Annotated in this window: 158 protein-coding genes and 2 pseudogenes (2 of these 160 only partly in view); 142 read left to right on the top strand and 18 right to left on the bottom strand. The window is 45.5% G+C overall.

Annotated elements, in window-relative coordinates; genetic code table 11:
• The 4 genes from AB4114_RS04015 to AB4114_RS04000 form a co-directional block, all read left to right on the top strand.
• On the top strand, positions 1–716 hold the 3' portion of the coding sequence (locus AB4114_RS04015) for a putative 2-aminoethylphosphonate ABC transporter substrate-binding protein (protein WP_441987253.1). The gene continues 394 nt to the left of window position 1, outside the view; the window shows 716 of its 1,110 coding nt (coding positions 395–1,110); its start codon lies beyond the left edge, outside the window; its stop codon occupies positions 714–716.
• 249 nt (positions 717–965) lie between these two features.
• Positions 966–1,988: an ATP-binding cassette domain-containing protein gene (locus tag AB4114_RS04010; RefSeq protein ID WP_441987470.1), complete on the top strand. Its 1,023-nt coding sequence runs from the start codon at positions 966–968 to the stop codon at positions 1,986–1,988.
• A 20-nt stretch (positions 1,989–2,008) separates the two neighbouring features.
• On the top strand, positions 2,009–3,709 hold the full coding sequence (locus tag AB4114_RS04005; protein WP_441987469.1) for a putative 2-aminoethylphosphonate ABC transporter permease subunit: 1,701 nt from the start codon (positions 2,009–2,011) through the stop codon (positions 3,707–3,709).
• 47 nt (positions 3,710–3,756) lie between these two features.
• Positions 3,757–4,542, top strand: a complete 786-nt coding sequence (locus AB4114_RS04000) for a DeoR/GlpR family DNA-binding transcription regulator (protein WP_441987252.1) — start codon at positions 3,757–3,759, stop codon at positions 4,540–4,542.
• A gap of 132 nt (positions 4,543–4,674) precedes the next feature.
• Here AB4114_RS04000 and katG read toward each other — a convergent pair whose 3' ends face one another.
• Complete coding sequence (katG, locus tag AB4114_RS03995) at positions 4,675–6,867, bottom strand: catalase/peroxidase HPI (protein ID WP_441987251.1); 2,193 nt, start codon at positions 6,865–6,867, stop codon at positions 4,675–4,677.
• A gap of 476 nt (positions 6,868–7,343) precedes the next feature.
• Here katG and AB4114_RS03990 point away from each other — a divergent pair, with 476 nt between their 5' ends.
• The 5 genes from AB4114_RS03990 (at position 7,344) to AB4114_RS03970 (ending at position 14,139) form a co-directional block, all read left to right on the top strand.
• Positions 7,344–9,137: a sensor histidine kinase gene (locus tag AB4114_RS03990; protein WP_441987250.1), complete on the top strand. Its 1,794-nt coding sequence runs from the start codon at positions 7,344–7,346 to the stop codon at positions 9,135–9,137.
• A 127-nt stretch (positions 9,138–9,264) separates the two neighbouring features.
• Complete coding sequence (locus tag AB4114_RS03985; protein WP_441987249.1) at positions 9,265–10,581, top strand: ABC transporter substrate-binding protein; 1,317 nt, start codon at positions 9,265–9,267, stop codon at positions 10,579–10,581.
• Positions 10,582–10,649: 68 nt separating this feature from the next.
• Positions 10,650–11,531, top strand: a complete 882-nt coding sequence (locus AB4114_RS03980) for a carbohydrate ABC transporter permease (RefSeq protein ID WP_441987248.1) — start codon at positions 10,650–10,652, stop codon at positions 11,529–11,531.
• A gap of 1 nt (position 11,532) precedes the next feature.
• Positions 11,533–12,429 (top strand): carbohydrate ABC transporter permease, encoded by an 897-nt coding sequence (locus tag AB4114_RS03975; protein ID WP_441987247.1) that lies wholly within the window; start codon positions 11,533–11,535, stop codon positions 12,427–12,429.
• Between the two features lie 48 nt (positions 12,430–12,477).
• Positions 12,478–14,139: a response regulator transcription factor gene (locus AB4114_RS03970; RefSeq protein WP_441987468.1), complete on the top strand. Its 1,662-nt coding sequence runs from the start codon at positions 12,478–12,480 to the stop codon at positions 14,137–14,139.
• Positions 14,140–14,153: 14 nt separating this feature from the next.
• On the opposite strand, the gene AB4114_RS03965 is transcribed toward AB4114_RS03970, so the two are convergent.
• Positions 14,154–14,978, bottom strand: coding sequence for an AraC family transcriptional regulator (locus AB4114_RS03965; RefSeq protein ID WP_441987246.1), 825 nt, complete (start codon positions 14,976–14,978; stop codon positions 14,154–14,156).
• A 129-nt stretch (positions 14,979–15,107) separates the two neighbouring features.
• Here AB4114_RS03965 and AB4114_RS03960 point away from each other — a divergent pair, with 129 nt between their 5' ends.
• Together AB4114_RS03960 and AB4114_RS03955 are read left to right on the top strand one after the other, a co-directional pair.
• Positions 15,108–15,932 carry a phytanoyl-CoA dioxygenase family protein gene (locus tag AB4114_RS03960; protein ID WP_441987245.1) on the top strand — a complete coding sequence of 275 codons (825 nt, stop codon included), beginning with the start codon at positions 15,108–15,110 and terminating at the stop codon, positions 15,930–15,932.
• Positions 15,933–16,549: 617 nt separating this feature from the next.
• Positions 16,550–17,713, top strand: a complete 1,164-nt coding sequence (locus AB4114_RS03955; protein ID WP_441987244.1) for a serine hydrolase domain-containing protein — start codon at positions 16,550–16,552, stop codon at positions 17,711–17,713.
• 268 nt (positions 17,714–17,981) lie between these two features.
• Here the strand turns inward: AB4114_RS03955 and AB4114_RS03950 are convergent, their stop codons facing one another.
• Together AB4114_RS03950 and AB4114_RS03945 are read right to left on the bottom strand one after the other, a co-directional pair.
• Positions 17,982–18,668: a response regulator transcription factor gene (locus AB4114_RS03950; protein ID WP_441987243.1), complete on the bottom strand. Its 687-nt coding sequence runs from the start codon at positions 18,666–18,668 to the stop codon at positions 17,982–17,984.
• A 35-nt stretch (positions 18,669–18,703) separates the two neighbouring features.
• Positions 18,704–20,179 carry a sensor histidine kinase gene (locus AB4114_RS03945; RefSeq protein WP_441987242.1) on the bottom strand — a complete coding sequence of 492 codons (1,476 nt, stop codon included), beginning with the start codon at positions 20,177–20,179 and terminating at the stop codon, positions 18,704–18,706.
• 128 nt (positions 20,180–20,307) lie between these two features.
• Between AB4114_RS03945 and AB4114_RS03940 the strand changes: the two genes are divergently transcribed.
• From AB4114_RS03940 to AB4114_RS03755, 38 genes and pseudogenes are all read left to right on the top strand, one after another.
• A complete protein-coding gene (locus tag AB4114_RS03940; protein WP_441987241.1) occupies positions 20,308–21,627 on the top strand; it encodes an ABC transporter substrate-binding protein in 1,320 nt (439 codons plus the stop codon).
• 73 nt (positions 21,628–21,700) lie between these two features.
• Entirely contained in the window at positions 21,701–22,591 is an 891-nt protein-coding gene (locus AB4114_RS03935) for a carbohydrate ABC transporter permease (RefSeq protein WP_441987240.1), read from the top strand.
• A 34-nt stretch (positions 22,592–22,625) separates the two neighbouring features.
• A complete protein-coding gene (locus AB4114_RS03930) occupies positions 22,626–23,504 on the top strand; it encodes a carbohydrate ABC transporter permease (RefSeq protein WP_441987239.1) in 879 nt (292 codons plus the stop codon).
• 7 nt (positions 23,505–23,511) lie between these two features.
• Entirely contained in the window at positions 23,512–24,924 is a 1,413-nt protein-coding gene (locus AB4114_RS03925; RefSeq protein ID WP_441987238.1) for a sulfatase family protein, read from the top strand.
• Between the two features lie 48 nt (positions 24,925–24,972).
• Positions 24,973–26,103, top strand: a complete 1,131-nt coding sequence (locus AB4114_RS03920) for a glycoside hydrolase family 88 protein (protein WP_441987237.1) — start codon at positions 24,973–24,975, stop codon at positions 26,101–26,103.
• Between the two features lie 98 nt (positions 26,104–26,201).
• Positions 26,202–31,202: a polysaccharide lyase family 8 super-sandwich domain-containing protein gene (locus AB4114_RS03915; RefSeq protein WP_441987236.1), complete on the top strand. Its 5,001-nt coding sequence runs from the start codon at positions 26,202–26,204 to the stop codon at positions 31,200–31,202.
• Positions 31,203–31,385: 183 nt separating this feature from the next.
• Entirely contained in the window at positions 31,386–32,429 is a 1,044-nt protein-coding gene (locus tag AB4114_RS03910; RefSeq protein WP_441987235.1) for an ATP-binding protein, read from the top strand.
• A 162-nt stretch (positions 32,430–32,591) separates the two neighbouring features.
• Positions 32,592–32,876, top strand: coding sequence for an oligopeptide/dipeptide ABC transporter ATP-binding protein (locus tag AB4114_RS03905; RefSeq protein WP_441987234.1), 285 nt, complete (start codon positions 32,592–32,594; stop codon positions 32,874–32,876).
• A gap of 210 nt (positions 32,877–33,086) precedes the next feature.
• Positions 33,087–34,040: pseudogene (locus AB4114_RS03900) on the top strand (protein adenylyltransferase SelO family protein); the annotation flags it as partial.
• A gap of 384 nt (positions 34,041–34,424) precedes the next feature.
• The gene (locus AB4114_RS03895) at positions 34,425–36,260 is read left to right on the top strand and encodes a sensor histidine kinase (RefSeq protein WP_441987233.1); all 1,836 of its coding nucleotides are present in this window, start codon (positions 34,425–34,427) and stop codon (positions 36,258–36,260) included.
• 7 nt (positions 36,261–36,267) lie between these two features.
• Complete coding sequence (locus AB4114_RS03890; RefSeq protein ID WP_441987232.1) at positions 36,268–37,872, top strand: helix-turn-helix domain-containing protein; 1,605 nt, start codon at positions 36,268–36,270, stop codon at positions 37,870–37,872.
• Positions 37,873–38,438: 566 nt separating this feature from the next.
• Entirely contained in the window at positions 38,439–41,666 is a 3,228-nt protein-coding gene (locus tag AB4114_RS03885; protein WP_441987231.1) for a CBM96 family carbohydrate-binding protein, read from the top strand.
• A 273-nt stretch (positions 41,667–41,939) separates the two neighbouring features.
• Complete coding sequence (locus AB4114_RS03880) at positions 41,940–42,845, top strand: ABC transporter permease (protein WP_441987230.1); 906 nt, start codon at positions 41,940–41,942, stop codon at positions 42,843–42,845.
• Positions 42,846–42,847: 2 nt separating this feature from the next.
• Positions 42,848–43,717 carry a carbohydrate ABC transporter permease gene (locus AB4114_RS03875; RefSeq protein ID WP_441987229.1) on the top strand — a complete coding sequence of 290 codons (870 nt, stop codon included), beginning with the start codon at positions 42,848–42,850 and terminating at the stop codon, positions 43,715–43,717.
• Between the two features lie 68 nt (positions 43,718–43,785).
• Entirely contained in the window at positions 43,786–45,381 is a 1,596-nt protein-coding gene (locus AB4114_RS03870; RefSeq protein ID WP_441987228.1) for an ABC transporter substrate-binding protein, read from the top strand.
• Positions 45,382–45,878: 497 nt separating this feature from the next.
• Entirely contained in the window at positions 45,879–47,330 is a 1,452-nt protein-coding gene (locus AB4114_RS03865; RefSeq protein WP_441987227.1) for a CBM96 family carbohydrate-binding protein, read from the top strand.
• A 404-nt stretch (positions 47,331–47,734) separates the two neighbouring features.
• A complete protein-coding gene (locus tag AB4114_RS03860) occupies positions 47,735–52,687 on the top strand; it encodes a chondroitinase-B domain-containing protein (protein WP_441987226.1) in 4,953 nt (1,650 codons plus the stop codon).
• A gap of 140 nt (positions 52,688–52,827) precedes the next feature.
• Positions 52,828–53,955, top strand: a complete 1,128-nt coding sequence (locus AB4114_RS03855; RefSeq protein ID WP_441987225.1) for an alginate lyase family protein — start codon at positions 52,828–52,830, stop codon at positions 53,953–53,955.
• A gap of 83 nt (positions 53,956–54,038) precedes the next feature.
• Entirely contained in the window at positions 54,039–56,354 is a 2,316-nt protein-coding gene (locus tag AB4114_RS03850) for a helix-turn-helix domain-containing protein (protein WP_441987224.1), read from the top strand.
• Between the two features lie 212 nt (positions 56,355–56,566).
• Positions 56,567–58,204, top strand: coding sequence for an extracellular solute-binding protein (locus AB4114_RS03845; protein WP_441987223.1), 1,638 nt, complete (start codon positions 56,567–56,569; stop codon positions 58,202–58,204).
• 87 nt (positions 58,205–58,291) lie between these two features.
• Positions 58,292–59,257, top strand: coding sequence for an ABC transporter permease (locus tag AB4114_RS03840; protein ID WP_441987222.1), 966 nt, complete (start codon positions 58,292–58,294; stop codon positions 59,255–59,257).
• A gap of 16 nt (positions 59,258–59,273) precedes the next feature.
• On the top strand, positions 59,274–60,152 hold the full coding sequence (locus tag AB4114_RS03835; RefSeq protein WP_441987221.1) for a carbohydrate ABC transporter permease: 879 nt from the start codon (positions 59,274–59,276) through the stop codon (positions 60,150–60,152).
• A gap of 15 nt (positions 60,153–60,167) precedes the next feature.
• Positions 60,168–62,408 carry a glycosyl hydrolase family 95 catalytic domain-containing protein gene (locus AB4114_RS03830; protein ID WP_441987220.1) on the top strand — a complete coding sequence of 747 codons (2,241 nt, stop codon included), beginning with the start codon at positions 60,168–60,170 and terminating at the stop codon, positions 62,406–62,408.
• Between the two features lie 357 nt (positions 62,409–62,765).
• Complete coding sequence (locus AB4114_RS03825) at positions 62,766–63,710, top strand: ABC transporter permease (protein ID WP_441987219.1); 945 nt, start codon at positions 62,766–62,768, stop codon at positions 63,708–63,710.
• 3 nt (positions 63,711–63,713) lie between these two features.
• Positions 63,714–64,586, top strand: coding sequence for a carbohydrate ABC transporter permease (locus AB4114_RS03820; protein ID WP_441987218.1), 873 nt, complete (start codon positions 63,714–63,716; stop codon positions 64,584–64,586).
• 89 nt (positions 64,587–64,675) lie between these two features.
• Entirely contained in the window at positions 64,676–65,689 is a 1,014-nt protein-coding gene (locus AB4114_RS03815; RefSeq protein WP_441987217.1) for a response regulator transcription factor, read from the top strand.
• The gene (locus tag AB4114_RS03810) at positions 65,686–67,542 is read left to right on the top strand and encodes a sensor histidine kinase (protein ID WP_441987216.1); all 1,857 of its coding nucleotides are present in this window, start codon (positions 65,686–65,688) and stop codon (positions 67,540–67,542) included. Before AB4114_RS03815 ends, AB4114_RS03810 begins: the two co-directional genes overlap by 4 nt.
• 134 nt (positions 67,543–67,676) lie before the next feature.
• Positions 67,677–69,566: an alpha-L-arabinofuranosidase C-terminal domain-containing protein gene (locus tag AB4114_RS03805; protein ID WP_441987467.1), complete on the top strand. Its 1,890-nt coding sequence runs from the start codon at positions 67,677–67,679 to the stop codon at positions 69,564–69,566.
• Positions 69,567–69,685: 119 nt separating this feature from the next.
• Positions 69,686–71,821, top strand: a complete 2,136-nt coding sequence (locus AB4114_RS03800; RefSeq protein ID WP_441987215.1) for a hypothetical protein — start codon at positions 69,686–69,688, stop codon at positions 71,819–71,821.
• On the top strand, positions 71,818–73,359 hold the full coding sequence (locus AB4114_RS03795) for an extracellular solute-binding protein (RefSeq protein WP_441987214.1): 1,542 nt from the start codon (positions 71,818–71,820) through the stop codon (positions 73,357–73,359). Before AB4114_RS03800 ends, AB4114_RS03795 begins: the two co-directional genes overlap by 4 nt.
• Before the next feature lie 88 nt (positions 73,360–73,447).
• A complete protein-coding gene (locus AB4114_RS03790; RefSeq protein WP_441987213.1) occupies positions 73,448–73,597 on the top strand; it encodes a hypothetical protein in 150 nt (49 codons plus the stop codon).
• Between the two features lie 86 nt (positions 73,598–73,683).
• On the top strand, positions 73,684–74,370 hold the full coding sequence (locus AB4114_RS03785; RefSeq protein ID WP_441987212.1) for a hypothetical protein: 687 nt from the start codon (positions 73,684–73,686) through the stop codon (positions 74,368–74,370).
• 51 nt (positions 74,371–74,421) lie between these two features.
• A complete protein-coding gene (locus AB4114_RS03780) occupies positions 74,422–75,843 on the top strand; it encodes a LamG-like jellyroll fold domain-containing protein (RefSeq protein ID WP_441987211.1) in 1,422 nt (473 codons plus the stop codon).
• Between the two features lie 158 nt (positions 75,844–76,001).
• Complete coding sequence (locus tag AB4114_RS03775; RefSeq protein WP_441987210.1) at positions 76,002–77,057, top strand: alpha/beta hydrolase family protein; 1,056 nt, start codon at positions 76,002–76,004, stop codon at positions 77,055–77,057.
• A 405-nt stretch (positions 77,058–77,462) separates the two neighbouring features.
• Positions 77,463–78,548, top strand: coding sequence for a Gfo/Idh/MocA family protein (locus AB4114_RS03770; protein ID WP_441987209.1), 1,086 nt, complete (start codon positions 77,463–77,465; stop codon positions 78,546–78,548).
• A 500-nt stretch (positions 78,549–79,048) separates the two neighbouring features.
• Positions 79,049–80,077: a LacI family DNA-binding transcriptional regulator gene (locus AB4114_RS03765; protein ID WP_441987208.1), complete on the top strand. Its 1,029-nt coding sequence runs from the start codon at positions 79,049–79,051 to the stop codon at positions 80,075–80,077.
• A 78-nt stretch (positions 80,078–80,155) separates the two neighbouring features.
• Entirely contained in the window at positions 80,156–81,247 is a 1,092-nt protein-coding gene (locus AB4114_RS03760; protein WP_441987207.1) for a Gfo/Idh/MocA family protein, read from the top strand.
• A 42-nt stretch (positions 81,248–81,289) separates the two neighbouring features.
• The gene (locus tag AB4114_RS03755) at positions 81,290–82,456 is read left to right on the top strand and encodes a Gfo/Idh/MocA family protein (protein ID WP_441987206.1); all 1,167 of its coding nucleotides are present in this window, start codon (positions 81,290–81,292) and stop codon (positions 82,454–82,456) included.
• 117 nt (positions 82,457–82,573) lie between these two features.
• Here the strand turns inward: AB4114_RS03755 and AB4114_RS03750 are convergent, their stop codons facing one another.
• Together AB4114_RS03750 and AB4114_RS03745 are read right to left on the bottom strand one after the other, a co-directional pair.
• Positions 82,574–83,446 carry a helix-turn-helix domain-containing protein gene (locus AB4114_RS03750; RefSeq protein WP_441987205.1) on the bottom strand — a complete coding sequence of 291 codons (873 nt, stop codon included), beginning with the start codon at positions 83,444–83,446 and terminating at the stop codon, positions 82,574–82,576.
• Between the two features lie 82 nt (positions 83,447–83,528).
• Positions 83,529–84,923, bottom strand: a complete 1,395-nt coding sequence (locus AB4114_RS03745; RefSeq protein ID WP_441987204.1) for an MFS transporter — start codon at positions 84,921–84,923, stop codon at positions 83,529–83,531.
• Positions 84,924–85,039: 116 nt separating this feature from the next.
• On the opposite strand from AB4114_RS03745, the gene AB4114_RS03740 reads away from it, so the two are divergent.
• The 5 genes from AB4114_RS03740 (at position 85,040) to AB4114_RS03720 (ending at position 88,823) form a co-directional block, all read left to right on the top strand.
• Positions 85,040–85,924, top strand: a complete 885-nt coding sequence (locus tag AB4114_RS03740; protein WP_441987203.1) for a LysR family transcriptional regulator — start codon at positions 85,040–85,042, stop codon at positions 85,922–85,924.
• Between the two features lie 231 nt (positions 85,925–86,155).
• Entirely contained in the window at positions 86,156–86,422 is a 267-nt protein-coding gene (locus AB4114_RS03735; RefSeq protein ID WP_441987202.1) for a CD3324 family protein, read from the top strand.
• 130 nt (positions 86,423–86,552) lie between these two features.
• Positions 86,553–87,353, top strand: coding sequence for a class I SAM-dependent methyltransferase (locus AB4114_RS03730; protein WP_441987201.1), 801 nt, complete (start codon positions 86,553–86,555; stop codon positions 87,351–87,353).
• A 265-nt stretch (positions 87,354–87,618) separates the two neighbouring features.
• Positions 87,619–88,020 (top strand): VOC family protein, encoded by a 402-nt coding sequence (locus tag AB4114_RS03725; protein ID WP_441987200.1) that lies wholly within the window; start codon positions 87,619–87,621, stop codon positions 88,018–88,020.
• A gap of 2 nt (positions 88,021–88,022) precedes the next feature.
• Complete coding sequence (locus AB4114_RS03720) at positions 88,023–88,823, top strand: sporulation protein (RefSeq protein ID WP_441987199.1); 801 nt, start codon at positions 88,023–88,025, stop codon at positions 88,821–88,823.
• Positions 88,824–89,433: 610 nt separating this feature from the next.
• Here AB4114_RS03720 and AB4114_RS03715 read toward each other — a convergent pair.
• Positions 89,434–89,676, bottom strand: coding sequence for a hypothetical protein (locus AB4114_RS03715; RefSeq protein ID WP_441987198.1), 243 nt, complete (start codon positions 89,674–89,676; stop codon positions 89,434–89,436).
• A gap of 238 nt (positions 89,677–89,914) precedes the next feature.
• Between AB4114_RS03715 and AB4114_RS03710 the strand changes: the two genes are divergently transcribed.
• The 16 genes from AB4114_RS03710 (at position 89,915) to AB4114_RS03635 (ending at position 107,643) form a co-directional block, all read left to right on the top strand.
• Entirely contained in the window at positions 89,915–90,145 is a 231-nt protein-coding gene (locus tag AB4114_RS03710) for a hypothetical protein (RefSeq protein WP_441987197.1), read from the top strand.
• A 94-nt stretch (positions 90,146–90,239) separates the two neighbouring features.
• Positions 90,240–90,683: an NUDIX hydrolase gene (locus tag AB4114_RS03705; protein ID WP_441987196.1), complete on the top strand. Its 444-nt coding sequence runs from the start codon at positions 90,240–90,242 to the stop codon at positions 90,681–90,683.
• A 111-nt stretch (positions 90,684–90,794) separates the two neighbouring features.
• A complete protein-coding gene (locus AB4114_RS03700) occupies positions 90,795–91,142 on the top strand; it encodes a VOC family protein (protein ID WP_441987195.1) in 348 nt (115 codons plus the stop codon).
• 13 nt (positions 91,143–91,155) lie between these two features.
• Entirely contained in the window at positions 91,156–92,139 is a 984-nt protein-coding gene (locus tag AB4114_RS03695) for a zinc-dependent alcohol dehydrogenase family protein (protein ID WP_441987194.1), read from the top strand.
• 235 nt (positions 92,140–92,374) lie between these two features.
• The gene (locus tag AB4114_RS03690; protein ID WP_441987193.1) at positions 92,375–93,991 is read left to right on the top strand and encodes a response regulator; all 1,617 of its coding nucleotides are present in this window, start codon (positions 92,375–92,377) and stop codon (positions 93,989–93,991) included.
• Positions 93,992–94,028: 37 nt separating this feature from the next.
• Complete coding sequence (locus AB4114_RS03685; RefSeq protein ID WP_441987192.1) at positions 94,029–95,831, top strand: sensor histidine kinase; 1,803 nt, start codon at positions 94,029–94,031, stop codon at positions 95,829–95,831.
• A gap of 91 nt (positions 95,832–95,922) precedes the next feature.
• Complete coding sequence (locus AB4114_RS03680) at positions 95,923–96,888, top strand: ABC transporter permease (RefSeq protein ID WP_441987191.1); 966 nt, start codon at positions 95,923–95,925, stop codon at positions 96,886–96,888.
• Positions 96,889–96,899: 11 nt separating this feature from the next.
• Complete coding sequence (locus AB4114_RS03675; protein WP_441987190.1) at positions 96,900–97,781, top strand: carbohydrate ABC transporter permease; 882 nt, start codon at positions 96,900–96,902, stop codon at positions 97,779–97,781.
• A gap of 74 nt (positions 97,782–97,855) precedes the next feature.
• Positions 97,856–99,394 carry an extracellular solute-binding protein gene (locus AB4114_RS03670; protein WP_441987189.1) on the top strand — a complete coding sequence of 513 codons (1,539 nt, stop codon included), beginning with the start codon at positions 97,856–97,858 and terminating at the stop codon, positions 99,392–99,394.
• A gap of 141 nt (positions 99,395–99,535) precedes the next feature.
• The gene (locus tag AB4114_RS03665) at positions 99,536–104,476 is read left to right on the top strand and encodes a sugar-binding protein (protein ID WP_441987188.1); all 4,941 of its coding nucleotides are present in this window, start codon (positions 99,536–99,538) and stop codon (positions 104,474–104,476) included.
• 54 nt (positions 104,477–104,530) lie between these two features.
• Positions 104,531–105,145: a polysaccharide deacetylase family protein gene (locus AB4114_RS03660; RefSeq protein WP_441987187.1), complete on the top strand. Its 615-nt coding sequence runs from the start codon at positions 104,531–104,533 to the stop codon at positions 105,143–105,145.
• A 168-nt stretch (positions 105,146–105,313) separates the two neighbouring features.
• The gene (locus AB4114_RS03655; protein WP_441987186.1) at positions 105,314–105,466 is read left to right on the top strand and encodes an HAD family hydrolase; all 153 of its coding nucleotides are present in this window, start codon (positions 105,314–105,316) and stop codon (positions 105,464–105,466) included.
• Complete coding sequence (locus tag AB4114_RS03650; protein ID WP_441987185.1) at positions 105,405–105,698, top strand: HAD family hydrolase; 294 nt, start codon at positions 105,405–105,407, stop codon at positions 105,696–105,698. The genes AB4114_RS03655 and AB4114_RS03650 overlap by 62 nt, the downstream gene beginning before the upstream one ends.
• The gene (locus AB4114_RS03645; protein WP_441987184.1) at positions 105,580–105,903 is read left to right on the top strand and encodes an HAD family hydrolase; all 324 of its coding nucleotides are present in this window, start codon (positions 105,580–105,582) and stop codon (positions 105,901–105,903) included. Before AB4114_RS03650 ends, AB4114_RS03645 begins: the two co-directional genes overlap by 119 nt.
• A gap of 342 nt (positions 105,904–106,245) precedes the next feature.
• Positions 106,246–107,157, top strand: a complete 912-nt coding sequence (locus AB4114_RS03640; RefSeq protein ID WP_441987183.1) for an aminoglycoside phosphotransferase family protein — start codon at positions 106,246–106,248, stop codon at positions 107,155–107,157.
• Positions 107,158–107,247: 90 nt separating this feature from the next.
• The gene (locus tag AB4114_RS03635) at positions 107,248–107,643 is read left to right on the top strand and encodes a VOC family protein (protein WP_441987182.1); all 396 of its coding nucleotides are present in this window, start codon (positions 107,248–107,250) and stop codon (positions 107,641–107,643) included.
• A gap of 434 nt (positions 107,644–108,077) precedes the next feature.
• Here the strand turns inward: AB4114_RS03635 and AB4114_RS03630 are convergent, their stop codons facing one another.
• Entirely contained in the window at positions 108,078–108,413 is a 336-nt protein-coding gene (locus AB4114_RS03630; protein ID WP_441987181.1) for a hypothetical protein, read from the bottom strand.
• Between the two features lie 500 nt (positions 108,414–108,913).
• Between AB4114_RS03630 and AB4114_RS03625 the strand changes: the two genes are divergently transcribed.
• From AB4114_RS03625 to AB4114_RS03535, 19 genes are all read left to right on the top strand, one after another.
• Positions 108,914–109,660 carry a hypothetical protein gene (locus AB4114_RS03625; protein ID WP_441987180.1) on the top strand — a complete coding sequence of 249 codons (747 nt, stop codon included), beginning with the start codon at positions 108,914–108,916 and terminating at the stop codon, positions 109,658–109,660.
• Positions 109,661–110,577: 917 nt separating this feature from the next.
• Complete coding sequence (locus AB4114_RS03620) at positions 110,578–111,681, top strand: amidohydrolase family protein (RefSeq protein WP_441987179.1); 1,104 nt, start codon at positions 110,578–110,580, stop codon at positions 111,679–111,681.
• A 13-nt stretch (positions 111,682–111,694) separates the two neighbouring features.
• Positions 111,695–112,618: an ABC transporter permease gene (locus tag AB4114_RS03615; RefSeq protein WP_441987178.1), complete on the top strand. Its 924-nt coding sequence runs from the start codon at positions 111,695–111,697 to the stop codon at positions 112,616–112,618.
• Position 112,619: 1 nt separating this feature from the next.
• Entirely contained in the window at positions 112,620–113,495 is an 876-nt protein-coding gene (locus AB4114_RS03610; protein ID WP_441987177.1) for a carbohydrate ABC transporter permease, read from the top strand.
• 22 nt (positions 113,496–113,517) lie between these two features.
• Positions 113,518–113,913, top strand: a complete 396-nt coding sequence (locus AB4114_RS03605; protein ID WP_441987176.1) for a Rieske (2Fe-2S) protein — start codon at positions 113,518–113,520, stop codon at positions 113,911–113,913.
• Positions 113,914–113,987: 74 nt separating this feature from the next.
• On the top strand, positions 113,988–115,487 hold the full coding sequence (locus tag AB4114_RS03600) for an extracellular solute-binding protein (protein WP_441987175.1): 1,500 nt from the start codon (positions 113,988–113,990) through the stop codon (positions 115,485–115,487).
• A gap of 100 nt (positions 115,488–115,587) precedes the next feature.
• Positions 115,588–117,894: an AraC family transcriptional regulator gene (locus AB4114_RS03595; RefSeq protein ID WP_441987174.1), complete on the top strand. Its 2,307-nt coding sequence runs from the start codon at positions 115,588–115,590 to the stop codon at positions 117,892–117,894.
• Between the two features lie 15 nt (positions 117,895–117,909).
• Positions 117,910–119,361 (top strand): glycoside hydrolase family 88 protein, encoded by a 1,452-nt coding sequence (locus AB4114_RS03590; protein WP_441987173.1) that lies wholly within the window; start codon positions 117,910–117,912, stop codon positions 119,359–119,361.
• Between the two features lie 117 nt (positions 119,362–119,478).
• A complete protein-coding gene (locus AB4114_RS03585; protein ID WP_441987172.1) occupies positions 119,479–121,428 on the top strand; it encodes a PAS domain S-box protein in 1,950 nt (649 codons plus the stop codon).
• Positions 121,429–122,477: 1,049 nt separating this feature from the next.
• The gene (locus AB4114_RS03580) at positions 122,478–123,374 is read left to right on the top strand and encodes an AraC family transcriptional regulator (RefSeq protein WP_441987171.1); all 897 of its coding nucleotides are present in this window, start codon (positions 122,478–122,480) and stop codon (positions 123,372–123,374) included.
• Between the two features lie 74 nt (positions 123,375–123,448).
• Positions 123,449–123,859 (top strand): GNAT family N-acetyltransferase, encoded by a 411-nt coding sequence (locus AB4114_RS03575; protein ID WP_441987170.1) that lies wholly within the window; start codon positions 123,449–123,451, stop codon positions 123,857–123,859.
• Positions 123,860–123,939: 80 nt separating this feature from the next.
• On the top strand, positions 123,940–124,431 hold the full coding sequence (locus tag AB4114_RS03570) for a shikimate kinase (protein WP_441987169.1): 492 nt from the start codon (positions 123,940–123,942) through the stop codon (positions 124,429–124,431).
• Between the two features lie 83 nt (positions 124,432–124,514).
• The gene (locus AB4114_RS03565; RefSeq protein WP_441987168.1) at positions 124,515–124,817 is read left to right on the top strand and encodes a hypothetical protein; all 303 of its coding nucleotides are present in this window, start codon (positions 124,515–124,517) and stop codon (positions 124,815–124,817) included.
• Between the two features lie 211 nt (positions 124,818–125,028).
• Entirely contained in the window at positions 125,029–126,009 is a 981-nt protein-coding gene (locus AB4114_RS03560) for an NAD-dependent epimerase/dehydratase family protein (protein ID WP_441987167.1), read from the top strand.
• Between the two features lie 33 nt (positions 126,010–126,042).
• Positions 126,043–126,600, top strand: a complete 558-nt coding sequence (locus AB4114_RS03555; RefSeq protein ID WP_441987166.1) for an NAD(P)H-dependent oxidoreductase — start codon at positions 126,043–126,045, stop codon at positions 126,598–126,600.
• 85 nt (positions 126,601–126,685) lie between these two features.
• Positions 126,686–128,161 carry an MFS transporter gene (locus AB4114_RS03550; RefSeq protein ID WP_441987165.1) on the top strand — a complete coding sequence of 492 codons (1,476 nt, stop codon included), beginning with the start codon at positions 126,686–126,688 and terminating at the stop codon, positions 128,159–128,161.
• A 6-nt stretch (positions 128,162–128,167) separates the two neighbouring features.
• On the top strand, positions 128,168–129,637 hold the full coding sequence (locus AB4114_RS03545; protein ID WP_441987164.1) for a multicopper oxidase family protein: 1,470 nt from the start codon (positions 128,168–128,170) through the stop codon (positions 129,635–129,637).
• 79 nt (positions 129,638–129,716) lie between these two features.
• Positions 129,717–130,271 carry an SRPBCC family protein gene (locus AB4114_RS03540; protein WP_441987163.1) on the top strand — a complete coding sequence of 185 codons (555 nt, stop codon included), beginning with the start codon at positions 129,717–129,719 and terminating at the stop codon, positions 130,269–130,271.
• A gap of 125 nt (positions 130,272–130,396) precedes the next feature.
• Entirely contained in the window at positions 130,397–130,918 is a 522-nt protein-coding gene (locus tag AB4114_RS03535; protein WP_441987162.1) for a TetR/AcrR family transcriptional regulator, read from the top strand.
• A 142-nt stretch (positions 130,919–131,060) separates the two neighbouring features.
• Here AB4114_RS03535 and AB4114_RS03530 read toward each other — a convergent pair whose 3' ends face one another.
• Positions 131,061–132,410, bottom strand: coding sequence for an MATE family efflux transporter (locus tag AB4114_RS03530; protein ID WP_441987161.1), 1,350 nt, complete (start codon positions 132,408–132,410; stop codon positions 131,061–131,063).
• Between the two features lie 528 nt (positions 132,411–132,938).
• On the opposite strand from AB4114_RS03530, the gene AB4114_RS03525 reads away from it, so the two are divergent.
• Positions 132,939–133,274, top strand: a complete 336-nt coding sequence (locus AB4114_RS03525; RefSeq protein ID WP_441987160.1) for a hypothetical protein — start codon at positions 132,939–132,941, stop codon at positions 133,272–133,274.
• Between the two features lie 18 nt (positions 133,275–133,292).
• Positions 133,293–133,712: an NUDIX hydrolase gene (locus AB4114_RS03520; protein WP_441987159.1), complete on the top strand. Its 420-nt coding sequence runs from the start codon at positions 133,293–133,295 to the stop codon at positions 133,710–133,712.
• 72 nt (positions 133,713–133,784) lie between these two features.
• Here the strand turns inward: AB4114_RS03520 and AB4114_RS03515 are convergent, their stop codons facing one another.
• A complete protein-coding gene (locus AB4114_RS03515; protein WP_441987158.1) occupies positions 133,785–136,493 on the bottom strand; it encodes an MGH1-like glycoside hydrolase domain-containing protein in 2,709 nt (902 codons plus the stop codon).
• Between the two features lie 148 nt (positions 136,494–136,641).
• Between AB4114_RS03515 and AB4114_RS03510 the strand changes: the two genes are divergently transcribed.
• The 9 genes from AB4114_RS03510 to AB4114_RS03470 all read left to right on the top strand — a co-directional run bounded on the left by AB4114_RS03510 (position 136,642) and on the right by AB4114_RS03470 (position 147,518).
• Positions 136,642–137,535, top strand: a complete 894-nt coding sequence (locus AB4114_RS03510) for an AraC family transcriptional regulator (protein ID WP_441987157.1) — start codon at positions 136,642–136,644, stop codon at positions 137,533–137,535.
• Between the two features lie 209 nt (positions 137,536–137,744).
• Positions 137,745–138,662: an ABC transporter permease gene (locus AB4114_RS03505; protein WP_441987466.1), complete on the top strand. Its 918-nt coding sequence runs from the start codon at positions 137,745–137,747 to the stop codon at positions 138,660–138,662.
• Between the two features lie 14 nt (positions 138,663–138,676).
• The gene (locus AB4114_RS03500) at positions 138,677–139,549 is read left to right on the top strand and encodes a carbohydrate ABC transporter permease (RefSeq protein WP_441987156.1); all 873 of its coding nucleotides are present in this window, start codon (positions 138,677–138,679) and stop codon (positions 139,547–139,549) included.
• Positions 139,550–139,680: 131 nt separating this feature from the next.
• Positions 139,681–141,273, top strand: a complete 1,593-nt coding sequence (locus AB4114_RS03495; protein WP_441987155.1) for an extracellular solute-binding protein — start codon at positions 139,681–139,683, stop codon at positions 141,271–141,273.
• Between the two features lie 153 nt (positions 141,274–141,426).
• A complete protein-coding gene (locus tag AB4114_RS03490; RefSeq protein ID WP_441987154.1) occupies positions 141,427–142,863 on the top strand; it encodes a response regulator transcription factor in 1,437 nt (478 codons plus the stop codon).
• An 8-nt stretch (positions 142,864–142,871) separates the two neighbouring features.
• Entirely contained in the window at positions 142,872–144,677 is a 1,806-nt protein-coding gene (locus AB4114_RS03485) for a cache domain-containing sensor histidine kinase (protein ID WP_441987153.1), read from the top strand.
• Between the two features lie 97 nt (positions 144,678–144,774).
• Positions 144,775–145,254, top strand: a complete 480-nt coding sequence (locus AB4114_RS03480; protein WP_441987152.1) for a DinB family protein — start codon at positions 144,775–144,777, stop codon at positions 145,252–145,254.
• 106 nt (positions 145,255–145,360) lie between these two features.
• Positions 145,361–146,512: an acyltransferase domain-containing protein gene (locus AB4114_RS03475; protein ID WP_441987151.1), complete on the top strand. Its 1,152-nt coding sequence runs from the start codon at positions 145,361–145,363 to the stop codon at positions 146,510–146,512.
• 475 nt (positions 146,513–146,987) lie between these two features.
• Positions 146,988–147,518: a GrpB family protein gene (locus AB4114_RS03470; RefSeq protein ID WP_441987150.1), complete on the top strand. Its 531-nt coding sequence runs from the start codon at positions 146,988–146,990 to the stop codon at positions 147,516–147,518.
• Between the two features lie 93 nt (positions 147,519–147,611).
• On the opposite strand, the gene AB4114_RS03465 is transcribed toward AB4114_RS03470, so the two are convergent.
• Positions 147,612–148,610, bottom strand: a complete 999-nt coding sequence (locus AB4114_RS03465) for a helix-turn-helix transcriptional regulator (RefSeq protein WP_441987149.1) — start codon at positions 148,608–148,610, stop codon at positions 147,612–147,614.
• Positions 148,611–148,743: 133 nt separating this feature from the next.
• Here AB4114_RS03465 and AB4114_RS03460 point away from each other — a divergent pair, with 133 nt between their 5' ends.
• From AB4114_RS03460 to AB4114_RS03450, 3 genes are all read left to right on the top strand, one after another.
• Positions 148,744–149,625 (top strand): SDR family oxidoreductase, encoded by an 882-nt coding sequence (locus AB4114_RS03460; protein ID WP_441987148.1) that lies wholly within the window; start codon positions 148,744–148,746, stop codon positions 149,623–149,625.
• A 198-nt stretch (positions 149,626–149,823) separates the two neighbouring features.
• The gene (locus AB4114_RS03455) at positions 149,824–150,432 is read left to right on the top strand and encodes a pentapeptide repeat-containing protein (RefSeq protein WP_441987147.1); all 609 of its coding nucleotides are present in this window, start codon (positions 149,824–149,826) and stop codon (positions 150,430–150,432) included.
• Between the two features lie 47 nt (positions 150,433–150,479).
• On the top strand, positions 150,480–151,307 hold the full coding sequence (locus AB4114_RS03450; protein WP_441987146.1) for an AraC family ligand binding domain-containing protein: 828 nt from the start codon (positions 150,480–150,482) through the stop codon (positions 151,305–151,307).
• A 35-nt stretch (positions 151,308–151,342) separates the two neighbouring features.
• Here AB4114_RS03450 and AB4114_RS03445 read toward each other — a convergent pair whose 3' ends face one another.
• On the bottom strand, positions 151,343–152,335 hold the full coding sequence (locus AB4114_RS03445) for an aldo/keto reductase (RefSeq protein ID WP_441987465.1): 993 nt from the start codon (positions 152,333–152,335) through the stop codon (positions 151,343–151,345).
• A 211-nt stretch (positions 152,336–152,546) separates the two neighbouring features.
• Between AB4114_RS03445 and AB4114_RS03440 the strand changes: the two genes are divergently transcribed.
• The 17 genes and pseudogenes from AB4114_RS03440 (at position 152,547) to AB4114_RS03360 (ending at position 182,796) form a co-directional block, all read left to right on the top strand.
• Complete coding sequence (locus AB4114_RS03440; protein WP_441987464.1) at positions 152,547–154,901, top strand: helix-turn-helix domain-containing protein; 2,355 nt, start codon at positions 152,547–152,549, stop codon at positions 154,899–154,901.
• A 234-nt stretch (positions 154,902–155,135) separates the two neighbouring features.
• On the top strand, positions 155,136–156,776 hold the full coding sequence (locus AB4114_RS03435) for an extracellular solute-binding protein (RefSeq protein ID WP_441987145.1): 1,641 nt from the start codon (positions 155,136–155,138) through the stop codon (positions 156,774–156,776).
• Between the two features lie 208 nt (positions 156,777–156,984).
• On the top strand, positions 156,985–157,839 hold the full coding sequence (locus AB4114_RS03430) for an ABC transporter permease (RefSeq protein WP_246302770.1): 855 nt from the start codon (positions 156,985–156,987) through the stop codon (positions 157,837–157,839).
• A 12-nt stretch (positions 157,840–157,851) separates the two neighbouring features.
• The gene (locus tag AB4114_RS03425; RefSeq protein WP_441987144.1) at positions 157,852–158,724 is read left to right on the top strand and encodes a carbohydrate ABC transporter permease; all 873 of its coding nucleotides are present in this window, start codon (positions 157,852–157,854) and stop codon (positions 158,722–158,724) included.
• 46 nt (positions 158,725–158,770) lie between these two features.
• The gene (locus tag AB4114_RS03420; protein WP_441987143.1) at positions 158,771–161,869 is read left to right on the top strand and encodes a glycosyl hydrolase family 95 catalytic domain-containing protein; all 3,099 of its coding nucleotides are present in this window, start codon (positions 158,771–158,773) and stop codon (positions 161,867–161,869) included.
• Positions 161,870–162,330: 461 nt separating this feature from the next.
• Positions 162,331–170,775 carry an endo-alpha-N-acetylgalactosaminidase family protein gene (locus tag AB4114_RS03415; protein ID WP_441987463.1) on the top strand — a complete coding sequence of 2,815 codons (8,445 nt, stop codon included), beginning with the start codon at positions 162,331–162,333 and terminating at the stop codon, positions 170,773–170,775.
• Between the two features lie 279 nt (positions 170,776–171,054).
• Positions 171,055–171,837 carry an MlrC C-terminal domain-containing protein gene (locus AB4114_RS03410; RefSeq protein WP_441987142.1) on the top strand — a complete coding sequence of 261 codons (783 nt, stop codon included), beginning with the start codon at positions 171,055–171,057 and terminating at the stop codon, positions 171,835–171,837.
• Positions 171,838–171,900: 63 nt separating this feature from the next.
• On the top strand, positions 171,901–172,929 hold the full coding sequence (locus AB4114_RS03405; protein WP_441987141.1) for an aspartate aminotransferase family protein: 1,029 nt from the start codon (positions 171,901–171,903) through the stop codon (positions 172,927–172,929).
• Positions 172,913–173,167 (top strand): hypothetical protein, encoded by a 255-nt coding sequence (locus tag AB4114_RS03400; RefSeq protein ID WP_441987140.1) that lies wholly within the window; start codon positions 172,913–172,915, stop codon positions 173,165–173,167. Before AB4114_RS03405 ends, AB4114_RS03400 begins: the two co-directional genes overlap by 17 nt.
• 12 nt (positions 173,168–173,179) lie before the next feature.
• The gene (locus AB4114_RS03395; RefSeq protein ID WP_441987139.1) at positions 173,180–173,887 is read left to right on the top strand and encodes an SDR family NAD(P)-dependent oxidoreductase; all 708 of its coding nucleotides are present in this window, start codon (positions 173,180–173,182) and stop codon (positions 173,885–173,887) included.
• Between the two features lie 72 nt (positions 173,888–173,959).
• Positions 173,960–174,751 (top strand): annotated as a pseudogene (locus tag AB4114_RS03390) (IclR family transcriptional regulator).
• A gap of 166 nt (positions 174,752–174,917) precedes the next feature.
• Positions 174,918–176,543 (top strand): glycoside hydrolase family 10 protein, encoded by a 1,626-nt coding sequence (locus AB4114_RS03385; RefSeq protein WP_441987138.1) that lies wholly within the window; start codon positions 174,918–174,920, stop codon positions 176,541–176,543.
• Between the two features lie 20 nt (positions 176,544–176,563).
• Complete coding sequence (locus AB4114_RS03380; RefSeq protein ID WP_441987137.1) at positions 176,564–178,162, top strand: response regulator; 1,599 nt, start codon at positions 176,564–176,566, stop codon at positions 178,160–178,162.
• A 184-nt stretch (positions 178,163–178,346) separates the two neighbouring features.
• A complete protein-coding gene (locus AB4114_RS03375; protein ID WP_441987462.1) occupies positions 178,347–179,303 on the top strand; it encodes an ABC transporter permease in 957 nt (318 codons plus the stop codon).
• 30 nt (positions 179,304–179,333) lie between these two features.
• A complete protein-coding gene (locus AB4114_RS03370) occupies positions 179,334–180,254 on the top strand; it encodes a carbohydrate ABC transporter permease (protein WP_441987136.1) in 921 nt (306 codons plus the stop codon).
• A gap of 110 nt (positions 180,255–180,364) precedes the next feature.
• On the top strand, positions 180,365–181,897 hold the full coding sequence (locus AB4114_RS03365) for an extracellular solute-binding protein (protein WP_441987135.1): 1,533 nt from the start codon (positions 180,365–180,367) through the stop codon (positions 181,895–181,897).
• 62 nt (positions 181,898–181,959) lie between these two features.
• Positions 181,960–182,796 carry a Gfo/Idh/MocA family protein gene (locus AB4114_RS03360; RefSeq protein WP_441987134.1) on the top strand — a complete coding sequence of 279 codons (837 nt, stop codon included), beginning with the start codon at positions 181,960–181,962 and terminating at the stop codon, positions 182,794–182,796.
• A gap of 347 nt (positions 182,797–183,143) precedes the next feature.
• On the opposite strand, the gene AB4114_RS03355 is transcribed toward AB4114_RS03360, so the two are convergent.
• The 3 genes from AB4114_RS03355 to AB4114_RS03345 are packed head-to-tail and all read right to left on the bottom strand — an operon-like array spanning position 183,144 to position 189,008.
• Positions 183,144–186,299 carry an Ig-like domain-containing protein gene (locus tag AB4114_RS03355; RefSeq protein ID WP_441987133.1) on the bottom strand — a complete coding sequence of 1,052 codons (3,156 nt, stop codon included), beginning with the start codon at positions 186,297–186,299 and terminating at the stop codon, positions 183,144–183,146.
• Positions 186,300–186,318: 19 nt separating this feature from the next.
• A complete protein-coding gene (locus tag AB4114_RS03350; protein WP_441987132.1) occupies positions 186,319–187,377 on the bottom strand; it encodes a Gfo/Idh/MocA family protein in 1,059 nt (352 codons plus the stop codon).
• A 32-nt stretch (positions 187,378–187,409) separates the two neighbouring features.
• Positions 187,410–189,008 (bottom strand): FAD-dependent oxidoreductase, encoded by a 1,599-nt coding sequence (locus AB4114_RS03345; RefSeq protein WP_441987131.1) that lies wholly within the window; start codon positions 189,006–189,008, stop codon positions 187,410–187,412.
• Between the two features lie 226 nt (positions 189,009–189,234).
• On the opposite strand from AB4114_RS03345, the gene AB4114_RS03340 reads away from it, so the two are divergent.
• From AB4114_RS03340 to AB4114_RS03325, 4 genes are all read left to right on the top strand, one after another.
• Complete coding sequence (locus AB4114_RS03340; protein WP_441987130.1) at positions 189,235–190,335, top strand: SGNH/GDSL hydrolase family protein; 1,101 nt, start codon at positions 189,235–189,237, stop codon at positions 190,333–190,335.
• 39 nt (positions 190,336–190,374) lie between these two features.
• Positions 190,375–191,880 carry an extracellular solute-binding protein gene (locus AB4114_RS03335; RefSeq protein WP_441987129.1) on the top strand — a complete coding sequence of 502 codons (1,506 nt, stop codon included), beginning with the start codon at positions 190,375–190,377 and terminating at the stop codon, positions 191,878–191,880.
• Positions 191,856–193,706: a cache domain-containing sensor histidine kinase gene (locus AB4114_RS03330; RefSeq protein ID WP_441987128.1), complete on the top strand. Its 1,851-nt coding sequence runs from the start codon at positions 191,856–191,858 to the stop codon at positions 193,704–193,706. Before AB4114_RS03335 ends, AB4114_RS03330 begins: the two co-directional genes overlap by 25 nt.
• Before the next feature lie 88 nt (positions 193,707–193,794).
• Positions 193,795–195,165, top strand: coding sequence for an MATE family efflux transporter (locus tag AB4114_RS03325; protein WP_441987127.1), 1,371 nt, complete (start codon positions 193,795–193,797; stop codon positions 195,163–195,165).
• 227 nt (positions 195,166–195,392) lie between these two features.
• On the opposite strand, the gene gdhA is transcribed toward AB4114_RS03325, so the two are convergent.
• Entirely contained in the window at positions 195,393–196,763 is a 1,371-nt protein-coding gene (gene gdhA, locus AB4114_RS03320; RefSeq protein WP_312886278.1) for an NADP-specific glutamate dehydrogenase, read from the bottom strand.
• Between the two features lie 244 nt (positions 196,764–197,007).
• On the opposite strand from gdhA, the gene AB4114_RS03315 reads away from it, so the two are divergent.
• The 10 genes from AB4114_RS03315 to AB4114_RS03270 all read left to right on the top strand — a co-directional run bounded on the left by AB4114_RS03315 (position 197,008) and on the right by AB4114_RS03270 (position 216,993).
• Positions 197,008–197,592 carry a TetR/AcrR family transcriptional regulator C-terminal domain-containing protein gene (locus AB4114_RS03315; RefSeq protein WP_441987126.1) on the top strand — a complete coding sequence of 195 codons (585 nt, stop codon included), beginning with the start codon at positions 197,008–197,010 and terminating at the stop codon, positions 197,590–197,592.
• A gap of 763 nt (positions 197,593–198,355) precedes the next feature.
• On the top strand, positions 198,356–199,480 hold the full coding sequence (locus AB4114_RS03310) for a glycoside hydrolase family 88 protein (protein ID WP_441987125.1): 1,125 nt from the start codon (positions 198,356–198,358) through the stop codon (positions 199,478–199,480).
• Positions 199,481–199,643: 163 nt separating this feature from the next.
• Positions 199,644–200,630 (top strand): ABC transporter permease, encoded by a 987-nt coding sequence (locus tag AB4114_RS03305; RefSeq protein WP_441987124.1) that lies wholly within the window; start codon positions 199,644–199,646, stop codon positions 200,628–200,630.
• A 43-nt stretch (positions 200,631–200,673) separates the two neighbouring features.
• On the top strand, positions 200,674–201,549 hold the full coding sequence (locus AB4114_RS03300; protein ID WP_441987123.1) for a carbohydrate ABC transporter permease: 876 nt from the start codon (positions 200,674–200,676) through the stop codon (positions 201,547–201,549).
• 124 nt (positions 201,550–201,673) lie between these two features.
• Positions 201,674–203,347 (top strand): extracellular solute-binding protein, encoded by a 1,674-nt coding sequence (locus AB4114_RS03295; RefSeq protein WP_441987122.1) that lies wholly within the window; start codon positions 201,674–201,676, stop codon positions 203,345–203,347.
• A 179-nt stretch (positions 203,348–203,526) separates the two neighbouring features.
• Entirely contained in the window at positions 203,527–207,093 is a 3,567-nt protein-coding gene (locus AB4114_RS03290) for a polysaccharide lyase 8 family protein (protein WP_441987121.1), read from the top strand.
• A gap of 198 nt (positions 207,094–207,291) precedes the next feature.
• Positions 207,292–208,785 (top strand): glycoside hydrolase family 28 protein, encoded by a 1,494-nt coding sequence (locus tag AB4114_RS03285; RefSeq protein WP_441987120.1) that lies wholly within the window; start codon positions 207,292–207,294, stop codon positions 208,783–208,785.
• A gap of 21 nt (positions 208,786–208,806) precedes the next feature.
• Positions 208,807–211,221, top strand: a complete 2,415-nt coding sequence (locus AB4114_RS03280; RefSeq protein WP_441987119.1) for an alpha-L-rhamnosidase-related protein — start codon at positions 208,807–208,809, stop codon at positions 211,219–211,221.
• Positions 211,222–211,675: 454 nt separating this feature from the next.
• Entirely contained in the window at positions 211,676–213,889 is a 2,214-nt protein-coding gene (locus AB4114_RS03275; RefSeq protein WP_441987118.1) for a helix-turn-helix domain-containing protein, read from the top strand.
• A gap of 26 nt (positions 213,890–213,915) precedes the next feature.
• Positions 213,916–216,993 (top strand): glycosyl hydrolase, encoded by a 3,078-nt coding sequence (locus AB4114_RS03270; protein WP_441987117.1) that lies wholly within the window; start codon positions 213,916–213,918, stop codon positions 216,991–216,993.
• A gap of 229 nt (positions 216,994–217,222) precedes the next feature.
• Here the strand turns inward: AB4114_RS03270 and AB4114_RS03265 are convergent, their stop codons facing one another.
• A complete protein-coding gene (locus AB4114_RS03265; protein ID WP_441987116.1) occupies positions 217,223–218,047 on the bottom strand; it encodes an AraC family transcriptional regulator in 825 nt (274 codons plus the stop codon).
• A gap of 117 nt (positions 218,048–218,164) precedes the next feature.
• Between AB4114_RS03265 and AB4114_RS03260 the strand changes: the two genes are divergently transcribed.
• Positions 218,165–220,192 (top strand): beta-galactosidase, encoded by a 2,028-nt coding sequence (locus tag AB4114_RS03260; RefSeq protein WP_441987115.1) that lies wholly within the window; start codon positions 218,165–218,167, stop codon positions 220,190–220,192.
• Positions 220,193–220,271: 79 nt separating this feature from the next.
• On the opposite strand, the gene AB4114_RS03255 is transcribed toward AB4114_RS03260, so the two are convergent.
• Positions 220,272–221,054, bottom strand: a complete 783-nt coding sequence (locus AB4114_RS03255) for a phytanoyl-CoA dioxygenase family protein (RefSeq protein ID WP_441987114.1) — start codon at positions 221,052–221,054, stop codon at positions 220,272–220,274.
• A gap of 140 nt (positions 221,055–221,194) precedes the next feature.
• On the opposite strand from AB4114_RS03255, the gene AB4114_RS03250 reads away from it, so the two are divergent.
• From AB4114_RS03250 to AB4114_RS03220, 7 genes are all read left to right on the top strand, one after another.
• Positions 221,195–222,058: a helix-turn-helix domain-containing protein gene (locus tag AB4114_RS03250; protein ID WP_441987113.1), complete on the top strand. Its 864-nt coding sequence runs from the start codon at positions 221,195–221,197 to the stop codon at positions 222,056–222,058.
• A gap of 93 nt (positions 222,059–222,151) precedes the next feature.
• A complete protein-coding gene (locus AB4114_RS03245) occupies positions 222,152–222,766 on the top strand; it encodes a PH domain-containing protein (protein WP_441987112.1) in 615 nt (204 codons plus the stop codon).
• Positions 222,767–223,246: 480 nt separating this feature from the next.
• A complete protein-coding gene (locus AB4114_RS03240; protein WP_441987111.1) occupies positions 223,247–225,664 on the top strand; it encodes an S-layer homology domain-containing protein in 2,418 nt (805 codons plus the stop codon).
• Positions 225,665–225,713: 49 nt separating this feature from the next.
• Positions 225,714–227,018, top strand: a complete 1,305-nt coding sequence (locus AB4114_RS03235; RefSeq protein WP_441987110.1) for an RCC1-like domain-containing protein — start codon at positions 225,714–225,716, stop codon at positions 227,016–227,018.
• Positions 227,019–227,244: 226 nt separating this feature from the next.
• A complete protein-coding gene (locus tag AB4114_RS03230; protein WP_441987109.1) occupies positions 227,245–228,957 on the top strand; it encodes a glycosyltransferase in 1,713 nt (570 codons plus the stop codon).
• A 242-nt stretch (positions 228,958–229,199) separates the two neighbouring features.
• The gene (locus tag AB4114_RS03225; RefSeq protein WP_441987108.1) at positions 229,200–230,345 is read left to right on the top strand and encodes a type III polyketide synthase; all 1,146 of its coding nucleotides are present in this window, start codon (positions 229,200–229,202) and stop codon (positions 230,343–230,345) included.
• Positions 230,338–230,686, top strand: partial view of a methyltransferase domain-containing protein gene (locus AB4114_RS03220; protein WP_441987461.1) — the 5' end (the start) only. It continues 371 nt past the right edge of the window; the window shows 349 of its 720 coding nt (coding positions 1–349); it begins with the start codon at positions 230,338–230,340; its stop codon lies beyond the right edge, outside the window. Before AB4114_RS03225 ends, AB4114_RS03220 begins: the two co-directional genes overlap by 8 nt.

Raw genomic sequence — 230,686 nt, 5'->3', positions numbered from 1 at the left:
GTGTGGACCGGATCCTTCCGGACTTCAAAGATAAAAATGCAGTAACTCACTGGGTAGGTATTGATGCTTGGGAAACGGCTTTTATCGTAAATAAAGTGGAAATGGAAAAACGCAAGCTTGCAATTCCACAATCGTATGAAGATTTAATTAAACCAGAGTACAAGGGCCTCATCACGATGCCGAATCCTTCCGCTTCAGGCACTGGCTTCCTGACGGTATCCGGTTTGCTGCAACTGAAAGGCAAAGATCAGGCGTGGGATTTCTTAAATAAGCTGAATGAGAACATTGCGATGTACTCACTCTCAGGTTCCAAACCCGCTAAATCGGCAGGTACAGGCGAATATCCAATCGGTATCTCATTTGGGTACCGTGGCATTCAAGAGAAGAAAGCCGGGTCACCTGTTGAAGTCGTATTCCCGAAAGAAGGTTCCGGTTGGGATGTAGAAGCGAATGCACTGATGAAAAAGAAAACCATTAAGCAAGTAGCTAAAGATTTCCTTGATTGGGCAATTACAGATGACGTGATGAAAGAATACAACAAAAACTACGCCATTCTGGCGATCAAAACCGATTCCACGAAAATTCCTGAAGGTTATTCCGTTGATCCAGTGAAACAATTGATTAAAAATGATTTGAATGATGCGGCAAAAAACCGTGATAGTGTTCTGGCTGAATGGGATAAGCGATTTAATGCTAAAAGTGAGCCTAAAAAATAGTGATTAAATGAATAAAACGGCTGACTGCGAATCAAGCTTTGCAGCCAGCTGTTTTATTTTTATAGGTAATTCCTCACGGACCCTTCATGGCATGGCCGCGCAGCTTCAGCAGGCTTTAATTGGTTTTAAGGTGTGAAATGAGTTGAAAACCAAGATAAACCAACAAATTACACAATATGTACAATCCTTTAACAAAGCGTTGACACTATCAAAGTATACTTAAACTAACCAGAAATGAGGAGGACAATGATGTCACAAGCTTATCTATCCATACAAAGTATCCATAAAACTTTCGGCTCTTTCACGGCGTTGAAGGAGATTAATATTGATATTCAAAAGAATGAATTCATTTGCCTGCTCGGCCCAAGCGGCTGCGGTAAGACGACACTACTGCGTATTATCGCAGGTCTCGAGAAACCAACACATGGCCGTATTACCGTTGGAGGGAAAGATATTACGACACTTCCTCCTGCAAAAAGAAACTTCGGCATGGTGTTTCAATCCTATGCGTTGTTTCCAAATCTGACGGCTTATCAGAATGTCGCCTATGGGCTGCAAGGAAGGCATTTCTCGAAGAAAGAAATCGACGAGAAGGTCAGAGAAGTGCTGTCCCTCGTAGATTTGACTCACATTCACGATCGCTATCCTTCCCAGTTGTCAGGGGGGCAGCAACAGCGGATTGCTCTCGCCCGTGCGATTGTGCTATCGCCAGACTTCCTGCTTCTGGATGAGCCCTTATCTGCCTTAGATGCGAAGGTGCGTGTGAAGCTCCGTGAGCAAATATGCGAACTGCAAGATAAGCTTGGGATTACGACGGTTATGGTGACCCACGATCAGGAAGAAGCCCTCACGATGGCGGATCGCATCGTCGTTATGAAGAATGCAGAAGTCATGCAGATCGGGTCGCCAGAACAAGTATATAACGAACCAAGCTCGCCGTTCGTCGCTGATTTTATCGGTTCGATTAACTTTCTGGGTGAAGACCAGATGAATATGGCAGTAAGGCCGGAGCATATTCGTATCGCCGCTTATGGTTCGATGCAGGGTATTCCGGCAATCGTGAAGCATATTGAGTTCAGAGGCGCTTTTTATCGAGTGCTCTTACAACCAGTTGTAGACTTTAGTGGTGCAGAAGAGGGACAGCAGCTGACAGTTGACGTATCTGCTCATGTCGCACAGCAGTTAAAGCTGAAGAGATATGTTAAGGTAACGATCGAGTTTCCACAGGAGAAACTGATTAATTTTGGCAAGGAAGCTGTGGTGAGTCTGTAATGCAGAAGCAAGTTGTCATCATGAATCCCACACATCGTCGCAACTGGAGCGAGCTGTTTACGCTACAAAACCTGCTGATCGTTGTGCTCGTTATTACCCTTTCCATAAGTACGCTAATCCCACTTCTCTTATTATTTAGCAAAGCATTTCTCAATAAAGAAGCGGAATTCATTGGTATCAAGAATTTCATTACCTATTTCTCTACGCCAGCTTTGGCACGATCATTAGTGAATACGATTTGGGTATCGGTTTTATCCACAACCATCGCTGTCGGTCTCGCATTCCTGTATGCGTATGGGATCAGCCGGACTGCGATACGCGGCAAAAGCTTTCTTCACTACATCGCGTTGTTACCGCTTTTTGAACCAACCATGATGCATGGGATTGCTTTGACTTACTTGTTCGGAAATCAAGGTCTTGTAAGTACTGGTTTCTTCGGCTTGCTGCCAGAGATGCGAATACCGATCTACGGACCTATCGGGATCGTAATCTCGGAAGTGATTTACTTATTTCCTCAAGCCTTTCTCATTTTTATCACGGCGTTATCGATCACGGATCAGCGGTTATATGAGGCAGCGGAGACACTTGGTGCGAGTAAACTGAAATCCTTTATGACCGTCACTTTGCCTTCCGTTAAATACGGATTGATCAGTGCCATTTTCGTTTGTTTCACAGCATGCTTTACCGATTTCGGTGCACCGCAAGCGATTGGCGGCAAATTTAACGTACTGGCTACTGATATTTACAAGCAGGTTATCGGTCAGCAGAACATGTCAATGGGGGCAACGGTAGGTATTCTACTAACGATTCCGGCATTTATCGCATTTGCAGTTGATCGATTCGTGGATCGAAGGCAACGCTCAATGACCTCCTCCAAATCAACACCATATCAAATTCCGGAGGGGAAATGGCGTGACCGGTCGTATCGTGTGTTTTGTTGGATGATGACGATTGCCATCCTGATCCCCCTATGTACGATTTTATTTGCTTCACTGATTAAGGTGTGGCCTTACAATATCAGCTTCAGTTTGAAGCATTATGATTTTTCAACCGTTGCAGGCTCAGGTCTTGACCCCTTCTGGAACAGCTTGAAGGTATCGTTCCTTACAGCGATTGTGGGTACCATCGTTACGTTCGTTTTTGCTTATTTGATTGAGAAAACAAGGTATTTGAAAGGTTTGCGTCAAGTGGGCTACTTCTTATCCGTTCTGCCTCTGGCGCTCCCTGGTATGGTTATTGGTCTAGCTTATATCTTCTTTTTCAATGACCCCTCCAATCCGTTGAATTGGATATATGGAACAATTGCGATTATCGTGATGGCTAATATTACTCATTTCTATGGCGTCCCGTTCATTACGGCAACGACAGCACTCAAGAAGCTGGATAAAGAATTCGAACTCGTTTCCGAATCGATGCGGGTCCCCTTTTACAAAACGTTCCTGAAGGTTACGGTACCGATGTGCTTACTAGCTATTGTGGAAATTGCCATGTACTTCTTCGTAAACTCGATGGTAACCGTTTCAGCCGTTGTGTTTCTGCGTTCTGCTGATATGAATTTGGCCGCGGTAGCGTTAGTGAGCATGGAAGATGCGGGTGATGTGGCGGCAGCAGCTGCGATGTCCATGCTAATTGTGATGACGAATATCATTATCCGCTTTGCGTATGAGCTTTTGCTTAAGAAAGTGAAGAGAAGAACGGCAGCTTGGCAAACTCACAAGTAAAACCATATAATTACACTACAACGCAATAAAAATGGGGGTTACACGTTATGTCTTTGATTGGTGAAGAGCGAAAGGATTATATCCTTAACCAACTGAATCTGGAAGGCAAAGTAAAGACAAATGAATTGGTCGAGAGTCTTGGTGTGTCTTCGGAGTCGATTCGTCGATATTTGGAGGAGCTGGAGGATGAGAACAAGCTAAAGCGAGTATATGGCGGTGCGGTGAAGATCAACCTTTCGCGTGAAGAACCTTCTCAATTAAAGCGCGAAGTGCTGTACGCAGATGAGAAACGGAAAATCGGCAGAGCAGCGGCCACGTTAGTCGAGGACAATGATATTATTTTCATCGATGATGGCACAACGACGCTTCCTATGATTGATTATTTATTGAATAAGAAAAATATTACCGTATTGACCCATTCTGTCCCTGCGCTTTATCTTCTTATTGATTATAAAAATAAAGAGTTATTCTCAGGCGATATTTTCTTTATCGGCGGCAAAGTGAGCTCCGTGCAATCCCGTGTATCAGGATCATTAGCCGAAAAAATGTTGGAGAATTTCTATGCGGATAAAGCCTTCATCTCGATTGATGGCATCATGATGAACAAAGGCATTACAGGCTTTGATGAAGAACGTGGTCAATTAGCCAAAAAAATGATGGAACAGTCCAAGCACACGATCATCGTCACAGACCACTCCAAATTTGGGCTTGTCCAATTTTATAAAATAGCGGATATGAAAGATGTTGATATTATCGTCAGCGATGTCCCAGCACCGAAGGAATGGGAAGAGTATTTATTGAAAAAAGACGTGACATGGGTCACGGCTACGTAATGCGTGCTAGGGCGTTTGGTTCATTGAGATAGGAAATGTTTGTGATGATAATAGCAGGTATGTGGATAGTAAAGCAAAGAGCCGTATATCATGAGATATACGGCTCTTTTGCTTTACTTGGATAAGATGAAGTTATGATTTCAAGTCGTAACGATCAGCATTCATGACCTTAACCCAGCTAGCTATGAAGTCGCGCACGAACTTTTCTTTATTATCATCTTGCGCATAAACTTCTGCAATGGCACGTAGAACGGAGTTTGAACCGAAGACGAGGTCAACTGTCGTTGCAGAACGAACGATTTTACCTGTCTTGCGATCGCGTCCTTCAAATACATCATCGCCTACAGGGTTCCACTGTACGCCCATATCGAGCAAGTTAACAAAGAAGTCGTTCGTGAGCGTACCTACACGGTCGGTGAATACGCCATGTTTGGTGCCGCCGAAATTCGTACCTAGCACACGCATGCCGCCAACAAGGGCTGTCATTTCTGGTGCAGTTAGGTTAAGCAGATGTGCCTTATCGACGAGTAGCTCTGCTGAGCTAACACGATATTGCTTCTTCTGATAATTGCGGAAACCATCAGCGATTGGTTCTAGGACCGCGAAGCTTTCTGCATCGGTTTGTTCTTCTGTAGCATCACCGCGTCCAGGCGTAAAGGGAACCGTTACTTGAAAGCCTGCATCACGTGCAGCTTTTTCCACCGCGGCGCTGCCACCAAGTACGATCAGATCAGCGAGGCTCACTTCGACATCCAGGTCTTCTTGAATGCCCTCAAGAATGGTAAGCACTCTGGTTAGTTGATTGGGTTGATTCACTTCCCATTCATTCTGTGGGGCAAGCCGAATGCGAGCACCGTTGGCGCCGCCACGCATGTCCGTACCACGGAATGTGCTGGCTGAAGCCCACGCTGTCGTTACCAGCTCACTGACTGAAAGGCCAGAAGCTAGAATCTTTGTTTTAATATCTTCAACATCAGCGTCTGTTAATGTGTAGGCAACAGCCGGCACAGCATCTTGCCAGATCAGAACTTCTTCAGGAACTTCCGGTCCTAGATATCGGGCAAGAGGCCCCATATCCCGGTGCGTGAGTTTAAACCATGCACGAGCAAACGCATCTGCAAATTCTTCCGGATTCTCATAATACCGACGAGAAATGGCTTCATATGCTGGATCCACACGCAAGGCCATATCCGCAGTAGTCATGATGGTCTTCACACGAATAGAGGCATCTTCCGCGTCTGGAGCCAGATGCACTTCAGCAGGATTGATGGGTGTCCACTGATGTGCGCCTGCAGGGCTCTTCGTCAGTGTCCATTCATATCCGAACAGAAGTTCAAAGAAACCATTGTCCCACTGTGTCGGATTCGCTGTCCAAGCACCTTCAATACCGCTTGTGATGGTATCGCGGCCTTTACCGGAGCCGTGTGTGCTGATCCAACCTAAGCCAAGTGCTTCGATAGCAGCCGCTTCGGGCTCTGCACCTACATGTGCCGCATCTCCTGCACCGTGGGCTTTGCCGAATGTATGTCCGCCAGCTACGAGGGCAACGGTTTCTTCATCGTTCATGCCCATCCGTTTAAATGTATCGCGGATGTCGCGCGCACTGGCAAGCGGATCTGGCTTGCCGTTCGGACCTTCTGGATTCACATAGATAAGTCCCATCTGAACGGCAGCAAGTGGGTTCTCAAGCTCGCGATCGCCTGTATAACGCTTATCTCCCAGCCATTCGGTTTCTACACCCCAGTAGATGTCTTCTTCTGGGTGCCATACGTCCGCACGGCCACCGCCGAAGCCAAATGTTTTGCCGCCCATCGATTCAATAGCCACATTGCCGGTTAGAATGAACAAGTCTGCCCATGAGATTTTGTTGCCATACTTTTGCTTGATCGGCCACAGGAGTCGACGCGCTTTATCTAGGTTGCCGTTATCAGGCCAGCTGTTCAGTGGAGCAAAACGCTGATTGCCGGTTCCAGCGCCCCCGCGCCCATCACCTGTACGATATGTCCCTGCGGAGTGCCAAGCCATTCGAATAAAGAAGGGACCATAATGTCCGAAGTCGGCTGGCCACCAATCTTGGCTGTTCGTCATAAGATCACGAAGATCTTGTTTTAGCGCAGGGTAGTCTAATTTTCCGAATTCCTCGGCATAGTCAAACTCGTCGCCAAGAGGGTTCGATTTGCGGTCATGTTGATGGAGAATGTTCAAATTTAACTGATTTGGCCACCAGTTTTTATTCGTCGTACCACTAGATTTGTGACTAGTAGCGCTTCCATTTCCATGAGGGAACGGGCATTTTCCTGAGTTAGCAGTATCCATTGGGTTCATTTCTACCTCTCCAATCAAATTAAATTAATTTCTTAATAATAATTATTATAATTAATATACAATGAACTTTGGGAAAAAATCAACGATTTTTTTGTACAAACCAAAGCCATTTATGTATTAATAATGGTTGTCTTACTTAATTATATTGCTCTAGTCGAAAATGAATTCCTTATTATTCAACTATTCGTTTGTTACAATTCAATCATGAAATAACATTAGTTGGATCTAGTAGAGATGACCGTAGGATCGTGTGAATTTTGAATGATCCGAAATCATCATGTTTAGAACAAAAAAGATCATGAAAGTGCGCCATAACAGAAGCTATAATTTTCTGAGTAACTGGTGTTATTTGGTGTTCTCATACTTGTAAACGCTTGCAAATATTGTCGTTTTACAATTAAAGGACATCGTCCTAAATGGACCGAATTTATGACTACGAAGTCCTATTTCCTATTTGAAATTACGGGGTGAAAGTGTTGAAACTATTTGCTAAACCATGGTCATTTTCAGTGACTCTCCATATCTTGTTAGTCGTCATGGTTGTCTTTCCGATTGTGACGATCAGTACCATGATTCTTCAGGTATACAAACGTGATTTACTGCAGCAAACAACGGAGCGAACCCTGCAAACCCTCCATGCGGTCACCTATTCAGCCCAGCAGGAGATCAGTAAAATTGAATACGCTGCTGCTGCAGTCGGTGTGGATCGAGATGTTTTATCAACTGCAACCGCTTTATCTCAATCAGATGAGAGTGATCGGTTCAAGTATATTAACGAGTTGTCACTTGCGCTAAGCAGATACACCTACTCGATGTCCAGCCAGCTGTTGGCGATCCACTTTTTCTATAAAGATGGCGGTGTGTATTCATTTAAGCAGAACTTGACCAAGGACGAGCGGGAGCTGCGTTCAGAGGCTTGGTATCGGAAATTACTACAGCAAAAAGATAATGTTCAATTTCTTAGTCTTCAGCAAACCCTCTTATATGGTGTGACTGTACCTTTAGCTGTAGCAGCGGCAATTGCCCCCAGTGACTACCATACGCTAAGTAACGTCGAAATGATTTATTTTTCACTGAATGAGGAAGCGTTCGATAAGATCTTAAGGCAGCAGCCCAACGACGATTCCACCTATGTCATTGTCAGCAAGGAAGGCCAAGTGGTCACAGCCAGCTACAATTGGGACCAAGCGAGCTTAACGCCGGCAAAGCTGGAACAAATCAGAGGTGCGCGAGAAGGACATTTTATCGATCAGGTTAGTGATCGTCAGATGTTAGTAACTTATGCAAGCGTTGGCGATACAGGCTGGAAAGCGATTCAAGAGATACCTTACAGTAAGGTAACGGCCAATTATGAACGTATTTTTAAGTTTGTCCTATTCGCAACCGTCGCGGTTATCGTTGTGTTTCTGTTGATTTCCTTTTATTTAGTTCACAGTTTAACAAGGCCTATTCACGTATTAGTTCGTAAAATGTCCCTCGTGATGGCAGGGGAGCTGAACGCCAAGATTGGGACTTCTAAAATTGCCGAAATGGCAGCGCTGGGCAGAACGTTCAATCATATGCTTGATCAAATTAAGCTGCTTCTGCGGCAGCGAGAGGAACAAGAGCAAGCGAAGCGCAAAGCAGAGTTTGCTGCCTTGCAGTCGCAAATTAATCCGCACTTTCTTATAAATACATTGAATGCCATCAAGCTAATGGCGCTGATCAGCAAGGCGGACAACATCCGTAACATGACCAATGCTCTGATGCGTCTCGTATCCTCCTCATTTAACCGAGGCGGCGTGCTTATCCGTTTTTCCGATGAAATCGCTAATTTAAAGCATTACCTCTACATCATGGAAATTCGTTACGGTAACAAATTTGAAGTTGAATGGCATATCGATCCACGGGCAGAATCGAAGTATTTACTCAAGCTGCTCATTCAACCGATTCTGGAAAATAGCATTGTACACGGTATGGCTGGCAAAGAAACAAGTGGTAAAATCGTGATCCAAGCCTCTATTCACGAAGGAAGCTTGCACATTGTGATCTCCGATAATGGCGAGGGGATGACAGATGAGCAACTAGAGAAGTTCCGCACTAGGCGCAGTCCCCATACGTTTACAGGCATGGGCGTTGCGAATGTCCATCACCGGATTCAACTGCACCATGGCGAGGATTACGGCATTATTTTAACAGTAAATGAACCTAAAGGAACGAAAGTATCGATGAAAATACCGATTATTCATCGTGATCAGGAAGAAGAGCGTCCGCTTCAGTTGGAAGCTTAATGCAGTTCATAAAAGATCAACTTCATAGCCGAAAAGATCATTTGGATACGTTTTCATCCCGTGTATGATAAAGACAGGTTAAACAACTAACCGAAATAACGAAACATTCATTGGAGGGGTTTCAAGAATGGGGAAAAGTAAATTAGTAAGCACGATGCTAGTGGGCGGACTTGTTATGCTGAGTGCATTGACAGGATGCTCCAAGGATACGGCAACACCCGCAGCTGCTTCAGTCAAACCAGCCGAAAGCAAAGCGGCGGCAGCGACGCCAAAACCAGCGGATCCCGTTAAGTTGAAGCTTGCGATGTGGGATGCCAAAGGCGACCTGAAGTTCTGGACAGACAAAGTGAAGGAATACACGAAGTTGAAGCCGAACGTGACCGTAGATATTGAGATGGTGCCAGATAACGGCGGTCAATACTTGAAGGTACGATTAGCTGCTAATGATTTGCCAGATCTGTTCTACCTCAAACCTGCGCATATGCAAATTTACAAACAATCCCTTCTTCCACTCGATGACTTAGCAGGGGCGAAGAATAATAAGTTTCCAGCGAAAATTGATGGGAAAATATTAGGTGCACCGCTTGTTTCTTTCTCGGAATTTGTCTACTTTCACCCAAGTATCTTCAAAGAGTTGAACTTGGACGTGCCGAAAACGATGCCAGAGTTCTTGTCTACGATGGAGAAAATTAAAACGAATGGTAAATATACACCTATCGCAATTGGCGGCAAGGAAGACTGGACGTTCTATCCATTCATGGAGTTCGGCCCTCACATTCTGTCTGGGGATGAGAACTACTTAGCGAATTTAGCCAAGACGCCAGAGCCGTTCGGAGAGGGCAGTACATTTGATAAAGCTGGGAAGATCATCAAAGAAATGTCCACAAAGAAGTTGGCAGGACCAGATGCCCTATCCATATCCTTTGATCAGTCCACACAGTTGTTTGAATCTAAAAAAGCAGCAATGATCGCAGCAGGTCAATGGTACTACGGAGACTACGCGACGAAAGTAAAAACGGATGAAGACCTTGGTGTATTCCCACTTCCTTTCCGCAGTACAGAAAGCGAGCCACTAACATCCATGACCGTATCCGATATGAATATCGGGATTAACAAAAACAGTAAAAATGTAGAAGAGGCGAAAGCATTCTTCGACTGGATGTTCAGTAAAGATGTGTACCAATCCTTCATTAATACGGCGCAACAATTTTCAACGATCAATGGTGTGAGTACGGACCTTCCTTTCTTTAACAAATGGACAGAAAAGTATCCGTTTAAACCATTTATCTACTCAGCAACGGATGAAGGCTTTGCCAAAGTGAGCGGTGCGGCACAATTTGATTTCAAAAAAGCTGCGCAGGAAATATACGCGGGTAAACCGATCGACACCTTGGAGAAAGAACTGAACAACAAGTGGAAGAAAGCGGTTGAATCGAACAAATAGGTAATTACATAGAGGGTACTATCTGAGCGATTGGAATAGTGCCCTCTCTTGTATACAGGAGTGATTATATGAATTATCGCATGCAGCAGAAAGTCGTCATCGTTTCGTTTCTATTCGTACCTGTTGCGCTTTTGCTTCTGTTTCTGATCTATCCGACTTTGCAGTTGTTTCGCTACAGCTTCACGAGTTGGGATGGGTATAGCCCAAGTTTTAAGTACATTGGCTTGAACAATTATAAGCAAATGCTGTTTGATTTCCCTGAAGCTTGGCATGCCATTCGAAACAACGTCACGTATTTTATGCTACATGCCATTGCCATCCCGCTTGAAATCATTATGGCTGTTCTCTTAACAAGAGCACTGCGAGGGAGTGCGTTTTTCCGCTTCTCGGTGTTGATGCCTTACATTATCAATGGTATCGCGGTAGCATATATGTTCAGCTACATTTATAATCCGATCAACGGTCCATTGAATGAGCTTTTGAAAGCGATGGGGCTTGAATCATGGATTCAAAGCTGGCTGAGCGATGCGAAGATCGTGAATTATTCCTTGGTCGTTGTTTCTTTATGGCGTTACAGCGGCGTGCATATCGTGTTGTTTCTAGCTGGACTGCAATCGATTCCGAAAGATCTGTATGAAGCGGCAGAAATTGATGGGGCTAACTTTTGGCAGCAGCAAAGGTATGTAACGCTCCCAGGTATCCGACGTGTGATCGAAATTATTTTGTTCATGAATGTATCTGGAGCCCTTCTGCAGTATGACATTCCGCTGGTTATGACGAACGGCGGTCCAGGCAGTGCAAGCAGCACATTTGGACTCTTTTCACTCCAAACGGCATTTACTTACAACAATTACGGTCTGGCCTCAGCGATGGCAGTTATTCTTTTACTTATGATAATTATTTTCTCATCGTTGCAAGCATGGATCGTGAAAGACAGGAGTGAGGCTTAGCATGGAACGTGCACTTTCGCTTGAACCAATGAGAAAGCAGCCGCTGCCAAGCCGTACACGATCGATGAGCAAACAGCGTGTAGCTGCTAATATCGTGTACTATATGCTTTTTTCGCTCATGGCTATTCTGATATTCGTACCTATTTTACTCGTTGTATTTGGTTCTTTTAAAACGAATTTGGAGCTTGCCGAAACGTCGCCGTTTTCGCTTCCGAAGAGCTTTTTTCATATCGACAATTACGTGAGTGCTTTGAAAGAAGGCAACATGATTCGCGGGCTTGGTAACTCGTTCCTGCTTGTCGTGTTGAGTATGCTTGGCAATATGCTGCTCGGGACGATGACCGCATTTGTGCTCAATCGGTTTCAGTTCCGGATGAAAAAGTGGATTCTCCTCCTTTTCATGATGGCGATGATTATTCCGGCTTACACGACAGAAATTGCCCGCTTTCAGCTCTTGCATACAATCGGCGTTTATAATACGCTCGGGGCACCGCTTCTTATTTATATTGGAACGGATATTATGCAGATTTACATTTACATGCAATTTCTCGAAAAGATTTCGGTACAGCTTGATGAGAGTGCTATGCTGGATGGTGCTTCTTATGTTCGAATCTTCCGCTCGATCATTTTCCCGCTGCTGCTGCCTGCAACGGCAACACTGGCGATTCTAAAAAGTGTAACGATCATGAATGATATCTTCGTTCAGCAGTTATATATGCCTGACAAGAAACTGGCGACGCTGGCTACTTCCTTAACTTCATTCGTGAGTACACGCAGTTCAGACTTGTCTATGCTCTGTGCAGGTATTATTATCGTTTTATTGCCGAGTGCCATCTTCTATATCGTTTTTCAAAGGTATATTTTTAAAGGACTTATGGATGGCGCGGTGAAAGGATAAATACGAAGGAATCAACTTCACGGATGGGGGATGGACAGGTTGTTTAAAATGATGATTGTCGACGATGAACCGCTTGTTCGTCTAGCGCTTCAACATATGATCGACTGGGATAGCATGGGCATCCAGGTGGTTATTGAAGCGGGCGATGGTATGGAAGCTCTGGCTATTCTGGAGCAGCACGGCGATATCGATCTGATGCTGCTTGATATTGAGATGCCCAGACTGGGCGGCATTGAGCTGCTGCGAGCGCATCCGGCAATTGTACAGAAGCGAAGACCTGTTGCCATCATGCTGAGTGCCTACAGCGAGTATAGTTATGTCAGAGAAGCCTTCGTGCTTGGCGCAATTGATTTCATCGTGAAGTCGGATATGGATGAGGAACACCTCGTTCCTGTTGTTTTGAAGGCACTCAATGAGCTTCGAACGCAGGAGACGTCAACGTCTGTTGTCGAACGTATGGATGAAGAGATCGACCGGAAAGGTGAATCCATTCGGCAGCTCATATCCATCAATCCACAGCAGGATGTATCAGCCTATGCTGCTGCAGGGGCTGGTATCACAGAGTGGCTCGAAGAATCGAATCAGTTGGTTGCCGTGATTACCATTTCGCAAGGCTCATCTGAGGGGGCAAGGACAGGGAGAAGCTTAAGAGATGGTCAGACGCAGCGGTTTATCATGCAGTCTGTGCAAACTGTTCTGGACGCCATGTCAATGAAGCATCTCTTATATGGGAAGAGCCAGTCCGAATATGTACTATTCTGTTCATTCGCAGCATTTCGAAGTGAAAGTATGATTCGAGAAAAAGTGCAGGCTGCCTTCTCCATGATTCAAACGCGACTCAATCAATATGTCAATGTGTCCGTCTCGATTGGGATTAGCGATCTAGCAAACGGCATGAAGGTTTGGTTCCGGTTGTATCAGCAAGCAGCCCATTTGGCCTCCATGAGTTATTTTGCCGGATTTAATAAAGTGTTCTATCCTGAAAGCTGTATGGAGCTGGGGAAGTACGGTGCTGAGAGCGGAATTGAGCATGCCCGTAAGTTGCAGGTTGCGTTGAAATCAACAGGAGCAGGCATTGCACAGCTGCTAGAGCAAAGTAACGCCCAGTTATGGTCGAAGGAATTTGAGCAGATGGAGCTGCTGCTTGGGCAAACATGGGGCTGGAGACCGCAAGATGTCCACACCGCGTTTGAGGATTTGCTTTGGGAGCTTGGCGGGCTGCTGTATCGAAAAGGGATTCGTTGGGATGACCTCGACGAAGAACTCCAGCATCCTTTTGAATATATGAAGAGTTTGGAGACATTGGATGAAACGAAAACCTGGCTGCAGCGCCTGTGCAGTCAGTTATTTCAACACATTCACGGCATGACGATAGAGGCTAACTATAGCGGTGTCGTCACACTAGCCAAGCAATTTCTGGATCTCCATTATACGGAGGACGTCAACCTCACGTTGATCAGCGAAATGGTTGGGGTTAGCGAAGGCTATTTAAGCAAGCAGTTTACCAAAGAGGTCGGTTGTAATTTTATCCACTATTTAACCAATTTACGCATTGAGGAATCGAAACGGTTAATGAAAAAGAAGGGCAGTAAAATTACGGATATTGCTGAAACGGTCGGGTATTTGAATGTCGAGCATTTCAGCAGAATGTTCAAGAAAACGACGGGATACAGCCCGAAGCTGTATCGGGAGAGTTTGATGAACGGGTAGTGGACTGTGGAGCATTAAGAGTTTTCAGTAGTCATTGTTTTCAGCTTACGATACGTGCTGGGAGATTGTCCGAATGCTTTCTTAAATAGCTTGGAAAAGTGAAACTCATCATAAAAATGCAGCTTGGCTGCAATTTCTTTCAATGATAAGCTAGTGGTTTCGAGAGCAACTCTCGCAGACGCTAGCTTTAGTTTTAGTAGATAATCGGTAGGCGACAGGCCTGTCAGAGTACGGAAGCGGGTGAAAAAGGTCGTCCGTGACCATCCGCTAAGTTGGAGCAGGTCTTCAATTCGAATCTGTTTGTCCAAATTCCGATGGATATAGATGAGGATTTGGTTGAGCTCCGTATGATAGGTATGTCCAACCACGGAATGTTCCCTTGTAAACAGCAACATAATTTCTTGCAAGAGGATGTTGGAAGCATACGCGTGGCCAAGAGGTTGAACAATCAAACTGTCAATCATCCGTTCGCATAATTGTATGGCTTCTGCCATTTTGCCAGTAGAGATAACTTCCCTTATCGGAAGCTTTAGATTTCGGGTCATATTCAGTTGGCTGAAATCTATAAAATAAAACTTCCAATCATTATTCACACATTTGTACATGGCAGGAATGCCGCTCTCCACGAAGAAAAAGGTGTTTTTATCCAGCTCATACGTCCGATTGGCTATTCGTATGCTGCCATTTCCATTATATGTGATAAATAATCCTGGGAATTGAAAGCCCTCTCGTTGTAATACTTCATAGCTATTGTCAGCACGAACCTTCCAGATGGAGTGAAGTACGGGTGTAGGAACGTCGTTCTTTTCTAACTCGTAGGGGATGTTGATAAAAGTCATGGTAGTGACCTCCATTTGATTGATGTTGTACGATTATACATGAAATGATAACGCAAATCCATGGTTAGAACCATCTTTTCCTCCTATACTTAGACTATAAGTAAGAAACAACGAGGAGCGTGGATCCACATGTTAGTGAAGGTAGGCAACCGCGAATTAGAATTGCATGGAGAGCATTTAACTGAACTAAGAAGTTCCAATGATATTATTCATGATATAAGAGCTTTGCGTGAGCGAATGGAGGAGGACGGGTACTTACTTATTCGCGGATTCCATGATCGGGACAAGGTGTTGGAAGCTCGTAAGAGTATCTTGGAGAAGATGGCTCAGATGGGGAAACTAGATCGCGACACACAGCTTGAAGAGGGTGTGATGGCCGATGGCAGCAAAACCATTTTCATGGGGGGCACGAATGAAGATTTGCCTGCACTCTTGAACGTCTTGAATGGCGACCATATTATGCGCTTCTTTGATGAGTTTCTTGGAGACAAATCGTTAACCTATCACTATAAGTGGCTGCGAGCCGTTGGGAAAGGTGATTTTACAGGGGCGCACTATGATATTGTGTATATGGGGAGAGGAACCCAGAATGTCTATACGGTATGGTCCCCGCTGGGAGACGTACCTTATGAGATGGGCGGTCTAGCCATTTGCCTCGGCTCACATCGTTTCGAGAAATTGAAGGCATCCTATGGCTCCAAGGATTCTGATCGTGATGGGGTTAATCACTATACGGACGATCCGCTGTTCATAACGGAGAAATTTGGTGGTAAATGGGCAACGACGGAATTTCAGGCAGGGGATGTGCTCATTTTCGGTATGTTCTTGATGCACTGTTCTCTCGAAAATACGACGAATCAATACCGGATCAGTGTAGATGCGAGGTATCAGTCGATGAACGAGAAGGTAGACGAAAGATGGAGCGGTAAGAAACCGAAGGGCCATTCCAAATAAGGAGATTGCAGCGCCCTCAAGTCTCACATGAGTTTGGTCCGCCAGGCTACATGCCGACAATCCCCTTACGAATGAGCCAGTGAGTGATTTATGGACGACATATCTATGGATGGCTGATCGGCTGCGTGAAACATGCGTGTGATTTAATGGGATGGGAGTTACGTAATTCCCCTGTGCGCCAGATGAATAGATGGATTTTCTCCAGTTAAATAATGGGATTTTCCGAGCAAAAGCAGAATAGATGGAAAACCTGTAGTTAATCGTAACCATTTAACACGATTTGAACAAAAGAGGCAGTTTTACCTACATGTTTTCCAGTTAAATCGAATTTATGAGGGAATTTCTCGTAAATAGCTGTATGTTTTCCAGTTAGTACAACTATCTTACACACTTGCCTCACTAAACTTGCAAACACGTGTTGCGATTAGGTACACCTTTAAAAACAAGATTGAAAACTTAGAATTGTAGCCATAACCAAAAAAAGCTAGAATGAAAAATATGGCAATTATCGAAAGTGTATAGCGATGGTAATAAAGCATTAACAGCTGAGGAAATTTTGTTGTTGTCGAAGTAAGTTGATTTTGGTGGAAAAACGTTCCTAGGAGGGAATAGCAAAAATGAACACAAGTAAACGACTTGAAGAACGATTGACGCCACTTCTTAAAAGTATTATGGAAAAGGGACCGGTGGGCTGCGCCTGTACCGTTGTGCAGCGAGGAGAAGTCATCTACAACGAAACCTTAGGTTATGCGGATTTGGAGAAGAAGAAAGCGATCACGCCAGACTCGATCTATCGGATCTATTCGATGACGAAGGTCATCACTTGCGTAGCGGCACTGATGCTGTATGAGAAAGGGCTTTATCTACTTAACGATCCATTGGAGGACTACCTGCCGGAGTTCAAAAATCAGCAGGTGCACCGAGATAACGAATATGGCACCAAGTCTATCTCTCCTGCAGCGGGTCCGATTCTCATCAAAGATCTGTTCACGATGACCTCAGGACTTACCTACGGTGGAGACGGCACGGAGACCGAACGGAAAACCCGCATCATCATGGAGAACGAGAATGCGACAGAGGATATGCGGTCTTTGTCCAAAGCATTGGCGTCCGTTCCGCTGGATTTCGATCCTGGCACACGCTGGAAGTATGGTTCAAGTCACGATGTCTTAGCCGCATTGATCGAAGTTCTGTCTGGACAAACACTCGGAGAGTTTCTGCAGAAGGAAATTTTTGATCCGCTAGGGATGACAGACACATCTTTCCGAATATCGGAGGACAAGCGGGATCGTCTCTGCGCCATCTACGATCGTGCAGAAGACGGCACGCTTAAGCCGACAACAAGGATGGACTCACGTTACCAAGCCGGATGCCGTAATGAAAGCGGCGGAGCTGGCCTGCTTTCGACGATTGGGGATTACAGCCGGTTTGCTCAGCTGCTCGCGAAAGGCGGGGAGTATGAAGGGGTGCGGATTCTTAGTCCGAAGACGATTCAATTGATGGCGACTAATCATTTAAGTCCGCAGCAGCTTAAGGATTATAACTGGCAGCAGTTGCGTGGTTATGGGTATGGTTTAGGCGTCCGTGTCATGAACGATCCTGCAGCCGGTGGCATCAACGGCTCCATTGGTGAATTCGGCTGGGCGGGCCTTGCTGGGTCGTACTTGTTGATTGATCCGAAGGAAGAACTGTCCGTCGTGTACATGCAGCAGATGATTCCAAGCCTTGAGCCCTACATTCATCCCCGATTGCGAGCAGCGATTTATGGGGCATTGGGCTAAAGAGGAAATTCTTGTGGACCCAGCCTCATTGGCTGGGTTCTTTTTTAGATTAAACCTAATAACGGGAGCGCGACACGTTGGTCCATTAAGTCCGTTGTTATCCAACATTGTACTGATGGGTGAGCGCGGTAAGGGACTAGCCGTCCCATCTTAATAGATTTCGCGCTTGCCAGGACTAAAGTGCTGTGAAAGGGAACCACGTTCCGTATCTTCGGCAAGGTCCGGAGATTATAAGAGATATCACGATTCAGTAGGCGCGCGGGTACCCCTAAAGCTTCTTCATAACTTCAAAAATGCGCAAATCATTAATCGTTTGGATAACCATCGTCGAATCGGGCATTTGGAATTTCTTCAGAATAGAATTGATCTGCTTCTTGATCGTTTCATACTCCACACAGCGTTCTTCGGCTATTTGCTTCCGCTTCTTGCCTTCGCATAACAGCCTTAGCACTTGTAATTCACTGGGTGTAAGCTCCGAAATGATATGAATAACATTCAGCAGGGAGCTCTCAACTCGCTTCACACGAACAAATTCTTCGCGTATCTTCTCGGCGATCATCGGGCGGATAGGCGAAGCATTCACGAAGGCGGAGCGCACGGCTTCCATGATCTCGACATCAGCAGCATTTTTGAGCAAATAGTCGGTGATGCCCGTCTGGAAGGCCGCGAAAATAAAGTTCTCGTCCTTGTGAACGGTGAGTACAATAATTTTCATCCGAGGGTATTTTTCGTTAATTAATTTCGCCGCTTGAATACCTGCAAACTGGGATTCCATCTCGATATCCATGAGAATCACATCTGGTTGATGAAGCGCTGCTTGAATTACCGCATCATGTCCCGATGAAGCACGCGCCACACAGGCAAATTCATCATGTTTGGCAAATGTCCTTTCCAGCCTTCTGAGGTGGGCTTCCATGTCATCGGCGATGAGAATACGGATAGGTTGTTGTGTCATTGTGCAGTCCTCCCTTTCGTCAGCTGTCTAATTCTTTAGATAATCGGCAGGAACACCGTAAAGGTCGTTCCAACGTCTTTCTTGCTCTCTACGACAATCTTGCCATCGTGGCCTAGGATGATTTTATGACAGTAGGACAAGCCGATCCCCCAGTTGTTTACCGATGCTTTCGTGGTAAAAAAAGGATCGAAAATCGCCTCCAGATGCTCCTCGGGAACGCCAGGGCCATTATCGGCAATCCGGATAGTCGCCCAGCCGTTCTGCTGACTCCGTTCGACTACAATGCGGCCGTCATCCCGGAACTGCAGGGATTCGCTGGCATTGAGGAGCAGGTTATAGATGGCTTCAGTCAAATGGCTGGAATCTATATAACTAGTAGCGGGTAGTAGGTCAGGCACATAGTCGACTTGGCAACCAATAGCTTGTTCGCTTAACCGAGCAATAGCCTGCCCAACCGGAAGATCGATGGACATCGGCTGGAGATTCAGGTTCATATTTTTCAACTTGTCTGCGGCTTCGTTAATACTGGTGAGTGCCGACTGCGACGATTGTAAGATCAGGTCAAGACTATATACGGATTCGCTGTCCGCCTGATGGCGTTCTTTCAGATAGGTCGCTTCGGACTGTATGCCGATCAGATGATTTTTGAGGGCATGTGTAAAAGCACGCGTTCCGAGCGTAGCCGTGTCGATGCTTTTATTGATTTGAATATCGCGGTTTTTGCGGTAATTCTCAATCGAGTTAAATTTGTACACCAGGTAAATCATCAAGATTAGTGTTAAATAAATGGCAAAAGGAAATACAGGTAGTAAGATCGACTGATAGCCAAGGGGTGGCTGCAGATAGTTGAAATATCCTTTCAAATACGTTTCCTTGACCAATACTTTCGGGGCCCATGAGAAAATAAATAAATGGATCACAACGAGCGGAATAAAGAGTAGAACATGATACAATGTTAAGTTTTTGATAAACCTAATTTTCGGATAATTCAAATAATAGTTGATGAGCACGCCAAAAGCAACAAAAAGTATGAGGTAACGAAGGCTCATTAAGACATTTTCGATCGTGTTCAAGACCAGCAGGCTGTTGATCCAATGGCTGAGTACAAGATGAAAAGCGGGATCATAATAAGCCGTCTCGATGATAAAAAAGAGTGAGATGCCGCCATAAACGAACCGCTGCTTTGAAAGGCTAAGACTGCGGGTGAAGGCGATGGCAAAGCCAAGCAGCGAGCAGTAGAATAGTCCTACGCCGACGTTCAGCATGCGAATGAGCCAATTGGGGTTAAATTTGGTCAGAACCAAGTAATTCCATGTGCCAGGGCTGAAATCAAAGAAACTGTGAATGACATTGAAGTAGTAATTAAATTTACTTAGGTATAACGTGAACGATACGAATGAAAGTACCCAACCGATAATAATGCCGTACATGAAGCGGGTTGACGCATGGTTTAGTTTTTTGTATGTGAATAAAATGGTGAAAATAAGCAGGACTAACGTAACGAACAGCATGGGGTCACTTCCTTCTCAGCAGCCAAAGGGGGGAATAAAACATTCACCTGTCAGACTCCTTGGCATCTACGTATAATTCAAATTAAGAAAACGCAAACAAATCATATCAAAAAAAGGGTGAGTGTCCAATGAAAAAAAGTTTGAAGCTTGGTGTGACTGGCACATTGTTGATGGGATTGCTGGCAGGATGCGGCTCTGCTGGGACAACGACGGGAGATAAAAATACAACTTCCCCGGATGCGAAAGCAGCACAAGTCAATTTGAAAGCAACTGTACTTACGGATGATTTGGAAACGTTTAAAACGGCTTATGCCGACTTTAGCAAAGAGAATCCGAATATTCAAGTGCAATTCGAAACGATTCCACAAGCGCAGTATTACGAAAAGCTTCGCATGCAGCTCTCCACCGGGGAGGATATCGATGTGTTCGGCGGTAACATGGATGTTTTCTTGGACACAGGAATTTTAGAGCCTTTAGACGATTATGTAAAGAAAGCAGGTATTGACGTATCTGGCTATGGTCCGCTCTACGATTCGTTAAAAGTAAACGATAAGGTATTCGGACTTCCTTACCGTAAATCCAACTGGATGCTGTTCTATAACAAAACGTTATTCGATCAAGCAGGCGTCGCCTATCCGAAAACAGATATGACATGGAATGAATTCCGTGAATTGGCGAAGAAAATGACGAAAGGTGAGGGCGCTAACAAAATTTATGGCGCATTTTTACATCCATGGGCACAAACGTGGTATATGCAAGGCGTTCAAACTGGTGCTTCGATCATCGATAAAGACTTATCGGCGTTCAAGAAAGGTCTTCAATTCCGGATGGATATGGAAAAAGACGGCTCCATCATGGGCTGGGCAGAGCAAATTACAACTTCTGCTCATTATAATTCCGCATTCCAGAAGGGCAATGTGGCGATGAATCTGATCGGCGATTGGCATGTGGCGCAGCTCAGACAAGCAGAAGCTGAGAAGAAAATCAGCTTTGATTGGGACGTTGTTCCGGTTCCGCATCCGGATGGCGTTGCTGCCAATACAAGCTTGGCCACGCCAGTATCCTTGATGGTGAATAAAAACTCTAAGCACAAAGAAGAAGCGTTTAAAGTGGTTCAATTCATGACCGGAGTAAAGGGTGCAAAGCAATTTGCAGCAAAAGGCTTCCTAACAGGCTTTATCAATGATGAAATTCGCAAGACCTATATTGGCGACGGCAGCTTGAAGCCTAAAAACATCCATTACTTCGTTGAACAGAAGGAATATCCGGAATATCCGCTGCTTCCTGGTGTGAAAAACATCTTGGTGGGTAACGTCTACAAGCAAGAAGGTGAAATGGCCTTAACTGGCGCTCAAACCGTCGATCAAGCGATTCAAAAGATCGGTCAGCGTGTTGCTTCTGAATGGGCAGATAAATATGCCAAGGATTACAAAGCAGGCAAGAAATAAGTCATAGAACAGAAACAGTCGGGCTTCGCCGAATGAAGGTGGAGCTCGATTGCTTCAATAGGGGTGAAGTACTATGAAAGTTAAAAGCAAAGCATTACGACGTAATCGGTTGACAGGGTATACATTTTTGCTTCCCAATATACTTGGATTTTTAATTTTCATTTGCTTGCCAGTGTGTGCTTCCTTCCTTATGAGCTTTACAGAATGGAATGGGTTTGGCGAAATTAAATGGGCTGGCATATCGAATTATACACACTTATGGCGTGATGAAACATTCCGTATCTCACTGCTCAACAGCTTAATTATGACAGCTGTTTCCGTCCCGGTTACATTGTTCCTTGCAATTTTGGCAGCAGTCGCCCTCAATAAAGGGTTGAGAGGCGTTAAAATATTCCGAACGGCGATTTTCCTGCCGCACATTACTGCAACGATTGCCGTCGCGGTCGTTTGGCAGTTGCTTTATAACCCGACCATGGGTCCCATTAACGGGGTTCTTAGAAGCATCGGGATCGATAATCCGCCTATGTGGCTGGCTTCGACACAATGGGCTCTGGTCTCCGTGATTATCGTCAGTATCTGGCATTCCATCGGTTACTACATGGTACTTTACTTGGCAGGCTTGCAGGGGATTCCTAAGGATCTGTATGAAGCAGCTGAAATCGATGGTGCAGGCAAAGTCGCACAATTCCGCAAAATTACAGTGCCAATGTTGTCGCCTGTCATTTTCTTTACGGTGATTATGGGGATCATCAATTCATTCAAAGTGTTTGATCTTGTGTTCGTTTTGACCAAAGGAGGACCAGGTCGTTCAACGCACATGCTGGTTTATGACATTTATTACACGGCCTTCCAACGCTTTGAATACGGCTATGCCTCGGCGATGGCTTACGTGTTATTCACGATTATTCTCATTATTACGTTGATTCAATTTAGAGGACAGAAACGTTGGGTGAACTATTCCTAACGAGCGGATTGCTTTAGAGAAAGGAGAAGCCAGCATGAGTATGCAATTAGAATCAAGTCAGTTAACCATGAGGCTGTCGAAGCGTCCACAGCTTGGCGCAGTAGTGAGAAAAACAGTGTTATATCTCGTTGTTATCGCTGTTGCCTTGTCCATGGTTGTTCCTTTCCTTTGGATGCTTTCCGCATCCGTGAAGTCGGAGGCAGAAATATTCAGCTTCCCAATTCAGTGGATACCTAGCCACTTTTACTGGTCAAATTATAGCAAAGTATGGACGGAGCTTCCTTTCTTCACCTATTACTTGAATACGATCAAAATTGCCGTGCTTACCACGTTGCTGCAAATTATCACATGTTCCACGGCTGCGTATGCGTTTGCCAAAGTGAAATTTCCTGAACGGGATAAATTGTTCTTCTTATATGTAGCGACGATGATGGTACCGTATCAGGTCATGATGATTCCTCAATTTATGTTAATGAAGAAAATCGGGCTCATCGATTCGCATTGGGCGCTGATTCTTCTAGGAGCTTTTAGTCCATTCGGTGTGTTCTTGTTCAGACAGTTCTTCATGGCCATTCCGGAAGAACTCTCAGAAGCGGCCAGAATTGACGGACTAAGCGAGTTCGGCATTTATTCACGGGTCATTCTACCCTTGATTCGACCGGCGATTGCCAGCTTAACGATTTTTACCTTCATGCATGCGTGGAACGACTTCCTCGGGCCTTTAATCTACTTGAATTCGGATAGCTTATTTACGCTCCAGCTCGGTATGCAGCATTTCCAATCGGAGCATGCGACGGAGTATGGGCCGTTGATGGCAGCAGCGGTATGCGCCATTATTCCAACCATTCTGATATACTTTATGGCCCAAGACCATTTCGTCGAAGGGATTTCCGCAGGCGCGGTTAAAGGGTGAGCCCCACATGAAGCCTAATATCATTTATATTTTTGCAGATCAATGGCGAAAGCAAGCTGTTGGTTTTACTGGCGAAGATCCGGTAATCACACCGAATATCGACAAGTTCGCACAGGAGAGCCTGGTATTTAACCATGCGCTCTCTTGTACGCCATTATGCTCGCCGCACAGGGCAGCGCTCATGACAGGTAAGTATCCGCAATCGACGGGGGTTTATACGAACTGTAAAATCGGTGCGGACGTCATGCTGAGTCCCGATGAGGTAGGTGTCGGAGATGCGCTGAAGGCTGCGGGGTATCAGACTGGTTATATCGGTAAATGGCATTTGGATTTACCTGAGCAGAATAGGTGTCCAGAGCCTGAATCTGGTGCGCGTGAGTGGGATGCTTATACACCGCCAGGGCCCAAACGACACGGCTTTGATTTCTGGTATTCGTACGGTGCGTATGATCATCATCTGAAACCGCATTATTGGAAAGACACGCCGGAGATGATTCAAGTCGACCAATGGTCATTGGAGCATGAGACCGATGTGGCGTTGGACTTTATTCGGGCCAAAGGCATGGGAAAAAACGTAGAGCCGTTTGCGTTATTTGTCTCTTGGAATCCGCCGCATAGTCCCTTCGAACTTGTACCTGAACGCTACAAGGAGCTCTATCGTGGACGGGAATTGAGCTTGCGTCCGAATGTGAGCTCGGAGCAGCTTGCAGCGCATACAGGTGAGCCTTTTGAGAGCGGGGATGAAGCGCTGCACAGGTACACCCGTGACTATTTCGCTGCTGTGTCTGGGATGGATGAGCAGTTCGGCCGAATTTATAGGGAAATTCAAGATCTTGGACTTGCTGAGAACACGCTGATCGTGCTCTCGTCGGATCACGGTGAGCTAATGGGCTCCCACGGCCTTATGGCCAAGCATTCCTGGCATGAGGAATCCATTGCGATCCCTTGTTTGATGAGCTGGAGAGGCACGATTGGGCAGGGCAGCACGGATATGCTTTTTAACAGTGTGGATATTATGCCTACGTTACTCGGGCTTGCTGGGATCCCGGTGCCTACGTCAGTTGAAGGACTTGATCTGTCCGGTGATCTGCTTGGAACGAGCCATTCTGACATTTCTTCTGCCTTCATCTGTGCCTTCCCTGGAAGGAAGGATGCAATTGAACTCTTCGCTTCCGCTGGCTTAGACAATCGGAGATTTGGCTGGCGGGGAATCCGCACAAGCAAGTACACCTATGTCGTGCATAGAGGGTATGCGCCTGGCGCAGAAGTGCAGCGTTTATTTTATGAACATGAAAAGGACCCTTATCAACTCAACCCTGCCCTATTTAGCGAGCGGCCACAGACGGAGCTTCTGATGTCACTAGAGGAAGAACTGCAAAGCTGGTTAGATCGTACGAATGATAAGTTTGAACTGGGATGAGGGTTGACATAACGAAGAGGGAACGGGCAAACAGAGAGGATGACAGGGATGTGGCGTGAAGCAATTGAAGATGCAATCGGCAAAATTCGCCGGAACTTGGAGCAGCATCCAGGCACTTTTCCGCATATTACCAATGAGAAGCGGTATGCCTGGTCTGCGAATGAAGATTGGATTGAAGGGTTTCATACAGGTCTTACTTGGCTGAGCTATGAGTACAGTCATGATACATTCTTCCAAGATCAAGCGAAGCAGCAAGTAGCGGATTTTAAACAGCGGCTGGAAGCGAAAATTTGCTTAGAGCATCACGATATCGGCTTCTTGTACGGACTATCGGCATTAGCCGGATGGATCGTAGAGAAGGACGAGCGTGCTCGTGATCTGGCTCTGCAAGCGGCGGATCATTTGTTAGGTAGATGGCGGGAGCAAGGCGGATTTTTGCAAGCATGGGGTCCGGAAAACGATGAGAAAAATGGCGGACGCATCATTATTGATTGCTTACTGAATTTGCCATTGCTATATTGGGCAACTGAAGTGACGGGGCAACCGAAATATGCGGAAGTTGCCTACAAGCAGGCGGAGCTGTCCAGACGGTATCTGGTGCGGGGCGATGATTCTTCGTATCATACGTTTTATTTTAATAAGGAAACCGGAGATCCGCTGGGCGGAGGCACCCATCAAGGCTATACAGATGGCTCGACTTGGACGCGCGGTCAGGCGTGGGGAATCTACGGATTCGCACTTTCTTTCCGTTACACCAAAGATGCTGCTTTCCTGCAAACGGCTAAACGGTTGTTAACATATTTCCTTGATCATTTACCAGAAGATCATATTGCTTATTGGGATTTCAACGTGCCGATTGAAGCGAATACGAGTCGCGACAGCTCGGCATCGGCCATCACGGCTTGCGGAATGCTGGAACTGCTAGACCTTATTCCGGAAGAAGATGCAGATCGCAGCTGGATCCAGCACGGACTGAATCAAACCATGAATTCCCTTGTGAACTCGTATGCAACCATTGGCGAAGAAGCGGAAGGCTTGCTGAAGCACGGTTCCTATCATGTGAGAGGCAATAACGGCTTGGACGACTATATGATTTGGGGCGATTATTACTATTTGGAAGCCTTAATGCGTATGGAACGCGGAATCCCAGGTTACTGGTACGAACGGAAGACGAAGTAATAGGCGAAGACAACTAGAAGGGCGCACAGTTTATATAATGTACGTTCTTCTTTTTTTGATCAAAGAGTTACTACATTTATCGATCCTGGAGGTCATGTATGGTTCTATCAATCAAGAAATGGTTAGCTAGTGTCATGGTTGTTGCGATATGTTTCTCAATTGGGTTTCCAGGGGGCGGTAGGTTGCCAAGGTCTATGGCTGCTGCTACCGTGCATGTTAGTGTGAATTATGATGAAAGTACAACTGTGAAAGACACAAAGATATACAATGGGACAACGTACAATGGCACGATTGGAGGAGCCTGGGGGACTTATAATTCTGCTGCTAATACAGATTATGTCATGATGACACAAGCTCCATTACGTACGGATTATAGTCTCAAGATGGTTTCCAATGCAACAAACATCAATACGGGAAGAAACAACTTAGGCGGATCCGTAGCAGGAAATACCGGGATTTCGGGTAATCTTGTGTTCGAAGCTTCTGTCTATATGAATAGTACCCAGCATCGCAGGGATATTCAATTCAGAAGTTTAAATGCGCCCGTTCCTGCCTCGGCAACGACGAATGTCTCTGTCATTTCGTTTGATAACACAGGGAAAATAAGGGATGCGAATAATCTAGCGTTGGCCAACTATGAAGCCAATACGTGGTACCGATTGAAACTATTTATTGATAACGCTTCCAGAAAAATTAGTTACTTTGTTAATGATCAACTTCTAGGAGAAGCCTCCCTTCCAGCGGCATGGTTGAATATCAGACATATCTATTTGTATCAATATTTTAAAAGTGGAGTTCTGGGTGAGTGGTATGTGGACGATTTAAAACTCTCGGATTATGTACCCGTCTCAGGTCTAACTACCTCGCTTGATGCACTTGAATTAGCAGAGACGTCCAGTTCCACCATCACGGCAACTACCCTACCAGTAGATGCATCTGATCAACGTTTCTTATGGCATGTGGGCGATCCAACCGTTGCTACCGTCACTTATGGCTTGGTTAGCGCAGTAAAGGAGGGCAACACGACCGTTACGGTAAGCACTTATGGAGGCGCATTCACGAAAACGATTCCGATAACCGTCACCAAACCAGTCCTATTGACCAACATTACCTTACCCAACCAAGCTTCCTTGGTTGAAGGGAAAACCCTTCCGTTACAGGTCACATTCCAACCTGATAACGCGACGAATAAAAAGCTGATTTGGCAATCATCTAATACGAATATTGCAACCGTAGAGACGAATGGAATCGTAACCGGAATTGGTGAAGGCCATGCAACGATTACGGCTACATCGGAATTAAACGATGCGCTTACAAGTCATACAGCGGTAACCGTAACACCGTTTATTCCTCTTACAAGTGTAAGTTTTACGAATGCGCCATTGCAAATGACCAACTATGATACCTTGCAATTGGAAGCTGTCGTTGAGCCAGCTAACGCAACCGATAAGCTGCTTACATGGCAATCTACTAATTCAAGTATTATACGTGTTGATGAGAATGGACTTGCAAGGGCATTGAAAGTAGGCACGGCAACCATCACAGCAACTTCTTCCAATGGTAAGCAAGCATCGGCTACGATTGAAGTTAAGGCTCCCGTGCTGAAGGATCCGCAAGAATACGATAAGCTTAGAATTCGCTGGAAGGAAACGATTACGGGCAAAGACTCTCTAGACGTTACTAATAGTGAGATCAAAAGCAGAATTGATAACAATGCAGCGAAAGCACAATTGTATTGGGATAGTATGCAATTGAATGGTGCCAGTACGACGGTATGGACAGAATTAGTGCCTTCCGCTTCGGATTCAACGTTCGTACTCGATCACTATACACGCTTGAAAGCGATGGCACAGTCATATGCAACGAAGGGAACACAGCTCACGAACAACCCTGCGTTAAAGGCAGATATTCTTCAAGCTATGGATTGGATGCTAGATCATCTATACACGAACACAGGGGTGGAGTTTGGGAATTGGTGGAACTGGGATATCGGTACTCCAACTCGCTTAGCGGATATTCTTATCCTCATGTATGACGATTTGACGCCAGAGCAAATTGCCAGAAATACGGCAAGCATCGATCATTACATTGGAGATGTAAGTTTACCTACTTTTACACAGGTAGGGGCCAATCGTTCAGATATTATGTTGATTGAAACGAGATTGGGTCTTGTTGAGAAAAACTATGATCGTCTTATTCATGCGCGTGATGGACTGACGCCTCTTTTTGATTATGTGACAACGGGCGATGGTTTCTATGAGGATGGTTCATTTATTCAGCATAGCAAAATTGCTTATACAGGTAGTTATGGTGAAGTGCTTATTAATGGGATGGGCAATTTGCTGCTGTTATTGAATGGGAGCACTTGGCAGCCTGTCGTTCCTGAGGTAGAGCATGTTTATCGATGGATTCAAGAAGGATATGCTCCGGTCATGTACAAAGGTCAGATCTTGGATATGACACGTGGACGTGCGATCGTTAGGAAGGGCTTAGATGCCTATGGATCAGGCCAAAATATTTTAATCGGTATGTCCCGTATCGCGCAAACGGCTTCAGAGGACAGGGCTGCCTATTTAAAGAGCTTCATTAAATATCACTTCCAGTTTCTTTTGTCTAGAGGGCTGACATACAGTCAACTTCCTTTTGATTTGGCGGATACGATTAAAGAATGGATGGAAGACCCAGCTATTCAACCTATAGCTGAACTGCCAGAACATTTTGAAATGAACGCGATGGCTCGCAGCATACATGTAGGTGATGGCTATCTATTTGGCGTAAGTAAGAGTTCGAAGCGAATCGCAACCTACGAATTAACGAATGGTGAAAATGCGAAAGGCTGGTATACCGGTGATGGCATGACCTATCTGTACAACAATGATTTATCGCAGTACACGGATAACTATTGGGCAACGCTTAATTGGTATCGTTTACCAGGGACGACCGTCGTTGTTAGACCTAGAACGTCAGACCAGTACCAATATGGCGATGGGGAATCATCTCCTGCGAACGCTTGGGCTGGTGGCGCGGTATTAGGTAAATATGGTGTAACGGGCATGAATTTAATTCAGAATGGCACACAGCTGAAAGCGAATAAGTCGTGGTTTACTTTTGACAACGAAATTATTGCCTTAGGTTCGAATATTACAAGTACAGATAATAAGCGTGTAGAGTCGATCGTAGAACAGCGAAAGCTCTCTGGAAATAATACGAATGAACTTTATGTGAATGGGGAGCCCAAGAATGGATTCTTTGGAGAAGAAACCCTGGAGCATCCTGAATGGGTTCATTTGCAAGGCAATGTGGCAGGTGCCGATATTGGCTACGTCTTCCCGGGTACACAATCACTGAAACTGATGCGTGCGGAACAAGAAGGACGATATTCGGATACAAGCCTGAGCAATCCGCCTGAAACAACGGTACCTACGGAGCTGTTAACAAATAATTATTTGACCATGTGGTTTGATCATGGTTCGAATCCAACCAATGACAGCTATCAATATGCTATCTTGCCTAATGCGAGCAAAAGCGAAACCTCAGCGTATGCTTCGTCTCCGGATTACACGGTTCTGGCTAATTCGCAGGACGTTCAAGCGGTTCGTGAGAACAAGCTGGGCATGACTGGCTTCAATTTCTGGAAGGATAAAATGACTTCCGTTGACGGCTTAACGTCAAATAGCCAAGCATCTGTCATGATGCATGGAAACAAAATTACTGGTGTATACGAGATTTCAGTTGCTGATCCAACGCTGGAGAATAATGGGTTCATTGAAATTGAGTTAGATAAGCCTGCTCAGCACGTGATTAGCAAGGATATTCGCATAGAGATTCAAACGCTAAGCCCTACTTTGAAATTCAAAGTAAATGTACAGGATTCGATGGGAAAATCTCAGCATATCTCCTTGCAAGTGGTGCCTGAACCTGAAGAAGAAACGGGATCTGGCACAACGGATCCGGAGCCAACAGAGCCTAAACCAACAGATTCTAAACCAACGGGGCCAGAACCAACGGAGAAACCAGATACCGTCATTGTGAAAGATGATAAAGCTACTGTAGAAATGGGACGTGACAAGGATACAGTCTCCGTGCCAACGAAGCTGATTCCGAATGTTCCTCTACAAGTTCACGGAGTGACAGCTCAGATTACCGTTCAGCCTGAAGTAGTCAAAGCGCTCAAGGAGAGAGTAATTGGCGTTGGTAGTCAAACAATACTAGATATTACGGCGCGGCCCATTTTAGAGTCTTCCATTTTGCTGGCAGGTGCAACAGATCCTACCGTTCGTATAAATCTAGCAAGTCAAGCGATTGAATTTGCACTACGCATCCGGTCTGTGGATGGTGAAACGTGGTCAGCCAATGAGCTCCATTCCGGAGTTGACATTGTTTTGCCATTTGATCCTGCAGGTAAGGATCCAGCACTGCTTGGTGTATATCATTATGATAAAATGAGCGGGAAATGGGAATACGTAGGTGGAACAATTGATCTCTCGTTTAAATCAGCTACATTCATGCCGGACCAGCCGGGCATTTACACTGTACTGGCGTATGATAAGAAGTTTGATGATATGCCTGAATCACATTGGGCCTCACGAGCTGTGCAAGTATTGTCAGCGAAACATATCATTGAAGGCGTAACGTTGGGTGAATTTAACCCTAATGGGAAAACGACGAGAGCACAATTTACTGCCTTATTGGTTCGTGCCTTGCATTTGAAGAAGCAGGCAACAATGACTTCGGAATTCGAAGATGTTCAGTCAGATGCCTGGTATGCCCAAGATGTTGCTGCAGCAAGCCGAGCCGGTTTGGTCACCGGCGTTACTGAACAGACATTCGATCCGAATGCAGAAATGACACGTGAACAGATGGCGATCTTACTAGTCAGAGCTTATGAGTATAGGAATGGCAACTATACATCAATCAATCGTAAACTTGATGACTATGCAGATCAAAGCGAAATTTCCGCATGGGCATTAGAAGATGTGAATAAAGCGATCGAGCTAGGCATTCTTTCAGGCATCTCGAAAGAGCGCTTCTCTCCTACTTCCACAGTTTTACGTATGGAAACGGCTGAAGCGTTATACAAGTTTCTTGGGAAGCAATAAATCAACAAAAAGAGGTAGCCGTGAGAGCGGCTGCCTCTTTTCTTTGTTCCCAAAAGGTAGATGGACTGTCTGATTTTGTCGATTCAAACAAACCCATAAATTAATGAATGCTTAATAGAGGATTTTGCCAATTGGAGAAGAATACAAACCAAAATCAATAGAATAAATGGGAGACGATTACTTATGAGACTGAAAGAATATGTAATCAATTCCCTAATGAACTTAACCTCTGATGGGATTGTAATTGTTGATTTAAATGGCGTAGTGTTAGAGGTTAATACGAAATTTGAAGAGTTGCACGGGTGGACGAGGGAAGAGGCTATCGGGCAAGTATTGCCGATGACTCCTGATGAGTACAAAGAAGATGCGCTTAGACTATATCAATCATTAATAAACGGCGAGCAAATCAGGGATTTCGAAACTCTAAAACTTAGAAAAGATGGATCTACATTTTATGCGAGTGTAACTGTTTCTCCTGTGAAAGATTCAGATGGGGTGGTCATTGGATTTGTTGGTGTGGAAAGGGATATTAGCGAAAAGAAGAAAGCGGAAGAAACGATGATTAGGTCTGAAAAATTAGCTTTGATTGGTCAACTGGCTGCTGGTATCGCACATGATATTCGAAATCCATTGACTTCCTTGAAAGGGTTTGTACAATTACTTAAGTATAAAAATACAGACTATGTTGACGTTATGATGGAAGAACTTGAACATATCAATTATGTTGTCAATGAATTTATGATGCTAGCCAAGCCACATCTAAGTCATTACATAGAAAGCAGGGTAATTGAGCTTGTTCAGAGTATCATTAGTTTCTTGCAACCGCATGCGCTTCTGTATAATGTTCAAATACAATTAGAAATGGATCCAGAAATACCTGTCATAACTTGTATACCTGACCAAATCAAACAAGTATTAATTAATGTCTTGAAGAATGCGATAGAGTCTATGGAAAGTGGGGGGGAGATACAAATAACGTGCAGAAATCGATTGAATCAAGACTTGATTATTTGTGTTAAAGATCAAGGTATAGGCATTTCTGCAGAAAAACTAGCCCAGTTAGGTGAGCCATTTTTCACAACAAAGGCGAATGGAACCGGTTTAGGACTCATGGTTTGTAAGCGAATTGTGGAAGCGCATGGTGGTAAATTGTCTATTCTGAGCCTAATTAATCAGGGGACTACCGTTGAAATAGCACTGCCTATTAACTCAAGATATCATATATAAACAAATATTTTTAGCATGGGTTGACAATAGTGGAGAACAATGATAGTTTAAAACTTATAAAACACATTAGATTAATCGGAATTATAAACTGACTGGTCATCCGGAAGCATGGATCATTGAATCCATGCTTTTTTTTATTCTTTGAAACTTACAAGCGGTGTGATGTACTTGGGGAAACTGGTTGAAATCGCACCTAGCGAGGAGCTGTTTCTCCATCCTTCCCATCCTTACACGAAGGGTTTGCTTTCTTCTATACCATCGATGGATCCCTCGCAAAAAAGAGCGTGGATCGAGATCGAAGGGGAAACCCCTTCTCCTGCGAATCCCCCGTCTGGCTGTAGATTTCACACGCGCTGCCCAGCGGCAACCGCAACGTGTAAAGAAGTGCAGCCCGACTTATTGCAAATCAGGGAAGGGCACTGGACGGCCTGCCATTCCCCTTTGTAAATCGAAGTAGTAAAGCTGCATGAGAAGGAGACATGATGTCAGACAAACAAGCAAAGAAAGATGCAGGATGGAACTTCGACAACAGCTATTCGCGGTTGCCTAGTTTCTTTTATACCAAGATGAATCCAACTCCTGTAAGCTCTCCGAAGTTAGTTATACTGAATGCTCCATTGGGAGCAACCTTGGGGTTGGATGAGGATGTGTTGCGAAGGTGCGATTCTAACCCGTGTCGCCGCCAGTCATATTCGCTTTGCAAATTTTCAATATGCTTCGGAATTTGTCACGGTGGATGAGCTCCGAGCGCTTGCTGATTACACGTTAGCCAGACATTTCCGAGAGGCTGATGGTGCTGAGAACCGCTATCTAGCGCTGCTTCAAGAAGTGTTTAAGCGCCAAGCACAATTAATTGCCAAATGGCAGTTCGTTGGTTTTGTTCACGGAGTAATGAACACAGATAACATAGCGGTCATTGGAGAAACCATTGATTATGGTCCTTGTGCCTTTTTAGAAGCCTATGATCCAGAGACGGTATTCAGCACCAGTGACACGGAGGGCCGCTATGCCTTTGGTAAACAGCCGGAAATGGCTGCTTGGAATCTCACTATATTTACTGAAACACTTTTACCCTTACTGCATGAAGATGAAAAGCAGGGTGCCCAACTGATCGCGGATGAGATTGCACACTTTTCCGAGCAATACCACGCTAATTGGCTAACGGGCATGAGATCCAAATTGGGGATATTTAAAGAAGAAATAGAGGATGAATCACTAATTGAAGGAATTCTCCATTTGATGAAAATGTATCGTGCGGATTACACGAATACATTTCGTGCTTTAACTTTGGATCTGCCTGAGGATACGTTTATGAATGACAAATTCGATTTCAGGCAGAAGTATGAACGATGGCAGGCTAGTTTAAGTAGTCAACATGAAACGAAAGCTGACTCGCATCTATTAATGAGGAAACATAAACCAGTAATCATCCCGCGTAACCATCGGGTAGAAGAAGCTTTAACATCCGCGGTCAATCAAGGAGACTACACGGTGATGGAGCGGCTGTTGGAGGTTCTTTCAAACCCCTTCGCATATTCACCTGAACAGGTTGATTATGTCAGTCCAGCTGATTTAACTGCCTGTCCTTACCGTACTTTTTGCAGTACTTGAGAATGAACTATATATTGCATCTTAATCTTATTAGTTAAAAATGAATGTAGGGCCTTACGATTTATCGTAAGGCTTTTTAGCAATATTGTTGCCTTTCATTTTCCTGTAATGTTCCTTCAAGAACGTGTATGTTACTATTGGAGAAACGACCATAACATACCGAAGGGAAATACTTATGGCCCAGCCAATGACTTTTGGTATAGCATTTTGAATTACAACACCTTTCTTTGTTGGCTTGGTTGCTCGAAAATTACATGATACCAAACAAGAAGGGTGTTTTCTGTTAAGTTGGCCATCCACAACAATTCGTTCATCTTATTATAGAGTTCTTCCTCGTTTAAGATGTATAATGGAGAAATACTTTGGTGGTTCGAAAGGAGTCACATGAAACTAATTGAATGGTTTTGGCAAGGGACTTCCTTGATCAGAAACATGAAATTGCAAAATAAACTAATGGTCGGATACTTGCTGGGGTGCGTCATACCGATGCTAGTCGTAAGCGTCGGAATTTATCGCCAATCTGTATCTGACTTGCAAGATTCCTCGCAGGAATTCGCTGCGTTATACACCTCACAAATCGAATCTTCCTTAAACAATCTCATGGTCGAATATGACAAAATCACAAAATCAGTTTTGGTCGATAGCGAAATGATCAATCAAATTGGGAAGAAACAAGAACTTTCCATCGATGAATTGGTTGCCCGTAAAGAATCTATTCAGCATATGTTGCTTCGTGTCGCGCTCCTTAAGCCAGAAATTGGAAGCTTGATGTTGATCAGCCATGACAACACCGTTTATCAATATACGAGCTCGACCAATGTGGTAGATGAAGCGACATTGTTGACACAAACATGGTACCAGCGTTCACGTCAATTGGAGGAAACATTCTTCATAACAGGTCTACATGATCGTTCTTATTATAGGGATAAAGGAGACGGCGGTGTCGTCACGGTAGGCAGAATGTTGTTACGTTCCGATGGCGCATATGCTGGGATGTTACTTATCGATCTTGATCCTTCCACTTTGCTGGAGTTGAACCAGGATTTCGACTCGGCTCGCGACAAATATGGAATCACTGTCATTATCAGCAATTCGTTAGGACAAACCGTCTATCATTCGGATGCCGCAAGCGGGCGTTTGACATGGAACCAAGTGCGGGAGACAGAAACAAACTACACACAAGACGCTAGTAACGCAGATCGGATTGTTGTTTCCGGCAGCACACAATTGGGGAAACTTATTGTAAAGACGGAGATCCCCCGAAAAAAGCTCTTGCTCAAAATAAGTAAAATTAAAGTGGTGACCGTTTACGTTTTGCTAACCGGTGTTCTAATAATGTCTGTGTTCTCATTCGGATTGAGTTATACGATTACGCGTCCGATTATTGCGCTGCGCAGAAACATGAAACAAGCTGAACTCGGACATTACTTGCCCATTGATAAAGTGCAGTCGAAAGATGAAATCGGCAATTTGGTCCATAGTTACAACAAAATGATTGTCACCATCCGCGAACTGATAGAAGATGTGTATTTGGCTGAAATTAAACGACGAAAGGCAAAGTTTTTGGCACTACAGAACCAAATCAATCCTCACATGCTGTACAACACTTTAGAGTCGATCCGAATGAAAGCGTTGGTGAAAGAGGAAGAAGAAATTGCGAGCATGATCAAGATTCTTGCCAAAATGTTTCGTCTGGCTCTCGGAAAAGAAGGTACTCGCCACTTGGTCAAGCACGAATTGGAATATACGGTAAATTATTTGCAACTACAAAACATTCGCTTTGATAACCAGTTTCAACTGGACATCCGTATGCCCGAAGAAATGACAACATGCCACATTATTCCGTTGGTATTCCAGCCAATTGTCGAGAATAGTGTAAATCATGGATTTCAAAATTATGGTCGTACATTGCATATTCGTATTGAAGGAGAATGGCAGGAGGGGGACTCGATGCGAATCCGCATTTCGGATGACGGTATCGGTGTATCACCTGATAAATTGGAGGAGATTCAAGCTCTTTTGGCAATCGCAAAGTCGGATAAATACAAGCTGGAGCAAGAAGACGAGTCCTCCAAAACAGGTCTCGGATTAAAGAATATAGCTGAGCGCATCAACCTGCAGTATGGAGACCGTTATGAACTATCTGTTCATTCGGATTACGGAAGCGGAACGACGGTGGAGATTTGTATCCCCATACAGAATGGTCAGGGAAAGGAATGATTGCATTGTGAAGTTGTTTCTAGTGGAAGATGAAAAAGGTTTAGTAGAAGGACTAAAAAAAATGATCTCCCGTTATATCCCGGAATGCGAGGTAATAGGTCAAGCCTACAATGGCATCGAAGGCGCCAAATTAATAATGGAGAGTCAACCAGACATTGTCCTGACGGATATTCGAATGCCACAAGCGGATGGGTTAGACATGATTCAATCGTTGAAAGATCAAGGGTGTCTGTCTAAGTTCATTATCCTCAGCGGTTATGCTGATTTTGAATACGCTCGCAAAGGCATGCAGTTAGGCGTTCAGTTTTATTTGAACAAGCCTGTAGAAGAGGATGAACTGAGCGATTGTGTTTATCGAGTGATGGCTACTGTTCGTGAGGAACAAGCCAAAACAAAGGAAATTGACCACCTTAAACAGGAGGTTCATAGCCGGTTGGCGGAAAATCTGCTAAGGGATCTATTGGATGCAGGAGGCGATCCATCCGATCACGAGGACGAGCTGCTGCGACTGATTGGGATGCCAAATGATAACATGAAGTACGTGTGCGCGTTGCTAGAATTCGAAAGTTACGTAGCCAGTTCGTTGCCTTCGGGTGTTTTCAAAGAATCCAGGTTGGAACAAGTATATTTCAAGATCGATCAAGTGTTAAAGCAATATGACAGAGTATACCGATTCCGATATGGAGGATCGCAACTTGCCGTCATCGTGATGCAAATGGGTAGCGTACTTGCGAGCGATGAACTGCATCATTCCTTTTATAGTCTAAAAGAAACTTTGCATCTCGAACAGAAATTGAATGTTACGATTGGTATCGGAACTGTTCAGGAGCGTACGGCGGGGATCAGCACTTCCTTTGAGGAAGCACGCCACGCATTGAGCTATATGCTCATCAAAGGAAAGGGATCAGTGATACTCTACTCAGAAGTGTTGCACATGGTAAAGCGACGTCTACCAGTTCCAGAGGAGACCATTATCAAGTTGGAAACCAATCTGGATAAAATGGATGAAGGTGGCTCCATGTCGATCATCCACGACATTTTCTGTCAGATGGCAGTCGAGAAAGGCTTGAGTCCCGCTGATCTCAAGCTGCAATGCTTGAACATTTTATTATCTAGCATCCGAAAAATGTCGTTCCAACCATGGCAAATGAATGATTTTTTGGGACGACATATACCTTCACTGGATGAAATGTCCCGGTTTCGAACACTTTCTGAACTGGAGGAGTGGATGATTGAGGTCGTCCGTGCGATATTGGCACTCAAACAAGAGTATAAAATTCCGGAGAAGAAAGATGTTATCGCCGAAATCAAAGATTATGTCGCGGCTCATTATGATGAATCCATCGGCTTGGCAGAGTTATCGGCACGTTTTTTCCTGAATCCTTATTATTTGAGCCAGTTGTTTAAACAGAAAACAGGCGATACGTATCTGAATTATTTGACGCAGATCCGCATTAATAAATCCAAAGAATTGTTAGAGAAAACGGAACTAAAAGTGTATGAGATTTGTCAGATGGTTGGATACGTAGACACGCAATATTTTTCCCGACTGTTTGAGAAAATAACAGGCATCAAGCCCAGCGAATATCGTAAAAATCCACCTCGAATCTGATAAGAGTAGTTGAAGGTAACTACAATCTGCGAAAAGTGGCAGCGTGAGTTTCACCATTGTAAACCGAGACGGATGACGTTAGACATTCAAGAAGCCCTATCCGCGACTGCAGTGGATTTGGGCTTCTTTGGCTATTTAATGATCTGATGCAGCCTGCGGAATTCTGTAGGAGTTGTAGTAGTATGACGCTTAAAGGCACGATTAAACAGGGCGACGGTCAAATAACCGACAAGTGTTGCTATAATTCGGTTCGACGTAATCCTTTTACAATTCTCGTAGCTTATCATTCCAAGCATCCGCGTTTAGAATCACAATTTAATGTATAGCGAAGGGGCTTTTTAAAATTCCCTATAAAATGACCTAGTAAAACCTTAAATTCGTCCCTTTGAGCGATTTTGACATCGAGAGTATAGTATTGTAAGCGTACTCATTAACCAATCATCAGGGGGATGCAAGAAAAGGAACAGGAGGAGAAGTTAGCTATGCCACATGGTCGGCGCGAATAGCTATATACTGTCTGGACATGCATACAACGAGAAAAATTGAAATTCATAGGAGGTATTAAGATGCTTAAAAGGTTAATGTCGGTTCTAATTGTTCTATGTCTGTTGATGTCAGGGGGGAATCTGGTTTTTGCTGCAGCTCCGGCAAACTTCAAGATTGTCGGTTATGTTTTTTCAAATGCTGATGTCAATGCGGTTCCGTACGCTAAGGTGACGCATATTAATTATTCTTTTGCTCGTCCTACGGCAACCGGGGGATTTAATATTGATAACCCTTCGAATTTTGCTGCTCTCGTTACAAAATCACGTGCCGAAGGGAAGAAGATCTTTTTAGCGATTGGCGGGGGGCAGCAAGTAAGTACGGATAATTTCGCAACTTTCGCTGCAAATCCCCAATACAGGACAGATTTTGTGAACAATTGTATGGATGTTATCAACCAGTATAGCTTAGACGGGATTGATATGGACTGGGAATTCCCGGCCGGCGGCGATAATCCGGCAAACTTTGCCTTGTTGATCAGTGAATTAAGCACAGCTATCCATAATGCTGGAAAACTGCTTACTGCTGCTGTTAATGCTTACGGGCCAAATGCTGATGTTATTCTGAGTTCAACGTTTAGTTCTTTTGACTGGATTAATATTATGGCTTATGACAAAGGGTCTGATCCTGCCACCAAAGCCAATTATCAGGTAGCAACGACTGCCTTGAATTATTGGGCTGGTCGCGGATTACCAGCAAAAAAAACAGTGTTGGGTGTGCCTTTTTACAGCACTCCCAATTTTATCTCGTATAATGACTTAGTTCAAAATGATTCAGAGGCCCCCAATAAGGATTCTTCCACGTATAATGGCGTAGTTGAATATTATAATGGTAAAGCTCAAATTATTTCCAAAACCAATCTTGCGTTAAGTAAGGGCCTCGGAGGGATGATGGTCTGGGAATCCATGAAAGATACGAATGATGCCAGTACGTCACTCTTTTCCGCTATCAAAGATGCAATGGCTGCTTATAGCGGTGGCGGCATTGAAAAATCAACCTCTTATTCTGTAACAGCGGATACCTACGTCAGAGGCGGAATCTATGCATCTCAAAATTTTGGGACATCAACGACCATTGAAGTGAAAGATGCCTCCGAGGATTTCGTGAGAGAGGGATACTTGCAATTTACTGCAGCCAATCTAACGAATGTCACAAGTGCGAAGATTAGAATTTACGGGTATGCAGATTCAACTGCAACTGTAAGTGTATATGGGGTCAACAATAATAGCTGGACAGAGACAGGTATTAATTTTACGAATAAGCCTACTGCATCAACTTTGCAGTCTACGCAGACTATAGGTTCATCAGCCCAGTACTATGAATTTGATGTAACGAACTTTGTTAAATCTAAGGTTATTTCTGGAGATAGCCTCTTCTCATTTACTATAACAGGACCTCATATCACACAAAATGTAGGTGTTCATTTCAATAGTAAAGAGAATTCTGCCAACAAGCCGCAATTGGTCATTACAGCACCTGTACCGGCGACGGGTGTAAGCCTGAACAAAAACACGCTCGCCCTGACGGCTGGCAGTAAGGAAACATTAACGGCGACGGTAGAACCTGAGGATGCGACGAAAAGTGCCGTGACTTGGACGTCCAACAATGAGTCGGTCGCGACGGTAGGTACGGACGGCCTCGTGACGGCAGTTGCAGTGGGCACGGCAGTCATTACAGCAACGACGGCCGACGGCGGTTACACAGCAACGGCTACCGTAACGGTGACGGAAGCGCCGGTTGTTCAACTGCCGAATGCGCCGACGGGTTTAACAGCGCAATCGGCGGGTAAGACGAGCATTAAACTGAATTGGTCGCCTTCCGACGACACAGTCAGTTATGCGGTCTATCGCTCGACTTCGCAGACGGGAACGTATGCGAAGGTCAACAGCGATCTCGTTGTCGAGACGACCTATACCGATACTGGGCTTGAGAGCGGCACGAGTTATTACTATAAAGTAACAGCAATCAACGTGGCGGGCCAATCCGAAGCGTCTGCTTTCGCATTTGCGACGACGGACGGCTCTGGCACAAGCGGCGGAAACGGGAACAGCAGTAGCTCAAGCAGCAATACGGACAGAAACGGCAGCGCCCAAGTAACAGCCGGCACGATTACCGTTAAGGCGACTGCCGGCGCAAATGGTGCGATGCAGGCGACGTTGAAGGCGGACACGATGAAGCAAGCTGTGGCGGCTGCTTCGGACGGCAAGCTAAACATTGAGGTTCAATCGGATGTATCTGCACCAGGCAAGACAGAGGTGACGCTGCCGCTTCAAGAAGCGCTCGCTTCGGGCAGCATTTCGCACATCGCCTTGAGCGCCTCGGGCGCCACTCTGGTCTTCTCAGCGAAGCCCTCCGACGGTCTATTGCCGCCGGGAACCAAGGAAATGTCGGTGATCATCGAGAAGGTCGATACGTCTAAGCTTCCGGCAAGCGTACAAAGACAAGTCGGCAGCCATCCCGTGTTCGATTTTGATCTGATGGTCGACGGCACGAAGATCAGCCGCTTCGACAGCGCAGGATCGGTGACGGTCAGCGTTAAGTATAATCTGCAACAAGGGGAGAATGGGCATGAGATCGTCGTCTATTACATCGGCGACGATGGCAAACTTGTGATCGTCAAGAACGCGGAGTACGACGCAGCCAGTGGAACGGTTAGCTTCGCACCGCAGCACTTTAGTCACTATGCTGTCGGGTATAACCATGTAATATTGGGTGATCTGTATCAGGCATCGTGGGCGCGTACGATGATTGAATCGCTCGCCGCTCGCCAGATCGTTGCTGGAACGGACTCCGGTTTATTCGAGCCGAACCGATCGGTTACGAGAGCGGAATTCCTAAAGCTGCTGCTTGCTGCTCTCGAGTTGAACGATGAGCGGGCGACATCAAGCTTCAAGGACATCAGGACCGATGCCTGGTATTACCAGGTGGTCGCGCTAGCCGAGAAGCTCGGCATCACGAAGGGCAAGGAGGACGGCACGTTCGGCGCCAATGAGACGATTACGAGGGAAGATATGGCGGTCATGTTGTCCCGTGCGGCGGCAGCAGCAGGCGTGAAGCTTGGCGGAACGGGAACGTCTGCGTTGTTTAAGGACTCCGCTGTGATCGCGGCCTACGCGGCCAATGCGGTGAATGAGATGAAGCTGGCCGGTCTAATCGACGGCTTCACGGACGGCACGTTCGGACCGAAGCAGCAGACGTCGCGAGCGCAAGCAGCAGCGGTCATCTACAAGCTGCTAGATCGAAATAAATAAGCATGAAGTAACAAGCCTCCGGCTAACCGGAGGCTTGTTTGCTTCATGGCGGTTCCCAATAGGAAGCGTCTTTAAAGCAATGTATCCGCGAAGGCCGTTCAGTCGTCAAAGAGAATGGTTCTTTCGACAACATATAGCGAAAGGTCTGGGGGTTTCATTAAATTTCCCTATAAAATGACCTAGTTAAACCTTAAATTCGTCCCTTTGAGCGATTTTGGCTTTGAGCGTATAGTTAGTAGTGTAAACATTATCCGTACAACAGGGGGAAGCAAGGTGAAGAACAAACATAGGTATGGAATTAAGACTTATTGGCCGCTGTATGTGATGGCCCTTCCAGGGATTGCATTTCTTATTATTTTCAAATATGTCCCCCTAGCAGGTACTGTAATCGCATTCAAAGATTATTCGGTGTTTAAAGGCTTTATTGACAGTCCATGGGTTGGGTTAGCAAATTTCAATAAACTGTTTCATTATCCCGATTTTCAGCGAGTGTTTGTAAATACGATGATTCTCGGCTTTCTGCGAATCGTGATCGTGTTTCCAATACCTGTCTTGCTGGCACTTATGATCAACGAGATTCGTAAATCAGCTTTAAAGAAGGGGATCCAAACGACGCTGTACCTCCCCCATTTTTTATCGTGGGTTATCGTCTCAGGCATTGTTTTCGATTTTTTCTCTCTACAGGGAATGTACAACACGATAACTGAATGGTTCGGCTATGAACCTTCACTTGTCATGCAAGAGAGCGCTTACTTTCGTCCTGTTTATCTGTTGACGTCAATCTGGAGGGATGCAGGATGGGGAACGGTTGTATACATGGCCGCAATTAGCGCAATCGATCCCCAGTTGTACGAATCGGCGATGATCGATGGGGCCTCGAGATACAAACAAATTCGACTAATTACTTTTCCATTGCTTCTACCAACCGTGCTCGTGCTATTCCTCCTCGAAATTGGGAACTTTCTCGATTTAGGGTTCGATCAAGTGTTTAATTTGTTGACGCCAATGACGTATAGTGTGGGGGATATTCTGGATACGTACGTGTTCAGGACGGGGATCCAGCAAGCACAATATAGCTTTGCAACAACAGTAGGTTTATTCCAATCTGTGATTGGATTTGTCTTGATATACTTCTTTAATCGATTGTCGAAAAAAGTGTCTGACGGAGGGCTGTGGTAAACATGTTAGAATCTAGATGGGAAAAAGTATTTCGATCTGGCGTGACGACTTTGCTGCTCTTCATGTCCTTTATTGCTATTGTTCCGCTCTTAAATGTCATTTCGACATCATTTAGTTCGAAGAGCGCAGTAGAAATGAACCTGGTTACGATTTGGCCTAGGCAGTTCACTTTCTCTTCTTGGAGCCATATTATCGATCGTTTTGACTTGTGGAAATCGTTCTTTCTTACGCTGAGCACTACGGTAATTGGTACCGTATTAGCACTTCTCGTGACAGCATTATTTGCATACCCGTTATCGAAAACAGAATTCCGCTGGGGGCCAGCGATTATGGTTGGTGTGGTAATCGCAATGATTTTCAAGGCACCGATCGTGCCATACTTCTTGACATTACGTAGCATTGGACTGTATAACAACCCATTGGTGTTGATCGTTCCGCATATTCTGAATCCATTCAACCTGATCATCATGCGGACGTTTTTCAAGCAATTTTCGAAGGAGTTAGAGGAAGCGGCCCAAATTGAAGGGTGTGGCTACTTCCGTATGTTATTCCAATTTGTTTTGCCACTTTCCAAGGCGGTGCTGGCTACTTTGACATTGTTCTATGGCATCGTGTTATGGAATCAGTTTCAACATCCACTTCTATTTCTACAAGATACGAACTGGTTCCCGCTGCAGATTAAGGTGCGACAATTTATTACGGATGACAATGTTTTAATTCCAGCGAGAGCATCGACTGCCAACCTGGATTACAATGACCAAACCTTGCGTTCGGCTACTGTTATCTTTGCCATGATACCGATTATTGCTGTTTATCCATTCCTACAAAAATATTTTGTCAAGGGAGCCATGCTCGGCTCTGTCAAGGGTTAGATACTTTCCGGTTTTAAGGCTATTATAGCCTAAAACATACAGACAACAATTTAAGGGGGAAACAAGAAATGGCAATCAAAAAACTACTGGTTCTACATGTTGTAAGCGCTCTAAGTGTATTAGCTTTATCTGGTTGCACCACTGGGATGAAATCTTCAAACACGTCTCCAACACCAACACCAACAACACAAGTTCAAAGCGCGTCGCCCAAAGCAGAGGAAGTCGTCGATCTCGAAGTGTGGTATACGAATGTTGGCTTCAAACCGATTACTAAAGGCAGCAAAACTTATGAGTTTTATAAGAATTTGCTCGGTGTAGGTGTCATTCATCCTTACGTGGAATGGAACGGGGGTACCACGTACAGGGAGCAATTGAATCTTAAAATAGCAGCAGGCGAGATGCCCGATCTGTTCATGCCTTTTCAAGGTAATGAAACCAATTTGGCCAAGAACGATGCGATTGCCGATTTAACGGAACTGCTTCCGAAATATGCGCCAAACTTGTGGAATCTGATACCGAAAGATGTGTGGGACATCGTCAAAGCGAACGATCCTACGGGGCAAGGGAAAATTTACTATATTCCAAGTGTCGTGGATTATGAAAGAGAAGCTGGCCTCATTCGCAAAGATTGGCTCGACAAGCTTGGGTTGCAAATGCCAAAAACGCAAGATGACTATGTGAAGGTGCTTGAGGCATTCCGTGACAAAGATCCAAACGGTAACGGTAAGAAGGATGAAATTCCGACAGGAGGCCGTCAACAATTAACATGGATGAACCATTTATTTGCCATGTACGGCGTCGCGATGTCCGGGGGCAAGCAGGATTGGGATGTATATGACGGTAAATTGACGTATTCCGCCGTAACGCCGAACATGAAGGCAGCTTTAGAATTCGCTACAAAACTTTACAAAGAAGGACTTATTGATAAAGAAGCCCTGCTGAACGACAAAGCGAAGTGGGAGGCGAAAATTGACACCGGCTTGGTGGGGAACTACTACCATTGGGAAGAGACTGTCTTCGAGCGTTTAGAACCAATTTACAAAAACACCGGCGTGAAAGCTGATTTCTCTGTACTTCCGCTCCCCCAAGTCCAAGGCTATCAAGGCTTTTATTCCATCAAAAAAGTACAAAATCCAGTTTGGGTAGTTAAGAGCACGAAAGATCAAAAGAAGCTGATGGCTGTCATGAAATTGCTGAACAACATGTACGATAAGAAAAATTGGAATGCGCTTTACCTCGGCGTGGAAGGTATGCATTCTACGACTAAGGACGGCAAATCCGTAAGACTGCCGCAAGATAAAGGTACTCAGGAAAACCTTCCTCTCGTGCCTTATGAAGATGTAGCAACGGCAGACTTCTCAGCGCAATTGTTGAAAAATACAGCTTCCGACGATCGGAAGTGGGCAGTTGATCAAGGAATTCGAAACATACAGGAAGCACAAAAATATGCCAAGGCTATAGCTGGCGACGGTATGCCAGAAAGCGTCTACGATGGTTATCCCGATATTAGTAACCGTACTTTATTTGTGGAATATGCATCAAAGATCATTCTCGGTCAGTACCCAATAAGCAAATTTGACGAGTTTGTTGATAAGTGGAACAAATCTGGCGGTGATGAGGTCACGAAACGCGCTAGAGATTGGTTCGTGAAAGTAAAGAAATGAAATAATAAATGGTTAATTATGGATTTAAGTGTAGGGTAGGCGACTCTCGAAACTTTTCCGTACGGCACCGTTCTGCGGATGGTGTATGTCGTCATCGCCGGCAAACTGCTGACGATCGACGAAGCCGTCGAAGGCGAGGAAGACAACGCGGTGCTCGGCCGCCACCGGCGCAGGATCACCGCTATGCACTAACGCTGGCGGACTGAACTACGTCTGATGTAGGATGCCTGGCTTCTTCATGTCTGAACACGAACAGGAGGCGATGTAGTTCGGGCTAAACATAGTCATTAACTATGACAGCACGAAGAAGGGATTCAGATAAAACGCAACTTTTAACAGACAATGAAAAGGTGGTGTACGATTTCAAAGGCACAGTATCCCTTAATGCTCAGAAAAGTGACATTAAAGGAGAAAATCATGGAATTATGAGAATCCGTATCGTGTCTTGCATGCGCATAATTTTTAAAAAAAATTGAGAATTAATAGGAGGTAATAATATGGCTAAAAGGTTATTCACAGCACTATTTATTCTATGTCTCTTGATGTCAGGAAGTAGTATGGCCCTTGCTGCAGCTCCAGCGAACTTCAAGGTTGTCGGTTATGTTTTTTCTACTGCTGATATGAATGCGGTTCCCTACGCTAAGGTGACTCATCTTAATTACGCATTTGCTCGTCCTACGGCAACAGGGGGATTTAATATTGATAATCCTACGAATTTTGCTTCTCTCGTTTCACAAGCACATGCCCAAGGGAAGAAGATATTTTTATCTATTGGTGGCGGGCAGCAAGTAAGTACGGATAATTTCGCAGCATTTGCTACAAATTCTTCATACAGAACGGATTTTGTGAATAATTGTATTAACGCGATAAATCAGTATGGCTTAGATGGAATTGATCTCGATTGGGAATTCCCGGCAGGCGGCAATAATCCAGCAAACTATGCCACATTGGTAAGTCAAATGAGCACAGCCATTCATAATGCTGGAAAGTTGCTTACTGCTGCTGTTAATGCGTACGGAGCAAATGCTGATGTTATTCTAAGTTCAACATTCAACTCCTTCGACTGGATTAATATTATGGCTTATGACAAGGGTACAGGTGCTGCAAGTGCATCATACCAGGTAGCTGCAGACTCAGTGAATTATTGGAATGTTACCCGTGGGTTGGCAGCAAGTAAAATTGTATTGGGAGTACCTTTCTATAGCTCTCCAAACGCTATCCCGTATAAGGTTTTAGTCGCAAATGATTCACAAGCTCCAAATAAGGATTTTTCCACGTATAATGGTGTAGTTGAATACTATAATGGTAAAGCTACAATCACATCTAAAACAAATCTTGCGTTAAATGAGGGCCTCGGTGGAATTATGGTATGGGAATCCATGTCAGATACTACTGCCGCCAGTACTTCACTCTATTCAGCTATAAATGCGGCTATGGCTGCTTATAGTGGCGGCGGTGGATCAACCACTTATAGTGCCACTGCGGATGCCTACGTAAGAGGAGGAGCATATGCATCTCAAAATTTTGGAACAGATACTGCAGTTGAAATTAAAGATGCAGCTGGAGATTATCAGAGATTAGGGTACTTGAAATTTACTGCATCCGGTTTATCCAATGTAACAAGTGCAAAGCTTAGAATATACGGGTTGGCAGATTCGAATGCAACGATAAATGTATATGCAGTCGGTGATGATAGCTGGACAGAGACTGGTATTAATTTCAATAACAAACCTGTTATATCGACATTGCTGCAATCTACAAAGACTGTAACTTCAACATCCCAGTATTATGAATTTGATGTAACCAACTTTGTTCAATCTGAAGTAAGTTCTGGATATCAAATATTTTCATTTGCAATAACAGGACCTAATACAACCCAGAATATTGGTGTTCATTTCAACAGTAAAGAAAATTCTACAAACAAACCGCAATTGGTAATTACTAACTAGTCAAAGCGATTGTTGATAATGGGGGACTTGTCATACATTAGAAACTGGGTTCAAGCGTTTAAAGCATGATTACCAATATGTGACTTGGACCATGTGTAACTACAAGTGCGGCAATGTCGTGGACAAGTAAAAACCAGTTAACATTCGTAAAATCGAATGTTAACTGGTTTTTGTCGTTGAACAGCAACCTGTATTTAGTAGTAACAAAAGGTCATCCACGGAACGATTTCCTAATTTACACGTTCATTCTACATATTGATCAGTGCCATTCCAGATTTTGATGATGAGTTTGGGTTTTGACGATTTCCTATCTGTAAGGGTTTCCATATGATGAGTGTAATGGCTTGTACGCTAATCAGCCCTGTTGCCGTTGAGTGAAATCATAACGAAGAGGTGATGTTGAATTGAAGAAAGGATCAAGTGTATATACGAAAAGGATAATCAGCTTGCTGCTTGCAAGCGCTTTAACTTTAGGAGGGCTGCCTTCAGGTTTCCCCAAAGCGCAAGCCGATAGTGCTGTGGCAGGAACGCCGGGGGGCGTAGATGAGAGCTTGCTGAAATTGTGGTTAAAAGCGGATCCGGCCAGCATGACTGTGAATGGAAATGGAGAAGTTACCGCTTGGAAGGACAGCAGCCCGAAAGGGAATGATTTCATTAATGATGGAACGAAGATGGTGGGGGCCAACAAAGCCCGGACGAAGCCCCAATATGTGTCTTCCAATCCGTCGCTGAATTTCCAGCCTGCGGTGCAATTTATCCGTGCAGGTGACGGCAGCCTCCTCGTAGATGCGGACGGGCTGTTCGCTGAGGATGAAGTCGTAGCTCGTGCGATCGTTTATATGATGGCCGGCGGGTTGTCGGAGACGACCAAGTCGTCGAAAATATTTTATGAATATTTTCAAGATAAGGGGAGATTAGGAGCGTACATCCCCTTCGTAGGATCTGGTAGCCCTCCTCCTGCCCCTCAGGTCTTATGGGATTCGGGGAATGTTACCACGGGTAATCCGCGGCTCTCAACGGGGTATAGTGTCCCCCTTCGTCAATTTAACAACTGGGGATTTCAATTCGATTCGCAGCCAGTGACAGGCAACGTCTACCAATCCGTTACGCTTGATGGCCAGACGTATGCGACTTCAACAGCTTCACGTCTTCCGATGAAAGGAAGCGGGAGCTATCCAATGGCCATTGGTTCTGATGTCGACCCAACTCTCCCAGCCGGAAAAGCTGGCTCCGGTTACGACGGACAATTGGGCGAAATGATTGTATTTAATGATGCGCTGACAGCTACACAGCATCAACAAGTGCAGACGTATATGGCCATCAAATTCGGAACGCCTCTGAAAGGGAAGGATTACGTCTCGGCAGGGGTGTCTCCGCAAGTGGTGTGGCCGTCCACACTTAACACAGCATTTAACAATAACGTAGCAGGAATTGCCAAGGATCAGGAAGGCGCGTTAGCTCTGGATACGAGCCGAAGCAGTGAGGATCCGGCTGCATCGCAGATCATCATTAGCGCGAAACAAGCTATGGTCGATAAGCAGTACCTACTTTGGGGAGATAATGAAAGCACTGCGCCTGCTGTTCCTTATGGCTCGGGCTTCAAGCGATCGACACGAACTTGGAAGGCTCAGAACACGGGTAATGTTGGCACTGTGCAGGTCGCATTTCCGCAAAGGATGCTTCCGTCAGGCGGGCTTTTGTTAACGAGCAGCAGCGGTGATTTCAGCGATGCCGTGTCTCTGCCTTTAACCCAGGTTAACCTGCATGGGGAGACTTACTATGCAGCGGATGCGACGCTTGCCAATGGTTCGAATTTTACCTTTGCAGAGAAATTGCCGGACATTCAGCTATCTGCCTTGGACGTCTGGGCGGGCAGTCGGCATCTGGGGATGACACCCTCTTTCTCACCGACCAAGCTAGACGGTTATGAGGTGACGGTCCCTGTGGATGCCGACACGATCCGTTTGGATTCGCATGCAGACGCAGGGATTTCCGTGGATGCGACGCTGACGAACAACGCGGTGGCGAACCAGCCGGTTGGCGATATGAACCAGATTGCCATGACGCCTGGGATTAACAAAATGAAGGTGAACGCTTCCAGCGGCAGTTCGATAAATACGTATGCTTTGCAAGCATATCGATTGTCGGCCAAAGGAACGAACGGCCGCATTCCGATGAACGCTACCACGGTGACCGGCAGTTCGTACCAACCGAACACAACGAATATTCCGGCCAATGTCGTGGACGGGATCTGGGATACGGATGTGCGTTGGTCGGCTTCGGGACAAGGCGAGTGGCTGCAGTTTGACATGGGGCAGCCTGAGACAGTAACGTATCTGAACATTGCATTTCTGAATGCGATTGACCGGGTGTCTTCCTTTGAAATCTTAGGCTCGAATCAGGCGGATTTCCAGCAATCGACGGTGCTTTTATCCAAACGAAGCAGCCGGGCACTTCGCGTCGGTGACAGTATTTTGCAGCCCTATGTGCTGAGCCAGCCTGGAGCCTACCGCTATTTACGCTTGGTTGGGTATGGCAATAGTGCGTCAGGGAGCTCAAGCAGTTGGAATAGTATAACTGAAGTGGAGCTTTACACGGGAACACCCCCAGAAGTGAATGAGCCGACGGGGCCAACAGGGCCGCCGCAAGCGGGGGATAAACCAGTAGATCCGCTGCCGCCGGTTCAGGTTGTCCGTGTCAATACGGCTAGCGAGTTGCAGGCTGCGCTCGACCAAGCTGCTCCAGGCACGACAATTGAATTGCAAAATGGTACCTACGAGCAGCAAGGGCCTTTCATCATCAAGGACAAGCAAGGAACGGCTGCGCAACCGATTAGGGTGATGGCCGTGGAGCAAGGGAAGGCGATTATCGCCGGGGACAGCTATATGTATATACAGAATGCCAGCTACGTCAGTGTGGAAGGGCTTACGTTCCATTCGGGCGGCGGGTCGGAGAATAGCGAGGATTCGTTGCGAAGCCGAGGTGTTTCCGAGGAGATTTTAAACTCATTAAAAGGGTTGCACCCTGGTGTGGAGCTGTATGACACCAACAATGTCTCCATCCTGCGAAGCACGTTTGCCTTGGATGAAACGGGGCAGAAATACCGTTTTACCAAGGTTGAAAACAGTGTGAATAAGGTCATCTGGTGCGTCATCGGTGTGGCGAACAGCTGCCGTTATGGCAGCGAATATGACCCTAACAGTGCCGTCTACACAGGGGAAACTTCGCATACACCCGGCTCAGCATTACTCACGGATGGCGGGACGGACCGGCATTATATCCGGGTAGAAGGCACCGGAAGCCATAACCGAATTGCGTATAATGATATTGGGCCGAAAACTGGTTTTGGCGCTGTGATAACGTATGATGGCAAGGATGCCGTTTCGCAGTACGATGTGATTGAATACAATCACTTCCATGATATCGGTCCGCGCGTGAGCAATGGCTTGGAGGCAATCCGTCTAGGGCTCTCTGGACTTTCATTAGCCCCAGGACACGTTACGATACAATACAACCTTTTCGATGGCTTGAACGGTGAAGATGAGATCGTGTCGGTGAAAAGCAGCGACAATACGATTCGGTATAACACGGTTTTGAATTCCTATGGGGGTATGGTGGCTCGTCACGGTCACCGCAACAGCTTTTACGGCAATTACATCATTGCGGATGGCAAGAAAGCCGGAACGAGTGGCTTCCGTATTTATGGGAATGATCATCAAATTTATAACAATTACATGGAAGGCTTGACCGACGACGCCATTCAAGTTGATGGCGGCACGGAGGATGCCGGGCCAGATGGCTCCGCGAATCCGATGATCCGCTGGGGAATCGGCGTGAATGATGTCGCTCCGCTCAGGAGCTTGTCACCGGAAAGACAGCAGGAATTGCTGCGCGGGCATTGGCGGCAATATAACGTACAGATTTTTAACAATACGATTGTTAATTTAGCCAGCAAAGCCTCCGCGCTGAAAATGGCGAAACGGACATTCGAGCCGACGGGGACGCAAGTGTATAACAATGTGATTTTCAGCAATGCGGGAACTATATTCAATGAAAAAGATATTACCGATGGCAGACCCAATTATGTCGGCAATATGACCGACGGTCTTGCGGTAGTATCAGCTACCGCGACTGTTGTAAGCGCAACGTACAAAGGTGATCTGAAGCTAGTCCGTGGCATTGACGGACTGATCCGTTTATCGCCATTAAGTCTAGCGGTTGACGCAGCAAAAGGCCCGTACCTGCCGGTAGACGATATGGACGGCCAAAGACGGACGAATACAGTCGACGTCGGAGCAGATGAATATGTGCCTGCGAGCGTGCTGACGCAACGGCCGCTAACGTCGGCCGATGTTGGGCCAACTGCAGGACGGAACGTGCCGGTTGAAGAGGATAAGCCAGCTTTAAGTGGCCTTCAAACTAGTTCGAATCTGACAATCGCACCGGCATTCAGTTCGGAGATCACTTACTACACAGTGACGGTCCCAACGGGGATCAACAGCTTGACTTTGACGCCGACTTCCATCGGTCAGGGGGCTGCGATTCAAGTGAGCGTAGACGGTGGTGCGCAGCAGTCCGTTATTAGCGGCAGCGAGAGCAGACCTTTAGCCATTGCCGTCAGAGGCAGCGTAATTCTGCTGGATGTTACTATGCCTTCCGGTGTGCATAAAACCTACACGCTACTGGCACAGCGTCCAGCGGCAAGTGGTTCGTCTTCATCGGATTCCTCATCGGGTTATACTCCAGCGCCTGTACCAACACCAACGCCGAAGCCAATACCGGAACCGAGCAAACCGCCTGTAAGTCCTACAGATCCGTCCAAACAGCAATCATTTGTTGATGTGCCGAAACATTGGGCGTCGGAGGTTATCTCTCGCGCTGCTGCCAAAGGCATCGTGAACGGTTACGCGGATGGCAGCTTCAAGCCTGACGAGCCAATGACGAGAATGCAATTCGCTGCCATGCTGGTTCGAGCTCTTGGTTTGAAGGCCGAAACGTCAGCAACTAAGTTTGCCGATGGGGCAGATATTCCAGCCTGGGCAGTTGGTGAGCTGGGGGCAGCGCTGAAAGCGGGCATTCTTCAAGGGTATGAAGACGAATCCTTGCGGCCTAATAACCCGATCAACCGAACAGAAATGGTTGCTATGCTAATTAGGGCTTATAATCAACAAGGGGGAGTTTCATCCCAAGTGTCGTTTAGCGACAGTTCCCAAATTCCAGCTTGGGCATTGCCAGCCATTTCGCAAGCCGTTTCCTTGGGGCTCGTAACCGGTCGTGAGCAAAATACGTTCGAGCCGTTAGCTAAGGCAACGAGGGCGGAAGCGGTAACGATTATTATGCGGTTATTGGATCGATAACGTTATTTTGATCTCATATCTTATGCACAATTACACATAAAGGATAGATCATATGCAGTAGGCCTGGCATCCCGTTTTTTTCGGGATCTGGCCTGCTGCATTTAGTGCTTTGTTTACACACTTGAAGGGAGAACATCAATATGGAACATTTTAGCCAAATAAATAAAGATCAGTGGAGCTTATATGTCGATCTGACTGCGATCATCCAACAGGCGGATGCCTGCCTGACAACTCTTCCTGTTCAGATTACGGATGAGATAGCCCCGCATAGCCCGGGAAACGCTCATGACTATTATTCAAATGGCGATTACTGGTGGCCAAATCCCAATACGTCAGATGGACTGCCGTATGTGCGCCGAGATGGTGAGAGTAATCCAGATAATTTCCATGCACATCGGATTCTCCTTCGCCGAATGAGATCTCGTGTCGCTTGTCTGGCTGCCGCATACCGGATAACGGGTGAGCAACGGTACGCTTCCCACGCAGTTCGTCTGCTAGACGCATTCTTTGTCAATGAGAGTACACGAATGAATCCGCATCTGCTTTACGCGCAAGCAGTGCCTGGCGTCTGCGATGGCAGAGGGATCGGTGTGATCGATACGCTGCATTTGATTGATGTGGCAGAAGCTGTTCAGATGCTGCAACACAGTCAAATGTCTGTAACAGATTCTATTGTTCTGCAAAGTGTTTCCGCATGGTTCGCGAATTACTTGCAGTGGATGAATGAGCATCCGCAAGGGGTGGAAGAAAGAAACGAACCGAACAATCATGGGGTATGCTGGTATGTGCAGGCGGCCGCATTTGCGCGGTTAACCGGTCAACATAAGATGCTGGATTGGTGCAGAGAACAATACAAGACCAAACTACTGGTCGAACAGATGGCCACAGATGGCAGTTTTCCGCGGGAATTGTCCCGTACGAAGCCCTATGCCTATTCCCTTTTTACACTCGATAATTTCGTTACGCTTACGCACCTTCTTTCTACGCCGGACGATAATTTGTGGAAATTTCAGCTGTCGGATGGCAGAGGCATCGAGCAGGGGATTTCTTTCTTACTACCCTATATAGAAAATAAACGAACTTGGCCCTATGGCCGGGATGTCGAATATGATGCGCATTGGCCAGTAGGCATGTCTTTCTTACTGCTTGCAGGGTTGGCTTATGATTCTGAAAGGCTACTTGCCTTATGGCATACATTAGATCAAAAGCCGAAAGAAGATGAACTGCGGCGGAATATGGCCATTAAGCAGCCGCTGCTTTGGATATGAGGGACTTAAAACCGAGACGGGTTCCTCTATTTTCGCTATAATATATGAAAACAGTGACAAATGGGGATAAGGGGTTAGTGCTAATGAAGTTTAATCGGATCCGGTTTAATAAACGCAGCGTAATGTTTACTTGGTTTACTTCTTATATTTCCGTGCTGCTCGTCCCAATCATCATCAGCGGAATTCTATACGCGGCTTCATGGCATGTGGTCGAATCGGAAGTAAATCGTGCCAACACGAACGCATTGAAGCAGATGGAATTAGCGATAGATAACAGTTTGGGAGGTATTGAGCGATTAAGTCTGGAAATTTCCCTTAATAAACAGGTGAATGCGTTTATCAATACCTCACTGCCGCTTTCGGATAACGATTATTACGATTTAGTCACCATTTCGAATGATTTGCGGGTGTACCAGACAGCGAATGAGTTCATTGAACAAATTTATCTGTATTACAAAAATAGTGATACGGTCATATCCACCCGTAATCGGACGGACGGCCGCCAATTGTTTCAGATGTTGGACGGACAAACCTTGAGAGGTTATGATGCTTGGAAGTCGTTTCTAGACGAACGCTATGTTCAGGCCTATATGCCCGTGACGATGAAAGAGAATGACAATTCGTATAAAGCTGTTTTATTTGCTAAATCGGTTTCATTGGCGAATCGCGATCAGCCAGGAGCAGTGCTCCTGTTCGTGATGAGAGATACGAAACTGCTTGCCAATCTTCCGCCATCGGAAGCGACATCTGTTGCGCTGTTGGATAAAGAAAACCGACTAGTTGCTTCTAGTGGTCTTGAGCAAAGGCCGCAATTTCTTACTTATGACAAATTTACTGGCGAAAATGGACTCTTCTACGGGGATGTAGCCGGGAAGCAGGTCGCCGTATCCTATACCACGTCAGCTAGGACAGGCTGGAAATACATGTCGATGATTCCTGCTGAGCGTTTTGACGACAAGATGAGATATATGAAAAGGCTCGTGTATGCTAGCATTTTGCTAAGCCTTCTGCTGGGGGGGGGGGTCACTTTCTTGTTCCTTCGCAAAAATTACAATCCGATTAATCTGCTCATCCGGAGCTTTTCCATGAAAGCAGGGATTTCATTTGCCGAGGGAACGAATGAGTATGGCTTCCTGCAAGATGCGCTCAACAATACTTTCGCAGAGAAAGAGCAGGTTGATCGCCGTTTGCATCAGCACCGCGATGCCATTCGCTCGCATTTTCTGCAGGGGCTCCTAAAGGGGAATCTGGAGCAGGACATTCCTGTACATGAATCACTCTCAGCGCACGATATTCAGCTGTCATCCCCTCATTTTGCTGTACTCTTGTTCCATATCGATCATTTTGGCAAATTCCAGGATGATGTCACGGTAGATCCACAAAAGGTGAAGTTGATGCAGTTCATCCTGATGAATGTGGTGGAAGAAGTGATCGGCAGCCAGCATCAGGGTTTCGTAACGGAAATTGATGACATGCAGGCCTGTATTTTTAATTTCGGCACAGGGCAGGACCCCGAAGAGCTGCGGCAGGTTGCCGAGCAGGTGAAATTGTTCTTGCTTGACCATTTCCATGTCCATTTGACGGTGTCGATTAGCGGAATTCATACCGAGTTGTTCGGGATTGCCGGGGCTTATCAAGAAGCGCTGTCGGCAATGGCTTATCGACTTGTGGTAGGAGGGGGAGAGATCATTCGATACGACGAATTACCGAGTTCCGAGGCTGCCCACCAGGCCGGAAATTATTATTACCCGTTGCATGTGGAGCAGCAGTTGATTAATTTTGTCAAAACAGGCGATTATGAGAAGTCGAGCTCCATCATAGAGCAAATAATAGAAACGAACGCATCTAATGCCGTGTTGTCCGTACCGCTTGGCAAGTGCCTCATGTTTGATCTAGCCAGCACGATGTTGAAAACGATGAATGAAATTGGCTCGCAAAGTAATAAAGCGTCCTTTATCGAACAGTTTCATCCTGTGGAACGACTTTTCGGATGCGAAACGATGAAAGAAATGAAAGGGGAAATCCTTTCGATTCTTGGGCAGGTCTGCCAGTCCATCCAAGCTGAGCGCAAACAGGAGTACAGTCCGCTTGGCGAGCTTGTAAGCTCATTTGTGAAAGCCAACTATGCGGAAGATAATTTGAACATTTCGATGATCGGAGAGAAGTTCGGAATCACGCCTTCTTATTTATCCAAACAATTTAAGGCACAAACCGGCGATGCACTGCTTGATTATATAAGTCGAACACGGCTCGAAGAGGCCAAGAAGCTGCTAAGCGAACAATCGCTCTCTATTATGGAGATTGCGCGGAAGGTTGGGTATGCGGATATCAATACGTTTAATCGGACCTTTAAGAAGTTTGAGGGCATTACGCCAGGGAAATACAAAGAACTAAAGTGATACGTAACCGTTTGACATGGAGTCGTACAAGCTTGCTTGCGCGACTTTTCATTTTTTGCATAGTGATTTTGGATTCTGATGATTGCTTTCTACGGATTTTAAATAGTGATTTGCAGTTTTGACGATATTCAAAAGGGTGCTTTACCAGCCATACTGAAGCTACAGTGCTGCAACGAAATCAATCGCACTAGACAATATGAGGGGGATTCCACATGAGCAGTCGTTCAAAAAGAAAATCCATAAGCCTGGCACTAAGCGTTGTGGTCGCTTCTAGTATGTTCGCCGCATGTTCCAAGGATACAACGAAGTCACCAAGTGCAACTGGAACTGCTACAACAACGACAGCACCAACTGCGGCAGCAGGCAAATATCCAATTGCTACGCAAGAAACACTAACATCTTGGGAGCAGATTAACCCGAACTTGACAACGTTATTTCCGAATATAGGCGATTCCCCTTTTGGTAAGCGATTGGAGAGCGAAACAGGCGTTAAAGTCAAGTATACGCATCCTGCTGACGGTCAATCGAAGGAACAATTCAACTTGCTAATCGCTTCGAACAATCTGCCGGATGTGATTGAATACAATTGGGGCGGCGGTGGAACAGCGGCGTATCCAGGTGGACCAGAGAAGGCGATTGCCGACAAGGTCATCCTTCCTCTCAACGACTTGATCGATAAAAACGCGCCAAATTTAAAGAAGCTGCTGCAACAGGATAAAGAGCTGGACAAAATGATTAAAACGGACAACGGTACCTACTACGCGTTTCCAATGATTCGTCCGGACAATGGCCTGGTTTTCCGTGGACCGATGCTTCGTAAAGACTGGCTGGATGAGATGAACCTAAAGGTGCCTACGACGATTGATGAATGGTACACCGTATTGAAAGCGTTTAAGGAGAAAAAAGGAGCTACCGCTGCTTTGACCGCTCAGTACAGCAATGAATTGAATATTCAGGATGCCTTCATTGGCGCTTATAAAACAGCCAACCGATTCTACATCAATGATCAAGGCAAGGTGAAATTCGGGCCGATCGATCCTCAATTCAAAGATGCGCTGACTCTGCTGAACAAATGGTATGCGGAAGGTTTGCTAGATAAGGATTTTGCATTGAACACGGATTCCAAATCGCAGGATACGAAATTACTAAGCAATGCTTCTGGAGCGACAGTCGGCTTACTTAGCGCCGTGGGTAAATGGATGGATACGGGCAAGAAGACGAACCCGAACTACCAGCTTGTAGCTGCTCCATACCCGACGTTGAACAAAGGCGAACGCGCTTTCATCGGTCAACGTGACTTTAAGTACAACCCGGCTGTAAGTAAAGCTGTTGCAGGGGATTCCAAACATGCGGAGCTGGCTGTCAAATGGATGGATTATGCGTTTGGCGAGAAGGGCGCAATGCTCTTCAACTTCGGTATTGAAGGCGAAAGCTATACGATGAACAATGGCGTGCCTACGTTCACCGATAAAATCACCAAAGATCCGAAATTCAGCCTGCAGCAAATGGTTTCCCAATATACGAAGCCGAACGGTCCGTTCTTGGGTGACAGCCGTAAGAGCTTCAATACGTACAAAGAGCAAGATGAAGCTGTCGGGATTTGGGAGCAAACGGACGCTGTCAAGCATGTGATGCCTCCTTTCTTGACGCCAACAACGGAAGAAAGTAAAGAACTGGCTAAATTGAGTACAGCGATTACGAGCTATAAAGAAGAAATGTTTGTTAAATTTGTTATGGGCAAAGAGCCGATCAGCAAATTCGATGAGTATGTCAAACGGATTAATGAAATGGGGATCGAGAAGGTGACCCAAATTTATCAGCAAGCGCTGGATCGATACAATAAGAGATAATTAGTTTACGGCAAAATCTTGCGGGAGGAGGAACGTATTGTTCCGACCTTCCGCAAGAATAGGGCCGTGGCAGGAGAAGGTGATGCGATGAACACCATGATTTCCAAAACGAAGCCAGTTACAGCCATTGAAGACAAACGAAAAGTATTTCGTTTCGGGCTATTGCTGGATATACGTAAAAACAAACTGCTTTATGTAATGTTGCTGCCTGTTCTGCTGTATTATGTCGTCTTTCATTATGCGCCGATGTATGGCGCCCTGATCGCTTTCAAGGATTACTCCCCAAGAATCGGTATTTGGGGGAGTGACTGGGTTGGGTTCGAACATTTTGTTAATTTTTTCAACGGGGCCTACTTCTGGCGAACGATTAAGAATACGGTTCTGATTAGCTTCTACCAGTTATTGTTCGGGTTCCCGGCGCCTATTATTTTGGCACTTCTGCTGAATGAATTAAGGCATGCTTTCTTTAAAAGAATTGTGCAAACCGTGACGTATATGCCGCATTTTATTTCCTTGATTGTTATTTGTGGGATACTGAAAGATTTTACAACCAGTGATGGTGTCATCAACGATATCATTGCCTTCTTCGGGGGAGAACGGTCAACTTTCTTGCTCGAACCGAGTCTGTTCCGTACCGTCTATGTTTCTTCCGGGATCTGGCAAAATATTGGTTGGGGAACGATTATATTTTTGGCGGCATTAACCGGAATCGATCAAGAGCAGTACGAGGCAGCCAGAATCGATGGCGCTGGTCGCTGGAAACAAATGACACACGTCACGCTGCCGGGAATTATGCCAATCATCATTATTTTGCTTATTCTCGACATCGGTCGGATGATGAATGTCGGGTTTGAGAAAATTATTTTGCTGTACAATCCGGGCACTTATGAGACGGCAGACGTCATTTCATCCTATGTGTACCGTGTAGGTCTGCAAGATTTCAATTATAGCTACAGTTCAGCGGTGGGCTTGTTTAACTCGGTCATCAACTTTGCCCTGCTCATTTCCTCCAACTGGCTGAGCCGCAAATTTAACGATACAAGCTTGTGGTAAAGGAGAGTGCATGAAGATGCTGAACAAAACGAGCTTTGCAGAAAAATGCTTCGATGCGATCAATGTTGTGCTGCTGATCTTGTTGATGCTGCTTACCGTATATCCACTTATTTATGTGTTGTTTGCTTCTGTTAGTGACGCAGGAACTCTGATGGGCTATAAGGGCATGTTATGGCGTCCGCTCGGTTTCTCGCTTGATGCTTATACGAATGTATTCCGCAATCCGATGATTGTGAGAGGCTACGGTAATACGCTGTTTGTCGTACTAGCGGGCTTGGTGCTGAACATCACGCTCACTGCGTTCGGGGCTTATGCCCTCTCGCGAAAGAGTTTGCGGTACCGCAAGCCGCTCATGCTGTTTATCATTTTTACAATGTTCTTTAGCGGTGGCTTGATCCCCCTTTACTTGACGGTCAAAGGTGTGGGATTAATCGATTCCTTATGGTCGCTTATTATTCCGACTGCCATCAATACCTTTAATCTGATTCTGATGAAGACGGCATTCGAAGCAATCCCAGATGCACTTGAGGAATCGGCCAAAATCGATGGGGCGAACGACTTCGTCATTCTATTTCGGATTGTGCTCCCGCTCTCGATGCCCGTGATCGCTGTCATGCTGCTGTACTACGGCGTGGGCCATTGGAATTCCTGGTTTAATGCGATGATTTTCCTGCAGGAGCGTTCGCTTTATCCATTGCAGCTTGTGCTGCGGGGGATTTTGCTGCAAGGGGAAACCAATGCCAATTCAGGTGCTTCCGATGACGATGCCGCCATGTTGGCCGCTACTTTGAAGTATGCGACGATCATCGTTGCGACGGTTCCGATTTTGTTCGTATATCCATTTTTACAGAAATACTTTGTGAAAGGTGCTCTGATCGGAGCCGTCAAAGGATAGAGGAGGGATCTTCGCGTGAAAGAAGTTAACAGCTCGGCGGTTAAACTAGAGGTCGATTGGGAAGCCTACATGGCCAATAACGATATGGAATGGGTAGTTAAGCCAGTTAGCTGGGACGAAGGAGCTTTCCTCGGCAATGGCTTGCTCGGCACGATGGTTTATGGCGAGGAGCATGCGAGTAAGCGAAATGTGCTCCGCATGGTTACTGGGCGGACGGATGTGACGGCCAACCGTACGGACAAACCGGGATTCCCGCCACGCGTTCAGCTTGGTGAACTGGATCTGGAATTGGAAGGAAAGATCTATCATCCCACACAGATGCGCATTAACTTGTGGAACGCTGAATTGCAGGGTACGTTGACGACAACGAGCGGAGTGGTTAAACTGCGCTCACTCGTGCACAGTCTCGATCCGGTGATCGCCATCGAGATCGAGACGACAGAAGGAGAAAGTGGCGCTCGCTTTGCGTGGTACCCTTTTCCAGAAGTCGATCCTGTTCTGAAGAACGCAGACGGCGTGAATTTAAATCAATATGTGCCGCAGACGGAAGTAGCCTATACGGAAGATGAGGATGGCATCCGCGTGTGTACCCAACGGTATTCCGGCGAAGATGGCTGCGTAACCGCTTGGAAGGACGTGCAGGTTTCGCCGAATCGGCGGATCTGTTGGCTGTCCATTGCCCGGGGGTATGGTGAAGCGGCAAAGGCTGAAGCCGTAGAGGCTGTGGGACAGGCTTCGGCAGCGAATTTCGAAGAATGGGTACAAGCTCACCGAGCATGGTGGCACCGCTATTACCAGCAAAGCTTCGTTTCGCTGCCGGATGGACGATTGGAAAGCTTTTACTGGATACAAATGTATAAGTTGGCTTCAGCTACGCGAGTAGACAAACCCTTGATTGATAATCAAGGTCCTTGGCTTACATCGACGCCATGGCCTGGTGTTTGGTTTAACATGAATGTACAGATGAGTTATTCACCAGTTTATACGGCTAATCGTTTGGAGATGGGGGAATCTCTTGTTCGTTCATTGCATGCGAATAGGAACCAGCTGATTCGCAATGTGCCTGAACGTTTCCAGCACGATTCGGCTGGGTTAGGACGGAGCTGCAGCTTCGACTTAGAGACGAATGTAGAGGATGAGGTTGGCAATTTAACGTGGATTTGTCATAACGTGTGGCGGCACTACCGATATACCATGGATGATGGCATGTTGGAGGAAATATTATTTCCGATTTTAAAGCGGAGTGTGAATTATTATATCCATCTGCTGGAGGAGGGCGAGGACGGCTGCTTGCATCTGCCTCCGACGATATCTCCCGAGTACGGCTCATTCATGCGGACAACGGTGCCGGACTGTCATTATGATCTTTCCTTGCTGCGCTGGGGCTGTGAGACCTTACTTGCGATATGCAAGAGGTTGAGCGTTAGCGATCCGCTCAGTCCGAAGTGGGAAGACATTCTGGAGCGTTTGGTTCCGTTGCCAGTCGATGAGACTGGCTTTATGGTGGGGCGTGATATGCCGCTTGCCTACGGCCATCGTCACTTTAGTCACTTGCTGGCGATTTTCCCGCTGCATCTGATCAGTGGAGAAACGGAGGAAGAGCGGGCTTTAATCGCAACTTCTCTGCGTCATTGGCTGGCGAAAGAAGGCGATCTACGCGGCTTCAGTATGACCGGAGCGGCATCCATTGCCGCAGTACTTGGATGGGGTGATGAGGTGATGCGGCTCCTGCAATCGCTGCTGCTCATCATTAAGCCGAATACGATGTACAAGGAAGCGGGACCGGTGATCGAAACGCCGCTGGCCGGTGCAGAATCGATCCAGGATATGCTGCTTCAGAGCTGGGGCGGCAAGCTGCGAGTGTTTCCGGCTGTGCCGGGAGCGTGGACAGAACTGGCCTTCCATGATTTGCGTGGGGAAGGCGCTTTCTTAGTCAGCGCAGTCCGCAAGGATGCTGCCACGCAGTGGATTAGAGTGAAGAGTTTGGCGGGAGAACCCTGTCTGATCAAGACGGGCTGGCAGGGACGGATTCGATGGGAGATCTTCGGCGTGGATGGCAAGGAGCGAGTGTCTGGTGAAACGGTTATCCACGATGAGCTATCACTGGCGTTGGAGAAGGGCGAAGAGGCTGTACTCTATCCGAGTGAAGAGGTTCCTGATTTCCATGTACATCCGGTCGAAGGAAAGGACAAGGTTGTGCGGTACTTCGGTGGACACAAGCCTTGGCGGTTATACAGGTTTCATTCAGACAATTAAGGCGATAAATATTGTTCTATCGTTTAAAACAAATTCGCCTCACAATAAATACAAACAGGTAGACCCTCAGCCAGTGGCCGTGGGTCTACCTGTTTGTATATATGGAAAAATAATGTAAGAAATAGAACGATACATGACCTATGCAGTTGGATGAAAATTCTGGATAATTAAACCCTGCCACTTACGCTAGTAACCCGAATAACGTTATGGCACAGCGCTATTTACACGAGTAGCCTTTTGGGCTACACCGATAGATAAAGTGAAATCGGTTAAGAAATAGCTATTCTAGACAACGTAATTAGGAGGTGCTGTCCGTATAATAAATATCAAATGAAGTACATACATGTGGAGGTAATCATGAGGAATGCACTGACATCACCCAAAGCTACGCCTATTAAACTGAGGAAGACAACATGGAGACTAGATCATCTTCCTTTCTACGTCATGATTGCACCAGGCTTGCTTTATTTTTTAATTTTCAAATACATTCCCATGTTTGGGTTGTTGATTTCTTTTCAGCGTTATGACCCCTTTGTTGGGATTATGAAAAGTCAGTGGGTCGGTTTTGACAATTTCAAACGTTTATTTACAGAACACGATTTTCCTATGCTTTTAAAAAATACGTTTCTATTTGCCGGCATGGATATTCTTTTTTTCTTCCCAGCTCCCATTATTCTGGCACTCCTTCTTAATGAAGCAAGATTGAAAGCTCTCCGAAATGTCGTGCAAACGATTATGTATGCACCGCATTTTATCTCATGGGTTGTGATTGTATCTATCACAATGACTTTGTTTTCATCGCAAGATGGCGTTATTAATCAATGGCTTCAATCCGCGGGGCTTGGTAAAATCGAGCTGTTCACGAAAGCAGAATGGCTTCGCCCGATGTGGCTCTTACAAAATATATGGCAAGGCATGGGTTGGGGATCCATTTTGTATCTAGCAACAATGGCATCCATTGATCCTTCCTTGTATGAAGCGGCAAAGGTTGATGGCGCAGGGCGGTTTCGGCAGATTTGGCATATTACCTTACCTGGTATTCGATATGTGGTGATCGTTCTGTTTATTTTACGACTAGGCAATTTTATGGACATTGGGTTCGAGCATATTTATTTGCTGCAAAATCCATTAAATGTGAATGTGTCAGACGTTTTTGATACTTACGTGTATCGGACAGGAATCTTACAGCGAGATTACAGTTATTCAGCCGTTGTTGGCATGTTTAAATCCATTGTAGGACTTGTACTTGTACTCGGTGCCAATCGCTTAGCTCGCAAGTTCGGCGAGGAAGGGGTGTACTAGTCGATGAAATCAGAACAAGTATGGAAGGATCAGATCTTTAATACAGTGGTTATCTTAATTTTATTAAGTTTGGGTTTGGTTGTTGTTGTGCCCTTCCTCTTCACAATCTTTAGCTCCTTTGCGACAAGTAAAGAGTTGCTCCTGAAAGGTGTGGTGCTGTGGCCTGAAATGTGGACATTAGAAGCGTATCGGTTTCTGTTAGATAATGATCAGTTTACAGGTGCATTCAAGAATGCGGTTACTTTGACGGTGTTTGGGACCATCATCAATATGACCCTCTCCATTTTGATGGCTTACGGATTGACTCAACCTGGCGTAAGAGGCAGAAAGGCAGTTAACTTTATGGTTCTGTTCACCATGTTGTTTCACGGAGGCATGATTCCTACCTATTTAGTCGTGAATAAACTTGGTTTGATTAATTCGTACTGGTCAATCTGGCTCGTGAATGCGATTGCTCCGTTTAATATGATTGTCATGCGCAGCTTTTTTCAAACGTTGCCTAGCGAGATCAAGGAATCTGCCCGTATTGACGGATGTGGGGAATTTAGTATTCTTTGGCGCGTAATCCTGCCGATTTCTTTGCCGGTCATCGTAACATTCAGCCTGTTCTATACGGTAGCTAATTGGAACACGTATTTCCAAGCGGTCTTGTACCTCAACGATATCAAAGCATATCCGCTTCAAGTATTTCTTCGTCAGGTACTGATTGTGAATGCTTCCGAATTAGGGTTAGCCGTGACGGAGCATGGCTATGAATATTCGCCTGCTGTCCGGCATGCAGCCATTCTACTAACCGCAACACCGTTATTACTCGTGTATCCTTTTATGCAGAAATATTTTAGCAAAGGTATGATGATGGGTTCGGTAAAAGGGTAAGGGTGGCCAAGTATGTACTGTTCAAATACGTTCTTCCTATTGTATGGTTGAAGTAATCACATCCATGAGGGTATAGGGGGAAGCAGAGTATGTATCATGTTCTCGTTGTAGAAGATGAGCTGTTAATTAGAGATGCTATTGTAGAAATGGTCGGTCAATTGAATGGCTTTAAAGTGACAGGCGAGGCATCCAGCTGCGAGGAGGGATGGCGGCTCCTTCAAGAGCTCTGGCCGACTGTTGTTATTACCGATATTCAAATGCCGGACAAGGATGGACTTGAACTGATTCAGCGTATTCGACAAATGCGTCTACCTGTTGTTTCCATTATTATCAGCGGACATGATAGATTCTCTTATGCGCAGAATGCGATCCGTCTGCATGTTTCTGAATACTTGCTAAAGCCTATATCTGAGATGGAGCTGCATTCGGCTTTATCACGATCTGTCAGTCGACTGGAAACATTCGCTGAATCGAATCAACTGCTGCAGGACATTCAGATCTTTGTTGATCGCTTATCTGAAGGGAATCCGGTGACGTTGTTTGAGCAAGCGAACCAAGTATTGGGTGCGATTCTCGGGAATCGGACACTCGATCATGGTGCGAAGACAAGTTATGTTCGGATCTTTCTTGGCAAGCTCATGGAATTTGTGAAAATCATGTACCCGAGCTTTGAAGAGCCCACTATTTCGGAAGACCTCAACGAAATGCAAGTGCGCCAGGTGTTTCATACGATTTTGCATGAGTGGATACGTCGTTACCCGCAGTTCTCTAGCAATAATATGCGTTTGGTAATCAAGAAAGCGATTACTTATATACAGACACATCTACAGGATGAGCTAACCTTGAAACAGATGTCCGATTACACCAATATAAGCACCTCCTATTTTGGCGTACTATTTAAACAGTACACGGGGAAAAGCTTTGTGAACTATGTTAATCAAATAAGAATTGAAAAATCGTTGGAATTTTTACGAAATACAGATATGAAAATATATGAAATTGCCGATGAGGTCGGCTTTGCTTCCTTACCTTACTTTAACCGAGTGTTTAAGCAAGTATCTTCACTGACACCCAATGAATATCGAAAGAGTCTCGGCCTATGAGATGGGGGACGTGGTTCAGCCGCTATTCGATTAAAGCTAAATTGATCGTCATCTTACTGATTGCAACTTTGACATCTATTCTTTTAATGGGTACTTTTTCCCAATACTTATATGCGAAAGCGGCGAGAAACGATTTTTATCAGTTCGCTGATGATGCATCGTATCGCTTGAATCGTCAAATCGATCTCTATATTCAACAAATGAAAATATCAGTTTCATCCCTCTTGGCTGGACCTTTGCCCAAACGCAATGAGTTTAACAGCCAGTTGGGGAATGTGGGAATTGTTCAGAATTGGCTAGTGAACGAGGCGCCGAGTACGCCGGCTCAACTGGCCGACTTGGAGGATGTGCTGAATAATTACGTCGCCCTTAATTACAGCGAGGTTGACAGTATGTTTCTCATGTCCCAAAGCGGCAGAATTGTCTCCAATGTGCAGCGTTTTGATGAGGCTTCCAAAGTTTATCTGAATGAGCCTTGGTTTGCCATGCCGATGAGCAGTACTCTAAAGGTGCTTCCAACCCATCAATCGCAAGTCACAGGTAAAAACGTGATTTCCTTACTCGTTCCTATTTACGCGACAGATACGATGAAGCTGGGAGGAAGACTTGTTATCAATTTGCGCATTAGTGAACTTGAGAAAACGATTGTCCGATCTTCGCTTGCCAAAAAGGGTTATTTTTTCATACTAGCCAACGATGGCACGATCGTATATCACCCGAATTCGGATTGGATTGGGAAGCGGATCGAACAAACGGAGTTAGCTCCTTTGAATTTACTTACATCTTCTTCGGTTCAAGAGCTTCAAGGAACAGAAATGCTGGTTGCTGCCAATTATTCGGAGTTAACGGAATGGAAGCTTGTGGCAATGGTGCCGTTTGAGGAGATGGCTAGCGGGATTACAGTGGCTAGAAAAGCCATGCTTGCTGCGATGCTTATTCTTGCAGCCTTTGTGTTAGTGCTCGTACCGATGGTGGCGCAATGGTTCATCCGGCCAGTTCGACAATTGAAGCAGCTGATGGAGCATGTAGAGAAAGGAAATTTAGACGTACGTGCCAAGGTATTACCTGGGAAAGATGAAATTCAACTGCTGAGCCGCAGCTATAACCGAATGACAGACCAGCTTCTACAGCTCATTGAAACGGTGAGTTCCATGAAAGTCAATGAAATGCACATTCTGCTGAGGCAAAAAGAAGCAATGATTCAAGCGCTGCAAAATCAAATCAATCCGCATCTCCTCTACAATACGTTGGAGATTATCAATAGCTTAGCTTATATCGAAAAAAATGAGCGGATCCAAGTTATTGCCAAAAATTTAGGTGACTATTATCGATATACTGCCTCCATTATTGAGCCGATCGTAACGCTTAGAGAAGAAATAAATCAATTAGAAAAATACCTGGAAATTATCGAAATTAGATTTCCAAAAAATTTCCAGAGTCGCTTTTATGTACATGAGAAATATCTCGATATACGCATCGTGAAATGCTCGCTGCAGCCGATTATTGAAAATGCGATTAAGTACGCAGTTGAACCGAAGAGCGGGAATGGAACGGTTATTATTAACGCGTATCAGGAGGCAAACGATCTCATTATTGAAATCGCCGATAATGGCAATGGCATAGAAGAAACTAAACTAAAAGAATTACAGGAGCGGTTGAGTTGGATTGTAACTCAAGCAAACGAGACGCTAATTAAGAGTGAATCCCTAGGCATAGTGAATGTTCAAGCGCGATTAGTCTTGCAATACGGTCCAGCCTATGGATTGACGATAACGTCATTTGCAAACAGGGGAACCGTTGTTTCCATCCGAATTCCTGTTCTTGAAGAAGACGGCACCAGGATAAAGGAGTGAAGGGTATGAAAGAAGCGCATATCAACGTTGAAAAAAAGCTTTCAAGTCACACGGTAAGTCCTTACCTGTTTGGTCATTTTATTGAGGATATTGATGATCATATGACAGCAATGTTGGCATTTCCCGTTCGCAATATGGATTTTGAAGAAGAAGACACGAACTTGGATGGTGTATCAGGTTCGTGGTTTCCTCTTCACGATGGGAAGCATACGCAATATGCCTTAGAGCCAGCAGCAAGAGGGCATAGCGGTCATAGTCAAAAGATTCGAATATGGAATAAAGATCGAGGGATGTCAGGCATTGGCCAACATATTCATTTAGAAGCCGGCCTGCATACGCTCCGATTATATGTACGAGCGACAAGTGAAATCCATCGTGTGTTGGTGCGAATTGTTGATCGCTTGAACGGTAAGGTTGTAAGTGAAACAGAGCTCGAGATTACTGGACATAGATGGAAGGAATTAGGAGGTTTATTGAGCGTTTCAGGCGCTATTTCTGCCGGTGAGTTACAGATTTGGGCAGTTCCAAGACCTGCAAATGAGTGGGAGGATTCCGTCTCGACGGGAATGATCTGGTTCGATCATATTTCACTTCTTCCCGATCAAGCGACACTAACAGGCTTATTGAAGAGAGATGTCTTTCAAATGGCAAAAGCTCTGAATAGCGGGATTATGCGTTTAGGCGGTAATTATATTAGTTTATATCATTGGGAAGATTTTGTTGGCCCGACCTCCTTGCGGCCTAATTATATCAATGAAGCGTGGGAACAAGCAGGACATGTCCATAAGTATTTTGGGACGGATGAATTCATAGCACTATGCAAGCAATTGGGGGTAGAGCCTCAAATCTGTGTCAATATGGGTACCGGAACGCCGGAGGAAGCAGCGGATTGGGTAGAGTATTGCAATGGCGATATGGAGACGACAATGGGGGCATTGCGCGCAAGCCATGGATTTCCTGAGCCATATGGCGTGAAGTATTGGGAAGTTGGCAATGAAATGTATGGTCCCTGGCAGGCTGGGGTATGTACAGCGGAGCATTATGCAGACATGTATGTCCAGTTTGCTAGAGCCATGAAAGCCAAAGACGCTTCCATTCTATTATTGGGATGCGGAACGGCGAGAGATTCATTGGCGCCTGGCTGGAATCAGAAGGTGCTGGCACGGGCAGGCAAGGAAATGGATTTCTTTACTTTGCATATCTACCAAGGACAGAATTTTTTCCCTATCGATGCTCGAACACCATCAGAAGCACGATTTAAAGCGATTACCGCTTTTCCGGAAGTGGCGAGATCACTATTTGGGGAAGTTGAAAGCTTGATTCGAAACAACGATGAGTTAGCGCATCTGAAAATTGCCGTTACGGAATGGAATACGATGTACTTCCCAAACCCGGATTTACCCAATAATCATACACTAGAAGCTGCAGTTGCCAACGCGTGCATGCTAAACGAAATGATACGTCAAAGCCATCTTGTTCACATTGCGAATTTCTCTGATCTCGTGAACGGTTGGGTTGGCGGCTGCATTCGCGTAGGTGATGCTTACGAGCGGATGAGGAAACCAGGTTGGAGCGGGAATAACCACGTCATATTTGGGACTGCTACTTATCATTCCTTGCGATTATATGCGAATTGCCAAATAGACCGGCTGGTGGAGGTAGAGGTGGATTGTCCTACCTATGATGCTGGAGCATCGAAGTTAGAACTCTCCTTGAAGCAGCTGCCTGAATTAGATGTCGTTGCAGGGATATCTGCGAAGTTGGATAGACTGACGCTGTTTATTGTGAATCGAAGCTTGAGACAGATGCCAGTTTCTTGCCGTTTGACAGCGTGGGAACCGAAGGCGGAGGCGCGCGTCTCAGTTATTTCAGGCTCAGACTACGAGGCGTTCAATACGGTGTTTGAACCTCAAGCATTGCAAACCCAGGTTGAACAAGTTCAGCTTGATGATGCTAAGTGGCAAACTACGTTAGAGCCGCATGCCATTTATGTGCTGGAAGTAGAACTTGAAACAATCGAATGAAATCGGATAAGTTTTAGATATTCTGTGTAACGATAAATAAATGAATTCCATGCATACTAAACATGTAAGCAATTAATCTGCTTTTGTGAAAAAGAGTAATGATCAGAGGAGGGGCAGCTGTGGGAATACACATAGACATTCAATCAGCTCCAGAGAAAGTAAGTCCGTGGTACATCGATAAGCGGATTTTCGGCAAGTTTTTTGAAACGAATGGCAGAGATACGTACCCAGGTATTATTGATGATTGCGTAGCTAACGGATCGTTTGAACATTGGTTCTCCAAGCGGAAGAAGGATGGCACGAATTTACCATGGACCATGCGCACTGAGATTATGTACAGAGACGTCGAGCCGACAACGGGGTTAGCTTACCCGTGGGAGCCTGTCGGTGATGTAACTGATGCCTTCGAGCAATTGCAAGGCGGTGTACATGGCAAACAAGGTTGGAAGACGTTCCAGCGGATCAAGCTCGGAGAGGGTACGATGAGCAGAGGCATTGCTCAACGCATTACGCTTGCCGATGAGCGAACGCTGACCTACCGATTGCAATTGTACGGCCGGGCAACGGGTTCGATAACTCACCTGCAAGTAGCGATTGAAGATAAAACTGGTGAATTACGCAGTGACAGCAGGATTCAGTTGACGCAAGAGTGGAACCGCTATGAGGTTGAGTTGACGTTGGATCGTGTAAGTTCGTCACGTTATGAAGCTTCACCTTTTGGCGAATACAAGCTATTGATCATTGCTAATACAGAAGAAGCTAGCTTCGTTGATCTGGATTGGGTGATGCTGATGTCAGGAGATGCTGTTGAAGGCTTGTATAATCCAACGACAATTGCGTTATTAAAGCGCTATCATGTCACTTCGATTCGGTGGGGTGGGAATTATGCGAATGAATACAATTGGAAGGATGGCATTGGACCTTGGCTGCATCGACCTGTTCGAGATAATCAGAATTGGGGCGGGTTGGAACCTAATTATTTCGGGACGAACGAATTTTTACGCTTCTGCCAATTGATCGAGGCAGAGCCTTTCATGAATATTGGCTTCAGTTATGATCTACCACCTGAATTAGCAGCAGAATGGGTGGAATACGTGAATGGCGATGCTTCGACGCCAATGGGACGGCTGCGCGCAGAGCACGGTTATCCAGAACCGTGGGGAGTGAAGCTATGGCAAGTTGGGAATGAGAGCTATGGTGATTATCAGTTCGGCTATACCAACTCGATTGATTTCGCGAAGAGGATCCAAACTTACTATACGAAAATGAAAGAAGTGGACCCAAGCATTACCATTATAATCGCTGGGCAGGATCCCATGTATGTAGACTTCTCCGAAATTCCAGGCCAACCACCGATCTGGAACAAACGATTGTTTGCGCTTGCAGGAAAGGATTATGTGGATGGGCTTGATATTCATCAATACACGCGAGGAATAAGGGACGAAGGCTTGCGTAAGGATTGGTTAGTGAGCAATGAAGCAGATCCAAGCTTTTATAATCAAGTTTTAGTAGTGTATCCTTCCCAATATGAGGTACTTATTCAAGAGTTGAAAGAGCTCGCAAGCGGATATGGCATTGAACCATTGGCTCTTGAAATTGGTGAATGGAATTTGGAACCGGAAACGGATGCTAATTGGCCCAAAGCCGAGTACGAAACGATGGCTCATGCGTGCTATGTTGCCGCCATGCTCAATACGTTTATTCGCCAAGGGGATAGCGTTAAATATGCGTACCAACGAGATAACACCCTGTATTATCGGGCGTATCCTGTCGATATGAGACCCGTTAATCCTGGCAACGATACGTCCAGATTTTATGCAGAGCCGTTTATGCGAACGGAGACAAAGTGGCGTAGCTTTGAACTTCAAACAGAAGGTACGACGTTTGACATACCTCAAACGTGGGTAAGGATCAGACCTATGGCGGGGATCGCCCATGTGGATGCAGCGGCAATCCTATCAGAAGACAACGCTGAAATGATTCTCTTTGTCGTCAACCGAGATTTGAAGAAAGCCCATAAGGTGGAGTTGCAGGGAGGATGGGATGGCGATAATGCCAATTCATCTGTTCTGCTGCAATACAGTGATTCACCGTTTATGCGACATACCGATTGGTATGAGCAGCGAGGGTATCATCTGGTTGAGACTCAGCTTATACGCGAAGAAGGCAATACGGTATCTTTACTTTTACCAGCAGGCTCAGTAGCAAGGATTACATTCCGATTAGCACACAAATCAGAGGGGGATTTGAAGTGAAAAAAACAGTTGTAGTAAGCCTTACGCTAATGCTCTCTGTAAGCAGCCTTGCCGCATGTTCAACAGATAAGGGGACGACGAATTCCGCTGCGAGCGCTACACCAGTAGCTACATCCGCAAATCTTGATGATGGCAAAGAGCTCATGAACATTTCGTTAATGCTTCCGCAATATGCTGAGATTGGCCCATCAAGCGACTCACCGCTAGTGAAAAAGTTGAATGAGAAGCTGAACATTAAGCTGGATATCCAGTGGATTCCCGGTGCGAGTTACAACGATAAAATTAGTGTTTTGGCGGCTTCAAACAGCTTACCAGATGTATATCGCATTGCCACCGAGGATTACATGAAATGGCGAGACAAAGGTGTATTTCTGGATGTGAAACCTTTTCTTAGCGGGTATCCCAATTTAACTAAACAACTCCCCGAAAGTGCATGGGCAGAACTTAACAATAAGAACTCGTATTTCGGAATTCCCTATTATAGTATTCCCCACCTGTTCTCTATGTCGATCCGAAAAGATTGGCTAGATAAATTAAACCTGAAGATGCCTGAAACAATTGATCAATTCTATGAAGTAGCGAAAGCATTTGCCACCAAAGATCCCGATGGGAACGGCAAAGCAGATACAACAGGTTTCTCTGTACTTGTGAATTCCAATGGTACCTTTGGAAATGCTGCTCCGCTCATGGGGGCCTTCGGACTTGCCAATGAATGGGCCTTAAAAGATGGGAATTTAGTGGCTATGCAGGCGCAAACAGATGAACTTAAGGGCTTCATCGGTTTCCTGCGGAAAGCTTATGCAGAAGGAGTGCTCGATAAGAACTTCCTGGTTATGAAATCGGCAGATGCCAGAAATAAGCTCTGGAACGGCCAATCGGGTATTCACCTTGTGAACCCGAACGAAGTGATTCGTCTAGATATTCCTAATATCAAGAAGAATGCTCCGCAAGCAGAGCTTGTCCAATTGATGCCTCCAGCAGGTCCAACGGGAATTCGCGCGACGCAAACAGACGGCATGGGTCAAGTCAAAGTTGTTATTAATAAAAATACAGATCCGAAGAAGCAACAGCGGATTCTCAAATTACTCGATTACATGCTTTCCGATGAAGGCTATGATCTATTGAAAGAAGGCGTAGAAGGTATTGATTATAAGAAAAATGCCGATGGCACGTTTACGAAGCTAGAAACGAAGGAAACAGGGAGTTTGTTCTCCATTAATTTCTTCCGACGCGCGGATAAAGCGATTCAGCTTCACAAATATAATGACCAAACTTATGTGAAACAAGTGGAACAATGGCTGAACAATAACGATAAATACGACTGGCCCAATGTGGGCTTAGGTTTGGCTGCAGAAACTGAGGCCTATAAGAAAATTAATCTCACGACCATGAACACGAAGTGGATGTCTTCGATGTCTCGAGTCATTGCAGGCGATGCACCTCTTGAAGAGATTGACAAAGCCGTGAGCGAGTGGTTAAAAAGCGGAGGTGAACAATTAACATCAGAGATTAACGAAATCTATAAGCAACGTAAGTAAGCAGATGTCACAGTGACAGGCGTATCTTAGGGAAGAGCGCCTGGTCACGTTGCTCGTTTACCTCATCCTCATTCTTAAAAGAGATGTTATGATGAAGAGTCGTTCAAGCATCATAAGTTTGGTATTGATTGGTTTGATCGCGTTTTCACAGTCATTCATTATGCCTGTTCCTGCGCAAGCAGCGAATTCTACGGCGACGATCAAATCACCAGCGAGACGGCGACCGCGATTGGCTTAAGCTGGGTACCAACTAGAACGGAAACCTATCATGAGTATTTTGAAGACGGTGCAGCGGATAACTGGTCACAAAATAAAGGAAGCTGGTTGGTCTATACCGATACAAGCCGAGGGGCTAATTTCTATCAATCACCACTTGCGACGACGGGATTAACCATATTCAGCAACAGTGCGACCGGCAACTATGAGGGAGAAACAAGTGTTGAGCAGGTTGCAATGGCTTCGGGGAAATCTGCCTATGCCTATGGTGTCGTTGCACGTTATGTGGATGATAACAACTATTACAAATTTGTTTATAACATCAACGAGGATAAATTTAAGTTAGTGAAGGTACAGAACGGTATAGAAACAGTGCTTATTAGTAAAACGACCCAGCAAGTAATGACCGATAGTAAAGTCACATCGTTGGATGTATCCAAACTGTTGATGTCGATCCGGGTAGATGGCAGTACAATTGTGTGTTCCCTAAATCAAATTGGACCTATGTTTACAGTAACGGATACCACATTTACAAGTGGCAAGTTCGGCCTCTATTCCCTAAAAGTGCAGGCCAATTATAATTGGGCACGCATTTATCGGAATAATGCGGATAGTTACACCGTGTATCGCAGCACCCAGCCGCATACGAATTTCACTGCTATCCAAAGTGGACTTACAGGTACGACGTATACGGACACGGGCTTGACTTCCGGAACTACTTATTACTATCGGATTACCGCGCAGAACAGTGCCGGATCTAGTTATCACTACTCGAACACACTTCGCAAAAATTAATCCCTAACATGCCTTGAACAATAATTCTTTCACGAAAGGGGAACTCCATAAGTGCTTACGACGAGCAAAAGCAATCATAACGCCTATCTCATGGGCTATTTTCGATCAGGTCCGGGGCAAACCCACAAAGTTGAGGAATTACATTACGCTTATAGCAGAGATGGATTGCAATGGTATGAATTGAATGAGAATAAACCGGTATGGGCGTCTAGTGTTGGCGAAGGGATTTTAAGAGATCCCTTTATTGGAAGAGGGCCTGATGGGAAGTGGCACCTCGTCTATACAATCCGTCCGAGGGGGGCATACATCGGATATGCAACGTCAGACGATCTCATTCATTGGACAGATGAGAGGGCACTTCCTGTTATGAAGGATATTCCGGATACGGTGAATAGCTGGGCTCCTGAGTTTTCTTATGATCCTATCCATGACCAATTCTTGATCTATTGGGCATCTAGCACAGGTCAAGATTTGAGTAACAGCAAGCATTACTGTTCACGTACAAAGGATTGGCAGACGTTCTGTCCCACTACCTTGTTCTACGATCCAGGTTTTCAGACGATCGATGCGAGCCTGGCCGAACATGAAGGTAAGTATTATATGGCCATTAAGGATGAAAGTCATGTATATGAGCCAACCAAATATCCGCATCCACCGATGAACTTTTTGGCAGTATCTAATCAACTAGAGGGACCCTATGAAATTATTCCTGGTATCCAAACGCCAGATTATACAGAAGGTCCGGAATTTCTATGGGTTGATCGTGTGAAGAAATGGCGACTGTACTATGACTACTGGGCCTATGGTAAATTCGGAGTCATGGAATCCTCCGATATGAAAACTTGGTCTGCTGAACTATCAGAAAGTCTGATTCGGTTTCCTTACCGTGCTCGACATGCAACGATGTTTCCCCTTAGTGAAATAGAACTTCAACAGCTTATCGAGAAATATGCGTTATCCGTACATTACCCAACACCGACCTACTCACCGGTTCGTATTGCTGCAGAAGGGACGGAGGGTTTCTTACACGAAGGCTTCGCTATGCGGTCTGTGACAATGGATTTCCGTGCAACTTCTAGAATGGGAACTCAGGTCTTATTCGATGAAGGTGATAGCAAGAATGGTCTTTCACTGCGCATCAAGGATGGTTTATTGGAGGCCGTTGTCTGTTCGAAAGGAACGAGACTCAAGATTTCTGGTGAACAGGCGTTACTACCTCTGGAAGAGTGGATTCAGACGGCAGTTACTTACGTAGAAGGTAAGTTATGTTTATATTTGAATAGGACTTGTGTGGCGGAAGGTCACGCGGACATCGGCTGGGTCAACATTCATGATACTGCCGGCGGGTATGGTGGACGATTTGGGAAAGATGCGTTTGGTGATGACGACGGCAAAGCCGCATTCCAAGGGTGTATAAAAAATGTGCGGATTTACTCAGTGCCACTGCAGCCGGAGGATTTGAGGCACAGGTAGATTGGATGGAAAGGAGCTAAGCGACAACACGCTTAGCTCCTTCTTTAGCATCAGGTATGACAAAGGGAAAACCCTCTACATGTCGAATTACAGAGCTATGACAACTCAAATGGAGAGATCCGAGAAGGTATTGACTTTATTAAAGGTGAGGTGGCTGCATGTTTGCACAGTACGAGGACTCCGAACGATTAGATAAAATGGAAGGATTGGTAGAAGCTTATTCGCCCTACCAGGATTTTCGGTTATATCCTTCTTCGGTTACACCAGGAATTCAACTCGGAATGAATGTGATCAGGCCTGAGAAGCCAGGTTTACTGCTTATTCAACTGCACGGCTGGCATATGAGTATGCCGAAGCCGCAACGGAGGGATACCCCGAATGAAAGCCCGTATTTGATTGTACAAGTGGATATGCGTGGGCGTGCCTTCTCCCAAGGCAGCGCAGATTGTAATGGGCTTGAGCTGATTGATATCTATGATGCTGTCCAATTCGTTCGTCAAGCATACAAGGACTGGCTGTTCGCAGAAGAGCCTGTTTACTTGGAAGGCGGAAGTGGCGGCGGCGGTAATGTGCTTGCCACCGTAGCCAAATTTCCTGATCTATTTGCAGCTGCATCAGCGTTGTATGGGATGTCGGATTACGCTGTTTGGTATGAACAAGATCAAGTCGGGGAATTTCGCGACGAGATGGATGTCTGGATTGGCTGCACGCCGCAAGAAGATATGGAGCGTTACCAAGCTCGAAGTGGCTTGCACTTGGCTATGAATGTGCACACTCCACTCTACATTACGCATGGCGATGGGGATATTCGCGTCCCTGTCACTCACTCACGTAATTATGTAAATGAGATGGAGCAACTGAACAAAAATCAGCTTGTTCGTTATGATGAGCTTGCAGGTGTCGGGGATCAAGGACATCTAGCCCATATTCGACCCGAACAGTCACTCCGAGTGGAACAGGAATCCGAGCGTAATCGGCTCGACCATCCGACACCGATTCAGCTACCGTTACAGGGCAAGCTTCTCGTAGGCGGGTATGTGTACACGAAGTACTTCAAGCTTCAACTTGACTCTGTGAATCATCTCGCTGAACTGACGTATGACGTTGAGAGGCGAAGTGTTCAATTAACGGCTTTAGCAGAGTATACGTATCATCTTGAATGGGCCGATGGGACGGTTATGAGCGGATGCTGTGCGCAACGTGTAAACGAATAACTGGCCTATAGACGGAGAAACACTATTTTACAGTTTTCATCAAGCGTTCCCTGCTCAATGTAGCCGGGATTTTTTTATGCATATTTAGTCGGGAGAGTAGGGGGAACGCTCCAGTGGATCGCGGTACTGAGAAAGGGAACCACGTTCCGTATCTTCGGCATGGTGCAAGGACGGGGGCAGTCCAAATAAGAGGACATCAGAACTGATATTGAAGATTTCGGCTCATTTTGCAGTGTTCTTGCAAGGGGATTTCACATCGATTCGAAGTAAACGACGCAAATTGAAATATACACCGACGCTTAACTAGCGTACTGTTCAGGTAGATACCACTCTTCCACAATCGACTACTCGTACTAGGGGAAGTGGCGTTCAATTTACGATGTTAATCGGAGGTAGGTTGTTGACATGAAGAAACTCAAAGTTGGGGTCATCGGGCTTGGAGAAGTTGCTCAAATTATTCATTTGCCGATCCTAGAATCACTAAGCGAATGTTATGAAATAGCTGCGATCTGTGATATATCTCCCCGTTTAGTGCAGTGGGCAGGATCTCGATATGGTGTCCACCAGCAGTATACAGATGCATTGGAGCTCGTTAAGCAGTCTGATCTTGATGCTGTTTTTATCCTAAATAGCAACGAGTATCATACGGCATGTGCGATTGCTGCAATCGGGCAGAAGAAACATGTGTTTATTGAAAAACCGATGACGATGACTCAGCAAGAAGCTGATGCCATCATAGAAGCACGAGATGAACATGGTGTGAAGGTCATGGTCGGCTATATGCGCCGCTATGCACCGGCATTTACACAGGCTGTCCAGGATGTCAGAGACATGGGACGCATTCAATATGCGGTTATTCGCGGCATAATTGGGATGAATCATTTTTTTACAAATCAAACGAGCTCCGTGCATCGCTTTACAGACATTCCGGCTGAAGCGGCGATCGAACGCAAAACCATCCACCAAAGATTGATGAGGCAAGCGATTGGTGATGTTCCGCAGGAGATCTATAATGCCTATTCGTTGCTGCTTGGCTTAGGTTCACATGATATTTCAGCAATGCGCGAGCTTATTGGTGTCCCGAATCGCGTCGTTTCCGCTGTGCAATGGCAAGGGGGTTCGAGTATGGCAGCTACTTTCGAATACGATGGCTTCTACGCGACGTATGAAACGGGGCTTGATCAGAACCGACGTTTCGATGCCCATATCGAGGTGTTCGGATCCACGAAACAGTTGAAAATACAGTACAATACACCTTATATCCGGCATTTGCCGACGACCTTGCATGTAGGTGAAACAGTAGGAGAAGCTTACGAGGAGCGTGTCCATCGGCCAACGTTTAAAGATCCTTACACCATCGAAATGGAAATTTTCCATGAATCCATCACGCAGGATAAGAGTCTGAAGACGACACCGGAAGACTATAAGCAGGATTTGACGATTTTCAAAATGATGGTCGATCAAATGCTGATCACCTATAAGCCGCAATAGAGGGAGGATCATGAGACGAATGGCGGCCATCGTGAAGGGGAAAAGGAGTTAGCATACTATTCAGGCAGAGATCGCGTTGGATTTGGCAATCATCAATGCCCACTGGGACAATAAGTTGGAACGGCTCGGAAAACTATGAAGCGTGCAAAAGTGCAAAAGTGCAACCTTTCTCATCGATTTACCCTCCCGATATGAAATGCTTGTGAAAGTGCAACAATTTCTGCAGACATGTATCAAATTGGCACTTTTCCATCTAAAAGGTTGGCCTATTTGCATGCATTCATCCGATAGAGCCTTTTTCTATGAAAATAAGTGTACTTTAGCATCTTTGACCACTTGGGAATACGATTCAGACAATCGAGCGATTGTTAGTCTGGTTTTCACCGCGAGAGCAGGTGGTGCAAACGATAGTTGTCTTAGCTCCCAAACTCATCATTGACTTCAAACGAAGAATGTGCGACCATAATCTAAACGTTTAGAATTTGTTGGGGTGTGAGTGAATGAAAGCTACCATCAAGGATGTAGCCAGAGAGGCGAAGGTATCTACTGCCACGGTTTCTTTCGTCGTCAATGGGATCGACAAGGTGAAGAAGAATACGAAAGAACGCGTTCTGCTAGCTATTCAGAAATTGAATTATGTCCCAGACCAAGCAGCACGAACGATGATCAAGAAGAAGACAAAGACGGTCGGCTTAATCGTACCGCTTCTTACGAACGAGTATTGGGCTGAGCTTGCTGAACAAATTCAAGAAGAACTTATTCTTCGGGGATATACGTTAATGATTTGCACGGCCGGGATGAAGTCGGCAGAGCTTACGATCAACTCGCTGTTGGAAAGAAACGTGGATGGGGTTATTCTAAGTGGGCGAATCGCCAGTGTTCCTGATGATCATTATATTCAGATGTTTATGGAGCGTAGGATTCCGCTTGTTTCGATTGGTCAGATCCATAAGGAGGTCACCTCCGTGTGGGGAGATAATTTGAACAGCTCCAGAGAGGTAGTTGAACATCTTATTCAACAAGGCCACACGAAAATTGCCTACATCGGTTCTATATCTACCGGAATTGGTCGCGAGCTGGGCTATCGGAATGCGTTAGCTATCGCAGAAATACCAGTCGATGAAACACTTGTAAGAAACGGCAAATCCGAGGATGTACACAATTTCAGTCAGTATGGCTATCATACAATGAAGCAGCTCGTTGCGGAGAAGTGCGAATTCACGGCTTTATTCGGTGCGAATGATCTAATTGCCATTGGTGCGATCAAAGCGTTGCAGGAGTCAGGACTTCGCGTTCCGCAAGACGTTGCTGTCGCAGGATTTGATGATATTGCTATGGCTGCGCTCTATAGTCCATCTATAACGACAGTCAAGCAACCGATTGGTGAGATGGCAGGCTCAGTGGTTGCGGCACTCATTGAACAAATTGAACAGCCCGACGGACAATCCATGGTAAGAAAAATTAGATTCCCGATGACAGTGGTCGTTCGCGAAAGCTCCATCTCCCCAAAAGGCGGATACAAGACCTAATTGTATCGCTTTCAATTTAAAATCTAAACGTTTAGATTTGATCGTTGAAAATCCCATCATCCCTAAGGAGAGTTATCTATGACTATGAAAACATTAAATGTTGGCATTATCGGTCTTGGAGAAGTCGCGCAAGTGATTCATTTACCCGTACTAGAAACGCTTCCTAAGCAGTTCCGCATCGCAGCTTTATGCGATATTTCGCCAAAGCTAGTAGCGCATTTAGGTGACAAATATAACGTGGAACACCTATACACAGATGCTGCCGAGCTAGTCAAGCAACCGGATCTGGATATCGTTTTCGTGTTGAATAGTGATGAATACCATGCGGAATGTGCGATTGCAGCAGCGAATCATAAGAAGCATGTGTTGATCGAGAAGCCGATGTGTTTGACGGAGAGCGAAGCTGACGCCATTATTGAAGCCCAACAACGCAATGGGGTGAAAATCATGGTTGGCTATATGCGCAGATACGCGGCTTCTTTCGTGGAAGCGGTAAAGCAAATTGGTGGCTTTGAGCATATCCAATATGCAAGAGTAAGGGATATCATTGGACCGAATCGCCTATTTGTTAAGCCAACCAGTCATGTCGTTTCCTTTGATGATATTCCGGAAGCGTTGAAGGCGGATAAGCGTCATAGAAGTGAAAAATTAGTGAAAGAAGCGACGGGGGTAGACGCGGACTCGCCTAATGGTCAGTTATATCGTCTACTGTGCGGCTTATCTAGCCATGATCTTTCCGCTATGCGTGAAGCGCTTGGTATGCCGAGGGGGATCGTTGGTGCCAAAGTAACGAACAATGGTAGTTTATTTTTGACAGCAATCTTCGATTATGATCAATTTGCAGTTACGTTCGAAACGGGGACCGACGCTCAGGGACGCTTCGATGCTCATTTGGAAGTGTATGCGACGCATAAATCAGTCCGTGTTCAATACGATACTCCGTATATTCGCCATCTCCCAACGAAGCTCCATGTGCATGAAACGGTTGGCGAAACCTATATAGAATCTGTGATTCGTCCTACTTGGACAGACTCGTATACCTTAGAGCTGCAATACCTGTACGACGTCATCACGCAGGACTTAACACCGAAGACGACCCCAGAAGATTCTAAGCAAGATCTTATCATTTTCAAAATGATTCTGGATGCGATATCACACAATAAAATCTAAACGTTTAGATTTTGAGGTGTTATCTGCTGAAAGGAGGTACATATGCGTAAAATTACTGTAGGCATTATTGGAACAGGATTTATCGGACCTGCTCATATCGAAGCGATAAGAAGGCTGGGATTCGTAGAAGTTGTGGCTATCGCGGAATCTAATCTCGCTTCAGCCGAGAAGAAAGCTTATCGGTTAGGCATTCCAAAAGCATATGGAGATTATCGAGAACTGCTACAGGATCCGGACATTGAGGTTGTCCACAACTGCACGCCTAATTATCTTCATTTTCAAATTAATAAGGAGGCTATCTTAGCTGGCAAACATATTTTGTCAGAGAAGCCTCTGGCGATCTCAAGTGTAGAGTCTGCAGAGCTAGTGGCTCTAGCGAAATCCAAGGGTATTGTTCATGGCGTTAATTTCAATTATAGACAATTCCCAATTCTCCGGCAGCTTGCCTCTATGATTCAAAGGGATGATCTGGGGCATATTCATCTTATTCATGGCAGTTATCTACAGGACTGGTTGCTCTATGAAACGGACTATAATTGGCGACTTGCTCCGGAAATTGGCGGTGCATCTAGAGCGGTTGCAGATATTGGCTCTCACTGGTGCGATACCATTCAATACGTCACAGGTAAAAAAGTGGTTGAAGTATTTGCCGATATGGCAACGGTTATTCCGATCAGGAAAAAACCGATTCACCAAGTAACGACATATTCTCAAGGGGGCATAGCGGTCGACTACGAGGATGAGGTGATTGTAACGGAAGACTATGCATCTGTTCTACTTCGGTTTGATGATGGCGCCAAAGGAGTCTTTTCCGTTTCACAAGTGAGTGCGGGAAGAAAGAATAAGCTTAATTTTGAACTAAATGGCAGCAAAAAGTCTGCATGTTGGAACCAAGAAGAAGCCGAAAAGTTATGGATCGGCCATCGAGACCAAGCGAATGAAGTGCTATTGGCAGATCCAGCCCTCTTTTTACAAGAAGCACGTTCAACGATCCATCATCCTGGGGGCCATAACGAAGGCTGGCCAGACACAATCAAGCATATGATGCTACACTTCTATTCTTTCCTTAGGGAAGGGAAAGACCCACTAACAGAGCAGGCTAACTTTGCGACTTTTGAGGATGGGCACCGCTCGATGTTGATTACGGAAGCCATATTGGATAGTTATACGAAGGAGCAATGGGTGAGAGTAAAGATGACTATGGGATGACATAAGGGGATGTAACGTTTCGTGCAGCCTGACGGTAAATCGTAGCAATCGGAGCAACATCCGTTTGTCTCCTAGCCGGTCTAGGAGGCCCAATACGTCCGAGCGAGTTCGTCCCATTCAATTCCTCCTGCGATACGTAGCCGGTGTTACACCCGTTTTCTCTTTAAACAAACGATAGAACCTTTTCGGATCCTGAATCCCAACGGCTGCGGCGATATCTGCAATGGATAGGTCACGATTGGAAGGATCAACCAATAGACGGCAGCTTTGGTTAATTCGCTCATGGGAGAGCAGCTCCGAGAAGGACGCACGGGTATGTTCGCTAACAATGCGTTGTAATTGTCTCGTACCTATTCCCACCTCTTTAGCTAAGCTTGCTAAGGTAATCTTGTCAGCTAATCGGCTTCGAATCGACCGCAGGACAGCTTCCATTCTGTCCTGATTGGGAGAGGATGAAGTTTCATTGTGATCTATGGCGCGTTCCATGACGATGAGCAGCTGGAGGAGTAGTCCGCACATCATGGTTTCGTAGCCAGTCCGCTTCTGTTGGAATTCAATGAATAGAGATGACATCAGTTGTTCGAACTCTCCCGATTGTTCTCTCATTTGCAGCCATTGACCGCCATGCGCGACCAGATCATTGAACCTGTACATGTGGTACTGCTCTGGCAGAATGGAGGTAAGAAAATGAAATAACGATGCGTCGAAGATGCAGTTGCCTATTCGCAGCGGCTTATTCGGATGAGGAGAGGAGGGCCGGAAAATATGGGAGATGCCAATTGGAATGAAAAATAGATCGCCTTTGCTGACGCGGATGGTTTGATCTCCGATGTAGTGAAAGCCACTCCCTTCCCACACATAGCTGATTTCATAAAAATCATGCAAATGTTCAGGAAGATCGAAATGTTCGTAAACTTTATTGACGAATATTGCAAATCCATTTTCAAAAAACTCTTCGCCTTTCTCAACGTGCATATCAGGTCTACGCATAGGAACTCCCTTACTTAGTTTAGGATAATGTCATCATATACCTAGTAGATGTCGTTATCAACCAATAACATTGCGGAAATGTCTACGAATTCATAGATGCTTCCAATGGCGTGGATGCGTATCGTTTTCGATTCATAACGATCAAGTACATGGCAATCACTGTGAGAATGATCCCGAGTATTCGCAAACCACCCGCGCTGAACGTATCCCCCATTACGATGCTGATTAATAACGAAGAGAGAATGGTACCCAGATATCTGGATGTATTGAACATTCCGGAGGCTACTCCAATGATATCTTTCGGTGAGCTTTGAAACAAAGCGGCTTGCATCCCAACATTATTCAAGCCATTACTAATCCCGAACGCGGCTAAAGCCAAACATACACTGATCATCGGAGAAGTTGGTTGCCATGTCACGATCCATATGGATCCAAGTGTCATCAGGATCGCGGATAGCAGCAAGGCTGGTCGAGGGCCAGATTTATCAATCCATCGACCTGCGAGGGGAGATACGACGAGAGAGCATAAACCTAAGCTAAGCATGAGCAGCCCGGTATGGAACTCACTGACATGGCGTACCATTTGCAAATAGGACGGAAGCCCGAAGAAGAGTGAGTAGAAGAGTACGTTAACGAGCATGTATTCGATATTGACCCTAGTCATTGCCGGATATTTGGCGAATGTGCGCAAAGGAATAAAGGGAGCTGTCGTTCTTAACTCATGCCGTACGAAAGCCCCCAGTGAAACGAGCCCAATCAGACCGATGATGACATGCTTCATGGAGATGTGTCCAAGCGATTTGGCTGACAGCAGCCCGACGAGCAGCCCAACAAGCCCCACTGTGAAAAGCAGAATCCCAGGCGCATCGATCAAAGCCAACCATTTTCGAAAAGATAGTTTGTGTGTAAGAGATGTTGCCTGTTGATCATTGGGAATGAACCTCCACGCAAGTAGATAGCTCGCCACGACGAACGGAATATTGACGAGGAAGATGGCCTGCCAGTCCCACCAGTGAATCAGGATCCCACCTATGAAAGGGCCAATTGCCGCAGCTCCAGATAGGAATATGGACATGACGGATAAAGCAGTCGCTTGCTTCTCCGTTATATGAATCCGCACAATGGCCATGCCAACCGCAACCATCATGCTTGTTCCTATCGCTTGTATGATGCGAAACACAAGGAGCAACCCGAAGTAGGGCGATAGCGGAGCTAATAAGGAAGCAATAAAGGCTATAACCAGCCCGGCAAGAAATATCTTCTTGCGACCGAATAAATCACTGGCCTTTCCCATGACAGGCTGCGCGACAGCACTCGCCAAGTAGAATACAAATATGATCCAGGACACCTCTGTAAATTCAAGTCGGTACACATTTTGCAGCCTTGTCATAGCAACAGCAATCATCGAAGAATTTAATGGGTTCAACAGCACCCCCAATCCAACTGAAATCAACAACCATTTGCTGCGATTATTCATGTCTGACACCCCCCTGTTTACTGATGTCATCGTACTTGAAATTCATTATTTATTCCAATGACTTTTATGTTATGATTTCATTGATTAGAAGGAATGAGTTGGAGGCGGCGTGAACAATGGAACTACTTCAATTGCACTATTTCATCACGGTGGCTCGATTGGAACATATGACCGAGGCCGCGCAGAGCTTACATGTTACGCAATCGTCTCTGAGTAAAACGATTCAACGCTTGGAAGAGGACCTTGGCGTTCCGCTATTCGATCGAATCGGGAGGAAGCTGCGATTGAATGAGTTCGGAAGCAGATTCCTACAGCGTGCTGAACGAGCTTTATTTGAATTGGAGCAGGGGAAGCAGGAGTTAAGTGATTTATCAAGTCCAGAACATGGTGCTCTTGAATTGGCGGTTACTGCCGCAAGCACCTTGCCCAATATCCTTCGAGCGTTCAGGAAAAAGCGGCCCCATCTCCAATTTCATGTACAAATGCTGTCCACGCAGGAAATGGTGACGCTTCTTCATCGCGGTGAGGTTGATTTTTGCTTGTCCTCACCCCCGGTTCAAGGGGAGGACATCGAATGTCAAATCGTCTGCATGGACCCGATCCTCTTAGCAGTTCCATTTGGGCATCGATTGGCAACCAGAAACAGTGTTTCCTTAAGCGAGCTAAAGAATGAATCGTTTGTCGGTGTAAAGAAAGGCTACGGTACCCGCGATTTAGTAGACTCCATATGTAATTCGGTTGGATTTGAACCGAAGTATGTGTATGAGGGGAATGAACCTGCCAGATTAAGCTCACTTGTGGAAGCCGAGATCGGTATAGCCTTCCTACCAAGCTCAGCAAGGAACTCACGTGAACAGATTACCTATCTGCACATCGAAGATCATGAATTGGTGCGGGAAATTGCTTTATTATGGCACAAAAGTCGATACATTTCCCGGGCTGCACAGGAATTTCGTGAAGTTGTGGTCGCTTATTTTCAGGAGATGTCTGGGAATGCTTGATTTTATGGTGGAAGGCGAAAGAAGGGGGAACTATGGAAAGTATTTGTTTCATACACAATGTAAACGATCAAGTTTGGCTCCGTGCAAAGTCTGATCTATAAACAACGGCGGTTGTTTGTATGGAGCAAAATGATTTGCCGCCGTTCATCTAGGCACGAATATGATGATTGTTTAATAGAATGGACTTTGCTTCCTTAAAACACACAATACTTTTTAAGGGGCAGAGCTACAATGAAGTATGTAAATGCAGAATCCATTTTTCCACAAGAATTAATTGAAGAAATACAGAAGTATACACATGGTGGAATCATCTATATCCCAAACCCCAAAGGATTGCATAAGAAGTGGGGCGAAAGCTCAGGGAGCAGAAAATATTTGAACGATCGGAATAAAGAGATTCGCGAAAAATATGCAACTGGTGTTTCTATTGATCAACTTTCTGATCTTTTCTGTCTTTCTAGCTATAGTATAAAAAAGATCATTTATTCGAAAAAATAAAGATCCGAAGGGTCACATCGGGTTATTCTGGTGTGACTTTTTATGTAATAGTTGATTTCTAATTGATTTGTACACACTATATAACCACCTACCTTGATATACTTAGTTTAATTAGAGAGGGGGGAACCGAATGAATAAAGACACTGCGATAATTAAAGATAGTTGGAACGAATGGTCTGAAACATGGTATCAAAGATATAGAGGTAATGGTGCTATTTCACAAATAATTAAGGCTCCTGAATCAGTATTTCATCATACAACGTTTTCGATGATCAAAAAAGCATTCCCAAATTTACAAAATAAACGCATATGTGTTCCTTCAAGTGGTGACAACCATGCAGTATTTGCTTTTCATTTGTTGGGGGCAAGAGTAACTTCATGTGATATTTCTGAAAAGCAATTGGAAAACAGTTTCCATATAGCCAGTGAACATGGTTGGGATATTGAATTTATTTGTGAAGATACAATGAGCTTAAGCAAAATAAATAGTAATGAATATGATTTTGTATATACGTCAAATGGTGTCCATGTTTGGATCAACGATTTAGCGGCCATGTACAATAATATACATAGGATACTTAAACCCAGTGGTTCCTATATTATGTTTGATATTCACCCATTCTTACGTCCTTTTGGTATACGAGCTGCAAAGGAAATAAAAGCTGTAAAACCGTACGATGTGACAGGACCATTCGGAGAAATTCCAACATATAAATGGCGTATACAAGACATTTTGAATGCTATGTTGTCATCAGGGTTAAGCATCAAACATATGGAAGAAATGTATGCCGAAGATGGTTCATTTTGGGTTGACGACTCCAAAGAAGATGTAGATGCATTAACGCAGCAAGAGCTTGAAGAGTTATCGAATTGGCAATCCAATACATTGGCTGGTCTTCCACAATGGTTATCGGTCCATGCTACGAAATAATAGGTTCAGTGGGAGATATACGATATTAATAGTTGAAGTTATTTTTGAAATGAGGGATTGCATTGCATTTTGAAATGAGTACGGCAATTACCCAACTGATATCAGTAGCATTCATGGTCGCAATTTTGACTTTACTTATTAAGCTTTTTAGAAAAAAGAAATCAAAGTAAAGTGATTTAAACTTTAGTGGATACTCTTTACAAACGAACGTACATTCGTTATTGTTTATATGGGGGAATTTCCCAATAACCAAGGGAGTGATCATGTGGAAGTTATCAAAACGAAGATTGAAAGTTCTCTTACAGTCTTGTTGGTATCCAATTATGAAAAGTCTAAAAAGTATTATGAAGATGCCCTTGGATGCGAAGTAAACGAGTTTTGGGCCATTCGAGACAATTTTGGATTAGGATTTAAGTTGATTCAAGCAACCCATATAGAAGACGTTAGACCTAACAAAGGTACTTGGAATACATATGCTTATATAAAAAATCATGATGAATTGGATGCTTTATTCATAGAGCTTAAAACCAATGGGGCAATTATTGTTTCAGAACCTAAAGAAACAGCACATGATTGGGGTACTTGGAAAGATTTCTCGGTTCAAGATTTAGATGGATATGTAATCGGTTTCGGATCGGGAAATAAACTTAATAAAGGAGAGGAATAACGATGTCTTTTTTTAAGAAAATGATGGCTAAAGTAGGGATCGGGAATATTGATATCGATACACAGTTCCATACGGAGGCTTTCATTCCAGGTGAACTGGTAGAGGGCGTTATTATCGCTAAAGGCGGCAGTGTAGAGCAGAAAGTGGACAAAATTTATTTTCAAATTATGACCGAATACCGTAAGCCCTCACCCATTGATAACGAACCGAATCGTATGGTGACAGAAACGGTTGTGATAGCCAACATCCTGTTGGGCGAGAGTTTTGTTTTTGAACCGGGAGAATCGATCGAAATTCCTTTTCAATTCGTGCTGCCGCATGAGACACCGATTTCTATTGGTGTAAGCAAGATCTGGATTCGTACAGGCATGGATATTGACAACGCGGTTGATCCATCAGATCGTGATAATATTGAAGTATTGGCTCATCCGCACACATCTGCTATTTTCGAAGCGTTGGAGGAATTGGGCTTTTATGTACATAAAGCAGAAAACGAATATTTTCCTAAACATAATTATTACCTGCCCTTTATTCAGAATTTTGAATTTGTCCCCTATAAAAATAGCGAATATAGCCGCTCTGTTGAAGAGCTGGAGCTTGTATTCTACCCAGATGAAAATGGGGTTAAAATCCTCATGGAATTTGACCGCAAAGCGCGTGGATTTAGCGGACTCCTAGCAGAAATGATGGATATGGATGAGTCCCATCACCGTTATTATTTCAGCGCCGATGAGCTGGAGGAAGGCACTTCAGCAGTGGCTAATCAGTTCAGAGGCATTTTTAATAATTTGCTGGGTGTGTAACGAGCTTGTCTGGCGACAAGTGCATATGAAGTTAAGAAGGCGGCTGACCCAATTGGATCGGTTGCCTTTTCTTAAAATAAGGGTGGCGATTTTGCAGACTTTGCGCAAGAGAAGTATCCCGGTCGCTCGTCGCACGCTAGCGCACAAATATTGTGCGCTAGAGAAGTATCCAGGTTGATCATCGCACGCTAGCGCATAAATATTGCGCAAGAGAAGTATCTTGGTCGGTCATAGCACGCTAGCGCTCAAATATTGTGCGCAAGAGAAGTATCCAGGTTGATCATCGCACGCTAGCGCACAAATATTGTGCGCAAGAGAAGTATCTTGGTCGGTCATAGCACGCTAGCGCATAAATATTGTGCGCAAGAGAAGTATCCCGGTCGCTCGTCGCACGCTAGCGCACAAATATTGTGCGCAAGAGAAGTATCTTGGTCGGTCATAGCACGCTAGCGCACAAATATTGTGCGCAAGAGAAGTGTCCTGTTCGGTCATCGCACGCTACCTTTTCTTAGTTAACGGATTAGAGATATATGAGTAGGAAAACAAAAAGAGACGACAATTATGCCATCTCTGTAACTAATAACGTGAATATGTTTCATTTAGGTACAAGTTAGTCGCAAAATTTGATTTTATATTTAGTTCCGTCATAGATTTCAATCTTAAACTCCTCTAAAAATTTCCAATTGATGCTGTCTAACCACTCCGCTAGCATTGCTACTCTTTCTACTTCATTCTGGGATTCATCAAATGATAATTTTGATTCATCACCATTATAATACTCTGCTTTGAGCTTCTCGATATCCTCGATATCAAGTAGAGACAATACACCTTCGACTAAGGAACGCTTTGACAAAATAAACACCTCCTAAAATATGAATATCAAATCTATATAGTATAAGGGAAATTTTAACAATTGCTTGTACATAGTTACTAGTAAATAAGTGATTTTTTTAAAATAGTTTTTAAGAGAAAGAGATCATAGGAGAAGACCGGATTAACCCTTGCTGTGCTTAGATTATTTTGGTGTTGTGATGGAGCAGATCGTGTATAATTATACCCATATAGATGGGCTGAAATTGAAGGGGATAATAATGGACGAAGAGGATATCAAGCAACGTATCAAGGATTACCAGCAGGCAGATGGAGTTCGCGCTCTCACTTGCGGTAACAACAGTAAGCACGAGAAATTATACCCTAAGGTTCTTGAACAAGGGTTGGTTCTTCTTTGCCCTAATTGCAATTATACGCAGACGTACATCCCTGATCTCTTTTTTGATGATGGTTTTTATGAGTGGCTGCGGGGCATGAAGAGCCTGATTTAAGAGATAGTCTAGTATGATCCGCAGCCCGTTGCTGAGGGTCTTTTTTTTGATGAAATCATCGATGAAATAAATTTTCAAATGAGGGGGCACTTCAATGCATCCAAGAGCTAATACATTAGGTTTACTTATTAAAGATAACTATATTCTTTTGGAGGAGAAAGAAGGAAGACATTCCAAAGGAATAGGTTTTTACTACCGTCCAATTGGTGGAACAATAGAACTTGGAGAACGATCAGATGAAGCGTTATTAAGAGAATTTAATGAAGAGATGGGTGTTGAAGTAATTATAGTACGATACATCACCTGTTTAGAAAATATCTTCAGAATAGATGATCATATAGGACACGAGATAACTCAGATATACGTAGTTGATTTTAAAGATAAGAGCTTATATGAGAAAGAACATTTTACTGTAGTTGAAGGGGACAAGGTTACTTATGCAAAATGGGTTTCGAAAGAAGAATTAGTTTCAGGGGATAAGATACTATATCCAAATGGATTAACAGATTTGCTAAGGCTGCCGTCACAATTGGTTTGAGAACCTTCTCAACGGGCAGTATAGTCGAAAAAGGAAGTTGAATTCAAATCTCGAATATCTAATGTAATCGTAATAGTTAAAAAAATTGATGACAGACAGGAGTTAGGTACGATGATTAAAGGTTTCGGAGGAATATTTTGGAGAACAAAGAATCTTGAAATTATAAAAAAATGGTACAGCGAAGTGTTGAAGCTTGAAATAGAAAATTGGAATGGGACTATGATAAAACCTCAATTAGGAAATGAGACTATCTTCTCTTTCTTTGCCGAGGATGACAGTTATTTTCCATTAGATCAACAAGTGATGATAAATTTCCAAGTAGATAATCTAGACGAGATGATTATACATCTTGAGCAAATTGGTGTACCTCTTGCCAAGAAAAAAGAGAGTAGTGATTATGGAAAGTTTGTTTGGATCGAAGATCCAGATGGACGATTGATCGAACTTTGGGAGAAATAAAGGGACAAATCATATGTATGGACAAACAATTTGTTTCCATGAATTCGGTGAACCACAAGACGTCTTAGAAGTAAAACAGCGAGAAGTTACGCCACTAATGCCTGATGAGATTTTGGTGGAAATGATTGTTCGTCCGATAAATCCCTCTGACTTGATTCCGATCCGCGGTGCTTATAGACACCGCATCTCGTTGCCATGTATTCCTGGCTATGAGGGCGTAGGATCTGTGATCGATATTGGTAGTAGCGTGTCAAAATCCATGCTTGGCAAGCGTGTATTACCTCTTCGAGGAGAGGGGACTTGGCAGCAATATGTAAAAACATCTTCTTCGTTGTCTATTGAAGTGCCAAATTTCATCTCTGACGATGAGGCTGCTCGATCCTATATCAATCCTCTCACGGCGTGGATTATTTGTAAGGAGCTTTTTAAACGCTCCAACAATTCTTTTCTATTAGTTAATGCGTGTAATTCTGCCATCGGCCGTATTTTTGCTCAATTATCAGTTGTATTTGGATATAGGCTTATAGCCGTAGTGCGAAGTTCAGCGTATACAGAAGAGTTGTTGCAATTAGGTGCATGGCATGTGATTAACTGTTCACAGAGCGATGTCTATAAAACGGTGATGGACGTAACGAGTGGGCAAGGTGTTCATGCTGCGATTGATTCTATCGGTGGAAAAGAAGGATACGAACTAGCACTTGCTGTGCGACGAGGTGGTTTCTTTATATCCATTGGATTGCTATCAGGGCAGCAAGTGGATTGGAAGCGAATCGCAATTGAACTTGATATTCAATCGAAAATTTTTCATTTGCGACAATGGCTACAAGGTATCTCAGTCGATGATTGGCAAAATTCCTTTCTACAGATTTTTGCATTGCTTCGTCAAAAGCAGCTCATCTTAGGAAAGGCTGAAGCGAGGTACAAGTTAATCGAAATTACAAAAGCGGTGCAGATAGCCGAACTATCGGGCCGACAGGGGAAAGTGCTACTTACATGATAGATCCTCATACGATGTACGATTGTTAAATACAGACACTGAGGTAGCTGGTCGTTGACGATCAGCTGCCTTTTCCATGTAAACGGGCTGACCTGCAAAAAAAGATCGTAAATTCAGTCACATCAGACTAGAAATAGTAGGATTCCCCCTGCAGTATTTAGCGAAAAACTCTTATAATAGAAGGTAATTTTTATTCAATATCGTTCTGCCAATTTCGGATAAGGAGACTGAAATTATGTATAAACTGGTCATTGTCGACGATGAACCTGCTGTCCGAGGAGGGCTCAGTAAATTCGTCCAGTGGAGCGACTATGGGATTGTTCTTGCCGGAACAGCGGACGATGGAGATACGGGGCTGGAGCTGATCGAGCGAGTAAAACCCGATATCGTACTGACCGATGTGATGATGCCGGTCATGGACGGGATCCAAATGTCGAGGGAGATTCGAGAGCGGCTCCCTGAGACGAAAATCGTATTTATAAGTGGTCACAATGAAGCCAACCTTTTGCGTTCGGCCTTGCAGGTTCATGCTGCCGATTATATTTTTAAACCAGTCAAACGAACTGAGCTCCAAAAGGTTATTGAAGGTGTCGTGCAAGACTTGCGTTCGGAAGAGAAGGAGCGGCAACGCCTCAAAGACATGGAGGTCAAATTGACCCAGAGTATGCCACTGCTTAGGGAGAAATTTCTAATGGCATTGATCCAAGACGGGGACGCAAAGCCAGAAGTGCTGCGGGAAAGAGCTGCATTTCTCAATCTGGAACTGCCGTTTGAAACGCCATATCTCGTACTCGTTATAACCATTGACGATGCAAGGGAGGTTCTAGGTAGTCGTTCGGAGAGGGACAAGCAGTTGTTGTCGTACTCACTCTTGAACGTCGTTCAAGAACTGATTGATCAGTACCTGCATGGGTATGCATTTGAGAACAGAGCTACTGAATTCGTTGGACTGTTAGTGCTTGATGATCCGATGAAAGACCCGGAAGCAACGCTGCTTTTGCTGGCAGAGGAGATTCGCGACAATCTGAAGCGCTGGCTGAATATCAGCGTTACGATTGGAGTAGGCGAACGTGCCGATACTATCCGGATGCTTCCAGCGTCTTTTCGGCATGCACGGGATGCGGCAGACCAAAAGTGGTACATGGGCAAGAATCAAGTGATCACGATGGACAGTTTAGAAGTTGGAGCTGCCTGTCCGATTCGGTTCGATAGCAGTCAGAGTGAGCGACTGGTATCCGTGCTGAAATCCGGGGAAAAGCAACAATTGGAGTTGGAAATGGAAAGCATTCTCGAGCCGCTGGCGCAAATTCGCAAGGACGGCTTTAAGTACGGCAGGCAGGTAGGACTGCAAATGATCGCTCTCGCCGGCAGGTTGCTGCTTGACCTTAATTTGCTTACCCGTGAGAAAGAAGAGGAGGAAGCTTGGGCGCTTGATCGACTCCTGAAGTTGGAAACGATGGCCGAGTTAAAAACCTTTGTAAGCGATTACCTATTTAGCATATGCTGCTGGATTCAGGAGAAGCGGAGCGGACGATCGAGTAATGTAATCGAACAGATTCAGAAGTTTATTTCCGAGAATTACGCTAAGAACTTGGCCATCGCGGAGATCGCCGCTTACGTTTATCTCAGTCAAACTTACGTCAGCTTATTGTTCAAGCAGGAGACTGGCGAGACGATTTACGAATATTTGATGAAAGTCCGTATTGCGAAAGCGAAGGAATTGCTGGTAGATCCTCGCATCAAGTTCTACGAAGTGTGCGAGCTAGTCGGCTATACGGATCCGAGCTATTTCAGCAAGCTGTTCAAGAAGATGACCGGACTTACGCCAAGCGCTTATCGGGACCAACAATAGGAGAAGAAGTGTTTAGCATTCATAAGGAGTTGATCCAGTGAGAGGGGTTTTGCAAAAAAGAAGGATCCGTCCCTCTAATTTGTGGGAAGGCGTTGTGGCGGCCAGGAGGTGGATGCTCGCCTACGGTCTGATGATTTTCCTGCCAGTATGTATGATGTTGTTCGTGTATTATGAACAGTCTTCCCGGATTTTGCAGGAGGAGGTGACCCAGACCATGCAGCAGACGTTGAAACAGGCAGGTATTAATTTAAGCTCGCGGCTCAACTATGTGCAGAATTCATCCAATTCTATATTTATGAACAATAAACTGTATGAAAATTTGGATCCCGCTTCTCCGATTATCGAGCGTATCGCTCAGTCAAAGGAGCTGCGCAATTTGCTCGAATCGGTTCAAACGGCACCAGACATTGTCAGGGCGCGTGTTTTTACCGATCCGGGGAATTTATACGGATTCGATTTGTTGAATCTTTTTCCGCTAGATAGCTTGAAAGTTCGCCCATGGAACAATGAGGTCATGAACGCTGGCGGCAGTATCGTGTGGACGGGCATCTACGAAGAAAACTATCTGGATTCGGGACCTGCAAGGATTCTTTCTTGTGCTCGATTACTGAGACATCCGCGAAATTTTTCACAGAGTCTTGGTGTGCTTATGCTTGACGTTCCCGAGAAAATGCTTACTGAAATTATTTCCGAGCTTAATTTTCCAGCTCAAAGTCGTGTATATATCGTGGATCGCAGTGGGACTATCATTTACAGCGCGGAGCAATCGGTAATCGGCACTAAGACTGCCCCCGAGAGAGAATCTGATGAAGGAATCATCAAACGGTCTGATAACGGTGTAGAGGTGTTTGAAGTGCGTGCACCCATCCGAGCTGCGGATTGGCGTCTCGTGCTGGAGGTGCCCAAGACCGGCCTGACGCATCGCACAACCACGTTAAGTCAGTGGTCTGGCATAGCGACGGTCGTTGGCATGACGATCATGTTTTTGATTCTCGTGTTCATGTTATTGGCATTCGTTATTAACGGGATGAACCGGCGAATCAAATCGGTCGTCAAGACGATCCGCACGGAAGGTGTTGAAGGGCTGGAGGAGCCGGGAGGCGACTTTCGGTTGCTTGAGCGAGTTGTCGATCATTTGGTGCATCGCGTGAAGGATTTGATGGAGGAGGCCTACCGTTCGAAAATGCTGGAGCGAGAGGCTGAACTTCGTGCGCTGCAAGCTCAGATCAATCCCCATTTTCTCTATAATACGCTGGATACCATTAATTGGTTGGCGATCTCTCGCGAAGCCGATGATATCAGCCATCTGATTGAGAGTCTGTCTGATTATTTCCGGCTTAGTCTGAATAAAGGGAAGGATCATGTGTGCGTAGTGGATGAGCTCGAGCTCTCGAGAGTCTATTTGGAGATTCAACAGAACCGCTTCCCTTCCACATTTGAGTTCGTCATTGAAGCGGATCCAGAGGCGAGTCGGTGCGTCATTCCGAAGCTGACGCTGCAACCCATCGTTGAGAATGCGCTGCTGCACGGCATACGCAAGAATAAAGGCAAAATCGGAATCATTAACATTCACGCGAAGCGGTGCGGAGATGTGCTTGAGATTACCATCAAAGATAATGGGATTGGCATGGACGAGCAGCTAGCTTCCAGTCTGTTGTCTACTTCGCGCCCTTTGCTGCATGCTGAAGGAAACGGCAGCTCGTATGGTCTATACAATGTGAACGAGAGAATCAAGCTTATGGCTGGTTCCGATTATGGACTGACGGTCCGTTCCCGTCTAGGCGAAGGTACTGTTGTGATCGTTCGTCTCAAGGCAATGCAAGAGGAACAAACTAAGTAGGATATGACTAGAAAGTGTCGGATTACCCTCTATATGACGCACTCTCCTGTAGGTACAATAAAGCCATAAGTGCAGGAGGTGCAACCACAATATGAGCGAAATCATCACACATTTGAATGGAAAGGCAGGGGAGACCAAGTTTTCTCGCAAGCGTGAAGGCAGATGGCGTAGGGTATGGCGGAACCTTGATACTTATGTACTGCTGGTGCCTGGGCTGCTTCTACTGCTATTGTTCAAATACACACCGATGTACGGAGTCTTAATCGCTTTTCAGGACTTCAACATTTTTGACGGGATCAGAGGAAGCCAATGGGTCGGATTGGAGCAGTTCCGAAAGCTCATGCAATCGGCAGAATTTATGCAAGTGTTCACGAATACATTGCTCATCAGTATTTACAAGATTGTGTTGCTGTTCCCGATACCCATCCTGATCGCTCTGCTGCTGAACGAAATTAGGTTCCCAGCGTTCAAACGGACCATCCAGACGATTATCTACATGCCTCACTTCTTGTCCTGGGTCATTATCTCTGGCTTGTTCATGACGATATTGTCCCCTTCTGACGGACTTGTCAATACCGTCATCCAATGGTTCGGCGGCGAATCCATACGATTTTTTATGGACAACCACGTATTTAGAAGTGTCGTCGTGTTCACGGCAGGCTGGAAGGAGATCGGCTGGAACGCGATCATCTTCATCGCTGCCTTAGCGAGTGTCGAGCAGGAGCAGTACGAGGCGGCTTCTATCGACGGAGCGAATCGACTGCAGCAGATGTGGCATATTTCGCTTCCCGGCATTGTGCCGACGATTATCCTGATGCTCATTCTGCGCCTTGGTATGGTGCTGGATGCAGGTTCAGAACAGATCCTAACGATGTATAACCCTACCGTCTACGCATCCGGCGATGTTATCGGTACTTTTGTTTACCGAATGGGTCTCGGAAAGATGGATTACAGCTTCAGTACGGCAGTCGGCCTTTTCAATTCGGTCGTCGGCTTTATTCTCATCATCTCCGGCAATTGGCTCAGCAAAAAAACGCTGAACCGCGGAATATGGTAAGGAGGCCTGGCATGCAAATCCGTAAAAGAACATACAGCGACTGGGTATTAGATAGTTTCGTCTACGGCTTCATGATCGTGTTAGGCCTGATTACCTTATTGCCGATGATCCACGTGTTCTCCAAATCCGTCAGTTCGGACTGGGCGCTTGTATCGGGACGAGTGAATCTGCTCCCGGTAGGCTTTCAACTTGATACTCTCGTAAAAGTCGCCACCTCCTACGCATTTGGCCGAGCATTCGTCATCTCGGTTATCGTGACTGTAGTTGGGACACTATTGAGCATATTGGTGACCGCCATTACAGCTTATCCGCTATCTAAGCGGCATTTGCCCGGTATCTCGGGAATCATGGTATTGTTCGTTTTCACCATGCTATTTAACGGAGGACTTATTCCGAATTACCTGTTAATTCGTGAGCTGCATTTGCTAAACAATTTATGGTCGCTCATTTTGCCTGCCATGATCAGTGTTTTCAATATGCTGGTCATCAAGAGCTATTATGAAGTTCTTCCCGAAGCACTTGAAGAATCGGCTCGGATGGATGGAGCCAAAACGCATACGATTTTGTTCCGCATCATTCTACCGCTCAGTATGCCTGTTCTCGCTGCGATCGCCTTGTTCTATGCTGTCGGCTTTTGGAACGATTACTTCAGTCCGATGCTTTACATTAGCGATCCATTATTGAAAACGCTTCAACTTCATCTGCGCGATATCGTGATGGAGAACGATACGGCGAATGCGCTCAACAAGTCGGCAGACGATCTGATGAATATGTCACCGGAAAGTATCCGTGCCGCTACCGTAGTCGCATCTACCGTGCCTATCCTTCTCGTATATCCGTTCCTTCAGAAGTATTTTATTAAGGGTGTATTGATTGGTTCCGTCAAAGGCTAATGCTGCATTAACGCCGGCGGAATCCACCGCTGCTTAATGATAAATTTCACAACATATATAGGAGGGTTTAAAAAATGAAGAAAACGATGAAATGGGCTGCGCTCCCTGTCGCAGTCAGCCTGATGCTGCTTACCGCTTGTGGCGCAAGTAGCGAAGGAGAGAAGGGCAGCTCACCAACCCCGGCCCCGTCTACACAGCCAGCGACTGCCGGCCCCAAGCCTGAACTGAAAGCGCTTATGCGATTGGGCCCTAACTTCGCTAAAGACCCAATCGCCATGATGCTGGAAGAGAAGACCGGGTACAAAGTCAATTACGAAGCACTTCCGGTCGATAAACCGGAGGACAAACTCAATCTGCTGATTGCTTCCTCGGAGCCTTATGATATCGTCTCGACAGCTGGGGACAGCAGTTCCAAAGCGATCTATGCCGACTATGCCAAAAAAGGCGCACTGGTCGATCTAACTCCGCTTATTGAGAAATACGGTAAAAACATCAAAGCATCGTTGTCCAAAGAGACACTGGAAATGGCCAAAGTCGACGGTAAAATCTATGCCATTCCGACGCGAACCCTCGAATCAGTCGGCACCAGTCTGATGATCCGCAAGGATTGGTTGGATAAGCTGGGTCTGAAAGTCCCAACAACGCTTGACGAGCTGTTGGTTGTACTCAAGGCGTTCAAGGAGAAGGATCCTGGTGGTAACGGAGCCAAAAATATTCCGATGGCTATTAAAGGCGACAATCCATTGGTCGACAACCTAGTCGGCGCTTTCGGCATGGTGAACGATTGGAACGATGTGAATGGCAAGTTGGTTCCTCGCGCGATGAATCCTGCTTTTAAGGAATATTTGACTTATATGACCGATCTTTATAAGCAAGGGCTGCTTGATCCAGAGTTTGCGATCAACAAGGACGCAACGGTGAAAGAGAAGTTTACAAATGGTAAGGCAGGCGCCATCGTGTTGCATTGGGCCGACATACCGTCGATTGACGATGCGCTGAAGAAAAATTTCCCAAGCGCCACCTATGCGTACATTCCTGCGCTGACGGGCAAAGACGGCAAGGCAGGTTTGGCACAGTCTTCGGGATTTGATAGGCTGACCTTTATTCCCAAAGCTTCCAAGCATCCGGAAGATGCGATCAAATGGATGGACGCCAAGCTGGAACCGAACACATTCAAAAACATGGCGATCGGTGTAGAGGGCACGCACCATACAGTGAAAGACGGAAATTATTATCCGATTTTGCCGATTTTCAATGACGAGCGCGGCTCTGCCAGCAACTATTTGACAGGCATCGATGAAACCAAATATCCGATCTACTGGCAGGCACGCGTCCGTAAAGATGACAGGCTCTACAAGGGCTGGGAATTCTTGAACAAGCTGCAAAAGCCAGAAGTATTCAAGCAGAATCCGCTCGGTTTAGCGCCGTACTTCCCGAATTACTCCAAGGAAAATGCGCAGCTGAATCAGATGGTTAATGATTATGCCGTCAAAATCATTGTCGGCGGCGAGCAGCTTACAGGATTCGACGCCTTCACAGAAAAATTCAAAAAAGCCGGCGGCCAAACGAGTTACGACGAAATCAACACCTGGTACGCGACCACTCGTAAATAAGGCAGTGCGGCAGTCTGCAGATGACGCTTAGGCGGTGCAGGCTGCCGCATTCGCTGTGCCTTTATGAAAGTATGAGTAAGTAAAGGGGGGATGAATGCTGTAAGTCGAGCAAGATGATATCCATTATGGGAGGGAATTGGGATGATTTCTTTGGAATTATCGAAGAGGTGGAAATTGCACGGTTTTATGATGCTATTTTTTTTTTTTTTTTTTTTCGGTCTGCTACTATTTACCGGATCTTCCGTCAACGCTGCTCAGCAAGAGCCTTATAATTGGCAAAATGTTAGCATCGGTGGTGGCGGATTTGTAACTGGAATTGCCATTCATCCGACTGAGCCGAATCTCGTCTATATTCGCACCGACGTCGGCGGGGCCTTACGGTGGGACTCGGTTAATCAGAAGTGGATTCCACTATTGAATGCGCTTCCAAGAGAAAAATACAATCAGTACGGCATTGACAGCATCGCCCTTGATCCAGCGGATCCGAATGTGGTTTACGTTGCAGCGGGCAAGTTCGACTATGTAGGAGCTCCTTCGGATATTCTGAAATCAACAGATCGGGGAATCACATGGACGTCAACCGGGTTCGCTCCCAGGCATTATGGCAACGGGCCAGGACGAGATTTGGGTGAACGGCTTGTGGTAGACCCCAATAATAGTCAAATCATTTATATGGGAACTCGTTATGACGGGCTGTGGAAAAGCACATCGGGGGCCAGCGTAGGCTCATGGGAGCAAGTTACTAACTTCCCGAGCATCGGTGCTGCTCCGACTGGACTCAATTTCGTTTTATTTGATAAGAGTACAGGATCTCCCGGCATTACGACACAAACCATCTATGTCGGGGTCAAAGGAACTGGTATCTACCAGAGTGTGAATGGGGGGACAACATGGGCGCTGATGAATGGAAGCCCGCTTACTCCACGTCGGGCTGTTCTGGCGGATGGCGGCACCCTATATGTCACTTATGAATCTGGTGTCACTAAGTTTGCAAACGGCGTATGGACCGACATTTCGCCTCCGGCGGTAGGAAGATACAATGGCATTACGGTAGACCCTACAAACCCGAACATCGTGATGACAGCCATAGAAGATGGTTCGAACACGCCGGCGCCGATCTACCGGTCGACCAATGGAGGCGTGAATTGGTCGCAAATCACCTTCGTCAAACATCAGAATGTTCCCTGGTGGACGAGTAACTGGTTTGCTGCTAATACATCGACCTTGACCATCGATCCCCATTTTCCAAATCGGGTATGGTTAACCGACTTTTACGGCACATGGCGCACAGATGATATAACGGCAAGTCCGTCCCACTGGTATACGTACGAAGAGGGCCACGAGGAAGTGGTGACGTTCGCTTTACGCAGTACGCCGATCGGTGCACCGCTGCTTAGCGGGCATGCGGATGTCGATGGTATGCGTCATACGTCGCTTACGACGTATCCAAGCAGCAAATTAGGCAGTCCGTCACTAGGCGATACGGTTTCCATCGATTTTCAAGAGAGTAATCCGAACTTCATCGCTCGGGTAGGTTCCACCCGTTATGCCGGCTCAGGGGGCGGCGGCTACAGCACCAACAACGGTGCAACCTGGACGGCATTTCCCAATCCGCCCGGAATCGCAGGGCGCATCGCCGTATCGGCTGGCAGCGAAACGATGGTCTGGGTTCCGCAACACGGAAGTCCGTTATATTCAAATGACCGTGGACAATCATGGACACCGGGAACAGGTGCACCATCCGGAACCGTACACGATTTCTGGGTCTGGTACCAGCCGCTGGCGTCCGATCGCGTCAATAGCAATACGTTCTATCTATTGGAACGTAACACGTGGAAACTATTCCGCAGCACAGACGGTGGCGCGTCTTGGAATATTGCGTCCACGATGCCAACAATTCCGGCGAAAACACCCGCGTATTTCAGCGTAAAGGCAGCTCCTGGGAAGGCGGGCGAAGTGTGGGTTAGCCTGGATGGGGGAGGTCTCTGGCGTTCCAGCAACTCCGGCGATTCTTGGACACAGCTGCCGAATGTGCAGCAGGCGACATTGTTTGCATTTGGTAAAAATAAGTTAGGTTCTCCAGATCCCACTGTCTTCGTCTATGGCAAGGTGGATAATAGTGTGGGTATTTTCCGATCCGATGATTTCGGCACGACCTGGGTGAAGATTGACGTCATCGATCCGGCGATTGGCGCTGAAGCCAATACGATGGAAGGCGACCGTCAAACATGGGGGCGTGTTTATATCGGAACGAACGGAACCGGAGTTTTCTACGGCGACACTTTGATGAGCGAAGGAATCGATACGGAGCCGCCGACACCTCCTTCGAACCTGTCATCTCCGTCGCATACGTCTACAAGCGTCAACCTCTCTTGGACAGCTTCAACCGATAACACCGGTGTAGCGGGGTACAACATTTACAACGGAGGCGTCTATGTCGGTGCCACGACATCGCTTTCGAGTACAAACTATACTGTAAACGGTTTGACGCCTAGCACCACCTATTCATTTACTGTGAAAGCCAAAGATGGAGCGGGCAACCTCTCAGCTCTGAGCAATGCGCTGACTGTGACAACAGCGCCTCCGCCGGCACCGCCGACGAATCTGACAACGACATCAGCGTCACTCACTACGCTTAGTCTGAGTTGGAGTCCGCCATCCAATCTCTCTGGTGTAGTCGGTTATGCCCTTTACGTCGGATCCAAACAGGTGGCTTCTACCTCGGGCACTACGTATACACTCACGGGACTGCTGCCCGACCGAACATACTCGGTTACAGTTCGTTCCGTAGACGGTGCAGGGAGCGCGTCTGTATCTAGCAATACTCTGGCTGCGACGACTGCGGCAGGCCCGGGCACGCTCGCCTTCAGTGACGATTTTCAGGATGGAGTGGCGGATGGCTGGACCCCTGCGAACGGAACTTGGTCTGTCGTAACATCAGGCGGGTCCAAAGTTTATAAGCAATCTTCCTGGCTGGGGACGAATGCGTTCAGCACAGTCGATACCAGCACTTATACCAACTATAGTGTGGAAACGAATATCAAACTTACTCAAAATGATATTGATTTGGCAGCCGGTATTACGGCTCGTTATCTCGATCCGAACAATTTTTACTATTTCCGGATCAAAGCAGGCAAGCTGCAGATTGGCAAATCGGTGAACGGAACCGTCACGATCCTGATTCAGAAAAATTATACGATGACAACGAATGAAGTTTACTCTTTCACCGCAGTTTTAAACAATAGCACACTCGAGTTATATGTGAATGGGTTCAGGGAATTATCCGTTACGGATACGAGCCATGTCTCGGGCAAAATCGGTCTCTATGCCTTCAAAACGAGTGTTGAATTTGACAATGTGAAAGTCGTTCATAATCGCGATTTCACGCCGCCGACAGTTCCTGGGAATTTGCGCTTATTGGCAAAAAGCGAGACTACGGCAGATTTGTCTTGGGATGTATCCTCGGACAATACTGCTGTAACCCAATACGAGGTGTATCAAGGTTCAGCTTTGATAGGAACCGTAACATCCAACACGTATTCCGCAACCAATCTTGCAGCGAACACCGCTTATACGTTCAGCGTAAAGGCAAGAGATGTAGCAGGCAACATGTCCGGAGCGAGCGCGCCGCTTAGCGTCACGACAGACCCATATCTGTTTCAAGCGAAGAAAACGATTACCGCCATTACCGTTAACGGATCTCTTGACGAACAAGTTTGGTCAACGTTCAAGCAATTAAAGAAACCGGTTATTGGCACTCCGAACAATACGGCGGAATTCAGCTCGCTCTGGGACAATACTTATTTGTATGTTGGCGTCAAAGTCATCGATGGCAATCTGTACAATACATCTGTGCAACCTTATTATGATGACTCCATCGAAATCTATATCGATAGCAACAACAATAAGAGCGCAACTTATGACAGCTATGACCAGCAGTATGTCAAGGGTTGGAACGACAGCACGCTCTGGCTGCAGAGAGTGATGCCGAACGGAGTGCTGCATGGATGGGCGCAGATTCCAGGTGGATACAGCGTGGAGTTGGCGATTCCTTGGAGCACGCTCGGCCTTACACCATCCGCCGGCATGACCATCGGCTTTGACGTCGCGAACAATGACACCGACACCGGAACCGGCAGGGAAAGCCAGCTGATGTGGGCCGGAACGAACGACAACTGGACGAATACGTCCGCATTCGGAAGCCTGCAGCTTTCCACGGTCTCCATTGGGGATACGCAGCCGCCTTCAATTCCATTGAATTTGACATCGCCTTCACACACGGACCGAACTGCAGTATTGTCTTGGACGGCTTCTACTGATAATGTAGGTGTTACCGGATACGAAATTTATAACAGCGGAAACCTAGTTGCAACGGTAACTTCGACGACCTATACGGTCAACGGGTTAACGCCGGGAACTAGCTACAGTTTTACTGTAAAAGCGAAAGATGCGGAAAACAATGTGTCGGCGGCGAGCAACTCAGTCAGCGTCACGATGGATGCGTCTTACACGCTGATCCCTGTTACTAAAACGAGTTCCACCATCCTAGTCGATGGCTCGCTGAACGAAACAGCATGGGCAATAACGAAGCAAGTGAACAAAAACGTGATCGGAACTTCTAACAACCAGGCGCAATTTGGGGTATTATGGGATGATACTTATTTGTATGTCGGGGTCATCGTCACCGACGGAAATCTGTATAACAATTCGGCGGAGCCTTACTCCGACGATTCCGTTGAGATTTATATTGACGGTAATCATAACCAAGGCGCAACATATGACAGCTATGACCGGCAATTTATCAAAGGTTGGAACGACTCCGCTCTGTATGAGGCTCGAAGTCTCACGAACGGCGTGCAGCATGCATGGGCCACGATACCAGCTGGATACAGTGTGGAGATGGCAATTCCGTGGAGTTCACTTGGCATTACACCATCAGCGGGGATGATGATCGGCTTCGACGTGGCGAACAATGACGAGGATGATGGAAACGGTCGACAAAGCCAGACAGTATGGGCAGGAACATCCAATAACTGGTCGAGCACGTCGGCATTCGGAGAGTTGAAGCTGGTATTGCCATAAATACCTATGGCGTCGAAGGAAATGTAGAGTTCAAACAGATGGAGGGCTAGACGCATGAATATCATTCAGCAAGTTTCAACAACACAAAAAGTTATTGCTTTTACATTCGATGATGGCCCTAACCCCGTGTATACGCCTCAATTGTTAGATATTTTCGACGAGGTTTCCGGCCATGCTACCTTTTTTATGATGGGAAAACAAATCGAACTATATCCCGAGACCGCGCTTGATGTTCATGTCAGGAAACATGAAATTGGGAACCATACTTACTCTCATCCTTTTATGACCCAAATCAGTTTAGAGGAAAGTGAGCGAGAACTTCTCGATACGGACGCCATAATTACACAGGTAACAGGAACTAAGCCAGTTGTCATGCGTCCACCTTACTTGGATTTCAACGAGGAGGTTCAGACGATTACTGCCAAAATGGGGTATCCCGTCATTGGTGCCCTCAATGGAAGTGCAAGGGACTGGGAGATGCCAGGGGTAGAACATATACTTGAGGCAACCCGAGAGCAGATCGGATGCGGGAGTATCTTGCTCTTTCATGATGGCTTTGGAGACCGCTCCCAATCGATAGAGGCTGTTCGAATTTTGGCAAAGGAATTAACAGCCGATGGTTATCGACTTGTAACGGTTAGTGAGTTATTGCAAATGTCGGAGTCATAATTAGGTCATACAAAATGAATATTGAGAGGAAGTTGAGAAAAGCTGCGTAGAATTTAATTTCTATGCAGCTTTTTTATGTGAATAGGGGACGGGCATAATAATTCAAAATTGAGTCTATCTTCTCTCCTGGAATTAGGTTATATTTGGAAGAATTATTTGTGAGGAGAGATGCAGATGTCGGACATACAGGCAATTGTATTAGACTTGGACGGAACATTGCTCGGTAGTGACAAATCCATATCACCTAGAAATTATCAGAGTGTTAAAAGATGTTTTGATTCTGGCATTCATATTATTGTTGCCCACTGCGCGACCGCCTAGAGCAGCTAATCAATTTGTACAGAATTTTCCTTTTGTAGACTACTTTGTTTATTACAATGGTGCCCTAGTAACATGCAAGTCTAAGCAAACTCAGCTTCACATTAGTATCCCAAATGAGATTTGCCAACAGATTAACCAATTCATCGAGTTACAGGCTCCTCAATGGCGGGGCCTTAATTCAATTCATGCAAAAATCAGCATCAAAGGAAGAAGCTGTGCAATGGGTACTTAACGATATCGGGGTGAAGTCAGAAAATGTAATGGTATTCGGGGATGACTTTAACGATTTAGGGCTATTCCAAATGTGCGGAGTTCCAATTGCAATGGAGAACGCGATCATTGAACTGAAAAATTGTGAAGCGCACGTAACCGATTCGAATGATAACGATGGTGTTGCTGTTGCAATTGAGAGATTTATGGGTGTAATCAATTGCTGATAATTAACGAGCTATAAGTAAGGAGTTCATTTATAAATGAGATATGTAAAATGGTGCATGGCCTCTTTATCACTTTATACACTTTTAACAATCTTAGCTTGGTTCATTGATGAATTAGGATGGAAAAAGGGAGTAACAGAAGGAAATTACCAAATATACGCTAACTTATTTTCAAACATTCAATTCCCTATTAAACTGCTACTAGGAATGGATGATGTGATAAATTATAACTTTAGACTTTTACCGTATATAATGGGTGCCATCTGTTGGATATTTATAGCAATTTTGTTTTGTAGGCTGAGAACTAGTACACATCATTAACTTGAAAGGAGCCATTCCGGCATGATTGTGATCCCCGATACATTTATAAAAAGAATGCACGAGCTCCACGGTGAGCAAGGTGTTGCCTGGTCGAAGGCGCTGCCAAGGCTAATCGCGGATTGTGCAAGCCGTTTCGACATTAGCCCTGAAGTTCCATTTCCTAATTTATCTTATAACTTCGTGCTCCGCGCAACGCGCAGTGATGGGAAACGAGTCGTCCTTAAATTATCTTTCAAGAAGGATGAGCTATCTAGAGAAGTTAGTGTTCTTCGTGCCTTTGAGGGCAGAGGGGCAATTCATGTGCTTGATGCAGATGAGGAATGGGGAGTTGCACTACTGGAGGGCGCCGTGCCTGGCATACCTTTGTCGACAATTGAGAATGATGCACGTGCGACGGATATCTTTTGCGATGTGTTTCGCCGCCTTCACCTTTCTCCACCACCGGGGAGTCTGTACCCGTCAATGAAGCAGCATTTTGCGGCAATTGAGCGATACCGAGAGCGAATCAATGACATGGAAGTTGAAGGACCACTGCCACCGAGTTGGGTGGAGAATGCCGAAGTATGTCTGGAATATCTCATCGCGACCACGAATGAGAATCTCTTACTGCATGGCGATCTGCATCATGATAACATTCTTCGCCAATACGAAGAGAAATGGGCTGTCATTGACCCCAAAGGAATCATCGGTGACATCCATTTTGATACGATCCAGTATCTGCTTAACTACGAGGATCGGGGTGGTGACTGCGAGCAGTTGCTGCAGAACAGGATAGCGATTATGGCCGATCGACTTGGTCTTGACCCTCGCCGAATCGCGATGTGGGGTGTGGCACGAGGTGTGTTGGAGGCGTGCTGGACGATTGAAGACGGAGGAACGGATTGGCACAGAGGCATCCAAATCACGGAACGCTTTGCCAAATTTCTGGATTAAATGAACCGTCATAGTAGCATTGACAATGGAACGGACAATTCGTATGATCCAAATAGGATTGTAAAAAAGTGTAAATGAGGTTGAATATGGATGGCGACAGCTGACTGGGAGAAAAAAATTACTGAAATCACATTATTTGTTGAAGATTTGCATCGGTCAAAGGTATTTTACCAAGAGACGTTCAAACTTGCGATCATATATGAAGATGAAAATTGCACGGTGTTTGATTATGGCAATACAAGCATCAATCTGTTAAATCAATCGAATGCACGCGAGTTGATTGAGCCGGCGCAGGTAGGTCGCAGCGGAGATGGCGCGCGGTTTCAGTTCACGATCCAAGTGTCAGATGTTGACCAGGTATGCGACGAACTGGAAGTGCGCGGCGTTAGGTTATTGAATGGACCGATAACGCGTCCCTGGGGGCGGCGGACGGCTTGTTTTGCTGATCCAGACGGGCATGTGTGGGAGATTGCGCAGGTGCTATAGTTGGGCTACTTGGCGGGTAGCGTAGATGAGGCTTTCAATTATGATTTAATGGCAGCTGGTATTTAATCGGCTGCCGTTTTTTTTGAAGTAATGGGCAATTTTCTGGAACTTTTATTACATCTCTTTATAGAATTTGAAACGGTAATACGAGCAATATCCAAGGATAAACAGATAGGCAAAAATCAATAGCAATAGTATTGTTAAATCTATATCCATCAAGGCAAATGGTATAATTAAGGCTCCAAACATAAAGACCATCATGTTATATGCTTTCGTTTTTGCCCGACTATTTCTCCCATGCCGTGACCGAAAATACTACAGCCAATCCCAAAACAGATATAAGGCAACGCTCGCAGCATACCTTGTGGATCTTCCATTGTTTTGATGAAGTACAGACTACCTGCAAATAGTGCTAAGCATACAACGGAGAATTACTACCAGTTAAATTTACCGAAAAATATGAGTTCACCGTTCTCCGCAGGTAGGTCATAAACGCCATATATAGCAATCATAGGCGGGGATTCGATATAAGTTTTGGATAAGGTGGAATAAACTTTAACCTCAATCGTATCACCGGCTGCTATAGCATCCTCTTTCGTTTCCCAATAACTTATTGCACAGAACTCATTAGTTATATCTTCTCCCAAAAATGTAATACCTTTAAATCCCTTTAATGTTTGATGGACCATGTTAGTTTTCTCAGCCCATTGCTCTGCGAATGATATTGGGGCATCAGGTCTTAATCTAAACATACTTAATCTAGCGTACATTAGGAATCTCCACCTTCGACAGTCAATATTAAAATTTTATGTGAGATCAGTTTAAAAAGTGTGTGTTTAATGATTAAATATGAACGAAACAAATACATAGCGAGTACGTCAGATAATGTAAGGGGGGAATCAATGAAAAAACAATATTTATCGTGGCCGGACTTGTTGTTATCGTCTCAGGGTTTTTATTTTCACCGTGGGTAACTGAAAGTTTTGCAAAACAGAGAGCTATAGATGCTTTTGAGGACAAGTGGAAAAACGTACAAGATGGATGTGGGTTTAACTGCAAAGATTGTGGTGTTAAAACCTCAGAAAAAACGCTGTTGGGTCGAAAAGTAGTTATAGAGTATGCATGTGGTTTATTGCCCTCTGATTCCCCTGAATACCACAAGAAGAAAGAGCTGTTTGTATCATTTTTGGGAACCGTCCATTAAGATTGGCGTTATTTTTTAATCTAACTGTGGTTCGAAAGCGTCCAGCCGCAAGAGGAGGCTAATAGAATGAAAAACATGATCACCCTGGGGTTATTATTGCTCGTCCTTATGCTCACAGGATGTGGGGACAGCGGAAATAGTGCAGATACGTCTGTATCGTCCATTTCCCCAATGCCTGCAACATCTGAATTGCCTCCCAGCTCAACGCCAGTATCGCCTCCGCTTGCTACAGAGACAAACTTAGCGAAAGAAGATAACTCCATCAGAGCAATAGGTACGCATTTGGATGGACGACTACTCGTCAAACCTGCGAACAAAGCGAGCATAGCTCCTTTGGGGGCACCTAGCTGTTATGGGGTGGAGACAGATCTCCATTGGACAGGAGATTATGAGGCGGTGTGGGAATCCAAATCTGAGGGAAGTGCAACTCCAATCAGTACATTTCCAATAGACTTCGAAATTGTACAACAAAATGACTCACCAGTCATCATGCAGCCATTTACCCTGGAAGATATGGATATATTCGCTTATGTTCCTCGTTACACCGATTGTCATGGTCTCGAAACTTACCTTTTCGGAGTAAGTAATAGGAAGGCTTTTCCGATAACGTTTGAGATAAAACCAGGAGTGAATTGGACTTCTATAAGCCAATTGCCGCACCATCCATTCAAAATTGTAGGCGGAGAATTTATTGTGACTGGCGGATATGGGGCGGGACAGGATTTCATTACCATCTATCATTTCAGATATGATCCAAAGAAAAAGTCAATGATTCTGAAAAGTACAAATGAAGTGAAGCCTAACGATATATAACTACTGTGAAGAAATCCTATTCCTGAGCTTTCAGAGATACTATACGTAAGTAACCTCCAAATCAGAGGCTGCCGAGAGAACCGACAGCCTTTCTCAACGTGCATGATAGTGTTCAATAAGAACGGGCATTTTGTAAAGTAACCTGCGCGAATGTAAGGATTCACCTAACACAAAACTATAGTTTGAAAATGGAAGGGCAGAGGAGTACAACTGCCCTTTTTTGAAAGATAAGAATTTATATGTTTGGGGTTTACGAGAATCACGTTAGGGGTGTTGTGAAAGCGACCCCCCCTTTCTAAAAAATGGGTAGTAGGGAGACTTCACCTAGGTTAACCGTTTCTGTTGGGATAAGAGCAGATGAGGGGGGAACCAGTTGTGATGCAAGGTTAGCTTTCATTTTTTCTGAGTTACGGACAGGGGGGCCGTTATTTAATGAGAAAAGCAGGGAGTCCAAATGCTAATGGACGCCACGGCGGTTATTTAGTCCCTTGCCACGCATGTTGGCACACAAATCAGTCAATAACGCCTCTGGTGTCCATTAAAAATCAAAACGGCCTCATATTTAGCTATTAGAGGCTGTCATGTCCGTTAGAAAATTCAACCATCCTCTTTTCGCGATACTCTTTAGGTTTGGGAAGAATATGCTCGCCTGTTTACCTTGAAACATGGACAACCCTCCCTATACACATCAGATTGGGTTTTTACTAAGGACCTGAGGCAGAGCCTCAGGTTTATTTTGTCATGTGATGTAGTCACGTAATGATTATTCGCGTGAAGGTAAGGATTACTTACGTCTGAGAAACCTTATGCCGCTTACGTTTCTGGACTGTCAGGTATTGATTATAGGCGGTAAGTAAACAAGGGGCTAAGATAAAAAGCAAGCAGGACATCACAACGACGAGGAAAGGTGAAAACAGATGAATCACAACGATATCCAACATGTACCTACACAGTCGATGCTCATTGATACCGATGTGCACAATGGGATTAGAGACCCTCAAGATTTGCTTCCTTATTTAGATAAACCGTGGCATCAACAATGGATCGGCGCTGGGACAGGTGTAGGTACACCTTATTACTCACCAGTAGGCGTGCTGAGAAAAGATGCAATTCCTGAAGAGGGCGTTAGCTCTGGCAGTGACCCGGTTTTCATGGTGAAGGATCACATTGAACGTTATGGCTTTGATTATGTTATTTTAACAGGGCAAAATGCCTTGGAAATGTCGCTCAATCCCGATATCGATTATGGTAATGCAGTGATATCCGCCTATAACGATTATTTAATTGATCATTGGTTATCTATAGATGATCGCTATAAAGGCGCTATGGTGATTAACCATTCGGATCCCTTGTACGCTGCAAAGGAAATTATGCGAATCGGCGGGCATCCGGATATTGTCGAAATTATCATGTGCAGCGGCAGTACACGCTTATATGGGAATCGTTTTTTTCATCCTATTTATGAAGCTGCAGAGAGGATGGGCTTGCCTGTCTCCATCCATCCAGGGACAGAGGGACGCGGTATAGCTGGAGTGCCGACACCTTCCGGTTATCCATCACGCTATATGGAATGGCATAATATTCTCCCGACCAATTATATGGCGCACATCAATAGCATGGTGTGTGAGGGGGTTTTCGTGAAATTTCCGGGTGTAAAAGTGGTCGCGATTGAAGGCGGTATCGCTTGGCTGCCTCATCTGATGTGGCGAATGGATAAGAACTATAAAGCGCTGCGGGATACGACGCCATGGCTCTCAAAGCTGCCCTCGGAGTACATTCGGGAACATGTTTATTTAACGACACAGCCGATTGAGGAACCGGAGGTGCCAGAGCATCTCGTACAACTCATTCAGATGTGCAAGATGGAGGATCGCATTCTATACTCGAGTGATTATCCGCATTGGGATTTCGATCATCCCAAGATGGTGCTTTCTGCTTTTCCTAAGGAGCTTCGCAAGAAAGTTCAAGGTGGAAATGCGGCAGCCTTATATGGTTTGCATAAGAAGGAGATTTTGAAGTGAGGGGGGATTACCGGTGAAGGCAACCAGAATCAGATTAACATTGCTCAAAGATATACGACGTGATCACTGGCTGTACATCATGGCCTTGCCAGGTATTCTCTATTTTATCTTGTTTAAATATTGGCCAATGGGCGGCGTCATAATCGCCTTTCAGAACTTCCAGCCATTCACCGGTTTCTTCGGAAGCGAATGGGTAGGATTGAAGCATTTTCATCGCTTATTCTCAGATCCTGATTTCTTCATGCTGTTGCGTAATACATTAATGCTCTCGTTCTATCAATTGGTCTTTGCCTTTCCGGCGCCAATCATATTGTCCTTAATGCTGAATGAATTACGTCGTGAGTGGTTCAAACGCTGGATTCAAACGCTCGTCTATATTCCGCATTTTATGTCTTGGGTCGTTGTTGTCGCGATGTTTTTCGTTATCTTTGAATCCGAACAAAGCTTATTCCAATCTTGGATTGCATCGTTAGGCTTCGAAAAATTTTCGCTCATGATGGATCCCGAATTATTCCGTCCCATGTATATCCTGCAAGTAATCTGGCGGGATAGCGGATGGGGAACCGTTATTTATCTAGCTGCGCTGGCGGCAATAAGTCCAGAGTTATATGAGGCAGCCAAAATGGATGGCGCTGGGCGCTTTCGTCAAATTTGGCACATCACATTGCCAGGCATTCGCAGTACGATTGTGATTCTGCTGTTGCTGAAAATAAGTGATATTTTGGAAACAAGTTTCGATCATGTCTTCAATATTGTCAACTCACTGACGCGAGATGTGGGCGAGGTATTCGATACCTATGTGTATCGCGTGGGCTTAGTTGACGGACAGCTCAGTTATGCGACTTCAGTTGGTCTATTTAAGGGTGTTGTTGGCCTAATCCTTGTCGTGTTGGCAAACTGGCTTGTGAAGAAATCAGGCGAGGAGGGTCTCTACTAAAATGACGGATAAACGTTGGGGAAATTATTTGTTTGATGGAATCAATATCATCCTGCTTAGCTTGTTTGCATTAATTACGGTTGTGCCATTTATCCATGTGATTTCCAGTTCCTTTGCCTCTGTTGCCGAGTACAACTCACGATCGTTCCTGCTGTTTCCAACGGAGTTCTCTCTGAAGGCCTATGCGTACATCTTTACAACCAATGCGCTGCCCAAAAGCTTAGGAATTACCGTATTCATCACCGTTGTTGGTACGCTGACAAGTTTATTGCTTACGACGTTGTTTGCGTATCCGTTATCGAGGAACCGTTTTCACTTCCGACGTACCCTGATGTTCCTTATAGTAGTGACGATGATTTTCCAGGGAGGCATGATCCCCGATTATCTCGTCGTGAAAGAGCTTGGCCTGTTGAATTCGTATTGGTCGCTGATCTTGCCACGAGCGATTATCGCATTCTATCTCATTATTATGATTAACTTCTTCAAGAACATTCCCGAGGAGCTTGAAGAATCAGCGAAAATCGACGGGTGCGGTGACTTGCGTATGCTTTTCCGCATTATTATTCCGCTTTCCATGCCGGCGATTGCCACACTGACATTGTTCTATGCTGTACTTCAATGGAACACGTACATGCATGCCGTTTTGTACATTAACGATACAGAGCGATGGCCTATTCAGGTGCTGCTCAGACAGATTGTCATGGTTTCTCAGGCAGGCTTTGTTGAGCAAGGCTCGATAGCCGGGGAATCTGCGATACCCCCAGAAACAGTGAAAATGGCCGTGATTACGGTGGCAACTTTGCCGATCTTAATCGTCTATCCATTTTTACAAAAATACTTTGCGAAAGGCGCCTTAGTTGGCTCTGTGAAGGGATAGTCGAAAGGAGGAACACAATCGAATGGAAAAGGTTTGGGTAGCTGCAAAAGATGAGATTATGGAGGGTGCCTGTAAAATTGTTAAAGTGAAAAATGCCGAATACGGCATTTATAAGGTGAAGGGCGAATATTACGCATGGCGCAATGCGTGCCCGCACTTCGGTGCTCCCGTCTGCAAAGGCGTCATTACGGGGACGCGTCTACCTTCTCTCGTCTACGAGTATAAGCTTGGGCGTGAAAATGAGATTGTCAGGTGCCCTTGGCATGGCTGGGAATTCGATCTAACTACTGGGGAGCATCTAGTAGATCCTCAGACCAAACTTCGTCAAGGCAAGTTAGATCGTACAAGTGCTGAGCAGGAAAGCTTAGAGAAAGCGGAGCTGGAATTTCAGGCAGATGGCATTTATATGTGGGTGTAATGGTTTCAAAGCGGCTATACTAGACATACAGCCGCCTTAAATAAACATGTTTCAACAACTAAGGAGGAGTAATTTTGAAAAACAACACAGTGGTTAAGTCATGGGGGCTATCACTCACGATGGTTCTAGCTATTTCGGCTATACTATCGGGCTGTACGACATCAAACAACACGTCGGGGACATCAAGTCCAAGTGCAGGTGCAAGTTCCGGACCTGCAGCGAGCCCGGCTACACCGACAGGACCTGCTAAAGTGTCGATGCTGAACGTGTATTTTTCGAACACAGCTCCGAAAGCAGATGGGCCTGTTGTCAAAGAGACAGAGCGCATCGCGAATGCGAAGCTGGATATTACGTATGTGCCGTTCAATGTATACAGCGAGAAATTGAATGTCACGATGACCTCCGGGGAGATGCCTCAGTCGATTATGGTCGAAAATCCATTCATTACATCGGTTATTAACGGGATACGATCTGGCATGTTCTGGGATTTAACGCCATACTTAAACGAGTTTCCTAATTTGAAAAAATACGATAAGAATATCTTAAACAATCTGGCGGTTGATGGGAAATACTACGTGATTCCGCGACCACGCCCACTTGTACGTATAGGTACGATCATTCGCAAGGATTGGCTGGATAATGTGGGTCTTGCGGAACCGAAGACGATCGATGAATTTTACAACGTTTTGAAAGCATTTAAAGAGAAGGACCCCGATAAAAATGGTGTCAATGATACGTATGGCCTTATGCTCTATGAAAATGGTATCCCAGCTGATATTTTCGCATGGTTTGGCGCACCGAACAACTGGATGGTGGACAAGAGTGGGAATTTCATCAGAGATGTGGAAACCAAAGAGTATCGTGAAGGTTTGACTTTCCTACGTAAATTGTATAACGAGAATTTAATTAATAAAAACTTTGCTATCGTTGTGCGAAATGAAGCTAGAAAAGATTTATACAACAATAAAGTGGGTATCAGTATCGAATCCATTGATGCTGTAGTGCCGTTCTACTATCTCCAAATGGCAGATACCAAAAATAAGTATACAATGACCGTAAGTCCGCCTATCAACGGTAAATCGTTTGCGACTACTGGCCATTTCGGCGGTGCTTTGATTCCGAAGACGAGTGTAAAGACAGAAAAAGAACTTCGTGAGGTTCTTCGTTATTTCAATACAGAGAATAGTGATGAAGCCAAAGCTGAATTTCTCCGTATTTCTCAAGAGAATGACAAAAAACCAGCGGCTGAGCAATTCAATGTGGATGACCTCAAAAATTTGATTACGACAGATGCGATTGTTTACCCAACAGGTACGACAGATACGGATGTCATGCTGAAAAAGCGGATGATAGAGCTTGCAGACGCAAGTGTTCAGGATCCATCCATGGGCTTGATCTCTCCAACGCAAACAGAGAAGGATGCGCAGTTGAAAACCCTCTTGTCTGATGCGCGAGCTCAGTACATTATGGGCAAAATCGATGATGCAGGCTTCGATGCAGTTGTTCAACAATGGAAAAAAATAGGCGGCGATCAAGTAGCCAAAGAACTTTCCGAGCTATACAAGAAAAAGTAAGCAAGGCTTAAAGGGGCGTATCTAAGGATGCAGCCCCTTTACTTACTTCCATGGTATGATGAATCGTGTAAGGAGTATGGGGAAGAGTGAGGGACTCATAATGAGAAGATTTCAGACATCCAGATTTTTCAAAAACCTAGTGTTGCTCAGCTGTATTATCGGGATACTTCCTGTCGTGCTTCTAGGCTATCTCTCCTTTAATAAATCATCAGCCATCCTGGAAGAAGAGATTATCGCCAGCAATAGGCTCATCCTGAAGCAGAATAAGGAGAAAGTCGAATATTTGCTTAAAACTATTGATACTTTAGCGACACAAACGATTAGCGGAACTGTCATGACGAATGCGATTTCGATGCAAACGGTATTGGATGCACCTTTTGACTATGAATACCATGAACTCTTTGAGAAACTGCTCTATGAGCTCGTCCATATTCAAGTGTTTGAATTGGGTATTCAAGATGTGCATGTGATGAGTTACCGTCAGGATTGGATTGTTGAGGGCGGTGCTGTCTATCCGATGAAAGACCGACCATTGATCGAGACGCATGATAAACGTCTATATGATTTGCAAAAGTTATTGATCTCCTATCGAGATGACTCTCGTCGCTCCTATTGGAAGCTGACAGAGGATGAGAAGTCCGGTTATGTATTTAAGCTAATTAAGCATATTCCGTTGAATGCGATCAACCCTGACGGCATTATTTCGATCAATATTCCTTTGCAAGAGCTCAGTAAGCGTCTTGCTGGTGATGTCAGTAAAGGACGTACATTGATTATCAATGAACTAGGATCTGTCGTCGCCAGCCTGAACAATCATGACATCGGAACAAATGTGAAGGCAGAGAACTATTATCAGCAAATGCTCGCAAGCGGTGAGCAGGAAGGTTTTTTCTTCTATAAACAGGATGGCCAGGAGTTTGTCATTCATTATAATCATGCGCTATATAACAATTGGATGTATGCATCCATTACCCCTTTGGAGTATGTGATGAGCAAATCGAATGGCATCAAGTTCTATACGATTATTTTTGTAGCCATTTTGATCACACTTGTTATCACTACATCTTTCTTTTTTTCACATAAGTTATATTCACCAATTAATCGAATCTATCGCTCTATTCAACCGGATCACAAACAGAGGCAGAATAATGAGTTGACCTATATCAGCGAGCATTTGACTCATTTGACGAAATCAAGTACGAAGCTAAAAGAGGAAATGGTATTTCTGCACAGCCAAACGCGTGAATTTTTTGTGTTTAAGCTGCTATCTGGCGATATTCGGCTAGAGTCGATGGAAGATCAATTAGAACGCCATGATTTTCCAATCAATTGGGATCATTGGTGTGTACTGGCTCTGCAAATTGATACGATGGAAGGGACACGCTACACCGAAAAGGATATAGATCTGATGCTTTATGCCATTCATAATATGATCGAAGAAATTGTCCCTCAGTCCATGCGTCTCAGCTCTATTGTTCAGAACCAGGGAGTCTTTCTTTTCTTAGGTGGCGGCCTAGAAGATGATACGCCATTAAAAGTGCAGGTCTTTAACAAATCGGAAGAAATACGCAATAGCATTAAGCAATATTTGAATCTGAAAATAAGCATAGGGATTAGCAGGAGGTACTCGAATTTTATGTATGCACCGCTCGCTCATCAAGAAAGTCTGGATGCCTTGGCCTATCGCGTTAGACTGGGATCGGAGTCCATTCTGTTCATTGACGAAGTGGAGCCAAATAAAGCACAGATGTTCCGTTATCCGAAAGAGCTTGAATTTCAGATTATGGAGGCTATCAAGCAGTCGAATGAAGAGCAGGCGCAGGAAAGATTACAGGCGATTATTGCAGATTTTCTGAAAAATCAGATGAATCACTACGATTATCAGCATTTTATCGGACGTTTATTTAACAACTTAACGGGGCTTGTTCAGGATGCAGGTGAATCCGTACAAGAAGTTTTCCAAAAGGAGATTTTCACTTCAGAAATTTTGGTTCGCATGCATTCGGCCAAGCAGATCGAGGAGTGGTTCTGGAAACAGATTATTGGGCCGCTTCTTGCATGGACGGAGGAGCGTCAACGTAAGCAGGATGTGAATATTTCAAAGCTGATGATTATAGAGATCGAGGAACATTTTGATCAGGATTTAAGTGTCGAGATGTTTGCCGCGCGGTTTCATTACCATCCTAGTTATATTAGCCGTGTGTTTAAAAAGGATACCGGTGTGAATTTCTCAGAGTATGTGTCGAACCATCGCATCGAAGTTGCGAAACGCTGGTTACAAGAGACCGATATGAAGATCGCGGATATTGCAGAAAGGCTGCAATACAGCACGCCTTCAAACTTCAATCGGAATTTTAAAAAGGTTGTACAAGTTACACCGAGCCAATATCGGGATCAATTCAAATAGGGAGCGGGATGGAAGATGAGACAGGTTCATTATTATCCGGCGCTCGTTATCAGCGAGTCTAAGACTCTACTGCCTGAGGGAAAACAGATTGCAAGAGGGTGGCGTGCGGTACACTTGGGAGAAGGTCAGGAGCAACTAACCTTGACATGGCACCTGCAAGAGGATCAGTTAAAGCAAGCAGCAGGACAAGGCAGTCGTTTGCGGATCTCAATCGCATTAGATTATCGGGATGCCCAGAATGTTGATGTAATCTTGTGTCAATCCAATGAACGGATTGGAGTCATAGATATTCGGTATGCCTATGTATTTCAGCCCTTTGAGCTTCTGCTAACGGAGGAACAGACTGCAGCCGTGCTAAATGAGGGAGTGCGACTTGAGCTCATAGGTGGCAAGGAGCCGCTTTGGGTATTTGATGCACATGATGATGTGACGGAACGTGTGCTATTCGCTCCACACTTGTTGATAGGAGAACCAGATTCACGTGTCGATGAAGCTTTGAATACGATGCTCTCACTATCCTCGTTACAACCTTTCGGGTGGATGGAGGGATGTGTGTTGGATGGGCTGCACAGTTTACAGCCGATTCTGGGGGAAGAGCGAGTGAATCCCATCTTGGATTTGCATTTCAGCCAGTTTTTTAACGAGCAGGGAGATTTGCTCTATGAGGACTTGCACGGACAACAGGCTGACGGTACGTTTACAACGATTGAAGCAACCCTGCCACTGGCAGTCATTGCCAAATACCGCAGGGATCATCCTGTGATTCTCAAAGCGCTTGAATTTTTTGAAGCTGCAGGTCGCAGGAACGGTGGCGCTGTCATTGATGAGGACATGGTCACAGCAGAAGGCTCATATACAGTGGCGTACCCGCTTGCCGTAATAGCGAGGCAATTTAACCGTCAAGATATGGCGGAGCAAGCTATTGCGCAGATCCTGCTACGACGAGATTGCCTGGCACGCGAGCAGCATGTGTTCCTGCGCTATCATCGGAAATCACAAGAACATACATTTCGCAGCTGGGCGAGGGCTTTTGCTTGGTATTGCCTAGGTTTAGTCAAAACTTGCATCGAGCTGAATGATTCTCAATTCGCGAATCTGGCAGGAATGGCTGAGTTAGAGGCTGAAATTATTCGCATTGCTCAGGTGGCCGTAGCGTGGAGGCAGCCTGACGGATTGTGGTCTTGCTTCCTGGATGATGCCACGACAGGCATTGATACTTCGGGATCAGCAGGGATTTCGGCTGCATTTGCATTGGCTGCTAGTCGTCAATTGTTGCCGAACGAGTACATGACGCTGGCCCGGCATAATTTCCTGGAGCTATCTACATATTTGACGCCTGATGGTATTTTGACAGGCATTGCCCAACATAACGCAGGAGGAATGGCGTTGCAACAGAGCGGATATCGTGTACAATCGCAAATGGGACTAGGCCTGTGGGCGCAACTTTATGCGTATACGAGGTACTAGGAAACCTAGATAGATTAAGCTAACGGACAGCTACTCCTTTTATGGTAATATAGGAGTAGCTGCCAAGGGAAAAGGAAGAGGCTGCTATCGCGTTAATTCAAAAGGAGGAATACGTTGATGCAGGATCTAAAGTTATTTGACCCTGAAGCTTTATTTGAGCATTTATATATAAATGCACCGATTGGGATCGCTTTAATCTCTCTGGATCGCAAATGGATGAATGTTAACCCTGCGGTTTGCCATATTTTCGGCTATTCGAAAGAAGAATTCATGAACTTTACGCCAGATGATATTCGACATCCTGATGATAAGAACAATACCAGAGGTTTACTAACAGAATTATTGGATGGCGTAATTCCTTCATTTGAATTAGAAAATCGGTACTATAATAAAAATGGCCATATCGTTTGGACCTCCGTCTATGTTTCATTAGTTCGTGATAAGAATGACGGGAAGCCTTTATACTATATTACTCAATTTATCGATGTAACCAAGAACAAGCTAGCAGAGCTAAAGCTGCAAGAAAGTATTGAGCGGTATACGTCGCTAAAGAAATACAACCACGATGCTATTATTTCTTTTGGTTTGGACGGCATTATTATCAATGGCAATAATATGGTACAACACATGACCGGATATCTCATTGAAGAGTTAATCGGCAGTGGAATGTCCAAACTAATCGGTGAAAAAAATTCAACGAATTTGCTTCTAGCTTTAAACGATCATGTAGAAATCGAAAGAGTTGAAAAAGAAATCACGTTGATTCAACACAAGGATGGTTATTCAGTTGAAGTGTTGGTAACGCTAGCTCCAATCATCATCCAGACCCAGACGAAGGGCTTTTACATTATAGCGAAAGACATGACGGAGCAGAAGAAGTTGATTATTGAGAAAGAAGCCGCCGAAAAGACGAATAAAGCCAAAAGCGAGTTTTTGGCCATGATGAGTCATGAAATCCGTACGCCTATGAACGGGGTTATCGGTATGACGGATGTGCTACTAGAGACCGAATTGGATGAAGAGCAGATTGAATATGTTCAAATTATTAAAAAGAGTGGCGCTACGCTGCTTATGATTATCAACGATATTCTGGACTTCTCCAAAATCGAATCCGGCAAAGCCGAATTAATGGAAGAACCTTTGAATGTGAGAGATATTTTATCAGAAACGCTTAATTTGGTCATGTCTAAAGCTCATGAGAAAAATTTGGAGATCACGACATTGATATCGCCTAAGGTTCCTGACTTGGTTCATGGTGATATTACGAAGTTGAGACAAGTTTTGATGAATTTACTCAGCAATGCCATAAAGTTCACGCCGAACGGAGCGATTTCGATCAGTGTTGAACCTGTGTCGCAAGAACAGAATTCAGTACGTCTTCAATTTGCCATCAAGGATACAGGTATCGGCGTACCGAAGGAACAAGTAGGTCATTTATTTGATCCCTTTTATCAAGTTGATCACTTTATGACTCGGCGAACAGAGGGGACCGGCTTAGGATTAGCTATCTGTAAAAAGCTTGTTGAGCTTATGGACGGTGAAATCTGGCATGAATCATCCAAAGATCAAACAGGATCAACTTTCCTGTTCACGGCGAACTTGGGGGTCCAATCGAATCAAGCAGACTCATCACACTATGATATGTGGCCCCAACCTGATGACATTGTCGAAAATTCAACGGAACAATCCTTGAAAATCTTGATTGCTGAAGACAATGAAGTGAATCAAGTTGTGATAAAGAAAATGTTAGAGAAACTCGGGCACAAAACGACCTTAGTACATAACGGCAAAGAAGCGGTGGAAGCAGTTAAGCGTTATCCTTATGATATCATCTTTATGGATATTCAAATGCCTTGGATGGACGGATTAACGGCGACGAAATTAATTAATGACATGTTAAACGGTAAGAAACGCCCGTACATTGTGGCAGTGACAGCTCACGCTATTAAAGGTGACAGTGAGAAATATCTGTCTGAAGGTATGGATGCCTACATCAGCAAGCCGATCTGCATTAACGTGATAGCAGATGTCATTGATAAATATGAGAAGATGAAATTTATATATTAGATAGTAACAATTCATGGGAGTTAGTTGATATACGTATGACACTATATTCATGCTTTGGCTACTGCTATAAGTCTGCGTTATTGGATTTGTTGCTTCAAAACGAGAGTTACATAGAGAACCAAGATGAGGCTGCCAGCATGATTGGCAGCCTTTTCTCAAAATAATAGGAAGTAAAGCGCAAGGAAAGTATCCCGGTCGCTCGTCGCACACTAGCGCACAAATATTGTGCGCAAGAGAAGTATGGCGGTCGGTCATCGTAAGCTAGCGCACAAATATTGTGGCAAGAGAAGTATGGCGGTCTGTCGTCGCACGCTAGCGCACAAATATTGTGCGCAAGAGAAGTATGGCGGTCGCTCGTCGCACGCTAGCGCACAAATATTGTGCGCAAGAGAAGTATGGCGGTCGGTCATCGCACGCTAGCGCACAAATATTGTTCGCAAGAGAAGTATGGCGGTCGGTCACCGCACGCTAGCGCACAAAAATTGTGCGCTAGAAAAGTATCCCGGTCGCTCGTCGCACGCTAGCGCACAAATATTGTGCGCAAGGAAAGTCCCGGTCGCTCGTCGCACGCCGCCTTTTCTTACGGGCAGATTAGCTCCAATATATGGTAATATAAAATTAAAGGTTTAGGGAGGCATCTAAACTTGATATTAGTTTTTGATCCGTTTGATCCAGTTGCAATTGGAGATGAGGAATATATCGAGGTTAGCGGTCCTGGAGGTATTGACTTCATATTTAATCAGTTGGTTATTTTATAGATAATTTCAATGATTTAAAGAACTGAAAATAGTTTCTGTATTCAAAAATAGCACTAAAAGACGGAGAATAAACGAGGGGATTCTTACTTTAACCGTTCATCATTAATGGATTATGGGTAAATTCCCCATATATTGAGCCGTTCAATAACAAAGTTGTAATGGTAATTAGACAGGGCTGGAATCCTAGGGATAATGGTACCTTATGAAATGATGGACTAACTTACTTGTGCATAAAAAGTTGCGATACGAAGTCGATGTTACTTTATACTTCGATTGAGAGGAGGGAAAGGAATGGATTGGCTTACGAGGATGAATCGGGCAATAGATTATATCGAAATGAATATATCTGGAGAAATTGACCTATCGGAGATAGCAAGTCAAGCTTGCTGTTCCTCGCATCAGTTTCAAAGACTATTTTCCTTCATTACGGATGTAACATTGGCGGAATATATACGGCGCAGAAGGCTTACTCTGGCAGCGATTGATTTATTAAATAGCAATGCGAAAGTGATTGAGATTGCCCTTAAATACGGCTATGATTCACCGGTTTCTTTCGCAAGAGCTTTTCAATCGATGCATCGTGTTAATCCGGCTATGGCCCGTCAAGAAGGCGTCGCTTTGAAAGCCTATCCTCGGCTTTCCTTCCTTATCTCAATCAAAGGTGCTGAAGCGATGAATTATCGGATCGAGACCAAAGAAGCATTCCAAGTATTTGGCATTGAAAGAGTTTTTCAAACTAGTGGAAGTGGGGAAGGATTGACTACCCCTGGGGGATTTTGGAAACAATGCCACGCCAACGGCGAGGTAGAGAGACTTGCTGACAATGCGGGGGAATTGCCTGTAGAACTGAGCAAGGATTTATTTAAAGTACATGCAGTTTGCAGCTATCGAAAAACCGAAAAAGATACGTTTCCATATATGCTATGTTCATTCAAGAGCTATTCCAGTAAAACAGATGGATATTTAGAAATCACGATCCCTTCACACACTTGGGCTATATTCCCATCCGAACTGTTTACATGGAATCAATTTAACGATTCCATCGAGTCGCTTTACCGCCGCTTCTATTCGGAATGGCTGCCAACGGCGGGATACGAGCAGGTGGAAGGGTTGGAATTCGAAGTCTATGGAGGCAGAGATGGACTTAACTACGTTGAATTGTGGTTCGCGGTAAGAAAGATTTCCTAATAATGAAAGGATCAACCCAAACTGGAGGTTTTTTTAAACTTGCCTTGCAGATAGTACATAAGGAGTGAAAAGAAATGGAAATTGCTATTGCAACTAATTCTGACTATGGATATTTAAAAGAACGTGACCATCACATTCTACAGAGCTTACTACTGCACAAAATTAAGAGAAATGAAATATATATTCTTCGAGACGAAAATGAAAATAATATCGGATGGATGAGGTACGGGTATTTCTGGGACAACACACCATTCATGAATATGATATGGGTTGATGAACAAAATCGAGGTCAGGGTATAGGTAAGCAAGTAGTTCTATATTGGGAAGAAAAAATGAAACATATGGGTTTTAAATTGGTAATGACTTCTACTTTGGCTAATGAAGAGGCACAACACTTCTACAGAAAATTAGGTTATCGGGATTCAGGCTGTTTGTTACTTGAAAACGAGCCGTTAGAAATCATTCTTACTAAAAAAATTATGTAATCAACTTATTGAAGGAATATTTATGAAGATTGCCGAATGGATTAACGTAGCCAATCTCAATAATAATAGTGAGGAATTAAATGAATATAGTTCTTATAGGAATGTCTGGAGCTGGTAAGAGCACCTTAGGTGTTTTGCTTGCAAAAGCTTTAGAAATGGATTTCGTGGATACAGATATTGTTATACAACAACATGAAGGAAGGTTGTTACAAGATATCATTGATAATGATGGTATCCAGAAATTTTTGGAAATCGAAGAAAGCACTGTGTCTGAATTGCAACTAAAAAATTGCATTATATCTACGGGTGGAAGTGTTATATATTCAGAAAAGGCTATGAATATTCTTAAACAGGATGGTCAGATTATTTATTTACATGTCCCATATGAAGAAATTCAGCGGAGACTAATAAATGTAACAACTAGAGGCATTGTTATAAAGAAAGGAAATAGCCTTGAGGATGTTTACGAGGAAAGAGTTCCTTTATATATTCAATACAGTGATTTTATCCTGAATTGCTCAAATAAGAATATAGAACAATGTGTTAGCGAAATTATAGAACGATATACATAAAAAAATGAGGCTGCCGCTAGAATAGTTGGCTGCCTCTTGGCACATGCTTACAGCTAAGCTGCACCGATTAGGAGATTGATGACATGGCTTTCGGAATATCCAGACATGAACTGAATGAATGGAAAAGCAAATGCTCACAGGGAAAAATTGCCTTTTTGACGCATTATTGGGTAGAGCCTCGTTTTCCAGGAGTGAAGACGATCACGAAGGTGGGCTGCTGTGATCTAGAACGATTGAAGGAATGGTGCTTGGCGAATGGTTTAAATCCAGCTTACATACATTTTCGTGAAGAATATCCACATTACGATCTAATAGGGAACAAGCAGATTGAAATCTTAAAGAAAGAGCATTTGACCGATCATTTGCTCAGATTCAAGCTTTGGTAACGAGAAACGAGAATTCAATAAAAATATGAAAGGCAGTCAGTCCAGGTGGATTGGTTGCCTTTTCTCAAGCAGTCTAATGTAGATTTTCTGGACATGTATCAAAATAAGAGGACTGCTTCAATTATTGTTATTGACTGATCAATAACTACATGGTATATTGGTTTTAAGTTAGTGATTGATCAATTACAAATATAAAAAAGAGGTGATTCCTATGGAAAAAGCAATTGTAGTAGGAGCAACGGGTGGCACGGGTGCTTCGGTTGTGGAAGAGCTGGTCAAGCGAGGAATTCAGACGGTGGCTTTCGGGCGATCTCGCCAGAAATTGGAGGATCTTCGGGCTAGATTGGGTTATGCCGAGCATTTGACGATTGCTGTAGGTGATGCTTTTCGTCCAGATGATATCGTCACTGCTGCGGGAGGTGCGGACGTCATGTTCCACTGCGCTAACGTACCATATAACGAGATGGTTACTAAGCTAATTCCTCTAGGCGAATCCTTGATGGAGGCCGCTGATCGGCTGAGCATTAAAATAGTCGTGATTGACGGCATCTATCCCTATGGAAGAAGACAGATGGTTCGAGCGACGGAGGAGCATCCGAAGCAGCCGCATACGAAGAAGGGGAAGACCAGACTCGCGTACGAGAAGATGTTATTCGATATACGGTATAACCGGGCTAAGGTTATGATCGTCCGCTTGCCTGATTATTACGGTCCAACGGCCAACGAGGCTTCGTATCTGGGTTCGACACTTGCTGCTATCGCAGCGGGCAAGATGGCCTTTTTTATAGGTAATATGCGTGTTCCCCGCGAGTTCGTCTATTTACCGGACGCGGCATTCATGATCGCGGAGCTTGCGCGCAGGGATGACGCCTATGGGCAGAACTGGCATATTCCTGGCGCGGGCTTGATCTCGGGCAATGAAATCGTGCAAATTGCCCAGCGTGCAAGTGGTAGCGCGAAGTCAGTCATACCACTGGGAAGAGTTGGACTGTCCCTGCTCGGAATGGCTGTACCCGTAATGAAGGAGATTGTGGAGATGCTTTATTTGACAGAAGAGCCGCTTGTCTTGAGCGGAGATAAATACGAGCGGTTGATTGGTCCGGTGCGTGCAACGTCCTTTGAAGATGGAATCACGGTTACAGTTCACGAGTTGCAGAAAAAGAATGAATCTCTTTCGATTCCAAGTAATTGATCAATCACTAAATGAAATTTCGGGAGGCATCATATGAATCATTTAATCATCTATACACATCCAAGAAAGAGTAGCTTCAATCATGCGATTTTGGACGCGGTCACGAATAATTATCTACAGGAAGGGGAAGCGGTTATCGTTCGGGATTTATATGGCATGGGTTTCCAGCCCGCCCTTGGCGCAAGCGAAATGCTCGGTGGGGTGGGAGAGGATATTGTTCGTGAACAAGCCTATGTATCGTGGGCGGATCATATCGTGTTCATATATCCGTTATGGTGGACGGGAATACCTGCGATGCTGAAAGGGTATATAGACCGCGTATTTTCGTACGGATTCGCCTACAAGTATGACAAAGGAATTAAAACTGGGTTACTTGCGGGAATGAAAGCGACGATCATCCATACGCAAGATAAGTCTCAAGAAGAATACGAAGCAAGCGGCATGGGGAATGCTCTGCGGCTTACGATAGATGAAGGAATTCTCACGTATTGCGGCCTCGAAGTGACTCATCATCTCGTATTCGATTCAATGCATGCTTCGACCGCTGCGGAAAGGAAATCTTGGCTCGCTCAGCTTTCGAAAATGATGTGAAAATCGTCGGATACGTGAGAAAAGGCATAAGTAAATTTTTTAGTAAATAGTTATTAATCAATCAATAACAAAAAAGGAGGGAAGTATGATGAATTCCAAGTCTCAACAAATGTCAACGTCATCGCGAGCAATCCCCTATCGTTGGTGGGCGCTTATCGCACTTGCGCTTGCACAATTCCTTGTCGTACTGGATGCATCCATCGTAAATATTGCTCTTCCGTCGTTGGGGGCGGAACTTCACCTGGATACTTCTACGCTTAGTTGGGTGATCACAGCTTACGTATTGCCGTTCGGAGGGTTGCTGCTTCTGGGCGGGAGACTTTCCGATAGGTACGGACATCGCAGGTTATTTATGGCTGGAGTTGCTGGATTCGCGGTCGCTTCTGCAGCAGCTGGATTCGCGAACTCGGGAGCGTGGCTGTTGACTTCAAGAGCGGTGCAAGGTGCTTCGGCAGCTCTTCTCGCTCCCGCGGCTCTAGCTCTTCTCACCAAGCTTTTCATGGATCCGCAGGATCGGGCGAAGGCACTTGGCATCTGGGGAGCGGTTGCTGGAATTGGTAGCGCCGCGGGCGTATTACTCGGTGGGGTGCTGACTTCTTCTTTCGGGTGGTCATCCGTGTTCTATGTGAATGTTCCTGTAGGCTTATTGGTTATCCTTGCAACACCGTTTCTCATTGCCAAAGATAAGCGAGGCGAACGTGCAAGTTTGGATATGCCGGGTGCAACCGCGGTTACCGCCGCCATCGTAACCTTAGTATTCGCTCTCTCTGAAATCGAACGAGTGGGTTGGACATCGCCACTAACGTTGACGCTTGCAGGTGTATCGCTCATGCTGCTCGCCGCGTTTGTACGCATTGAGCGACGTGCGGCAAACCCGCTCGTGCCGCTTGGCATTTTTCGTAACAAATCTGTACTAGGCGGTAATCTCGCAATGTTCCTTATCGGAGGTGCGACAACTGGACTATTCTTCGCACTCTCGGTCTATATGCAGCAGGTGCTTCACTATGACGCAATGAAGGCGGGACTTACGCAGCTTCCGCTCGCTGGAGCGCTGGTTGTGATAGCGGGAGCCGTACCGGCACTTGTTAAGAAGTTCGGAACGCGACGCACGCTTGCCTCTTCGTTACTTTTGCTCGCCGCAGGTTTAATCTGGCTGTCTTTGGCGCCAAGTGATGCATCGTTTGCCGCACATTTGCTTGGACCTAGTGTCGTGATCGGAATCGGATTGGGAGGAGCTTTCGTCGCTGGGACGGAGTTATCGGTCCATGGAGTGGACGACAGCGAAGCTGGTATGGCCAGCGGACTAGTCAATACGAGCCAGCAAATCGGTGGTGCTATTGGGCTTGCTGTATTAGCAACCATCTCGTCGACCAGAACAAGAGATTTATTGAGTAATGGAATAGCCGAGCCGCAAGCGTTGACTAGTGGTTTCGCTTGGGTGTTCCTCGGAGCGGCGGCATTCGCCATCATAGGCGCGGTTATTGTCCTGCAGGTAGTTCGGCCTTCCTTATTAAGTCATGATGATATTGATGAATCAATTACTAAACGAGTTAGAGGGTGATCAGCCATGGTTAAGAAGAAAAGCTCTAAACGTTTGTACTATTTGGGAGTCCCTTTGCTACTCCTAATCGGTGTGATGATGAGCATGTATTTCTGGCAAATGAGGCTTCAGAAACCGATAGAGGTCAATATGGCCAACCATGAGCATAGCTCAGGCACGAATTCCGAAACTGGCATGCATATGCATGCTGTGACAGGCGTTTCTTGTGGCTCGTTTGTGGCCAAAGAGACTTCAGGATCGACCCGCAAGTTCGATCTGACGGCAGCAAAGACGGTTTTGCAGCTGGATAATGGAAAAGCGGTCGATGCATGGACCTTCAACAGCACTTCTCCGGGTCCTGAGCTTCGCGTCACAGAAGGCGATCGCGTCGTCGTTACGCTCCACAACAAGGACATCGAGGATGGCGTTACGCTTCACTGGCACGGGATTAATGTTCCTTGCTCGCAGGATGGCGTTGCGGGGGTGACGCAGGACGCTGTGCAGTCCGGGGAACAGTTTACGTATACTTTTGTCGCGTCGGCGCCAGGTACTTATTGGTATCATTCCCATCAGATGAGCTCGATTCAGGCGAAGAAGGGCCTCCTTGGCTCGATTATCGTCGATCCCCTTGATAAGTCTGCTTCTCTCTCTTCTGTGAAGGAAGTAACAGCACTTTATCAACGTTTAGATTCTAGTATGCTATTGAACGGCAGCGCTAAAGGACTGAACGTGCCTGGTAAAGCAGGCGAACAAGTAAGGTTGAGGCTAACCAATGGAGACAATGAAACGTTGAACTTCTCGGTCGACGGAGCGCCCTTCCAAGTTATTGCGATGGACGGTCACGATTTACATGAACCCGGCCTCTTGAAAGGCACGAATATTCCTGTAGGAGCCGGCCAACGCTACGATCTGCTCATCAAGCTTCCCGAATCAAGTAAGGTCATCGTAAGAAATCAAACGGCTAAAGGTCTGTCGATTACGATCGGCAGTGGCAGCGAACCGGAACCGACGGAAGGCGGGGCGATGTTCTCGTTCGTCGATTATGGCACCCCGCTGCAGGACGATCCTAGCAGCAAGAACGTGCCTGACCGCAGCTTCGAACTAAGGCTTGGCCAATCCCTCTTCGTCAAAACGATAAATGGCCGTTCGTTCCACGAAATCCCTCCCATGAACGTGAAGGAGGGAGAGCGCGTGAATATTACGCTCGTCAATGAAGGAGGCGGTGATCATCCGTTCCATACCCACGGCCATACCTTCCGCGTGCTTAGCAAAAACGGAATTCCATTGAAGGGCAGCCCCGTCTCTCTGGATACGCTTCTGTTGAAAGATGGCGAAACCTTCGAGGTGCAGCTGATTGCCGATAATCCAGGCTTATGGATGGCGCATTGTCATAATCTCGGGCATGCCTCGATGGGGATGACCATGATGATGAACTATGTGGGAATCTCTACGCCATATAGAGTTGGAACCAAGTCAGGCAACCTTCCCGATCTATGAGAATTGGCAGCACGCTGATTGAGAGGTTATAGTGATTCTTTGGAAAAAACAATGAAATTAATTTATAAGGAGATGTAACATGTCGAAAAAATCATTTAAGTTAACCGCATTTATCAGCACTATTTTATTAATATCAATTTTAATTGCAGGGGTCATTTATAGAACAACAACGGATAAATCCAAGTGGAGCAACTTCGATGTGGATCGCAACGCTCAGGTTATTGTTGACCTGTCCATCGTTATCGACGCTCCTCTGCAGACCGTATGGCGGCTACAGACAGGTATCGACCAGTGGCCTACCTGGCAGAAAGACATCACCCAGGCGCAGATGTCCGGTCCACTCGCAGCGGGCAGCTCTTTCAACTGGGTAACTCACGAGCTGCCCGTTGTCTCCACAATTCGCGAGGTAGACCCTATGCGCCGCATTGTCTGGGGAGGCCCAGCACTCGGCATTGACGGCGTACACGTGTGGGAATTCAAAGCGTCCCCCAACGGAGTCGTCGTGCACACCACTGAGTCATGGGACGGTCCTCCTGTTGCTGCCGATCCTGAAGGAATGCGTGCGGCACTTACTTCCTCACTCACCGCTTGGCTCGCCGCGCTAAAAACAACTGCCGAGGCTGCAAACGAATGATCGTGTGCCGCAGTTTGATCGACTACGTAAGTATTAATCTGTTCGAACAGTAGCATTGTTTTGATACTATTTTACATGATATAATTATTGATGAATCACTAACGGTGTAAGGAGGCTGCATTCTGATGGCAAAAATGGATACAACCATAGTTAATCGAAAAGCGGACATTATATCGGCGGCTATCGAGGTGTTTGCGGAAATCGGGTTTTACCGTGCAACAACTGCACAGGTTGCAGAAAGGGCCAAAATTTCACAACCTTATATTTTTAAATTTTTCTCAACAAAGGAAGCATTGTTGCTGAACGCTCTGGAGGTTTCTTGGACGCGAGTGATTGATTCCTTCCGTAAGGTCGTGGAATCTGCACCAGCAGAACAATTGGAGTCCGATCTAATTCAGGCATATGTGGATATCCTGGACATGAATCAAAATGAAGTTCTTCTCCAAATGCAGGCGCAGACAATTCGTGAAGATTCGATCCAGGAAGCGATGCGCCATGGATTTGGGGAAGTACGTCGAATGGTTTTGGACGCTTTCCGTGCAGCTAACATTCCGAATGCCGAGGAAAGAACGATGTTGTTCTTGGCCCGGGGTGTGCTGTGCAATATTTCAGTAGCGCTGGCTATGCCCGAACTGATGGATATATGATGAAAGGGGTTAGTCGTGCGATCATTGTCAGGTAACAAGAATTAAGGTGGTATCACGGGGGATTCTCGTCCATTGAAGGAGGGAGAAGCCCCTTTTTTTGTATATCATGAGGACCGCGGCAGCCCTCTATTTTCAGCCCCAATTAAGCCATTTCCTCTCTACTCACCAACACTTTCTTCTCCCATGCTCTGCTCCGCCAGCGCAATAATAACAGAAGTCCTCTCAACCCTTCGTCCATGATGAACACGCACCACATCCCTGCCAACCCGTACCCCAGATGGACACCTATCCAATACGTTAGCGGGACACACAGTCCCAATATGACACTTGAGCCGACAAAGAGTAGAAATCTCGCGTCACCAGCAGCTCGAAGAGCTTCTCCAATGACAATATTCAAACAGCGTACAGGTTCTAAAAGGAAACCGTAGGTCAATAAAAATGCACCTAATGTGATAATTTCGACGTTGTCCGTGAACATACCGATCAGCTGTTTTCTGAACAACACGGTCAACGTAACCGCGGCAAGTGATAGAAATAAACTAAGTATCAAACTACGAAACAATTGCTTGTAGGCCTCTTCCTTTTCTCCTGCACCCACCAATCGACCAATGATGATTTGCGTTCCACGTCCCAAGGAAATGGCCAGCACCATGATGAACGTCATGATATTTTGTGTGTAAATCCGAGTGGAAAGCATCTCAGCACCGAGTTGAGTGATAAAATAGGTCGTCATCAATTGGCTAATTGCGTATATGAGCTGGCTTCCCGCTGTGGGAATACCGATTGATAAGATCTTTTTTATTTCAGCAAATCTTGCTTTATAAAAGTCACGAAAGGATAAGTTCAATCGAACGATTTTCGTTAAAATCATGCTATAGATAACCAGTCCGAGCAATTGGCTGAATACAGCTGATATGGCGACACCTGGTATACCGAGCTTAGGAAAGCCGAAAGGACCGAAAATAAATAAAATACTGCCGGTCAAATTGACGAGATTGATTCCCAAACTGACTATCATTGTATATCTCGTATAACCATGCACCTGTGTGATGGCCGAAATGGTCAGATTGATGGCTTGAATAAATAAGGAACATCCCACGATTGATAAAAATATGCGCGCTTGCTCTAATGTCGCAGGTTCCAAGCCGAAGGGTTGCAGCAGCTGCTTGCTGAAACAAACGATACATACGCTAATGAAGAAGCCGAAAATACAATTAATCGAAATAGCTCCAGCGGCAAACTTCTTTACATCTCTAACTTTATTCGCGCCCAAATATTGAGAAATGACGATGGCCGAACCGGTTGAAACGACTTGAAGCAGTAAGAATAAAAAGATTATAAGCTGGTTGCTGACGCCAACCGCGGCGACGGCTTCATCCGACACATGACTGACGATGAACGTATCAGAGGTTCGCATAAACACGAGAAGTGACGATTCAATAAATAAAGGCCATGTAATAGCAAACAAACTTAACTTTTTAGGATTCGTCATGGGGATGGAACTCCTTCGATAGTCCTCGATATGGATCTCTTCTTTATTTTGAGGTATAACGAAATCGTTTTCATTGCGAAATTTGCACAAATGAATGCTTAAATTGATGGGAATTCGTAATCGATTGCTGGTTAGGGAGGGATTGCTGGGATAATCTAGAAATTTAAATAGTAGAAAAAGAAAGGTGCTGTGATGACGGATGTTTTTAGTTAATTCTCGTGCAATTATTGAAAAAACCTTTAATGGATCCATCCAAATTGTGGTTCAGACACGAAATAAACCTGGAGAATTGCAACGGATTGAACTTCCTGGAGCTTTGAAGTGGAATGTATGCAACCATTTGGAGCGTATCAAATTTTCATAAAAATGTTTGAATGGAATGCGGGATTCGAAATGAAGAGTAAACCAAAGATTTTGGATATGTTCCGTCAGGATAAGATGAAGTGTCTGATTATAAAGAATAATCGTAGGATAGACCAATACTTAAATGAAGTCTAACAACGAGGTGTTATCGTGGAGGGAATGGGAATGAAAATAACGAAGCTCATTGGTTTACTCGCTTCTATTGCTTCTATGTTCCTTTGGATAATATTCGCTTTGTTCAATCCATACACCCATGAGCATGTCGAGAATGACGTTTTGGTCATTACTTTATTTACGCTTTTTATTCCAGCAAGTGTAGCATTGTTAGGGTCCGTTATTAGAAGGCCATCACTTATGTTAATAGCATTTGTTTGGTCACTTCCTATAAGCCTATATACCGCAATGACACCAAGTTTGTTTAAAATGTTTGGAATTACTTCAGTTATGTATCTGATTTCGGGTATTTTGATGATTAGGGATGGTAGGTCTCGACATAGATAAAAAGAGGAGGTCACTTAGATGACGCCAAAACATTTTCTTTCTGCAGCAGCAATTGTACTTAATGAGCGTAACGAAATTTTATTAATCAAAGGCCCCGAACGAGGTTGGGAAATGCCCGGAGGCGTGGTTGAAGAAGGCGAATCGTTAAAAGATGCAGCGATTAGGGAAACTAAGGAAGAGAGTGGAATTGATATCGAGGTAACCAAATTTTGTGGTATTTTTCAAAATGTCACTCAGAATATTTGTAACACGATGTTCTTAGGTAGACCGATCGGAGGAGAGTTGACAACGAGTTCTGAGTCTCTTGAAGTAGGCTTCTTCCCAATTGAAAAAGCCTTAGAGATGGTGACTTTTCTAAATTTCAGGCAGCGCATAGAATATTGTTTAAATGAAGAGAATCATCCGTTTTGTGTGGACTTTTCAGAAATTCCGCTGTAAGTCGGGGGATAATCCCGAGGACTGATGCGGGAGAGACAATCCTCGGGAGCCCTTCTTATGACTATTATTTCATTACCATTCAACAGGTTGAATCGATATCTCCGCACGTGGCAAGCAGTCAATTATGATCAATGCCAATCCTCCGCTGGTTTGAAGCGAGCTTTGTACGTTACAACCCGTACCAACAACCATATACGATACTCCCTCAGTTAGATTGACCAGCATGCTAAATGGCTGTTCAGCTTCCCCAGCATAGTGAAATTCCGCACGATATTCCGTGAATTCTTCATTGAATTGTTGTTGCAGCATCCACACGTTGAATCCAATAGTAACTTTGCCTAGTTGATAATAGGAAGCGAACCAATTGATGACTGGAGCCGATAAACCGCCGAAATGATGCCATCCTGCGCCACGTCCTGTCTGTACGATAAAATGTTCATAACAGTTGTAAGTAGCCTCGGTCTCACGTTTCCAACATTCTAGAGCGGTATTGGCTATGCGGAAAGCATAGTCTGGCCGACCTAAGTCGAGCATTGTTTTCCAGAAAAACCACTGATGCGGCATCCAGACCGCACCGTTCCAATAACCATCCGCTCGATAATAAGGTGCGCTTTGGTCAACAGTTGATAAGCCAATTGGTGTCCAGAAGCGGCCATCATCGAACAGTACAGTAATTAAACGGTTTGCACGATCGCGATCACAGACACCAGCAACCAACGGGTAGAGGCCATCCATCCCCATATTATAATTAGCCCCAGAAGCATGATACAGATGGCCCTCAGAATCGCCCTGCTGATTATGTACAACATAGCCGTAATAACCGGCTTGTTCATCCCATGCGTGGGCTTCCAACGCACCGCTCCATAGCCGAATATCCTCCTCGTATCCCCGAATATCCATTTGCCAATCATCAGACATTGCCGCCGCCATCTTAAGAATTTTGGCGATTCGAATCGCTTGACTCGTTGTAATGATAGGAGCAACTGCAGCTTCCAAGTTGTGCTCATGCACGTATTTTTGTGGTGGATAGTCGTCCCAGCCCCCTGAGTTATAGAAATAATCCCATGTTTTCAATAGGCCGGTACGTAGTGTATTGGTCGTTGAACTGCTGGTCTTTCCAGCTAAAAACAAGTAATATTGCCGCAATCGCGGGTAAAAATGTTGCAGAAAGTCAGGAGATTGTCCGCGATTCCACAACTCCTGGAACACATAATGCTGCACAGGTACGGGGCTGCCGTGATGAATGAAGGCGGTTTGAGAGTCACCTGGCTCCGTCATATAAGCATTCAAGCAATCCAGTGCTCGCCGAGTATCGATATCGGAGAAGCCAAGTCCAATAAATCCGGAATCCCACGTATACAGCGAATCCCACCATCGGCCAGGCGTGCTGTGCCTTATGTATGTACGTTTCGTATAGACGGGATAGACGGTATTCGTTAGCAGAGTGGCACGCATGAGTTGCTGGCTGAACGCATAGCGATCACCGGATGGATAGGAAGGAGGCGGATTCAACTTAGTACGTTCAGCTTGGTAGATAGACTCGCATTTATCATAGTCAAGTGTAAAGTTGGACATGCAGCCATGCACTTCTTCGTAAGTCCCAGAGCAAACCATACCGTGAAGAATCATAGAGGAACCTGGGATCAAATGAATGGGGCGCATAAACACATTGGTGTAGTGTCCCTTTCCATTTCCTTGCAAAATGTCATCGACATGATTATGCACGGTATGGCGGGCATAGCGATCCAGCTCATCATTTCTGAACTGTCGAATCTGGGCATCTGAATAGTCCCACAGAAGGCCATAAAAACATGGACTGTCCGGATAACGAAGAATAAGACTGCTCGGAACAGGACCTGCAAGTAATTCAGGCTCAATCTGCCAAGGTCGATCAAGGAAAGTGACATCTTTGCATGCGCTGCGCTCAATAAGTGTGAATCCATCAATGATCATTGGACTTGAGCCCGAAGTATGCATGCTAATAGTGACTTTGCCAGCAGCAAGTATTCCCACGGGAAGCTCTGCTATGATTAATGTATTGGACGGCTCCAAAGAAAGGCGATATCGCTGATGCCCAAGCCCAATCTCAAGTTCTCCACCTTGCGCCGCTTGATAGCGTAACAGTAACTTACCATCCTGTAAGGGTGTTGTGAGAGTCGTCTCATAACGCAGCATGTCTTCAGCATCCCCTCCGAATTGGCATCCGATTGCCGATCCGCCTGTAAAATGCTGTCCACGAATCTCTCCACGTATAAATCCGTCATAGACCAATCCATCGGATGGTCGCGGTTGTGCGAAAGTCAATTCGCTGTAATCTAGCGCATCCACCCACTTGGCGTCTTCAGGAAGCTGTGCATCAGTGAATACATGTACTTCACCGTGTCCCGGGAGCCGAGGCGGCTGAAGGGAAGCCATCCAGTGCAGCACTAGATTCTGCGGATGCTCCGTCTGATTGGCCAAAGCAGCGCGGATGAGACGGCTCTGATCGTCGATCCGACTGAAGGAAATATCCGCGTAGACACGATCTTTCCATTCCAGTTCGTGACGATGGGCAAAGAAGCTGTAATCTGGCGTAGCTTCCCACGGATGATAGCCGGATTCCCAAAGGACACTGGGAATATCTATTTTTCTTCGATAGAAGCCCGGCATTAAACTTAGATCAAAGCGCACACCTCTCGATTGATCATTAATATGGGAAATACCCATATATTGTTTGGTGTAAGGTCCCCAAGCAGGCAGTCTTAGGTCATGGTCAGTGGGGAGGTTCTCAAATTCATGCATGGATCATCGCTCCTTTTACAGATGTTGTATTCTCTTTATTTTAAAATAATTGAAGGCTAAAAGCCTCTTGATAGCGGATCATTTTGTCTTGAAAACGGACATTCGTGATATGATAGCAGGAGTACATGGAAGAAAGGACAATAACAATATGGCAGTGAATTTGACCGCTTACGATAACGAACAAGTCGATTATGCAGACCCGAATTTCAGGATGAAAATATGGACCATTCGACATCCAATCCAAGTGTCCATTCAATACGGTCCCTGGCACTACCATGAAGAAGTAGAGTGGATCACAGTTCTGAAGGGCACGATGACCATTGAGACAACACAGCAAACATACACATTGCAAGCCGGCGATGTGGTGATGTTAGGCTCGAACGAGCTTCACCGATCTCACAAATACGTACAATCTCAATTGATCTACATCGTTTGCCATGTGGATATGTCCGCTTTCTTGGACCCTTCGTTGCTGACCTATCAGGCAGCTTTTACCGGTAGATCAGCCAATTTAACACGGCTGAATGACGCGCTGAGGAAATATCCGTTAAGCATTCAACTCATCCATGAGCTCCTTAATCAGATGCTTCGAGAAATAACGGTTAAAGGGAGAGGCTACGAGTTTGCCGTAAATGCTAATTTGAAAAAACTCCTGTACACGCTGATTCAAATTGATGATGAACAGATCATTGAACCGATGGATCATCAACTAGCCGTGAAATTGCGTCCAGCGTTAGCCTATATTGAACAGCTGTTAGAATCGCCTTGCCAGATTACTGATATCAGCAGCAAGTTGAACTATAACAGTAGTTATTTTGCCAAGCTGTTTAAGAAAGGAATGGGTATGACGTTTACGTCCTATGTGCAAATGCGTAGAATGAAACGAGCGGAACAGCTCCTGTTGACAGAGACATGTTCGGTAACAGAAATAAGCGGTAGAGTCGGCTTTACAAGCCCTGCCCAGTTTTATCAGTTGTTTAAAAGGCATTTCGGCTGCAGCCCGAGACAGTTTGTTGAGAGAAGGAATCACCAAAAAATGTGAATAATGCCTTTACATATATAATAGCCCCCAGCATGGTGGGGGCTGTTTGACGTTTTTTTTAATTCAAAAGTTAATTTATTACAAAATTAATTTAAATTAATACATTTTATTAAAAATTCAGGCGAGTATAATTTTTTACATGAGATATCCGATTTGTAGTGGGAGGGATGATATAGTTGAAAGCGGTTTTAGGGAAGTATCAGGACAACATGAATCTAAGAAGAAAGAACAGTATCGTATATTATTTAAAAAGAGATTTTCTACTATATGTGCTCTTACTATTACCAATGGCTTACTTATTCATTTTTAAATATGCGCCAATATACGGTGTAGTGATGGCATTTCAGGATTATAACATTTTCGAAGGAATTAGCGGGAGCGAATGGGTTGGGCTTGACGTATTCAAATTCATTTTTGAACAAAGTAGTTTTTACCGTGCGCTTAAGAACACACTTGTTTTAAACTTTCTAGATTTGGTAGCAGGTTTTCCGGCACCCATTGTACTTGCCATTTTATTGAATGAAATTCGGCATGTCAGATTTAAAAAAGTGACGCAAACCATTCTCTATTTACCGCACTTTTTATCCTGGGTCATTATTGGCGGTATGGTCTACCTGATGTTTTCTTCAGGTGGAATGGCAAATAGCGTCTTATCTAGCCTTGGTATTGGTCACATGGAGTTTCTTTCACAAAAAACCAACTGGCTAATCATGTATCTAGCGGTTGGGGTGTGGCAAAGTGCAGGATGGGGTACAATCATCTACTTAGCATCCATCATTGGCATCAATAAGGAGTTATATGAGGCTGCCGATATGGATGGGTGCAGCAGACTTCGTAAAATATGGCATATTACTTTGCCTGGAATAAAGCCGACCATTATTATTTTGCTTATTTTGCAAATTGGAAGAATGCTCTCTATTGGGTTTGATCGGCCTTTTGTCATGGGGAATTCTTTGGTAAGTGAATACTCCGATGTCATCAGTACATTTGTATATCGTATCGGAATTGGGTCAGGGGATTTCTCGCAAGCAACAGCTGTTGGATTGTTTCAATCGGTTGTAGGGTTAGTGTTTTTAGTGACAGCGAATTTTATTGCCAAAAAAATTGGTGAGCAGGGAATTTGGTAGGGAGTGTGAGTTTGTTGAAGAGGAAGCAGAAAACTAACTTCGTTGATCTAGTTATTATCGTATTCATCATAGGCGTATCCATTACCTGTCTCGTCCCATTTCTATATATGATTGCGCTTTCTCTGAGTTCCAATAGTGCCATTGTTTCACAGAAGGTAACACTTTGGCCGGTAGAATTCACACTCGAGACCTATAAAACGATCTTAAGTGATGTAGAAATGATCTATACGCTGGGGTATTCTATTGTGCTTACCATTGTATATACACTCATTTGTATGTTTTTAACGATATGTGCTGCATATCCGCTTACAAAGAAGAGATTGAAGGGAAGAAGCTTTTTTCTATCGATTTTGGTCATTACGATGTATTTTAGCGGTGGATTAATACCAAGTTATATGTTGGTGAAAAATTTAGGCATGATGAATTCCGTATGGAGCTTGCTTTTGCCTGGTGCGATGAGTGTGTTCAATTTGATAATTCTAAAAACATTTTTCTCATCACTTCCAGAAAGCTTGGAAGAATCGGCATCTATTGATGGTTGTAATGAGCTAGGGATACTTTTTCGAATTGTTCTCCCGCTTTCTTTGCCGTCGATCGCAACTTTAAGCCTCTTCTACGCGGTAGATAGATGGAATGGATTCCAAGATGCACTCTTTTATATAACCGATAAGAATTTGTATCCCATGCAATTAAAGCTGTACCAAATCATTACGGCGAATCAACAGTTAGACACCCAGCAAGGTGAAGGTAGTATTGGTGCTTATATTGTTCCAGAATCATTGAAAGCTGCAAGTGTCATGTTTGCCACAGTTCCTATCTTAGTGGTTTACCCTAAACTTCAAAAATACTTTGTTGAAGGTGTCATGACGGGGGCCATTAAAGGCTGAGAAATAGGTTGTTCAAGCAAGTTGTTTCTTGAAAAGCATGAAAGGTGGTGATTCTGTTACCGATCAGCTAGGATTAGATCATTATGTGAACGCTATTCGAAATGACTATGAGATAAAGGTGAGGTTGAACAATGAAAATTAAAAAAATGTTCGTTATATTACCAGTCTTGACGCTGCTAACAAGTGGATTAGTCGGATGTGGCAGCGATAATAAAAATGAAAGTAAAGCAACGTCAGCGGCGACTGCAACAGAAGCGGCATCTGCAAAGCCTTCAGGACCACCAACAACACTAACCGTTGAAGTATTTGACAGAGGAATTCAGGGACAGCCTGATCTGAACAATAATACGTGGACAAGGTATATCAATGATAATTTTGGCAAGCAAAATAATGCTATTGTTAAATTTATACCAGTTCCTAGGAACCAGGAAATTGATAAGCTTAATGTATTGATGGCAGCCAATGAGGCGCCAGATATTTCATTTACTTATGACAGCCCGACCGTCTCAAGATACGCTAAGGTGAATGGTATCCTTCAGTTGGATGATTTGTTAGCCAAGCAAGGTAAGGAACTAACGAATTATCTAGGTAAAACGGTTCTTTCTTATGGACTCTTCAACGGTAAACAGATGGCGATCCCTGCTAAAAGAACTTCGCTGGCATGGGGTGGTATGTTTATTAGAAAGGATTGGCTAGATAAATTAGGAATGCCGATTCCTACTACGAGGGATGAGTTATATAATACGCTAATTGCGTTCCGAGATAAAAATCCTGGTGGCGTGAGTGGTGTTATTCCATGGGGGTTGGCAGCAACAGGTTTTAATTATAACACTGGAAATTTATTTGAATCTTACTGGGAGAAACAAACAGAGGAAGAATTCGTTACAGCTCCGGGCTGGATAAGACCTGGAAATAAGGATGCACTCAAGTTTCTCAACAAGCTCTACAATGAAAAATTAATCAGCCCTGATTTTGCGTTAGATAAAACAGCAAAGCAAGCGGATGCAGATGTGACCAACGGTAAAGTCGGATTCTTCAGTGCAAACTGGGATTATCCATTACGTCAAAATATCAGTGTGCCTTTGAAAGCAAATGTGCCTAGTGCAAGCTTTGTACCCATCGATGCGTTCAAGAATTACGAAGGGAAATACAAGAAAATTGCGTACAATGAAAATGGCGTGAATGTGTTTATCCCTAAGAGCAGTAAAAATGCAGAATTGGCCATTAAATATCTAAACTGGATGTCTGACCCTAAAGTATTATTCTTCCTGCAATACGGTCAAGAAGGGGTTAATCATAAGATGGTCGATGGCATTCCACAGATCATCAATCAAACAGGTGATAATATGCAAACCTCCAATTTAAATCTTGATTATACCTTGATTGTAAATGGCGTGGAACTTGGCGATCAGCAGAAGAATATCAAAGCATTAGCATCATCGACTCCGGGACTCGAAGCTATTACAGAACAATCCTACAAAATAAATACGACTGATACGTATACAAGTTACTTCTTTGATACACCAAGTGAATCCAATATTAAGTTTGGCAAAACGCTTGGGGATATGAACAAACAAATGACGGATAAGCTAATTGTCTGTAAGCCAGCAGAATTCGATAGTTTGTACGATAAGCTCGTTGCAGAATATATGGCAGCAGGCGGGCAGGCCGTTATGGATGAGAATGTGAAGATCTACAGGGCTATGCAAACAACTAAGAAATAATAAATTTGCTTTATAGCGTACAAAGCCTATGGACATAACGGCGTTATATCCATAGGCTCTTATTGTGAAACGTCTACAGAAGTCAACTTGTTATCTCGCTACCAAAGAGTTAAAATTTTATAACGATCAATGAAGCTGACACAGGGGGCACTTATGAATCGTGTTATTATTGTAGATGACGAACCATGGGCGATAAAAGGAATACGAAACGCATTTAACTGGACGAAATACGGGTTTGAAATTATAGGCCAATTTACCAGTGTCCATAAAGCATTTGATTTTATCTGTGAGGATCGTCCTGATTTGGTTTTTACAGACATAAGAATGCCTGAGATTTCTGGCCTTGATCTTATGAGAAAGACCAAAGACATGGGATTGGATGTAGACTTTGTTGTTGTAAGCGGTTTCGCGGAGTTTGCATATGCGCAGGAAGCCCTAAGGTATGGTGCGCTGGATTATTGCCTAAAACCTTTAGATATTGAGATGGCAGATCCATTAATAGAGAAACTGGCGTTGCATTTTTCTACTAAGAGAAGTATGAAAAATAATCAGATCTTAGAGGCACTAACCTCATCGGATAAAAGTGAATTGAATCGTTTAACTCAGTTATTTGATCAATCAACGGACGACTACTTCCGTGTATTTATCATGTATTCAAATGGTGAGAAAAAGCATGATCTTGACATAAGTGCTTTCAATTTTAAACCTACATTGGAAGTTAATTTAGGATCAAGAAAAACTTTATATATTCTCAAAAGTGACAACAGAACGGATTTGGATGTTAGTTTCGATTCAGCCGTATTCATTGACTTAGATATAAAAACGGTAGGAATCAGTAGCATTTCTAACCAGTATGACCATATGGCCAAGCTTATTAAAGAAGCAGATATCGCAGCGTCAACCGTATTTTTAAATGAAGCCAATGGTATTTTTGAATATGAACAAAAGCTTAATTTGGTTAAGCCGTATATAGATGGTATTTGCTCTATTATTCAAGAGAAAAAGTTTGAAGAAATGGACGACATTATGGATAGACTCCTATATTTCTTTGATCACAATAAGTTAGGGATGGGAGAGGTCGTTTATTTATGGAATCAAGTGGTGAGTAGCTTGGTTGGCAGTTACTACGAAGAGCTAAAAGACATGGAACTTGATTTCCTGAATTACTCTGAACTGAAGGAGCGTTTTGAAACCTTTGAGTCATTGTGCAGTTTTTTATTTGACATTATGACGTACATAAAGCAACTGAACTATCAATCTGGGAATGAAGGGGATAAAAACTCCTATTTTGCCCAAATGGTGAAATACATCGACACTAATTTTCAGAGCGAGCTTTACCTTAAAGATTTATCTGTGAAGTTTTTAATCAATCAAGTCTATTGTTGCCAACTATTTAAGAAGAATTTGGGTAAAACTTTTTCAGAATATGTCACTGATTTGAGGATCAAGAAAGCTTGTGAGCTTTTGAAACATACCGAATTGTCCATTGATGAAATTGCAGCAAAAGTAGGCTATATGGATTACTATTATTTCAACAAAGTATTTAAGAAACAAAGTGGGATTACGCCTACGAAGTTCAGAAAGAGTTGAGGGTCGGAGTGAGGAATTTGCAGATTAGTAGACTGAAACTAAAGCATCAGATATTACTTATATTTTTATTTTCGGTTATCATTTTCTCAATAATGGAGTTTTATTCCTATAATAGTTTCTATAATCTGACGCAGAACAGAGCTGCGAATTATGGGAATAAGATCATTGAACAAACAAGCCAAAAGATAAATTCCGTTTTTAATGATATAAAAGTTAGTACCAAAATAGCTGTTGATAATAAAAAGATACAAGAATTTACGATCGCTGATGATGATTATAAGCGGAGTTTTGATATAGGTACATATGTAATTGAACTTATGGAATATATGAGATCCTTTAATTCCTATGTGAATGGCATTGTTATTAATGATAATCAAGGACGACGAGTCCATAGTACTGGAAACGGTGATATTTTTTATTCGAAACAATACGAAGAATTTGTTAGCACCTACAAAAATGATAGGGATTCTGTTGAAACAGGACAGTTTACAACCCTTCTAAAAGACGAAAAAACAGGAAGCGAATATTTCTTTTATATAGCACCCATTATTGAATCGATTGGCGGGGTTCAATTCTCTCAGAGGACAGGCTATTGTTCCATTATGGTGAACACGGAAAAGTTGAAGGAGCTTGTTCAGAATACGGAATTAACGCCTAACTCTACGTTGTACATTCTAAATAGCCAAAATGAGGTTATTGTATCCAATAATGCAAATTTCCGCGGTATTTTGTACGAGGATATCCTTTCCGTAGATCGGAACCGTTTAACTAATGGGGTAAAAACGACAATTAATGATGAAGAAGTAATCGTCCAGGAAAAAGATTTGCAGCAGGCTGACGGCTGGCGTATTGTAAGTATTATTCCAGTGCAAGAGTTGACAACAGACATGTATGCCATTAAAAACATTAGTATCATAGCAGGAATTGGTATCATTCTGAGTATGCTTATTCTAGGATATTTTTTCTTGAATAATCTGACGCGGCCGGTCATGGGGCTTATCGCAGATATGAAGAAAATTGGTAAAAGAGATGTAGGCTTTAGAGTTAAGGTACGTTCAACGAATGAAGTCGGCGTGTTGGCCTATGATATCAATAGCATGATTGACAAAATGGAAGAGATGACAAGCAATATTTTCCATACTCAGGCAAGTTTATATGAGTCTGAGCTCAGCAAAAAACAGGCTGAATTCTCTGCCTTACAAAGTCAAATAAATCCGCATTTCCTTTATAATACATTAAATTGCATAAGCAGTATCGGGCTTGAATACGGCAGCAAAGAAATAGCGCTGATTACTTCATCCATGTCAAAGATTTTTCGATATAGTATAAAAAAAGACGATCTTGTGATGATCAGTGAAGAAATTCAATGTATCCAAGCGTATCTGAAAATTATCTCAATTCGCTATGAAAACAAGTTTGATATGGATATAAATGTGGATGAAAAGATTCTAGAAATGAAGACACCTAAAATGATCTTGCAGCCCATTGTTGAAAACTCCGTCTATCATGGACTTGAAAGTATGGATGCCGGCGGAACACTTCGGGTGAGTGGGCATCTAGATGCGAATGGTGATGTCTGTTTTCAAATATGGGATTCTGGAAAAGGGATCGGTAAAGATGAGCTCGAAAGCCTGAAAGCGAAACTAAATATGGCCTTTTCGGAGAGAGTGGAAAATAGCTTTGTTGGGAACAGTATCGGGATTTCCAATATAAATAACAGGATTCAACTGCTGTTTGGAGAAGGTTATGGGGTAGGGATCGAAAGTGAGATTGGTTACGGTACGACGGTGATTGTTAAGATTCCGTGTATGTGAGGGACATGTGCATTGTAAAATTACTGCTTCACATGAGAACGTATATTCGGTATTATTGGGATGGGGTATTATTCCACAATGAAATGGAGATTCCAATATGATTAGCTTGAATACAAATACGATTCTTCGGTATAAAGAATTCACAAACTGGACAGATACGTTACGAGAAGTCCCCGAGAGTATGTGGTTACAGCCTATTGCTGAAGGAAAAGCATCCATAGGAGAAATCGTATCGCATCTTCAAAACTGGGATTCTTACTTAATCTCGATGATTATCCCAGCAATTACAAATGGTGAAGGTATGACGTTTCCGGATTTCGATTCGTTCAACAGACTAGCTTATGAATATGCTCGATCGGGGATTTCAAATGACCGCTTACTCGATGAATTCAAGCAAACGCGTCTTGAGCTGGTTGACATTTTGTTAGCAGAGACCGATATTGTTGCTAAACATGTTACCGTGAATGGAATAGAAAATTGCCCGCACACCGGCACGCCCTATTCATTGCTGTACATCATTCACGAATTTAACGATCACGACAATCATCATAAAAATCAAATATTAACGGTATTGTAGCTCGTTTGGTTGTGATGTCATTACTTTCTTTCAAGACAATAGGTTATAATTGGAGACAATATGGCAATGTGTTTGGGGCCTTGTTTAATTTGAAAGGAGTATAGGAATGGAATTTTTATTATTATCCAAAGAAATTACTCAGCAGTATTGTCGGAAAATTTTGATGCCTGAAGGCGCAACCGAAATCTTGATGAACATCGTCGATCATATAAATAATGATCAAAAACTTTTTGATATTTATATGTCATTTTATAAGAATAATATTGAAAGTGGCTATTGGACAACCGTGTGGGAACCGCTGGCGATAGATCCTTATGTGGAAGAAGTACTCGGAAATTCGGCTTCCCTGTTATATTTGCATGCAGCACTGCAAAGACTGCCTCTGGCTGAGCAGAAGTATGCCGAAAGAGGACTGAGTGAAGAGTTATTTGTAGAAACCTTAAGGGATATCGGTGTTTGGGTTCAAAATGCCTATAATTTAGTCGGCTATTATGCCATTAGAAATTTCAGTTGGATCTGGAGGCATCTGGAGGCCAGAATGTTCCGGATTGGTGGCATGCAGTTTATCGCAACCAATTTTTCTGGGGTCGTCAAAGGCTTTTACAATGCGAAAGAAGATCGTATATTGCTTTTATGCAGCGCAGGGATGGAATTAAGAGCGAATGGTGATAAGCAAGGCGTCTGCAATAAAGAGAAGACTACCGATGGTTTTGTGACGGAATATGAGGAAACCGAAGAATATTTCATAGGAAATCCTATTACGCCTGACGGCAAAGGCTTAAACGAACCTGTGAAGCTTATGCGGGATGAGTGGGAAAAAGTATTGGACAAGGATGATACGATGCTTGAGATTCATATCCCGAGAGATACGGCTTTTGATATGGATCAAATCAAAGACACTTACATTCAAGCGAAGGAATTTTATGCAACGTATTTCCCGGAAGTCCAGTATAAGGGGATGGCATGCCATACATGGCTCTTTACGCCACAACTTCGGGAAATGTTACCGCCTACCAGCAATATTGTCAGGTTCCAAGAGCAGTTTTATCTCTATCCGACAGCGGGTTCGGTTCGTTTTTTATGGAATTTCGTATTTAATGAATTGACCGAGGTAAAGGATGCTAAGCCGGACACATCGTTAAGGAGAAAGGTCCTTGGTTATTTGGAAGAAGATAAAGAGATCTTTGATATGCATGGTGTATTTCTTGATATAAGTGGTGATTTCGGAACGGTTACTTATCAAAAAGAAGACAAATAGGGACACTATCGAGAAACGATAGTTGGAGGAGCTTGCCGCGGCAATGCTCCTTTTTGGTTTTCGCCTGATTTGGCGATTGCGGTCCCTGCCCCGGGCTCCCAGCTCCCGGCTCCGGGCTCCCAGCTCCCAGCCCCTGGCTCCCAGCTCCCGGCCCCCAGCTCCCGGCAAATAGATGGATTTTATGTAGTTAAATTTTAAAATTTTCCAATTAAACGCAGAATAAATGGATAACCTACAGTTAATTTTAACCATTTCACCCAATCTGAGCAAAAGAGCCGATATTAACTACATGTTTTCCAGTTAAATCGAAATTTCGAGGAAAATTCTCGTAAATAGCTGTATATTTTCCAGTTAGTACAAGTATGCAACGTACTGCAACGAAAGTCGCGAGGAGGTTTTATCCAATTTATATCGAAATAGTGGGAAATACGACTAGTACGATAGAAGCAGCCTGCGTATAGGAGGAGTAAACGAATTGGAGAGACAATGGATGATTTCACCTTGGACAAATGAATGGAACCAACAATTTGAGGTGGAGTCCAACGTTCTACAGGATATTTTTCAATCAGAAATTGTTGATATCCATCACGTTGGAAGTACTTCGGTGCCCTCAATCGGGTACGCGAAACCCATTATCGACATTTTGATCATCGTAAAAAATATCGAGCAAGTGGATGTATGTAACGTGCAAATGATCGATGCTGGATACCGAGTAAGAGGGGAGAATGGCATTCCGAATAGACGATATTTCTCCAAAGGAGATCTACAACGTACGCATCACGTTCATATTTATCAGCTGGGGGATTCGAGGATACTGACCTATTTAGATTTTAAGGCTTATTTGATGCATCACCCGACTGAAGCTGCAAAATACGGTCAACTCAAGCTGGACATATTAGCGTCCTATCCGAATGATCAATACCAGCAAGTGAAAGAAGATCGCATCAATCACTTGGTTGAGAAAGCTCTGCGATGGGGAGAAGAGGAAAGGATAAGAAGGGAATGAGTCTTTCACGAAGTATCCATAAATTTCCAAGTTCGTGCGATACATAGGCGAAAAGCATAGGGACATGGCGGCAAGCATATTTATTGTGAGTCATCACTTGCTGCTATACATAGAAGTAATGTTGTTCGCCGCTTCTAGCAGAGCTTCACAGAGCTCTAATGGTTCCAAGACACGGACCATGGTTCCAAAGCCAAGCAGAATTTCGCACGCGGAGCTCAGCGTGTTGAACTCCAGATCAGCTTTGCGCCAGATCACGGGAACATTGGCGCTTGCCGAACTGGTTGCTTCTTCGTGTTCCTCGTGCCATGCGGCTACACGAACGAAGCGGGTCATCTCGAGCCGAGTGGAGACGCTCGGATGCACGAGTGCTTGCGCCGCGTAGTGTGGAAGTCCGCTGCGGAACAGGTCGACCGAACGCTGCCAATAAGCAGCGAGGTTGAAGTGATCCGGGCGCACAACCGGCGCATCCAGTAAGGAAGCATCCTGGATGCGTGAAACACGATAGGTGCGGGGTTCCTTCTCGACACCACTGGCGACGAGATACCAGAGAGAACCCTTGAGGACAAGCCCGAGAGGGCTGACGACGCGTTCGCTTGCTGCGGAGTCGCCACCTGAGGCGTATAGCAGTCGAAGTTTTCGGTCTTCCCACACGGCTTCCTGTAGGAGGGATAACCACGGTAATTCTTCGACATTTTGATGCCAGCCTGCCGCATCCACATAAACCCGTTGGCGCATATAATCGGCATCGCGTCGCAACGAAGGAGAGAGTGAAGCCAGCACTTTCAACACTGCCGCTTCATAAGCATCTCCGAAACCGAGATCGGTTAAATGTCGATGGGGTTCAGCGGCTAGTAATGCTAGCAGCTCATCTTTGTGCAGCCCAGCCCAATCCGCTCGATATCCTTCCATTAGCCGCCAACCACCTGCAGATCCGCGTTCCGCATAGATGGGAACTCCCGCTGTGCCTAGTGCTTCCATATCTCGATGGATTGTCCGTTCCGACACTTCCAGTCTCGCGGCTAACTCTCGAGTCGTCATGCCGCCGCGTGTTTGCAACAACATCATAATTTGCAATAACCGATCCGCTCTCATTTGCATCCCCCTTCATGTGTAATTTGATTCTAACACACATATATGACAACAGATGACATGATTCATTAGCTACAATTAGACTAAGTTTAAGATATTTACAGTCTACTATCTAATCATTGAAGGAGTTGGTTCCATGACTACGACAAATCAACCATTGCACAATCAAATTGCCTTGGTGGCAGGAGCGACTCGGGGAGCTGGGCGTGCGATTGCAATTGAGCTCGGCCGTGCTGGCGCAACAGTCTATGTGACAGGACGTTCGACGCGGGCGAAGCGATCGCCGATGAACCGGCCAGAGACGATTGAGGAAACGGCTGAACTTGTAACGCAAGCAGGGGGCGAAGGCATCGCAGTCTGCATGGATCATACGAAGGAAGAGGATGTTGTGGCGCTGTTCAATCAGATTAAGAGTGAGCAGCAGGGGCGACTGGATATTCTTGTGAATGATCTCTGGGGAGGTGACCCGCTTACCGAATGGGGCAAAGGCTTCTGGGAGTCCTCTCTCACAAACGGGCTGTTGATTCAGAAACAAGCTGTTCACTCTCATATCATGACTGCCTACTACGCGGCTCCTTTGATGGTTGAACGCAAGGCTGGGCTAATTGTAGAAATTACAGATGGTGTCGGCTATCACTATCGGGGTAACTTGTATTATAGTCTGGCCAAAATCGGAGTTTCTCATCTGGCGCAGGCGATGGCCGCTGATCTGAAACCGCACGGTGTGACTGCACTTGCTGTAACGCCAGGTTTCCTTCGATCTGAAGCGATGCTGGATTATTTCGGGGTGCAGGAGGAGAATTGGCGTGATGCTAGCGAGCAGGACATACATTTCTTACAGTCCGAGACCCCCTATTTCCTTGCTCGGGGGATAGCCGCACTCGCTGCTGATCCGCAAGTGGCGGAGAAATCCGGGCAACTGCTAAGTTCCTGGTCTTTGTCCGACGACTATGGCTTCATCGATATCGATGGGCGCAGTCCACATTGGGGAAGGTACGCTCAGGAGAATGGTTTCTGAGTTTGCTTCCCTTTGCAGATGGCTTTTTTTCTTATATGATGGTTTCTTATGAATAAAGCGACATCGGAAGCTTCAAGTTGAAGCCATGGTGGCGTTTTTTCTTATGAAAAAAATAAAATTATTGACTTTCAATCGATGGTATGCAGGTACTTGACTGCCGTGTGCTATATTAAAATAACTACACTTAGGAGGCAGTTCATGTTTCAGCAAATGAATCAGACTTATTCAGGAGTTAACTTTGGTACGCAAGATTTAAGATACGGCGAGCTGATTAGTTGCATATTTGATGGATGCTCGTTTGCGAACGGTTCTTTAGATGAGATTAATACCAGTAACTGTCGCTTCATTGCATGTGACTTTCGCGGAGCTTCGTTAAATGGCTCCCTACATAAAGAATCCGCTTTTGAAAATTGCACCTTTAATGGTGCCAATCTGTTCGTTACCAAATTCGATAACTGTAAAATGATGGGATCGGATTTCTCGAACGCGAATTTAGATGGGATTACGATTAATCGCGGGGATTGGTCTTATACGAATTTAAGGCTTAGTCGATTAGTAAGACAGGATTTGCGCGGGGTTAATTTTCATGAAGCTGATTTCTCCGGATCTAACTTGGAAAAAGCTGATTTAAGAGATTGTGATCTAACCATGGCAATCTTCGCAAAAGCCAAGCTACAAGACACCGATGTGAGAGGTGCCCAAATGGCTGGCGTAGATTTCAAAACATTTTCCATCACGGGCATGCGAATGGACCGAGAGCAAGCTGTCTTATTTACGCTTTCTCATGGTGCCAAGATAAATGGATAATCCCTTTATGGTATAATGTCTGTGCACAGAGGAGGCGATGGTAACGAATGGCGATCTTTCATTACAATCAGGAACGTTTATATCGGAAGGATCCGGATCTACATTTGTTGTATTGGGGCAAAGAGGATTGTAAACCCGGTCATACCGTAGGGCCAGGGGTTCGTGATTTGTACAAGATTCATTTTATTCATAAAGGCACGGGAATTGTCCGAATCGGAAATGAGACACATCAGCTGAATCCAGGGCAGGGATTTCTCATATACCCACATGTGATTAGCTATTATGAAGCGGATGAGGCTGAGCCTTGGACGTATTCGTGGATTGGCTTTCAAGGGGTACAAGTGGAATCGATCTTATCTCGAACACGATTATCGCCGGAGCAGCCCGTTTTTCCAATGGATCGGAAAGTTATGCCGAGCATGTATGAACAATTAACGGAGGCTAATGCCCATACCCATAGTGCTGATTTACAGCTGAAAGTCAACTTGTATGAATTTATGACGGCACTGCTTGAAGCGGCTCCCGCCTCTTCGGTTGGGGATGTACTTCCTACTAAATGGGATAGTTATATGATCCAAGCTATGGAATTTATCCATGCTCATTACAATGAGCCTATTTCGATCGAGGGGCTTGCTGCACTTCTGAAGCTGGATCGTAAATATTTTTCGGCTATTTTCAAAGAAGCGACAGGGCTGCCTCCCCAGCAATATCTCCTGCAATATCGGATGAATAAAGCAAGTGAATTACTGGAGAGGAGCAACTATGCCATAGGGGAAATTGCGAACTCGGTCGGGTATCAGGATCAATTGATCTTCTCCAAAATGTTTAAGCGCGTAAAAGGTGTATCCCCGAAACAATTTCGGAATCAGACATAGAAGAACGCCTGATATTCGCCCGAGTTTGCGTCAGCTTAGGAATTCAAAATCCCATCGATAAGGTCTAATTCCTCTTGGGTAAATGTGGCCACTTTCAATGCATCAACCGCATCTTCAATTTGGCTGACTTTACTCGCACCGATAAGAGCTGATGTGACTCGACCACCGCGCAACACCCACGCTAGTGCCATCTGAGACATTTTCTGGCCACGTTCAGCTGCAAGTATGTTTAATTGTCTGACCTTCGAAATTCGTTCTTCATTAATATCGGATTCTTTAAGGAATACACTTGAGCTTGCAGCTCGTGAATCCGGATCGATACCGTTCAAATAACGGTCTGTAAGAATCCCTTTGAACAACGGTGAAAAGGCAATCGAGCCGATTCCTTCCTCTTCCAACACATCCTGAAGACCATCTTCAATCCAACGGTTCATCATGGAATAACTCGGTTGATGAATCACACAAGGCGTCCCAAGTCGTTTCAAGATACGGGAGGCTTCTTTGGTTTCTTCAGGCTTATAGTTAGAAATACCAACGTATAGCGCTTTGCCTTGTTGAACGATTTGATGCAGTGCAGCCATCGTTTCTTCAAGCGGTGTATTCGGATCTGGACGGTGATGATAAAAGATGTCGACATAGTCCACTTGCATCCGCTTCAAGCTTTGGTCCAAGCTGGCAATCAAGTTCTTCTTGGAACCCCATTCCCCGTAAGGCCCCGGCCACATGTAATATCCCGCTTTCGTCGAAATGATAAGTTCGTCTCGATAGGCAGCAAGATCACCTTTGAGCATCTTCCCGAACATTTCTTCTGCTGAACCAGGCGGCGGTCCGTAATTATTCGCTAAATCGAAATGCGTAATCCCCAAATCAAACGCTCTCTTGAGCATCGTTCTGCCATTCTCAAACGTGTCAATCCCGCCGAAATTATGCCAAAGTCCTAACGAAATGGCTGGCAGCTTCAGGCCGCTGCGACCACTTCGGTTATAAGTCATGGAATCATATCTGGATGTACTAGCTGAATAACTCATCATTGAACCTCCTAATGGTGTGAATACGTTTCATTCTAGAGATATTTGATTCATAAGACAATGTTCACAAGGATGTTATTTATGTCCTAATGTCCGTTCTTAGGTGCCCTACCTCGATAGAACGTAAAATGCGATATTGCAACTTTGATGAAGAGAGGCTACAATTTTTAGTAAATTCGTTCTCGGACTGGATGGTGAACTTGGTTTGAAAATGCCTTTCCTTATACGTCTTTTCAATAGTCGCAAAAGTGCACTTTCAACGATCATCGCCTCCAATTTATTTATTTTATTGATACCGCTTGCAATGGGGCTTTTTCTGTACGCGAAGGTAGAACAAAGCTTGGAGAAGAGCTCGACAAGATCCAATGTAGCCATGCTGGAGCAGCTGAAACTGTCACTTGATAACAAATTATCGGAAGTGGATACGTTAATGCGCCAAGTCGTGTTTGATCCGAAGCTGGACTATATGCTTAGAATTCCCTCAAACTCGACGGATACGGACAAATACGAATTTATCCAATTCATGCGGGACAAGATGAGCAAGTATCACAGTATGACTAGCAGCTTCATTTTAGATTACTATGTGTACTTCGCAAGCAGTGATTCGATTGTCAAATCGGATTTGGTGACGAATTCGCGTATCTTTTATTCCCTCTACTACTCCTATAAGGACATGTCGTATGAAAGTTGGCTTCAGCTTTTGGATCAGGAGCACCGTATGTCGTACTTGCCGCTCAGTTCGGTATCCAATGGATCCGATCAAACACCGAAGGATGTTATTACGTATATACAGTCACTCCCTGTTCATTCACAATCTCAAAATCTGGGAAGCTTTATCGTTTTGATCGACGTCGATCAGGTGAAGCAATTGTTTGCACAGATGGAATCGGCAAGCCATAGTTTAGTCTACATTATTGATGATGCAGGAAAAACGATTATGAGCAACAGTGAGACCCCGTTTCCGTCTGATTTACTAGCTCGTATACATGGCAGCACAGAACCATTCGATTACCGACTCGCAAGTGTAGATCAAGTGGTATCCGTTTCCTCTTCGCAGAAAGCAGGATGGAAATACGTATCCATTATGCCAAACGATGTTTTCATGCAGCAGGTGAATCAAATCAAAAGTTGGTCAGTCGGTCTATTCATCCTCTGTTTGTTTGCCGGACTCATTGCCGTCAGCATCGGGGTATATCGTACGTATAAACCGCTGCAGAAAACCGTGAATGCGATTATGTCTGGAAAAGAGTTGATCAAGCGTCCTTTCTCGAATGAATATGAGTTTATCAGGCTAACCGTTGAAGGCTCTATCCATGAAGAGAAACATCTGCGGAGTACCTTGGCGCAGCAAGCGCCTTTCATTCGGGCCAATTACTTGTCCCGGCTTCTAAATGGACACATGGATGTGGATATCTCGGCTGCAAACGGAGATTCGTTGCAGTTCATGGATCTCAAATTTGTAAGTGATCGTTTTGCAGTTCTTATCGTGAAGCTTGAGGATATTCATTTACTAGGTGAAGATGAGCAGCAATGGGCCCATGCCAGATTTATTGCCTCAAATATTGGTGCGGATCTCATCGCCGCTCATCATCGCGGATACTCGCTTGAACTCGACCGTGATCGGATTGCACTCCTCATGAATCTATCGGCAAATCGGGAGAAATTCGCTGAAGCGGATATTCGGGAAATTGCCCATTCGCTCTTCACGATCATGTCGCAACGCTTCCAAATCGGTATCACCATTGCTATTGGTGGCATTCATGAAGGACCCAAAGCCATTCGCGATTCATATCCAGAAGCACTGGCGGCGCTTGAATATCGACTTATTCAGGGGAAACATACCATTATTTATTTCCAGGAAATTGTTGATGGGAAGCAGCACTATTATTATCCGTTGGAAATCGAGATTCAGTTGATTAATTTTGTGCGCAGCGGCGATGCCGAAAATGTAGGGAAATTGCTCGATAAAATGTATGCGATGAATTTCGATGCCAATCAGATCACTCCAGAGCTAGGTAAAGCCTTGTTTTTCAATGTGACGAGTACGCTCTTGAAAATTATGAACTCAACGAATACGAATCAAGAAGAAGTGCTTGGTGCAGACTTTGATCCGATCAGAGAGGTATTCAGCTATCCAACGGCACAGGGCATGTATACAAAAACGAAGGAGCTATACGAGACGCTTACCCGTTCGTTTAATCTTGATCGTTCGGATCACAGCTCGAGTAGACTTCAGGAAATTGTCGGTATCGTGCACGATAATCTAGGTGACTCCAACCTAGGGGTTGCACAGATTGCGGAACGTATCCAGATGACACCGCAGTATTTGTCCACATTCTTCAAAAAACATCAAGGGCAGAATCTGCTGGATTACATCACGACGAAACGGATTCTTCAAGCGAAGCAGCTCATGCAAAACAAAGAACTGACGATTGTCCAGATTGCACAGAAGGTCGGTTACAACAATGATGTCGTCTTCATCCGAGCCTTTAAGAAGCTTGAAGGTGTAACGCCAGGAAAATATCGTGAAACGAGCTTAACGGAGAATACCGGCTCAGACACTTAAAGAGCAGCCTTGAGGGGCTGCTTATTTTTTTCGAAATAGCTACTGCCGATTTCTAATACGGGCTGATGATTTCTCAGAACGCTCGTATTTCTTAGGAAAATACAATTGAAATGAGAACTAGGCGGTATTCATATTCGGACGGGAGAAGCATACTTGGGAACAGGTGCTGATGATGATGAGATCACCGGTACCAATCAAGTGAAGCGTTACGCATATTAAAGGGAGGCTAGAAAAATGAAGAAAAGTTTCAAACAAGTCGGATCTATTGTATTGCTTTCTGCCCTAGTTATTTCAGTAACCGCATGCGGCGATGATACGGGCAGCACGAGCTCAACATCAACGCCACAATCAAGTGCGAATGCCCAGCCACCCAAATTGACGAAATTAACGTATTGGGTAGCTAATCACTCCGCAGCCTCCGGTCAAATGAAAACGTACGCAGAAATGGGCATGTATAAGGAGCTCGAAAAAGCTACTGGCGTGAAAGTTGATTTCCAGCATCCACCCCTCGAGGTACCGCAAGCACAAGAACAATTCAACTTAATGATTGCGACAAACGAACTTCCGGACGTGATTGAGGCAAGCTGGGGAGCAACAAGCGGTGCCGTTATTCGTTATCCAGGCGGACCGGAGAAAGCAATTTTAGATAAGAAAATCATTAAGCTCAATGATCTCATCGATAAGTATGCGCCGAACCTGAAAAAACTGCTTGCTGATCATCCCGACTGGAAAAAGCAAATTTCAACGGACGAAGGAAGCATCTACGCATTCCCATTCTTACGTGGTGATGACAAGGTCAGAGTGTTCTTCGGCCCATCGATTCGCCAGGATTGGTTGGATAAATTGGGGCTCAAAATGCCGACGACCATTGACGAATGGTACACCGTATTGAAAGCATTTAAAGAAAAGGATCCGAATGGCAACGGAAAAGCGGATGAGATTCCAATCTATCTGGATAAAAATCTCTTCTCGACAGATGCACCATTCCTCGGAGCATGGGGTATCAATTACAGCTTCTATCAAGACAGCGGCACAGTGAAATACGGTCCGATTCAGCCTGAATATAAGGACTTCCTAGCCACGATGAACAAATGGTACAAAGAAGGCCTGCTTGATAAGGATTTTGCAGCGCCTAACGATAAATTATTCGATAACAAAATGACGACGAACCTTTTGGGTGCGACCGCATCTTTCAATGGGGGAGGCATCGGTAAATTCGCAGGACTCATGAAGGATAAAGACCCCAAATTTGATTTGGAAGCAGCTCCTTATCCCGTATTGAAAGCTGGCGATAAAGCGATTTGGGGACAAAAGGATTTCGCTTATAACGGCGTAGGCGCAGCCATTTCGGCCGTTAACAAAAATCCAATCGAAACTGTTAAATGGCTTGATTACGCTTACAGTGAGAAAGGCGATTTGTTATTTAACTACGGTGTCGAAGGCACAAGCTACAAGATGGAAAACGGCAAAGCGACGTTCCTTCCTGAAATTTTGAATCCACCAGCGGGCACAAGCATACAGCAATCCATTGCCAAATATAACCGTGCAACGTGGAGTGCTCCATTTGTCCTTAGCGATAATTTCCAAATGCAATATCTCGCGTTGCCACAGCAGAAGAAAGCCTTGGAAATCTGGTCGAAACCAACAGCTGAGCGTAAGATCCCGCTCGTTTCTCCGACACAGGATGAAAGCAGCAAATTCGCTTCGATCGTGACGGACATTCAGACGTATCAAGACGAAATGCTGTTGAAATTCATCATGGGCGTGGAACCGATTGATAACTTTGACCAATATGTGAAAAAGATTAAGAGCATGGGCATTGATGATGCGATCAAAATCCAGCAAGGAGCTTTGGAGCGTTTCAATAAACGTTAAGACAAGGTTTAACTGGGGGTGAACGAGAGTCTAGTTTATCCCCTTTTTCTAATTAGAGACATTGACTGAAAGGGTAGGGGAAACGATGAGGCAAAGCCATGCACCTATAGAGGCCGCACAGGCCGTAAATACAACGAAAACCTATCGCAATCCGACTGTTCTGGCAACCATACGTGGGGATTTGAAACGGCATTGGTCCATTTATGTGATGGCTATTCCCGTTATAGCGTATTATTTGATTTTTCATTATGGACCGATGTACGGATTGCAAATTGCGTTTAAAGACTTCTCCCCAGCGAAAGGGATTTTGGGAAGTCCATGGGTGGGCTTTAAACATTTTGAAAGCTTTTTTAACGGGATTTACTTCTGGCGATTAATCAAGAATACGATCTTAATTAACCTTTACGATTTGCTGTTCGGCTTCCCTGCAGCGATTATTCTAGCGTTGTTGCTTAACGAAATCCGCCAGAGTGTGTTTAAAAGAGTCGTGCAGTCGATCTCCTATTTGCCGCATTTCATTTCGATTGTTGTCGTGGCGGGGATGATGATTGACTTTCTAAGCCGCAATGGACTTATCAATCAAATCATAGGCAGCTTTGGCATTGAACCGATTGATTTCTTGCAAAAAGAAGGCTGGTTCCGATTTCTGTTCGTTTCCTCTGGCATCTGGCAAGGAATTGGCTGGGGCTCCATCGTTTATTTGGCGGCGATGTCTACCATCGATCCAACGCTGTATGAAGCGGCGAGGATGGATGGCGCAAACCGCTGGAAGCAGACGCTGCATATTACGATTCCAGGTATCATGCCGACGATCGTTATCTTATTTATTTTGCAAATGGGGAATATGCTGACGGTTGGCAGTGAAAAGGTGCTTCTGCTTTACAATCCACTAACCTACGGAACAGCAGACGTGATCTCAACCTATGTGTATCGCAAAGGGGTACTAGAAGCAAGTTATAGCTTTACAGCAGCTGTGGGTCTATTCAACTCGGTGATCAGCTTTGTTCTGATTGTAGCGGCCAATAGCTTTGTTAAGCGGATTAGTGAGAACAAACTGTGGTAAGGAGATTTGCATATGAAACTAACCCGTGGAGAGCGCACATTTGGCTACATCAATATGTTATTCATGCTCGTACTTTGCGCGGTCACCTTATATCCCTTCTTGTACGTGGCACTTGCCTCGCTGAGTGATGCGACATCCCTGCTGCAGCAACGCGGTATTATGCTCAAACCGGCAGGCTTTGATCTGGGCGCGTACAAAGCTGTTTTCGAGAACCCGATGATCGTGAAAGGGTATCAGAACACGCTGATTTATGTGGTTCTCGGTACGGCGATAAACCTGCTGATGACGGCAATCGGCGCTTACGTATTGTCCAGACCCAATCTCTATTTTAAAAACATCATCATGTTCTTTATTGTCGTGACCATGGTGTTCCATGGGGGACTTATTCCGAGTTACCTGCTCGTGAACGATCTCGGGATGATGAATACCATGTGGGCCATTCTCATCCCAGGTGCGATCAACACGTTCAATATGATTATTATGCGTACTTCGTTTCAGGGCATCCCGGTCAGTTTGGAGGAGTCGGCTAGAATGGATGGCGCAGGAGACTGGAAGATTCTGTTCCGAATTGTCATTCCGCTTTCGATGCCCGTCATTGCCGTCATGATTTTGTGGTATGCGGTTGGGCATTGGAATTCCTACTTTAACGCGCTGGTCTATCTGCGGAATAGGGAAGCTTATCCCCTCCAGTTAGTGCTCCGTGAAATTCTGATCTCCAACAATACGGATTCGATGATGTCAGGTGGAGGCGACGACAAATATGCCATCGGAGAAACCATTAAGTATGCTGCGATCATGGTCTCGACACTGCCAATCATCTGTTTGTATCCGTTCCTACAGAAGTATTTTGTTCAAGGCGTGATGATTGGGGCCATTAAGGAGTAGATACGCTTAGTATCACCACAATAGATAGACTGAAGGAGAGATAGGTGTGAGAGGCGTTACATTCGAGAATGCTCCGAGCAGTTGGAACGAGGCATTACCGATCGGCAACGGACATTTTGGCGGCATGGCGTTTTTCGAGGATAACAAGCTGACGCTAGCGCTTAATCATTATGAAGTTTATTATCAGAAGCTCCATCGTTACAGTCAGAAGTACCGCAAGGGGGAAGGACCTAATTTCACGCTGCAATATGGACGGACATTCGACGAACTGAACACACTGGCTGCCGATAGGTATCGCGATCCTGAACAGGACCCCATATTTCTATATGGTGATGCGTTATCTGGCAACAGTATGTACAGGAAATATGGCAAACCCTCTGGTGGCACATCGCATTATCCGACGGGTGAAATGGGACTCTTTCCTTCTGACAGTCTGGCAGAACCTGATCATTATTCCCTAGAGCTTGATGTGGAAAAGGCAGTTATTCATTTGCAAGTGGAGAAGGGACTCGATCAGCTGGATGTGAAGACGAGAATCGCTCAGGATGGCGACTTGGTCATTACCGAGATCAAGCAAACAGCGTCATTATTGTTACAATCGGTTGCCATGGCAGTTCCCCAAGGGCGATATGTCGATATGAAGGTGACCTATCATGGGCTGGATGATTCGACTTTCTACTACCAAGGAAGCTTTTATCCAGATGGTGAGGACAAGGAGCAATATGAACCCTTCATGTTCATTGTGATGATGAAGATCATTGGGGCCAAGGGACGGGTCGATCGTTCCGCCGGTTCCCTCCGAATTGTACTTGAGGATGCAGAGGAAAACATAACGTTGCTGGCAACCGTGGTGACGGAGGAGGAAACGAAGGAGCTGCTTCCTACTGCTCAAAGGAGACTGAATGAGGCATCATCCCACGTGCAGGATCGGATAGCCTTTCATCAAGAACATTGGCGCAGCTTCTGGTCGCGTTCCTCTATCATTTTGCCGGATAAAATGGTGGAAGAACTCTGGTACATCAATTTATATGCTATTGCTTGCTGCAGTGGTAAAGGCGGCAGAATGCGCGAGCAAGCTTGCGGCTTGAACGGGTTATGGGATATTAAACAGCCGACCAAGTGGGGCAGCATGTGGTATTGGGATGTGAATATTCAAGCGGCGTTCTGGCCGCTCTATACGGCTAATCACCTCGAAGTTGCGGAAGCTTTCAATGAAGGGCTGCTATCCTACGTTGATCTAGCGACACAGATGTCGAAGCAATTTCATGGTCTGGAAGGCATTGCCGGAGATTACCCGCATGCGTTGTATGTCAGTATTTGGCCTTGGTGTGCGCAATTCCTGTGGGACTACTATCGATACAGTATGGACCATGACTTTCTTAGGAATAAAGCATACCCGTTGTTTAAGCAGATTGCACGTTTTTTCGAAGGCTACTTACAGGTGAATCCGAGGTCAGGACTTTATGAGATATTCCCGGATATTTCGCCGGAACAGGGGCCTTTGACTCGAAACTCAACCTGTAGTCTGTCTTCGCTCAAATATGTGTTGAAAATAGCTGTTGAAGCGAATGCTTTGCTAGGTGAAAATGAGGCAGATCAACTGAAGTGGAAACAATTGATAGACAATTTGGCGCCATATCCAACGGCAGATTCCAAGCGCTATGGGGATGTCCTGCGGGATTCAGAGTGGGCACCTGTCGACTTACATTTGCGGCATCCTTCGCTGCTTATGCCGATTTATCCAATTGGAGAAATCAACAAAGACAGTGAGATTACGTTGAGGAAAAGAGCAGAGAATACGCTTCGGTATGCTGAACATCAGACGGAATACGGCATGTTTCAGTTCGGGTGGCTTTCCTGTGCGGCCTCCAGATTGGGTAAGGGCAATACGGCGCTAAGACTGCTGTATGAGCAAGGCATTGACTTGTCCCTCAGGTGCAACGGTCTGTTTGCAGAAGAAACCGAACGCTGGATGAATTACTGCAACATCACGAACGAACCCTTGTACCATCCACACATGATGGAGGCATCGGGAGAAATGGTAGCTGCGGTGAACGAAATGCTGCTGCAAAGCTATCAAGGTGTGATCGAGGTGTTCCCTGCATTGCCTTCAGGAGAGCCTGAACCAGATCGGTCGATTGGTTTGTATGACCATGCGGTCGAGACGAATGTAAAGCAATATGAGAAATGGCGCGATTGTTCCTTTCAGAGATTGCTGGCCGTAGGCGCATTTGAAGTGAGTGCCGAGATGAAAGACGGTCGCACGACTTGGGTGACGATTCGAAGCAGGGCAGGGAACAAGGTTGTGATGCGCAATCCCTTTGCTAGGGATGAACACGTACTGGTTTCATATAGACTGGGTTCAACTTGGCATACCGTGGATTCTGTACAGAAGGATGATCGTATTATCTTTGAAACTGAGATGCATGGTGAGTATGCAATTTACCCTCAATCTGAAGATGTCCTGTTTCTTCCCAAGCCAGATCACCCATCCGTACCAAGGCGGTATCCGATTGTTCACGAAGCCCACACCCATCGGAGAGTATTTCTCGGCAAAAACCACGACACTCAGCACTATAGAACGTTGGATCATTTTACTTTTGACTATTACTCGGGCAATTATCGTGAATCCAGGCTGGCTGCGTATCGGCTTGATTTCGGGGTAGCTGCTCACTTGCTGGACAAAGATTATCATCGTGTGCTGCCAAGACAAATCCATATGGAAGGCGTCCTGGGGCAAACGTTTCGTAAAATAACGCCTGAGACGGTGTGTACTCCTTACACAGGAATCGGATGGGAAAGCAGAGATGTTATTGCACTGGATCGCGGAGAGCCTGACGAGCTGCGCAGAGATTTCATCGGCGGCACGTGTGAAGCCACGTTCATCGTGGAGCTTCCGAAGGGGCGTTATGATGTGCTTTTCGTATGTGGCGACAAGGGTGCACCATCCTATACGGAGGTTGAAATTGTGGGGCAATCCACGTGGAAGCCAGAAATAGCATTGAAAGCGGGTCAATTTACCACGGAGATTCTGCCTATCACACAGAGAAAGGACGGTTACGTCAGAATCAGATTTCGCACCGATGAAGGCTTGCAATGGCGAGTAAATACATTGATTATCAATAAAAATTACACGTATCTATAGAAGGCAAAAATGCAAAAGAGCATCCTTTTTAGGGAAATTCACTTCAGCATTTTACATACATGCAAAAAGGCATCTTTTGGGGCCGAAAAGGTCTGAACAGAGCTGAAAATACAGGAATTGATGCCTTTTTGCATCAATTCTAGCTGAAATCGTGTATTTGCTAGAGAAAAGTTTGCCCTTTTGCATTTCTCAGCTTGGAGAGTGCTGGTCGAACGGGTTACCGAAGGTTTTCTCATTCAGAAAAAGCTACAGACGATTTCTAAGATGGGCTGATTCATTCTCTACATGCCTGTAAATCATACTTAAATACAATTGAACTGAGAACTAAGCAGTATTCAGGTTCTAACCAGTGAAGCATACTGGGAAACAGGTGCCAGGGTAACCATTGTTGGTACCAAACAAAGTTGAACGTGATCCAGCGCGAATTTACAATGAATTGGGAGGGGAAAACTTTGAGTAAAATGAAATGCAGGATTCTGAGCATGATTTTGGTTGTGGTCATGATGCTGTCGTTAATCGGCAACAACCTTGCGCCATTGACAGCATTTGCTGCCGACCCACATGGATCCGATGCTGCGCCAATTAGTGTGGCGGGGGAGACGATCGAACCGGGTGAAGGGGACGGGTTACAAACCGTAATACAACCTCTTTCTGCAAGCGCTAACAATGTAACGTTTACGATTAACAAAGACGGCCAGCCGTTTGACGGGCACGGCAAAACGTTCACGCTGCGGCAGAATGGGGAAATAAGGGGTAACAGTTCCGACATCGGAGGCACGGTTACATTTGACGTTTATGACGGGACATATAACATTTTTGACGGCAGTGACGACACGGGCGAAACGATTGCCGTAACTGGAAGCGCTGCCAAAATACTCGACTACTACACGGTTAAATTCAGCGCAGAGGATGCAGGTGCGTCCAATGGCTCAGCGATCATCGCTAAATACAATGATAACTTCATTGCCAGCGGGGCTGTGGTTCTCGGCGGTAAAACACTGGTGATTACCACCGAAGGCCGGGGGGCGATGTCATCGCCGCCGAACGTGCTTGAAGCCGGATATTCGTACAAATGGAGCGGTGAAGGAGCCAACAATCAAACCACCGACACGCTCACGATTAACAATCTGGACAGAAAGATTGATGTGCTCTGCAGCGTGAAGGGAAGTCTGAGGTTGTACGCTGCAGGCAGAAACAGCGCCAATGCTGCTAAGGCATACTATACGCTGCCGGAGGTTTTGACTAGTGGACAAATGACGGTTCAGTTCGACTATGTCACTACGGCAACCAGTCCAAACACGGCTGTCTCCTTGGTTCAAAGTGGAACCGCTGTGAATGCGGATGTCGATAAAATGAACGCCCTTGTGCGGTTCAATACGGGTATTGGCGCATATAACGGCACAGGGTGGGGGGCTGATGTCATCTCTCCTTTAGTGGCAAATAAGGTGTATCATGTAAAAATTGCGATTAATATGACTACTAAAACATACAGTGCCTGGGTAACGCCGGAGGGCGGCTCGGAAACGAAAATTGCCACAGACTTTGCGTTTAGGGCAAAAAATCCCACAAACATTGGCGAGCTCCGGGTGCTTGATACAAGGACCTCAGGCAATAACGGCATTACAAAGCAAATGTGGATTGAGAATATAACCGTTTCCAAGAAACCTGAGCTGACGGTTCTTCTTGATGGAGCACCGCATCCTGACATTAGCGAAATGGAGTTCGTACTGATGCAAGACGGCGTCGTCAAGGCTACCGGCGTCAAGAATGGCAATAAGGTTGTCTTTAACGAGACGTTGAACGATGGCATATATGACATTTATGTCAATGGCGCTAATTCTAACATAAAGCTCACGATCACCAACGGGGGAGGCAGCGCGACGGTTGATCTGGGCACTGACGAGAGCAGGGCGAGGAAAGCGCTTCAAGATATTATCACAACTATGGAGGGGCGTGGTCTTAAAGAGAACCGCTATACGTCGGCTACATGGGGGCCGTTTGCCACCGCGCTGGCTGGGGCGAAAAACTTGCTTCTAGACCATACAGCGACGGCGGAAACACTCAATACCGCAACGAGCAATCTGAGCAACGCGTATGAAGTTCTTGCGCTTATCCCGCGTGCCAACGGCATCTACAAGGCTGCGTATGCGGATAAGTTCGGCGGCACCGTAGTTCGCACCAACATTGGCAACACTAGCAACGGTGCGACGTATCCGAATGGCAGCTACTCGTCGCCTCCGGCTGGTCAACCTAACGACCGATCTGTTCTGGGCGGCTTATACACAGGCAGCGACCCCCAAACCTATAGGGCGAAGCCAGGTGCCGGCGTTACATTCCCTTTTACAATTCATAAAGATGGTAAATACGGATTCATGTTGAAGTTCTCCCGCGTCAATTACGAAATTGAGGACTATATCAGCGTGTATGTCAATTACGACCAGGTTGAAAAAAATGAAAACGGCTCTCCGAAAACGCCTGGCAATTACCGTATTTCCCTTGCAGGCAAGGACAGTGAGCTTGTATTTGTTGAGTCCGACATTTGGGAAATGGAACTGAAAGAGGGCGACACGATCTCTCTGGTACTCGACACTTCAAGTCTTGACGTAGTGGACTATCCAGACAAGGGTCTTGTCAATATCGACTATATCTCCGTCTGGGAGGTAGAGGAGTCCTACACTTACGACTCCTTCAACCGCAACTTTTACCTCCTGGCAGGCAATGAGATCATGATTCCGGAGCCTGTGAATTTCCCACTCACTTGGAGCAGCAGTGACCCGGAGATTGCGACTGTGGATCCTGTGACTGGAAGGATTCAAACAATTAAGGCTGGGGACGTCGTTATTACGTCCACTGGTACCGGCGGTACGTTTAAGTACAATCTGTACATAAAGAATAACGAAAGCGATATTAGGTTGAAAACCGCCCAAGTCTCGCTGTGGGATACAGCAAACAATGTGTTCGATCCACCGGCTGCAGTACGGAATAGCAATGCCAGTGAAGTCCCGGAGAACATCCCGATTGCGTTAACCGGCCTTAGCGGCGGGATCAGGGTAGGTAACGGGTTTGTAGATACGATGGACTACGTCGCGGTCGGCTCGTCGATTGAAATCGACGCTCCCGATGCCGTCGTGAAAAAGCCCGGTATGTATGACATCACCCTGAACTATGCGAAAGGCAGTTCTCAGGCAAGCGGCCAATTGGGGCTGCTAGTGAACGGCCAGCTTGCAGGCACCTTATATACGAGGACAACGGCCAGCCTCACCAGTACGGAACAGTCGAACATCGTAACGGTGTATTTGAAACCCGGCGATACAATCGGCATTCGGACAATCGTCAATCCGAAGGACGCCGTTGGACGCTTTAACAGTTTGACGGTCACCGAGAACGTGGTGATTCCGCCTTCATCTGTTACACTGTCCACTACTACTAGTGTGAATCATCAAGACCAGACAACGCTGAATTATACAACGGTCCCAGCGAACGCCACGCCAGCCTTTGTCTGGACTGCCGCCAACACCGACATCGTGTCCGTGTACGGCAACCTAGTGGTCGGAGAAAATGTTGGTGAGACAACGGTTACGGCGACTTCTATCTATAATCCAGAGATTAAGTCAACCGGTACAGTGACGGTTGCAGTAAACAGCAGCGTTTTCAGCATCGAAAGCAATGAAGTAAAGGTCTATCTGGATAAGGACTTCCCTCGAGCGATTCAGTATGAGATGAAGGACAGCGGTGCAAAGATCGACGGCAACCGTAGCAAGCTGGACACGCTTAGATTAACCACTGGCATGACATATAGCTTAAATACGTCACAGGGGTTGACAGGTTCAACGGTTAAGAACTACAAGCCCGTCGTTACATCCAGTGAGCCAATCCAGAACGCAGACGGCAGCCAGCATGTGATTTATACCCTGCAAGTGACCGAGTTGAACGCGGAAATAAAAATGAAAGCAACGGTCGAGGGAATGGTACTCAAGTTTGATTTTATAGAGATTAAGGAGGATCCCGCCAACCGTATTTTCATCATTGAAATACCAAATCATAATCCGGTAACTGTCAGCAATTTTACTACTGGCTCCTCATTTGCCGGTTCCAAAATGGAAAGCAACATCGGAAGAAGCGGCGATAGCTTTTACAATATTAAAGATATGATGACTGGCTCTGATTTTTATAACTACGCCTTTGTATCCAACGGCAGAGTAGCCGCCAGCATTCAGAGTAACGCCTTCGGATTGACGGACGGCAGCGTGGCAAGACGCGTTTTTGCTGACACGAAGAGAAACGATTCGTTGGTTACAACGAGTCTGCTCAGCGGATCTTGGGTATGGCGATTCCCTGATGCTACCAAGAAATTTATTGACAATGAGGGTAGATACGGAGAAGAGGAAGCCTTAATAACCAGAACGTATACAGATGAACCCTACGAAAGGGATATGCCGCATGTCTGGGTCGTGCTGGCTGAAGAAAACAATAACGATGGCATCGTTAACTGGCAGGATGCGGCTAATGAGTACCGCAGCGTCGCTAAAGTGGCGGTCGGCTCGGACAAAATTGCCGACGCGGTCGTACAACGGCTGATTATGTCACAGGGCAACGAATCCAACTACCCGTATCTGGCATCTGTGGACGAAACCAAGCGGATCTGGCTGCATACGGATGGCTTGGGACAAATCATCCTGCAAAAATACCACAACGCAGGCAACTGGGGCGACTTCAGCGTCTACGATGACCAACTGGGCGGCTTGGACGAATTCCGAAAGTTTACTGACATTACGACTAACCAGTACAACAGCTTTGTCGGTGTCCACACCAACTTTACAGAGTATTTCGCGAAGGTTGACCAGTTTAGCTATGAGAACGTTGAAATGCAAGCCGACGGAATCACCCCGCGTAGCAAAGGTTATGTGGCGTTCGGTTACTACCTGCACCAAGCCTATGTGATCGACGACCAGTTGGATGCGTTGACCCGAGATAATGATAATGAGGCAAGCCAAGAAAAAAGCCGTTATGAGCGCATGAATCGTTTTAAAACCGATATCCCGGATTTGGGTTTTATTTACAGCGATGTGTTCTCTCACAACGGCTGGCGCGGGAACGCTTTGGCACGGGATTACGAGGATAATGGTCTTGCGTATTTCGTGGAGTGGCCGTACGTTGCAGAGGATTCCGCCGCATGGGCGCACTGGTCCGTAGAAAAGAGCTATAGTCCCGCGTCGCTCAAGGGTTATTCCAGCGATATTGCCCGGTTTATCTTCAACGATTCCAAAGACCGCTGGGACAACTACACGACCGACAATTGGAAGGCTGACATTGAGGAAACACGCGTGCCGAACAGCGCCTTCCTGCTAATGGGTGCCGATACGACCTCCTACGAGGGCTGGGTGCACAATGGTATAAACGAATATGACTCGATTGTTGAGAAAATTTATCGCAACAACATCCCAACTAAGTACATGCAGCACTTCCCAGTTACGCGCATGGAAAAGGATAAGGATGGCTGGGCGGACTACATCGAGTTTAATAACGGAGAAGTGAAGGTGTATGCAGAGGGTTATGACAACCTCAATAACGAAACAAGAAATAGCAAACGCATCATAGAAAAAGATGGAAAGAAGATTTACGAGCAGGTTAATGCCATCGGCACAGATCAAGGTTCCGCCAAGTATCTGATCCCGTGGAACGAGGGCGACATGAAAAAGCTTGATGAGCAAGAACAAAAAGAGATCAAACTATACCATTGGAACGATGACGGCGGCAGTACAACCTGGGAACTTCCCAACAGTTGGGCGGGCCTCAATACCGTCTATATGTATAAGTTGTCTGACCTGGGCAAGTCTTCCGAACAGGTTCTGACAGTAGTAAATGGAAAAGTTACTATGAATACGGATGCAAGAACCCCGTATGTGGTGTACAAAGAACAGCAGGATATGGATGTGGATGTCGACATCGGCGAGGGACAATACGTGAATAATCCCGGCTTCAGCACAGGCGACAACCTCAAAGGTTGGAAAACTGTTCATGGGAATCCCCAAGCAGTGCGTAACGACAACACAACGATGCCACTCTTCACCACTGACGGATTCGCAGCTCAGCCTAACTCTAATGCCGACAACCATGGCAGAAGCCGCAATTGGGAGCTGGCGGTGAAGGACGGTAACGAAATGGAGGTTAGCCAGACAATCACCGGCCTGACGCCCGGCGACGAGTACGCTGTTTCCGTTATGGTGGAGGTACAACGTGGAAAAACACGTAAGGCGTCACTCATCGTGGATACAGATGGAGCTAGTCGCTCTAGTTACACAGATTCGTCCATCTTGCTCAACTATGACCGCTATGACTCCAAAGAAAAAACCAGTATGCTCCGTATGCGCGTCGTATTCACCGCAGATGCATCTACAGCAACAATCCGTTTGCACGCCGAGGCGGGCGAAGGCGAAGTGCGATTTGATAACGTGCGCATGTACAGGACTACCACGCCAACACCGAAGACTCCGGTGACCGACGGGAAAATTGTCCTATATCAGGATTTCGAATCCGCGCCGGACGGAACAACGGAAGCAGGTACGTCCATTAACAAACCTACTTTTGAGGGCTTCTTACCCTTTAATCTTGGCAACGGCGGAGGGTTTCGCGAAGCCAGAACGATCATGCAGCGCCGGCATGATCCCTATACGCAAAACAATACTGTACCCGTTTGGAGTAGTAACGCTCCCGAAAGTGTAAGAAACTTTGTGCAGCCAACGAAAGATCAAGCGGGTAATACGGTTACTGGCCAATGGTGGGATACCACGACCATCCCGGTTGATCTGGTTGTGGACGGTAAAACCTCATTCTCTAACATCACCGGCAGTGGGGGCATTATGTACCAGACTACACCTCAGAGCCTCCGGTTTGAAGAGGGCAAGACATACCGTATCTGCTTTGACTACCAAACCGGTCTCAACGGCATCTTCGCCTTTGTGCTCGGGAATGGTATGAAAGGGACACTAAGTCAGAGGGTTTCTTCGACAACCGTGGAATTTACAGGGCTTCAGCACCATGATTATCTGCAAGGCACGATGGGCCCATATTTTAACAATGTGATATCGAACCGGTCGGAGAGCAGCGTGCCAATAACCGCGATGCCTGAAGGTTGGGCAGCTAACGGAACCTACCGCAACACCGACATTAAGAAAGCCGTTCCGAACTGGAAAGGGTATTATGAGTACGAGTTCGTGAGCACATCTGACCAGACTTGGTTCGGTATCTTACGGAACAATGACTCACCGACGCCGAGCGATAACCCTAACCCGTTTATCATCGACAATCTGCTAATCGTGGAAGTGGGCAATGTTGCCTCGGGAGACGCAACGCTTTCTAACCTGACTGTTAGCGCAGGCATACTGTCTCCGGAATTCAGCTCGGACACTACGAGCTACACAGTAAATGTGGATAACAATGTCAGCAGTATGACGATTGCTGCCACAAATAACCACAGCGCTGCGACGGTCAGCGGAGCGGGCGTAAAATCTCTGAGTGTAGGGCTAAATACATTTGAAGTAGTTGTTACTGCGGAAGACGGTACACAGAAAACCTATACGGTAGTTGTGAATCGTGCTGGGATAGACACCTCCAATGACGCAACGCTTTCTAACTTGACTGTTAGCGCAGGCGTACTGTCTCCAGAATTTAACTCGGGCATTACGAGCTACGCGGTAAATGTGGATAACAATGTCAGCAGCATGACCATTGCTGCCACGAAGAACCACAACGCTGCGACGGTCAACGGAGCAGGCGTAAAATCTCTGAGCGTAGGGCTGAATACATTTGAGGTAGTTGTTACTGCCGAAGATGGTACGCAGAAAACCTATACGGTAGCTGTGAATCGTGCCAGCGCTCCGTCGACAGACACTGGTTCTGAAGGCAGCGGTTCTGGGGACACCAGCTCCGAGACTCCTTCTCAGCCTGTCCCGACGCCTATGCCGAAACCAGCCGAAAATGCGTGGATCCTCGAGATTGAGGAAGATACGGATGCAACCACCATAATCGAAAGCACATCGGAGCAAACGAAAGCAGCTGAAGACGCAGTAGCGGCTACTGCGGCGAACAACGCAAACACAAGTGTGACCATTGTGGCAGTTGCACCCCCAGTGATTGTGAAAACATCAGGGGATGCCAACAAACCTTATGCTGTAACCGTGAATATGCAACATGACGAAGACAAAGCGGAATTCACTACGATGGCAATCGTGAATGCCGACGGCACGTTGACCCCGGTACCGACCAAATTGAATAGTAATGGTACGGTAACCGTCATCGTCCGCGGTGATGTCACGTTGGTGCCGGTGAACGTCAAGTCTAACTTCATCGATACGATCGGGCATTACGCCAAGGATGAAATTAACAGGGCTGCAGAGCTGATGCTGATCGTTGGCGTGGGTAACAGCAGTTTCGCCCCCACAGAATCGGTTACTGTTGCAGAAGCCAGCACGATATTCCTAAGGGCACTTGGCATTCCGGTTAATAAAGTCACTTCTGCCGTGAACGGGATAGATCTGAACAAATGGTATGCTGATTATGTCAATACCGCGACTGATCATAAGCTAATTGACGTAACCGAAAATAACATGGACCTCGACGGCCCCATGACTCGCATTCAGACCGCGACATTGATTGTCAACGCGCTGAGGGCTTTGAATATGAATCCCACGATGTCTATTCAAGAGGCGGATGAGTTGTGGCTGAAAGGCTTCAACGATCTGCCTGGGCTGACGGCGTCAGAGCGTATCGATCTGGCTATCTCTGTCAAGTTGGGTATCTTTCAAGGCAATGGCGATGGAACCATGGCCCCGCATTCTGCTTTGCAGCGAGCTCACTTGGCAAGTCTTGCAGTTAGGTTTCAGGATCATATTCTGAAACGCGACTAACTAGGTGGCAATTGAATTTAAAGTAAATAATTAATAGAAAGGGAGCTAAGCGGCGTGTTTGCTGCTTGGCTCCTTTTTTTCCTTGTTTATGGTCAAAAATACGATAATACACTTATTTTATAGTTTTTTTAGTAAAATAAGGTAAATAAGTGTTGCTGCACCGCTTTCATTACATTACCGTGAAATTTACCTCGTCTTATTGCATGTAATCTCAATAAGAGGGGTAAAAACGGTCTTAGAAAAAGCTACAAGGATAATGAAGGGGAGTAGAATTCATGTTTGAGAAGTGTCTTGCCGGATGCAGGGATGTCATTTGTGGTGACGACAAATGATAATGCGGAGCTAGCTGAGCGTTGTGCGGCGGAACTTGCGCAGATGGCTATCGAGCATAAATCAGCATTAAATGTTTCCTATCTCACACCGCGTGAGGCGGTAGATGAGGCATTGGCACAGCCTGAAGGACCCGTTATCTTATCGGAAGGTTCTGATAATGTTGGCGGAGGTGCCCCTGCAGATGCTACCCATCTCCTTGCTGAACTGACGACTGTGTCACGCAAAGCGTTGATCGTGATTCGCGATCAGGAAGCGGTGGAAACCGAATGGCGAATGGGTGTCGGTGGTGCATTTGAAGGTGAATTCGGGGGCAAGAGCGACACCTTGCACGGCAACCCTGTCGCAGTAAATGGACGAATTCGGCTGTTGTTTGATGTTCATTACCGACATGTCGGTCCTTATATGACCGGCCAACAGGCCGAAATGGGGAAGACGGCCGTCCTCGAATGTGGACAGTTGACCATCATTTTGACCGAGAAGCGAGTCCCTCCTTGGGATGTGGGTCATGTCCGCTCGGTCGGCTTATGGCCGGGGGATTATCATATCATCGTAGCCAAATCAGCGCTCGCCTGGCAGACGGCGTTTGGGACGTTCGCGAAACATGTAATCAACGTGGATTCACCGGGCTGCTGCAACGCCAATCTTAGGCATTTTTCATATAACCATGTACAACGGCCCGTTTATCCATTGGATGCGGAGCCACAACCGAGATTCGGTTTGTATGCCTGACACCTTAGACTTTTGTTGACGAAAGCACACTCCGAAGACATCACAATGAGGAGGCGTTCCCCTATGAAGCATGTTGAGAAGTCGAGGCAGAAATACATCGAATCGCAAGCCTATTTGGCTGGTGGGGTTGCGAGCTCCCTAAGAAGTGCGATGAAGCCCACCCCCTTGTTTGGATCCAAAGGATCGGGTCCACGCATCTGGGATGTAGATGGCAATGCCTATATTGATTATTTGCTTGGCTACGGTCCATTAATATTGGGTCATGCGCATGAAACAACCACAGAGAGCATCTATACAGCGATGAAACGCGGAATTACATATGGTCTTCAGCACGAAGGCGAAATCGAACTAGCACGTAAGCTAACAGAGATTTTACCCTGTGCAGATAAAGTGGCATTAAGTGGTTCAGGTACGGAAGCGGTCATGCTGGCGCTTCGCTTAGCACGTGCTTATACCGGTAAACGCATGATTGTACGTTTTCATGGTCATTATCACGGGTGGTCGGATACGATTTTCACAGCTTTCCCAAGCTCGGATATGCGTCAGTCCGATACAACTGCCCCAAGCTCTCTCGGGTATCCAACCATATTACCAGGTACGAGTGGACAGAGTGAGATTGCGCTTGAAGATATGATCCTTTTGCCGTGGAACGACTTCGCTGCGCTGGAGACAGCTTTACGTGAACATCACGATGACATCGCAGCTGTTATTTCAGAGCCAGTGATGTGTAATTCTGGCTGTGTTCTCCCGAAACCAGGCTATCTGGAGCAGATGCGCAACCTGACAAGTGAATTGAGCATTGTTATGATTCTCGATGAAGTAATCACTGGATTTAGGCTTGGCCTGAGTGGTGCTCATGGCAAGTTCGGCTTGAAGCCTGATTTGGTAACGATCGGCAAAGCGTTAGGCGGAGGGATCGCCATAAGCGCAGTTGCAGGCTCTCAAGATATCATGTCGCTTATCGAGAACGGTACGGTGAGCCACCTCGGCACATTGAACGGAAATGGTGTCGCGACCGCGGCTGCGTTGGCAACCATTGCGGAGCTGTCCAAAGACGACGGTGCCATTTGCGAAAATGACCAAGAACGCTGATCAGCTGGTTGAAGGAATTCGCCGCTTGCTCGCCAAGTACAGCCTTCCTGGTATCATCAACCAGATTGGCCCGGTATTTCATATGATGTTTACGCAAGAGTCCAAAGTGGAAGATTTCGCTGCTTTCACGAAGCGCGATGCTGCGAAGTACTCCGAGTTTTCTGGCAAAATGTTGGAGGAAGGCGTGCTCGTTGAAGAAACGCTGGCAGCGGTCGATCGAGTGCTAGCTCATCTATAAGGGGGACATCACATGAGGCTGAAAGACTCGATTGCTCTTATAACTGGCGGCTCGACAGGCATCGGCAAAGCGACGGCTGTCAGGTTTGCCGCAGAAGGCGCCAAGGTGGCGATTACAGGCCGAGATAAAGCAGCGCTGCAAGCGACAGCTGAGGAAATTGCTGCCCAGAACGGCGAGGTCATATGGATCGACGGAGACGTGCAGTTGAAATCGGACGTCAAACGCATGCTTGATACCATACTGAGCCAATGGGGCACCATAGATGTACTGGTTAACAATGCGGGTATTTGCAGCCCGGCTGCTTTCCTTGACATCGAGGAATCGGAGTGGGATCGACACATGGCGATTAATTTGAAGGGAACTTTTCTTGTTGGGCAAGCGGTTGCTAAAGTGCTGGTTGCACAGGAAAAAGGCGGTTCCATTATTAATATGTCCAGTGTGAACGGCTTGGCAGCGGAAGGTGATCAAGCCCATTATAACGCCACGAAAGGCGGCATTAACTTACTCACGATGTCGATGGCGCTTGAGCTGGCACCACTTGGTATTCGCGTCAACGCACTGTGCCCAGGATTTATCGAGACACGGCTCACGAAGCCTTTGATCGACAATCCGACCGCTTTTGCGCCTTATTTACGAACGATACCCATGGGTTGTGCTGGCGTTCCGGAGGAAATCGCAGATGTTGCCCTTTTATGGCGACGAATGATTCGCGCTACATGACAGGCCACTGCCTCGTCGTTGATGGCGGTCAACTCATCAAGCTATCTTGACTAAAGGAGATCAAGCGAAATTATGAGCAAGGATACAGGAGAGAAACAGGAACACTATACGATTCAATCGATTGACAAGGCTCTGGATTTAATTGAACTGTTGGCCGAACACGGTTCCCTAAATTTATTGGAATTAACGGAATTACTGGATCAGCCCAAATCTTCGACCTACCGGATCGTGTTAACGCTTGAGAATCGGGGATTCATCAGCAGAGATGACGAGAACGGTAAATACTGTCTCGGTTATAAACAATTGATGCTTACGCGAGGCATGTTAGAAAGAAATACGCTGCGATCAGCAGTACTTCATGAAATGAAGAAGCTTTCTGAGATGTATGGCGACACGATTAATTTGGGTGTCCTCTTGGAGGGCGAAGTGCTTTACGTCGAAATTCTGGAAAGCACACAGCCAATTCGGATGACCGATACGGTGGGCTCCAAATCACCTTTCCATGCGACAGCGATGGGAAAAGCGATGGCTGCTTTTTTACCAGAAGAGAAGGTGAAAGAATTGATTACACGTCAAGGACTGCCTGCACTAACCAAAAATACGATTGTTTCAGAAGCGTAATTTCAACTGAGGCTGCAGCAGGTTCGTGAGCAAGGTTATGCTTTGGATGATCAAGAAATCGTGGAAGGTGCGCGTTGCTTGGCTGCCCCGATATTCAACATGTACGGAAACGTAGAGGGCGCAGTTAGTATGTCAGGTGCTATGCATCGGTTTGCAGATGAGGTTATTCCTGAAATGGCCGAAAGTATTAAAGCTGCTGCGAATCGGATTTCTCGAAAGTTAGGGTATGAAACTGTGCATTAAAAGGCTCACAGAAACAAGCAAGCTCTTCCATTCCTGATGGTGGAGACTTGCTTTTCCCCTGTTCACCCACATCAAATTACCAAAGGAAGTCATCAAAGCCCCCTAGGAAGATCAGGATGTGTATGTTATTTTCTATACCAAACACTTACAAAGGGGAGCTTATGTCATGACTGATCAGGATACTGCCCGATGTTTAGAGCAGGTAGAAACGCGTATTGCTAGCGCGAAAAGGTTGTTAGAGAACAATTGGGAGTGCTATATCAATGTTCCCTATGACTTGGCTAGACATCATCTAGCGACAGCTGATCAGCTGCTTGAAGAGGCGCGACAGTTAGCGTCTACCGATACAGAGGGATGTCTATCCCAAGCGTCACTTGCGTCAACGGAGGCATGGGAGGGGTACTTACATTCTCTGCCCAGTCGTGTAGCGGAAGCGCGAGGTGTTTGGTATCGTCCCGTAGAGAAAAGTCGGGAAGAAGTAGGCCGCACCTTGGATCGTGTACAGGCTGCTGGTTTCAATGAGCTATATCTGGAGACATGGCTATGGGGATATACGATCTACCCGAGTCATACGGCAATGAGAAACGGTATAGAGGCGCAGCATCCAGCGTTTCAAGGGTATGACCCGTTGGAAGCCTTCGTTAAGGAGGGGGAGTCGCGGGGGATAGCTGTCCATGCCTGGTTGGACGGGTTTATGGTTGGTGTTGACCCGACGGGAGGTCCCGTGCTGCGAGCTTATCCAGAATGGTCTGCGCTTTCGCACAGACAGGCTCATTCACAGAAACCGTTACCTCAACAGGGGACAGGTTACTTTTGGCTTGATCTGATCAATCCTGCTGTACGTATGTACTTCTTGGACTTTGTTAAAGAGATCGTTTCTACGTATAATGTTGCTGGTATTAATCTGGATTTTATGAGGTTTCCGCATACTGATGAAGATTGGCAGGGTAACTATTGTTTCAGCTTGTATGCCCGTGAGGCTTTTCAACGTGAACATGGATGGGATCCACTTGAAATTTCTAGTGAGCAGAGGGAGCTTTGGACAATATGGACGAAATGGTTGGAGCAACAAGAGGATGAATTTGTATCCCAATTGTACAAGGAGATTAAGCAGATCAGCCCGAATCTAATTGTATCGGCTGCACCCGAGCCAGGTGCAGAGTCTACTAAAATTGGCAACTGGTCGCAGCATGTCGATGTTGTTATTCCGCAGGCTTATTATGCAACAGCCGCTGAGGTTCGTCCCGCTGTCCATTTGCACAAAAAAGAGCTCATGCCTGGTAATCTTGTATACAGCGGCATTTACCCGATGTACGCGCAATTAGGCGCACAGGAAACGATTGAACAGGTGCTTGCAGCGCAGGATATCGACATGGGGACGATCATCTTTGCCTTTGGCCAAGCGACGGACGAAACGATTCGTGCCCTGCGATTAGGGCCGTGGCGTAACGCTGCGATATCTACAGGGATGTATCCACTACGTGCGATTCAGGCCTTGTTGGAAGCAGTGAAAACAGATATGGAACACGTGTACCTTCCGCGACAGGCGGTTAATGAACAAACAGCGCTTGCCATCCTAGCTAGGTTGGACGTGATTCTTGATGCTTTGCAAAGTGAAGCGGGAGTAGAGCTTTCTGTTGTTTTCGATCAGAAGATAGCGGAGTTCAAGCCATTTCTGCTTCAACAGCAAGTGGATGAGAAGATTCATCCTATTGTCGTGGAACATTTGAGGAACACATTAACAGATATACAAGAGCTTCTACATTACGCACAGATGAAGCAAGTGAAGTAAATCCGAGCGGGGGTCTCATAATGAATTTATTAATTGTGGAAGATGAAATCCGTCTCAGAAATGCGCTGGCTAATAATATTCCATGGGATAAGCACGGTATCGAGGTCGTTGGGCAAGCTGGTAACGGAGCAGAAGCCCTTAGAATCATTGACCGTAAAAAGCCTGACATCATTTTGCTGGATGTGCAGATGCCAGAAATGGACGGGTTAACGTTAGCAAGACATCTTCGCCAAGTGGATCCTTTGTTGAAAATCATCGTACTTAGCGGACATGATGATTTCAGTTATGCACAAGAGGCGCTGGGGCTTGGTATTATGAAGTATTTGTTAAAGCCGGCAGGTGATGAAGAAATCTTGGGGACCGTGCTCGAAGCTGCAGAGAAGTTGAAAAGCGAGCTTGAGCAGCGTCATAACGAAGATGAGTTGAAAATGAAATGGAAGCTCCATCTTCCTTACTTGGTCAATGAATTTTTCCAAGGCTTGTTGAATGGGAAGTACGAAAACTGGGAGATTGGTCAAAAAAGTAAGGATCTGCAATTGGATTTGCAAAATGATGCCGCTTATGCCGTTACCATCGTGGATATGGACCCGATCTCAGAGACTGACACCCGGTTTAGCAGGAAGGACATGTCACTGCTCCAATTCTCGCTTAGTAGTATCGTGAAAGAAGCTCTAGCGTCTAATCTCTGCTGGGTATCTACCAACTATGCGGGATGTACGGTCATCATTTTTCAAATGGATCGTGAAGAAGAACCCAAATTAGCCCTGCAAAAAATCAATGCTTTGACCGAAAAACTGTTATTTACGGTAAAAAGCTGTCTCAAACTTAGTGCAAGTGCAGGGATTAGCGGGATGACCGGCGGCTTAGCGGAGATGAATAAGCTTTATGTTCAAGCTGTGCGAGCACTCCAAGATCGAATTGTACTAGGCCATGATCTGGCAATTCCTTACCGGGCGGAGCAAGGGAGAGAGCCGGAACTGACGTTTCAGCCGAACCATGAGAAAACGCTGGAAATTGCCCTCGAGACCGGAGACGGGGAGAAGGCATTAGAGATGTTAACCGCGCTTTGGAATAGTGGTATGGCGAAGGCGGAGACGGTAGATGAAATTAATGAGCATATTCTGTATTTTACTTATTTATTCGTCGGGATGATCCAAAAGCAGGGATGGCCAGTACGGGAAGTAGCCGGCGATGATTATATCTATTTTCATAACCATTCGGAACTAGCAACCAAGGAACAGATCTTGTTCTGGCTGGAGCGAATGATTAAAGCGTATCTAACCTATGCAGGCCAAAGGCGCAAATCAACCAGTCATGGCATGATCAAGACTATTCTTAGTCTCGTAGAAAATGAAATTGATCAGGAGATGACCCTGCATGCTGTTGCAGACAGAATGTATGTGAATTCCTCCTATTTAAGCCGTTTATTCAAGCAGGAAACCGGTAAAGCTTTCTCCACCTATGTGATGGAAAGGAAAATGGAGCGGGCCAAAGCGATCCTTCAAGAGGGCTCACGCGTGTATGATGCCGCATCTGCCGTTGGGTACAGAGATGTTAGTTATTTTACAAGAGTATTCCGTAAATACTGGGGTGTCACGCCTGGGGAAATACGGAATTGATAGCCAATTCAGCCATTCGGCAGCCTTCTCGGAATTCTCGGGAAGGTTTTTTTCATTTTCCTATTAGAGAAGTTATGAAAGTACCAAAACAAGTAATATTCCTCTAATTCGCAAAAAAACGGGGGATGTTACACTAAGTTTAGAAAGAGAGTATGAAGGAGGAGGCACCTTGAGCGAAACGAACATGACGAAAGAAACGGTCCCATCCATCAATAAAAATGTTAAAAAAAGATATATGCGTCAATTGGGGATCGATGTCAGGAAAGATTGGGATTTGTATCTCGCACTCCTGCCTGGCATCGCATTTCTCCTGCTGTTTAAGTACACCCCGATGTACGGAATTATCATTGCGTTTAAGGATTTCAATATTTTCGATGGGATGGCAGCTAGTCCTTGGGTAGGGATGAAGCATTTCGATAAATTGATTTCATCGGCCAGTTTTTTGCAGGTATTCCAGAACACGTTGCTCATTTCCGTATATAAAATTGTGTTCCTCTTCCCCTTGCCGATCGTCATTGCCATTTTACTCAATGAATTAAAAAACATGGCGTTCAAGCGAAGCGTACAAACCGTTGTCTACTTACCTCACTTTTTGTCTTGGGTTATTGTCAGTGGTTTATTCATTGATCTACTTTCCACAAATGGTGGTATCGTGAACAAAATCATTATCGCCATGGGCGGCGAACCTATTCGCTTCTTCTTAGACAGTCAGATATTTCGTTCTGTACTCATTGGGACGGCAGGCTGGAAAGAAACCGGTTGGAATACGATCATTTATCTGGCTGCGTTAGCTAGTATCGATCCTGGTTTGTATGAAGCAGCTAAGATCGATGGCGCCAATAAATGGAAGCAAATTGTACATATCACACTGCCTGGATTGATCCCAATTATTTTACTTATGTTCATTCTTCGTCTTGGGTATGTGTTGGAAGCGGGAACGGAACAAATTCTCGTCATGTATAATCCAAGTGTTTACAATGTCGCAGACGTTATCGGCACATATGTGTACCGGATCGGACTAGGCGAACAGGATTATAGCTTTTCAACAGCTGTAGGGGTTTTCGAATCCGTTGTTGCCTTTATTTTGATTCTTACGGGTAACGGGCTAGCCCGAAAGTTTTTTGGACGAGGTATCTGGTAACCGGTGTATCAAGCATAAGGGGGATCTGAGATGAATATGAAAAGCAGTTTACAACCTAGGTCCAGCAGGAAGTCCTCAGCCATCCCGTTATCGCTCGGCGAGAAAATTTTCACTGTGGCCAATCACATTTTCTTTATTCTTTTGGGCTTATCTACCATTTTTCCGTTTATTAACTTGATTGCCAAATCACTAAGTAGTGAGGCGGCTGTTGTTGCGGGGATGGTGAGTCTATATCCGATTGATTTTCAAATAGGGACTTATACGTATGTGGCAAGCAATTCCATGTTTCTAAGTGCATTTACAATCTCAATCACGGTAACGATTGTTGGATCACTTATCGCGTTGTTCATGACGACACTTGCCGCCTATCCGCTCTCCAAACCTAGACTAAGGGGACGTAAGTTGTTCATCCTCATGTATTTATTTACGATGTTGTTCAGCGGTGGTCTGATCCCGACATATTTACTCATGCACAAGCTGCATCTCATTGATAAGTTGCCGGTTCTCTTCCTGCCTTACATGATTAACGTCTACAATATGCTCATTGTCAAAAGTTACTTTGAAGGCTTGCCTGACAGCCTGGAGGAATCGGCCAAAATGGATGGGGCCAGTAATATGAGGATATTTGCACAAATTATTCTCCCCCTTTCCATGCCTGTACTTGCGACGATTGCCTTATTCTATGCAGTCACGTTCTGGAACGATTATTTTACTTCACTTATCTATATCAACTCCGCCGATTTGAAGCCTCTGCAGTTGTATTTGAAGGAATTGTTCGTCTCCTCTACAGATACTTTCATGCGGACGAATGTCGATGCATCGTTGAACGTATCACCGCAGTCGATTCAGGCGGCCTCGATTATTCTAGCTACACTTCCGATCGTATGCGTGTATCCATTTTTACAAAAATATTTTGTTAAAGGCGTGCTAGTAGGTTCCGTAAAAGGATGAAGTCACAAGCAAATTACGAAGGGTGGTGGTGGGCCAGCTCTACAAGGGTTCCATGATCGTTGGTATATGGCAGTATCCATACTCAAAGGGAAAAATAGGGAGGCTCTTACATGGTAAAAAAAATGTTAGTTCTCATGTCCATTACAGCGGTGACAGCGGCAATAACGGCTTGCGGTGGAACCAGTCAGACCACCAGCAGTTCTACAACGCCAGCTGCATCTACCGCGCCTGTTGCAACCGTAGAAGCGAATAAACCAAAGCCAGAATTCAAAGCATTGCTGCAATATGCGCGTTTTGATCCGAATACCGAAGTCGTAGCCAAGTTCCTGAATGAAAAAACGGGCTACAAAGTGACCTACGACATGCTGCCAGTTGAGAATCCGGATGACAAGCTCAATTTACTGATGGCGAACAAAGAGAAATATGCCTACATGCTGCTCAGTGGACCTCAATATTCGAAGCTTGCTGCCTCAGGTGCACTAGAGCCGATCGATGAGCTGGTCAACAAATATGGTACGAATATGAAAAATGTGATTTCACAAACCTCTTGGAATGGAGCGAAGCTGAACGGTAAAATTTTCGGCATACCGCAAACGGGATCAGGGACCATCGTGAATACACAGCTCATCGTCCGTCAAGATTGGATGGATGAACTTGGTTTGAAAGCACCTACGACGCGTGATGAATTGTATACGGTCCTGAAAACGTTGAAGGAAAAGAAAAATGTCATCGGTTTGTCCGGTGGGAAAAGCCCACTACTGCCTGAGGTGCTGCCAACTTTCGGCATCCCGATGGTTCAGGGTACTGCTACGAGCGGTTGGCAGGATGTTAATGGTAAATTGGTGAATGCCATTGAGAATCCGAACATGAAGAAATATTTGGAATTCATGAAAAAGCTATACACGGAAAAACTGATCGATCAAGAATGGTCACTGAACCAAGCGAATAAAGTCATCGAGAATTTCACAAGCGGTAAAGCTGCGATTATTTCAAATGCTTATTTTAACGCGCCAACTGTACAAAATGCGCTATTGAAAAACTCGCCAAATGCCAAAATTGGCAGCTTCCCTTACTTCAAAGGGGATGATGGCAAAGTCCAAGTCATGGGCAGCGCAGGGATTAGCTTCTATGTGGGGATACCGAAATGGGCAGATAACAAAGAAGATATTATTAAATATTTGGATCTTAAGCTCGATAAAGATATTTTCAAAGAAGCGGCAATTGGTAAAGAGGGCGTTCACTATAAGTTGGAAAACGGCAATTACTTCCCTATACTGCCGAAATTTAATGATGAATATAACAATGCTTCGACGTTCTTAACAGGTGTGGATGAGAAAAATTACCCGACCTACTGGCAAGCGCGTGTTCGCAAAGATCCGATTCTAACAGATTCCTTTACTAAAATTCAAGAGGCAGCTAAAGGCAACATTGTTCTGGATCCACTTGCTTTTGCACCACCGCTAGAAGCGATTGGTAAATACAACTTGAAACTGCAAAAGCTGATGGAAGATACGTTCTTGAAATACATCACAGGTGCAGAACCGCTTGAAAACTATGATAAGTTTGTAGCGCAATGGAAAGCGGATGGCGGAGAAGAAATGACCAAAGCGGCCAATGAATGGTACGCAGCAAATAAGAAGTAGCAACGAAATCCCCTGCGGTTAAGCCGTGGGGGTTTTGATTACATGAGGGAGTGGAGTTTGAGATGAAGAAAATCGGGTTTATTGATTATTTTCTAGATGAATGGCACGCGGAGAAATACCCAGCTTGGATCGATAAGGCGACGAGTGGACGTATGCAGGTTGCATATGCGTATGGGAAAACGAATCTGGATGGGAAGCTTAGCAATGCGGAATGGTGCCAGAAGAAGGGGATTCAGCTGCTTAATTCCATCGAGGAGGTTGTGGAGCAAAGCGATTATTTGGTCGTTCTTTCCCCGGATCATCCCGAATTTCACGAGGAGCTCGCAAGGCTAGCCCTGCAGTCGGGCAAGCCAACTTACATTGATAAAACGTTCGCTCCTGATCGAGCAGCTGCCTTACGGATGTTTGAGCTTGCGGAAAAGCACCGAACTCCGATGTATTCGACCTCAGCGCTGCGGTTTGCAGCTGAGTATGCGGGCATTGAGAAGCAAGGGATCGAGTCCATCATCAGCTTAGGGCCAGGGACGTATGCTAACTATGCTATTCATCAGGTGGAGCCAATCGTCTCCTTGATGGGGACGGATGTGAGACGTGTGATGTGGGTTGGCACGGACAAGACGCCAGCGTTGTTAATTGGATATGGGGATGGCCGGCAAGCGGTGTTTCATCAATACGGCTGGGAATGTCCATTTAGTATGGCCCTTTACTATGATGGAGGGCAGTCAAAATTTCTAAAGATTGAGTCGGACTTCTTCGGAGCATTTATCGAGAATTTGATTGGGTTTTTCGAGTCGGGCAAGCCGCCTGTTTCCCATGAGGAAACGATAGCGATCGCTACGATTCTAGATGTCGGCATGAAGGCTGCGAAGACGCCATATCAGTGGCTGAAGCTGCCGTAAGACGTTGGTGTTTGACATAGAAAGATGAGGCTGTCTCAAAAGGTCTAAATAGACCATTTTGAGAAGGCCTCATCTTTTTTAGTCCGATATCTCCGAATTAAATCGAGGATTCATTCCAAATAAAAACAATTAGTCTGATTTTGCCGAACAATCTGCCCATTTTTCAAGGGAGGGTGGTGTTTGTATCGATTTAGTTAGGCGAGTTAGGACTAATCGGGATTCTATGATGCGGATACTGAAATTAATTCGGTATTTTCGGTCTAATGGTGCCGGCAGAGCAAAGCGCACGAGTTCATCGTCGAATCGACGAACTCGTGTGCAGAAGCGGCGACGCGTATGAGGAAAACTCAGTCGATGGATTCCTCCATCACGGCATCTTCACTCTTGTCTTTATGGCTATTGAACACTTTAATCTTGATGTCAGCCTGCTTGCCACGATAGGAAGCGTTGATTGTAGCAGACCCGGGCTTCATAGCTGTGATGATACCGTCAGCTGTAATGGATGCCACTTTACCGAGTGAAGAGCTGTAGGTCACGCCTTGGTTGATGTAGCCAACCACGCCATCGGTGTAAGTTGCTTTGAGCGGTGCTTGGTAGGTTTCACCTTTGACAAGACTGTGTTTGTTTTCGTCGAAGCTGAGACTCGCCACGTCCGCGACAGTTACGATCGACTTGGCCGTTTTCCCCTCATATACAACCGTAATTTCCGCTGTACCAGCTTTCAATGCGGTAACCTTCCCATCTGCAGAAACGGTGGCTACCGACGGATCACTAGAGCTGAACGTAGCTCCAGCTACAACAGCGCTCGATAGATCCGAGTAAACGGCAGTTGTAACCGTTGCATGCACATCACCTGCTACAAGTCGATACGCAGCAGAATCAAGTGCGATGCCTGTGATGACAGGGGCTGTACGCGTGATGTTTACGGTTTTCTCGTTCGTTTTGCGACCATCTACATAGACGGAAACTCGCAAATTATTAACGCCGATGGCAAGCTCCACATTTCCGCTGAAGTCTCCGTTACTGGACACCTCAGCAGGTACTCCATTAAGAAGAACACGTGCCATCCCCGATCCAAGCACTTCAACATTGCCCTTGATCTCAAGATTACGCAGCGCTGTGCTCGTATTCGCATAATCCAAATACCCTCGCAGCACAGCCGAACGTACATCATCACCAACCTTATAGGTTCTTGCGACCAACTGTCTTCTCGTTCGCACGCCGGAAGCATCCAGCGCAGAAATCACGAAGCCGCCTTGTGGAATCACACTGTTGTTCGGTGACATATTGGTCCAGTTCCAGGTAAGCGCCTGCTGCTGGTTAACGACTTTCGTGACTTTGCCTGAGCTGTCTACGATAGCCTCCACTCCGAACGTGCTAGTGGCCGTGGTTTGACCAAAGTCAGCGGAATAAATGTTGAGATTATTCTCGTTCCGGCTCACATTGAAGAGATCCGCTTCAAGGAACAACTCAGGACTACCTGGAATGCTCGATCCGATTTGATAATCCTTCACATATGCCACATTATGGAGCGATGCCTTCACCACGGACCAGTTGACTTGTGAAAGATCGAAGAGCATGAGGCCATTCGATAGCGACAAGCCAGCTTGGAACACGGAACGCTGCAGAGGAGGGTCTTGGATGTTCGCTAAGGCGATACTCGCATACATCGGAATTTCACCATTGGTTACGATATTGCCCAAAGTTATATGATGTTCAATTTCCTTTTGTGTCGTTTGATACGTACCAATCATGAGGAAATCGATGTTGCCCGAATAACCGGTCCGCGCATATGAGTCGGTATATAGGCTGTCATCCGGTAGTTGTAAACGGCTGTCGTACTTGAAATTCGGGCTGCCCCAATGGACGCCGTTCAAATAATAGGACTCAAACCAAGAACCCACATAGGCGGAGGAATAGACCTTATGACCTTTTAAAGCAGAGTAACGATCGGTTAATAATCGAACATCATCAGTGAATGTTTTGATCGTTTGCGAGCGGAACTCCCACCAGTCATTGATGAGCGGACCTGCTTGGCGCACATTGTTCACATAGCTGAAAACATCCGCAGGCCAATTCGTCAGCTGCTTACCCCGTGTAGCGAGAAACGCTTCAAACTTCGCACGCGTCAAGGGGCTGAAGTCGGCTGTTTCGTTGTCATAGCGGGTACGATCCAGAACAACGCCATCTACATCGTAGTTCTTAATTACTTCTTCCATGTTTTTCAGCTCAAAAGCTCTTACATCCTCATTGGCTGGGTTAACAAATGCAACGAGAGATTTGCCCGATGTAAAGTATTTGCTCTCACGCAGACGCAAAATTTGACCATTATCCTCGGGACGATACACTTGCTCTTCCCAATCCAGATGCTGGTTAAGGAGTCCATACTCGTTGTGTGCAGGTGAGCCTTCGGCAAAAACGTTAAAGGCGGCATGGATTTTGATACCAAGCTGATGTCCGTACTTGATAAATTCTTCCAACATGTCCAGATTCGGATTGGCACCCTTACGCGTTGGTGCTGTCATTTGTGAAATGTGAGGACGATTCGTCAAATCGTTCTTCTTATAGTTGGCGAAGCCTTCGACGCCTTTGACGTCAAGGGCAACAGCGGTCACGCCAGCATCTTTCGCTTTGGTCAGCATATCACGGATATTTTCAGGCGTTTGCAGTTTGAAAATATTCGTGCCTTGGTCGACCCAGAGGACGACTTCCTTGGCAGCACTGGTTTGTTTTTTATAAAACACAACAAGCGTTTTCCGATCATTCTCTACGCCATTCTTAGACGCGACGACATCTAGATAATTCACGCCTTCAGTAAGAACAAACACACTCTGGAAAGTGCCATTCGCTTGCAAAGCAACCGAAGTTTGGTTAATGCGAATCGCATACGTGACACCTGACTCCATATTGTCCAACTTGCCGGAAACTATCGTTTTCGGCTCGGTTACCGTAAACCAATCGTCATTGTCCAGTTTAAGACGCGCTTGAAGTCCTTGGCCCGTCATGAGTGCGGAAACGGGGATCACTTCACCATTTTTACGCAGCTTAATGAGGTCGCCAACCTTGAAATTTTTCGCCAGATATTGTTTGAAAGTTTTATTCGCCCAGCTGTCATCATTGGCGACAAGGATGAAGCCGCCTTGCGGGATCGTCAAGGTTGTAGGTCCTGTCCAGACGGGCACACCGCCGTTAACGGATGGGTTGACAACCCGAGTCACATGATTTGTCGCATCGACGACAACGCCGATGGAGGTGGTGCCAACGGTAACGGATGTTGCAAATTCCGTTGTGAATAAAGCGACATAATCGGTGATTCTACTCATATCCGTATCAACGGCATTGATTTGCTTACGTGGACCTTCAATGTCGATCGTAATATCGACGGGTGCTGCTTCTACTTCAATGAAATCAGTGGGGCTGGTTGCCGCAGATGCGGTTATGGACCAAGAAGATGCGAGTAATGTAATCAATAAAGTCATGATTAGCCATTTCGATTTATTCAATTGGTTTCACATTCCTTCCCTAGAAACGGATTTCTTCACCTTTTTCGCTAGATTCATAGACACCGCATAGTATTTTCATCATCTCAACCCCGTCCTGTACAGGGGAAAGAGTCTCTTTTTTACCTTGGCAGACTTCAATGAAGTAATTAATTTCATCTTGAAAGCCGGCAACAAAGTCGAAGGAAAGGTTATTAATCTGCGGTGTGAGGTTCAGAATGGTGTCATACTTCTCTGTGATGATGGATAGCTGCGGCTCCAACTCGGCTCCGCCTTTTTCCCCATACAGCTTCACTGTCAATTCATCTTCCTTAGCATGAAGCGTAAAGCTAACATCAACTAGTATGGAGGCACCGTTCTCGAATCGAATCAAAGCATTGGCCAAATCTTCGACGGTATTGTGTGTAGGGTCATAATCAGCAGCTTTATAAAAAGCCAGGTTCTTCACATTGGCACGATTGCCAAGTTTTTTATAGGTATTACCGGAAATTGATTTTACTTTAGGACGTCCCATTAAGTACCAGCAAAGGTCAATGACGTGGACACCTACGTCGATAAGCGGGCCGCCGCCCGAACGATCCACATCGGAGAACCAGCCCCCGGGGTTGCCTAATCGACGAATGCACGATGCCTTCGCGTAGTAAATGTCGCCGAGCTCGTTGTTATCGAGGAACGATTTGATGATGCGGGTATTCGAGGCGTAGCGACGAACAAAACCAACTTGCAGCGTTTTGCCAGTACGACGAACGGCGTCTTCGATTTCTAACGCCTCTTTCACCGATGTACATAGGGGCTTTTCGGTGAGTACGTTTTTACCAGCCTCCAAGGCGGCAATGGAAATTTGGGCATGGCTATTGTTCCATGTACAAATGCTAATTGCATCTATAGCATCATTAGCAAGCAATTCTTCATAGCTCGTATAGATATGTTGGATGCCGTATTTTTCAGCTTTTGCTTTCGCGCGTTCCTCGTTTAAGTCACAGATGGCATAGAGTTCAGCATTCGGATTCGTGTGATAGGATTTCAAATGCATTTCGGAAATGGAACCTGCGCCAATGATACCAATGCGTATTTTACTCATGTTCATGCTCCTCTTCTTATGAATGATTAATGTTAAACAGGTCGAATTGCAGGCCAAGCCAGCTCGATACCGTAGCTTTCAAGCATATTCTGGAAAGTGCGAAGCTCAGTAGCCTCATTGCGAACTTCCCGAGGCAAGATGCCACGGTCGATGCAGCGGCTTGCGAGAAAACCGGCCGCTTCGCCAATGTTCCACTCGACGGGATGCAGTCGGTAACATCCGTTGGTGATGTGGGTGACACCCAGATTTTTGCAAGCTGGCAGCAAGTTGTTCATTCGGATCGGAATCAAGCTTCCCAGCGGAATCTGGAAGGGCAGGGAAGAGATATCTATATAATGACGGTTCCCCGTACTCGGATGGAGGTCGATGCGGTAACAGCCGATACCAACGGAATCAGGGAACTGTTCGGCTTTTCCGTCAGGACGGCACGCTGTACTCACATGTTGTTCCAGAACGGTAAACTCTGCCTTGATCCTGCGCGACTCTCGTATGTAGGGATACATAGCCAGTCCGTCATCCGTACCGACGATATCTGGACGCAGGCGAAGACCAGGGTAACCTTGCCCGCCATCAGGTCGAGGAGCTTCCGTTTGCAGCCAATAAAGCAGGGATAAGCTAAGTTGTTTCGCATCCCATAGGTGCTTCTCTCTGTCCTCTGCGCTGACATCAATCACAGAGCCCAGCCAGTAGTCGTTCTGCGGCCAATTGACCAATGTAATGTCTCCTGGATAAAAGCCTTCCTCGAAGTTCCGGCTATCAATAATGCGCCGATAGAAGAATAAGGAGTATTTGTCCGTGCCTTCAAACAGTTCATAGGAGACATGTTCCAGCGTACTCGGGCGAACACCGGACCAGCTGAGCAGACGATCAGGCCAGAATTCCGCTTTGTATGCCTTCCAGAAGTCATAGCGCTCGGGGCGTGCAATAGTGTGATCTTCACCTTCGATGTAATCCATAGCGAAGCAGTAGGTGAATCCTTGCATGTCTTGCGGTAGGGCATCACCCTCTACGGCATTCGGCTCACCGGTCTGACTTTTAGATTCAGCACCTGTAACATATTCCGCACCCGCAAGTGGCAGAGCATCGCCACACTCGGTGGCGTCAAGGAAATAAGCAGCATGAAGCGTAATGCTATCGCCGCTTGTCAAATTGCGCACCGTGACGGAACGCACATCATCGCCGTCCACAGATACGGATTCTAGGCGATGGCGAGTTAAAATCTGTAAACGCCCGCTGTTGACGTAGGGAGCGAGCATATCTTGCAGGACAGCTAACGCAGCCCGCGGCTCATGGCATAACCGTGAAACGCCGCCATTACCTGGATTAAGCAGCGTTCGTGAACGCGCTTCTGAGGTAAGTGGGAAATGACGGCGGTAATAATCGCGCACGCCATCTCGAAACTGACGATAACTGCGTGTACAGCCAAATTGTTCGATCCACGGGTGCTCATCTGGCGGAACAGCCTGGCTCGTTAATTGCCCGCCGATCCAGTCGGTTTCCTCGGTCATGATCACTTTTTTGCCGGATTTGGCAGCGGCGAGTGCAGCTGTGCATCCACCGGTTCCACCGCCGATCACGACGATATCAACCTGGTGGTTGTGCGTATGGGGATTGCTTTTTGTGTTAACCAACGATGATTGTCCCTCCTTTAACCAATTCGCCTGCTAGCATTCACAGGTTATCCCTATTGTATTACAGCTGGTAAATAGCCACAGCGGAGGACCATGACTTCTTTTGGTACTTTAATAACCCATTCGCTGTGAAAAAAAAGGGATTGTACAAGCGAGGGCGAAGAATGAATACCTAGCAGGATAACCGTGTGTGAATATAAATTCGTAATAAGGGGAGATAGTTGGAATGAAAAATCAACAACAATCAAGTGACGTCTTAAAATTGGATGCCAATATGAGGATTCCGCAACCAGGTGACCAGCAGTTCGAATGGTACTCACCGATGGAGCAACCTTTTTCTTTAGCAGGTTTTGGATGGCTGAGGGAGGAACAGTTGTATCGCAGGCTGCCAGTAAATCCCGCTTGGAAACTGCCCGAGGCAGTTGATAACTTGGCGAACTGTACGGCTGGTGGGCAAATTCGCTTTACAACGAATGCGGTCTCACTTTCTATTAAGGTAAAGCTGTCCAGTGCTGCGAACATGTATCATATGCCAGCAACAGGTCAATGCGGATTCGATTGCTACATCGGAGAGCCAGGTGAACAGTACTATTACAGTACGGCTCGCTATGATGCGAAGCAAACCGAATATGAAAGCGTTATGTTTACAGATATGGAACGCGCAGATAGAAGCATTACTTTGAATTTCCCACTTTACCAAGGCGTTCAAGAGGTATGGATCGGTTTGGACCCAGCTGCATCAATCTCCTCTCCACCAGCCTACGATCACAGCGAGAAGATCATCTTGTATGGGACTTCAATCACGCAGGGAGGTTGTGCGACCCGTCCTGGCATGGCCTATCCCAATATCCTATCCAGGCGAGTGAATATGGAATTTCTAAATTTAGGCTTCTCTGGTAATGGCAAAGGTGAGCCTGAGCTTGCGCACGTTATAGCAGAAATCCCGGATCCTGCCTGTCTTGTCTTGGATTATGAGGCTAACTGCGTATCCACGGAACTGCTGCAAACGACTTTACCCGAATTCATTCAAATTTATCGAAATAAACATCCATATACGCCGATTCTCGTGCTATCTTGTATTACTTATGCGAAGGAAAGGTATAGCAAGCTGTTGACGTTAGAAAAGGAAGAGCGTAAAGAAGTTCAGCTCCGGACCGTCGAGCAGTTGCGTGAAAATGGAGATGTTAACATCTATTTTTACGATGGCACAACATTACTAGGCGACAATGCGCACGAATGCACCGTTGATGGTGTGCATCCGACTGATCTCGGATTTATGCGAATGGCGGACGGGCTCACTCCTATTCTTAAGAAAATACTCGCTTAGTTGGTTGCTGGTTTGGTTACGAGGGAAGGGGAATGAAGGATGAAAAGAATGAGGGCAGCTATTCTAGTCATGCTCGCTTGTTGTTCAACTGCTGGCTGCGGCATTCCGAATTTGACCTTGAAGGAAGAGAATAAGGTGGGAACAGCAAGTGAACCCGCTATTCGAATCGTTGTAAACAGCCTAGGTATGAATTTCCCGGAGGGAATGGATGAGAATCATAATCCTTATCTTCGTTATATTGAGAAAAACATTGGTGTTAAGGTCAATGTGACGCTCCCTCCGCTCAATGGTTACGATGAAAAGCTAAATGTCATTATGGCGTCTGGCGAGCCCCCGGATTTGCTGAATACAAGTGATCCATCGTGGTTTATCCATTTCGTAAATCAAAAGGCGCTGACGCCTTTGAATGAATATATTGAGAAATACGGCGCCAATTTGAAGGCCAAAATCCCTAAGGAAGCTTGGGATAATGTCACCGTGGATGGCAAGATCTATGCGATACCGAGTTTGAACGAGGTGAAAGGAACCGAAATCATCTATGCCAGGAAGGATTGGCTGGATAAGCTTGGGCTGCAGCCTCCTAAGACGATCGCGGAGTATACAGCGGTGATGAAGGCATTTGCGGAGAGAGATCCAGATGGCAATGGGAAAAAAGATACGTATGGCCTATCGATTCTGGAACGGCTACGCAGAACATCGCCATTTCTAGGTGCATTTGGTGTACAAATGAAAGCCTGGTACGTACGCGACGGGAAGCTAGTTTATTCCGGGGTCCTCCCGGAAATGAAGGAGGCGCTTCTATATCTAAGAGGCTTGTATGACGCTGACATTCTAGACCCCGAATTCCCATTGAATAAAATTGATGTGTTAGGTGAAAAGATTGTTAGCGGTCGCGTCGGTCTATTCTCAGCAGCATGGTCGGACACGCGCGCACATATTGCGGCAAACCGTAAAATCGATCCGAAAGCGGAATGGATCCCTCTGGATTTCCCCATCGGTCCGAATGGGAAGCATGGTGTCTACAGCACGTCCAACGTCCGTTCCTACAACGTGATTCCAAACAAGAGCAACAAAGCTGAGGCTGTTGTTAAGTTCTTGGATTTCGTCGCTGGTCCAGGACAAACAAGCTTAAAGCTCGGCTTTGAGAACGAAATTTGGACGAGGGTTAACGGGAAATTATCCATTCGGTTTGATGAACATTCGAAGCATGGCTATCGTGGTATTTATGGCGCGTTGGCGGATATGGCAGATCCGAATGTCACACGAGATCGGCTGGATGCCCTTGGTTCACAGTTCCGCCTTTATGATAACATCCAACGGATCGAACAGAATTTGATGGTTGACCGATTCAATGGGCCCCCAACACCAGCTATGGGCAAGCATCAAGTTAAACTATCTAAGCTGCAAGAGGATACGTTTACGCGAATTATTGCAGGCTTAAGCCCAATAGAAGAGTTCGACGCTTTTGTGAAAAAGTGGAAGGAAGCCGGCGGTGATGAAATTACTGGGGAAGTGAATGAATGGTGGCGAGAAACCAACAAATGATTAGAGAGTTCCTATCCAAAATTCGTAAATTACTAGCCGGTTATATTCAGGTCCGGCTAACCTGGTATTTCCTTCTCATATTGCTCCCTTTAGCTGGATTTAGCCTGTTCGCCATAGCCAAATCGCAAGTCATTCTGGAAGTGCAGACTGGGGAAAGAACGCAGGGAGCACTGCATACAATGACGGATTATCTCGACCTGACCTTACAAAATATTGAACAGTTGTCCTCCTTGATCGCGTTTGATACGAATGTCAACACTACCCTGCAGTCTGTTGGTCAAGAGCCGGAAAAGCATTCGTTCGTTCATTTTGCCCAAGTGATGGATCAGATTACAAGTATGACGACGGTCAATCTGATTGTTGATCAAATCACGATTATCCATATGCCCTCACGTACGGTCATTTCCACCAAATTCGGTGGAGGCAAGCTGCCATCCGGGGCTGAGAACCAAGAATGGTATCAGCATTTGATGGAGGCTAATGGAGGGACGATTTTTTTTACACCGCAGGCGGGTGAATCCTACTTCGATGCAGACAGTGTGCATCTGATTCGGACGATGGATCCGTATAACCGCACGCTGATGAATCCGAATTTACTTATTTTATCTGTCAAAAAGAGTGCACTTATCGAGCTTGCGAAACCGCTGCTGCCTTCCAAAAACGCGAATATTTATCTCTTCGACAATGACGGGAAATCGATCACAGGGACAGGTGGAAGTGTAAATGCTCAAACGTGGGAGAAGGTAGACCAAGTAAGAACGATTCGTAAATCACCTCAAACAGGGACGGAGATGGTCACGATTAGCGTGAAATCGAAGTTATCTGGGTGGTCACTTATGATGGAACAGCCTTTATGGGAAATCAGGAGTCATACCGACTCGTTGAAAATATTTTCTTATGGCATTTTAGTCGTCAGCTTAGTCTTGGCGATTTGGACTTCTTGGATTATTTATCGAGGCATATCAGCGCCGCTGCGTAAATTAGCTTATGGGATGAAGCAGCTCCGCACGGGGAATTTCACCATCCAACTGGAGGATACACGGGTAGATGAATTAGGTTATGTGATAGAATCCTTTAATCGGATGGCGGAGAATCAGAAAACACTGATCCGGGATCACTACGAGAAGCAGCTTTTATTGTCCAAAATGGAACTGAAATTTTTGCAGTCTCAAATTAACCCGCATTTCCTCTACAACACCTTGGATTCGATTTATTGGACGGCCAAAAATTATGAAGCAGATGAAATCAGTGAAATGGTGTTGAATCTATCGAAATTTTTCCGTTTAAGCTTGAATAAAGGAAATGAGACCTTTACGGTTAAGGAAACGATCGAACATTTGAAGTATTATATTAAAGTGCAGCAGCTGCGATTCCTAGACCATTTTACGGTACGCTTCGACATTGCGGAGGAAAGCGCGCATTATCATGTACTTAAGCTCCTTCTGCAGCCCTTGGTAGAGAATGCCGTGCTGCATGGCTTAGAGAAACAGAGCAACGGTGGAGAACTCGCTATTTCCTCCTATGTGGATGGCGGTCATCTCGTCCTCGAAGTACGCGACAATGGTGTCGGAGTCAGCGAGGAAAGGCAGATCTATATTTGCGGCAAATTAGAAGAGGCAGCTAGGCAAGCGGCCGAAGGGAATTCTACGAATACTAAAAAAGAAAAGGATCTGTTCGGGTTGCGAAATGTTGTCGCGCGAATGAAGATGTATTATGGGAATGACTCCCAATTTCTATTTGAGAGCGGTCATCAGATGGGGACTCGGATTACACTCCGTCTCCCACTCGACATGTGTGAATCCCCGTTAGAAGAACAGGCATGGTAACGCTCACGGAAGTAATCAGCATGATAAATATAACGAAAAAGAAGATGATGTGATGGGACCCGCATTTAGCTTGAGACGAAAAGCTTTTATGCATAAGTATTTTTCCGGTAAAGTGATGGATTATCAACAGATTATTGGCTTATATATACCGATTCTCATTGATCAGTCTTTCCTTGTCGGACTTAACTTGGTGAACATTGCGATGATTAGTTCGTCGGGTGTTGCCGCCGTTAGCGCAGTAAGTATGATTGATTCACTTAACATATTTCTGATCAGCGTATTCGTGGCCGTGTCGACAGGTGGAACAGTTGTGGTCGCCCAGTATAAAGGTAGCGGAAACGACGGCATGGTTGCCAAAGCAGCAGCTAGCTCCATTTCCTTGGTGTCGTCATTTGCGCTTGGCATTAGTTTGTTAATGATTGTGTTTCATACGCCCGTCTTGACGCTGCTGTTTGGGACAGCCTCTGCGGAAGTGTTCGCTTATGCCAAAACCTATCTGATCGGGAGCAGCGTATCCTATGTGGGTATCGCCATTGTAGAGGCAGTTTGCGGTGCATTAAGAGGAATCGGAAAGTCCCGAACTTCCTTGAAACTCTCTTTAATCATGAATTTATCCTATGTCCTTCTGAATGTGATCTGTATTCATTTCTTACATATGGGGGTACATGGGTTGATCATCGCTGTGAATGTGTCCAGATTTCTGGCGGCCTTCGTAGCTATCCTGTATGTGGTGAAATTAGATACGAATTTCCGCATGCGATTGTATGACTTACTACATGTTAATATCGCGATGATGAAGAAAATTTTATTTATCGGGCTGCCCTTTGCGGCGGAGCAGATGTTCTTTAATGGCGGTAAAATTGTAACGCAAGTGTTTATCGTGAGTCTTGGCACGCATGCCATGGCGACGAATGCAATTGGCGGCACGCTCGCAGGTGTGTTACAGATTCCGGCTGCCGCGTTATCGCTGACTACGGTAACCGTGATTGGACAATGTATGGGAGCGCAAAATGTGAAAGACGCTCGTAAATTTGCCAAATCGTTTCTCTGGCTTGCGTCGTTTACACTCTTCCTGACGGCACTGATCCTCGTTCCGCTGTTCAACCCGCTGGTTAGCCTATTTCACCCACCGGATGATATCCTGCGGGAGCTATTCATCATCGTGTTGATTAATGCCATTGCACAAATCCCACTCTGGCCAATCAGCTTCCTCCTGCCAGCAGCGCTTCGAGCTGCGGGGGATTCCAAATTCACCTCCATGACTTCGATGCTGTCTATGTGGTTGTTCCGGGTCGTTCTGGGGTATGTGCTTGGCATCGTGTTTCATATGGGCATTATCGGGGTATGGTTAGCGATGAATATTGAATGGGGCGTTCGTGGACTCATATTCCTATGGCGCTTCAAGGGGGATCAATGGTATCGTCATCGATTGATCGAGACAGCTACGGATACCAAGTAAGAAAGACACCTTCTTAGCGAAGGTGTTTTTTCTTGGCGAGTGGCGTTTGGAGCATGCAACTTCTACAATGGCGTATATCTCACATAAAAACACGACAAATAGGGTGTCCCGAAGTAGATTTCTCTACTTCGGGACACCCTATCCCTTTAAGGCACTAAAGTTCCCACTCGATGTACATTTCTCGGATTAGCCGTAATAGCACATGTGAGTTCTCTTTACAAACGCTTCTAAACGACACCTTGTGCGATCATTGCGTCGGCTACTTTGGTGAAGCCTGCGATATTGGCGCCGACTACGAGATTGCCAGGATGGCCATATTCCTCAGCTGCTTGCACAGCGCTTCTGTAAATATTTTTCATAATCGCGTGGAGCTTATCGTCTACCTCATGGAACTGCCAGGAGTATCTCATGCTGTTTTGAGACATTTCTAGCGCCGATACGGCAACGCCGCCAGCATTCGCTGCTTTGGCTGGTCCAAACAAAACGCCTGCCTGTAAGAAGACGTCAATCGCATCTAAGGTGGATGGCATGTTCGCGCCTTCGCCTATGGCTTTTACCCCATTGCTGACAAGCAGTCTTGCTGATTCTTCGTCGATTTCGTTCTGTGTGGCACTCGGAAGCGCGATATCACATGGAATGGACCAGATACCATTACAGCCTGCATGGTAAGTTGCATGAGGATGTTCCTTCACATACTCACTAATTCTCGTACGCTCAACCTCTTTCAAGCGACGAACGGTTTCGAGACAGATGCCTTTTGGATCGTGGATATAACCATTGGAGTCGCTGCAAGCAACAACTTTAGCGCCTAATTGAACGGCTTTTTCAATGGAATAGATAGCCACGTTACCAGATCCAGAAACAACGACTGTGCTTCCGTCGAAGCTAAGACCTTTGGAGTTCAACATTTCATTTACAAAGTAAACACAGCCGTATCCAGTCGCCTCTGTACGGCCTAAGCTGCCACCATAGATTATGCCTTTCCCAGTGAGCACACCAGATTCGTAAGCGCCGCTTATGCGCTTGTATTGACCGAACATATAACCAATCTCGCGCGCGCCTACACCAATGTCCCCTGCTGGCACGTCCGTATCCGGTCCAATATATTTATAAAGCTCTGTCATGAAGCTTTGTGTGAAACGCATAATTTCATTATCGGATTTGCCTTTAGGATCGAAATCGGATCCACCTTTACCGCCGCCGATCGACTGACCCGTAAGGGAGTTCTTGAGTGTTTGTTCAAAACCTAGAAATTTGATAATGCTAGCATTAACGGAAGGGTGAAAACGCAAACCGCCCTTGTACGGTCCAATTGCACCGTTAAATTGCACACGGAAACCACGATTTACTTGCGTAATCCCTTGGTCATTTACCCATGGAACTCGGAAAGTGATTAAACGCTCTGGCTCCACAAGGCGCTCAAGAATGCCGTGTTTCATGTACTTCGGCTGCTTAGTGAGAACTGGAATTAAAGATTCAATAATTTCTTTAACAGCTTGATGGAACTCTGTCTCATTCGGATTACGTTTGACTACGGTTTCGTATATACCTTGTACATATTCTCTTGCAGCTACATCATTTTCAACTTGAACTAACACACTGTCATCCACCTTCGCAATTTAAATATAATAAAAAAGTTTATTAGTATAGTTTTACCTTATTCGAGCCATTTGGGCAATCAAAATTTACATGTCATGTAAGCTTACTAAATGATGTTACGAAAGTGCCCATTGGACTAAATTTACAAGCTGTAGTATACTTTGCGAAGTGTGAATTAGATTAGAGAATATGCAACATTCAAGCATATAAGCTTATTATGGAAAAGAAAAGGAATTGGGATACATGGATAATCGAACACCACGCGTAGATCCTCGGGTTCTTCGAACACGTCAATTGCTTAAAGACGCCTTTGTCGAATTGCTTCAGGAAATGGATATCGAGAAAATTTCGGTTAATCGCATAGCAGAGCGAGCTACCATTAACAGAGTTACGTTTTATCTGCATTATCGAGATATTCCGGATATGTTGGAGAAGATGGCGGATGAAATGATTGAAGACATCAATCGCATTTTGAACAATGCGTCGGCGAATCAGATTGCGAAGGAAGAAGAGGATTGGCCGATGTTAGTGAACTTGCTGGAGCACTTTGCCGAGCATGCGAAGTTTTATAAAGTCGTACTGGCTTCAAGACGAACCCCGATTTTTACAGATCGCATGTTAAGGCTTCTGACGGAGTTAGTAACCTCACGCATTGAGAGGATGGGGGATGAATCCGTTTTAGCCACAGCAGGTATTCAAAAGGATATTGCCATATGGTACGGTTCATCCGCCTTAATTGGTACAATTGTTGCTTGGCTTCGTCAAGATATGCCTTATACACCTGTCTATTTGGCCAAGCAATTTATTTTGATGCGTACTCTATCGTGAGAAAGAGAAAGCAATCCGAAACTATGCTAAAAATAATCGAGAGGTGAGCGGAAGCTCACCTCTTTTTGCGACTAGCCGAGCTAAGGTTGTAAATATCAAATCCCTACTCCACAAACTGCACTCCCTGAACAACGGCTACTCCATATACGCCATCTCAAAGACCAGCTACTCAACAAGCTCCCCTCCATCTCTAGCTACTCAACAAGCCACCTCCATCTCTAGCTACTCAACAACCCTCCTCCATCTCCAGCTACTCAACAAGCCACGCCTCCATCTCTAGCTACTCAACAAGCCACCCCTCCATCTCCAGCTACTCAACAAGCCACCTCGATCTCTAGCTACTCAACAAGCCACCCCTCCATCTCCAGCTACTAACAAGCCATACCACCACTCCAACACCAGTTAGCATTTAACTGGAAAACCTGATGTTAATTTCTCGGTATTCAGTCATTTTTTAGATTTAAATGGAAATTATGAAGTTATTTTGGTTGGTTTTGCGGGAATCAGCGATTTATCTTGAAATTAGATGCATGTTTTCCAGTTATTATTGGAAAAGCCAATAAATACCTAAATTTAACTGTAGGTTATCCAGTTATTTGGAAAACAAGGCGTCACACAAGGATATTTCCCTTGGATGGCTCCTTTTTCACGTTTCGGGATACATATACGTTCAACCTGTTAACCCAACGAAAACATGTATATTGAGCAAGCGGCCTCCTATAGATATGCTTGGGACATTCAACGGAGAGGGAGTGTAGAGATAATGACACAAGAACAATGGATAGGAGATGCCTGGGAACAAGGCGTCCGTAAAGTAAAGAACACGAGCCTGAGATTAGGTGCAGCATTTCCTCATGGCTCGAACGACGGTCAATTCCAATTGACCTCACCGCATTACTGGACAGCAGGTTTCTGGCCAGGGATCTTATGGCTCATTTATCAAGATCGCCAAGATGAACAATTACGCCTCTTGGCAGAGGAATGTGAAACACAGATGGATGCTGTAATTGAGGCATACGAGCCCCTAGATCATGACATGGGCTTCATGTGGATGCTAACTTCGATAGCGAATTGGCATCTCACCGGCAATGAGCAGTCCAAACGCCGAGCGTTGAAGATTGCCAGCCATTTGGCGGGGCGATTCAATATCAAGGGAAGCTTCATCCGTGCATGGAACAGCCCGGAGCGCGTAGGATGGGCGATCATTGATTGCATGATGAATTTGCCGCTGCTCTACTGGGCGTCGCAACAAACGAATGACCCACGCTTTAAGCACGTTGCAGAGGGCCACGCGGGAATGGCCGCCAAGCAGTTTATTCGCGAGGATGGCTCCGCGTATCATATCGTCTGCTTCGACCCTGAGACGGGCGAACGCACAGGTGCGCTCGGTGGCCAAGGCTATGCGGAAGAGTCCGCATGGGCACGGGGTTCGGCCTGGTCGATCTATGGCTCGGTGCTCAGCTACCGCCATACCGGCCGTGCCGATCTCTTGGCAGCAGCGGAGCATGCAGCCTCATTCTTCTTATCACACTTACCCGAGGATAAGGTGCCGTACTGGGATTTCCGATTGCCTACCTTCGAGGGGGCATCGCGTGATACGAGTGCCGCAGCGATTGCGGCATGCGGACTGCTGGATCTGGCTGCGGTATGTGCAGGCGATCGGGCACTCTTTTATAAGGAACAAGCGTGTGCGATCTTGCAATCCCTTTCCATTCATTATGTTGCAGATGATTCCGAAGAAGCGATCCTACACTCAGGTACGGGCAACGTGCCGATGAATCAGAATATCAATAAGCCGCTGATATACGGTGACTATTACTATATGGAAGCATTGGCGAAGCTGCAAGGACATCCCTCTTTTTGGGAAATAGGGGCAGCTAAAGCCTAATATATCAAGGTTTTTCACATGTATATCACATGAAAAAGTGTATATCGGACAGTAAATATCCGCATTACATCAGCCTGTTAATTGATCAAAATCATGTATATTGTACGGATGACGGATCAGCAGGTACGATGAGTTCAAATTACAGAGCAAGGAAGTGACACCGATGAGTCAGACACTCCCTCCTTCAACACCAGCGATGGTTAAGCCGAAGGCGAGTACAGCAAAAACCAAAAATAATTGGCTAGTAAGGAAGTATGGCAAACGCGTATTAAAACAAAACATTCCCTTGTACATCATGTTTGTGCCCATCATCCTTTTCTACCTTATATTTAAATACTACCCGATGACGGGACTGGTTATTGCCTTTAAGAAATACAGCTTTATTAAAGGGATCTGGGGCAGCCCTTGGGCAGGCTTAGACAGCTTTAAAATGATCTTTCAAACGAAACAAATTTTTGGGATCGTGTGGAATACCTTAAAACTGAGTGGGTTAAGCATCATTATTGGTTTCCCAGTTCCTATTATATTAGCACTGCTGCTCAATGAAGTGAGGAAGTTGCGATTCAAAAAGTTGGTACAAACGCTTGTCTATCTGCCACATTTTCTCAATTGGGTTATTGTTGGCGGCATTGTCGTTACGGTCTTTTCGCAAAGTACAGGAACACTAAACCATGTGATAGAAAAGATTTTTGGTGAATCGTATCCGTTCTTATATAAGGAGTTTTCTTGGATTAGCATTTTTCTAGCATCGGGTGTGTGGAAGGAAGCCGGTTGGAATGCGATTATTTATCTCGCAGCACTAACAGCTATTGACCAGAGCTTATATGAAGCATCGAGCATAGATGGCGCGAACAAATGGCAGCAAACCATACGCATTACATTGCCTGCGATATTACCAACGATCATTATTATGCTAATTCTGAAGATCGGACATCTAATGGAGTTAGGCTTCGATCAAGTGTATGTCCTCCAGAATAATGCTGTCTCTGAAATATCCGAGGTTATTAGTACCTTCATGTACAAAATCGGTATTCAGCAAGCGAACTTTAGTCTTGCGACAGCAATGGGATTGTTTGAATCCTTGGTTGGTTTAATCTTGGTGCTTACAGCCAATCGCATTGCACGCCGCTTCGGCCAAGGTTTATGGTAGGCGAACACATGACCTACTAACAAAAGTTAAGAAGGAGAAGCTTATGAAGCATTCACGAGGAGAAAAGGTATTTTACGCCCTCAACTATATATTTTTATTCATCATTGGACTCAGCTGCTTGTTGCCTATAATTCATATTCTAGCGCTGTCACTGAGTGATAAGCATGCGTTAATGTCAGGAACGGTTAGCTTTTGGCCAGTTAATTTGAGCTTAGACGGCTATAATGCTCTGTTCAAGGAAAGCCCAATCATCAAGGATTTTAGGAATAGTGTGATCATTACGGTGGTAGGGACATTCCTGAATATTGTGTTCACAATCCTAGCTGCCTACCCGTTGTCCAAGCGTTATTTTATCGGACGCAAATTTTATTCATTCGCTATTATTTTCACCATGATCTTCTCAGCGGGTCTCATTCCTACTTATTTATTAGTCCAAAAACTAGGGCTCATCAATAGCTACGGTGCCCTTTGGTTGCCTGGATTGATTACAGTGTGGAATCTCTTGGTTTTGAGAAGCTTTTTCGAAGGATTGCCAGAGGAGTTGGAGGAGGCTTCCCGTATTGATGGCTGCTCCGAATGGCGCTTGATAATTCAAATTGTGTTGCCATTGTCATTGCCAGTCCTAGCTGCATTAACCTTATTCTATGGGGTAGGCCACTGGAATGCTTTCATGAATGTACTGATTTATATCAATGATTCCAGCAAACTGAATTTAGCGGTACTCGTGCAACAAATGATTCAGAATCAAAGCTTGATGCAGGAGATTTCGAATACACAGCCTGATTTGGCCGCAGTGATCACACCAGAGGGTGTTAAAGCGGCAGGGGTTATTGTTATGACATTACCGATGTTAATCGTATATCCATTCTTACAACGGTTTTTCGTCAAGGGTGTCATGGTCGGTGCAGTAAAAGGATAATGGTAATTCATTGAAAGGGGTGATGTGGAGCACTAAACATGGTAGTCTTAGTTTTACATGTAGATGAAATTATTGGGGTTATCTTAAAAATGCACGTACATTACATGAGGGGTGACTTATTCATATGTATACAATCAGCAAAAAGAAAGCAGCATCCGTTTCCTTAGCATTAGTACTTTCCAGCACGGCGCTACTTACGGCTTGTGGATCAGATAAGGACAAGGCAGCTAGCACAACAACACCAAGTACCGCAGCTGCAGCTACAGCAAGTGCGAAACCGGCAGGACCTAAACCCAAGATTACGGTTTCCATTTATGATCGTAACAATGTACCTGAAGGTGAAGGCACGATTACGAATAACCGCTGGACGAAGTGGATTAATGAAAATGCACCTGTGCAAGTTGAGTTTGTCCCTGTTCCACGTACGAACTCTTCGGAGAAGTGGAACGTTCTGTTCGCTTCTGGCCAAGCACCTGACTTAATCTTGGAATTCTCGAATCCTTATATGAAGGATTTGGCGTCCAAAGGACAAATTATTCCGATCGATGATGCCATTGCGAAATATTCCACGAATTACAAGAAAATGATCGCTGGCAATGAGTCTTTACAAAAATTAACGAGATTTAATGGGAAAACGTACTTCTTTGGTCGCAGTCTTCCATTTGCAACTAACCATTATGTGATGGTCCGCCAGGATTGGTTGGATAAATTGAAGCTGCCAATGCCAAAAACAACGGAAGAATATCTCCAAGTTGCGAAAGCGTTCACAGAGCAAGATCCTGACGGTAATGGCAAGAAGGATACACTGGGTTCAACTTTCTGGGATGTAGACTATATGTACCAACTAGGGCAAGCGAGTGATGAAACATTGCCAATGATCACGTCCTATCATTTAATCAATGATCAATATGTACGTACATGGGATCGTCCAAAAGCAGATTTAGCTTTCAAGAAAGCTCTGTATGAAGCTGGCACTGTAGATAAAGATACGTTCACAGACAAAAATATGGCTAAAGCACAGCAAGATTGGGTAAACGGCAAGCTTGGCATTTATGGATCAGATGGTTTAGAAGGTGCAAAAGGATATGATGTCTACAATACGCTGATCAAAAATAATCCAGATGCGAAAGTAGCGATTCTGCCGCTTCCGAAGTCTGAAATAGGTCAATTCTCACCTGCAGGTGCAGTACCTATGCAATTTATGGGTGCCATTAATGCAACAGCGAAGAACGTAGAAGCCGTTGTTCAATATGTGGATTGGTTGATGACACCAGAAGTTCAAAACACATTGAAGTATGGTATGGAAGGCGTTAACTATAAGATGGTAGACGGTTGTCCGAGACCAATTGATGCAGCAAAAAACAAGAAAGAATTAGATTGGAATGGCGACTTCCAAATGGTGTCTCAATTGGGCACGATGGGGAAATGTGCGGATTACACGAACCAACTAGATCCTTCGAAGCCGAATGATAAAGCCTATATTGACTTGATCAACCAAGGTAAAGCTGCATACATTTCAGCTGATCGTCCAACTACGTCCGAAATCGTACTTCCAGTTACTTTGACAGATGATCTAACTGTTATTAAAAACACATTGAAAAATACACTTACAAACATTTATACAAAAGCTGTTGTTGGTGGAGCAAGTTATACGGTTGAACAAGCAATGAAAGATGCTCAAGACGCTTGGGAAAAAGGCGGCGGTAAAAAAGTCGATGACTTCTATACAAAAGCCTATACGGATAACAAAAAAGACGTTATTTACACGAAAGATTACTATAAATTGTTGACGAAATAAGTTAACGACAATCATGTACACAAGTTAAATCAAAGTTTTAGTCCAACATGTGCTTCCTTCCTGCTGTTAGTTAGTTCGGAAGGAAGCATTTTTTTTCAATATAAGGACTCGATTTTTGCAAGGAGCGGCTGAAGTAAAGCCAACAAATCGTTCGACTTAAGAGGGGGCTAATTATGTTAATGGGTAAATTTCGTTTTATGAAAGCGCTTATATTAGTGCTAGCTTTGATTGTCAATGTACTGGCAATGCCCATTCAACCTGCCTATGCGGCAGATGAGTATGACACATTACGCGCGAAAATTTATGATCTTACCACTGGTGGACCTACTTTCGATCCAGCGGACCCGGACATCAGCGGCAAGATTACCAATATTACAACACTTGCTCAGACGAATTGGGATACGATGAATAAGGCTGCAGGAAGAACTTATTTGTGGAGTGATATGGCAACGACGACGGAATCGGAGCATGTTTCAGGAAGCTATCAACGGTTAGAAGCGATGACGCTAGCCTATGTGACTAGAGGTTCAACGCTTCAAAACAACGCAGCATTGCTGGAGGATATTATAAGTGCCATGGATTGGATGTACACGAACCGATATAACACTAGTGTAGCGTATAGAGGTTATGACAATTGGTTTGACTGGCAAATCTCTTCTCCACTCAGCATCAATAACATAACAACTTGGATTTATTCCAGTTTAACCGCAACGCAGATTACGAATTGGCACGCTGTCATCGACTATCAAGCGCTTACTTGGGGAGCCAGCCTGACTGGAGCTAATCGCGTATGGGCTTGCAACATTAAAATTACAAGCGGAATTATTGTCAAGAACAGTGCCAAAATCATCTTAGGCAGGGACCAGCTTAGTTCAGTATTTGATTATGTGACTTCCGGTGAAGGCATGTATAGCGACGGTTCATTTCTTCAACATACCGCACTAATACCTTACAACGGCGGATATGGCATAAATTTACTCGATAATTTAACCAAAGTGATGTATGTCGTTGCAGGTTCTACATGGGATATAACAGATCCGGATGTGAATAACATCTATCAATGGGTTTATAATGCTTTTGAACCGCTATTTTATAATACTTCCATGGCCGATATGGTCAGAGGAAGAAACATTGCAAGATTAGCCAGCGATGATAATGGATTAACGTCAATAGGTTCGCTTGGAGCTTCCGTAGCAAGGATGGCAGTGTCAGCACCATCTGCGGACGATCGGGCAGCCTATAAATCAATGATTAAGAAATGGATGACAGAAGCTACGTCTCCTACCAAGTATGCTGATTTGGTTATGATCAGCTCTATTGTGCAAACGAAACAAATCATGAGTGATCCGTCTGTTACCACGAGAGATGCGCTGATCATGAACAAACAATACCCCAACATGGCTAGAGCCATACACCATAGACCAGGATTCGGTTTTGGCATCAGTATGTCATCCAATAAAATCGGGAATTTTGAAATTGTTAATAATGAGAATTTAAAGGGCTGGCATACCGGAGACGGAATGACCTATCTCTATAATTCCGATTTGACACAATACAAGGATTCTTACTGGCCAACTGTAAACAGCTATCGTTTACCTGGCACGACAGTCAATCAGAACACAACGGCAGCAGCTAATGTCAAAAATCCGAATAGTTGGGTTGGCGGCACAGAAATATCGGGACAATATGGGATCACAGGCATGCAATACACGGCTAATGCCGCTACGCTGACAGCGAAGAAATCATGGTTCATGTTCGATGATGAGATTGTGAGTCTTGGAGCTGGTATAACGTCCACAGACAACAAGGTAGCTGAAACCATTGTTGAAAATCGAAAGCTGAACAGCTCTGCTAACAATGCGCTTACTGTAAATGGAGCCGCAAAGTCAACCACGCTAGGTTGGAATGAAACAATGACCGGAGTCACTAAGGTCCATTTGGCCGGAAATGTGGCAGGATCAGACATCGGTTACTATTTCCCAACAGCAACGACATTAAAGGGATTGCGCGAGGCGCGAACAGACTCATGGTCGAGCATTAATCAGTACTACACAGCTGCGGAATACTTTACGAACTATACACGCAACTATATGAATCTGTGGTTCGATCACGGCACGAATCCGACGAATGCCCAGTATGCCTATGTGCTACTGCCAGGTATGTCAAGCGGACAGTTGGATACGTATGCAGCTAATCCGGATATTACTGTCGTTGAAAATTCAACCGCTGCACAGGCTGTGCAAGAAAATGCACTTGGCATACTAGGTATTAACTTCTGGAATGATGCGGCCAAAACGGTGAGTGGTGTCAGCAGCAACAAAAAGGCGTCCGTCATGGTCCGCACGACCGAGAATGGAACGGAAGTTTCCGTATCTGATCCAACGTTGGCCAATACGGGTACTATTCAACTTACGCTTACGCAAAATCTGGGACCGGTTGCTTATAAGGATTCACGGATTACGACGAGCACCAGTGGCGGTACAACTACAATCACAGTCAATGTGAACGGGGCTGGGGGGAAAAGCATTAAGGCGTTTTTTGCAACGCCTACAGGTGTCCCGATTACCGGGTATACGGTGAATGAAGATTTCAACGACATGTTGCCTGGCACGTTGACCGGGCAAAATGGTTGGATTATGAATAACGCAGGTGTGGCTGCGAATACCGTTGTTGTACAGCCTTTGAATGCTGATAACACAGAAAAATCACTGAAAGTAACGACAGCATCAACTAGCGGAAGTGCCGAAGCATATCGTCTGTTTAATGCCCCTCAAAGCGGCTACATTACAGTGGAAGCGACCGTGACAGCCGATGATGCCAATTGGAAAAATGCGCTCATCGTTGCGGACAACAGCTTAGCTACCAATAACAATGCGGCACAGCTAGTGATGCAAAGCGGCAAAATTTGGGGCTATAACGGCAGCACCAAAACCGATGTGTTAACAGGGATTACGAATGGCCAGCCGTATCGCTTGAAAGTCGTGATCAATGCGTCAACGAAAAAATACGACGTCTACGTCAACGAAGCGCTGCTCGCTACGGGCTGGGACTACCGTTACAACGTGGCCACGCTCGACAAGTTCTCTACCTCCATCGCTGGCAACGCAAGCTCGATGAGCGTGGACGATGTGAAAGTATCATATAAGCCGCTTACGTTAACTAATTTAATCGATGAGAATTTTAACAGCATGACGCTTGGTAATCTGAATGGGCAAGGCGGTTGGGTATTCGATAACGGCGGCGTCACGGGAAATACGGGCGTAGTACAGATGGTAAGCGGATCGGCTACGAACAAGGCAGCCAAATTGACGACAACGTCCACCTCTGGCAAAGCTGAGGCGTATAAAGTGTTTACCGCGCCTGCAAACAGCACGGTCATTGCAGAAGCGACTGTTACCGCCGATGACGATAACTGGAAAAATGCTTTAGTAATCTCGGACAGCGGTATCACTTCGAACAATAGTGCTGCTCATCTCATTATGCAAGCAGGAAGAATTTGGGGTTATAACGGTGGGACTCAAACGAACATACAAACCTCAACCAAGAACGGAGAACCTTACCATCTTAAAGTGATTATCAATACAGCAACGAAAAAGTTCGATGTCTATGTGAATGGCGAGCTGCGAGGCTCACAGTGGAACTATCGGTATACCGGATTGACCAAGGTTGACAGGCTGGGCTCAGCGATCGGCGGCAACGCCAGCTCAATGAGTGTAGATGATGCCAAGGTTAGCTATAATCCATAGTCTGTAACAAGGAAGCCTGAGTTTCAAAATATCAGGCTTCTTTGTGTATTTGTTGCTAATGTGCTGAAGTTGCGGAACGTATTAGCCCCATGGGCTTTATTTCTTCCGCATGTTAATCCAACAAAGAAATGTAGATTGATGAGCCCTATCAAAATCGGTATGTTAAACCTGTTAGCTATGAAGCCTAGGAGGATGATTATGCCTGCAACGATTGTGACTTACTCCGTACCGTCTATTTACGCGGAATCAACGTATTATTCAGTGAAGGCGGATCATATCGGAATACCGGTGATCTCTTTTCTGACGGATCGTGATTATGATTACGCTCATTTCTCCTTTTCCGGTTCAACGACTATTACCATCACGGCGTGCGAGCCGATCGATACGTATTCGATAAGTCCGTTAGCTTTTGAAATTCAAGGTACGGTAGTGGGGAACAAGCTGACCTTCAACCTCCAGGAGTCCCGATATCTCATTTTAAAAATCAACAAGTTGAAGGAGCTCGTCCTCATCGCAGATCCGCTTGAAGTGAGCGCTCCACCTGAATCTGGCAAGGGGATCTATCATGTGGTTGCTAATTATGGCGCTGATCTGACGGGGAAAACGATAGCAACTTCAGCAATTCAAGCGGCAATCAATGATGCCAACTCAGCTGGCGGGGGTGTTGTCTATGTTCCTGAGGGGGTTTTCCTGATCGGCAATCTGCTCCTGAAAAGTCATGTTACCCTTTATCTTCAAGGTGGAGCTGTACTTAGAGCAACCGATCAGAAAGAGGATTACACGGTCGATTTTCATAAAGATAGCCTAAATTATGATGGAACCTGGCTCATCCAAACAGAACCCAATTCCACCCATATTGCGATCACTGGTCGAGGGACAATCGATGGGAACGGTTCCTGGTTGAGAGCGAATCAAAGCTTTGTTAGCAATTTAATTGTGCCTATACGTACCTCCAACTTTACGATTGACGGCATTATTGGGCGAGATGCCGGCCTCTGGGCGCTTATTCCTACTCGTTCTACTCATGTAAACATTACGAACTACAAGGGCTTTCAATCGTTGGTTGACTATGAGGATGACGCCATTGATATCGTAGAGTCGCAGAATGTGTTAGTTACACATACAATTGCCATTTCAGAAGATGACCCGTTCTCCACCAAAACCTGGAATGAAGCAACGGATATTGCCCAAAATTGGCCGGGCTCGCCGCAAGTGCTTGAGAATGTGACGTTCGATGATTGTATAGCATGGACCTGCTGTGCGGCTTTTAAAGTAGGGATGGGGGTAGAAAAAGCGCAACGGAATGTCGCTTTTACCAATAGTTACGTCTATCAAGCCAGCCGTGCATTAGCGATTCATCATCGCTTTGGTAAGGCTACCGTGGAGAATCTCACCTTCCAGAACATCGATATTGAGCAAGTCATCCATACAAGAAATGGACCTTTTTGGCTGCATTTTGAAATCGAAGACAGTGGAAGAGGGATTGGACCCGTTACCCAGGTGCTTTTAAAAAATATTAACGTACGCGATCAAGGCCGACTCCCATCGATGCTGCGTGGAACAGATCCTTTCCTGATTGAAGGCGTTACCTTTGAGCAGATCTATATGATGGGTAGTACGAAGCCTGCAGCAAGCTTGGATGAGATGAATATACGCGTAAAAGAATTATACGTTGTGGATGATATCCGATAACGAATGGAGGAGGTGATTTGATTGCGAATACTGCTAACTGACTTACCCTATAATGGACAAATAGAGACAAATCAATCGCAAAAGCCATGGGAACAGACAACAGGTTGGCCATGTCGATGGGTGACATACAGTGAGGAGGCTAAACCTCCCTATGTGATTGTTTATCGCTGCAAATTCACTTTAAGTGAAGCTCTTCGTCTTAGGGTGCACGTCTCTGGGGATGAAAGGTATGAGCTGTTTCTGGATCACGTAAGGATCGGCCGAGGCAGCGAACGTGGGGACCGCACCAACTGGTTTTATGAAACGTATGAGGTCGAGGTTGCCGCAGGAGAGCATCAATGGATTGCACGCTGCTGGGCGTTAGGCGAACATAAGCCGTGGGCACAGGTAAGCGTACAGCCAGGTTTTCTGCTTAGTCCGGATGATGAAGCACTCGCACCTCTGATGGGTACAGGTGTTGCTCATTGGGAAGCGAAGCCGATGCTGGGCTATCGTTTTGTGCCGCTGACATCCAGCATCGGTACCGGTGCAAAACTGGACATTGATGGTGCGTCTTTCGATTGGGATGCTCTGCTAGGGGGAGGTGACGGATGGCTTGTGGTACAACCTATGGGGAATGTCTACCATAGTAAGGACAATTATCATTTTTCGTCGGTGCAGCGGCTTATGCGACCAGCTACATTGCCGGCGATGCAAGAGGTTAGCGTGACTGCGATACGTGTACGTTTTGTAGAGCAAGCTGGTATCCAGGAATCAGACGAACATCCGATCGTCGCAAGTCGCGATTTGATAGAGGAGCATGAGCTTTGGAATAGTTTACTTACCGGGCAACCGACTCACATTCCAGCAAATACACATAGACGAGTCATTATCGATCTAGGGGATTATTATTGTTTCTACCCAGAGCTTGTCGTTTCGGGAGGAAAAGGTTCTGTCATTCGACTCCATTGGGAGGAGTCTTTCTATGATGAAGCGGATGGTGGACGCAAGACGAACCGGAATGATATTGCGGGTAAATGGTTTAGAGGATACGGCGATACGTTTCGTCCGGATGGCGGGACGTGCCGAAGTTTCGATTCGTTGTGGTGGCATGCGGGACGTTATGGCGAGTTGATCGTGGAGACGGGGAGCGAAGCGCTGGACTTGAAGGCGTTTAGGTTGCTGGAAACGAGATATCCGTTGGAGATGGAAGGTTCAATCGAGAGTAGTGATGAACGCCTAAATCATGTCGTTAAGTCATCGTTTAGGACGCTGCAAATGTGTGCACACGAAACCTATATGGATTGCCCTTATTGGGAGCAGCTCATGTATGTGGGGGATACACGCATTCAATCGCTTATTACCTACGTGAGTACGCTCGACGCTCGATTACCGCGTAAAGCAATGGACATGTTCCGAGTTTCTCGCAACAACCATCTTGGACTTGTGAACTGTGCTTACCCGGACCAAAATGGTAAACATATTTCCTCCTTCTCCTTGTGGTGGGTGGCGATGGTCTATGATTATGCCCTGTGGAGAGTTGACCGGGAATGGATTCGTTTCATGATGAGCAGCGTTCGGGATGAGTTGGATCGGTTGTTGCAAAATCGTTCATCGAATGGAGCGGTAAAGCTGCCTATTTCTTGGAACTTCATGGACTGGCAGACTGCGCCGTCAGATGCATGGAACTCGGGCACACCGCCGCATGGCGCAGATCGCTTGAATGCAGCCTACAATCTACAGATGATTCATACGTTGGAGCTGGTTGCCAAACTTGAAGCTTATTTAGGTGAAACAGAATTGGAATCACGAGCAAGACGTCTGGCAAAAGAACTGGGCAACGTCGTTGAGCAACTGTTCTGGAATGAGGAGAGAGGGCTGTTTGCGGACGAAACTTCCCATCAGTATTATTCGGAGCATGCACAAGTGCTTTCCTTATTATGCGAGTCGATTTCGCCTGAATTAAACCGTCGCCTTGTACCTGGAATACTGAAGACGGCCAACGATTTGATGCGCACTAGCGTGTATTTCGATCACTATATGTTCGATGTGTTAGCGTCTGCCAATCAAGTTGAAACGCTGCTGGACAGACTCGAGCCTTGGTTCGGCATGGAGGCAACTGGTCTTAAGACAACGCCGGAAATATTCCTAGATTCCACGCGTTCGGATTGTCATGCTTGGGGTGCTCATCCGGTCTACCATCTCTACACCAATTTGCTTGGCATTCGCCCAGCCTCGATGGGTTTTGCATCAGTCGTGATTCGTCCGCAGCTAGGATCTTTGACGCGTCTGCAGGGTAAGCTTCCGCACCCGAACGGCTTTATTGAAGTGAATGTGGCGTGTTGGGACAGCCAATGGCACGTCGAAGTTACAATGCCCCAGAGTTTGCCTGGTACATTGGTTTGGGGCCAAGAAAGCTATCCCTTACATGTGGGGCAGAATGAATTTGAATTTTGATTGTTAGGCTTTTCTTATGGAAATAATTAGCTTTCATCGCTGCTGTCCACTTTAGCCACTTTATACTCCACACTCGTCGCTGGAAAGCTAGAATAGTCCGAAATCTCCGACTTAAAGAAAGGATTCCCATTAGAAAAGGACCGATAGTCAGACTCTGCCGAACTAAATAGCCTATTTTCTTGATTAGGAGCTGTTTGGGATGATTTAGTTCGGCAATTTCGGACTAACTAGGTGTGGATGACGATGACAGCGTAATTAGTTGGATAAAATCGGACTATTCGGTTCCAGAGGAACGACCAAATTAGAGTATCTCGCGCGAATCGTCGCACTAGCCTTTTTTTACTTCCAGATAAATCCATGTTAACTCCGCGAAAGGATGTATATTGCTCCTCCGTCCTTTCAAGGATAGAATGGTAGGATAAACACCTCTTTATCATGAAGGAGAGAGCCCAACTTGAGAAGAAATTGGTTCCATCGCTTGCTACTTTCCTATGTTCCTGTGCTTATTCTTATCGTTTGTTTATTCGTATTTATCGGGGTCGTTCAGCTTAATGATTTGTCCCGCAAAGAAGCCCTGAAATCCAGTGGCGTGTATGTCCAAAATATCCAGAACAGCATCGACATGTCGCTGAACTCCATTGAATTGATGATGTTAGAAACAATAACTCGTAATATTAACATAACGACGTTCGCTGGGATGCAAAGCGATACTAACTTTTTCATCGAACTTTCCAGGCTGCTTCAGAGCTTAACATCTACCAATCCATGGATTGATTCTGCCTACTTGTATCGGGTAGGTGATGGGACGGTTATTAGTGATAAAACAAAGCTGAATGTCGAGCAATTTGGAGATAAAACATTCATTGAAAGTCATATAAATAATCCTGAACTAGATAGCTGGAGTCTGCCTCGTCCCTATCGGACTGTAAAAGATGGGAATCTGGAAGGTACTGTCATTTCCTTGTCCAGAAGTGTTCCCCTGCAAAGCAAAGGCATCGCTATGCTTGTTATTAATGTGAAAATCAGCGGCATTCAAGAGTTTCTAAGCAAATACGGTATATCTGAAGTGAATCAGATTGCACTCAAAGATAGTCAAGGCCAGATGATTTTTGAGCAAAATGGCAAGAATCCGAAGGATGATGATATCACGATCATTTCCAACTACACAGGTTGGACCTATACGAGCTCGCTGAAGAAGGAAGAGCTGGGTAATATTTTTAACTATATGAAGAGTGGCTGGTTTATTGTTGGGTTCTTGGGACTGCTGCTAGCCATTGGCTGGATTGTGTATATTACCCGTAAAAACTATAAGCCAATTGAAACGATTATGTCGCGAATCGAGAAATATAATCAGGTGCATAAAGAGCATCCGATACAAGGACCGACGGTCGATGAACTGAGTTACATTGATTACACGCTCAGCAGCATCATTGAAGTTAGTCAGGAGTATCAGAATCAGAGTCTTGTGAATCAGAAGTATCGACGTATCCAGTTATTCCACGAGATTATTGATGGAAGTCGCCCGCTAGAGCAGGCAGATTGGAACAATGAGATAATGGATTTTGGCATGAAGCAATTGGGAAATGCCGCAGTGAGCATCGTCGAAATTGATAAATATACCGAGTTTATTAGCGGGCATTCCCGAGAGGATCAGGGACTTTTTAAATATATTTTGAAAAAGGTAGTCGAAGAATCGGCAGAAGCTTGTGGTCTGCGCATTTGGCAGGAATGGGTCACGAATCATCGGTTGTGTATTATTTTTCTTGAAGAGCAGCAAGAGACATCACTGGAGTCGACGATGGTGACGCTGACGGATCAAGTCCGTCAATGGATGCAGAATAATCTGAAGCTAACGGTGACATTTGGTTTGGGATGTACGGTACATGAGGTTCAATCGATACATCAGTCCTATGAATCATCGGCTAGGGCGCTGGACTATAAGTCTGCACTTGGCAGCAATCGGGTGATCGGCCATTGGGAAATCGAGCTATTGTCGCATGATGATCTATATGTGTACCTGCAGTATGTACGGACGATTGCTCAAGCTTTCCGTGTCGGTAACGATGGGTGGCAGGAGCAGTTGAAGCTGCTATTTGAGGGTTTGCGTCGCCTTTTGCTTCCCAAAGAGGAGATCAGCGGCATTCTCAGTTACATGAACTATTATTTCTATCGGGAAATGATGGAGCTGCCTCCTGAGTATCAAGAACTATGGAATCGGGAGTTCCGCACACCATGGGATGAGAATATGGAGACACTTGAAACGTTGGATGAGCTGGAATCTTTTTATCTGGTAACCATTACGTCCTGTGCACAGCAAATGGAAGAAATCCGCGTCAGCAAAGGCAATCACGGTGTGGTGCAAAAAGTAAGGGACTACATCGAGGCCAATTTCAGTGATCCCGATCTATCTTTATCGAGCCTAAGTGAACAATTTAATATGAATTCGTCCAGCCTAAGCACCATTTTTAAAGAGGATTTCGGTGAGAAGTTCGTCGTCTATCTCTGCCAAATACGGATGGAGCATGCCAAGGAATTGCTAAGAACGACACCTCTGCCGATCCAAGAAATTTCGGAACGCGTAGGGTATTTACATCAGATGTCGTTCATTCGTGCTTTTAAGAAAATGATTGGCACAACGCCAGGGGATTACCGCAAGGTTCACCAATAGGATCGACACTACTTTCGGAGGTTTTTATGTCAAATATATGGGAACAATTGCTTCATCCGCCTAATGAGTATCGGACCCTCCCGTTTTGGTCATGGAATGATAAATTAGAGATCGCTGAATTAGAACGGCAAATTGAAGAGATGCATAAAGCGGGGATTGGCGGCTTTTTCATGCATGCAAGAGGCGGACTTCAAACCCCCTACATGGGGGAGAAGTGGATGGATGCGATTCGCGCCTGTCTTGTAAAAGGCAAAGAATTAGGCATGTCGCCATGGCTGTATGACGAAAATGGGTGGCCTAGCGGCTTCGCTGACGGGAAGGTGACTGCCAAAGGCGTGGCATTTCAGCAAAAGAAGCTGCTCTGTGAGCACGCGCCTTTTCAAAGTTCTGCCCAACATACGATAGCGAACTACGAGCAGACAGAGAACGAGTATAGACTACTTGGGGATAAGGATGCAGAGAAGGCACAGCTTCGATTGTACTATGAGGTCAATCCTTATTATTTAGATGCTTTAAGCGAGCAAGCTGTGGGGGCATTCATTGAAGCTGCCTATAACACGTATTGGGAGCGTTTTGGTGAGGAGTTCGGGGATGTCATTCAAGGTTTTTTTACCGATGAACCTCAATTTGCTCGTGGTCAATTACCGTGGTCCTTTGAATTAGAAGCAGCATTTCGATCCGCGAATGGATATGAGTTGAAGGACGTGTTGCCAGCGTTATTCTTGCAAATCGACGGCTATGAGAAAGCCAGATACGACTACTGGGCGTGTGTAACAGCGATGTTCACAAAGGCGTATGCGAAGCAAATCGGTGACTGGTGTCAAAGTAAAGGATGGTCCTTTACTGGACATGTTGTGGATGAACAAGCGCTGCAGATTCAAGTAACCTCTGTTGGAGATCCCATGGCGTTCTATGAACATTTGAACATGCCAGGTTGTGATTGGCTCGGTCGTTTCATTGGAGATGAGCCGATTGTCCCGAAACAGGTCGGATCTGTCGCCCATCAACTTGGGAAAAAGCAAACGATTACCGAAAGCTTTGGCTGTTCCGGTTGGGACATTAGCTTCGCGGATTTGAAGCGAATTGGTGAATGGCAGTTCGTCCATGGCATTACGATGATTTGCCAGCATTTGCAGAGCTATAGCCTGAAAGGTCTGCGGAAGCGGGATTATCCGCCATCTTTGTTCGTCCAACAGCCGTGGTGGGAGGACTATAAGGGCTTCAACGATTATTTCGCCAGATTGTCGATGCTGCTGTCGGAGGGGACAAGGCAAGTCGACGTGCTGCTATTGCACCCGATTCGCAGTGCGTGGACCTTGCAGCGCGGAGAGGATCGCTCCGACATTCCGCAGTTCCACGCGGCGTTCGCTCAGCTATCACGCTGGATGTGCCAAGCCTTTATCGAGCATGATTATGGCAGTGAAAGCATCATGGAGGGGCACGGCCATGTGAAAGACGGCCAGTTCATTATTGGAGAGGCGGCGTATCGTGTGGTGGTTCTGCCGCCAAGCGTGACGATTAGCCGAACGTCACTAATGTTGCTGAAACAATTCGTGCAGCAAGGCGGACAATTGATTGCTTGCGCACCCTATCCTCAGCTAGTTGAGGGTGTGGCCGACAGTGAACTTGCGGAATTGCTCCTGCAAGCGTACAAACCGGAGTGGACATCCGCTGCGATAATGGACGTCATAACGAAGGTCAGTGCGCCTTCGATCCGGATGACCGATGAGCACGGAGTTACTATTGCTGCTGACACCATCAATGTACAAACGTTGGAACTTGAGGGATCTCGTTTATTTTATGTCGTCAATTCCGGGGAGGAACACTATGCTCGGGTTGACATTGAACTGCTTCATACAGGGCATGTAAGCTTGATTGATCTAACAAGCGGAGACACAGAATGCCTTGATCAGATCGCAACGGCGGATGGCATTCGGGTACAGCTGCCGCTGCATCCTGGTCAATCCTATATGCTGCGGCTGGAGCCGCGCAATGGACAACCTGCGAACGTTATTGAACAAGTATCGGATAAGAGAAAGAGTGAGAGCGAGAATGAGAGTCAACCCGCCGAGACAACGATTTTAAGCTCCCATTGGGACGTCGTTTCTCTCACCCCAAACAGCCTCACATTGGATACGTGTCGGTTACGTGTGGAGGATGGCGAGTGGTCCGAGCTGCAGCCTGTGATTCTTATTCAGGAACAATTACTAGCACTGGGTCGATCTGTTGATATCGAGTTAGACTTTCCTTTCTATGTTGGTTGGGAAACTGGATATAACAGGGAGCTATTTGTTGTTATGGAAAGCCCTGAGCTTTTCGCCATAGAAGTTAACGGTAGTAAGGTCTCCTCGGAGAGCTGCGGAACGTGGCGAGATGGATCTTTCCACAAAGTCGCTATCAGCGGCAATGTACAGCTCGGGGAAAATCACATTCGCTTAAACAGGCATTTCTATAATTCGCCTGAAACGTATCAAGCGATTGAGAATGCGAAGATATTTGAATCAGAAGGCAATAAATTAACCTTTGATACCGAAATTGAGAGCATCTATCTCCTAGGTGAGTTTGGTGTTGAGTCTCAATCGGGGTATGTGTACGGTGAACGAAATGCGGTTCAGACGGAGGGGGCTTTCGTCCTCAAGGAGATTCCTCAAGTGGTGCATGCGAGTGAACTTGTTCAGCAAGGACTACCTTTCTTCGCAGGTACGATTCGATTGCGACAGCACATCGTTGTGAATTGGAAGGATGGCGCTGCTGCTAAGTGGTTCTTCCCTGAACCTCCTCATGCTGCTGTATCCAAACTGTGGATAAATGGACTCGAAGTTCGAACCTTCTTGTGGGAACCGTATGAGGCTGACATTGGAGGATACCTGGTTGCTGGGGAGAATGTCATCGAAATGGAGCTGACGAATAGCTGCCGGAACTTACTGGGTCCTCATCATCATATCCACGGTGAAATTTACAAAGTAGGCCCATCTAGTTTCACAAATACACCAGGTTGGATGGACAAAGGGATACCTCAGGGAGTCTCGATGTATGTAGACAGATTCGCGTTCGTCAGGTTCGGATTGCCAGTGCCGCCGCGTATTGTGGTTTCATTTATCTAAAAAACAGATCATAGACAGATGTTCATCTGCCTGTGATCTGTTTTTTTACTTTTTACTGTAAAACATACAGCTAATTTCGTCCGAATTCGCGGGGAATTACATGTACATTTTCCATTTATTACACAAAAATGACTGATAAGCTGAAAAATAGCTGGATTTTTTCCAGTTATTTGGATCGCGCCGTGGTTTCATATGCTAGTTGGAGCAGCACGCGAAACCGTTTAATTCGTTAATTCAACTCTCTAAATCGCTCCGGCGTCAGGCCAATTTGTTTGCGAAAGCTCGCAATAAAGTGACTCGTATCTCGAAAGCCAACACGCACAGCAATTTCTTTAATGGCGCGATGTCTGTCGACTAGCAGCATTTCTTTGGATTTGCGAAGTCGCATCATGATGAGGTAGGCATAAGGAGAGAGGCCGAAAGCATGCTGAAACAACGTATTCAAATGTCGTGGTGTAATCGCAAGGACAGCAGCCATCTGTTCGATCCCGGTATCCGGATTCGGATAGTGATCTTCGAGCCAATCGGTTAGTGGCTGTAAATGAAGCATCTGATTCGTAATCGAAGTGCGATTATTGATTTGTGCGTGCTTTTTTATCTGAATCAAGAAATGGTACAAATCCGCGGATGCATCATAGCCAGAATAATCGGCTTGCGTCTGAAGTTTGTTCAAAATATGGGTGAGAGCAAGGTTTAAAGGACCTTCCTCATCCCAACGGAAGACGGCAGATTCAAGCATGCCTAATGTACTTAAGATCGTATGCACACTAGTGCCTCCGAACGTAACGTACTGTGTGCACCAGGTATCCGTAACGGCATAATAAGCGTGCGGTTCACCGGGCAGCATGAGGACACCGGAACCTTTCGATAAAAGGACTTTCCTATTGCCCATTTCATATTCGCCTTCACCAGAAAAAGTCTGAAGCCATTGATAGTGAGGTAGGCCATCTTTGCGGTTGAGCATCTCCTGATCTTCGTGATGACCAATGCTATCGATATATAAAGGGTAGGGCTGGGCTGTACTTGGCGTTAGTAGAAATCGGGTATGCACCATCCATCCTCCTGTTCCATTTTCTTATATAGGATTGCTTTTATATTATATTTTAACATGATTGTGAATTTAATATAATGTACTTATTCTTATATGAAATTACATGAAGAGGTGCGAATCATGATACATCCTAAGCTGCCAAAAATTTGGTATGGTGGAGATTACAATCCAGAACAATGGGATAAAGAAGTTATGGACGAGGATTTACGCATGTTTAATCTTGCGGGAATTGATGTCGCAACGATCAATGTATTTTCGTGGGCGCTGTCACAACCGAATGAAGATACTTACGATTTTACTTGGCTAGATGACATCATTAATCGTCTCCATGCGAATGGAACCTATGTGTGTTTGGCTACAAGCACGGGGGCACATCCTGCTTGGATGGCTAAGAAATATCCGGATGTTTGTCGCGTGGATTTTGAAGGACGCAAACATAAATTTGGCATGAGGCATAATTCTTGTCCCAACAGTCCAACATTTCGTATCTATTCAGAGCGAATTGCAGAGAAATTAGCTGAACGATACAAAGATCATGAAGCCATTCTCATTTGGCACGTTTCCAATGAATATGGTGGTTATTGCTACTGTGATAACTGCGCGGAGGCATTTCGAACTTGGCTGCAAGAGCGCTATACAACATTAGATCAATTAAATAAGGCTTGGTATACCGGTTTCTGGGGACATACGTTCTACGAGTGGGATGAAATCGTTCCGCCAAATGCACTTTCGGAGGAAACGGCCGGCGATCGTTCACGCTTCCAATCGATTTCATTAGATTATCGTAGATTCATGTCCGATAGTTTACTGGATTGCTACAAGTTGGAGTATAACGCGATCAGACGTCATTCCCCGGAGCTGTCAATAACGACGAATTTAATGGGGCTTTACAAAGAATTAGACTATTTCAAATGGGCTCCTTATTTGGATGTCATCTCATGGGACAACTATCCATCGCTAGACACGCCGGTCAGTCTCACTTCCATGACGCATGATCTTATGCGTGGATTAAAAGACGGTCAGCCGTTTATGTTGATGGAACAAACACCAAGTCAACAGAACTGGCAAAAATATAACTCGTTGAAACGTCCTGGTGTTATGAAACTATGGAGCTATCAGGCGGTTGCCCATGGTGCGGATACGATATTATTTTTCCAGTTGCGTCGTTCCGCAGGTGCTTGTGAGAAATTCCATGGCGCTGTCATTGAGCATGTTGGACATGAACATACGCGTGTATTCCGTGAATGCGCGGAGTTAGGGCATGAACTGGTGCGCTTATCAGATAAAGTATTGGACGCAAGAGTGAGAGCACGTGTGGGTATTGTTTTCGATTGGGAAAATCGCTGGGCGGTAGGCCTGTCGAGCGGCCCGACAATCGCATTAAATTATGTTGATGAAGTTCATAAATATTATGACGCTCTGTTCCAAGAAAATATTCAAGCGGACCTCATCGGCACGGATACGGATCTCACGGGCTACGATATTGTCATTGCACCTGTACTTTATATGGTGAAAGAGGGATATGCGAAGCGCGTGGAACAATTCGTTCATGCTGGAGGAACTTTCCTGACTACTTTCTTCAGCGGTATCGTCAACGAGCATGATCGCGTAACCCTGGGTGGATATCCGGGTGAGCTGCGCAATGTTCTTGGCATTTGGGCAGAAGAAATCGATGCGTTATTCCCCGATCAGAGCAACCAAATTCAGCTGAATGAGCAATGGGGCGCCCTAGATGGAAGCTACGAATGCGGTATCCTGTGTGATTTAATCCATGCTGAGGGAGCCGAAGTAAAAGCTGTATATGGCAAGGATTTCTATCAAGGCATGCCTGTATTGACTGTAAATACATATGGAGCGGGTCAAGCGTGGTACGTCGCTTCCAGTCCTGAGCCAGCATTTTTACAAGGGCTGCTAGGCAACTTGTGCCAAGATAAAGGGATTACTGCACCAATTCCACCTGTGCCTGGTGTTGAGGTTTCTACGAGAACCAATGAACAGAACGAGTCATTCGTCTTTATTTTAAACCATAATGACCAAGCTACTACGATTTCCCTCGGGGATTTGAAGGGGACGGATTTACTATCCGGCGATTTCATTGAACATGAAGCAACACTTGCAGCCAAGCAAGTCCTCATCATTGAAAAGTAGACTCATTTTCTTACTTTAGAAAAGCCGTAACCCTTGCTGCAGTGAGGGTTACAGCTTTTCATGTATTTATTATATAACTTTAAGCTTCTTTAATAATCTTGTAGTTAGGCTTCACTTTCGTGAAATTTGGATTTTCCCCGCTAACCATTAACCCCATGCCCCAGTCAAAATGCTCTTGCGTGGTCGGGAAATCACTCGCCTCCCGATATTGAAACAATACATTTCTCCGCGTTCTCGAGCTCTTATTCGAAGATGAACCATGGATCGTTAAGTAGTTGAAGAATAGAACATCGCCAGCTTCCGCTTCACAAGGTGTTCCCATATGGATTGGATACTCTTTGTGATTGAGGTAATGCGTACCGATATGTTGCAAGCTTCCTGCAAGATGTGAGCCCGGGATGACGCGTAGACAGCCATTCTCTTCATCCGCACGATCCAAGTGAACACTAGCCGCTAACATCGTATGGTTCTCATGCGGGAAATACGGATAATCTTGATGCATCGGGAAGGCAGCGCCATTCTCTGGTGGCTTGACCAGCATTTTGGAATGATGAAGCTGAACGTTGGGCCCAATAATTTGTCTCAAAACCGCTACCATATTCGGATGAATGACGGCTCGCATGAAGGATGCATCGTGATAATGCACATCATGAAAGCCTTTAAGAACAAGCTTCTTCAGCTCTTCAGCGGGTAGATAATCCCCTTGCCAAGCAGCATTACTATCGGCTTTCGCGTGAGCAGCACGTAGAATAATGTTCTCAACAGCCTCTCTCATCTCCACAACTTCCGCTTCATTAAATACCCCTTTGACTAGCAAGTAACCATTTTCTTTGTAAAAATCGACATCTTTAGGTTGTATCATCGTATCATGCCTCCAATTTGTAGTTGCTCATTAAGCCGCTTTCTATCTATAATTATAGGAGATATTGACGGTGTAATCTTTTTCAACAGAGGACATACTTTTGCACAATAAGGCCATTTTTCCCGAAAAAGGTGAAGCTCATGTTTCAGTATAAGGAAACGTATGCGATGTTGAATGAAGCTTTAACTGTAATCCAAGGTGCGGAAGCTGTCTTTAAAGTGCATTATTGGGGAGTGGATCCTTGTTTGTATGATAATCAACCCCATAAGCATTCTTTTTTTGAGATATGTTACATTTTGGATGGAGAAGGTCTGTATTCAGAGGAAGACATGGTCTATTCACTTCGAGCAGGCACGCTTTTTTGCTCAAAACCCGGTATTACCCACCAAATTCGTACGGAAAAAGGGTTGAATATTTTATTTATCGCGTTTGAGCTGGATGAAACCTTATGTGATGATGCAATGCGTGAAACATTCAATGGGCTTGCACTCCACGGTGATGCTGTTCTGTATGAGGCAGATGATGTACCAACTGTGCAATTATGGCGATCACTTCTCATCCGAGAGGGGCACGGAAGTCTCCCGTATGCAGCCATTCATTCGGTTGCCTATGCCTTGCTGGTGTCGTTCCCTGCTGTATTCGGAAGGCAATCTAAGATGCCTATTATCCGGCATAAAAGCACACATATTTTGATGCGGCGGGCCAAGCTCTATATCCGTGATAATCTCTCGCAAGCTCTTCAGCTCAAAGATGTTGCAAGCTATTTGAGCGTATCGGAGCGCCATCTATCTCGGCTATTCTCGGAGGGAATCCATGAGAGCTTCACTAATTTCATTCGGAGTGAGCGTATTCGCCAAGCGGCGCATCTGCTGCTGAGCAGCGACCTGCCTATTAAAGAAATTGCTGAATTGACGGGGTTTTCTTCCGTTCATTATTTTACACGTACGTTCTTACTGGAGAAGAAGGTTCCTCCTGGCCGTTTCCGCCAAAAAGAGAAGCGATAGAATGGCTAACAATTTGCTACTTATGTTAATTCTACCCATATCGTATAATGGGATAAGTCTACATACATTTTAATTAGCGAGAGGATGGTTCCAGTGTTCAAGAAGTTTGCAGCAGACGCATTAGGCTTAAGTGATATCGGTAAAGTAATTAGTCCAGCAGATTTTGATAAGGTTGATTCTGATGATTATGTGATGCATGAGGATGGCGAGAAGATTTACTTCATCATCAAGTCCAAGAAAGACGAATATTGCTTCACGAACCTTGCACTCATCCATTTGGATGGAGATAGTGCGATTAGCTCTAAGCGAGTTCTGAAACGTTTCAGCTATCATACTCATGCGATCTCCCAAGTGTATATGGAAACGGCAGGAACGATCGATCTTGATGTTGAGATCAAATTCATTATCGGCAACACGAACTTCTCCATTGATGTGGATAAAAAGCAAATTGAACAGATCAAAGATTTGTACAAAGCTTTGATTAAAATTTCCGAGACAGTTGCTCATAATGAGGAAATGTTCGAATACGCTAAGCAAAGCGTAGCTGTTGCGAAGGAAGCCACTGGCCGTATCTCAACACAAACGACTTCTCCAGTTACGCAATTCGATGAGATTACGGAATCCACCTACAACTGGTTGAAAGGTAAGCATTCGGAGTTGAAGGTTAAGGATTTCGGTGCTATTTTTGAACGTTATATCAATAACTAAATTGATCACTGCCATATAATAGGGTAATCCTGACACAGATTGTGACTGCGTTCATGCCGACACAGTATGTTTTGTTGAGTAACTGACACCACTTGAGACGTTTTTCCATTCGGTTTTTGAATGGAAAAACGTCTTTTTGGTTTATGCGTAATCGTATAAATAGGCTTTGTCCCTTTAGCAACCTTCAAACCTTAGCGATAAAATCTGCCGCTAAACGTGGTCGCCTATCTCGATAGGGATTTTTTGTGAGAAATTTGTGAGAAACACATAGTACTATGGTCTATGGGTGATTTTGGCTAATGTAGTCGAAACTTGAAGGAATATCGAGAGGGGTAGGATGCCTATGTAAGTGTATTATAGGACTATTAGTCTATATGTCTATAAGTCTATAAGTTTTAAGACCTATAAATAAAAGGGAATAGGAGATTCAAGCGTTTTGCAGAAAAAATGAAAACTATGAAAAAAATCAGGAGGTAACAGATGAAACACAAAATTAAAAAAACTTCGTTGGCGATGGCTCTGCTGGTATCGTTGGCACCTGCAACTCAAATCGTATCGGCGGCTGCGCCAACTTTTAAGGATGCAGATACGGTGCCATGGGCACAAAAGTATATGACCAAACTTGCGCTGCTTGACATTATCGCAGGCGATAACGCAGGGATGTTTAATCCGCAAAGTAATGTCACTCATCAGGAAGCAGTTCTTATGGCGATCCGTCTAATGGGTTTAGAGGAGGAAGTCAAGAAAGAGGGCGCAGTCAATCCTGTACTTTCTGTTGACGACTTCGCTAAACCTTACATTTCGGTAGCGTTGAAAAAAGGTCTTCTCGTGGCACAAGAGGAAACGAACAAGGCAGGATGGGGTCAGCAGACATCAAGCCGTGAATGGACGATCAAGCTGATCATTCGGGCAATTAATCGTGAGTCAGATGCAGGCCGATTGACTGAAAGCACAACCTTGTTTAGCGATGAGGAAGATTTTACGCCATCTTACAAGGGTTACATCAATGCTGGTGTTAGCCTAAATATTGTTGAAGGCTTTACTGACAATCAGTTTAGACCGTTGAAACTCGTAACGCGTGCTGAGATGGCGGCAATGCTAAGCAATGCGTTGCCTTACTTAACAAATGGAAAGGAAACTTCCTTAGCAGGCGTGTCCAATAGTGTAACTAACGGCATTATATCGGCCGTTTCGAAAGATTCGGTCTCTGTAACGTTGGCTTCAGAAACAAAAAAACTGAGTCTTACTTCGGAAACGCAATATTATGATAAAAACTCTTCGCAACAGCTGAGTTTTGATGCTTTGAAGGTAGGGCTGCTTGTATCAATCGTGAATAAAGAGGATAAAGCTTATTTGATTGAGGTCTCTTTAGGGGTTAATGAGCCTAAAGCAACGACTGCTGTACGGGGTGAAATTGGTCCAGCTGGACCTGTAGGCCCTGCTGGAGCTGTAGGCCCAGTTGGACCTGCAGGTGTAAAAGGCGAAAAAGGCGAAAAAGGCGAACATGGTGAGACGGGATCAACAGGAGCACAAGGCATTCAAGGTGTAACAGGAGCAACCGGAGCCCAAGGCGTAACCGGAGCAACCGGAGCAACAGGGGCCCAAGGCATCCAAGGAATAACAGGAGCAACCGGAGCACAAGGCATCCAGGGCGTAACAGGAGCAACAGGGGCCCGAGGCATCCAAGGCGTAACAGGAGCAACAGGGGCCCAAGGCATCCAAGGAATAACAGGAGCAACCGGAGCACAAGGCATCCAAGGAATAACAGGAGCAACCGGAGCCCAAGGCGTAACCGGAGCAACCGGAGCTCAAGGCGTAACAGGAGCAACCGGAGCCCAAGGCATCCAAGGAATAACAGGCGCAACAGGGGCCCAAGGCATCCAAGGAATAACAGGAGCAACCGGAGGCCAAGGCGTAACAGGAGCAACCGGAGCACAAGGCATCCAAGGCGTAACCGGAGCAACCGGAGCTCAAGGCGTAACAGGAGCAACCGGAGCCCAAGGCGTAACCGGAGCAACCGGAGCCCAAGGCGTAACCGGAGCAACCGGAGCCCAAGGCGTAACCGGAGCAATCGGAGCCCAAGGCGTAACCGGAGCAACCGGAGCTCAAGGCGTAACCGGAGCAACCGGAGCCCAAGGCGTAACCGGAGCAACGGGAGCCCAAGGCGTAACCGGAGCAACCGGAGCCCAAGGCGTAACCGGAGCAACCGGAGCCCAAGGCGTAACCGGAGCAACCGGAGCCCAAGGCGTAACCGGAGCAACCGGAGCCCAAGGAGTAACCGGAGCAATCGGAGCCCAAGGCGTAACCGGAGCAACCGGAGCTCAAGGCGTAACCGGAGCAACCGGAGCTCAAGGCGTAACCGGAGCAACCGGAGCCCAAGGCGTAACAGGAGCAACTGGAGTAGGAGTGACAGGAGCAACCGGTGCCACAGGAGCTACAGGCGCACAAGGAGCGACCGGCGCGGCTGGCGCAGGCGGCTTGTCCACTTTTGGCTATTTGTATAGTGTGTTGCCATCGGGTGGGCCGTTTCCAGCTGATGCAAATCTACCGTTGAACCAACGTGGTTATGTAACATCTGGCATCGATGATAGTTATTTTGCGTCTTTCATGGGACAAATTAACATAACTCAAGCCGGAATTTATGAGATCAGCTATCAAGTATCGACAACTTCTGGAATCGGAGCTCAGATAGCGCTTCGCATAAATGGTGTGATAGATGCTGGCACGCGTATCCCAATTTTATCCAATAATAGTCAAATTTCGAATAAAGTCATTTTGCAATTGAGCGCGGGTAGCACTATAAACATAGTGAATGATTCATTTATTCCAATAACATTAGCGCAATCGCCTGCAGTAGGGATCTCTATCGTAATTGAAAAAATCGCTTCTGGATACTAGTACAAGGTTCTAAACGGCAAGAAGCTCAGGACAGATGGGGGTAGATCCAATGCATAAAAAGCGAACTAAGATATGGATCCGCACCACTTTAGCTAGTTGTTTACTCATGACCTCGGCCACTACTTATGGGAATGCGATTCAGGCAACGGATGTTACCGAGCAATCGGCATTCGAAGCACCTTCCAGTCTCCTGATTGATTCAAGAGGCGCGTATTTAAATGATGTTCAATCAGCGGTTTATGGCACATTGCCGCCAATTATTTCTAGTGTAACGGCAGTAACCTATTCGGTATATGGAACGGATGAGCCCCGTATTCGCATGGGCTTCGGGCAGAGCATGGCTATTGACGATCGTGGAGCGCTTTGGGTCTGGGGCTCAGTCCAGCCTCAAGGTGGAAACTCGCTTCAGACGCCGAAGCTGGTTACAGGTATGGATCATGTTGCCGATGCCTTTATAGGAACTCATAATGTGGTCTTAAAAAATGATGGTACGGTTTGGACATGGGGCGACAACCGTTTCGGGCAGTTGGGCGACGGTACAACTGTATCTCGTCAGACGGCGGAACAAGTTTCTACACTTAGCGATATAACAGCAATTTCTGCGGGAGAATCGTACACCTTGGCGTTGAAAAAGGACGGGACAATATGGGCTTGGGGGTCGAATGAATTTGGCGAACTAGGGGATGGTACGACTACTCAGCAAACCGTTCCCATGCAGGTTCAAGGTCTGAATGATGTGTTGTCCGTATCAGCTGCGGGATGGCATAATCTGGCTTTAACTAAAGACGGCACAGTGTGGGCCTGGGGCGCTAACGCCCAAGGACAACTAGGCGACGGCACGACAAGCTCCCGCAACCGCCCCTTCCAGATTGGCGGTATTCACGGAGTAAAAGCGGTCAGTGCTGGGTATGATCATTCGCTCGCTTTGTTGAACGATGGTACGGTGTGGGCTTGGGGGCATAACGAATATGGCGAGCTTGGCGATAAGACGAATAAAGGACATGCTGCTCCCGTACAGGTTGCTGACCTCGCGCAAGTGGCCTCGATTTCTGCCGGAGAATGGTACAGCATGGCGCTGAAGGAAGACGGTACGGTGTGGGCGTGGGGTTCGAACAGCTATGGGCAGCTTGGCAACGGTACGCCTAGCCATCAAAACAGTCCTGTGCAAGTTCCCGGAATTGCCGCCAGTCAAATCTCCTCAGGCTTCTATGCAAGCGGAGCACTCGGGACCAACGGCGTGTATTATACATGGGGCTCCAACATATTCGGTCAATTAGGAAATCAAGAGAAGAATCTGCAGCTTTATCCGCAAGGAATTAATGGATTGAATTCAAAAGCGTCCAGGGAGAATTAATCAAGAAAGAAGCTGTGGTCTGCAATTGCTGCGACTGCAGCTGTTTTTCATGTAGGAACAAGACTATGTCGAATAACAACTCGGAGCGTGATTTGGTATGATAACGGACATCGTCCTAATGGCTCAGCATTTTGAAGCTATGCAAGAATGCATCCTCAACCTTCGTCTCTCTACTACAGAGCACCCTTACCATTTAATTGTTGTGTTGGAGGAAGACTCTCTGCGAATGTCTCAATGGCTAGAGCAGAATAGAAACGTAACTGTCGTGTTCTGCAAGCCTGGAACCAGCGTTGCGGCAGCTTACAATATAGGCGTTACTGCTGCTTCATCACCTCATCTTGTATGCATGCGCGAGTATATGTACGTTACGGATGGATGGCTCGGTCGGTTGAGCGACTGCATGGAGCGGCACAAGCTTGCGGCTGTGGTTGGCCCTGTCAGCAGCGGTATTAGCGGCGTTCAAAACACGCCAATTATAAGCGAAAACCCGCGAGTGATGCAGTCCTACTCCGAGAGCATTGGCATTATGCGCGAAAGTCGGAGCAAACGTGTAACTCGCGTGCTAAGCCATCATGTGATGCTCCGTAAAAGCGCCTTCGACCAGTTGGGCGGGTTTGATGAAAGATTCGAAGAAGAAAGTTACGAGGATGACGATTTATGCTACCGTGCTTTACAAGAAGGTTACGAGCTTTATGTTGCCGAGGACTGCTTTGTGCGCTACGAGCGGAAATATGGAAAATATGCTGACGATCCTTCATTGTATGATGAACAAATTAGCACAAATAGCCGAAAATCGTTTGAAAAATGGGGATTGGATATCTCATTGGCGTTACACAGTTGGAAGTGGGCTGTTACGGTCAGCTTGTGCATGATTGTCAAAAACGAGGAAGAAACGTTAGAACGCTGTTTGTCCAGTGTACAGGGATGCGTTGACGAGATCATTATTATCGATACGGGTTCCACGGATCGAACCAAAGAGATCGCTCGTCAATTTACGGATCGGATTTACGATTTTGATTGGATTGATGATTTTTCCGCAGCGCGGAATTTTGCCTTTCAGAAGGCTAAGAAGGACTATATTTTATGGCTTGATGCCGATGATATCTTATTGCCTGGGGACGCTGACAAATTCCTCGTCCTGAAGCAATCTTTGCCCTGGCATACAGATGCTGTTTCGATGGTATACAACCTCGCCTTCGACGAATTTGGCCATGTCACGGTCAGTTTGCGCAGAAACAGGCTAGTTAAGCGAGAAAGAGGTTTTCGCTGGATCGGTGTCGTACACGAGTATCTTGAAGTGTTTGGAGCGATCGAATACGCCGATGTATGCGTAACGCACGATCGCAAGCATACCCAAACTTCCCGCAATCTGCATCTCTATGAAAAAAAGGAAAAAGAAGGGAGGAAGTTCTCCTCCCGCGATTTGTATTATTATGCAAATGAACTATTCGACCATCAGCAATGGGCGCGCTCCTTACGTAAGTACGAGCAGTTCCTGGAACAGAAGGACGGCTGGATCGAAGACATTATCAATGCCTGCGGTCGTGCGGCCGACTGCTTGCACAAGCTGGGCAACCTGATGGAAGCGAAGGCGAAGGTGCTGTTATCGTTCGCTTACGAGTTGCCAAGAGCGGAGAACTGCTGCAGGCTGGGTTATTATCATATGGAAAAAAGCGATTATGCCAGCGCTGCGTATTGGTACCAAATGGCCGCTTCGCTGGAGAAACCGCAGCATCCGCAAGCTTTGCTGCAGCATGCCTGCTGGACCTGGCTGCCGCATATCCAGCTTAGCGTCTGCTATAATAAGCTAGGACAAAATGAACGAGCTAATCACCACAACGAGTTTGCTGCCACCTTTATTCCTGAAGACAGCAGAATCCTGAGCAATCGAGCCTTTTTTCAAGGCTTGGGCATTGGGGCTTCCGCGAGCACGACATGAAACGTCTGGCAGCATGAATGAAACGCACGGTCTGCGACAGAAATTTGAATGTAAAAGGGTTATCTTGCAAGCGTTCGAGGAATCGATTGCGAGGTAGTCTTTTTTTTGCATATCGCACCTAGACAAGCTAGCCTCTTTATGGAAATTTCTCTCATATAAGCCACATTTCTTGCATACATATATGTAAAGTGACCTGCATGTCCAACCAAGAATTGAATGAGCCAAGGGGATGAGCATAGACCATGAAAGAAAATCACGTTATTGCAATTCTGGGAATAGGCACCGCTGTGCCTGAATTCCGTCTTGAGCAAGCAGATACTTCTGAACGATTAACGGATGCGTTACGGGATACCCCTAACTCTGCGCGTTGGGCGAAGAAAATTTTCAAGCAATGCGGCGTAGAAACGAGATATACCTGCGAACCGAATCTGCTTCAAACAGCGGAGCATTGCAAGTACTTTTCACAATCGAATCACGAAGCACCATCGACTTCCGAACGGATGGCTACCTATAAAAGGGAGTCAGTTCCCTTAGCTTTACAGGCAGCTGAGAAAGCCCTGGATGATGCCAAAGTTGACGTGTCTGCCATCACGCATCTAATCACCGTAAGCTGTACAGGACAGTTCCTGCCAGGACTAGATGCTGCATTGACGCAGCGGTTGGGACTAGCCGCCAATGTCAATCGGATCCCTTTCAATTTCCTAGGCTGCGCTGCTGGATTGAAGGCTGTGTGTTTGTCCCGTCAAATCGCTTCCAGCAACCCGTTCGCCAAAATCCTAGTCGTCTGCGTGGAATTGTGCACCCTCCACATTCAGCCTTCAAGTGATCGAGAGGCTTTATTTGGCGCTTCCTTTTTCGGAGATGGGGCTTCATCCTGTGTGGTCGGTATCGCAAGTGAACAGCATCATCCCATATTTCAATTAGGAAATGATCATTCGATTCTCTTGCAAGATTGCGCAGACGAAATGAAATGGGAAGTAGGGAATCACGGTTTTGATCTGTATTTGTCTCCGAATATTCCTAAACTAATTGGAACCTGGGTTCCTGAGCAAGTGGCGCATCTGCTTGATGGCGGACCTAAACCGGAACTTTGGGCGATTCATCCAGGGGGGAAAGGAATTATTGATGCGTTGGAGGAAGTGTACGAATTAACCTCGGAAGAAACGCGACCGAGTCGCACGGTATTGCGCAATTATGGCAATATGTCTTCAGCTACGATTCTTTTCGTATTCGATGAAATGAGGCAGGAACTGGTGAACCGCGGAGCAGGTCCGACAAGTGGGTTATCTCTCGCATTCGGACCAGGTCTTACGTGTGAAATGATTCAATTCACCTATCGAGGTATCGCCGCCATACAGGAAACGAAGTTAGATGAATCCTATGTTTAAGGGGCTCAAACAACGAGCAGTGCAACATGAATTAATGGATGACTTCTCGTCGGGAGGCCCCGAGCTTCGGCAAGCCTTGCAGCATTTACGTTTGCTTAATCGCATTTTTGGCGCTGCAGGGCCTACCTTATTTGGCTTTAAACGCTTATGGCTGCAAGCAGGCAAACCCAAGACATTATCGATTCTGGATGTTGGATCTGGTTCTGGTGATGTCAATCGCCATCTCTTACGCTGGGCGGATGAGAACGGTGTAGATCTGCGTATTACGCTAGTCGATATTACGGAGGAAGCGTGTGCGGAGGCGCGCGAGTTCTTTCGTACTGAGCCACGCGTAAGCGTGA

The organism is Paenibacillus sp. 2RAB27 (assembly GCF_052115445.1).
GTDB lineage: Bacteria > Bacillota > Bacilli > Paenibacillales > NBRC-103111 > Paenibacillus_E.
This window is presented reverse-complemented; position numbering and strand designations above follow the sequence as displayed.

Coding starts and splice junctions, on each gene's coding strand:
- AB4114_RS04010 (WP_441987470.1), top strand. CDS start 966: ATGTCACAAGCTTATCTATCCATACAAAGTATCCATAAAACTTTCGGC.
- AB4114_RS04005 (WP_441987469.1), top strand. CDS start 2,009: ATGAATCCCACACATCGTCGCAACTGGAGCGAGCTGTTTACGCTACAA.
- AB4114_RS04000 (WP_441987252.1), top strand. CDS start 3,757: ATGTCTTTGATTGGTGAAGAGCGAAAGGATTATATCCTTAACCAACTG.
- katG (WP_441987251.1), bottom strand. CDS start 6,867: ATGAACCCAATGGATACTGCTAACTCAGGAAAATGCCCGTTCCCTCAT.
- AB4114_RS03985 (WP_441987249.1), top strand. CDS start 9,265: ATGGGGAAAAGTAAATTAGTAAGCACGATGCTAGTGGGCGGACTTGTT.
- AB4114_RS03980 (WP_441987248.1), top strand. CDS start 10,650: ATGAATTATCGCATGCAGCAGAAAGTCGTCATCGTTTCGTTTCTATTC.
- AB4114_RS03975 (WP_441987247.1), top strand. CDS start 11,533: ATGGAACGTGCACTTTCGCTTGAACCAATGAGAAAGCAGCCGCTGCCA.
- AB4114_RS03970 (WP_441987468.1), top strand. CDS start 12,478: ATGATGATTGTCGACGATGAACCGCTTGTTCGTCTAGCGCTTCAACAT.
- AB4114_RS03965 (WP_441987246.1), bottom strand. CDS start 14,978: ATGACTTTTATCAACATCCCCTACGAGTTAGAAAAGAACGACGTTCCT.
- AB4114_RS03960 (WP_441987245.1), top strand. CDS start 15,108: ATGTTAGTGAAGGTAGGCAACCGCGAATTAGAATTGCATGGAGAGCAT.
- AB4114_RS03955 (WP_441987244.1), top strand. CDS start 16,550: ATGAACACAAGTAAACGACTTGAAGAACGATTGACGCCACTTCTTAAA.
- AB4114_RS03950 (WP_441987243.1), bottom strand. CDS start 18,668: ATGACACAACAACCTATCCGTATTCTCATCGCCGATGACATGGAAGCC.
- AB4114_RS03945 (WP_441987242.1), bottom strand. CDS start 20,179: ATGCTGTTCGTTACGTTAGTCCTGCTTATTTTCACCATTTTATTCACA.
- AB4114_RS03940 (WP_441987241.1), top strand. CDS start 20,308: ATGAAAAAAAGTTTGAAGCTTGGTGTGACTGGCACATTGTTGATGGGA.
- AB4114_RS03935 (WP_441987240.1), top strand. CDS start 21,701: ATGAAAGTTAAAAGCAAAGCATTACGACGTAATCGGTTGACAGGGTAT.
- AB4114_RS03930 (WP_441987239.1), top strand. CDS start 22,626: ATGAGTATGCAATTAGAATCAAGTCAGTTAACCATGAGGCTGTCGAAG.
- AB4114_RS03925 (WP_441987238.1), top strand. CDS start 23,512: ATGAAGCCTAATATCATTTATATTTTTGCAGATCAATGGCGAAAGCAA.
- AB4114_RS03920 (WP_441987237.1), top strand. CDS start 24,973: ATGTGGCGTGAAGCAATTGAAGATGCAATCGGCAAAATTCGCCGGAAC.
- AB4114_RS03915 (WP_441987236.1), top strand. CDS start 26,202: ATGGTTCTATCAATCAAGAAATGGTTAGCTAGTGTCATGGTTGTTGCG.
- AB4114_RS03910 (WP_441987235.1), top strand. CDS start 31,386: ATGAGACTGAAAGAATATGTAATCAATTCCCTAATGAACTTAACCTCT.
- AB4114_RS03905 (WP_441987234.1), top strand. CDS start 32,592: ATGTACTTGGGGAAACTGGTTGAAATCGCACCTAGCGAGGAGCTGTTT.
- AB4114_RS03895 (WP_441987233.1), top strand. CDS start 34,425: ATGAAACTAATTGAATGGTTTTGGCAAGGGACTTCCTTGATCAGAAAC.
- AB4114_RS03885 (WP_441987231.1), top strand. CDS start 38,439: ATGCTTAAAAGGTTAATGTCGGTTCTAATTGTTCTATGTCTGTTGATG.
- AB4114_RS03875 (WP_441987229.1), top strand. CDS start 42,848: ATGTTAGAATCTAGATGGGAAAAAGTATTTCGATCTGGCGTGACGACT.
- AB4114_RS03870 (WP_441987228.1), top strand. CDS start 43,786: ATGGCAATCAAAAAACTACTGGTTCTACATGTTGTAAGCGCTCTAAGT.
- AB4114_RS03865 (WP_441987227.1), top strand. CDS start 45,879: ATGGCTAAAAGGTTATTCACAGCACTATTTATTCTATGTCTCTTGATG.
- AB4114_RS03855 (WP_441987225.1), top strand. CDS start 52,828: ATGGAACATTTTAGCCAAATAAATAAAGATCAGTGGAGCTTATATGTC.
- AB4114_RS03850 (WP_441987224.1), top strand. CDS start 54,039: ATGAAGTTTAATCGGATCCGGTTTAATAAACGCAGCGTAATGTTTACT.
- AB4114_RS03845 (WP_441987223.1), top strand. CDS start 56,567: ATGAGCAGTCGTTCAAAAAGAAAATCCATAAGCCTGGCACTAAGCGTT.
- AB4114_RS03840 (WP_441987222.1), top strand. CDS start 58,292: ATGAACACCATGATTTCCAAAACGAAGCCAGTTACAGCCATTGAAGAC.
- AB4114_RS03835 (WP_441987221.1), top strand. CDS start 59,274: ATGCTGAACAAAACGAGCTTTGCAGAAAAATGCTTCGATGCGATCAAT.
- AB4114_RS03825 (WP_441987219.1), top strand. CDS start 62,766: ATGAGGAATGCACTGACATCACCCAAAGCTACGCCTATTAAACTGAGG.
- AB4114_RS03820 (WP_441987218.1), top strand. CDS start 63,714: ATGAAATCAGAACAAGTATGGAAGGATCAGATCTTTAATACAGTGGTT.
- AB4114_RS03815 (WP_441987217.1), top strand. CDS start 64,676: ATGTATCATGTTCTCGTTGTAGAAGATGAGCTGTTAATTAGAGATGCT.
- AB4114_RS03810 (WP_441987216.1), top strand. CDS start 65,686: ATGAGATGGGGGACGTGGTTCAGCCGCTATTCGATTAAAGCTAAATTG.
- AB4114_RS03805 (WP_441987467.1), top strand. CDS start 67,677: ATGGATTTTGAAGAAGAAGACACGAACTTGGATGGTGTATCAGGTTCG.
- AB4114_RS03790 (WP_441987213.1), top strand. CDS start 73,448: ATGATGAAGAGTCGTTCAAGCATCATAAGTTTGGTATTGATTGGTTTG.
- AB4114_RS03775 (WP_441987210.1), top strand. CDS start 76,002: ATGTTTGCACAGTACGAGGACTCCGAACGATTAGATAAAATGGAAGGA.
- AB4114_RS03770 (WP_441987209.1), top strand. CDS start 77,463: ATGAAGAAACTCAAAGTTGGGGTCATCGGGCTTGGAGAAGTTGCTCAA.
- AB4114_RS03765 (WP_441987208.1), top strand. CDS start 79,049: ATGAAAGCTACCATCAAGGATGTAGCCAGAGAGGCGAAGGTATCTACT.
- AB4114_RS03760 (WP_441987207.1), top strand. CDS start 80,156: ATGACTATGAAAACATTAAATGTTGGCATTATCGGTCTTGGAGAAGTC.
- AB4114_RS03755 (WP_441987206.1), top strand. CDS start 81,290: ATGCGTAAAATTACTGTAGGCATTATTGGAACAGGATTTATCGGACCT.
- AB4114_RS03750 (WP_441987205.1), bottom strand. CDS start 83,446: ATGCGTAGACCTGATATGCACGTTGAGAAAGGCGAAGAGTTTTTTGAA.
- AB4114_RS03745 (WP_441987204.1), bottom strand. CDS start 84,923: ATGAATAATCGCAGCAAATGGTTGTTGATTTCAGTTGGATTGGGGGTG.
- AB4114_RS03740 (WP_441987203.1), top strand. CDS start 85,040: ATGGAACTACTTCAATTGCACTATTTCATCACGGTGGCTCGATTGGAA.
- AB4114_RS03735 (WP_441987202.1), top strand. CDS start 86,156: ATGAAGTATGTAAATGCAGAATCCATTTTTCCACAAGAATTAATTGAA.
- AB4114_RS03730 (WP_441987201.1), top strand. CDS start 86,553: ATGAATAAAGACACTGCGATAATTAAAGATAGTTGGAACGAATGGTCT.
- AB4114_RS03720 (WP_441987199.1), top strand. CDS start 88,023: ATGTCTTTTTTTAAGAAAATGATGGCTAAAGTAGGGATCGGGAATATT.
- AB4114_RS03710 (WP_441987197.1), top strand. CDS start 89,915: ATGGACGAAGAGGATATCAAGCAACGTATCAAGGATTACCAGCAGGCA.
- AB4114_RS03705 (WP_441987196.1), top strand. CDS start 90,240: ATGCATCCAAGAGCTAATACATTAGGTTTACTTATTAAAGATAACTAT.
- AB4114_RS03700 (WP_441987195.1), top strand. CDS start 90,795: ATGATTAAAGGTTTCGGAGGAATATTTTGGAGAACAAAGAATCTTGAA.
- AB4114_RS03695 (WP_441987194.1), top strand. CDS start 91,156: ATGTATGGACAAACAATTTGTTTCCATGAATTCGGTGAACCACAAGAC.
- AB4114_RS03690 (WP_441987193.1), top strand. CDS start 92,375: ATGTATAAACTGGTCATTGTCGACGATGAACCTGCTGTCCGAGGAGGG.
- AB4114_RS03680 (WP_441987191.1), top strand. CDS start 95,923: ATGAGCGAAATCATCACACATTTGAATGGAAAGGCAGGGGAGACCAAG.
- AB4114_RS03675 (WP_441987190.1), top strand. CDS start 96,900: ATGCAAATCCGTAAAAGAACATACAGCGACTGGGTATTAGATAGTTTC.
- AB4114_RS03670 (WP_441987189.1), top strand. CDS start 97,856: ATGAAGAAAACGATGAAATGGGCTGCGCTCCCTGTCGCAGTCAGCCTG.
- AB4114_RS03665 (WP_441987188.1), top strand. CDS start 99,536: ATGATTTCTTTGGAATTATCGAAGAGGTGGAAATTGCACGGTTTTATG.
- AB4114_RS03660 (WP_441987187.1), top strand. CDS start 104,531: ATGAATATCATTCAGCAAGTTTCAACAACACAAAAAGTTATTGCTTTT.
- AB4114_RS03655 (WP_441987186.1), top strand. CDS start 105,314: ATGCAGATGTCGGACATACAGGCAATTGTATTAGACTTGGACGGAACA.
- AB4114_RS03645 (WP_441987184.1), top strand. CDS start 105,580: ATGAGATTTGCCAACAGATTAACCAATTCATCGAGTTACAGGCTCCTC.
- AB4114_RS03640 (WP_441987183.1), top strand. CDS start 106,246: ATGATTGTGATCCCCGATACATTTATAAAAAGAATGCACGAGCTCCAC.
- AB4114_RS03635 (WP_441987182.1), top strand. CDS start 107,248: ATGGCGACAGCTGACTGGGAGAAAAAAATTACTGAAATCACATTATTT.
- AB4114_RS03630 (WP_441987181.1), bottom strand. CDS start 108,413: ATGTACGCTAGATTAAGTATGTTTAGATTAAGACCTGATGCCCCAATA.
- AB4114_RS03625 (WP_441987180.1), top strand. CDS start 108,914: ATGAAAAACATGATCACCCTGGGGTTATTATTGCTCGTCCTTATGCTC.
- AB4114_RS03620 (WP_441987179.1), top strand. CDS start 110,578: ATGAATCACAACGATATCCAACATGTACCTACACAGTCGATGCTCATT.
- AB4114_RS03610 (WP_441987177.1), top strand. CDS start 112,620: ATGACGGATAAACGTTGGGGAAATTATTTGTTTGATGGAATCAATATC.
- AB4114_RS03605 (WP_441987176.1), top strand. CDS start 113,518: ATGGAAAAGGTTTGGGTAGCTGCAAAAGATGAGATTATGGAGGGTGCC.
- AB4114_RS03595 (WP_441987174.1), top strand. CDS start 115,588: ATGAGAAGATTTCAGACATCCAGATTTTTCAAAAACCTAGTGTTGCTC.
- AB4114_RS03590 (WP_441987173.1), top strand. CDS start 117,910: ATGAGACAGGTTCATTATTATCCGGCGCTCGTTATCAGCGAGTCTAAG.
- AB4114_RS03585 (WP_441987172.1), top strand. CDS start 119,479: ATGCAGGATCTAAAGTTATTTGACCCTGAAGCTTTATTTGAGCATTTA.
- AB4114_RS03580 (WP_441987171.1), top strand. CDS start 122,478: ATGGATTGGCTTACGAGGATGAATCGGGCAATAGATTATATCGAAATG.
- AB4114_RS03575 (WP_441987170.1), top strand. CDS start 123,449: ATGGAAATTGCTATTGCAACTAATTCTGACTATGGATATTTAAAAGAA.
- AB4114_RS03570 (WP_441987169.1), top strand. CDS start 123,940: ATGAATATAGTTCTTATAGGAATGTCTGGAGCTGGTAAGAGCACCTTA.
- AB4114_RS03565 (WP_441987168.1), top strand. CDS start 124,515: ATGGCTTTCGGAATATCCAGACATGAACTGAATGAATGGAAAAGCAAA.
- AB4114_RS03560 (WP_441987167.1), top strand. CDS start 125,029: ATGGAAAAAGCAATTGTAGTAGGAGCAACGGGTGGCACGGGTGCTTCG.
- AB4114_RS03555 (WP_441987166.1), top strand. CDS start 126,043: ATGAATCATTTAATCATCTATACACATCCAAGAAAGAGTAGCTTCAAT.
- AB4114_RS03550 (WP_441987165.1), top strand. CDS start 126,686: ATGATGAATTCCAAGTCTCAACAAATGTCAACGTCATCGCGAGCAATC.
- AB4114_RS03545 (WP_441987164.1), top strand. CDS start 128,168: ATGGTTAAGAAGAAAAGCTCTAAACGTTTGTACTATTTGGGAGTCCCT.
- AB4114_RS03540 (WP_441987163.1), top strand. CDS start 129,717: ATGTCGAAAAAATCATTTAAGTTAACCGCATTTATCAGCACTATTTTA.
- AB4114_RS03535 (WP_441987162.1), top strand. CDS start 130,397: ATGGCAAAAATGGATACAACCATAGTTAATCGAAAAGCGGACATTATA.
- AB4114_RS03530 (WP_441987161.1), bottom strand. CDS start 132,410: ATGACGAATCCTAAAAAGTTAAGTTTGTTTGCTATTACATGGCCTTTA.
- AB4114_RS03525 (WP_441987160.1), top strand. CDS start 132,939: ATGAAAATAACGAAGCTCATTGGTTTACTCGCTTCTATTGCTTCTATG.
- AB4114_RS03520 (WP_441987159.1), top strand. CDS start 133,293: ATGACGCCAAAACATTTTCTTTCTGCAGCAGCAATTGTACTTAATGAG.
- AB4114_RS03515 (WP_441987158.1), bottom strand. CDS start 136,493: ATGCATGAATTTGAGAACCTCCCCACTGACCATGACCTAAGACTGCCT.
- AB4114_RS03510 (WP_441987157.1), top strand. CDS start 136,642: ATGGCAGTGAATTTGACCGCTTACGATAACGAACAAGTCGATTATGCA.
- AB4114_RS03505 (WP_441987466.1), top strand. CDS start 137,745: ATGAATCTAAGAAGAAAGAACAGTATCGTATATTATTTAAAAAGAGAT.
- AB4114_RS03495 (WP_441987155.1), top strand. CDS start 139,681: ATGAAAATTAAAAAAATGTTCGTTATATTACCAGTCTTGACGCTGCTA.
- AB4114_RS03490 (WP_441987154.1), top strand. CDS start 141,427: ATGAATCGTGTTATTATTGTAGATGACGAACCATGGGCGATAAAAGGA.
- AB4114_RS03480 (WP_441987152.1), top strand. CDS start 144,775: ATGATTAGCTTGAATACAAATACGATTCTTCGGTATAAAGAATTCACA.
- AB4114_RS03475 (WP_441987151.1), top strand. CDS start 145,361: ATGGAATTTTTATTATTATCCAAAGAAATTACTCAGCAGTATTGTCGG.
- AB4114_RS03465 (WP_441987149.1), bottom strand. CDS start 148,610: ATGAGAGCGGATCGGTTATTGCAAATTATGATGTTGTTGCAAACACGC.
- AB4114_RS03460 (WP_441987148.1), top strand. CDS start 148,744: ATGACTACGACAAATCAACCATTGCACAATCAAATTGCCTTGGTGGCA.
- AB4114_RS03455 (WP_441987147.1), top strand. CDS start 149,824: ATGTTTCAGCAAATGAATCAGACTTATTCAGGAGTTAACTTTGGTACG.
- AB4114_RS03450 (WP_441987146.1), top strand. CDS start 150,480: ATGGCGATCTTTCATTACAATCAGGAACGTTTATATCGGAAGGATCCG.
- AB4114_RS03445 (WP_441987465.1), bottom strand. CDS start 152,335: ATGAGTTATTCAGCTAGTACATCCAGATATGATTCCATGACTTATAAC.
- AB4114_RS03440 (WP_441987464.1), top strand. CDS start 152,547: ATGCCTTTCCTTATACGTCTTTTCAATAGTCGCAAAAGTGCACTTTCA.
- AB4114_RS03435 (WP_441987145.1), top strand. CDS start 155,136: ATGAAGAAAAGTTTCAAACAAGTCGGATCTATTGTATTGCTTTCTGCC.
- AB4114_RS03430 (WP_246302770.1), top strand. CDS start 156,985: ATGGCTATTCCCGTTATAGCGTATTATTTGATTTTTCATTATGGACCG.
- AB4114_RS03425 (WP_441987144.1), top strand. CDS start 157,852: ATGAAACTAACCCGTGGAGAGCGCACATTTGGCTACATCAATATGTTA.
- AB4114_RS03415 (WP_441987463.1), top strand. CDS start 162,331: ATGAAATGCAGGATTCTGAGCATGATTTTGGTTGTGGTCATGATGCTG.
- AB4114_RS03405 (WP_441987141.1), top strand. CDS start 171,901: ATGAAGCATGTTGAGAAGTCGAGGCAGAAATACATCGAATCGCAAGCC.
- AB4114_RS03400 (WP_441987140.1), top strand. CDS start 172,913: ATGACCAAGAACGCTGATCAGCTGGTTGAAGGAATTCGCCGCTTGCTC.
- AB4114_RS03395 (WP_441987139.1), top strand. CDS start 173,180: ATGAGGCTGAAAGACTCGATTGCTCTTATAACTGGCGGCTCGACAGGC.
- AB4114_RS03385 (WP_441987138.1), top strand. CDS start 174,918: ATGACTGATCAGGATACTGCCCGATGTTTAGAGCAGGTAGAAACGCGT.
- AB4114_RS03380 (WP_441987137.1), top strand. CDS start 176,564: ATGAATTTATTAATTGTGGAAGATGAAATCCGTCTCAGAAATGCGCTG.
- AB4114_RS03375 (WP_441987462.1), top strand. CDS start 178,347: ATGACGAAAGAAACGGTCCCATCCATCAATAAAAATGTTAAAAAAAGA.
- AB4114_RS03370 (WP_441987136.1), top strand. CDS start 179,334: ATGAATATGAAAAGCAGTTTACAACCTAGGTCCAGCAGGAAGTCCTCA.
- AB4114_RS03365 (WP_441987135.1), top strand. CDS start 180,365: ATGGTAAAAAAAATGTTAGTTCTCATGTCCATTACAGCGGTGACAGCG.
- AB4114_RS03360 (WP_441987134.1), top strand. CDS start 181,960: ATGAAGAAAATCGGGTTTATTGATTATTTTCTAGATGAATGGCACGCG.
- AB4114_RS03350 (WP_441987132.1), bottom strand. CDS start 187,377: ATGAGTAAAATACGCATTGGTATCATTGGCGCAGGTTCCATTTCCGAA.
- AB4114_RS03340 (WP_441987130.1), top strand. CDS start 189,235: ATGAAAAATCAACAACAATCAAGTGACGTCTTAAAATTGGATGCCAAT.
- AB4114_RS03335 (WP_441987129.1), top strand. CDS start 190,375: ATGAAAAGAATGAGGGCAGCTATTCTAGTCATGCTCGCTTGTTGTTCA.
- AB4114_RS03330 (WP_441987128.1), top strand. CDS start 191,856: ATGGTGGCGAGAAACCAACAAATGATTAGAGAGTTCCTATCCAAAATT.
- AB4114_RS03325 (WP_441987127.1), top strand. CDS start 193,795: ATGCATAAGTATTTTTCCGGTAAAGTGATGGATTATCAACAGATTATT.
- AB4114_RS03315 (WP_441987126.1), top strand. CDS start 197,008: ATGGATAATCGAACACCACGCGTAGATCCTCGGGTTCTTCGAACACGT.
- AB4114_RS03310 (WP_441987125.1), top strand. CDS start 198,356: ATGACACAAGAACAATGGATAGGAGATGCCTGGGAACAAGGCGTCCGT.
- AB4114_RS03305 (WP_441987124.1), top strand. CDS start 199,644: ATGAGTCAGACACTCCCTCCTTCAACACCAGCGATGGTTAAGCCGAAG.
- AB4114_RS03300 (WP_441987123.1), top strand. CDS start 200,674: ATGAAGCATTCACGAGGAGAAAAGGTATTTTACGCCCTCAACTATATA.
- AB4114_RS03295 (WP_441987122.1), top strand. CDS start 201,674: ATGTATACAATCAGCAAAAAGAAAGCAGCATCCGTTTCCTTAGCATTA.
- AB4114_RS03290 (WP_441987121.1), top strand. CDS start 203,527: ATGGGTAAATTTCGTTTTATGAAAGCGCTTATATTAGTGCTAGCTTTG.
- AB4114_RS03285 (WP_441987120.1), top strand. CDS start 207,292: ATGCCTGCAACGATTGTGACTTACTCCGTACCGTCTATTTACGCGGAA.
- AB4114_RS03270 (WP_441987117.1), top strand. CDS start 213,916: ATGTCAAATATATGGGAACAATTGCTTCATCCGCCTAATGAGTATCGG.
- AB4114_RS03265 (WP_441987116.1), bottom strand. CDS start 218,047: ATGGTGCATACCCGATTTCTACTAACGCCAAGTACAGCCCAGCCCTAC.
- AB4114_RS03260 (WP_441987115.1), top strand. CDS start 218,165: ATGATACATCCTAAGCTGCCAAAAATTTGGTATGGTGGAGATTACAAT.
- AB4114_RS03255 (WP_441987114.1), bottom strand. CDS start 221,054: ATGATACAACCTAAAGATGTCGATTTTTACAAAGAAAATGGTTACTTG.
- AB4114_RS03250 (WP_441987113.1), top strand. CDS start 221,195: ATGTTTCAGTATAAGGAAACGTATGCGATGTTGAATGAAGCTTTAACT.
- AB4114_RS03240 (WP_441987111.1), top strand. CDS start 223,247: ATGAAACACAAAATTAAAAAAACTTCGTTGGCGATGGCTCTGCTGGTA.
- AB4114_RS03235 (WP_441987110.1), top strand. CDS start 225,714: ATGCATAAAAAGCGAACTAAGATATGGATCCGCACCACTTTAGCTAGT.
- AB4114_RS03230 (WP_441987109.1), top strand. CDS start 227,245: ATGTCTCAATGGCTAGAGCAGAATAGAAACGTAACTGTCGTGTTCTGC.
- AB4114_RS03225 (WP_441987108.1), top strand. CDS start 229,200: ATGAAAGAAAATCACGTTATTGCAATTCTGGGAATAGGCACCGCTGTG.